This window comes from Pseudomonas sp. TUM22785 (genome assembly GCF_028198105.1).
GTDB lineage: Bacteria > Pseudomonadota > Gammaproteobacteria > Pseudomonadales > Pseudomonadaceae > Metapseudomonas > Metapseudomonas solani.
In genome coordinates, this window is sequence record NZ_CP116239.1 from 6,775,857 (window position 1) to 7,006,542 (window position 230,686).

The 230,686-nt window shown below is 65.9% G+C and carries 150 protein-coding genes, 3 tRNA genes, 3 rRNA genes and 4 pseudogenes (2 of these 160 only partly in view); 64 read left to right on the plus strand and 96 right to left on the minus strand.

Annotation, left to right across the window (positions count from 1 at the left end; translation table 11 throughout):
- On the minus strand, window positions 1-123 hold the 5' portion of the coding sequence (locus tag PI990_RS30575) for an Mpo1 family 2-hydroxy fatty acid dioxygenase (RefSeq protein ID WP_271659407.1). Its footprint begins 402 nt before the window's first position; only the first 123 of its 525 coding nucleotides appear in the window; its start codon is at window positions 121-123; the stop codon falls past the left edge of the window.
- Window positions 124-214: 91 nt separating this feature from the next.
- On the opposite strand from PI990_RS30575, the gene PI990_RS30580 reads away from it, so the two are divergent.
- Window positions 215-904 (plus strand): Crp/Fnr family transcriptional regulator, encoded by a 690-nt coding sequence (locus PI990_RS30580; protein ID WP_271659408.1) that lies wholly within the window; start codon window positions 215-217, stop codon window positions 902-904.
- 4 nt (window positions 905-908) lie between these two features.
- Here the strand turns inward: PI990_RS30580 and PI990_RS31700 are convergent.
- Together PI990_RS31700 and PI990_RS30590 are read right to left on the minus strand one after the other, a co-directional pair.
- Window positions 909-1,361: pseudogene (locus PI990_RS31700) on the minus strand (methyl-accepting chemotaxis protein); the annotation flags it as partial.
- A gap of 598 nt (window positions 1,362-1,959) precedes the next feature.
- Window positions 1,960-2,970, minus strand: coding sequence for an AraC family transcriptional regulator (locus PI990_RS30590; RefSeq protein WP_184491855.1), 1,011 nt, complete (start codon window positions 2,968-2,970; stop codon window positions 1,960-1,962).
- A gap of 99 nt (window positions 2,971-3,069) precedes the next feature.
- On the opposite strand from PI990_RS30590, the gene PI990_RS30595 reads away from it, so the two are divergent.
- Both PI990_RS30595 and PI990_RS30600 read left to right on the plus strand, forming a co-directional pair.
- Window positions 3,070-4,137: a fatty acid desaturase gene (locus PI990_RS30595; protein WP_271659410.1), complete on the plus strand. Its 1,068-nt coding sequence runs from the start codon at window positions 3,070-3,072 to the stop codon at window positions 4,135-4,137.
- A gap of 176 nt (window positions 4,138-4,313) precedes the next feature.
- A complete protein-coding gene (locus tag PI990_RS30600) occupies window positions 4,314-4,478 on the plus strand; it encodes a rubredoxin (RefSeq protein ID WP_021220460.1) in 165 nt (54 codons plus the stop codon).
- A 9-nt stretch (window positions 4,479-4,487) separates the two neighbouring features.
- Here PI990_RS30600 and PI990_RS30605 read toward each other — a convergent pair whose 3' ends face one another.
- Window positions 4,488-5,396: an autotransporter outer membrane beta-barrel domain-containing protein gene (locus PI990_RS30605; RefSeq protein ID WP_271659411.1), complete on the minus strand. Its 909-nt coding sequence runs from the start codon at window positions 5,394-5,396 to the stop codon at window positions 4,488-4,490.
- Between the two features lie 33 nt (window positions 5,397-5,429).
- Entirely contained in the window at window positions 5,430-5,996 is a 567-nt protein-coding gene (locus tag PI990_RS30610) for a TetR/AcrR family transcriptional regulator (RefSeq protein ID WP_271659412.1), read from the minus strand.
- A gap of 91 nt (window positions 5,997-6,087) precedes the next feature.
- On the opposite strand from PI990_RS30610, the gene PI990_RS30615 reads away from it, so the two are divergent.
- Both PI990_RS30615 and PI990_RS30620 read left to right on the plus strand, forming a co-directional pair.
- Window positions 6,088-6,828, plus strand: coding sequence for an SDR family oxidoreductase (locus PI990_RS30615; RefSeq protein WP_021220457.1), 741 nt, complete (start codon window positions 6,088-6,090; stop codon window positions 6,826-6,828).
- A gap of 159 nt (window positions 6,829-6,987) precedes the next feature.
- The gene (locus PI990_RS30620; protein WP_271659413.1) at window positions 6,988-7,578 is read left to right on the plus strand and encodes a 2-hydroxychromene-2-carboxylate isomerase; all 591 of its coding nucleotides are present in this window, start codon (window positions 6,988-6,990) and stop codon (window positions 7,576-7,578) included.
- Between the two features lie 3 nt (window positions 7,579-7,581).
- On the opposite strand, the gene PI990_RS30625 is transcribed toward PI990_RS30620, so the two are convergent.
- From PI990_RS30625 to gabD, 3 genes are all read right to left on the minus strand, one after another.
- Window positions 7,582-8,793, minus strand: a complete 1,212-nt coding sequence (locus PI990_RS30625) for an HDOD domain-containing protein (RefSeq protein WP_021220455.1) — start codon at window positions 8,791-8,793, stop codon at window positions 7,582-7,584.
- Between the two features lie 211 nt (window positions 8,794-9,004).
- The gene (gene gabT / locus PI990_RS30630; protein ID WP_271659414.1) at window positions 9,005-10,285 is read right to left on the minus strand and encodes a 4-aminobutyrate--2-oxoglutarate transaminase; all 1,281 of its coding nucleotides are present in this window, start codon (window positions 10,283-10,285) and stop codon (window positions 9,005-9,007) included.
- 177 nt (window positions 10,286-10,462) lie between these two features.
- Entirely contained in the window at window positions 10,463-11,914 is a 1,452-nt protein-coding gene (gene gabD / locus PI990_RS30635; protein WP_021220453.1) for an NADP-dependent succinate-semialdehyde dehydrogenase, read from the minus strand.
- Window positions 11,915-12,234: 320 nt separating this feature from the next.
- Here gabD and PI990_RS30640 point away from each other — a divergent pair.
- Window positions 12,235-12,311, plus strand: a tRNA-Arg gene (locus tag PI990_RS30640).
- Window positions 12,312-12,411: 100 nt separating this feature from the next.
- On the opposite strand, the gene PI990_RS30645 is transcribed toward PI990_RS30640, so the two are convergent.
- A complete protein-coding gene (locus PI990_RS30645) occupies window positions 12,412-13,302 on the minus strand; it encodes a LysR family transcriptional regulator (protein ID WP_271659415.1) in 891 nt (296 codons plus the stop codon).
- A gap of 91 nt (window positions 13,303-13,393) precedes the next feature.
- Here PI990_RS30645 and PI990_RS30650 point away from each other — a divergent pair, with 91 nt between their 5' ends.
- Window positions 13,394-14,170 (plus strand): SDR family NAD(P)-dependent oxidoreductase, encoded by a 777-nt coding sequence (locus PI990_RS30650; protein ID WP_271659416.1) that lies wholly within the window; start codon window positions 13,394-13,396, stop codon window positions 14,168-14,170.
- Between the two features lie 32 nt (window positions 14,171-14,202).
- Window positions 14,203-14,958: an SDR family NAD(P)-dependent oxidoreductase gene (locus PI990_RS30655; RefSeq protein WP_271659417.1), complete on the plus strand. Its 756-nt coding sequence runs from the start codon at window positions 14,203-14,205 to the stop codon at window positions 14,956-14,958.
- A gap of 308 nt (window positions 14,959-15,266) precedes the next feature.
- Here the strand turns inward: PI990_RS30655 and PI990_RS30660 are convergent, their stop codons facing one another.
- From PI990_RS30660 to PI990_RS30750, 19 genes are all read right to left on the minus strand, one after another.
- The gene (locus tag PI990_RS30660) at window positions 15,267-15,800 is read right to left on the minus strand and encodes a type II secretion system protein M (protein WP_271659418.1); all 534 of its coding nucleotides are present in this window, start codon (window positions 15,798-15,800) and stop codon (window positions 15,267-15,269) included.
- Entirely contained in the window at window positions 15,797-16,903 is a 1,107-nt protein-coding gene (gene gspL / locus PI990_RS30665; protein ID WP_263402495.1) for a type II secretion system protein GspL, read from the minus strand. The genes PI990_RS30660 and gspL overlap by 4 nt, the downstream gene beginning before the upstream one ends.
- Before the next feature lie 2 nt (window positions 16,904-16,905).
- A complete protein-coding gene (gene gspK, locus PI990_RS30670) occupies window positions 16,906-17,883 on the minus strand; it encodes a type II secretion system minor pseudopilin GspK (RefSeq protein ID WP_043245456.1) in 978 nt (325 codons plus the stop codon).
- Window positions 17,880-18,608 carry a type II secretion system minor pseudopilin GspJ gene (gspJ, locus tag PI990_RS30675; protein WP_265170097.1) on the minus strand — a complete coding sequence of 243 codons (729 nt, stop codon included), beginning with the start codon at window positions 18,606-18,608 and terminating at the stop codon, window positions 17,880-17,882. Before gspJ ends, gspK begins: the two co-directional genes overlap by 4 nt.
- On the minus strand, window positions 18,605-18,994 hold the full coding sequence (gene gspI, locus PI990_RS30680; protein ID WP_148304336.1) for a type II secretion system minor pseudopilin GspI: 390 nt from the start codon (window positions 18,992-18,994) through the stop codon (window positions 18,605-18,607). Before gspI ends, gspJ begins: the two co-directional genes overlap by 4 nt.
- Before the next feature lie 2 nt (window positions 18,995-18,996).
- Window positions 18,997-19,563: a type II secretion system minor pseudopilin GspH gene (gspH, locus tag PI990_RS30685; protein ID WP_271661382.1), complete on the minus strand. Its 567-nt coding sequence runs from the start codon at window positions 19,561-19,563 to the stop codon at window positions 18,997-18,999.
- Window positions 19,560-19,946 carry a type II secretion system major pseudopilin GspG gene (gspG, locus tag PI990_RS30690; protein ID WP_021220442.1) on the minus strand — a complete coding sequence of 129 codons (387 nt, stop codon included), beginning with the start codon at window positions 19,944-19,946 and terminating at the stop codon, window positions 19,560-19,562. Before gspG ends, gspH begins: the two co-directional genes overlap by 4 nt.
- Before the next feature lie 49 nt (window positions 19,947-19,995).
- Complete coding sequence (gene xcpS, locus PI990_RS30695; protein WP_265170099.1) at window positions 19,996-21,210, minus strand: GspF family T2SS innner membrane protein variant XcpS; 1,215 nt, start codon at window positions 21,208-21,210, stop codon at window positions 19,996-19,998.
- A complete protein-coding gene (gene gspE / locus PI990_RS30700) occupies window positions 21,211-22,728 on the minus strand; it encodes a type II secretion system ATPase GspE (RefSeq protein ID WP_271659419.1) in 1,518 nt (505 codons plus the stop codon).
- 327 nt (window positions 22,729-23,055) lie between these two features.
- Window positions 23,056-23,493: a hypothetical protein gene (locus tag PI990_RS30705; protein ID WP_271659420.1), complete on the minus strand. Its 438-nt coding sequence runs from the start codon at window positions 23,491-23,493 to the stop codon at window positions 23,056-23,058.
- Window positions 23,494-23,616: 123 nt separating this feature from the next.
- Window positions 23,617-24,387, minus strand: coding sequence for an ankyrin repeat domain-containing protein (locus PI990_RS30710; protein WP_271659421.1), 771 nt, complete (start codon window positions 24,385-24,387; stop codon window positions 23,617-23,619).
- Window positions 24,388-24,543: 156 nt separating this feature from the next.
- On the minus strand, window positions 24,544-25,896 hold the full coding sequence (locus PI990_RS30715; RefSeq protein ID WP_271659422.1) for a hypothetical protein: 1,353 nt from the start codon (window positions 25,894-25,896) through the stop codon (window positions 24,544-24,546).
- 245 nt (window positions 25,897-26,141) lie between these two features.
- Window positions 26,142-27,188: a hypothetical protein gene (locus tag PI990_RS30720; RefSeq protein WP_271659423.1), complete on the minus strand. Its 1,047-nt coding sequence runs from the start codon at window positions 27,186-27,188 to the stop codon at window positions 26,142-26,144.
- 297 nt (window positions 27,189-27,485) lie between these two features.
- The gene (locus PI990_RS30725) at window positions 27,486-28,709 is read right to left on the minus strand and encodes a hypothetical protein (protein ID WP_271659424.1); all 1,224 of its coding nucleotides are present in this window, start codon (window positions 28,707-28,709) and stop codon (window positions 27,486-27,488) included.
- A gap of 118 nt (window positions 28,710-28,827) precedes the next feature.
- Window positions 28,828-35,031 carry a hypothetical protein gene (locus PI990_RS30730; protein WP_271659425.1) on the minus strand — a complete coding sequence of 2,068 codons (6,204 nt, stop codon included), beginning with the start codon at window positions 35,029-35,031 and terminating at the stop codon, window positions 28,828-28,830.
- Between the two features lie 24 nt (window positions 35,032-35,055).
- A complete protein-coding gene (locus tag PI990_RS30735) occupies window positions 35,056-42,438 on the minus strand; it encodes a hypothetical protein (RefSeq protein WP_271659426.1) in 7,383 nt (2,460 codons plus the stop codon).
- A gap of 147 nt (window positions 42,439-42,585) precedes the next feature.
- Window positions 42,586-43,455 carry a peptidyl-prolyl cis-trans isomerase gene (locus PI990_RS30740; protein WP_184491886.1) on the minus strand — a complete coding sequence of 290 codons (870 nt, stop codon included), beginning with the start codon at window positions 43,453-43,455 and terminating at the stop codon, window positions 42,586-42,588.
- On the minus strand, window positions 43,442-44,320 hold the full coding sequence (locus PI990_RS30745; RefSeq protein ID WP_081711565.1) for a peptidylprolyl isomerase: 879 nt from the start codon (window positions 44,318-44,320) through the stop codon (window positions 43,442-43,444). Before PI990_RS30745 ends, PI990_RS30740 begins: the two co-directional genes overlap by 14 nt.
- Before the next feature lie 89 nt (window positions 44,321-44,409).
- Window positions 44,410-87,309 carry an Ig-like domain-containing protein gene (locus tag PI990_RS30750; protein ID WP_271659427.1) on the minus strand — a complete coding sequence of 14,300 codons (42,900 nt, stop codon included), beginning with the start codon at window positions 87,307-87,309 and terminating at the stop codon, window positions 44,410-44,412.
- Between the two features lie 285 nt (window positions 87,310-87,594).
- Between PI990_RS30750 and PI990_RS30755 the strand changes: the two genes are divergently transcribed.
- The 3 genes and pseudogenes from PI990_RS30755 to PI990_RS30765 all read left to right on the plus strand — a co-directional run.
- Window positions 87,595-88,266 carry a type II secretion system protein N gene (locus PI990_RS30755; protein ID WP_271659428.1) on the plus strand — a complete coding sequence of 224 codons (672 nt, stop codon included), beginning with the start codon at window positions 87,595-87,597 and terminating at the stop codon, window positions 88,264-88,266.
- A gap of 13 nt (window positions 88,267-88,279) precedes the next feature.
- On the plus strand, window positions 88,280-90,217 hold the full coding sequence (gene gspD, locus PI990_RS30760; RefSeq protein ID WP_158480972.1) for a type II secretion system secretin GspD: 1,938 nt from the start codon (window positions 88,280-88,282) through the stop codon (window positions 90,215-90,217).
- Between the two features lie 153 nt (window positions 90,218-90,370).
- Window positions 90,371-90,514 (plus strand): annotated as a pseudogene (locus tag PI990_RS30765) (6-pyruvoyl trahydropterin synthase family protein); the annotation flags it as partial.
- Window positions 90,515-90,889: 375 nt separating this feature from the next.
- Here PI990_RS30765 and rrf read toward each other — a convergent pair.
- The 7 genes from rrf to PI990_RS30800 all read right to left on the minus strand — a co-directional run bounded on the left by rrf (window position 90,890) and on the right by PI990_RS30800 (window position 99,065).
- Window positions 90,890-91,005: ribosomal RNA gene (gene rrf / locus PI990_RS30770) — 5S ribosomal RNA — on the minus strand.
- Between the two features lie 131 nt (window positions 91,006-91,136).
- Window positions 91,137-94,028, minus strand: a 23S ribosomal RNA gene (locus tag PI990_RS30775).
- Window positions 94,029-94,264: 236 nt separating this feature from the next.
- Window positions 94,265-94,340: transfer RNA gene (locus PI990_RS30780), tRNA-Ala, on the minus strand.
- Window positions 94,341-94,367: 27 nt separating this feature from the next.
- Window positions 94,368-94,444 (minus strand) — tRNA-Ile (locus PI990_RS30785).
- Window positions 94,445-94,539: 95 nt separating this feature from the next.
- Window positions 94,540-96,076: ribosomal RNA gene (locus PI990_RS30790) — 16S ribosomal RNA — on the minus strand.
- Together the 16S, 23S and 5S rRNA genes with 2 tRNA genes alongside form the textbook arrangement of a ribosomal RNA operon.
- Window positions 96,077-96,587: 511 nt before the next feature.
- The gene (locus PI990_RS30795) at window positions 96,588-97,811 is read right to left on the minus strand and encodes a CaiB/BaiF CoA transferase family protein (protein WP_043243039.1); all 1,224 of its coding nucleotides are present in this window, start codon (window positions 97,809-97,811) and stop codon (window positions 96,588-96,590) included.
- A gap of 72 nt (window positions 97,812-97,883) precedes the next feature.
- Window positions 97,884-99,065, minus strand: a complete 1,182-nt coding sequence (locus PI990_RS30800; protein WP_021217419.1) for an acyl-CoA dehydrogenase — start codon at window positions 99,063-99,065, stop codon at window positions 97,884-97,886.
- 184 nt (window positions 99,066-99,249) lie between these two features.
- Between PI990_RS30800 and PI990_RS30805 the strand changes: the two genes are divergently transcribed.
- From PI990_RS30805 to PI990_RS30865, 13 genes are all read left to right on the plus strand, one after another.
- Window positions 99,250-100,158 carry a LysR family transcriptional regulator gene (locus tag PI990_RS30805; protein WP_021217420.1) on the plus strand — a complete coding sequence of 303 codons (909 nt, stop codon included), beginning with the start codon at window positions 99,250-99,252 and terminating at the stop codon, window positions 100,156-100,158.
- Window positions 100,159-100,372: 214 nt separating this feature from the next.
- A complete protein-coding gene (locus PI990_RS30810; RefSeq protein ID WP_184491977.1) occupies window positions 100,373-102,139 on the plus strand; it encodes a DUF1302 domain-containing protein in 1,767 nt (588 codons plus the stop codon).
- A 25-nt stretch (window positions 102,140-102,164) separates the two neighbouring features.
- Complete coding sequence (locus tag PI990_RS30815) at window positions 102,165-103,535, plus strand: DUF1329 domain-containing protein (RefSeq protein ID WP_031287008.1); 1,371 nt, start codon at window positions 102,165-102,167, stop codon at window positions 103,533-103,535.
- A gap of 177 nt (window positions 103,536-103,712) precedes the next feature.
- Window positions 103,713-106,268 carry a LuxR C-terminal-related transcriptional regulator gene (locus PI990_RS30820; protein WP_271659429.1) on the plus strand — a complete coding sequence of 852 codons (2,556 nt, stop codon included), beginning with the start codon at window positions 103,713-103,715 and terminating at the stop codon, window positions 106,266-106,268.
- Window positions 106,269-106,788: 520 nt separating this feature from the next.
- Complete coding sequence (locus PI990_RS30825) at window positions 106,789-107,910, plus strand: Re/Si-specific NAD(P)(+) transhydrogenase subunit alpha (RefSeq protein ID WP_021217424.1); 1,122 nt, start codon at window positions 106,789-106,791, stop codon at window positions 107,908-107,910.
- 12 nt (window positions 107,911-107,922) lie between these two features.
- Window positions 107,923-108,237 carry an NAD(P) transhydrogenase subunit alpha gene (locus tag PI990_RS30830; protein ID WP_021217425.1) on the plus strand — a complete coding sequence of 105 codons (315 nt, stop codon included), beginning with the start codon at window positions 107,923-107,925 and terminating at the stop codon, window positions 108,235-108,237.
- Window positions 108,238-108,239: 2 nt separating this feature from the next.
- Window positions 108,240-109,676 carry an NAD(P)(+) transhydrogenase (Re/Si-specific) subunit beta gene (locus tag PI990_RS30835; protein ID WP_271659430.1) on the plus strand — a complete coding sequence of 479 codons (1,437 nt, stop codon included), beginning with the start codon at window positions 108,240-108,242 and terminating at the stop codon, window positions 109,674-109,676.
- Between the two features lie 274 nt (window positions 109,677-109,950).
- The gene (locus PI990_RS30840) at window positions 109,951-111,444 is read left to right on the plus strand and encodes an acetyl-CoA hydrolase/transferase family protein (RefSeq protein WP_271659431.1); all 1,494 of its coding nucleotides are present in this window, start codon (window positions 109,951-109,953) and stop codon (window positions 111,442-111,444) included.
- 313 nt (window positions 111,445-111,757) lie between these two features.
- A complete protein-coding gene (locus PI990_RS30845; protein ID WP_271659432.1) occupies window positions 111,758-111,970 on the plus strand; it encodes a DUF1127 domain-containing protein in 213 nt (70 codons plus the stop codon).
- A gap of 252 nt (window positions 111,971-112,222) precedes the next feature.
- The gene (locus PI990_RS30850) at window positions 112,223-112,432 is read left to right on the plus strand and encodes a DUF1127 domain-containing protein (RefSeq protein WP_021222303.1); all 210 of its coding nucleotides are present in this window, start codon (window positions 112,223-112,225) and stop codon (window positions 112,430-112,432) included.
- 125 nt (window positions 112,433-112,557) lie between these two features.
- A complete protein-coding gene (locus tag PI990_RS30855) occupies window positions 112,558-112,875 on the plus strand; it encodes a DUF2388 domain-containing protein (RefSeq protein ID WP_271659433.1) in 318 nt (105 codons plus the stop codon).
- Between the two features lie 183 nt (window positions 112,876-113,058).
- Window positions 113,059-113,379: a DUF2388 domain-containing protein gene (locus PI990_RS30860; RefSeq protein WP_271659434.1), complete on the plus strand. Its 321-nt coding sequence runs from the start codon at window positions 113,059-113,061 to the stop codon at window positions 113,377-113,379.
- Between the two features lie 20 nt (window positions 113,380-113,399).
- Window positions 113,400-115,358 carry a DUF7844 domain-containing protein gene (locus PI990_RS30865; protein WP_271661383.1) on the plus strand — a complete coding sequence of 653 codons (1,959 nt, stop codon included), beginning with the start codon at window positions 113,400-113,402 and terminating at the stop codon, window positions 115,356-115,358.
- 99 nt (window positions 115,359-115,457) lie between these two features.
- Here the strand turns inward: PI990_RS30865 and PI990_RS30870 are convergent, their stop codons facing one another.
- Window positions 115,458-115,859: a GFA family protein gene (locus PI990_RS30870; protein WP_263403891.1), complete on the minus strand. Its 402-nt coding sequence runs from the start codon at window positions 115,857-115,859 to the stop codon at window positions 115,458-115,460.
- 91 nt (window positions 115,860-115,950) lie between these two features.
- On the opposite strand from PI990_RS30870, the gene PI990_RS30875 reads away from it, so the two are divergent.
- The 4 genes from PI990_RS30875 (at window position 115,951) to PI990_RS30890 (ending at window position 119,684) form a co-directional block, all read left to right on the plus strand.
- Window positions 115,951-116,901: an AEC family transporter gene (locus PI990_RS30875; RefSeq protein ID WP_271661384.1), complete on the plus strand. Its 951-nt coding sequence runs from the start codon at window positions 115,951-115,953 to the stop codon at window positions 116,899-116,901.
- Entirely contained in the window at window positions 116,898-117,239 is a 342-nt protein-coding gene (locus PI990_RS30880; RefSeq protein WP_271659435.1) for a DUF2388 domain-containing protein, read from the plus strand. Before PI990_RS30875 ends, PI990_RS30880 begins: the two co-directional genes overlap by 4 nt.
- A gap of 269 nt (window positions 117,240-117,508) precedes the next feature.
- Window positions 117,509-118,816, plus strand: a complete 1,308-nt coding sequence (locus PI990_RS30885; protein WP_021222310.1) for a CitMHS family transporter — start codon at window positions 117,509-117,511, stop codon at window positions 118,814-118,816.
- Window positions 118,817-118,922: 106 nt separating this feature from the next.
- On the plus strand, window positions 118,923-119,684 hold the full coding sequence (locus PI990_RS30890) for a TerC family protein (RefSeq protein WP_021222311.1): 762 nt from the start codon (window positions 118,923-118,925) through the stop codon (window positions 119,682-119,684).
- A 76-nt stretch (window positions 119,685-119,760) separates the two neighbouring features.
- On the opposite strand, the gene prfH is transcribed toward PI990_RS30890, so the two are convergent.
- The 3 genes from prfH to PI990_RS30905 all read right to left on the minus strand — a co-directional run bounded on the left by prfH (window position 119,761) and on the right by PI990_RS30905 (window position 121,993).
- Window positions 119,761-120,375 (minus strand): peptide chain release factor H, encoded by a 615-nt coding sequence (gene prfH, locus PI990_RS30895; RefSeq protein WP_263403888.1) that lies wholly within the window; start codon window positions 120,373-120,375, stop codon window positions 119,761-119,763.
- Window positions 120,375-121,511: an RNA ligase RtcB family protein gene (locus PI990_RS30900; protein WP_271659436.1), complete on the minus strand. Its 1,137-nt coding sequence runs from the start codon at window positions 121,509-121,511 to the stop codon at window positions 120,375-120,377. Before PI990_RS30900 ends, prfH begins: the two co-directional genes overlap by 1 nt.
- Before the next feature lie 230 nt (window positions 121,512-121,741).
- The gene (locus PI990_RS30905; RefSeq protein ID WP_271659437.1) at window positions 121,742-121,993 is read right to left on the minus strand and encodes a hypothetical protein; all 252 of its coding nucleotides are present in this window, start codon (window positions 121,991-121,993) and stop codon (window positions 121,742-121,744) included.
- 92 nt (window positions 121,994-122,085) lie between these two features.
- On the opposite strand from PI990_RS30905, the gene PI990_RS30910 reads away from it, so the two are divergent.
- Window positions 122,086-122,859 carry an AraC family transcriptional regulator gene (locus PI990_RS30910; RefSeq protein WP_184491989.1) on the plus strand — a complete coding sequence of 258 codons (774 nt, stop codon included), beginning with the start codon at window positions 122,086-122,088 and terminating at the stop codon, window positions 122,857-122,859.
- On the opposite strand, the gene PI990_RS30915 is transcribed toward PI990_RS30910, so the two are convergent.
- From PI990_RS30915 to PI990_RS30945, 7 genes are all read right to left on the minus strand, one after another.
- The gene (locus PI990_RS30915) at window positions 122,856-123,755 is read right to left on the minus strand and encodes a peptidoglycan DD-metalloendopeptidase family protein (protein WP_184491990.1); all 900 of its coding nucleotides are present in this window, start codon (window positions 123,753-123,755) and stop codon (window positions 122,856-122,858) included. The genes PI990_RS30910 and PI990_RS30915 overlap by 4 nt on opposite strands.
- Before the next feature lie 103 nt (window positions 123,756-123,858).
- A complete protein-coding gene (locus PI990_RS30920) occupies window positions 123,859-124,761 on the minus strand; it encodes a response regulator (protein ID WP_021222317.1) in 903 nt (300 codons plus the stop codon).
- 495 nt (window positions 124,762-125,256) lie between these two features.
- On the minus strand, window positions 125,257-126,006 hold the full coding sequence (gene phoU, locus PI990_RS30925) for a phosphate signaling complex protein PhoU (RefSeq protein WP_184491991.1): 750 nt from the start codon (window positions 126,004-126,006) through the stop codon (window positions 125,257-125,259).
- 113 nt (window positions 126,007-126,119) lie between these two features.
- Window positions 126,120-126,953, minus strand: a complete 834-nt coding sequence (gene pstB, locus PI990_RS30930; protein ID WP_021222319.1) for a phosphate ABC transporter ATP-binding protein PstB — start codon at window positions 126,951-126,953, stop codon at window positions 126,120-126,122.
- A gap of 81 nt (window positions 126,954-127,034) precedes the next feature.
- Window positions 127,035-128,651, minus strand: a complete 1,617-nt coding sequence (gene pstA, locus PI990_RS30935; RefSeq protein WP_271661385.1) for a phosphate ABC transporter permease PstA — start codon at window positions 128,649-128,651, stop codon at window positions 127,035-127,037.
- Window positions 128,652-128,718: 67 nt separating this feature from the next.
- Window positions 128,719-131,007, minus strand: coding sequence for an ABC transporter permease subunit (locus PI990_RS30940; protein WP_271659438.1), 2,289 nt, complete (start codon window positions 131,005-131,007; stop codon window positions 128,719-128,721).
- A gap of 168 nt (window positions 131,008-131,175) precedes the next feature.
- Complete coding sequence (locus PI990_RS30945) at window positions 131,176-132,147, minus strand: phosphate ABC transporter substrate-binding protein PstS (RefSeq protein ID WP_271659439.1); 972 nt, start codon at window positions 132,145-132,147, stop codon at window positions 131,176-131,178.
- 156 nt (window positions 132,148-132,303) lie between these two features.
- On the opposite strand from PI990_RS30945, the gene PI990_RS30950 reads away from it, so the two are divergent.
- Window positions 132,304-133,611 carry a PQQ-dependent sugar dehydrogenase gene (locus PI990_RS30950; protein ID WP_271659440.1) on the plus strand — a complete coding sequence of 436 codons (1,308 nt, stop codon included), beginning with the start codon at window positions 132,304-132,306 and terminating at the stop codon, window positions 133,609-133,611.
- Window positions 133,612-133,684: 73 nt separating this feature from the next.
- Here the strand turns inward: PI990_RS30950 and PI990_RS30955 are convergent, their stop codons facing one another.
- A complete protein-coding gene (locus tag PI990_RS30955; protein WP_271659441.1) occupies window positions 133,685-134,971 on the minus strand; it encodes an MFS transporter in 1,287 nt (428 codons plus the stop codon).
- Between the two features lie 289 nt (window positions 134,972-135,260).
- On the opposite strand from PI990_RS30955, the gene PI990_RS30960 reads away from it, so the two are divergent.
- Both PI990_RS30960 and PI990_RS30965 read left to right on the plus strand, forming a co-directional pair.
- Window positions 135,261-135,668, plus strand: coding sequence for an acyl-CoA thioesterase (locus PI990_RS30960; RefSeq protein WP_021222325.1), 408 nt, complete (start codon window positions 135,261-135,263; stop codon window positions 135,666-135,668).
- 144 nt (window positions 135,669-135,812) lie between these two features.
- Complete coding sequence (locus PI990_RS30965) at window positions 135,813-136,730, plus strand: D-hexose-6-phosphate mutarotase (protein ID WP_021222326.1); 918 nt, start codon at window positions 135,813-135,815, stop codon at window positions 136,728-136,730.
- A gap of 137 nt (window positions 136,731-136,867) precedes the next feature.
- Here PI990_RS30965 and PI990_RS30970 read toward each other — a convergent pair whose 3' ends face one another.
- From PI990_RS30970 to purE, 4 genes are all read right to left on the minus strand, one after another.
- On the minus strand, window positions 136,868-137,413 hold the full coding sequence (locus PI990_RS30970) for a DUF3299 domain-containing protein (protein ID WP_263403880.1): 546 nt from the start codon (window positions 137,411-137,413) through the stop codon (window positions 136,868-136,870).
- 98 nt (window positions 137,414-137,511) lie between these two features.
- Entirely contained in the window at window positions 137,512-137,760 is a 249-nt protein-coding gene (locus PI990_RS30975; RefSeq protein ID WP_271659442.1) for a GlsB/YeaQ/YmgE family stress response membrane protein, read from the minus strand.
- 78 nt (window positions 137,761-137,838) lie between these two features.
- The gene (locus PI990_RS30980) at window positions 137,839-138,921 is read right to left on the minus strand and encodes a 5-(carboxyamino)imidazole ribonucleotide synthase (RefSeq protein WP_271659443.1); all 1,083 of its coding nucleotides are present in this window, start codon (window positions 138,919-138,921) and stop codon (window positions 137,839-137,841) included.
- Between the two features lie 3 nt (window positions 138,922-138,924).
- Window positions 138,925-139,416 (minus strand): 5-(carboxyamino)imidazole ribonucleotide mutase, encoded by a 492-nt coding sequence (purE, locus tag PI990_RS30985; protein ID WP_021220952.1) that lies wholly within the window; start codon window positions 139,414-139,416, stop codon window positions 138,925-138,927.
- Window positions 139,417-139,649: 233 nt separating this feature from the next.
- On the opposite strand from purE, the gene adhP reads away from it, so the two are divergent.
- On the plus strand, window positions 139,650-140,672 hold the full coding sequence (adhP, locus tag PI990_RS30990; protein ID WP_021220953.1) for an alcohol dehydrogenase AdhP: 1,023 nt from the start codon (window positions 139,650-139,652) through the stop codon (window positions 140,670-140,672).
- A gap of 20 nt (window positions 140,673-140,692) precedes the next feature.
- Here adhP and PI990_RS30995 read toward each other — a convergent pair whose 3' ends face one another.
- The gene (locus PI990_RS30995) at window positions 140,693-141,613 is read right to left on the minus strand and encodes a LysR substrate-binding domain-containing protein (protein ID WP_184491998.1); all 921 of its coding nucleotides are present in this window, start codon (window positions 141,611-141,613) and stop codon (window positions 140,693-140,695) included.
- Window positions 141,614-141,788: 175 nt separating this feature from the next.
- On the opposite strand from PI990_RS30995, the gene PI990_RS31000 reads away from it, so the two are divergent.
- A complete protein-coding gene (locus PI990_RS31000) occupies window positions 141,789-143,213 on the plus strand; it encodes an aspartate ammonia-lyase (protein WP_043243088.1) in 1,425 nt (474 codons plus the stop codon).
- Window positions 143,214-143,519: 306 nt separating this feature from the next.
- Here the strand turns inward: PI990_RS31000 and pdxR are convergent, their stop codons facing one another.
- Window positions 143,520-144,986, minus strand: coding sequence for a MocR-like pyridoxine biosynthesis transcription factor PdxR (gene pdxR / locus PI990_RS31005; RefSeq protein ID WP_271659444.1), 1,467 nt, complete (start codon window positions 144,984-144,986; stop codon window positions 143,520-143,522).
- Window positions 144,987-145,075: 89 nt separating this feature from the next.
- Here pdxR and PI990_RS31010 point away from each other — a divergent pair, with 89 nt between their 5' ends.
- The 4 genes from PI990_RS31010 (at window position 145,076) to PI990_RS31025 (ending at window position 150,045) form a co-directional block, all read left to right on the plus strand.
- A complete protein-coding gene (locus tag PI990_RS31010; protein ID WP_271659445.1) occupies window positions 145,076-145,708 on the plus strand; it encodes an FMN-binding negative transcriptional regulator in 633 nt (210 codons plus the stop codon).
- Window positions 145,709-145,729: 21 nt separating this feature from the next.
- Window positions 145,730-146,173 carry a GNAT family N-acetyltransferase gene (locus PI990_RS31015; protein ID WP_271659446.1) on the plus strand — a complete coding sequence of 148 codons (444 nt, stop codon included), beginning with the start codon at window positions 145,730-145,732 and terminating at the stop codon, window positions 146,171-146,173.
- 13 nt (window positions 146,174-146,186) lie between these two features.
- Window positions 146,187-146,870, plus strand: a complete 684-nt coding sequence (locus PI990_RS31020) for a GNAT family N-acetyltransferase (RefSeq protein ID WP_271659447.1) — start codon at window positions 146,187-146,189, stop codon at window positions 146,868-146,870.
- 271 nt (window positions 146,871-147,141) lie between these two features.
- Window positions 147,142-150,045, plus strand: coding sequence for an autotransporter family protein (locus PI990_RS31025; protein ID WP_271659448.1), 2,904 nt, complete (start codon window positions 147,142-147,144; stop codon window positions 150,043-150,045).
- 388 nt (window positions 150,046-150,433) lie between these two features.
- Here the strand turns inward: PI990_RS31025 and PI990_RS31030 are convergent, their stop codons facing one another.
- Window positions 150,434-151,150, minus strand: coding sequence for a hypothetical protein (locus PI990_RS31030; RefSeq protein ID WP_271659449.1), 717 nt, complete (start codon window positions 151,148-151,150; stop codon window positions 150,434-150,436).
- 58 nt (window positions 151,151-151,208) lie between these two features.
- Window positions 151,209-152,027 carry a helix-turn-helix domain-containing protein gene (locus PI990_RS31035; protein ID WP_111259165.1) on the minus strand — a complete coding sequence of 273 codons (819 nt, stop codon included), beginning with the start codon at window positions 152,025-152,027 and terminating at the stop codon, window positions 151,209-151,211.
- 180 nt (window positions 152,028-152,207) lie between these two features.
- On the opposite strand from PI990_RS31035, the gene PI990_RS31040 reads away from it, so the two are divergent.
- On the plus strand, window positions 152,208-153,653 hold the full coding sequence (locus PI990_RS31040; RefSeq protein WP_184492005.1) for an alanine/glycine:cation symporter family protein: 1,446 nt from the start codon (window positions 152,208-152,210) through the stop codon (window positions 153,651-153,653).
- A 160-nt stretch (window positions 153,654-153,813) separates the two neighbouring features.
- The gene (locus PI990_RS31045) at window positions 153,814-154,803 is read left to right on the plus strand and encodes an asparaginase (RefSeq protein WP_271659450.1); all 990 of its coding nucleotides are present in this window, start codon (window positions 153,814-153,816) and stop codon (window positions 154,801-154,803) included.
- 390 nt (window positions 154,804-155,193) lie between these two features.
- Here the strand turns inward: PI990_RS31045 and PI990_RS31050 are convergent, their stop codons facing one another.
- From PI990_RS31050 to PI990_RS31060, 3 genes are all read right to left on the minus strand, one after another.
- Window positions 155,194-155,634, minus strand: coding sequence for a CBS domain-containing protein (locus PI990_RS31050; RefSeq protein ID WP_021220966.1), 441 nt, complete (start codon window positions 155,632-155,634; stop codon window positions 155,194-155,196).
- 169 nt (window positions 155,635-155,803) lie between these two features.
- The gene (gene oadA, locus PI990_RS31055; RefSeq protein WP_184492008.1) at window positions 155,804-157,624 is read right to left on the minus strand and encodes a sodium-extruding oxaloacetate decarboxylase subunit alpha; all 1,821 of its coding nucleotides are present in this window, start codon (window positions 157,622-157,624) and stop codon (window positions 155,804-155,806) included.
- 16 nt (window positions 157,625-157,640) lie between these two features.
- Window positions 157,641-159,056, minus strand: coding sequence for an acetyl-CoA carboxylase biotin carboxylase subunit (locus PI990_RS31060; protein WP_021220968.1), 1,416 nt, complete (start codon window positions 159,054-159,056; stop codon window positions 157,641-157,643).
- Window positions 159,057-159,257: 201 nt separating this feature from the next.
- Here PI990_RS31060 and PI990_RS31065 point away from each other — a divergent pair, with 201 nt between their 5' ends.
- Window positions 159,258-160,205 (plus strand): LysR family transcriptional regulator, encoded by a 948-nt coding sequence (locus PI990_RS31065; RefSeq protein ID WP_031288296.1) that lies wholly within the window; start codon window positions 159,258-159,260, stop codon window positions 160,203-160,205.
- Here PI990_RS31065 and PI990_RS31070 read toward each other — a convergent pair.
- From PI990_RS31070 to PI990_RS31090, 5 genes are all read right to left on the minus strand, one after another.
- Window positions 160,147-160,371 carry a PA3496 family putative envelope integrity protein gene (locus PI990_RS31070; protein WP_081672315.1) on the minus strand — a complete coding sequence of 75 codons (225 nt, stop codon included), beginning with the start codon at window positions 160,369-160,371 and terminating at the stop codon, window positions 160,147-160,149. The genes PI990_RS31065 and PI990_RS31070 overlap by 59 nt on opposite strands.
- A 111-nt stretch (window positions 160,372-160,482) precedes the next feature.
- Entirely contained in the window at window positions 160,483-161,772 is a 1,290-nt protein-coding gene (locus PI990_RS31075) for an NAD(P)/FAD-dependent oxidoreductase (RefSeq protein ID WP_271659451.1), read from the minus strand.
- On the minus strand, window positions 161,769-162,512 hold the full coding sequence (locus PI990_RS31080) for an amino acid ABC transporter ATP-binding protein (protein ID WP_184492010.1): 744 nt from the start codon (window positions 162,510-162,512) through the stop codon (window positions 161,769-161,771). Before PI990_RS31080 ends, PI990_RS31075 begins: the two co-directional genes overlap by 4 nt.
- Window positions 162,509-163,165, minus strand: coding sequence for an amino acid ABC transporter permease (locus PI990_RS31085; RefSeq protein ID WP_265170124.1), 657 nt, complete (start codon window positions 163,163-163,165; stop codon window positions 162,509-162,511). The genes PI990_RS31080 and PI990_RS31085 overlap by 4 nt, the downstream gene beginning before the upstream one ends.
- A gap of 61 nt (window positions 163,166-163,226) precedes the next feature.
- Window positions 163,227-163,985: an ABC transporter substrate-binding protein gene (locus PI990_RS31090; protein ID WP_271659452.1), complete on the minus strand. Its 759-nt coding sequence runs from the start codon at window positions 163,983-163,985 to the stop codon at window positions 163,227-163,229.
- A 173-nt stretch (window positions 163,986-164,158) separates the two neighbouring features.
- On the opposite strand from PI990_RS31090, the gene PI990_RS31095 reads away from it, so the two are divergent.
- Window positions 164,159-164,935 carry an IclR family transcriptional regulator gene (locus PI990_RS31095; RefSeq protein ID WP_271659453.1) on the plus strand — a complete coding sequence of 259 codons (777 nt, stop codon included), beginning with the start codon at window positions 164,159-164,161 and terminating at the stop codon, window positions 164,933-164,935.
- A 33-nt stretch (window positions 164,936-164,968) separates the two neighbouring features.
- Here PI990_RS31095 and hexR read toward each other — a convergent pair whose 3' ends face one another.
- Window positions 164,969-165,835 carry a transcriptional regulator HexR gene (hexR, locus tag PI990_RS31100; protein WP_021220975.1) on the minus strand — a complete coding sequence of 289 codons (867 nt, stop codon included), beginning with the start codon at window positions 165,833-165,835 and terminating at the stop codon, window positions 164,969-164,971.
- Between the two features lie 173 nt (window positions 165,836-166,008).
- Between hexR and zwf the strand changes: the two genes are divergently transcribed.
- The 3 genes from zwf (at window position 166,009) to trhP (ending at window position 170,449) form a co-directional block, all read left to right on the plus strand.
- Window positions 166,009-167,430 (plus strand): glucose-6-phosphate dehydrogenase, encoded by a 1,422-nt coding sequence (gene zwf / locus PI990_RS31105; protein ID WP_263403901.1) that lies wholly within the window; start codon window positions 166,009-166,011, stop codon window positions 167,428-167,430.
- Window positions 167,431-167,878: 448 nt separating this feature from the next.
- The gene (locus PI990_RS31110; RefSeq protein ID WP_043247430.1) at window positions 167,879-168,850 is read left to right on the plus strand and encodes an IS110 family transposase; all 972 of its coding nucleotides are present in this window, start codon (window positions 167,879-167,881) and stop codon (window positions 168,848-168,850) included.
- A gap of 240 nt (window positions 168,851-169,090) precedes the next feature.
- The gene (trhP, locus tag PI990_RS31115) at window positions 169,091-170,449 is read left to right on the plus strand and encodes a prephenate-dependent tRNA uridine(34) hydroxylase TrhP (protein ID WP_271659454.1); all 1,359 of its coding nucleotides are present in this window, start codon (window positions 169,091-169,093) and stop codon (window positions 170,447-170,449) included.
- Here the strand turns inward: trhP and PI990_RS31120 are convergent.
- A complete protein-coding gene (locus PI990_RS31120; RefSeq protein WP_271659455.1) occupies window positions 170,418-173,303 on the minus strand; it encodes a putative bifunctional diguanylate cyclase/phosphodiesterase in 2,886 nt (961 codons plus the stop codon). The two genes, trhP and PI990_RS31120, sit on opposite strands and share 32 nt — an antisense overlap.
- Window positions 173,304-173,502: 199 nt before the next feature.
- Between PI990_RS31120 and uvrD the strand changes: the two genes are divergently transcribed.
- The 3 genes from uvrD (at window position 173,503) to PI990_RS31135 (ending at window position 178,670) form a co-directional block, all read left to right on the plus strand.
- On the plus strand, window positions 173,503-175,686 hold the full coding sequence (uvrD, locus tag PI990_RS31125) for a DNA helicase II (RefSeq protein WP_271659456.1): 2,184 nt from the start codon (window positions 173,503-173,505) through the stop codon (window positions 175,684-175,686).
- A gap of 109 nt (window positions 175,687-175,795) precedes the next feature.
- Entirely contained in the window at window positions 175,796-177,583 is a 1,788-nt protein-coding gene (locus PI990_RS31130; protein WP_271659457.1) for a hypothetical protein, read from the plus strand.
- A 238-nt stretch (window positions 177,584-177,821) separates the two neighbouring features.
- On the plus strand, window positions 177,822-178,670 hold the full coding sequence (locus tag PI990_RS31135; RefSeq protein ID WP_271659458.1) for a Tim44 domain-containing protein: 849 nt from the start codon (window positions 177,822-177,824) through the stop codon (window positions 178,668-178,670).
- Between the two features lie 684 nt (window positions 178,671-179,354).
- On the opposite strand, the gene PI990_RS31140 is transcribed toward PI990_RS31135, so the two are convergent.
- Window positions 179,355-179,813 carry a GNAT family N-acetyltransferase gene (locus tag PI990_RS31140; RefSeq protein ID WP_271659459.1) on the minus strand — a complete coding sequence of 153 codons (459 nt, stop codon included), beginning with the start codon at window positions 179,811-179,813 and terminating at the stop codon, window positions 179,355-179,357.
- Between the two features lie 138 nt (window positions 179,814-179,951).
- Between PI990_RS31140 and PI990_RS31145 the strand changes: the two genes are divergently transcribed.
- Complete coding sequence (locus PI990_RS31145) at window positions 179,952-180,359, plus strand: SMI1/KNR4 family protein (RefSeq protein WP_021220983.1); 408 nt, start codon at window positions 179,952-179,954, stop codon at window positions 180,357-180,359.
- A 4-nt stretch (window positions 180,360-180,363) separates the two neighbouring features.
- Here the strand turns inward: PI990_RS31145 and PI990_RS31150 are convergent, their stop codons facing one another.
- Together PI990_RS31150 and PI990_RS31155 are read right to left on the minus strand one after the other, a co-directional pair.
- Window positions 180,364-182,124 (minus strand): cation:proton antiporter, encoded by a 1,761-nt coding sequence (locus tag PI990_RS31150; RefSeq protein ID WP_043243077.1) that lies wholly within the window; start codon window positions 182,122-182,124, stop codon window positions 180,364-180,366.
- A gap of 180 nt (window positions 182,125-182,304) precedes the next feature.
- A complete protein-coding gene (locus PI990_RS31155; RefSeq protein WP_271659460.1) occupies window positions 182,305-182,970 on the minus strand; it encodes a GntR family transcriptional regulator in 666 nt (221 codons plus the stop codon).
- Between the two features lie 279 nt (window positions 182,971-183,249).
- Between PI990_RS31155 and PI990_RS31160 the strand changes: the two genes are divergently transcribed.
- The 4 genes from PI990_RS31160 (at window position 183,250) to ybaL (ending at window position 188,683) form a co-directional block, all read left to right on the plus strand.
- Complete coding sequence (locus PI990_RS31160) at window positions 183,250-184,641, plus strand: aspartate aminotransferase family protein (RefSeq protein WP_271659461.1); 1,392 nt, start codon at window positions 183,250-183,252, stop codon at window positions 184,639-184,641.
- A 14-nt stretch (window positions 184,642-184,655) separates the two neighbouring features.
- A complete protein-coding gene (locus tag PI990_RS31165; protein ID WP_271659462.1) occupies window positions 184,656-186,023 on the plus strand; it encodes a glutamine synthetase family protein in 1,368 nt (455 codons plus the stop codon).
- A 288-nt stretch (window positions 186,024-186,311) separates the two neighbouring features.
- Entirely contained in the window at window positions 186,312-186,815 is a 504-nt protein-coding gene (locus PI990_RS31170; RefSeq protein ID WP_271659463.1) for an acyl-CoA thioesterase, read from the plus strand.
- Window positions 186,816-186,991: 176 nt separating this feature from the next.
- The gene (gene ybaL / locus PI990_RS31175) at window positions 186,992-188,683 is read left to right on the plus strand and encodes a YbaL family putative K(+) efflux transporter (RefSeq protein ID WP_271659464.1); all 1,692 of its coding nucleotides are present in this window, start codon (window positions 186,992-186,994) and stop codon (window positions 188,681-188,683) included.
- Window positions 188,684-188,701: 18 nt separating this feature from the next.
- Here ybaL and PI990_RS31180 read toward each other — a convergent pair whose 3' ends face one another.
- The 4 genes from PI990_RS31180 to pdxY form a co-directional block, all read right to left on the minus strand.
- Window positions 188,702-189,214 carry a copper chaperone PCu(A)C gene (locus PI990_RS31180; protein WP_271659465.1) on the minus strand — a complete coding sequence of 171 codons (513 nt, stop codon included), beginning with the start codon at window positions 189,212-189,214 and terminating at the stop codon, window positions 188,702-188,704.
- A gap of 71 nt (window positions 189,215-189,285) precedes the next feature.
- The gene (locus PI990_RS31185; protein ID WP_271659466.1) at window positions 189,286-190,665 is read right to left on the minus strand and encodes a PepSY-associated TM helix domain-containing protein; all 1,380 of its coding nucleotides are present in this window, start codon (window positions 190,663-190,665) and stop codon (window positions 189,286-189,288) included.
- A gap of 120 nt (window positions 190,666-190,785) precedes the next feature.
- Window positions 190,786-191,169, minus strand: coding sequence for a DUF2946 domain-containing protein (locus PI990_RS31190; RefSeq protein WP_271659467.1), 384 nt, complete (start codon window positions 191,167-191,169; stop codon window positions 190,786-190,788).
- Window positions 191,170-191,291: 122 nt separating this feature from the next.
- The gene (pdxY, locus tag PI990_RS31195) at window positions 191,292-192,161 is read right to left on the minus strand and encodes a pyridoxal kinase PdxY (protein ID WP_271659468.1); all 870 of its coding nucleotides are present in this window, start codon (window positions 192,159-192,161) and stop codon (window positions 191,292-191,294) included.
- Between the two features lie 104 nt (window positions 192,162-192,265).
- Between pdxY and PI990_RS31200 the strand changes: the two genes are divergently transcribed.
- Together PI990_RS31200 and PI990_RS31205 are read left to right on the plus strand one after the other, a co-directional pair.
- Window positions 192,266-193,804: a GGDEF domain-containing protein gene (locus tag PI990_RS31200; RefSeq protein ID WP_271659469.1), complete on the plus strand. Its 1,539-nt coding sequence runs from the start codon at window positions 192,266-192,268 to the stop codon at window positions 193,802-193,804.
- A gap of 47 nt (window positions 193,805-193,851) precedes the next feature.
- On the plus strand, window positions 193,852-194,256 hold the full coding sequence (locus tag PI990_RS31205; RefSeq protein ID WP_021220995.1) for a DUF3301 domain-containing protein: 405 nt from the start codon (window positions 193,852-193,854) through the stop codon (window positions 194,254-194,256).
- 45 nt (window positions 194,257-194,301) lie between these two features.
- Here PI990_RS31205 and PI990_RS31210 read toward each other — a convergent pair whose 3' ends face one another.
- From PI990_RS31210 to PI990_RS31220, 3 genes are all read right to left on the minus strand, one after another.
- Window positions 194,302-194,667 carry a DUF7079 family protein gene (locus PI990_RS31210; protein WP_271659470.1) on the minus strand — a complete coding sequence of 122 codons (366 nt, stop codon included), beginning with the start codon at window positions 194,665-194,667 and terminating at the stop codon, window positions 194,302-194,304.
- Window positions 194,664-195,539: an alpha/beta fold hydrolase gene (locus PI990_RS31215; RefSeq protein WP_271659471.1), complete on the minus strand. Its 876-nt coding sequence runs from the start codon at window positions 195,537-195,539 to the stop codon at window positions 194,664-194,666. Before PI990_RS31215 ends, PI990_RS31210 begins: the two co-directional genes overlap by 4 nt.
- A gap of 67 nt (window positions 195,540-195,606) precedes the next feature.
- Window positions 195,607-196,398: an alpha/beta fold hydrolase gene (locus PI990_RS31220; protein ID WP_271659472.1), complete on the minus strand. Its 792-nt coding sequence runs from the start codon at window positions 196,396-196,398 to the stop codon at window positions 195,607-195,609.
- 184 nt (window positions 196,399-196,582) lie between these two features.
- Between PI990_RS31220 and PI990_RS31225 the strand changes: the two genes are divergently transcribed.
- A complete protein-coding gene (locus PI990_RS31225; protein WP_271659473.1) occupies window positions 196,583-197,197 on the plus strand; it encodes a TetR/AcrR family transcriptional regulator in 615 nt (204 codons plus the stop codon).
- Here the strand turns inward: PI990_RS31225 and PI990_RS31230 are convergent.
- Together PI990_RS31230 and PI990_RS31235 are read right to left on the minus strand one after the other, a co-directional pair.
- Complete coding sequence (locus tag PI990_RS31230) at window positions 197,194-198,555, minus strand: DUF1329 domain-containing protein (protein ID WP_043241779.1); 1,362 nt, start codon at window positions 198,553-198,555, stop codon at window positions 197,194-197,196. The two genes, PI990_RS31225 and PI990_RS31230, sit on opposite strands and share 4 nt — an antisense overlap.
- Window positions 198,556-198,571: 16 nt before the next feature.
- Window positions 198,572-200,326 carry a DUF1302 domain-containing protein gene (locus PI990_RS31235; protein WP_184488130.1) on the minus strand — a complete coding sequence of 585 codons (1,755 nt, stop codon included), beginning with the start codon at window positions 200,324-200,326 and terminating at the stop codon, window positions 198,572-198,574.
- Between the two features lie 328 nt (window positions 200,327-200,654).
- Between PI990_RS31235 and PI990_RS31240 the strand changes: the two genes are divergently transcribed.
- From PI990_RS31240 to PI990_RS31255, 4 genes are all read left to right on the plus strand, one after another.
- Window positions 200,655-201,491, plus strand: coding sequence for an extracellular medium-chain-length polyhydroxyalkanoate depolymerase (locus PI990_RS31240; RefSeq protein WP_271659474.1), 837 nt, complete (start codon window positions 200,655-200,657; stop codon window positions 201,489-201,491).
- 71 nt (window positions 201,492-201,562) lie between these two features.
- Window positions 201,563-203,323, plus strand: a complete 1,761-nt coding sequence (locus tag PI990_RS31245; RefSeq protein WP_271659475.1) for a sensor histidine kinase — start codon at window positions 201,563-201,565, stop codon at window positions 203,321-203,323.
- Entirely contained in the window at window positions 203,320-204,660 is a 1,341-nt protein-coding gene (locus tag PI990_RS31250; RefSeq protein ID WP_271659476.1) for a sigma-54-dependent transcriptional regulator, read from the plus strand. The genes PI990_RS31245 and PI990_RS31250 overlap by 4 nt, the downstream gene beginning before the upstream one ends.
- Before the next feature lie 1,623 nt (window positions 204,661-206,283).
- A complete protein-coding gene (locus PI990_RS31255) occupies window positions 206,284-207,591 on the plus strand; it encodes an MFS transporter (RefSeq protein WP_021217435.1) in 1,308 nt (435 codons plus the stop codon).
- Between the two features lie 467 nt (window positions 207,592-208,058).
- On the opposite strand, the gene PI990_RS31260 is transcribed toward PI990_RS31255, so the two are convergent.
- Window positions 208,059-209,024 (minus strand): CobW family GTP-binding protein, encoded by a 966-nt coding sequence (locus PI990_RS31260; RefSeq protein WP_271659477.1) that lies wholly within the window; start codon window positions 209,022-209,024, stop codon window positions 208,059-208,061.
- Window positions 209,025-209,106: 82 nt separating this feature from the next.
- Here PI990_RS31260 and PI990_RS31265 point away from each other — a divergent pair, with 82 nt between their 5' ends.
- Window positions 209,107-209,493 carry an NADH:ubiquinone oxidoreductase gene (locus PI990_RS31265; RefSeq protein ID WP_271659478.1) on the plus strand — a complete coding sequence of 129 codons (387 nt, stop codon included), beginning with the start codon at window positions 209,107-209,109 and terminating at the stop codon, window positions 209,491-209,493.
- Window positions 209,494-209,591: 98 nt separating this feature from the next.
- Here the strand turns inward: PI990_RS31265 and PI990_RS31270 are convergent, their stop codons facing one another.
- From PI990_RS31270 to dksA, 3 genes are read right to left on the minus strand one after another with little or no spacing between them, the layout of a single operon-like run.
- On the minus strand, window positions 209,592-210,236 hold the full coding sequence (locus PI990_RS31270) for a DUF1826 domain-containing protein (RefSeq protein WP_271659479.1): 645 nt from the start codon (window positions 210,234-210,236) through the stop codon (window positions 209,592-209,594).
- Entirely contained in the window at window positions 210,236-211,441 is a 1,206-nt protein-coding gene (gene zigA, locus PI990_RS31275) for a zinc metallochaperone GTPase ZigA (protein ID WP_271659480.1), read from the minus strand. The genes PI990_RS31270 and zigA overlap by 1 nt, the downstream gene beginning before the upstream one ends.
- A gap of 50 nt (window positions 211,442-211,491) precedes the next feature.
- Complete coding sequence (gene dksA, locus PI990_RS31280; RefSeq protein WP_271659481.1) at window positions 211,492-211,911, minus strand: RNA polymerase-binding protein DksA; 420 nt, start codon at window positions 211,909-211,911, stop codon at window positions 211,492-211,494.
- A gap of 69 nt (window positions 211,912-211,980) precedes the next feature.
- Between dksA and folE2 the strand changes: the two genes are divergently transcribed.
- Window positions 211,981-212,883 carry a GTP cyclohydrolase FolE2 gene (gene folE2 / locus PI990_RS31285; RefSeq protein ID WP_271659482.1) on the plus strand — a complete coding sequence of 301 codons (903 nt, stop codon included), beginning with the start codon at window positions 211,981-211,983 and terminating at the stop codon, window positions 212,881-212,883.
- Here folE2 and PI990_RS31290 read toward each other — a convergent pair.
- From PI990_RS31290 to PI990_RS31300, 3 genes and pseudogenes are all read right to left on the minus strand, one after another.
- A pseudogene (locus tag PI990_RS31290) lies at window positions 212,880-213,979 on the minus strand (M14 family metallopeptidase). The gene folE2 and the pseudogene PI990_RS31290 overlap by 4 nt on opposite strands.
- Before the next feature lie 177 nt (window positions 213,980-214,156).
- The gene (locus tag PI990_RS31295) at window positions 214,157-215,626 is read right to left on the minus strand and encodes a CapA family protein (RefSeq protein WP_271659483.1); all 1,470 of its coding nucleotides are present in this window, start codon (window positions 215,624-215,626) and stop codon (window positions 214,157-214,159) included.
- 16 nt (window positions 215,627-215,642) lie between these two features.
- Window positions 215,643-216,932: an MFS transporter gene (locus PI990_RS31300; protein ID WP_271659484.1), complete on the minus strand. Its 1,290-nt coding sequence runs from the start codon at window positions 216,930-216,932 to the stop codon at window positions 215,643-215,645.
- A 131-nt stretch (window positions 216,933-217,063) separates the two neighbouring features.
- On the opposite strand from PI990_RS31300, the gene PI990_RS31305 reads away from it, so the two are divergent.
- Entirely contained in the window at window positions 217,064-217,591 is a 528-nt protein-coding gene (locus PI990_RS31305; RefSeq protein WP_271659485.1) for a hypothetical protein, read from the plus strand.
- 3 nt (window positions 217,592-217,594) lie between these two features.
- Here the strand turns inward: PI990_RS31305 and PI990_RS31310 are convergent.
- Window positions 217,595-218,515, minus strand: a pseudogene (locus tag PI990_RS31310) (LysR family transcriptional regulator).
- A 594-nt stretch (window positions 218,516-219,109) separates the two neighbouring features.
- Here PI990_RS31310 and PI990_RS31315 point away from each other — a divergent pair.
- Window positions 219,110-220,060, plus strand: a complete 951-nt coding sequence (locus PI990_RS31315; RefSeq protein WP_271659486.1) for a WxcM-like domain-containing protein — start codon at window positions 219,110-219,112, stop codon at window positions 220,058-220,060.
- A 215-nt stretch (window positions 220,061-220,275) separates the two neighbouring features.
- Here PI990_RS31315 and glmS read toward each other — a convergent pair whose 3' ends face one another.
- The 11 genes from glmS to atpB form a co-directional block, all read right to left on the minus strand.
- Window positions 220,276-222,108: a glutamine--fructose-6-phosphate transaminase (isomerizing) gene (glmS, locus tag PI990_RS31320; protein ID WP_271659487.1), complete on the minus strand. Its 1,833-nt coding sequence runs from the start codon at window positions 222,106-222,108 to the stop codon at window positions 220,276-220,278.
- 11 nt (window positions 222,109-222,119) lie between these two features.
- Window positions 222,120-222,890 (minus strand): DeoR/GlpR family DNA-binding transcription regulator, encoded by a 771-nt coding sequence (locus PI990_RS31325; protein ID WP_271659488.1) that lies wholly within the window; start codon window positions 222,888-222,890, stop codon window positions 222,120-222,122.
- Between the two features lie 116 nt (window positions 222,891-223,006).
- On the minus strand, window positions 223,007-224,371 hold the full coding sequence (glmU, locus tag PI990_RS31330; RefSeq protein ID WP_271659489.1) for a bifunctional UDP-N-acetylglucosamine diphosphorylase/glucosamine-1-phosphate N-acetyltransferase GlmU: 1,365 nt from the start codon (window positions 224,369-224,371) through the stop codon (window positions 223,007-223,009).
- A gap of 99 nt (window positions 224,372-224,470) precedes the next feature.
- Entirely contained in the window at window positions 224,471-224,896 is a 426-nt protein-coding gene (locus PI990_RS31335) for a F0F1 ATP synthase subunit epsilon (protein ID WP_021217152.1), read from the minus strand.
- Between the two features lie 43 nt (window positions 224,897-224,939).
- On the minus strand, window positions 224,940-226,316 hold the full coding sequence (gene atpD, locus PI990_RS31340; protein ID WP_021217151.1) for a F0F1 ATP synthase subunit beta: 1,377 nt from the start codon (window positions 226,314-226,316) through the stop codon (window positions 224,940-224,942).
- 30 nt (window positions 226,317-226,346) lie between these two features.
- Complete coding sequence (gene atpG / locus PI990_RS31345; protein ID WP_021217150.1) at window positions 226,347-227,207, minus strand: F0F1 ATP synthase subunit gamma; 861 nt, start codon at window positions 227,205-227,207, stop codon at window positions 226,347-226,349.
- A gap of 50 nt (window positions 227,208-227,257) precedes the next feature.
- A complete protein-coding gene (gene atpA, locus PI990_RS31350) occupies window positions 227,258-228,802 on the minus strand; it encodes a F0F1 ATP synthase subunit alpha (protein ID WP_021217149.1) in 1,545 nt (514 codons plus the stop codon).
- A gap of 21 nt (window positions 228,803-228,823) precedes the next feature.
- Window positions 228,824-229,360, minus strand: a complete 537-nt coding sequence (locus tag PI990_RS31355) for a F0F1 ATP synthase subunit delta (protein ID WP_021217148.1) — start codon at window positions 229,358-229,360, stop codon at window positions 228,824-228,826.
- 12 nt (window positions 229,361-229,372) lie between these two features.
- Window positions 229,373-229,843, minus strand: coding sequence for a F0F1 ATP synthase subunit B (locus PI990_RS31360; RefSeq protein ID WP_021217147.1), 471 nt, complete (start codon window positions 229,841-229,843; stop codon window positions 229,373-229,375).
- 48 nt (window positions 229,844-229,891) lie between these two features.
- Window positions 229,892-230,149 carry a F0F1 ATP synthase subunit C gene (gene atpE / locus PI990_RS31365; protein ID WP_003457994.1) on the minus strand — a complete coding sequence of 86 codons (258 nt, stop codon included), beginning with the start codon at window positions 230,147-230,149 and terminating at the stop codon, window positions 229,892-229,894.
- Window positions 230,150-230,339: 190 nt separating this feature from the next.
- Window positions 230,340-230,686: the end of a F0F1 ATP synthase subunit A gene (atpB, locus tag PI990_RS31370; RefSeq protein ID WP_021217146.1), read on the minus strand. It continues 523 nt past the right edge of the window; the window shows 347 of its 870 coding nt (coding positions 524-870); the start codon falls outside the window, past its right edge; it ends in the stop codon at window positions 230,340-230,342.

Below are 230,686 nucleotides of genomic sequence, written 5' to 3' on the forward strand. Positions count from 1 at the left end.
GCGCGACAGCAGCACGGCCACGGCGACCACTATCAGCGGGATGCCGATGAAGTGGCTGAAGATATTGCGCCGGTCACGGTGGTATTCGGCGTACTGGGAAAGATGGTCGACGAGGGTTTTCATTGTTATGTCCTCAGGTTGCAGGCAGTTGCGCCGATAATGGCGCCTGTACTGACCTATCCTCTGTCAGCTAGCCGACAAAGCCCATCGCCCGATGCCCGAACTTTCCGACTGCCGTACCCAATTGCTCACCGGCCACTGGTTCGCCGGCCTGCCCGCGCCCCTGCAGGATGCGCTGGTGGACCAGGCACGCCCGCTGAGCCTGGCCCCCGGCGAGTGCCTGTTCCGCCGGGGCGACCCGCCCTGCGGGCTCTATGCGGTGCTCGAAGGCGCGGTGCGCATCGGCGTGAGCGCGGAGAACGGCAAGGAGGCGTTGCTGATCCTGGAGGAGCCGCCCCACTGGTTCGGCGAGATCTGCCTGTTCGATGGCCAGCCACGCACCCATGACGCCTTCGCCGAAGGCCCGACGCAGCTGCTCAACGTGCCCCAGGCGGCCTTGCAGAAGATGCTGGAGGCGGAGCCGGCCTGGTGGCGCGAGCTCGCCCTGCTGATGAGCCAGAAACTGCGCCTGGCCTTTATCGCGCTGGAGGAGATGAGCCTGCTGCCGGCACCGCAACGCCTGGCACGGCGGCTGTTGATGATCGCCGAGGGCTACGGCGAGACCAGCGGCCAGCGCCGGGTCATCCACCTGGCCCAGGAACAGCTGGCACTGATGCTGGCGGTGTCGCGGCAGACCACCAACCAGATTCTCAAGGAGCTGGAAGCCCAGGGCGTGGTGCACCTGAACTATGGCGAGATCGAGATCCTCGACCTCACCGGCCTGCGCAAGGCCGCGCGGCTATAGCGGTTCAGGCCGGCCCGCGCAGGGCCTCGGCGAGCTGACGGCCCACCGTCACCGCCTCTTCCAGCTGCGCTTCCAGGCGCACCATCTCTTGCCGCCAGGCCTGCTGGCTTTCGTGCTGCAGCGCCCAGTGATCCGGCAAGGGCGCCAGCGCGTCGTGCAGCTGCACGCCCTGCTCGTCCAGCCCGTCCATCAGCCCGCCGAGGGGCTCCAGCGCGGCTACGCCTGCGGCCAGCCCGGCGTCCTGCCCGGCCAGGTGGGCCACGGCAGCGGCGGTCTGTTGCTGGATATCTTCGGCCATGCGCCCCACTTCCTCGGTGGCGCCGGCGGTGCGCGCGGCGAGGTTGCGCACCTCGTCGGCGACCACGGCGAAACCACGCCCGGCATCACCGGCGCGGGCGGCTTCGATGGCAGCGTTTAGCGCCAGTAGGTTGGTCTGGCTGGCGATGGACTGGATGCTCTGGGCGACCTTCTGGATCTCGCCGCTGCGCTCGGCCAGGGCCTGCACGCGCTCGCGGCCGGTGCCGCTCTCGGCGAGCAGCGCGGCGAAGGCCTGGCGGGCCGTGTCCAGATCGGCGCGGCCTTCGGCACCGGCCTGCTGCAACTGTGCGGCGAGCTGTTCGAGGCGATCGAGATCGGGCGGTACGACGCCCGCGTCATGGCGCTGCAGCCAGATGGCGCCCTCGTCCAGGCGCTGGCGCAGCAGGGTATCGAGTTGGGCGGCAATGCCTTGCAGACGCAACCGCTCGGCAGCATTGCGATCAGCCTGCACCGCCAGCTCCGCCAGGCGCGGGGCCTGGTCATCCAGGGGTTCGTCGCGGGGTTCTTCCGGCACCTTCCACGGGCCCAGCCAGGGCCACAGCGCCAGCACCAGGTAGGCGGGGATGCTCCAGGCGAGCGGCACCTGCCAGCGCGTATAGACCAGCATCAGCAGGGCCAGGCCCAGGGTGTGGAGCGCGACGGCATAGGGATGGCGGGCGTAGGCAGGACGCATGGGCTTCTCGGGGTGGTTCTTGTAATGGGGCAATTCTGGCGGCTCGGCTGGCGACTGGCCAGTTCTAGCGCACCAGGCTTTCTCGGTACTGACTCGGTGCCTGGCCGGTCCAGCGCTTGAAGGCACGGCTGAAGCTGCTGGTGTCGGCGAAACCGAGCAGGTAGGCGATTTCGCTGATGGAGCAGCGTGGGTCGCGCATGTGCACCAGCGCCAGGGCCTGGCGGGTGTCGCTGAGCAGTTGCTCGTAGCTGCTGCCCTCCTCCGCCAGGTGCCGTTGCAGGCTGCGCAGGCTCAGGTGCAGGGACTGGGCAATGCGCTCGGCCGACGGCTCGCCATTGGGCAGCTGGGCCTCCAGGCAGGCGCGCACCTTGCGCGCCCAGGTGGGCACCTGCAGCTGCTCCAGGGTGCGCTTGAGCACCGTTTCGTTGTGCTCGGCCAGCTCGGGGTTGGCGTCTTCCAGGCGGCGTTCGAAATCCGCGCGGGCGAATTCGATCAGGTCTTCCGGGGCGCCGAAGTGCAGCGGGCAGCGGAACACCTGGTGCCAGGGCGCGGGGTCGGCCGGCTGCGGGCGGCGCAGGTGCACGGCCAGGGGCGCATAGTCGCGGCCCAGGCGGTTGCGGCAGGTGCGCACGTAGATGGCGGCGAAGGCGTCTACGGCCTCGGGTGCCGGTGCGGGGCCCTCCTCGGGCACACGCAGGCGGAATTCGTAGCGCTCGCCGTGCAGGGTCAGCTGCAGGGCCAGGGCATCGCTGACCACCTGGTGGTAGCGCTCGATGCGCTCGAAGATCTCCCGCAGGCTGGCGCTGGCCACCAGCGCGTAGCCCAGGGCGTGGAAGGTGGTGGGGCTGAGGTAGCCGGAAATCTTCAGGCCCAGCGCCGGGTCACCGCTGGCCGTGACCGCCAGCTGCCACAGGCGCGTGGTGGCGGAGAGCGGGTAGCGCGCGTTGGGGTCGTCCATCAGCGCCGGGTCGAGGCCGGCCTGGCGGCAGAGGCCGTCGCTGTCGAGGCCGAGCGCATCCAGCTGCTTGCGCAGGGCTCGGGTCCAGCTGGCGAGGGTGGAGGGCTCGTCGCTCATGCAGGTTGGCGTATCCGGTCAACAGGTTGGCGTTCAAGGTCAGGCGTGGCGCGCACCGCCTCGGCAGAGTGGGCACACGACGAACAAGAGGATGTAAGCATGTCCCCGACGACCGCAAGCCCCGCAAAGCTGAATGATCAACAGCGATCAGCCCATATTCGTGAAGTGGTGATGGCCCATGGCGTGGAGCTGCGCCAGCGCTACCCGATCCTCAACCGCCAGGACCTGCTCGGCGCCAGCATCCTCGCCTTCGCCCTCGCCGGCATGGTCGGCTCGGCAGCGCTCTACCTGAACGGCACGATCGCCTGGTGGGCGTGCCTGCTGGTCAACGCTTTCCTCGCGTCGCTGACCCACGAGCTGGAGCACGACCTTATCCACAGCATGTACTTCCGCAAGCAGAAGGTGGCGCACAACCTGATGATGGCGCTGGTGTGGCTGGCGCGGCCGAGCACCATCAACCCCTGGGTGCGCCGCCACCTGCACCTGAACCACCACAAGGTTTCCGGCACCGAGACCGACCTGGAGGAGCGCGCCATCACCAACGGCGAGCCCTGGGGCCTGGCGCGGCTGCTGATGGTGGGCGACAACGTGATGTCCTCGCTGATCCGCATGCTTCGGGCCAAGAGCTGGGCGCACAAGAAGTTCATCCTGGTGCGCACACTGAAGGTCTATGCGCCGCTGGCGCTGATGAACTGGAGCGCCTGGTACGTCTTCCTCGGCTTCCACGCCATCAATGGCGTGAGCGCGCTGCTGGGTGCGCCGGTGGCCTGGTCGGAGACCACCCTGGCGGTGATGCAGGGCGTGGACATCGCGGTGGTGGTGCTGGTGGGCCCCAACGTGCTGCGCACCTTCTGCCTGCACTTCGTCAGCTCCAACATGCACTACTACGGCGACGTCGAGCTGGGCAACGTGATCCAGCAGACCCAGGTGCTCAACCCCTGGTGGCTGTGGCCGCTGCAGGCGTTCTGCTTCAACTTCGGCAGCACCCATGCGATCCACCACTTCGTGGTCAAGGAGCCCTTCTACATCCGCCAGATGACCGCCCCGGTGGCGCACAAGGTGATGCGTGAGATGGGCGTGCGCTTCAACGACATCGGCACCTTCGCCCGCGCCAACCGCTGGCAGGCGCAGCCGCAACCGGTGGCCGAGCGCGCACAGACCGCCTGACGCCTGCCGCGCGTCCCCGAACCCCACGCCCCAAACCTAAGATGGGCCGCCTCGCGGCCCTTCTGCGCCTACTATCGCCGCCATTCCGCCCACGACAGCGCCCCGAGGCCCCCACGGCCCGGCGGGCGTTGCGCCGCGGAAAATCCGCTCAATCGTGAAGAACAAGAGGTACCGGCATGAAAACCTGGATCTGTGTGGTCTGTGGCCTGATCTACGACGAAGCCAAGGGCTGGCCCGACGAGGGCATCGCCGCCGGCACCCCCTGGGCCGATGTGCCCGAGGACTGGATCTGCCCCGACTGTGGCGTGGGCAAGATGGATTTCGAGATGCAGGAAATCTGAGGCACGGCCTCAGTACTTCAGGCTCATGCGCAGGGCCAGGCCGTTGTCCCGCGACTCGGTGGCCCAGTCGCCCTCGTAGGCCATGCCCAGGCTCAGGGCCTGGTCCAGCTGCCAATCGAGCATCAGGCCGAGGTGGATGACGTCGCGGGCGAGCTGCGCCTCGCCGGCGCCGTCTTCATCCCCGAGCCGGCGATCGCCGCTGTTGCGCCGCCAGGCCGGGATCACCCGCGCCACCAGGCGCTGGTCGGGGCCGAGGGTCCAAGCGGTGGTGCCGCGCAGGCCGAAGGTGGCCTGCAGCAGCTCGTCCCGTTGTGACCCCACATCAGCCTGGTGCTCGCTGTCCTGGCGCAGCCAGGCGAGTTCGCTGAAGCCTTCGAGGCTGAAATCGCGGTAATCCAGTGAATAGCTCAGTTCGCCGAACAGCTGCCCGCCCCGGGCATCGGCGGCGGGCGCGTGGCCGTCCACCCGGTGGCTGTCCAGCAGCAGGCCGGTCTTGAAGCCGATCTGGTTGTAGAACTTGGTGCCGAGGTAGGCGCCGAGCTGGTAGCCGTCGAGGCGCGCATCGTCGCTGCCGGCCTCCAGTTCCGTGCGGGACAGCCCGGCCGTGGCGCCCAGCACCCAGTCGCCCACCCAGCGTTCACTGCCCAGGGCGATGCCGGCGACAGTCCGCTCGCGGCTCGGCGCCGCCCCCGGCCCGTCTGCGGAGCCGTGGCTGGCGTAGGTCCGCGCCCAGTAAGGCTGCTGCCCGTCTTCGGGTTCGCCCTCACGGAAGGAGAAACGCAGCTGCTGGATGCGGTCGAGCACCGCCTCACGGGTAAAGCCCGCGTCCTCCAGCAGCGTGGCACGGGTGGCCTGGTGCAGGTCGCCGGCGAATACCGAAGGGGCCAACAGCAGGCAGGTGAACAGGGACGCGCGCATGGGTTCTCCGAGGACGGGCGGCTGTGGATAACTCTAGCCGCGCCGCTCCAGCGCTTGCATCAACAAGGTGCGGCCGGCACTGAGCACCTCTTCCTGGCGCGATTCGCTGGCGAGCATGCGCGCGATCACCAGGGCGCCGACGCACTGGGAGATCACCGCCCAGGCCAGCTCGCCGTCTTCGAGTATCTCGGCCCAGGCCTGCTGCAGTTGCAGCATCCAGTGCTCGGCGGTCTCGCGCACCGGCAGGTCGGCGCGGGCGATCTCCGCGCCCAGGGCGGGAATCGCGCAGCCGCCTTCGGCGTTGTGAACATGGGCCATGCTCAGGTAGTGCTCGAGGCAACGCTGCAGGCGTGCCTGGTCGAAGCCTTCGCCCTGGGCGACCTGGCCGATCAGGCTGCGCGACAGCTCGCGCTCGACGATGGCGGTGAACAGGTCGTCCTTCGACGGGAAGTGGCTGTAGAAGGCGCCGCCGGTGAGGCCGATGGCCTTCATCAGGGCGTCCACGCCGGTGCTGGAGAAGCCGCCGGCCTTGGCGATGGCGCCGCTGCTTTCCAGCAGTTTCTGCCGGGTTTCTTCCTTGTGAGTGGGGGAATAGCGCATGTCGACCTCCATAAAACGCACTGCTTGACGCGGGTTGGACTGTAGCATAACGTCCGTTCAGCTAACGACCGTTTAGTTAAAGGTGACTGCCATGAATACCGAATCGAACAACAACAAGGTGGTGCTCGTGATCGGCGCCGGTGATGCCACCGGCGGCGCCATTGCCCGGCGTTTCGCCCGCGAGGGTTATATCGCCTGCGTGACTCGGCGCAGCGCAGACAAACTGCAACCGCTGGTGGACAGCATCCGCGCCGAAGGCGGCCAGGCCCACGGCTTTGCCTCCGATGCGCGCAAGGAAGAGGACGTGACCGCGCTGGTGGAGCAGATCGAGCGCGAGATCGGCCCCATCGAAGCCTTCGTCTTCAACATCGGCGCCAACGTGCCCTGCAGCATCCTCGACGAGACCGCGCGCAAGTATTTCAAGATCTGGGAGATGGCCTGCTTCTCCGGCTTCCTCACCGGCCAGGCGGTGGCGCGGCGCATGGTCACCCGTGGGCGCGGCACCCTCCTCTTCACCGGCGCCACGGCGGGCCTGCGCGGCGCGGCCAACTTCGCCGCCTTCGCCGGTGCCAAGCACGGCATCCGCGCGCTGGCGCAGAGCATGGCGCGCGAACTGGGGCCACGGAACATCCACGTCGCCCACGTGGTAGTGGACGGCGCCATCGACACCGACTTCATCCGCGACACCTTCCCCGACATCTACGCCCGCAAGGAGCAGGACGGCATCCTCGACCCGGAGCACATCGCCGAGAACTACTGGTTCCTGCATAGCCAGCCGCGAGATGCCTGGACATTTGAACTCGACCTCCGCCCCTGGATGGAACGCTGGTAGGTGTGCAGCCGACCGGCTGCGCGACGCTCAGGCGTTGTTGGCGATCTCGTGCGAAATGCTCATTGGCAGAAGCCAACTCCGCTTTCACCCGGGCTCGCCGCCTAGCCTGAACGTCGCTCGCGCGGTCTCACGAATTCGCTGACAAGAACGAGAAAAACCATGAGCAAGAACGTCGAATTCTTCTTCGATCTGGGCAGCCCGGCCAGTTACCTGGCCTGGACCCAGCTACCTGCCCTCTGTGCCCGCAAGGGCGCGACCCTGGTGTACCGGCCGATGCTGCTGGGCGGGGTGTTCCAGGCCACGGGCAATGCCTCGCCCAATGCGGTGCCGGTGAAGGGCCGCTACTCGATGATCGACCTGGACCGCCACGCGAAGCGCTATGGCGTGCCGCTGGTGTTCAACCCGCACTTTCCCATCAACACCCTGACGCTGATGCGCGGTGCCATCGGTGTACAGCTGCACCAGCCGGAGCGCTTCGAGGCCTACCTGGAGGCGATGTTCAAGGCGATGTGGCAGGAGCGGCGCAACCTGGGCGACCCGGCGATCCTCGGGGCGACCCTGGTGGAAGCCGGTTTCGATCCCCAGGCGCTGCTGGCGCTGGTGGGCGACCCGGCGGTGAAGGACGCACTGAAGGCGACCACCGAAGAGGCGGTCAAACGTGGCGTGTTCGGGGCACCGACCTGCTTCGTCGGCAGCGATATGTTCTTCGGCCAGGACCGCCTGGACTTCATCGAGGAAGCCCTGGGCTGAGCCTCAGGCCTGCAGCAGTCGCGCCGGCAGGCGCCGCAGCAGGTCGGGGTCGAGACGCAGCAGGCGTGCGGCGCGCTCTTCCAGCAGTTCGCCCACGTCCTGCCCCACGGGCAGGCGCAGCAGGCTGGCGCAAAGGTTCATCGCCAGCGCTTCACGGGAGAAGACCCCGGTACCCAGGCCGTAGAAGGCCGCCACCAGCTCGCGCAGGCCGAAGGGCAGGCGCCAGCGAATGCGCAGCGCGGAGCCGAAGCTGGCGGCGCGCTTGCGCAGGGTTTCCAGCAATTCCTCGTCGCTCAGCCCGCCACCGGCGTCCTGCCAATCCTGCAGGCTGCGCAGCAGGGCCAGTTCACCCATGTTGTGCAGCAGGCCGGCGGTGTAGCAGAGCTCGGCATCGAGATCGAGTTCGCTGGCCATCCAGTAGCCCAGCTCGGCGCTGCGCTGGGACGATTTCCAGGCGATCTCGGCCAATTCGGCCAGGCGCGGGTCATGCAGGTGGGCGTTGCGCTCCAGGGCCATGCCCAGCACCAGGTTGAGCACCCGGGTGACGCCCAGGCGGTGCAGGGCCTGGCCGAGGGTCTGGCAGGGCACGCCGAGGTGATGGGCCGCGCTGTTGGCGGCGGCGATCAGCTTGGCGGTGATCTGCGGGTCACGGGAGAAGACGTCGTCGAGGTCGCGCAGGTCGACATCGCTGGCCTGCAGGCACTGGCTGACGGCGTCGCGCACATCGCTGAGCAAGGGCGCGCCCTGCCCTTCCTCGCGCACGCTGTCGAGGTATTCCTTGAGGGTGCTGACCAGCAGCGAAGCGACCGCGCTGTGCGCCTTGTTCGCCCCCGGCAGCAGGCTGCCCAGGCGCTGGCGCAGGCCCTCGGCATTGAAGGGCTTGCCCAGGTAGGCGGCGGGCGCCAGGGGCAGTGCCGCGCGCACGCTGCTGGCATCGACCTTCTCGCTGATGAGGATGAAGGGCAGCACCGGCGTACGCGGATGGCGCCTGAGCTGGCGCAGCAGTTCCAGGCCGCCGCCGCCCTGCAACTCGCCGTCGGCGATCACCAGGTCGGGCAGGCGCCGCTTGCAGCGGGCCAGGGCGGCCTGGGTATCGGGCACGCGCACCACGCTGGCATCGCCACGTACATCCAGCACCAGTTGCGCGAGCAGGTCCGCCGTCCAGGGGTCGGCCTCGGCAATCAGGATTTCCGGGACCTTGGCGTGGGCGGGCATGTGAACCTCGAAGGGCAGCGCGATCCAGGGGCGTGGCCTGGAAGCCGGGAATGCGATGGAGTTGGCAAAAAGTGAGCGCGCAGTCTAAACCGCACCCCACGGACTGGATAGTGGCCTTTTGGGGGTATTGACCACTTGGATAGGAACGGCTTGACGCAAGGCAAAAAAAGGCCCGCCGAAGCGGGCCTCAAATACGCCTGGCTGGTGAGCCTCAGGCGAGTTCGTCGAAGCACTCGGCGACAATGGCCAAGCCTTTGTCGAGCTGTGCATCGGGAATGGTGACCGGCATCAGGAAGCGGATGACGTTGTAGTAGGTGCCGCAGGACAGCAGGATCAGGCCCTTGTCGCGCGCCTTGGCAACGATCTTGCCGACCAGCTCGGCGGCCGGTTTGCTCTCGTCGCCGCCTTCGAACAGTTCGATGGCAACCATGGAGCCGAGGCCACGGACGTCGCCGATGACCTTGTGCTTGGCAGCGATGTCACGCAGGCCGGCCTTCAGGCGTTCGCCCACGGCCTGGCTGCGCTCCAGCAGTTTCTCTTCGTCGAAGACCTTGAGCACGGCCAGGGCCGCGGCGCAGGCGATCGGGCTGCCGGCGTAGGTGCCGCCCAGGCCGCCGGGGGCGATGGCGTCCATGATCTCGGCCTTGCCGCACACGCCGGAGATGGGGAAGCCGCCGCCAACGGACTTGGCGAAGGTGGTCAGGTCCGGGATCACGCCCAGTTGCTCGGTGGCGAAGAAGGTGCCGGTACGGCCAGCGCCGGTCTGCACTTCGTCAGCGATCAGCAGGATGCCGTGCTGGTCGCACAGGGCGCGCAGGCGCTGCATGAAGGGCTTGGAGTTGACGTAGAAGCCGCCTTCACCCTGCACCGGCTCGATGATGATCGCGGCGATGTCCTGGGGCTGGGCGTCGTTCTTGAAGATGCGCTCGATGCTGGCGATGGAGTCGTCTTCGCTCACTCCGTGCAGCTCGCACGGGGCCAGGGCGCGGAACACGCCACCGGGCATCAGGCCCATGCCGGCGGAGTACGGAACCACCTTGCCAGTCAGCGACAGGGTCATCATGGTGCGGCCGTGGTAGGCGCCGGTGAAGGCGATCACGCCGGCGCGGCCGGTGGCGGCACGGGCGATCTTCACGGCGTTCTCGACGGCTTCGGAGCCGGAGGTGACCAGCAGGGTCTTCTTGGCGAAGTCACCCGGTACGCGCTTGGCGATCTCTTCGCAGAGCTCGATGTAGGGCTCGTAGGCCAGCACCTGGAAGCAGGTGTGGGACAGCTTGGTCAGCTGCTCCTGAACGGCGGCGACCACTTTCGGGTGCAGGTGGCCGGTGTTCAGCACGGCGATACCGCCGGCGAAGTCGATGTACTCGCGGCCTTCCACGTCCCAGACGGTGGCATTCTCGGCGCGCTCGGCGACGACCGGGTGGATCTGGCCCACGCCACGGGGAACAGCGGCGGCACGGCGTTGCAGGATGGATTCGTTGGTCTTGCTCATGGTTTCCTCACGGCCGCTCATCGGGCGGCGCAGCTTCAAGGATGAATGCCCCCGGCAGGTTGCAGCGCAGCATTCGATGATCGACTGCGCAGGCCTGTCGGAGGCTCGACGTGGTTCATGTGGTACCGCTGGGGCGCCGCGCGCTCTTTCGCGCCTTGCCCCGTCTTTACATCAAATTCAGATACCGCCGAGGCAGAGATACTTGATCTCCAGGTAGTCCTCGATGCCGTATTTGGAGCCTTCGCGACCCAGGCCCGAGGCCTTGATGCCGCCGAAGGGCGCCACTTCGTTGGAGATCAGGCCGGTGTTGATACCCACCATGCCGTACTCCAGGGCCTCGGCCACGCGGAACACGCGGCCCAGGTCACGGGCGTAGAAGTAGGACGCCAGGCCGAACTCGGTGTCGTTGGACATGGCGATGACTTCGGCCTCGTCCTTGAAACGGAACAGCGGGGCCAGCGGGCCGAAGGTTTCTTCCTTGGCCACGGCGGCGGTCTTCGGTACGTCGACCAGGATGGTCGGCTCGAAGAAGGTGCCGCCCAGGGCGTGGGGCTTGCCGCCGGACACGACCTTGGCGCCTTTGCTCACCGCGTCCTGGATGTGCTCCTGGACCTTGGCCACGGCCTTCTCGTCGATCAGCGGGCCGGTGGTGATGCCGTCTTCCAGGCCGTTGCCGATTTTCAGCTTGGCCACGGCCACTTTCAGCTTCTCGACGAAGGCGTCGTACACGCCGTCCTGCACGTACAGGCGGTTGGCGCAGACGCAGGTCTGGCCGTTGTTGCGGTACTTGGAGATCAGCGCGCCGTCGACGGCGGCGTCGAGGTCGGCGTCATCGAAGACGATGAAGGGCGCGTTGCCACCCAGCTCCAGGGACACCTTCTTGATGTCCTGGGCGCATTCGGCCATCAGCTGGCGGCCGATCTCGGTGGAGCCGGTGAAGGACAGCTTGCGCACGATGGGGTTGCTGGTCAGCTCGCTGCCCACTTCGCCGGCGCTGCCGGTCACCACGCTGAACACGCCTTTGGGGATGCCGGCGCGCTCGGCCAGCTCGGCCAGGGCCAGGGCGGAATACGGGGTCTGCGAGGCAGGCTTGAGCACCATGGTGCAACCGGCGGCCAGGGCCGGGCCGGCCTTGCGGGTGATCATCGCAGCGGGGAAGTTCCACGGGGTGATGGCCGCGGTCACGCCGATGGGCTGCTTGATGACGATCAGGCGCTTGTCCGGCTGGTGGCCGGGAATGACGTCGCCATAGATGCGCTTGGCTTCTTCGGCGAACCATTCGATGAAGGAGGCGGCGTAGGCGATCTCGCCCTTGGCTTCGGCCAGCGGCTTGCCTTGTTCGAGGGTCATCAGGCGACCGAGGTCGTCCTGGTTCTCGATCATCAGTTCGTACCAGCGGCGCAGCTTGTTGGCGCGTTCCTTGGCGGTCAGCGCACGCCAGGCCGGCAGGGCCTTGTCGGCCGCCTCGATGGCACGGCGGGTCTCGGCGGCGCCCATCTTCGGCACGGTACCGAGAATCTCCCCAGTGGCCGGGTTGTTGACCTTGATGGTCTGGCCGCTGTCAGCGTCCAGCCAGGCGCCGTCGATGTAGGCTTTCTGGCGGAACAGGGTGGCATCTTTCAATTGCATCGCTGTCTCCTTCACACCGGTTACAAGGAGCCGGGGGCACGTTGTTTTTGTTCGGCCAACACGGGATTGGCCAGGAGGGGGATTCGATTGGAACGGCCTGACTTGGCGTTTGCAAGGGGCGTTTGAAATCTCAAACGAATCCTAGGGCCAGAGGGGGTAAAGGGCAATAGCCTGTTCGATAAAACAGACGAAAACTGGAAATATTTGCGGGTTTTGCTGTGCAGAATCGAGCACGAGCGTCATTTTCGTTCGAAATCACGAACATTCGTGCCAGCGTGGACGCTGGCAGCCCTTGCAGGTATCATTGCGCGCCTCTTCAAGCATCCGTAGCTCAGCTGGATAGAGTACTGCCCTCCGAAGGCAGGGGTCGTGGGTTCGAATCCCGCCGGATGCGCCAGATCGATGTCCCGACCGTCCCATGACGGTCGCGGCACCCCGGAAAGCCCGCCTCGCGCGGGCTTTTTCGTTTCCGCCGTTCGGCGCGCGCATCGCGGCGCTCACGCGCGGCCCGGTTCGGTGCGGGTCTGCTCGCGCAGCAGTTCGAGGTAGCGCCTGGCCGCCAGCCCGAGCGGGCGGTTCTTCAGCCAGACGACATCAACCCACAACCGCATCTGGTTGGCCATGTCGGCAAAGGCGACGTGCTCCAGCGCACCGGATGCGATCAGCGGCTGCACCAGCGGCTGGGGCAGGTAGGCCCAGCCGATGCCCGCCTGCACCAGGCCCAGCGTGGCCAGGTAGCTGTCGGTCAGCCAGACCCTGTGGGACAGCACGATCTGCGGATCCGACGCCTTGGGGTCGCCAAGCGCGACGACGATCTGCCGGAGCTCGGCCAGGCGGGATTCGCTCAGCGGCGCCTGGCTGTAGCCGGGCGCCGCGACGGCCGCCAGCAACTGGCTTCCCGCCTCGACGAAGGCCTCGCGCTCATCGATCCCCGGGCGTTCGAACACCAGCGCCAGCTGCACGCTGCCTTCATGCAGCATGCGCGTGGCATCGGCCTGGGCAGCGGAGCGGACTTCGATCTCCAGCGTCGGGAACTCACGCGCCAGCGTCGACAGCGGCTGGCTCCAGGCGCCGCTCTGCAGCTCCGGCGCCATGGCCAGCACCAGCCGCGGCTCGAGCCCGGCATGCAGTTGCAGGGCATGCGCGTCCAGCAGGTTGAGCTGGCCCGCCGCCTGCCGCGCCTGGGGCTCCAGGGCCCGGGCCGCAGCCGTCGGCAGCGCGCGGCGGGAGGAGCGGTCGAACAGTTCCAGGTCCAGCTCGGCCTCCAGTTGGGAAATCGCCATGTTCACCGCCGACGGCACGCGCCCAAGGGCCCTGGCGGCCGCCGAGAACGAGCCGGCATCCAGCACGGCGAGGAAGACTTTCAGGGATTCGCTGGTAAAGGCCATGGTGTTGTCAGTTCTGCTGATAACGGTTGTCTTTTTCTATCAGCAAAACACTTCTAGCCTCCAGCGCAATACAGCCCCGGAGGAAAGAATCATGGAACCAGCAATGATGGGCCAGGTGGCCCTGGTCAGTGGAGCCGGCAGCGAATCAGGGATCGGCATGGCCATCGCACGCCGCCTGGGGCGTGCCGGCGCGAAGCTGATCGTCACCGCGAGCAGCGCGCGAATCGCCGACCGGGTGGCCGAGCTGCGAGCGGAAGGGTTCGACGCGCAGGGACAGGCAGCGGACCTCACCGACGAAGCCGCCGTGCACGCGCTGCTCACCTGGGCGCAGGCGCAGTGGGGGCGCATCGACATCCTGGTGAACAACGCCGGCATGGCGATGCAGGGCAGCCCGGAACCCTTCGCCGAGGTGGCGGGCATGAGCCTGGAGATGTGGAACCTGTCGCTTGCGCGAAACCTCACCACCGCCTTCCTGCTGACCCGGGGCGTGCTGCCGGGCATGCGCGCCCGTCGCTACGGCCGCATCGTCAACATCAGCTCCACCACCGGAACCCGCGGCAGCAACCCGGGCGAGGCCGCCTACAGCGCGGCCAAGGCCGGGATGCTGGGGATGAACATGGGGCTGGCGCTGGAAGTGGCGCAGGAGGGCATCACCGTCAACTCGGTGGCCCCGGGGTGGATCGCCACCGGTTCGAGCACGCCCGAAGAACAGCACGCGGCGCAGTTCGTCCCCATCGGCCGGGCCGGCCGCCCCGAGGAGATCGCCGCGGCCGTGGCCTTCCTCGCCTCACCCGAGGCCAGCTACATCACCGGCGAAGTGCTGGTGGTCGACGGCGGCAACTGCCTCGTGGAAAACAAGGCGCCCTGAGCGCAGCCCTTAGCCATGCGAGAGAACAGCCCATGAATCCTGTAGTCCTGATCACCGGTGCCGCCGGCGGCGTCGGCCGCGCGTTGGTGGAACGCTTCATCCAGGGCGGCTGGCGCGTGTTCGCCACCGACCAGAACGTCCCCTCGCTCCAGGCCCTGGCCAGCGAACAGCCCCTGGCCGGCCACCTGGCCGTGGACATCCGCCAGCCCGGCGCCTGCCGCGAGGTGGTCGAGGCCGCCACCTCGGCGACGGGACGGCTGGATGCACTGGTGAACGCGGCGGGCGTGTGGCGTGAGGGGCCGGTCGAAGCCTGCTCGGAAGAGGATTTCGACCTGGTCCTGGACGTCAACCTGAAGGGCACCTTCTTCATGTGCGCGGCGGCCATTCCGGCGTTGCGCCAGAGCCGGGGAAGCATCGTCAACATCTCCAGCGACGCCGGCCGCCAGGGCAACCGCAACGCGGCCGCCTACTGCGCGAGCAAGGGCGGCGTCACGCTGCTGACCAAGACCCTGGCGCTGGACCTCGCGCCCGATGGCGTGCGCTGCAATGCGGTCTCCCCGGGCGACATCGAGACGCCGATGCTGAAGTTCCAGGCGGAGCGCTACGGCAACGGCGACCCACAGGGCTACTACCGCGAACTGCTGGCCAAGTACCCGCAAGGCGCCGACGCGCGCTTCATACAACCGGCCGAAGTGGCCGAGCTGGCCTACTTCCTCTGTCAGCCGGCAGCCGCCTCGATAACGGGCGCCGACATGGCCATCGACCGTGGGGTGTCGGCAGGGAACTGACCAGCCGACGCCACGAGCGTGCCCCGGTCACGCAGCGCCCGGAGCACCCCGTAACCGCGTCACAGCCGTTGTGTGCGCAACATCGAGTGGGGTGGCAGGAAGATCGTCAGCGGCTATGAATGCTCAGCTACGCGGCAATGGCAGTACGACGGCCCGACAGCCCACCGCGCCCTCTCGAAGGTAGAGAGTGGAACATGGCAAGCATGCCCAAACCATCATTGCTGATGGAGAGCAGGCTGAAGAGGCAGTTGTAAACCAGACGCTTACAAGTGCCTTCGATGGCAAGAGCTACCCGACGGGAGCCACCATCAGCCCCCCTGCCCCGCCACCATCAGCGTCAGCCGCGCATCCACCTTGCCGGTGGCCACCTTATCGAGGCTGGCTTCGGTGAGGGTCACGCCGCGTTTATCCAGTTCGGCCAGCCATTTCAGCATCGATTCGAACGAGGCCTGGGTCAGGGTGACCAGCAGGCCGCCGTTGCCTTCGTTGTCGAAGCGCTCCAGGGTCAGCCCCTGCTTCTGCGCGGTGCTGGTGACCAGGCCCTGGAGCTGCTCGGGGGCCAGCTCCACCTGGGCGCTGGCAGCCTGGCGGCGGGCCTGGCCGGCGTTGGCCTGAATGTAGCTGAACAGCGCCTGCTGCTGTTGCTGGTAGGCGCGGGCACGCTCGACCCGGGCGGCCACCGGCGACCAGACCGCCAGGTAGAACAGCGCCAGGGCGAGGAAACCGCCCAGCAGCTGCAGGGCCAGGCGATCACGCGGCGGCAGGTGCTGCCAGCGCTGCCACAGGGGGGATTGCTCCAGCCCTTCGCGCAGGCGCGTGCGGATGTCCGTCAGGGCGTTCATGCGCCACCTCCCAGTACCACGCGGGCAGTCACGCCCCCTTCTTCACGGCTGGCCGAACCCAGCTGCACGCTGAGGCCGGCCTTGACCAGGCGCTTGCGCAGCTTCTCCAGGTCGGCGAAATCCTTGGCACGGACCTGCAACGCCAGGTCGCCACGGGTCTGGCTGTAGTCGACGTTGGTCACCGTCAGCGCCGCCTGGGCTTCGGCTATGGCGCTGGAGGCCTGGTCCAGCAGGCTGATGAAGCCCCCCTGCGCGCGGGTGCCCTGGCTGAGGTGCTCGGCGAACTGGGCCTTGAGGTTGACGATGCGTTTGTCCTCGGGGAACAGCTGGCGATAGAGGGCGTGGCTGGATTCGACATAGGCATCGCCACTGCGCTCCAGCAGCCAGGCCTGCACCAGGTTGAAGGCCAGAAACAGCACCACGCTGACGCCTGCGAGAGCAGCGAGGGGGCGCCAGGCCGCCCAGGCGCGGCTTTCGGTACGCGGGGCGAACTCGCCCTGGGCCAGGTCGATGGCGCCTGCACGGCCGGCAGCCAGCAAGCGGTAGGGCTCGGCCTCTTCCCGTGGCTGGGTCTCGGGGGCGCACAGGGCACCGAGGGATGGCCAGTGGGCCAGGGGAAAGGCCAGGCGGGTGTCGCAGGCCCCACCCAGCAGCGCCCGCTCGCCGATCACCAGCAGCTGCTCGCCATCACGGGGCAGCAGGTCGGCGTCCACATGGATGGCGGCAACCTTGATGCCGAAGTCTTCCAGCTCTTCCAGCCACCCGGTCAATTGAGCGCGGCGCAGCACCAGCACCGGGTAGCGGCCATCGGCCAACTGGGCGCCCAGGGCCAGGTGGAACAGCTCGACATCCTCGGCGAGCATTTCCTCCACCGCATAGGGCAGCGCCTGGTGCATCAGCCGCGCCTTCTGCGTCGGCAGGCCCACCACGAAGGCACTGGCCATTTCCATGGGCAGCACCAGCGCCACCGGCCGCCCCTGGAGCAGCGCGGCGCATTCGGCCAGCGGCAGGCTGCGGCCCTCACCGGTCGCTTCCTGCCAGTGCACCTGGCAGGCGGGGCCGAGGACCGCCCCGCCGACGGGCGGGATGAATAGGCAATCCATGGTCATTCTTCCTGTGGTTCGAGGGGCGCCTGGGCCAGGTAGCCCGGCTGCCCGAGATCACGCTTGAGCACGCGGACCACGCCTTTCGGGTCGCGCTGCAGGGTGCTGAGCAATACCACCTTGCGCTCACCCAGGCGCACTTCGCTGCGCACCTGGAAATAGGCGCTGCCCACCCCCAGCCCCGCCGCGCGCACGCCGGTGCCGGCCATGGCCGGTTGGTCGAGGAAGGCGCGGATGTCCGGGTAGCCTTCACGCCCGCGCCCGCTGACCAGCGATTGGGCGGCGCCCGGGTCGAGGTTGTCGGCGAGGCAGGAGAGCACCAGTGGGCTGGCGGTGTTGACGTTGAGCGGCACCTTGGCCGGCAGCGTGGAGACCCAGGGCGCGAGCAGGCGGTAATCCTCCTCGCTCATGTCCAGCAGCAGGCGCAGTTCGGAGACGTCCTGCAGCTCGCGGCCGGCGGTGCGGTAAGGGGGTTGGGCCAGCAGGTACTGGTTGTCTTCGGCGCCGTATTCGCCGCTGGGCTCCTGGTCCTTGTCCAGCCAGTCCACCAGGCGGTCGGCATAGGGCTTCTCGATCTTCAGGCGCAGCAGCAGGCGGTTGAAGCGCTCGACGGAGAGCTTGTCCACCTTGTCGCCCTGCACCAGGCTGTTGAGGTTGAAGCGCCCGGCCAGGTCTTCGATGTGCACGCCGATCTCGCCCTGGTCGATGGGGAATACCGGCAGCGGGCGGGCCCAGTCCTCCAGGGGGTGGTCGATGGGTGCGCGCGGGTCGCTGCCCGGTTTCTTCAGGTCGCGCAGCAGCACCGACTGGCCCAGGGCCTCGCCGCCCAGGGCGTAGTGCCAGGCCTGCTGGATGGCGATGCGGTTGGCGGCGCCACGGATCGACAGCTGCTGGCGGAGGATGAGCCCCGCGCAGATGACGGTGACGATGGAGACCACCAGCAGCACGGTGACCAGGGCGACGCCCCGCTGGCGGGTCATGCGCCCTTCTCCTTGCCAGCGTCGGGCTTGGGTTCGGGCTCGGGGGTTGGCTTCTTGTCGTCGTCGGGCGTGGTGCCGCCTTCGCTGGGCTGTTCTTCCACGCCCATCTCCGGCAGCCGGTAGAGCCGGGTCAGCCCGCCGTAGTGGCGGTGCTCCAGCTTGAGTTCGACCGCCACCGGCAGGCGCCCACGGGCCTTGGCCGGGTCGGAGTCGCCCAGGCTCGGCGGCCACTGTTCCTGCCACTGGCCCTTGTCGTCGAGGTAGCGCAACTCCACCGAGCTGACGCCTTCGAGCACCTTCTGCACCCGGGGCGGGCTGTCCACCGCCTGGTCGAGCACGGACCAGTACACGCGCTCCAGGGTCGAGCCGGCCAGGCGCCAGCGCACCCGCTGCAACTGGGAGCGGGTGCTGCCCAGGGGGTTGCGCCAGCCGGCGCGGCTGAATTCGAGGGCGGCGGTGCCGTCGGTGGCACCCAGCTCGCCGACCAGGGCACCGCGTTCGTCGCCGTAGGCGTCGCGCACCACACGGGGCAGCGCCTGGCCCAGGTCACGGTCGATGGAGGCGAAGGCACGGCCCAGTTCGCGCAGGGATTTCTCATGCTCGCGGGTCACCTCGTCGGCCTTCATCACCGTTTCCAGCATGCGGTAGGTGCCGAGGCCGAGCAGGGCGAAGATGCCGATGGCGATCATCACTTCCAGCAGGGTGAAGCCGCGTTGCCGGCTCATCCACGCACCGCCAGGAAGCCGGTGAGGCTGAACACCGAGCGCTCCTTGATCGGCGCACTGGCGCCACGCTCGGGCTTGGGCGCCACCCAGACGGTGACGCGGCGCAGGCCCTTGTCGCTGGTGGCTTCGATCTCGCTGTGGGTTTCCCACTGGCGGCCGCCGTATTCCAGCACCTTGTCCTCGCGGCCTTCACCCGGGGTGGGCTGCTTGATCTGCAGTTCGGTGACGCGGTTGTCGGCGATCCAGCCGGCCAGGGTCTTGTCTTCCAGTTGCCCGGCGACGATCAGGCTGCGGCTGGCGGCAGTCAGCACCGAGGCGGCGACCGTGGCGAAGATGGCCAGGGCCACCAGCACCTCCAGCAAGGTGAAGCCACGGGCACGGCGCATGCTCATCGCTCCTTGGCCTGCTCGGCGCTGGGCAACTGGTAGCCATCGCTGGCCAGGGCGTAGGCGTTGCCATCGGCGCGGCGTTCTTCCAGGCGCAGGCTGAAGGGCGTGAGCTCGCCGCTGGAGAGGATCAGCACCTGGGGCACGGGCTTTTCCTTGCGCTTGTCCTTCTCCGGCTCGTCCTTGGCCAGGCCGGGGCGGCTTTCTTCCTTCACCTTGGGCTCGGGCAGCTTGAGGGCCTCCCCTTCCAGCTCCAGGCTCAGGCGCATCCAGGCGGCCGGGCGGCGTTCCGGGCGGGTGGCGTCATCGGCCCAGGTGCCGGAGGCGTTGTCGTAGGCCAGCACCCGATAGCTTTCGGCCGTCACCAGCAGTCCGTACTCGCGGCCGTCCAGCACCGCTTCGTCGGCCAGAATGGCGATGGTCGCGGCCAGGCGCTCGGCCTCGTCGCGCAGCTCGCGGCCGCTGCTGGCATTGCCGTTGGCGAGCACGGCCACGCTGACCAGGCAGCCGATGATCACCAGGACCACCAGCAGCTCGATCAGGGTGAAGCCGCGCTCGCGCTCCATCAGTTTTCCCAGTTACCGATGTCGGCATCGGCGTCGGTGCCGCCTTCCTTGCCGTCGGCGCCGAAGGAATACAGGTCGTAGGCGCCCTTGGTGCCGGGGGCCAGGTACTGGTAGGGGTTGCCCCAGGCATCCACCGGCAGGCGCTTGAGGTAGCCGTCCTTGTTCCAGTTCTTCGGCTGCGGGTTGCCGCTGGGCTTCTTCACCAGTGCTTCCAGGCCCTGCTGGGTGCTGGGGTAGGCGAAGTTGTCGAGCTTGTACATGTCCAGCGCGGCGCCGATGGCCTTGATGTCGCCCTTGGCGACCGTGACCTTGGCCTGGTCCGGGCGGTTCATCACCTGGGGCACCACCAGCGCGGCGAGGATGCCGAGGATGACGACCACCACCATGATTTCGATCAGGGTGAAGCCTGCTTGCGTACGGCCTGATTTCACGCGGTTACCCCACGAGCTGGTTGAGGGAAAGGATGGGCAGGAGGATAGCGAGGACGATGACCAGCACCACCGCGCCCATGAACACCAGCATGAAGGGCTCGAACAGCCCCACCAGCATGGCGATGCGGGCGGCCAGGTCGTTCTCCTGGTTACGCGCGGTGCGGGCCATCATCTGGTCCAGTTCCCCGGATTTTTCGCCGCTGGCGATCATGTGCAGCATCATCGCGGGGAACTCACCGCTCTGCTCCAGGGCGCGGGTCAGGCTGCTGCCTTCGCGCACCTTCTGCGCCGCCACTTCCACCTTGGCGCGGATGGCTCGGTTGGCCACCACCTGGGCGGCGATGCCCAGCGCCTCCACCAGGGGTACGCCGCTGCGGGCGAGAATCGCCAGGGTGGAAGCGAAACGCGCGGTGTCGGTAGCCCGCACCAGACGCCCCACCAGCGGGATGCGCAGCAGGATGATGTGGAAGCGCAGGCGCGCAGCGTCCCTGCGCAGCGACGCCTTGAGCGCGCTGATGCCGGCCACCGCCAGCAGCAGGATCAGCCAGCCCCAATGCTTGACCACCTCGCTGGTGGCGATCAGGCCACGGGTCAGAGCCGGTAGCTCCTGCCCGGTGTTGACGAAGACCTTGACCACGTCGGGCACCACGTAGCCCAGCAGGAAGCCGACGATGCCGAGGGAGGCGCACATCAGGATCACCGGGTAGAGCAGCGCGAGCTGGACCTTCTGCCGCGATTGCTGGCGTTGCTCGGTGTAGTCGGCCAACTGCTCCAGCACCGGGCCGAGGTGGCCGGCGTGCTCACCGGCGGCGACGGTGGCGCGGTACAGGTCGGGGAAGGCACTGGGGAATTCCTTGAGGGCACCGGCCAGGCTGTGGCCTTCCAGCACCTTGGAGCGCACCGCCAGCATCATGGCCTTGACCCGGCCACTCTCGCTTTGCGCGGCGACGGCGCCGAGCGCCTCCTCGATGGGCATGGCGGCCTGCACCAGGGTGGCCATCTGCCGGGTGAGCAGGGCCAGTTCCATGGCCGAGAGCCCGCGCTGGAAACTCCAACGGCTGCCCACCGATTCCTGGCGGGTGCGGGTGGGCTTCACGTCCAGCGGGGCGAGCTGGCGGTCGCGCAGCAGCTGGCGCACCTGGCGGGCGCTGTCGCCTTCCATCACGCCCTTCTTCTGCTGGCCCCGGCTGTCCAGGGCGATGTATTCGAAGGCGGCCATTTATTCTTCCCGGGTCACGCGCAGCACTTCTTCCACCGTGGTCACGCCTTCGAGGATCTTGCGCCGGCCGTCATCGCGGATGCTGGGGCCGCTGGTGCGGGCGTGACGGGTCATCTCCTGTTCGGAGGCGCCGTTGTGCACTAGGGTGCGCATGTGGTCGTCGAAGACCACCAGTTCGTAGATGCCGGTGCGGCTGCGGTAGCCAGACTGGTTGCATTCGGCGCAGCCCCGCGCGCGGTGGAGCGTCGGCGGCTGCGCCGAGTCGAGCCCCAGCACGTCGCACTCGGCGGCGTCCGCCTGGTAGGGCTCCTTGCAGTGGGAACAGAGCACGCGCACCAGGCGCTGGGCGAGCACGCCGAGCAGGGAGGACGACAGCAGGAAGGGCTCGACGCCCATGTCCACCAGGCGGGTGATGGCGCCGATGGCACTGTTGGTGTGCAGGGTGGACAGCACCAGGTGACCGGTGAGGGACGCCTGCACGGCGATCTCGGCGGTCTCGCGGTCGCGGATCTCGCCCACCATCACCACGTCCGGGTCCTGGCGGAGGATGGCGCGCAGGCCGCGGGCGAAGGTCATGTCGACCTTGGCGTTGACCTGGGTCTGGCCGATGCCTTCGAGGTTGTACTCGATGGGGTCTTCCACCGTGAGGATGTTGCGGGTGCCGTTGTTCAGCGTCACCAGGCTGGCGTAGAGGGTGGTGGTCTTGCCCGAGCCGGTGGGGCCGGTGACCAGCAGGATGCCGTGGGGCTTGCGCACGGTCTCCTCCATCTGCGAGCGGTCGCGGGCACTCATGCCCAGGTGCTGCAGGGTCAGGCGGCCGGCCTGTTTGTCCAGCAGGCGCAGCACCACGCGCTCGCCGTTGGCGGACGGCAGCGTGGAGACGCGGATGTCCACTTCACGCCCGGCCACACGCAGGGAAATACGGCCGTCCTGGGGCACGCGTTTTTCAGCGATATCCAGCTTGGCCATGACCTTGATCCGCGACACCAGCAGCGCCGCCAGCTCACGCCGGGGCTGCACCATCTCGCGGAGGATGCCGTCGATGCGGAAGCGCACCACGAGGCGCTTCTCGAAGGTCTCGACATGGATGTCGGAAGCGTTCTCCTTGATGGCCTCGCCGAGGATGGCGTTGATCAGGCGGATGATCGGCGCATCGTCCTCCTGTTCCATCAGGTCCTCGGTTTCCGGCACCCGTTCGGCCAGGCTGGCGAGGTCGAGCTCATCGCCCAGGCCCTCCACCATCTGCATGGCGGCCGAGGAGTCGTGTTGATAGGCGAGGCTCAGCGCGGCATCGAATGTCGCCGCGTCCAGCTCCTGGAACGCCAGGGGCCGCCCGACGAAACGCAACGCCTCCCCCACCGCCGCCAGGGCCGTGCCCGGCCGATACACCAGCCGCGCCCCATCCACCCCGAACTGGACCAGCACGCCGTGGCGCTTGGCATAGGCGAACGGCAACCGACGCAGGCTGACGGCCTCGGCTGGGGAGTCGACGGGATCAAGAGGGCTGGCGCTGGGCATCGCAGAATCCATTGCGTTGGAGGCCGACGGACAGCAGGCGGGGTCCCGGCCTGCTAAAGCCTTGAGCGCCACCGCAACCCGGACGGGGAGCGATGGCACGGTGCAATTAAATCACAGATGAAGTGCCCAGGAATGGGCGGCACAGCGAGGAATGTGGGGTGGTTCCTATGCAGGGAGGTGGCGCGACGAATGGCGCGCCTGCACAGGCTACAGGCCAACTGCACAACTGAATGTGCAGAGCCTAAAAGAATTCATGATGAATCCAGAAAAGTGCATTAGACGCGGGATAACACCAAGGAGAAGTGACGAGCAACACTCCATCAAAAATTAAAAATATTGATTCACGACCTCAGGGTAGTCCTGACACTTGAGAACACCCTTATCAAAAAAATAATGAAGACCACATCTATGCTCAATGCCGTCTTCAGTCACAACAACCTCACATTCATCCGCGTACAGAAACGCCGACAAATTTCTACAACCCTGACTGTAAAGTCGCCTCATGACTCGCTCTATAAGCTCAGGCCCTTCTGAACCTACCAAAATCAGCAACTCTAGGCTGCCGTCATCGAAAAGCCTTAAGCTTTCCAAAAAACCTATAAATCCAGATCTCCCTGCATCTAAGAACGTCGTCCAATTGCAGTTCGATACTCTGCATATCAGATCATCAGGAAAGTGGCAAAGCACCCTGCCGTCCGGCTCTAAAAAAGCTTCCAACCAAGGAGAGTCATCAGCCTTGAAAGACAGCTCAATATCGAACTGCATTAGCGCAGCCTCCTTTACGCGACGCTGAATACCGAGCATTCCATGAGACAGCGGATTGTGAGAACGCGAAGCAAGCCATTATCAATCACATGTCTGGCATGAATGAGAAACGTCAAGAGACAATCAGCAGGAGCTTTCAAGAAGAGAAATTATTCTATCCACCTGACCTCCAAGATTAAGGTGCCTTTTGTATTCCTTAACATGTTCCGCGAGTTGCAACAAACTCGTTCCTTTACTTGCATAAGCATCTGCACTCGCCCCTTTCTCTAAAAGAGCCCTAACAGCCTGCTCACTGCCTGCTGTGATGGCGCACCTCAGTGGAGTGTCAAACTCATTGGCCCCCATCACGTTGATATCCTGAGAAAGAGCAATGAGCTTAGGCACATACCTATTGCGCCCTTGCGAAATCAGGTGCAAAAGCCGGTGGTGCTCTCCCCAAGGCGCATCAACATCAATACCGTTAGCTACGAGCCGCTCAAAGAATTCGTCCGACTCTGAACCAGCCTCTCTATCATGAAGTTTCGTCAACGCAAATACGGGGGCATTATCTTCCGAGTCAGTCTGTACTGCAGCACCTTGATCCAGCAAATACATGATGGACTGATGGCAAGATGGAGTCCAAAGAGAGGCGAGCGTCTGATTCTCCACAGTTCCGTAGCGCTTGATTGCCAGTGTCGTATTGAGATAAGTCGGCATTCCAGCCTCAATGAGAGCACGGAGAATTTCAAGATTATTCGTCTCTATGGCTATCGCTATCGGATACCCATCGACGGTCCAAGGCTCCTTCAGGTCTTCCCCTGCAGCTATTAAATTCTGAACTCGTTCAGTATCTTGGCACCCACAGGCATCGGAAAGCTCCATATGAAAGCGCTTTATCTTTTTTACTATCTTCATAATCAGAACTCTCCAATAATCATAAAAATTTCATCTGGCACGGACGAAATGCGTTCACATCCGTGGAACTACAAAGCGAAAATGAACAGTTAGAGTTTATTGCATCATTAGACTGTTCGCCCATGCGGAGAAGCAACATTGTGATTGTGCGCAGCGTTACGGAGTGCGAGTGCTCCAAGTGATGATCGGATCAGTGAGTGATGCCTTGCTTCCCTCTGGGGATAACATACCGGATGTGCGGAAGTATCGGAGGTAACTCGGCAAGAAAGCCTGCTCGAATTCATTCGGAGCAATCGACGTGGTTACTTCGATATGGAATTGGCCATCAAACTCGCAGTCCAGAATTTCTTCCGACTCGTTGTAAGCCCCACTGCAGGACTCGCTGAGGAGCCTACCCAGCTCATAGGCAGCTGAACGTATGGCGCGGTTGGGGGACGTATCCTCGATGCGCAGCCTATAACCGTGCTTGCCCTTGACACTTGAGGCCGCCTGGCTCACTTCGACGACTGGACTCAGATCGAACTCAAGCAGTTCAGAAGTGAGCGGCTGGCCGGTTTTCCAAAGCAGAACCGCATTGTCCGAGAGCAGGACATCGCGCCTGAGGGTGACATAGTTGTAACCGCCAACGAAGCCGCCTTGGAAATTGATGACCCAAGGAGCCGACCAATTCAGCACCTGGACTTCGGATGCATCTTTCAGCGCCACTGATATCAGCACCTGACTCTCGCCATCGCGGTTGACGGCCACATACAGGTGCTGCTCGTCACACCAGAGGCGGACCTTGGCCTGGTCAATATCCAGAGGGGTGTCGAAAACATGCCGGGGCTCAAGCGTTGCCGATTCGCCGTCATAGTTCAGTTGCTTGATTCCCTGTGCATCTACCAAGTAGGTAAGGCCGGAAGCGGACTGCACGACACCGCACACAGCTTCACTGACACTGATGGTGGAGGTCAGTTGCTGCTTGCTGACATCGTAGATCTGGTAGTCAGACCCTAGGGCATGCTTGAACAGGGCAAAGAGCTCGGTAAAGAAAACCGGCTGCTGTCGACCAACCGATACGGTGATGGCCTGCAAATGGCTGAGCTTTTCACCCTGCAGCGAAAAGAGCTGCGAGGTTTTTTCTTTCGATAGAGCCACCCAAGTACTGGCGAAATATTCGTCTCCTATAATGAGTGGCAAGCGCCCCAACTCATTACCGCTCCAGTCATGAACTCCGTAAAATTCATTACCTTCAGCGTCTACGGACATCAGCATGCAATACGTTTCATTACCACCAACGAAGAGGTCACGGGTGTACCACTCTTTGCCACTGGTGATGACGGTGCTGCCAGTTTTCCTGTACACGTTGAACACCTCAGCTTTCGAGGTGGCAAAGCGCAAGTAGGTTGCGTCAGGCGGAATAAGCTTGACCCCCGCGGAGGAAACGAGTGCACCGGACTCTTCGGTGTTTATGGAAAGCCCTTGCGGAACGAACCGGAAAGAGGCGTTTCCAACGATATTGACTAGCAAAACTCGCTCCCACTTTCTCGATAGTTGTACTAAAGGATTGAGAGAACCGGTGTTGGCATCGTAAAGATCATTGCGCTGATCTTGCTTGGCGGAAATAATTCAGTGCAGCTAAACCATAGGTAACGAAACATTCGATGCAGGCGCCCGAATCTGGCATTGAAGCACAAGCCAATCTCAACCTTTTGTTTTTTTGAAAAACCAAGAGACTCCGCCCCCCCACATCCTCACACCCAATCAGTTCTCGATCAGTCAGAATATTTAAAGAACTGAATTGCGCCAGCATTACCCATCGGCTCCACGTAAACTCCTGAGCTTCCTATAAAAATGCCATTCCCAGGAAGCGCCAACTCTCTCTCCCACAATAACTCAAGTGTATCCGGATCTCGGATACACACATAATAATTCTCCTTAATCTGGCCCCTCTCCTCCACGGTATACATCCTCCCATCATCGAAAGCCAGATACCACTCAACGGTCTCAGGTAGGAAAGGCCCAGAGGTTGAGCCGTCGTTAATATTCAGCTTCCACAAGCCATTGCGAACGATAAAAAGGGTACCACTATACGCCGTGACTGCCCCTCCTTCCGTAGGATAGGGCACTCGTTTGCAAGACGAGCTAGTTAGGTCAATACAAGAAAAAAAAGTACTGTCCCGATTTTCATAGACTGCAAAATTCCCGGTAAATTTGGGAACTAGATAATCAATTGACTCTTGGATAGAGCATATGAGCTCAGGAAGCCCACCCGCATCGCTTAAGCGATAAAACTTGGAAATATCATCCGCAATTTTCCAGCCATATATTTTCCCGTCATGATGACGTGCGAACTGTATACCTAAATCTAGGATTTCATAGGTAAAATCCACCAGACTCAGTGAAATATACAAGCCCGGCGAACCTGATTCCGAGAGCTCGATTAGAACTCTATTGCCCTCAACTTCAATAGCATAGGGCCAGCTTGGTTCATCGAACGCTGGAATAGTTCGAAGATCAAAGCAGACAATACCGCTGCTTTTAGCGATAAGAAGCGGCCCAGCCAATATGTGTCTAGCCAGATAGACCCAGCGACTGCCATCACTTTGGTCCTCAACCACCCACTTCATAGCACCAGTTGAGGCATCCAGAGCACTGACGAATGAATGGGTCCTCTCATAGAGAATCGCAGCATAAACACTATCTTCATCTGCAGAAAATGTCTGGGCGATAACGTAGTAGCCCGGTGTAACTACCTTTTCACTTAAGTTTTTCTTACCACCAAAAATCAGTAAATCTCTACTCAAAGCTTTGAAATCCATCTGTTATACCCGCCGAAGTCAGTTAACAATTCTTTAAAACACAGCATTTCAACGAGAGAACTTCATCAAGTTCGCCGAGGTGGTTCCCGTCAACTTAAAGCCTTGACCAACACCACCACCCATACGGGAGCAATGGCACGGTGCAGATAAGTCATGGGCCGTAGGCGCATTGGTGGAACAGTGCACAGGAAATACGGCCGCTTGTTAGGAATTACAAAGCGGATACACATTGGTAATTTTCCGCGCAACGAGGTTGCTCAGCCACACGGCGAAGCAACCTCGCGATTGTGCGCAGCGTTACGAAGTGCGTGGGTTCCAAGTAATGATCGGATCAGCGAGCGACGCTTTGCTTCCTGCTGGGGATAGCCCACCGAATTTTCGGAAGTACTGGATATAAGCCGGCAGGAAAGCCTGCTCGAACTCACTCGGAGCAACAGGCGTCGCTATTTCGATATGAAATTGACCATCGAACTTGCGATCCAGAATTGTTTCAGACTCGTTATACGCCCCACTGCAGGACTCACCGATGACTCTTCCAAGCTCATAGGCAGCCGAACGTATGGCGCGGTTGCAGGACGAATCTTCGATCCGCAGCCTGTAACCGTGCTTACCCTTGGTACTCGAGGTTGCCTGGCTCACCTCGACGACTGGACTTAGATCGAAGTCAAGCAGTTCAGGGGAGAGTGGCTGACCGGTCTTCCAAAGCAGAACTGCGTTGTCCGAGAGCAGGACATCGCGCCTGAGGGTGACGTAGTTGTAACCGCCAACGAAGCCGCCATGGAAATTGATGACCCAAGGAGCGGACCAACTCAGCACTTGGACTTCGGCTATATCTTTCAGCTCCACTGAAATCAGCACCTGACTCTCGCCATCGCGGTTGACGGCCACATACAGGTGCTGCTCATCACACCAAAGGCGGACCTTGGCCTGGTCAATATCCAGAGGGGTGTCGAAAACATACCGGAGCTCAAGCGTTGCCGATTCGCCGTCATAGTTCAGTTGCTTGATTCCCTGCGCATCGACCAAGTAGGTAAGGCCGGAAGCGGACTGCACTACGCCGCACACAGCTTCACTGACACTGATGGTGGAGGTCAGTTGCCGCTTGCTGACATCGTAGATCTGGTAGTCAGATCCTGGGGCATGCTTGAACAGGGCAAAGCACTCGGTAAAGAAAATCGGCTGCTGTCGACCAACCGATACGGTGATGGCCTGCAAATGGCCGAGCTTCTCACCCTGTAGCGTAAAGAGCTGCGAGGTTTTTTCTTGCGACAGAGCCACCCAGGTGCTGGCGAAGTACCTGTCGCCCACAATGAACGGCAGACGACCTAACTCACTGCCGTCCCAGTCATAGACGCCATAAAATTTATTGCCTTCAGCGTCTACGGACCTGAGTACACAATACGCCTCATAGCCGCCGATGAAGAGGTCGCGGGTATGCCACTGTCTGCCATGAGCGATGACTGTGCAGCCATCCTCTTTGTACGAGTTGAACACCTCGACTCCCGAGGTGGCGAAGCGCAAATAGGTCGCCTTAGGTGGAACAAGCCTGACCTCCGTAGCGGAGACAATCGCACCAGACTCTTTAGTGTTTATAGAGAGCCCCTCGGTAGCGAGCCGGAATGAGGCGTTCCCAACGATATTAACTACCAACCTTTACTCCTCCCAAAATGATCCGCAAAGCTGCCTCCACCTCATCCTTCACTTCAGAATAATCATCCTTGCCAGCCTTCTTCGCTATGTACTCCTGAATATTGCCACCCTCTTTATTTATAGCTTTTATAGCTGCTTTTATGAGTTCATCTCGATTAATTCCCGTCGACGAGCCCTCTACAAATTCCCAGCGCACCTTCTTGCCAGCACCTTCGCCTGTCATATACCCCAATACATCTTTGAGCAGCTGACCCGGCGGCCCATCTTCGCCATTTTCCTTCTTGAAGACGTTCATGGCATTTGCGATATGAGTTTCACCTTTATTTTGAGTCCAGTATTTCGACTCGATAAAATATTCGTCTCCATTAATCTTTACATGCGCATCGTAATGGCGAGTACCACCTACTGTCTTCGTAGCCTTTTCAAAGGCCAGAACTTCCATATCCTTGCTTTTATCGATAAGACGCTTGATGACCTGCAAAGTACCTGCGCCACCCCGGGCAACGAATACCCTGTCGACCTCGACGCCATCTTTACGCGTTGCGGTAGTGCCCAGTTGCTCAAAAACCTTATTCATATCCGTGGCTGGACTCTTGGTGGCGAAGAGATGTTTCTCTATCTCACCAATGTCCTTCACGAACTCTCCCATGGTCCGGCCGTTAAAGCACAGCGGAGGGCTGCAAGGTGTCTGGCGGAAGGCCGCCAAGGCACTCTCTGAGCCTCGCGAATAGATGGCCATCAATGCGACCAATTCATCCGATTTGCCTGCCAGTTCAGCCAAAGGCGTCCCTTTCGCTGCTTCCAGCTCCTTGATTACCTTGGTAAACACTGCGCCCGCGTTTTTATCCGTACCGACTTTCTTTGCGCTCTCTTGCACTCTTGTCAACACGGCGAGAAGGTCGCTGGCCTTCCCCGCCACCGCTGCATGGGCCGGTCCAACGACAAAGCCAACCAGTGATTCAACGCCCGTTTCGAGAGCGCCTCGCTGTACAAATAGCCCTCCCTCTTCCGTCATCCAATAGGCGTAGACCGTCCATATTTCAAAATCTTCGGCCGTCTTGATCGCGCTAAAGATGAACTCTTTCAGGGCCGGTCCTTCGAAGGCCACCAGCGCCACTATCTGCAGCATCGGAATGACCTTCTTCAGCGCCTCGACTTTCTGGCCCGAGACACCGTTCAACACCTTCTTGTCCAGGTAGGTGACCAAGGTGCTGATCACGGTACTGCCCTTGAGGACCTTGGAAGCCGTCTTGCCACCGGCCAGGGCCGCGTCAACAGCAATGCCTGCACCGGTAAACTCGGCCAGGGTGCCGATGATCCCCAGCCCAGCGAACACATAGGTCGGGTAGTCGAATTTCTCCGTGTTATCGGTGTAGTAGTAATAGCTGTGGATAACGAAGTCGCGGATATCGCCCACCAGCAACATGCTGGCAACGAAGTCGCAGATGGTGGAGACCGCGTTGTCGGTAGAGCCGGTCACTACCCCATCCAGGCACTTGGCCAGGTAGATGGCAGTATTGCCCAGGGCGTTGATCTGGTTTTGCAAGCCGGTGATCAGCCCCAACTCGGCATAGGCAACAGTGGTCTGCCACACCCCCTTCGCAGTCTTGACTTTGATCTCGGCCTGACGAACCTTCTTCTGCAGTTCGCACTTGACTATGAAGTTCAGCAACGCTTCGGCGGCGTTGATGGTCGGGGTAACCGGTACCACCGCACAGGCATCCTCGCCATCGGCCACCGCCTGGGCGACCAGGATGCGGCTGATGGTGACGAGCAAGCCTTGGTTGGGGTTCTCTCGCAGTGCCAGCAGGTTGCTCAGGTTGGAACTGATGCGGAATCTCGCCTTGCCATCGCTACCGACCCGGGCGGAACCTTGTTCGCCACCGCCGCCGGCAATGGTCACAACAGGCGCCTGGGTCCAGTCGAACAAGCCAAAGCGGTTGATCGCACCCTTGAAGCCCTTGCCCACGACGGCGGCGTACTGGCCGGACGCTTTCTTCAGAGGGCCGCTCAGTGAGGCGGTGAATGTTTGGTCATCCACCTGCAGAATCAATTTCTGCGCCACCACATGGACCCCCATGCGGTGCCACTGCTCCTTGCTGACCGGCTGGCTGAGCAGCTCGACATCGGCATCCTGGGTCTGCGCGGTCACCTTTACCCGGCCGTCGCCCGTCAGTACCGCCTTCAGGCCACTGGCCGCGTAATCGAGCAGGTTCTTGCCGAAGGCCCCTTCATCGGGACGGAACGACAGGGTCGCCCCCACATCATCGGTACGCGCCAGCGCCTGGTCGTAGGGCACGCCGGCATAGCCGTCATCCGTGGTTATCTGGATGAAGCGGTCCTCGCGTCGCACCCCCTGGCCCTGGGGTGTGGCGTTGTGCAGCTTGATCTCTCGCTGGAACTCATCGTCCAGGAAGCGGCCATCGGCCGAAGGCCCATACAGCCCCCAGAACGCAGCAGGTAGCAAGTTCGGTGACAGGTAATCGCGCAGGTCGATCTCGACCTCTTCGCCCACTTCACCCTTGAGCACAATGTCGGTTTCAGCGTGCTGGCCGTCAGGCGATGAGCCGAAGCGGGAGGAAATCAGCAGCGGATTGGAAACCTCCAGATCATTGCTCAGCGCATCGACCTTGAGCGACATGGGGAACAGCTTGTCGTTGATGCGGGCAATCAGCTTGCCCTCGCCGACAAAGTTGCCGGCATCCAGGCTGGTGCGCACGCTGTTGTCACTGCCCAGGGTCAGCGTGCCGTTGGTGACAGCACCCCGCAGGGCGGTGACCTGAATCTGCACACCGGAAAGATCCGGTGTGTCGGACTCGGCATGAATGGTGACCGGAACATTGCCACCACGGGGAATTTCATCCGGGGCATCGACCACCAGCTTGATGTCATCCACGGTCAGCGTGCGTTCCTCCACCACATCGCCAACCTTGATGGAGTAGTTTTTCTCGCCCGCTTCCTTGTCACCCTTGAGGACCAACTGGACCTTGCCATTGACCGTCGCGGTATCGCCGCTGACCGCGATGTCCTCGCCCAGGATTTCCACCAACGTACCGTCGGCGACGGTATTGCCGAACTTGTCCTTGGCGAGAATATCGAGGGTGATCTTTCCCGCCCCCGAAATGGCCGTGCGACCCTGGGCGTTCGCCGTCACGGTATGGGGCTTGCCGGGTACGATCTCGAAAGTGGCGGTTTTCGGGTCGATGACATAGGGCTCGCTGAACTTCGCCGTCACCGTGGCGCGATTGCCAGCCTTTGTGGTCAGTTTCAGGGCATTGGCGAAGGTGCCCGTCATGTTGGTGTCCGAGGCCTTTTCCAACTGCCCGTTGCCGCTGACCGACCAGCTCAATGAATAGCGATGGGTGTTCTTGTCCTCGTTGGGGCGTAACACCACGGCACTCAAGCCCTGGGAAACCAACGCCGCATCGTCGGCGGAGACCTTGATCGTTTCTCCACCAGCCATGGGCACCGGCAACAGCACGATGTTATCGAACGCCCACTCCCACAAGATGTTGCTCACATCATTGTTGGCATACAGGCGGATGCTCATGAAGTCTTCCGGCTGCAGCGCCGACAGGTGATTGAGGTCGGTGAACTGAATGGTCTTGCTCGGCCCGTACTTGACCTTCACTTCCGACCCGCCCATCGCCAGTACCATCTCCCGCTCCCCCTTCATGTCGAAGGGGTCGAGCTGGGCGAACTGGCTTTGCAGCAGCGAGTAGAGGAAGTCGATGACCCTGTCGGAAGCGGTGATGGCGGCCTGGTTCAGATCGATCTTGGTACCGGCATCGCTGGCCAGTTCCTTGCGCTTGATCTGATCGACCGTCAGGTCATACAGGCTGAACTGCATCTCGGGCCGGTACTTCCATTCGTACCTGGGCTCCGGCTTCTTGAAAGTCTGCTGGGGAAACGACTTGACCGCCTTGCGATAGGCCTGGCGTGACAGCTCGCTGGCCTCTTCATCGTTGAGCGGCACCCTGACCGGCACATAGTGGGTCGGGCGGTACTTCAATACACCGCTGCCCGAGCCGTTGGAGGAGAAGTCCGGGTTGCGGTTTTCCGGCTGGCCGGTCACCTGCAGATACAGGTGCTGCTTGGCCAATATTTTCTCCGGCAGCTGGATCACCTGCACTTGCTGGCCCGGCTTGATCTTGAACTGCGAGAGGCTGTTGGCGCCTTCCGGTGCCAATTGATTGGCCGCGACGATTTTCGCCAGCCGACCGGTGAAGCCATAGTCCGCCAGTTCCTCCGGCAGGGCTCCCCCATCGGCATCCTGCCAATCGGTATAGATCGCGATGCTGATATCGGTGCCGAGCCCGGCACCTTCATTACCAATGAGCTGCTTCTTCAGCTCGCCCTTGGTCATGCCCTTTTCGATCTTGTTCTTGCGCTCGGCCCAGACCTTGAGGTTCGGCGGCGCCAGCTCGATGCGCTGATCGGCGAAGTTCAGCAGGTTGCCGCTGGCCACGGCGGACTCGAGCTTGACCTTGACGCTACCGATATAGCCGGTAGGGCGGTTGATGGCGATGATGCGCACCGTCTCGCCGGCCTTGAGGTGATTGGCCGCGCGCTTCTGGAACTCTTCCTTGAAACCGCCGGCGCTCTGCCACTTGCTGAAGGCCGCCTCGCCGGTGCGGCCAGCGATGGCGTAGTAGTTTTCCTTCGAGCCGCGCAGCTGGATGGTGTAGCGGAAGCTGCCGGTCTTCTCGTCGACACCTGAGTAGTTCTTGTACAGCTCGTCCTCGTGCAGCCCGCGCCGCTCGGCCACGAGCTGGCCGTTGGACTCGCGGAACACGTAGATGTCCGTGTCCTTCAGGTCGTCCTTGCTGATGCTCTCCAGAAGCCCGCGATCCTCGAAATCGGGGGCTATATCGATCAGCCTTGTGAAGTCGGGCTGCGCGGCCTCACCACCAGACGACTCCGCACTCGCACTGCTGGATAGATAAATCCCCTGCAGTTCGGCTTCTTCGAGCGTCGTCTTTTCGAAGACCTCTTTCGGCTTGCCATCTACCTGCTTGACGACCTTCTTGCCCGGTACGACCTGATCCGGCTTTTCATCACCGTCGAAGTCGTAACTCTGCTGGAGATAGTTGTCGCGCTTGCCGGTCTTGTCACTGTGGGCGGTCTTGTCGCCGAGCTTCACGCCGCCACCGAACTGCGCCGAGCCATCCAGCACCATCAGGTCGATGGGGAAATCCGCAGCCTGCTTCATCGGCGTTGCGATAGTAGCGACGATCGCTGCCGCCTCCAGGCTCCACAAGCCCAAGCCGTTGCAGGAGTCATAGTCCGGCCGGGTCAGGTAGTAGGGCATGTTGGAGCTGCCCCGGGGGTTGAAGCGCTTGTAGTAGAGCTCCAGGTAGGCCGGGGTGGTGTACTCGAAGAAGAACCCGGGGCAAGGCGGCAGGAAGTAGTTCATCTTGTACTTGCCGTCGTCGTCCGTCAGGGCATAGCCGCCGGTGACGTGGCTGCCCAGGGTGACGCCCACGCCCGGTAGCGGGCCGTAGATCTTGGCGTCGCGGTCGCGGGTGTTCTTGTCGTCGACCTTGCCGTCCTTGCCGAAGAAGCCGGCGCGAAAGCCGATGCTGTTGGTGCCCTGGTGGAGGATCTGCCCTTCCTTGGACAGCAGCAGCGCCTTGCTGCTGGAGGACGGGGTGACGTTGCTGTCGATGGGCATCTGCAACAGCAGCAGTTCATCGCCCTTGGTGCTGAAGCGTTCCTTCTCGCCGCGCACCAGCACGGTGAGGCTGCTGGGGCTCAGGCTGGGCTTGTCGATGGCCTTGCCATCCACCGTCTTGAAGGACTTGCCCCGGTAGGTGGCGGCGGTCATCACCTCGCCGTTCGGATAGCGCTCGCGGGCATCCTTGAGCCGTTGCAGGTAAGCGCGGTAGACGTCGCCGGACATCACCTGGGCCTGCTCCAGCGAGCCGGTGGCTTCGCCGATCTCGCGGGCTTCCTTGCCGTCGCTGCCGTATTCCACCCAGATGGGTTTGCCGTTGGGGCTGAGCACGATGGCGCGGGTGTAGACGGCCCCGAACTTGTAGTAGGTCTGCGGGACATAGATCCCGGGGATCAACCCGAAGCCGAAGAACGCCTGGGCCGTGGCGGTCCAGCCGGCCAGCAGTGCACCCAGGGCCAGGCCCAGCCATGCGCGACTGCGGCGTTTCGATTCGGAAGGCATGACCAACATATCCATCTGTCAGAGATTCCCTTGGCCGCCTCAGCGGCCCTTGTTCAAGCGATAGAGTTCGGCCTGCAGCTGGCGCAGGTTGAGCTCGCCGTCGGCATAGGCCTTGAGCGCAGGCTGCGCTTCGAGGCCCGCCAGGGCGAAGCCGAAGAGATCGAGGTTGTCCTGGGCCAGCCCCCCCTGGCTGCGGATGCGGCCGTTGCCGATCACGCCCACGCCCACGGGGACGATGCGCGCGGCCTGGCGATCCAGCCCCACCATCACCACGTAGGAGCCGTCCGGCGGCAGGTAGTCGAGGGTGTTGCCCAGGCGTAGGGCGGCGAGGTCGACGCCGATGGAGCCCTGGACGCTGACCCCGGCGGGTTGCAGCGCATACATCCAGTAGGGCATCGCCAGCGGTTCGACCGGGTACGGCAGCTCGCTGAACTGCAACATCTGCACATGCAGGTCACCCTCCTGGCGGCCATCGGGGAACTGCAGGCGCGCGCCACTGAGGTCGAGCTTGAGCTCGCCTTCCAGCAGGCTCAGCTGGCTGCCGCCCTTCACCGGCACGTAGGGCAGCGTGGTGTTGAGCTGCGCCAACTGCATCTGGCCGAAGTCGTTGCGCTGGCCGCCCTGGACGGTGACAGCGCGGCTGTCGGCGCCGTACCCGCGGTTGCCCGAACCCGGGTTGAGCAGCAGCCGGTACTGGCCACCGGGGATGGTCTGCTCGGCAGTGTCGCCGAAGCCGAAGTTGAAGGCGCCGTCACGGTTGGTGCGCACGCTGCGGTTCAGCTCTTCCAGGCGCACTTCGATGTTCGCCACCGGCTCCTGCAGCTGATCCAGCACCACGCCGGAGATGAAGGTCGGCAGTGCGCGGGTGCGATAGCGCAGGCGTTCCAGCTCCAGGCCGTCGTAGCGCACCTCCACCGACACCTCGGCGTCATAGGCCAGGTCCTTCTCCGGGTAGAAGGCGATCACCTGGCTGCCCGGCAGCTCGGAGAGGGCGCCGACCACGTTCTGATGGTCGAAGTCCACCCGCACCAGTTGGTAGCCCTGGGCCTTGAGCGCACTGGTGCCCAGGCCGTCGAGGTCGACGTAGGACATGCCGTGGGCAGTCTGGTGGACATCGAGTTCCAGCTTGGCGAGGTCGATGGCCTGGTTGAAGTAGAGGCTGATGAAGCCGTTGGGCTCGACGAAACGGGCATTGTTCGCCGGCTCGACGCGCTCCAGGGCCACCGGCACCTGTTGCGGGGTGACCAGGGTGATGCTCCGCGCGCTCTGCGCCACCACCTGGCCATTCGCGCCCTGGAGAACCGCCAGCAACTGGTACTGGCCGCTCTGCGGCGGGATCTGCAGCGTGGCGCTCTTCAGCGTGGTGTCGCCGGTCAGCGGGGCATCGGCGATCAGGTCGCCATTGGCCGCCAGCAGCATGGCCCGAGGCGCCAGCAGGCCACTGAGGTCCTCGATGCGCGCCGCCACCTGCAAGGAGACCGGTTCGCCCAGGTTGAGCAGTTCGGTGCCCTCGGTGGGGATGACCCAGCTGATGGCCGCCTGGGCCGAGAGCTCCAGGCTGTACTCGTGGCGCAGCTGGTTGCCGGCCTGGTCGCGGGCGTCCAGGGTCACGCTCACCGGCTGGCCGATGGGCAACGCGATGCGGCTGGCGAAGCGGAACTCGCCGGCCTGGGCGCCGGGCTCCAGGGTCACGTCGGTGCCGTTGATCTGGAAGCTCGACAGGTTGGTTTCGCGCAGGGTGCCCTTGAGGGGATAGGGCTGCTCGCTGACGCGGTTCTTCGCCGGCAGCTCCACCAGGGGCTGGTCGAGGGTGATCTGTGGCGGCACCTGGTCCAGCTTCCAGCTGAGGGTCTGGCGGGTCTCCTGGCCGCTGCGGTCGCGGGCCAGCAGTTCGACGGAGTAGCTGCTCTGCCCCACCGGTACGTTCAGTGCCTCTTTCAGGTCATGCAGCTGGGCGCCCGGCTCGCGCAGGGCCAGGTTGCGGCCACCGACGCTGATGCGCTCCAGGCCGGCCTCGGCGAATACCTGGCCACCGAGCATGAAGCCGTTGCCCGGCAGCAGGCTGCCATTGGCGGGCGAGAGGTTGTCGAAGCGCGGCGGCTTGAAGCTGGCCTGGGGCGGCTGGTAGGTCACCACCAGGCTGCGCTGGATGCTGCGTTGGTCCACCCAGGCCTGGATGGTCAGGGTGTTGGAGCCCGACTGCAGGGTGATGGGCGTGGATTGGAAGCCGAACAGCGTGACCTGGCCAGTGGCCGACAGGCTGGCCGGCACGCCGTTGACCAATACCTCCATGCGCTGGGCGGCCTTGTCGCTGCGCAGTTGGCCGCGCACCACCAGGTTGGCGTCCTTCACCGTGGCGCCCGGCAGCGGGTAGTCCACCGTCAGGGCGATGTCGCTGGCCAGCGGCTGGCGCTCCACCGTGCGCGCCAGGCTCGCCTGGTTACCGGCCTTGTCGAAGGCGGTCAGGGTCAGCCGGTTGGTGCCTTCCAGCACCGGTACGCTGGCGGTCCACTGGCTGCCTTGCAGGGTCACGGCGAAGCGGGTGCCGGGGAAGCGGTCGGAGGTGAACTCCAGGCGCGCCATGCCGGAAGCGCTGTCATTGGCGCTGCCGCGCAGGGTGACGCTGTCTTCGTTGACGCTGATGACCTCAGGGCCCTCGATGGCCACGACCGGCGGCTGGCGATCCGGGAAGCTGGTGGGGTCGTTCGGGTTGGTGCCGGCAGCCACTTCGTCGTCGTTGCTGACGCCATCGCCGTCGCGGTCCGGGTCCGAGTTGTCGCCGATCTTGTCGCCGTCGAGGTCGCTGCTCTCGGTGGGGTCATCCGGGAAGGCGTCCTGGGCATTGGGCACGCCGTCGCCGTCGCGGTCATCGTCCAGCGCATCCGGAATGCCGTCCTTGTCCAGGTCCGGCGGCGTGCTGTTCTTGTCGTTCGGGTCGAAGCCCAGCTGGGTTTCGTAGTCGTTGGAGATGCCGTCGCCATCGCGGTCGGTGTCGGCGTTGTCGCCGATCTTGTCACCGTCGAGGTCGCTGCTTTCCGTGGGGTCGTCCGGGAACGCGTCCTGGGCGTTGGGCACGCCGTCGCCATCACGATCGTCGTCCAGCGCATCCGGGATGCCGTCCTTGTCCAGGTCCGGCGGGGTGCTGGTCTTGTCATTCGGGTCGAAGCCCAGCTGGGTTTCGTAGTCGTTGGAGATGCCGTCGCCATCGCGATCCAGGTCGGCGTTGTCGCCGATCTTGTCGCCGTCGAGGTCGCTGCTCTCGGTGGGGTCGTCCGGGAAGACATCCTGGGCGTTGGGCACGCCGTCGCCGTCGCGGTCGTCGTCCAGCGCATCCGGGATGCCGTCCTTGTCCAGGTCCGGCGGCGTGCTGGTCTTGTCGTTGGGGTCGAAGCCCAACTGCGTTTCGTAGTCGTTGGAGATGCCGTCGCCATCGCGATCCAGGTCGGCGTTGTCGCCGATCTTGTCGCCGTCGAGGTCACTGCTCTCGGTGGGATCGTCCGGGAACGCGTCCTGGGCGTTGGGTACGCCGTCGCCATCGCGGTCGTCGTCCAGCGCATCCGGGATGCCGTCCTTATCGAGGTCCGGCGGCGTGCTGGTCTTGTCGTTCGGGTCGAAGCCCAGCTGGATCTCGATGTCGTTGGCAATACCGTCGCCGTCGCGATCCGGGTCGGTGTTGTCGCCGATCTTGTCGCCGTCGAGGTCGCTGCTCTCGGTGGGGTCATCCGGGAAAGCGTCCTGGGCGTTGGGCACACCGTCGCCGTCGCGGTCATCGTCCAGCGCATCCGGGATGCCGTCCTTGTCCAGGTCCGGCGGGGTGCTGTTCTTGTCGTTCGGGTCGAAGCCGAGCTGGATCTCGATGTCGTTGGCAATGCCGTCGCCATCGCGGTCGGTGTCGGCGTTATCGCCGATCTTGTCGCCGTCGAGGTCACTGCTCTCGGTGGGATCGTCCGGGAAGGCGTCGTCAGGGTTCAAAACACCATCGCCATCACGGTCGTTGTCCAGGGCGTCGGGGATGCCGTCCTTGTCCATATCCGGCGGCGTGCTGGTCTTGTCATTGGGGTCGAAGCCCAATTGGGTTTCGTAGTCGTTGGAGATGCCATCACCGTCGCGGTCGGTGTCGGCGTTGTCACCGATCTTGTCGCCGTCGAGATCGCTGCTCTCGGTGGGGTCGTCCGGGAACACGTCCTGGGCGTTGGGCACACCATCGCCGTCGCGGTCGTCGTCCAGCGCATCCGGGATGCCGTCCTTGTCCAGGTCCGGCGGGGTGCTGGTCTTGTCGTTGGGGTCGAAGCCCAACTGGGTTTCGTAGTCGTTGGAAATGCCGTCGCCATCGCGGTCGGTGTCGGCGTTGTCACCGATCTTGTCGCCGTCGAGGTCGCTGCTTTCAGCCGGGTCATCCGGGAAGGCGTCCTGGGCATTGGGTACGCCGTCGCCGTCGCGGTCATCGTCCAGAGCATCCGGGATGCCGTCCTTGTCCAGGTCCGGCGGCGTGCTGGTCTTGTCATTGGGATCGAAGCCCAGCTGGGTTTCGTAGTCGTTGGAGATGCCGTCGCCATCGCGGTCGGTGTCGGCGTTGTCGCCGATCTTGTCGCCGTCGAGGTCGCTGTTCTCGGTGGGATCGTCCGGGAACACGTCCTGGGCGTTGGGCACACCGTCGCCGTCACGGTCATCGTCCAGGGCATCCGGAATACCGTCCTTGTCCAGGTCCGGCGGCGTGCTGGTCTTGTCGTTCGGGTCGAAGCCCAACTGGGTTTCATAGTCGTTGGAGATGCCGTCGCCGTCGCGGTCGGTGTCGGCGTTGTCACCGATCTTGTCGCCGTCGAGGTCACTGCTCTCGGTGGGATCGTCCGGGAACGCGTCCTGGGCGTTGGGCACACCGTCACCGTCACGGTCGTCGTCCAGCGCATCCGGGATGCCGTCCTTGTCCAGGTCCGGCGGGGTGCTGGTCTTGTCGTTGGGGTCGAAGCCGAGTTGGATTTCGATGTCGTTGGCAACACCGTCACCGTCGCGGTCGGTGTCGGCGTTGTCACCGATCTTGTCGCCATCGAGGTCGCTGCTTTCCGTGGGGTCGTCCGGGAAGGCGTCCTTGTCGTTCTCTACACCGTCGCCATCGCGGTCGTAATCCAGCGCGTCGGGGATGCCGTCGCGGTCCATATCCGGCGGGGTGCTGTTCTTGTCGTTGGGGTCGAAGCCCAGTTGGGTTTCGTAGTCGTTGGAGATGCCGTCGCCATCGCGATCCAGGTCAGCGTTATCGCCGATCTTGTCGCCGTCGAGGTCGCTGCTTTCCTTGGGATCGTCCGGGAAGGCGTCCTGGGCGTTGGGCACGCCGTCACCATCGCGGTCATCGTCCAGGGCATCCGGAATGCCGTCCTTGTCCAGGTCCGGCGGTGTGCTGTTCTTGTCGTTGGGGTCGAAGCCCAGCTGGATTTCGATGTCGTTGGACACACCATCGCCATCGCGGTCGGTGTCGGCATTGTCGCCGATCTGATCGCCGTCGAGGTCGCTGCTTTCCTTGGGATCGTCCGGGAAGGCGTCCTGGGCGTTGGGTACGCCGTCACCATCGCGATCGTCGTCCAGGGCGTCCGGGATGCCGTCCTTGTCCATGTCCGGCGGGGTGCTGTTCTTGTCGTCCGGGTTGTAGCCGAGCTGGATCTCGTAATCGTTGGAGATGCCGTCGCCGTCGCGGTCCGGGTCGAGGTTGTCACCAATGCCGTCGCCATCCAGGTCGCAGAGCAGGCCGAAGTCGACCTTGCCCAGCGCGGCCAGGTCCTGGCGCGCCTGGGCCTGGGTTTCCAGGCTCAGGTTCGCCGCCACGGCGCCACCGGTGAGCTGGGAGGCGTACTGCTGGGTCAGGTTGCCACGGGCGTAGACGAAGCCGGCCACCGTGGTGTTGGAGCCCAGCACGACGTTGCCTTCGGCCAGCACCACCAGCTGCGAGGGGTCACGGGCCTGGCCGGAGGCCTCGGCATTGAGACGGGCCTGCCAGGGCAGTTCGAGATTCTGTGCCACGTGCAGCCGCACCGTGCCGGCACCGCGCGGGACGATGCGCGCCTCGCTGGCCAGGGTGAGTTTCTCGATCCAGTAGTCACCGGCGGACAGTTCCAGGGTGCCGCGGTAGCCCACTTCCAGCTCCCGCAGGCGATACGCGCCCGGCTTGGTGAAGCGTGCCGTGGCCATGCCGGCGACATTCAGCCGGCGCCACTCGGTGCGGCTGCCGTCCATCACCTGCGTGGCGCCGTAGCCCAGGTCCTGGTTGAAGCTGGAGCCGGTCTTGAGGAAGGCCGGCAGTTGCGGCACGGGGGCAGGCGTGTAGCTGGGCTGGCAATCCTGGGTGCCGCAGCTGCGGGCCAGGGAGGCGAAGCTGCTGTCGACCCGGCTCGCCGGCAGGTAGGCGGAAACGCCATCACGCAGCTGGGCGTTGAGCCCGAAGCTGATGCGGCCGCCAGCGGTATGGCTTTGCAGGCCCTTGGCGAAGGCCGCGGTGCACTGGCTCGGCTGGGTGGTGGGCGGCGTCACCTGGGGCACGCTCTGGCCATTGCGCGGGTCGCTGCCCGCCAGGCGCTCGGCTTCGTCGTCGTAGCCGTCGCCGTCGGTATCCTCATCGAACAGGTCGAGCACACCGTCGCCATCCAGGTCGCGGCGCTCGCTGCATTGGGTGTTCCAGCCCAGGGTGGCGATGGCGTCCATGCGCGTTTCGATGCGCGCGGCGGTGTCCACCACGGCGTTGCGGGCGTTGAGTCCGCCGCGCAGGCGCGAGGCGAAGGCCCCGCGGTAATCCCCTTCCACATAGGCCAGGGCGCCGACGGTGGCGGACGACTCCAGGCTCAGGTTGCCGCGAACGAAGAGCTGCAACGCTTCGGCGCTGCCCTCGCCGTTGACGCTGGCCTGGTAGGGCAGGTTCAGCGATGAGCCGAGCAGGACCCGGGCGTTGCCGCCGGTGACCAGCAGCTGGCTGTTGGAGGCCATGTCCAGCTGGCCGATCCAGTAGCGCCCGGGGGCCAGGGTGACCTTGGCGCCATAGCCGATGCTCAGGCGCTGGATGTAGTAGGCCTGGTGGCGGGCGTTGAAGGTCAGGGTGCCGCCGGCGTCGACGTTGACGGTGCGGTAGCGGTTGAGTTCGCCGCCGCCCGCTTCGCCCACGCCGAGATAGCCCAGGTTGAGGTCATGCTCGCCCTTGATGGCGGGCAGGGTCAGGCCGGCGAAGCCGGCGGCCTCCAGGCCGCTGGCCTGGCAGTCGCGGCTGCCGCAGCTGGGGGCGCCCCAGGGGTTCTGTACGCGGGGGGTGTCGATCAGTTGGCTAGGGTTGCCTTGCAGCGTGCCGCCCCACTGGAAGACGACGCCGCCGGCGCCATGGGTCTGCAGGCCACCGGTGAACAGGGCGCGACAGGACTCGGCCGCCTGCGCCAGGCCGCCACTGGTCAAAAGGAGCCATGCCAGCCCCGCCAGCAGCTGGCACCGCTTGCCCTGCCCCCCCAGCATCCCCATAGTTCGTCCGTCCACTGTTGTACAGGCTGCCCTGCCGTTTCCCTATGCCGGCACCTATCGGCCGGCTCTTCGCAATCGGCTCATCTAGCGCGAGCTGTATTGCACCTTCACCTGGCGCGTCGCCTCTTCACTCAGGCTTTTCACCGCCTGTTTGAGGGCCTGCGGCGCCAGTTTCTCGCGTATCTCGCCACTCACTTCCGACAGCGGCCTGGCCGGCAGGCGCTCCTCGGCGGTCACCCGCACCAGCAGCATCTGGCCGTCCACGTAGAGCGGCGCGATGCTGCCCGCCTGGGTGGGTTCCACCAGGCTGCGCAGGGGCTGCTCCAGCAGTTCGGGCTTGATGCGGTTGCTGCGGTATTCCAGCGGCTTGCCGGCGGCGCGCCAGGCGGCCACCCGCTTCTGCCAGTCGTTGCCCTGCACCTCGGCACCGCTGAGCAGTGCGATGAGTTCGGCGCGCTGGGTTTCATCCAGCTCCTGGTCGCTGGTGATGATTTCGAAGCTCTTTTCCACGCCGCCGCCGAATTCCTCGGGGTGGCGCTGGTAGTAGTCGGCCACCTGCTCGCTGGTCACCGGCTCCGGCGTGGCGTGCTGCTCCAGGTAGTGGCGCACCAGCAGTTCTTCGCGGTAGGCCTGGGCCTTGAGGTCCAGCTGGGCGCGCTCGCCGGCATCCAGTTCGCGCTCGGCGAGCAGGGCCATGGCGCGGCTGGCCACCAGGCTGTCGAGGATCTTGCGTTCCACTTCGTCGTTGGCGAACAGCGGTGCCGACTCGCCCAGGGTGCGCTCGACGGTCAGCTCCAGCTGGGCCCGGGTGATAGGGCTTTCGTCCACCGTGACCAGGGTCGCCGACGGCTCGACCGGTACCTGCGCCAGGGCCTCGGCACCGTCGTCGTCACGGCAGCCGGCCAGCAGCAGCGCCGCCAGCAGGCAACCCAGCGTCCACTCAACCCGCGGCACGGTCTTCGCCTTCCTTGGCGGCAGTGCCCTCGGCAGGGGCCGGGGGCGTCTTGCGATCGATCTTCGCCGCCTTGGCCAGGCGCTCCAGTTCGGCCTGCTTGGCCTCCTGGCGCAGGCGATAGCGGATGTCGCCACTGACCGCTTCGAACGGCTGCTTCACCACCTGCGGCCCTTCGATCACCTTGATCACGTGGAAGCCGAAGGGAGTGACCACGGGCTCGGACAGCTCGCCCGGCTTCATGGCGAATACCTTGCCGCTGAACGCCGGGTCGATGGCGCCTTCCTGCAGCCAGCCAAGGTCACCGCCCTGCTTGGCGGACAGCTGGTCCTCGGAGAAGGTGGCGGCCAGCGCGGTGAAGTCCTCGCCGGCGTTGATCCGCGACTGCACTTCCTGGGCCTTGCTCAGCAGGGCCTGGCGCTCGTTCTCGCTCATGCCGGGGTTGGTGCGCAGGAGGATATGGGCGACGTGCACCTTGCGCGCCTGGAACTGGTCGGGGTTGGTGGCGTAGAAGTTGCGCACCGCTTCGTCGGTCACCCGCTCGCGGAGGAACTCCTCGAAGTAGCGGCTGATCAGCATCTGCTTGCGGAACTCGGCCACCTCGGTCTCCACCTGCTCGGCGGGGAGCAGGCCCTGGGCTTCGATCTGGCCGGCCAGGCCTTCGCGCTCCAGGTACTCGTCCAGCTCGCGGCTGACCCATTCGGCGTTCTGCGCCGGAACCCGCTTGAACTTGAGGAAGGCGTCGAACTGCGCCTGGGTGACCGGCTTGCCGTTCACCTCGGCGATGGAATCGCTGGAGGAATCACAGCCCGCCAGGAGCAGGGCCAGGATCGAGGACGCCAAGGCGAGGCGTGGGAACTGCTTCATGGATCACCACCTTAATAAGGTCAAATTCCTTTTATCGCGGGTGCGATATACAGGTCGGCCACAAACAGGGGTGTGACTCGACTCACAAATCAGCTAGGAACGATATCAATTGGCCATTTCGGCTGGTTCTGGAAGCCTCGGAACTTCACCGAGATCGCCTTCACGCCGATCGGTACCTCGCCCAGGCGTTTCACCTGCCCGGTCTTCAGGTCGACGAAGCCGAGGCTGCGACGCACATTACCGTCCACTTCATCCTCCACCAGCAGCATGGCGCCGCCGGCCTGGGGCATGTCGTCCATGGAGAGGACCACGGGCTCGCTGCCGAAGCCATCGCCAAAGTTGAGCTCGGCCAGGGTGACCCAATCGCTCTTCGCATCCAGGCGGCTCAACTTGCAGCCGTTCAGCAGCAAAGGCTCGCCCTGCCAATGAGCCAGGCCGGCGCCACAGCGGAGATCTGTCGGGACCTGGGAGATTTCCTGCTCTTCGCTATCACCCCACTGGTTACGGCTCAACTGCCGCAGCACGAGCACATCCTGCGCAGCGCCATCGTCAGCCTCAATGGTTTCTGGCATGAGGTAATAGGTGCTGTTGCCCTGAGTATCGTCGAGGAGCTCCCCACGACGATTGCTCCAGATCTGTTCCTCCCAACGCTCCAAAGCCGGAAGCCCGTAGAGGTCGTATTGGAAGCCATCCGAGGTATCGAGTGAAGCCGTCCACAGTTGGCCGGTGTTCATCACGTCCAGGCTGCGATACCAGCCCCCGATCGCCTTAACCAACGTCATGTCCCCATCGAAACCACGTTGACTCAACACGCGGCTGGTCTCGACGCCATCCACGTCCTCCAACGCGAGGACATCAAATTCGGGAATAGATGTTGGGTCTGTGGGGTCGCTACCCAGCTGCACTTCGAGCGCGTCACTGAAGCGATCGTCATCGGTATCGGCTTTATCACTACGAGTACCGTGTTGAGACTCAGCGCTGTTGCACAACAGATCCAAATCATCGTCCTGGCAGGGAGTGAAGTTGACGATGCGCTCGCGATCACCTGCAGGAATACCCTGCAATGTGGTTTCGCCCAGCCCCTGCAACAGCGCTGCCATGCTCTGGGCTCCAGCCTCAAGGTTCTCCAACGCAAGGAAGGACATCACCAATCGATGGTCGTTGGCAGGGATCTCAAACCTGTAACCAATGCGCCAGCTGTAGTAGGCATCACTGAACAGTTCTTCGCTGTTAAGCGAACTGCGCCCCGCCTGATCGGCAAAGACATGCACCGTCGCTACCGGCCCCGGTACCAGACTTTCCCCCTGGTAGGTGCTCTTGCGCAGGCTGAGCCAACCATCCTCAGCCGACAGCGCATCATCCCCACTCGATGTCTGCTGCTGGTAACCCTGCCCCCAATAGTTCGGCTGTGAACGCAGCACGGGCGCAACCGTACGTGCCTGACTACTGATGTTGTAGAACCTGTCCAGCACCCGCACGTAGGAATGCCCGGATGCTGGCGCGTAGTACTCGCGGCTGACCAGCAAGCCACTGTCGATCGCTTTCAAAGGGCTACGCCAGATTGGCTCATCGCCAACACGGGTATAAACGCGACGCGGCGCCTCGAACTGACGAGAGATGGCAAGTGAACGGGCTGCTTCAACGCCATCGGTGCCATCAAAGCTCTCCAGTCTCAATGCGCTTTGCACACCAATAGTGTCCTGATTTCTACCCAGACGGAATGTCAGGCTGCCTTCGGATACCACGCTGACGCCAAGGCCGGACTCGGTCTCCATATAAAGGTCAGAGGCTTTTTCGGCTGCGGCGCGATCATCCGACGGATTCTCAGGGTCAGTTCCATCAACGAAGAGCTCGTCGCCATCACCACGGCCTGCACCATCACTGTCATATTTGCTGGGCGACAGCCCCATCTCCACTTCAAACCTGTCAGGCAGTCCATCACCGTCGCTGTCCAGCTCGCGTGGGTGAGTACCCTGACGGAACTCCTCGACGTTGCTCAGGCCATCCCCATCCTCATCACCATCGGGGCTCGTGCCCTCCATGTCATAGTCGATCTCGAACTTGTCCTCCATACCATCGCCATCGCTGTCGCGCTTATCTGGCAGGGTGTTATAGAGCTCGATCTCCTGATAGTCAGTAAGCCCATCACCATCGGTATCCACCTTCAGCGGGCTGGAATTGTTATCCAGCTCGACGCGATCGCCGACCCAATCGCCATCGGTGTCGTAGCGCGTCGGGTCCGTATGGTGGATACGGACTTCATCCGCATCCGGGACGTTGTCTCCATCCGTATCAGAGTTGAAAGGATCGGTGCCGAATTCCTGCTCTTCCAGATTGGTCAGGGTGTCGTCATCCCAATCCTCATCAGCAGCCAATGGGTTTGGCTCCAATGGGCTCGGGCCGTATACAAGCTCGAACCAGTCATTCAGGCGATCACCATCGGTATCCTTGTCATCCAGGCGGGTACCAAGCAGCGTCTCACGGATATCCGAGAGGCCATCACCATCGCTGTCCAGGTGGCCAGGCAGGCGGCCGACTTCCATCCGGTAGTTACCTTCGGCCGTGGGCACGTATGTGATGGTGTAACCGTTCAGGCCGAAGGTGCAGTAGCCGCCCTGTTCAATGGCGATATCCCGATAGACCTGCCGGCCGTTGACGTTGAGCAGCTGGACCTGGTCCTTGCCGTCATACCAGTTGCCATGGGCGAAGCGGGTAAGAGTACGCTGCCCGCAGTGCCAGCCGCTGTAGGGAAGCTTGTAGTAGCGATTCTCTATACGACCATCACGGTGGATTACGACCTGCACATCCACCAAGTTATCGTCTTCTACCCCTTTCCTGCGCCAGTCAGTCCACGTCAGGGTCACACGATCCTCAAGCATGGCCACATGGAAGGCCTGGCTGCCCGCGAAGTTCTCAACCAGATATTGAACCGGGATGTCCTGGATTTCCTCGCCGATCTCCACCTGTTGGTCACGGACACGGACCGTGAGCGCCTTGTCAGCGAAAGCAAAGCTCTCCGGCAGCTGCAGATAGAGCTCGGTGTCGTCATAACGCTGCCCCAAGTCACCGGTCATAGGCTCGACATAGGTGTCTTCACCGCCCAACGTGAGGTCATTGGACTCAAAAAGCCCATCTTGATACAGCTGCACGACCTGCTCTGCCCGTACTGGATAACCCAGAACCTCCTTCTCGGCCTTGATCACCCAACGGTCACTTTCGCGGCGATCAAGCCCTTCAAACAGGAATCGCCCGTCTTCACCGGTAGTGACGGTCAAGTCATCGCCCAAGAGACGTGCCAGGACGTTGGGCTCTTCACCGCCATTGCCCTGCTCCAGGTTTACCTGAACCCCAACCAGCGGAACACCCAGTTCGTTGACCACACGGCCGGCGATGCTGCTCGGCGGCACTGCCACCACGTCAAGCTCCAGGGTCTGGCGACCAACGTTGTGGTTGCTGTCGGTGGCGCGGACCTCGAAGCGCACGGTGCCCTCGCCCGGCAGGGTCAGCTGCTGCTGGTGCTGGCCGACGCCGTTGAACACGGCCTGCTGCTCGCCGTCCATGAGCAGTTCGACCTCGCCGACGATGCCGGCGTCCTGCACGTCGAAGGTCAGGGTGATCGGGTCGCCCGGGTAGAACGGGCCTTCGCTGTGGGCGATGCTCACGCTGGGCGCCTGGGTGTCCGGCACGCTCGGCTCGGGGTCGCGGCCATCGGGAATGCCGTCGCCATCGACGTCCGGGTTTTCCGGGTCGAGGCCCAGCGGAATCTCGTCGGCGTCCGGCAGGCCGTCGTTGTCGGAGTCCACCAGGTCGCTGAGGTTGACCAGGTCCTGGACCTCTTCCTGGGTCACGCCGACGTCTTCGAAGGTGGCCGACGCCAGTTCACGCAGCACACGCTCGGCTTCGGCACGGCTGTAGTTCTGCACGGCGTAGTGCATCAGCACCTGGCGGCTATGGGGCTTGAGCGTCAGGTTGTACGTCACCGCGTAATCGTCGCCACTGCGCATCACGAAGGTCGGGCGCACCTTGGCACTGGCGCTGCTGAACAGCAGGCCCACGGCCGGGTCGCCACCGCCATTGCTGCCGTCGTCGGTCAGCAGCCAGTTGTCGGCCGTGGTGAAGGCCTGGTCGCCGCTGGACGTAGCGATGGTGTAGGTGGAGCCATCGGAGCCGAGGTTGCCGTTGATCCGCACCGGGATGGTCAGTTCCTGGTCGCCGGTGTTCTCGATGCGCTCGATGAAGCGCGCGTAGCTGCCGCTCTCCGGTACGTAGATGCTGCGGCTGACCTTGAGTACGCCGTTGCCCATGGCCTGCGCAGGCAGCGTCACTTCGCGGCCGGCCAGGCGCAGCAGGCCCGTGCTGATGGAGGGGAAGCCCTGCTCGTTCACCGTCAGGTACTGGCCGCCGTCATAGGCGTCGCTGGTGCCGTCGTTGATCGTCCCGTTGCCCTGGATATCCCAGCGGTAGCCGTTGTTGAGGTTGTAGGCGAACCCGACGTTGCCCTCGTAGCTCAGCTCCGCGTCGGTGATGGGGTCACGGACCTGGCGAGGCAGGGCCTTGAGCACCAGCGGTTCGACGCGAACGTCTTCCGAGTCCACCGGCACCTGCGCCAGCACCTGGGCGAACATGGGTTGCTTGCCGAACAGCGCGGTGGCCTGGACCTTCAGCGCCGTGTCGGTGGTCAGCACCTGGAGCTGGTAGTGGCCCTGGGCGTCGGTGGTGGTCTCGATGCCTTTCACCCGTACCAGGGCGCCGGCGATGCCTTTGCCCAGCACGTCCTGCACGCGGCCGGAAACCTGCAGCTCGGGCACGGTGGCGACGGCCACGGTCAGGTCCGCGGTGCGTACGTTGCCGTTGCTGTCGGTGGCACGGACCTGCAGCAGGGTGCTGTCCTGGTTCGGCAGGATCACGGTGAAGGTCTGGGTGCCGCCGCTGGTGCGGGTCTCACGCAGCAGGCCGTCCTGCAGCAGCTCGACCTTGGCCACCAGGCCGTTGTCGCTGATCAGCGCGGTCACGTCCAGCGGCTGGCCGCCGTAGCGACGGGCCGGTTCCAGGGGCTGGAAGGTGACGTTGGGCGCGGTGGCGTCAGGCACCAGCGGCTCGCTGTCCTTGCCGTCCGGGATGCCGTCGTGGTCGCTGTCCGGGTTGGCCGGGTCGGTGCCCAGGCGCGCTTCGTCGGCGTCGCTCAGGCCGTCTTCGTCCTGGTCGTAGAAGGCGAAGAAGTTCACCACCTTGCCGGCCAGGGTCGGGTCGAGGTTGTCCAGGCCCAGGCCCTTGAGGCTGCGCAGGCGGGCGCCGGTCTGCATGGCGGCGTCGGCCGAGCCTTCCAGGGTGGAGAAGTGCATGACCACGCGGCGTTCGCCCGCCGGGATGCGCACCTGGTACTCCGCCAGCCATTGACGGCCGTTGCGGCTGACCAGGCTGGTGCCCTGGCGACGGTTGGCGTTGCCGCCCAGCACCTGCAGCAGCACCGGACGGGTCGGCGTGGCGGTGTCGCGCAGCGCCAGGTAGTCGTCGGCGGTGGTCAGCTGGTCGTCGCCACTGCTGGTGACGATGGCGGTCTGGGCGTCGTTGGCACCGTAGTAGGACTGCAGGCGCAGGGTGACCACCTGCTCGGTACCGCTCGGGTTGTCGAGGATCTCCAGGTAGCGGGCATAGGCACCACCCACGCTGGGCACCAGCACGCGGCGGCTGACCACCAGGTTGTCCATGCGGCGCCCTTCGTAGTGGTACTCACGGCCGTTGGCGCTGCTGGTGGCATGGTTGTAGGAGTAGCCATAGCGGTTGCCGTTGATGAACAGCAGGTTGGCCCAGTAGCTCGAGTCCACCGCAGCGCCCGTGGTGGAGCGCAGCTCGCCACCGTAATAGAAGTTCCAGTCGCGGTTGTTCTCGTCCTTGGCGGTGCGATAGCCATTGATGTTCGGACGATCGTCGCCGGCCACCTTGGGATCGGTGCCATCGACGAAGCGTTCGTTGATGTCGCGGCGGCCGCCGTTGTCGCCGTCGGCCTTGAGCGGGTCGCTCGGCGGCGTGCCCAGCACTTCCCAGCCGTCCAGCAGCTCGTCGCCGTCGGTGTCGACGTTGCGCGGCGAGGTGCCGGCCTGGAACTCGACCAGGTTGCTCAGGCCGTCGCCGTCGGTGTCGTCCTGAGCGCCGACGTTGAGCAGGTTGTTGTCCACCTCGTACTTGTCGGGCAGGCCGTCGTCGTCGCTGTCCGCCTTGAGCGGATCGGTACCGTGGTTGAAGAGCTCGGCGTAGTCGCTGAGGCCATCGCCATCGGTGTCAGCCAGGTCCGGACGGGTGCCACGCGCGACTTCATCGGCATCGAGGACGCGATCCAGGTCGGTGTCGCGGGTCAGCGGGCTGGAATGATGCACCAGCACCTCGGCACCGTCGGTGAGCCCGTCGCCGTCGGTATCGGCCACGCGCGGGTGGCTGCCGGCATCCTGCTCCTGCAGGTTGTTCAGGCCGTCGCCGTCGGTGTCTTCGACCGCTTCGCCGTTGGCGAGCTTGGCCGCGAAACCATAGCGCTGCTCGAAGCCGTCACGCAGGCCGTCACCGTCGCTGTCGGCCTTGAGCGGATCGAGGCCCAGCAGGTATTCGAGGGCATCGGCCAGGCCGTCGCCATCGCTGTCCGCCTGGGTGGTCCAGTTGACGATGCCGCGCTGCTCTTCGAGGGTCAGGTTCGGTTCCTGGACATCGCTATTGGCCAGTTGCTCCAGGGTGCTGCGCGCACGTTCGCGGCTGGCATCCTGCACCAGGTACTGCACCAGCACCTGACGGCTGCGCGGCGCCAGGGTGACCTGATAGTTGGCACGGTACTGGTTGCCGCTGAGCCAGGTGGAAACCGGGCGCAGGGGCGCATCCGTGCCTCCGATGACCACGCCGGCAGCGTACAGGCCACTGTCCGGGGCCACGTCGTCGGTCAGCAGGTAGCTGTCTTCCGGGTCGAAGCCGGCGTCACCGGACGAGGTCTGTACCACGGGGCGGGTCGCGTAGAAGTTGCCGTACACATAGAAGGGCACGGTCACCGGCTGGTCGCTGGGGTTCTCCAGCACGTTGATGAAGCGGGCGTAGTTCTGGTTCGCCGGCACATAAACCTTGCGGCTGACCATGACATTGCCGAGCTGCTTGGCCGGATAGATCAGCTCGCGGCCATCCAGACGGGTGCGATAGGTGTTGCTGTTGTAGTTGGTGCCATTGACGACGAGGTACTGGGCGCCGCTGAAGGTCCAGTTGGAGGCGTAGGTGCCGTTGTTGATACCGCCATAGGTGTTGAAGTCCCAACGGACGCTGTTGTTCACCTCGCGGTTATACGAGGTGCTCTCCTCGGCAGCAGCCACATGGCGCTCTTCGATCGGCTCGAACGCGGTACGGCCGTGAGCGGCCAGCACCAGGTCACCGATATCGGAACTGCTGCCACGGGCCAGCTCGAACACCTCGCTGGTGGCGGAGACCAGCTGGTTGCCGAAGCGTGCCTCGGCCTTGACCCGCGGCTCCAGCGCCAGGGTGGAGGCAGACAGGGTGAAGCGGCCCTGGCTATCGCTGGTGACGGTGGCCGAGGACGGCATCGGGCCGGTGCCATTGCTGAAGGCCACTTCGTCCACCAGGGTCCAGGGACCGTTGGCGCGGAAGCTGACACGGACGTAGCGGCTGTTGATGTTCAGCCCGGACAGAGTCAGTTGGGCATGGGCGTCGAGGGACATCCGATCGCGGTTGTTGGCATTGCTCGGGACGGTGTTCAGCGTGCCGACCGGCACCCAGTCGTTGCCCACTTTCTGCAGCACGTCGAAGGACGGCAGCACGTAGTCCGACAGGGTGTTCTGGGTCGCGCCGACCTTGAGGCTGGTCAGGCTGACCACACGGCCGAAGTCGAAGTCGACGTTCATGGTGCGGTCGCTCCAGCCCAGCCACTCGTAGGCACCGCCTGCGCCCAGGTCAGCGGCGTAGCCGGCCACACCCTGCTGGCCGTCGATCAGTTGACGGCCGTAGTCGTCGCCGTAGCAGTAGTGCCAGCAGCCCGTACCCTGGTCCAGGGTGTAGGAGACCGGCTTGATGCGAGCGGCTTCGTAACCGTCGATCAGGGTCACCTGGGCGCCTTCCACGGTTTGGCCGTTGGCGTCGAGCACGCGGCCGGTGACCTGGGTGCCGGCGTCGTCCACCAGGCTCAGGCGGCGCACGCCGCTGCGGCTTTCGTTGCCGTTGGTGTCGCGGGCGCTGGCTTCGATATCCAGTTGCGCGCCTACGGCCGGCACGCGGATCACATGCTGGTAGGGCGCGCGGTCGTAGGTGGCCACGGCCACGCCGTTGACATAGAAGGTCACGCTGGCCACGCGGCCATCGTCGCTGGCATCGGCACGCAGGCGCAGTTGCTGGCCGTGGGCCAGGCTGGCGCCGGCCGCCGGGGAGACCAGGCTCACGGTCGGTGCCTGGGTGTCCTTCTCGGTGGGCGCGCTGTCTTCGCCGTCGAGCAGGCCGTCCTTGTCCATGTCCGCGTCCAGCGGGTTCAGGCCACGGGCCACTTCCACGCCATCGGACAGGCCATCGCCGTCGGTGTCCGCCACCTTCGGATTGGTGAGGGTCTCCAGCAGCTCCTGCTTGTTGCTCAGGCCGTCATTGTCATAGTCCTGGCCGGCGTCCTGGGCGTTGCGCGGGTTGAGGATGTCGGCGTAGGGGCCCTTCAGCTCGATGAAGTCGGAGAGGCCATCGCCATCGGTGTCCGCCAGGTCCGGGCGGGTGCCGTAATTGTTGATCTCTTCGTAGTCCGGGATGCCGTCGTCGTCGCTGTCGGCCTTGCGCGGGTTGGCCTTGTACTGGACTTCCTGGGCGTCGAGCACGCGGTCGTAGTCGCCGTCCTCGCTCAGCGGGTCGCTGTTGTGCTGGTTGACCTCGGCGCCATCGGTCAGCCCGTCCTCGTCGCTGTCGACCTGACGCGGGTGAGTGCCCAGCTCCTGCTCGCGCAGGTTGCTCAGGCCGTCGCCGTCGCTGTCCAGGTTCTGCTCGCCCGCCACCAGCGGGTTGAAGCCGTACTTGACCTCGAAGCCGTCCAGCAGGCCGTCGCCATCGCGGTCGGCGATGAAGGCGCTGGTGCCGTTGGCGTATTCGTAGACGTCCTTGAGGCCGTCGTTGTCGCTGTCCTTGAGGGTCAGCTCGTGCATCATCACCAGGATGCCCGGGTGGTAGATGGTGAACAGCGGGTCGTTGTCGCCCGGGCGGCCCGACTCGGTCGGGGTGAAGCCGAAATAGACCTGGCCGGCGCCATAGGCATAGCGGATGGCGACCACGCGTTTTTCCGCACGGGTGCCGGTGAACATCAGCGGTGCGGTACCGGGCGCCAGCTTGTCCATCGGCATGTAGGCGTGGCCGGAATAGTTGGTGTTGCGATAGGGCCACCAGGAACCGACGCGGCTTTCACTGGCATCGGACCAGCGCAGCACCGGCGTCAGGCGGATCGAGCTGCCCGTCCACACCGACTCCGCAGGCTGGCCGGGCACATCCGCCAGCACGGCATTGGAGCTGGTGTTGTAGTTCTCGCTGAACAGCAGCGTGCCGCCGTTCTGGACGAAGGCGAAGACCTTGGCGCGGTTGCTGGAGTAGTTGCCGTTGCCGTAGTAGTCCCGCGAGCTGTCCACCATCAGCATGTCGACTTGCGACAGGTCGAAGCTGGCCAGGTTGCTCACCTGCACCGGCTCGTAGCCGGCACGCTCGATGATGAGCCGCTGCGAGGGCTGGCCGGCGTTGAAGCGGGCGTTGAAGTAGCCCACCCGCACCTTCGGCTGCTGCAAGGTGATGGTGCCGACGTCCGTGGTGCCGCCCCAGACCGGGTCGGTGGGTGCGGAGACGGCGGTCACCGCCTGGTTGCCCAGCAGGCCGCTGGCGATGACCGAGACCACGCCCGGTGCCACCGGCACGCGGGTGATGACGAAGCTGCCGTCGCCGCCGCTGACCGCGGTCTGGCCGCCGACATCGAGCTGGGCGCCCACCACCGGCTGGCCGTTGCTGTCGAGCACGCGGCCGATCACGGTGGTCAGCGGGTCCTGCACCAGGGCGAAGCTGTGTTCGCCACTGCTGCCGACGTTGTTGTTGGTGTCGGTGGCGATGATTTCCAGGCGCAGGCTGTCGGCGTCGCTCGGCAGGTTCAGGCTGTAGGTGAAGGGCGCGGCGTTGACCAGCGCGATCTGGGCACCGTTGAGGCGGAACGCCACCTTGGTGACCCGGCCGTTGTCCTGCAGGGTCGGCACCAGGGTCATGCGCAGGCCCTTGATCAGGGTCTGGCCGACCTTCGGATTGTCCAGGCCCACGCGGGGCGCCTGGGTGTCCTTGACCAGCGGCTCGGCGTCCTCGTCGTCGCGCAGGCCGTCACCGTCGGTGTCGGCCTTCAGCGGGTCGGTGCCCTTCTGGTCCACTTCGACGCCGTCCAGCAGGGTGTCGCCGTCGCTGTCCGGGTTGTTGATCAGGGTGCCCAGCTGCGCCTCACGGGCGTTGCTCAGGCCGTCGTTGTCCTTGTCGGCCTGGCCGTCGGCCGGGTCGCTGGGGTTCAGGCCCATCTGCAGTTCGAGCGGGTCGGGGATGCCGTCGCCGTCGGTGTCTTTCTTCAGCGGCGAGGACGCCGGGATGTTGCTGACCTCGGCACCGTCGGACAGGCCGTCTTCGTCGGTGTCGACCTTCAGCGGGTTGGTGTGGTGGGTGCGCACTTCCGCGCCGTCGGAGAGGCCGTCGCCGTCGGTATCGGCCACCCGCAGCTTGGTGCCCAGGGCGGCTTCTTCCAGGTTGCTCAGGCCGTCGCCGTCGAGGTCCTCGGCGCCGTCGTCGATGCCGTTGCCGTCGGAGTCGCGCAGCGCCGGGTCGAGGCCCTGGGTTTCCATTTCCAGCTTGTTGCTCAGGCCGTCACCGTCGAAGTCGCCGACCGGGTCGAAGACCTGCAGTTTCAGGGCGTTGCCCAGCACCACCGGCTTGACCGGCGTGCCCGGCAGGGTGCCGCTCAGGGTCAGGGGCAGCAAGGCGCCGTCGGCGATCGGATCATTGGCCGCACTGAAGAGGGCCGGAACGGTGAGGGTGCGGGTCGGACTGTAGTACCAATTGAAGCCCTGGCTGGTGCCAGCCAGCTCGGCGCGGCCGTTGGCGACGTTGTACCAGCTGATGTTGTCGGCCAGGGTCAGCGGGATCTGGATGCTCTGGCCGGCCAGGACCTTGAGTGGCCCGGCGACGCTGAACAGCGCATGGGGCGCGCACAGCTCGGCGCCCTGCTCGCGGACCTGGTCGTCGCGGGCGACGCCACGCAGGCCGGAGCCGGTGGTGTCGTAGCGGTAGCAGCGGCCCAGCGCCAGGGCGGGCTGCGCGTCGAAGGTCAGGGTGCGGCCGTCGCTGCTGAGGGTGGCGCTGCCGCCACGGGCCGCGTTGCCTTCGAAGAACTTCAGGGCATCGCCGCTGGCCAGGCGCACCGGCTCGTCGAAGTCGAAGTAGGCGCGCAGCGCAGTGCCCTGGCGGGCCTCGATCAGGCCACGGATGACCTCCGGCGGCTGCACGGTGAAGCTGATGCGGAAGCGGCTGGTCAGGTCCAGGTTCGGCAGGGCCTGCACCGGGCCGGCCAGGCTGACGGTGACTTCTTCGAAGGTCTCGTCGCTGATGGCCATCCAGCCCTGGCCTGCGCTCAGTTGCACGGTGGTGCCACCGGCCTTGCCGTCCACCAGGGCGGAGCCGCTGGCCTGGACGTTGACCGCCAGGTTGGCGGGCTTGCCGTCGACCTGGGTGATGGGGTTGCCGAAGCGGTCCTGCAGCATCAGTTGCAGGCGCACGTCCTGCTTGATGCCACGGGTGAGCACCGCGCCGTCGTCCTGCACCCGGCCCTGGTCGTTGAGCAGGCGCAGGTGGCTGGCCACGGCCGGCAGCACGGTGAGGTCGAGGTTGCTGTAGCAGCAGTTGATGTTGCCGCGAGCGTCGTAGGTGTAGCGGATGCTGTTGCCATTGCTCGACAGCGGCAGGCTGAACTGGCCGGCCTTCTGGCCGACCTGCAGGTTCAGCCGCGCACGGCCGTCCTTCACGGTCACCTGCACCCGCTCCACGGTCTGGCCGTTGAGGGTGGTGCTGCCGATCTGGATGCCGGCGCCGGGCTGGGCGTGGTAGTCGGCGGCCGGCAGGGTCACCACCAGCAGGCTGCTCTGGTCGTCGGTGACCGGGTTGAGCACCAGGTCCTGGGACTGGATGTCCAGGGTCAGGGTCTCGCCCGCCGCCACCGGCGGCAGGTAGCTGAGCAGCAGGTTGCGGGTCGGGCCGGCGAGCAGGCCGAGGGCCTTCTCGGCGCGGGCCACCTGGGTGAATTGCGGCAGGTCCGCCCACAGCAGGTAGTCGCCCAGGCTGCGGTCGGCGTTGAAGGTCAGGCTGGCGTAGCCGCCGCTGTCGCTGGTGCTGGTGCCGAGGTTTTCCACATAGCCGTCGGCCAGGCGACGCAGGCGCCATTGCACCGGCTGCTCCGGCACCGGGCGCGCAGCGGCGTCGAGCACCTGCACGCGGTAGATCGGACGTTCCTGCACCCGCGCCTGGTCGGGGTTGTCGCTGCCCTGCACGGCCTTGAAGCGCAGCTGGTTCGGCGACTGGGTCAGGGCCACGGCGTATTCGCGGCTGAAGGTCTGCTGGCCGATGCGGTCGGTGAGTTCCACCTGCACGCGGAAGGCGTCGCCCGGCAGCGCAGCTTCGGGCATGCGCAGGTCACGGCTGTGGCCGTTCCAGTAGGCGCCATTGCCGCAACGGAAGTTGCCGCTGTCCTCGCGCAGGCAACTGAACAGCTCCTTGCGCTCGCTGCCCACCAGCTGCAGCACGCGCAGGCCCAGGCCGCCGGTGTCGTCCAGGGCGTTGAGGTTGTTCAGTTGCAGGGTGACCAGGCCACCGTAGACGCCACGGGCCGGCAGGCTTACCTGCAGGGCGGTGGCATCCGGCGCGCGGTCGCGGACCACGCGCAGGTTCTGCGCCGGGGACTCGCTGACCTGGCCGCGGCTGTCGGTCAGGCGCACCTTGAACGGCTGGTTGACGCTGCTGGCGACGCGCTCGGTGCGGCGGTCCTGGACGCTGAAGCTGCGGTTCAGGGTGATGCCGGTGACATCGTAGTGGTCGGTGAAGCCGTTCCACAGCAGGTCGACGCCCTTCAGGCCGACGTCGTCGCGAGCGGCCAGCTGGACGTCGAAGCGACCGCGTTCGATCACCTCGGCCGGCAGGTTCAGGGTGGTGACCTCGGGGAAGGCGTCGTCGATGACGGTGACGCGCAGATCGGCGCTGCTGACGTTGCCGGCGCGGTCACGCACCTCGACGTTGTAGACCTGCTCGCCAAGGCTGGTGGCGGCGTCCTGGTAGCTCAGCTGGTTCTGGCCGAAGGCCACCGCCACCACCTGGCCGTTGCGCATCAGCGTGGCCTTGTCGAGGGCGCCCTCCTCGTCCGCCATCTGTGCGGTGACGGTGAAGGGATAGCCGCGCACGGCACGGTTGTTGTCCTTGAACACCGCGCTGCCCTGGTAACCGAGGCTCACGGTGGGCGCCTTGGTGTCCTGGTGACGGTAGAAGCGCTTGGCCGCTGATTCGGCGCTGTTGCCGAACACGTCCACCGCGCGGGCCTTGAGGTACTGGCCGCTGAAGCTGGCGTCCAGGGCCAGGCTGGCCTGGTACGGCTGGGCGCTGCGCAGGGCGACGCGCTGCCAGGGTCCGTTGCTGCCGGCAGCGACCAGGAATTCCACCTGGGCCAGGGGCTGCTGGCTACCACTGACCTGGGCGCTGACGGTCAGCGGCAGGGGCAGCCAGGAATGTTCGTCGGCCACCAGGGCGATGCTGAAGGGGTTGGCCACGCCGTCGCCCGGCTCCAGGAACAGGTCGCGGGCAGTGCCCTGGCGGATCACGCCATAGGCGTCTTCCAGGCGCAGGCCCAGTTCCATGGACTGGCCACCCGGCAGGCTGGCGGGCAGGCGCAGCTGGGTCGCGCCAAGGCCCTGGCCGAGGGTGCCGGCCGGTTGGCCGTTGATGCTGAATTCGACGCCGCGCAGGCCGTCCTCGGCCAGGCCGAGGGTCAATGCCTGGGCCGCCTGCAGGTGGCTGCCGGCCAGGGGCTCGAGCAGCGAGGTGGTGCTGGCGCCGAGGCCATAGGGCAGCTCGTAGACCAGCACGCCCTGGCTGCCGAGGCCCACGGCCAGGCGGTTGTTTTCCACGGCCAGGGCACTGATGCGCTGGGCGAGCAGCAACTCGCCGTTGGCCATGGCCTGGCCGCTGGCCGGGTCCAGGGCCAGCAGGCGCACGCCCTGGGCCTGGGGTTGTTCGATCCACAGCAGGTTGCCACCCAGGTACAGCTGGCTGGCGCTGGCGCCGGCCAGCAGTTCGCTGCGCTGGCCGCTGCGCAGGTCGTAGCGCCAGGCACGCTCGGCGGAGATGTAGAACAGCGCGTCGCCGGTGAAGGCCAGTTGACGGACTTCGCCACCCAGCTGGGCGCTCAGTTCGCTGACCGGCTGGCGGGCATCGCTGCGCAGGTCCACCAGGAATACGCGGCCGCTCTCGCTGAGGGCGACGACACGGCTGCCGTGGGCCGACAGCTGGCGCAGGCTTTCCTGGGCGTTGACCAGCAGGCTGCGGCGGCTGGCCGGGTTGGTCAGGTTGTCCAGGGGGGCGATCTGCAGGCTGCCGCCGCTGGCCACCAGCAGTTGGCCACGGGCGATGGCCAGGTCGTTCACCGGGGTCTGGGCGAAGACGGTCTGGGCGGCCAGGCTGGAACGCGACAGCGCCACCACTTGCTGTTGCTGATCCTGGGCGAGGAACCACAGGTCACCGGCGCTGGCCACCTGGCTGGCGGCCTGGGTGAAGGCCTGGCTCGGGTAGAGGGTGGACTGCCAGCTGCCGGCGTCGTCCTGACGCAGCAGCTGGGCACCGAAGTTGTCGGCAGCGACCAGCACCTGGCCGTCACGCAGGCCCAGGTCCTCCACGCTGCCACGGGTCGGGGTGGCCAGGCTGCGGCTGTCGTGCAGCAGGTGGAAGCCGGCGCTACCGGCCTGCGGACGCAGCACCAGGCCTTCGCTGCCGCCCAGCCAGAGGCGGCCGCCGGTCCATTGGGCCGCGGCCACGGGCGCATTGCCCAGGCTCCAGTCGGCGATGCGCTGGCGGGTGGCCAGGTCGATCAGTTGCAGGCGGCCGTCGGCCAGTGCGAGCAATTGGCCCGGCAGGGCGAACAGGCGCTTGGCGGCAGCCCCCAGCTGCACGGAGGTGCCTTTCAGGGCGGCATCCAGGCGCCACAGGCGGCCGGCGGCGTCCGACACCTGCAGCTGGTCGCCGCTGCGAGCCATGGCCAGCAGGTTCTCGCCGCTGAAGCTGGCGATGACCTGGCCGCTGCTGGACAGGCGCAGGACCTGGCCGGCGGTGAGCACCAGGAAGCCGTCGTTGCGGGCCAGCAGTTGGCGGACCTCGGCGCCCAGGGTCTGGGTGCCGCTGGCCTTGAGCTGGCTGCCCAGGGCGTCGAACCAATAGAGGTCGCGACCGCTGGCGCCGAGGACGCGCTCGCCCTGCACCGCCAGGTGGTTGAGGGGCGCGGCCACGGCCAGGCTGCCGGCGCTGCGCAGGCCGTCCTGCGGGTCCAGCAGGGTCAGGCCGAAGCCCTTGATGCTCAGCAGCAGGTAGCGCTGCAGGTTGTCCATGGCGGCGATGGGGCCGTCGAGGCGCTGGCGCAGGCCCTGGGCGTCATGCAGTTCGGCGCCACGTGCCAGCCAGTAGCCGCCCACCTGGGGCAACATCAGGTCGAAGGGCAGGCGCGCGCTTTCGCTTTGCAGGTTCCAGGCGTCCACCACCGGCGCGCTCCAGCGCTGCTCCTGGCGGTTGCCCAGTTCGTCGTCGATCAGGGCGCGCACCCGCAGTTCGCGGATGCCCGCCGGCAGGCGCAGGCCGAGGCTGCCGGCGCCGCTGGCCAGCAGGCGGTCGTTCTGGTCCAGGGCTTCCAGGCTCATGCGGAAGCGCGTGGCGTCCACGCCGTTGAGGCTCAGGTCCACGCGGCTGCCGGCATACAGCAGGCTTGGCAGGCCGGCGAGTTGCGGCTGGGGCAGTTGCTGGGCCGGCGCGACGCGCAGGTTCAGTTGCTGTTCGCTGTAGTGGAAGTCACCGGCGAAATAGGCGCGAGCGCGCAGTACATAGCTTTCCTGCACGGCCACCTGGGGCAGGCGCAGGCTGAAGCGGCCCTGCTGGCCGGCGTCGAGGATGCGCTGCACGGACTGGCCGTTGAAGCTCAGCAGTTCGAGTTCCACCCAGGCGGGGACGTCGCCCACCTGGTAGGCCAGGGACAGGCTGGAGCCTTCGGCGAACACCTGGTTGTTGCCGGCGCCGCTCAGGGTGATGGCGCTGGTGGATTGGTTGGCCTTGGTGAACAGGCCGATCTCGCGGGTACCGGCGGCGTCCTGCCAGCCGTAGCGGGCTTCGCCGCTGGCCGGCAGGCCGATCCAGCTGAAGCGCTGGCGCAGGCCGTTGACGGCGGGTTGCGCCTGGCCTTCACGGGTCAGGCTGGCGCCCGCGCCTTCGCTGCCGGCGTTGAAGGCGGCGGCCAGGGGCAGGCGGGCACCGGCGACGAGCACCGCACCCTGGTCGGGCACGAGGTCGGCGGCGGCCACGGTGGCGGCGGGTACGGCCAGGTCCAGGCTCTGCTCACCGGCGTGGTCCTGCAGCACCAGGCGCAGGGTGGCCGGCGGGTTGGCCAGCAGCCAGGCACGGCCTTGGGGGAAGGCCTCGCCGAGGTAGGTGTCCAGTTCGCCCTGGTACCAGAAGGCCTGGGCGGCTAGGGGCTTGTCGGCGCCATCACGCAGGCTCAGGTCGGCCTGGCCGAGGGCGGTTTCGGCCGCGGCAGGCAGGCCGCCCACCAGCACGCCGAAGGGCAGGCGCACGGCCTTGGCGCCCAGGGTGACGGCCGGTGCGGCGGCTACCTTCAGCGGTTCGACCACCAGTTGCTGCACGCCGTCGCGCAGTTGCAGGGACACCAGGCGGCCAGCGGTGAAGGCCAGGTCCTGGCGTTCGCCCGCCAGGGCGCCCAGGCGCTCGCCGTCACGCCAGGCCTGCCAGCTGTCGCCGTGCAGGTCGTTGCTCACACGCAGCCAGGCCAGCTCGCCGTCGAAGCGGGCGCGTTGCACCTGGCCGTCCACGGCCAGCACGGTGGCATCGCCCAGGCGCCAGCCATCGGCATCCAGCAGCGGTTTGAAGCGGGTGGCTTCAGTGGCGGTCCAGGTCACCAGGCGCTCGCCGTCGAGGGCGAAGCCCAGGCGGCCCGGCAGGGCCAGGCTGGCACGGCGCACCAGTTGCGGCAGGCGGCTGTCATCCAGCTGCAGCCATTCCAGGCCCTTGTCGGTCAGCACCAGCAGGCGCTGGCCATCCAGCTGCACCTGGCGGATTTCGTCGGCGAGGCTCAGGCCCACCAGCTCGGCCATGGCGCCGCCGTCGACGGCGTAGCCGCCCAGTTGCTGGCCATGACGGACGAACAGCAGGTCGCCACTGCCACCCAGCAGGGTGCCGGCGATGGGTTGTTCCACGGCCGCCAGCCAGGCGTCGCCCTGCCAGCGCCAGAAGCGCAGGTAGTCCTGGCCATCGCGGCGGACCTGGGCCACCAGGCCGGTGCCGGTGAAGGCCAGCTGGCGGATGCGGCCGCTGTCACGGCTTTCCACCTGGCCACCGAGGGTGCGGATGCGGTAGCCGTCGCGCTGGGCGTTTTCGGCCCAGGCAGCGCCGTCCGCCAGGCCCGGCAGGCGGGTCAGGTGGCTGGCCTGGTAGCCGGTCTCGATGGCTTCGCGACGGCTTTCGGCTTGCAGGTAGCCCAGCTTGGTCAGGCTGCGTTCCAGTGCCTTCTCGTGGCCGGAGCGGTCACGCAGGGTGGCGGCCAGGCGCAGGCCGGTACCCTGAGTGAGGCTGTTCCAGACCTGGCGCTGGTCGCTGAAGGCCAGGCGCGCAGCAGCGCTGCCGGCATCGGCCGGGTCGAACAGGTCGAGGGTCGAATCGCGGCTGAAGTCGTTCATGCCCGCCGGCGGCGGCGCGTCGATCCACAGCTGGGTGCCTGCCAGCAGGGTGCTGGCCGGTTGCAGCAGCAGGCCCACGTCCTGGTCGATGCCGTTGTCGGCATGCAGGTTGAGGATGCGCTGGCTGCGCAGGGTCTGGCCCTGCCAGGTGGCTTCGAGGCGCAGCACCAGCACGCCATCGGCGGCGACCTGGGGCATGGGCACGGCCAGTTCCACCACCTCGTCGCCGTCGGCGGCGCGGGTCAGGGTACGGGCTGCCGGGTTGCCGGCATGTTGCGGGTTGCCGGCGATATCCAGGTTCAGGGTGGCCTGTTCCAGTTTGCGCATGCGCACCCGCACCGGGATGGTTTCGCCGGCCTGGACGTCGAGACCGTCGGCCGGAACCAGGAAGCTCAGCTCCGGCGCACCGGCACGGCTGTCGTAGGGCTGCAGGGTGACGCTGGCCGGCGCACTGGCCAGGCCGTTGAGGTCGATGGCGCGGGCCACCACGTGGATCGGTTGGGTGGCGTCGGCAGCGATCGGCAGGCGCAGGCGGCTCGGGTCGGCCAGGCGCTGGCAGGCCTGGGCGTCGGCGAAGGGATCGGCGCTGTGGCTGTCGACGCAGGCTTCGACACGGTCGATGCCGTAGCGGTCGTAGCTGCGCAGGATGATCTCGGTGATCTCGCCACGGGGCACGAACTCGCCGTCCAGCGGGGCGATGATGGACAGCTGCGGCGGGGTGCGATCCGGCTGCAGGTCGTAGCCCACCGGGAAGTAGCGGTAGCTTTCCTGGCCGGCCAGGCCGAAGCCCACGCGCAGTTCGGCAGTGATCGGGGTGGCCGTGGTCGGCGCGCCCGGCAGGTCACGCAGACGCGGGTGCGGCAGGCTCAGGCTGGCCAGGCCGCTGGCGCGGTCGAAGCTGGCGGCCTGGTAGCGGCCATCCAGCAGGCGTACTTCGGTGCTGCGTACCAGGTCCAGGTCGCCGCTGATGGCGAAGCGCAGCTCGGCCGGGGTGCTCTCTTCCACCGGCGTGGGCGCGGTGCTGAAGGAAGCCAGGGTCAGGTCCGGGGCGCTGATCTCGGCGTCGAAGCGGCGGTCGATGCTGTTGCGGCCGTCACTGGCGCGCAGCAGCAGGCTGAAGCCCTGGTACTCGCCGTTGAGGTCGAGGCTGAACTCGCCCTTCTGCACCGGTACCCAGTCGGTCTTCCAGGTCTGGCCGCCATCGGCGGACAGGCGATAGGCGAAGGCGATCTTGTCGGCGGCCAGCAGGTTGTCCTGGGCGCTGACCAGGAAGCCGTAGCGGCTGCCGGTTTTCAGGCGTACCGCCGGGCTCAGCGCGCGGCCGTCCTGCAGCTTGATCTGCAGCGAGTCGTAGCGCGGGGCCAGGCGGTCTTCGGCCTGGAACACGCCGTTGTAAGCGCCGGCCTTGATCAGCGCGTTGTCACGGGCGGGGTTGCCGGCGGCGTCGCGAATACCGGTGAGGGCGATCTGGTAGAGGGCGTTGGCCTCCAGCTGGGCGTCGGCGCGCAGGCGCAGCTCCAGGCGGTTGCCCTGGGTGATGAGCGGCTGGAAGCGGGCGCTGACGTCTTCGCTCGGCTGGGCGTGGGTCTCGTAGTCCTTGAACACCTTGGTGACGCTGACGCCCTGCACCTGCAGCGGTTCGTCGGCTTCCAGCACCAGCGGCTGGGACGCACCCAGGGCACTGATCAGGCGCACCAGCGGCGCGGTGTCGTCCACGGCGGTGAGCCACTGGGCCGGGGCGCTGTCGACGCGCTCGCCACTGGATTCGCGGAGGACGGAAACCTGGTACTGCCAGCCCGGCTGGCTGGCTGGGGTGACGAAGTTCAGACCGTCGTCGGCCAGGGTGAAGGCCACGCGGTTGCTGGCCGTGGGCTGGATGCCCTGGCCGGCCGGGTACCAATGCAGGCTGAGGCCTTCGGACAGGCCCTGGGCGGCGATGTGCACCTGGGTGCCACCGGCGTCGCTGACCACCTGGCCGGCGGCATGGGCGGACTGCACCGCGTCGATGGCCAGCGGGGTGACCACGGCCAGGGCGGTGGGCAGGGTGGCGCGTTCGTCGCCGTAGCGGGCCTGCAGGCTGTAGAGGCCGGCCTGTTCCATCTGCAGGCGGAAGCTCAGCTGGTCGCCGGCGGCGTTGGCGCGCAGCTGGCTGCGGCCGAGTACGCGGTCACCGACCTGGAGTTCGTCGATCAGTTGCAGCTGGCGACCCTGCAGCACGTAGTCGCGCGGCACGCCGCTGATGCTGCGGTTGGGTTGCAGGCTGTCCAGGCGGACCTGGGCGGCGCCGAAGAAGTCCACGGCATCCACCAGCCACGGCAGGTCGATGTGCACCTCGGCGCCTTGCAGCCAGTCCAGCGGCGCCTGGCTCAGTTGCAGGCGGTAGAGGCCGGCCGGCTGGAAACTCGGCTGCTGCACCAGGGCACGCAGTTCGCGGCCCAGCAGCTGGGATTCGCTGGCGATGCTGTCGCCGCTGGCCGAGGACAGCGCCAGGCGCGCCTCGCGCCAGGCGTATTCGGCACCGGCCACGCGCAGGCCCAGCGGCTCGTCGGCGGCGGCCAGGCTTTCCGGGGCCAGGCCCCAGGCGTTGTTCATCGGCACGCTGGCGTTGAAGTAGTTGCCGCCGTTGCTCCATTCCAGCAGGTCGCCGTGCAGCTCCAGCTGCCCCAGGGAGCCCACGGTGTCGCTGGCGACGGTGATCGCGGCCACTTCACGGGCCACCAGGCGGCGCTGGTCGTCCAGGTCGAGGTCGAGGACCTGCAGGCGGCCGTTGTCCAGCCAGGCCAGCAGTTCGCCCTGGCTGGCGAGCTTGGTGATGCGTGCGGGGATTTCCAGCTCGCCCAGCACCGGCTCGCCACGGCCGCGCAGCAGGGCGGCGCGTTGCAACACCTGCAGCCCGGAAGTGCCTTGCAGGTAGAGACGCGAGCCGTCGAGCCACAGGGACTTGGCGCCGGCCAGGCCGTGCACCTGGGTGGCCAGCAACTGGGCCGGGTCACGGACGTTGCGCACTTCCAGGCGGTCGCCGTAGAGCAGGTAGAGGGCGCGGCCATCCAGCGCCAGGTCCACCAGCGTGCCGTTGCCGAGGGTCAGCTCCTTGAGCTCCGGACCCTGGACCTGGCCATGGAATACCCGGTTGCCGGCCTTGACCAGCAGCAGGTCACCGGCGATGCGCACCTTGTCGTACTGGACCTGGCGGCTGTTGGCCAGGGCCGGCAGCGCCTGGGGCGAATAGAGGTTGGCCAGGTCGTAGACCTGCAGGCGGGTCTTGTCGCCCAGCACGGCGGCGTAGCGGTCGCCCAGGGCCAGGTCCACCACGTTGGCGGCGGCCTGCCACTTGGCCAGCAGTTGCGGGGTGCTGCCATCGCGCAGGCTGTAGAGCTGCACGTCGCGGCTGCTGCCGGTGAGCAGCAGGTCGCCCTGGCGGCGGAACTGCTGGACGCTTTGCAGCTGGCGGCGGGCCGGCAGTTCGATGCGCAGGCTGGCGTCGCTGGAAAGGTCGCCGGCGAAGCCCTGGTTGCTCACTTCCACCAGCAGTTGGCCGAGGCTGTTCTCCGGCACGGCGAAGCTGATGAGGTCGGCGCGCTCGAGGCGGGTGCTGGCGATCTGGCGACCGTTGACCCGGACCACGGTGGACTCGCCGAAACCACGGCCTTGCAGGCCGACGATCTCGCCGGCGTTGTAGATGAAGCGCTTGGCCTGGACGTTGAGGGTGCCGGTCAGGCGGTCGTAGAGGCCGGTCTGGTCGATACGCGGGTCGGCGACATAGGTCAGCGCGGCGCCCAGGAAGACTTCCTGGCCGCCCTGCTTCAGGCGCAGGCCCACCGGCAGGTTGCGGTCCGGCGAGGCCACCAGGCCCGGTACGCGGAAGCGCAGCTGATTGTCGTCGCGGTAGAGCACGTCCGCCGCCGGCACGCGCTGGCCACCCACTTCGATGTCCAGGGCTTCGGCGAAGTTGCGACCGCGCAGGGTGACTTCGGCACCGCCACGCCAGCTGGCCTGGCGCGGCGAGACGCTGTCGAGCGCCGGCTGTTGCTGGTCGTCGGCGATGAAGCCGAAGCGGTAGTCGTGGCCCAGGGTGCGGCCTTGCTGGTCACGCAGGGCGGCGCCCAGCTGGACCTGGTATTGCTTGCCGGCCTGCAGCGCCGCCGGGCGGATCACCAGGCGGCCGACGCCGACCTGGGCCACCTGGGCCGGGACCGGGGTGCCGCTGAGCAGCAGTTGCACCAGCTGGGTGCCCTGGTCGCGGAGCTGGGCGTTGTCCAGCAGGCGGTTGAATTGCACTTCGATGGCGCCGTCGCGTGGCAGGCGGCCGGAGGGCAGCGGCTGCTGGGACAGAATCGCGAGGTTCTGGTAGGCCAGGGTGTTGAGGCTGCCGCCCAGGTAGTTGGCGGAATCCAGGCTGGGCAGCGGGTTCTCGGCGGGCACGCCGTCCAGGTAGACGAAGGCGCTGCCGGCATACAGGGCCTGGCTGCCCAGGGACAGGCTGTTGACGTTGCCGAGCACGCTGAAGTAGTCGCGCAGGCCGATGCTGGCGCGGGCGTCGCCGTTGAGCCACGGCGAGATGTCGAACAGCTGCACGTCGCCCTGGCCGCCGGCCACGTATAGGGTCTGCCCGGCCAGTTGCAGTTGGCCGGCGAACAGATCGCCACGGCTGACCAGGTAGGTAAGTTTGAGGTCGGCCACCGGGGTGGCGTCGTCGCTGCGGTCCAGGTTGAACAGCTGCACGGTGGCGTTCTTGCCACTGGAGACCAGCAGGCGCTCAGGCGCCACCAGCAGGTCTTCGGGGACGAAGGGGTTGCCGGCCTGGTCGCGGGTGGCGACGCGGCGCACCACGCGGAATTCGCCGCTGGCCAGTTCCACTTCCACCAGCTGGCGCTGCTGCGGCAGGGTGGCCCAGAGGCTGGAGCCGGCCAGGCGCAGGCGACCGGGCACGCCGCCCAGCTGCTGCACGCTGATCAGGCCGAGGTCGGTGAGCTTGAGGTCCTGGCCGATGCGGTACTGGCGCACGCCGTCCTTGTAGCCGACGTAGAGCAGGTCGTCGCGGCTGGCCAGGGCGTTGATCTCGCCGGCCATGTCCAGTTCGGCGAGCTTCTCCGGCGCGGCCGGTAGGGTCAGGTCGAATTGCAGCAGCTTGCGGCCACCGGCGGCGAACAGCTGGCGATCGTTGATGGTCAGGTCGACGAAGCCACGGGGCGACAGGCCGTTGGCGGCTTCGTAGTGGTAGGACTTGGTCTGGCCGGCGAATTCACGGGTGACGATCACCGGGTGCACCGGGTCGCTGATGTCGGCCACCAGCAGGCGCGCGGCGTTGCTGGTCAGGGTGGCGACGCGGCCCTGGCTGTCGAGCTTGTCGAAGCTGCCGCCGGTGACGGCGTAGAGCAGCTGGCTCTCGGCGCCGTCGAGGCGGGCGATGGCGGAAACCGGGCTGGCCATTTCGGCCGGCAGGTTGACCGAGCCGGTGGGGATGCCGGTGTAGAAGTAGTCCACCGGCGAGTCACTCTGCTCACCCGGGAACAGCTGGCTGATGGCGCTGACCTTGGCCTTGCCGAAGCTGCCGGCGGGGGCGCGGACTTCGGCGCGGTTGCTGCTGAGGATCTTCAGGTCGCCGGCCAGGGCGCCGGCGAAGCGCACCTGCATGTAGTGGTTGAAGCCACGGCCGTGCAGGGTCACCAGGTTGCCGCCCTGGGGCGGGCCGGTCTGCGGTTGCAGGTCGTCGATCTCGATCTGCGGCAGCACGGTCATGGCGCCCTGGCGCAGGTAGGACAGGCGCTGGTCGATGCGCTCGACCTTGACCGCCAGGCTGGCGCTGATGCCGGCCAGTTGCAGGTCCGGTACGTCGACGCGCAGCTGGGTGTCGGTGACTTCCAGCACCTGCTGGGGCTGCAGGCGGGTTTCGCCCAGCCACACGGCGAGCTGGTCGGCGGCGATGCCGAAACCGCTGCCCTTGATCACGGCGACTTCGCCACCGGCGGCGTGGAAGTAATGCAGGCCGGCGACACCGGCGACTTCACGCTGGACCTGGGTGATCTGCGGACGGATGCCGGTGAGGCGCTCCAGTTGCAGCACGAAGGCCTGGCGCAGGGCGTGGCCGGCCAGGTCGGTGAGCGCGGTGCTCACTTCGATGCGCAGCGCGCCCTGGTAGTCGCCCTTGAAGGCGATCTGCACCTGGCCGCCGCGCAGGGTGTTGGTGCCGATCAGTTCGAAGGCGCCGGCCGGCAGTGGCTGGCCGCCCTCGCCCAGCACGCGGATGACCTGGCCCAGGTGCGCCGGGTCGGTGTTGATCAGGTTGTTGAAGGCGATCAGTACCGATTCGCCGCTGCCCAGCACGGCGCCGTTGCCCGGGGTGGCGGAGGCGACGGCGAGGTAGGGCGAGGTGTTGATCTGCACGCCCTTGCCGTTGCCCTGCATGACCTGCCCACCGACGCCGAGCAGTTCGCCGCCGGTCTTCTGGTTCTGCCAGTAGATGGTTTCGTACTGGCCCTGGGCGTTGGCTTCCAGCAGCAGGTAGGTGTCGCCGGTGCCGACGCTGATCAGGCCCTGCTGGACCTGCAGGGTCGGACGGCTGAGGGTGGCGTTGATGGAGTCGCCGGTGACGGTGCCGCGCTCGATGGCCTGGACGCGGTAGTCGAGCTTGTCGCCGAAGTCCTTGAAGGTGGCGAGGTGCAGCTGCTTGTCGCGCAGGAACAGCACGTACAGCTGGCCGTTGAGCCATTGCAGGTCCACCGGCGCACCCAGCAGGTCGGCGCGCAGGCTGCCGTCGAAGGGAATGCTCGGCAGCGGCGCCTGGGCGCCCAGTTCGTTGCGGCCCAGGGGCAGGAAGCGCACATAGCCGGTGCCCAGATCGTTGGCAGCGGCCACGGCCAAGGCGCCGCGCTCGCTTTCCACGGCCAGGTCGAGGGCGCGGTGGTTGGGCAGGGTCAGGCTGGAGACCAGCAGCGGGCGGCCGAGGTCGTTGATGTCCACCACGCGCACGCCGTCGCGGTCGTTGGCCAGGTACACCAGGCTGCCCAGGGTCTCCAGGCCCAGCACCGGCTGGTCGAGGCGCAGCTGGGACAGGCGGATCGGCCGTTCCCACAGCCCGATGTCGTAGATCTCCAGGCCGGCCGGCATCAGGAAGCGGTTGGAGCTGGTGGGCGCGGAGCCCGCCTTGACGCCGACGAACAGGGTGTCGCCCACCACCTGGGCAGCACCGATCTGCATCGGCGGGTAGTTCGGCAGCACGATGCCCAGGCCCTGCGGCAGGGTGTAGGACAGCGAGCCCACCTTGATTTCGCGGGTGCTGGCGCCGCTGGGGATGCGCAGGAAGACGTCGTATATATCCGGGTCGATGACGCCTGGGAGGATGAATGTGAACGCGCGCTGGGTCTCGACGTTGTCCTGCAGGTCGATGGCGGCGCGGCCGGGCTCTTCGACGATGGGGCTGCGGCCGGTGTAGATCTCGGTGGCGCCGTGGCGGGCACGCAGGACCACGCGGGTGCCCGGCAGCAGCACGTCGGCGGAGGCGTCGATGCTGACCAGGGTGCCGCCGGTCTTGCTCGCGGAATCCGGGCTGACGCGGTATTTGACCTGGTTCAGCGCCTGCTCGGCACCGATCACCAGGGCACCCAGGTAGTCCTCGCGCAGGCCGCCGTCGTCCAGGCGCAGGTGCCACTGGCCCGGGCCGAGGGGCAGCATGTCGAGGGCGTTCGGGGCGATTTCCAGGCGCTCGGCGCTGACCCATTGCAGGGCCACCGGGTATTGGTTGACGTAGCCTTTGACGGTGCTGGAGAAGCCGCTGCCGTTGATCACCACGCGGTCCTGGGCGCCACGGTGGAAGCGGGCGTTCTCCAGGTTGCGGATGCGCGGCTGGGTGGCACCGGCGGCGGCGACCTTGAAGTCCACCTGGTAGGGCGCCCACAGGCCGCTGCCACGCAGGTTGCGGGCGTCGCTCAGTTGCAGGCGCAGGGTGGCGCCGGCAGTGGGGGTGAAGCGCAGGGTGACGCGGGTCGCGGAGCGGCCATCGCCGCCCACGGCCTCGATGCTCGGGGCTGCCAGCACCTGCTCGCCGTTGCTGATGTCCAGCAGGCGCAGGGCGCCCGGGGCACGCAGGGATTCCAGGGTCACCGGCTCGTTGAAGCTGAGGCTCAGGGCCTGTTCGCTGGCCGGGATCACGCCACCCTGGGCGACGCTGGCATCGAGCACCAGGGCGCCGGGCAGTTCCAGCACGGTCAGGCCCTGCTTGCCGGAGCCGGCCACCAGGCGGTTGTTGAAGAGGTCCAGGGCTTCGATGCGCTCCTGGTTACCGGCGGAGACCACACGGGGTTGCAGGGGCTGGGCCAGGTCCAGCACCACCACGCCGCTTTCCGCCGAGACGAACAGCAGGTTGCCGGCCATGCGCAGTGAGACGCCACGACCGGCGACGGCTTGCAGTTGCTTGTCGAGGCTGAACAGGACGCGCTCTTCCGGCTCGTCGCGGTTGATGATTTCGATGCCGCGGCCGCCGACGGCGACCACCAGGTAGCGCCCGTAGACCAGCACGTCCTGCGGGTTGGCGGTGAAGCTGTAGGTGCGGGTCTGGCTCGGGTCGAACAGGTTGAGGCTGCGGATCTCGCCCTTGTCCATGTCGACGGCCTTGGCCAGGGATTCGTCCCAGCCCGGGCAGTTGACCCATTTGGCGCCCTGCACCAGACCGCCGCTGAGCAGCCAGCCGTTGTCGAGCTTGAGCAGGCCGGCGCCTTTCAGGCCGTCCGGCGCGGCGACCCGTACCGGGTCTTCGCCATCCTGATAGTTCAGTGCCGCCAGGCCGAGGCCGCTGGAGCCGCCGATCTTGAAGGCGCAGGTGTCGCTGTTCGGCGGGTCGACATCCACCGAGGCGGTGGCGGCGAACAGGCCGTCACCCTGCTTGACCAGGCGGCTGACGAGGCCGTCGAGTTTCTCTTCCTGGATCACCTGCAGGCCGTTCTGCTCGTCCAGGTTGAGGCGTGCCACGCCGCCATTGCCGCTGGCCACGTAGAGGCGTTTGCGCCAGGTGTTTTCTTCCCATTCACGGGTCGGGGCGATCTGCAGGGAATCGAGGCCGATGGTGAAGTCCTGGGCGGCCTGGCGATTGAGGACCTGCTGCTCTTCCTCGGTGGGCTCCATTTCGCCACTGGCGCCGAAGTCGTCCGACAGGCGCTCGTTGATGGCCATCGCCTGGAGCTTCAGGGACAGGCGCTGGGTGTCGCTGGGCAGGGCCGGCGAGCCGCCCACGAGCAGGGGCTTGGAGGCGTCCTGCACGGAGAAGGTGGCGGCGCGGTAGTTCTCCGGCAGCCAGCCGCCGGAAACGAGTTTCTGCGCGCCGTAGCCCTCGACCATGAGGCCGCCGTTGCTGATGGCGACGCCGGTGTCGCGGTCGATCCACAGGTCGCTGGGGAAGATCAGCGAGGGGTGCAGTTCCGCCAGCTTGCGCAGGCCGTAGCCGAAGCTGCGTTCGCCGTTGAGGCGCGCCTGGTTGCCGTAGCGGTCTTCGCCCAGCACTTCCACCTTGCCCGGGGCGCCACGGGGCGTGGTGACGCGCATGCGGCTGGTGGACAGCACCTGGACGCGGCCCACCGGCAGGCCGCCGAAGCGCACCTTGAGGCCGTCCATGACGCTGTTGCCCGGCTCGAAGCCATCACCGCTGATGGTGACGGTGGTGTCGCCGGTGATCGGGCCCCAGAGTGGCGCCAGGGCGTCGAAGCGGATCGGTGCATCCACCAGCAGCGCGCCTTCCAGCACCGCTTGCTGCCAGACGCCGTCGCGCAGCACGGTCAGGGTCAGGTTGTACTGGCCGGGACGCGGCATGGCCGGGACGCTGACCTTGAGCACCGCCGGGGCGGTGTCGCTGTCACGGGTGACGCCTTCGATCTGCAGGGCACGGTCGCCGAGGAACAGGCGCACCTGGGCCAGGTTGGCCGGGATGCCGCGGGCGCTGACGGTGATCAGGCTGGTGGCGTTCTGGGCGATGCGACGCGGCACCACGGCCTCGAGGCTGAGGGTGTCGTCGCGGGCGCCACGGTAGGTGAGGCCGACGCGCTGGTCCTGGGCCAGGCGCTGGAGCACCACGGTGTCGGTGGCGGACAGCGGCTTGACCGAGGCGATGCCGGCCTTGGCCAGCAGGGTGAGGCGGTCGCCGGCCTTGAGGCTGTCGGCGACGCTGGCGGCCAGGGTCAGGCGGGCGTCGTTGTTGAGGATCTGCACGATGGCCGGCAGGGTTTCGCCCTGGGGCCCGAGCACGCTGAACAGCGCGGCGTTGGCCGGGTACAGGTCGATGGCCTTGTTGAAGCGGGCGATGACCTGCAGGCTGCCGTCGACCTGGCGGTCGAGGATGCCGTTGCGCGGGTCGACGGTGTGCAGCTTGAGTACCACGTCCGGCACCACTTGCAGCACGCTGCCCTTGGCGTCGACACCACCGGCGTGGGCGGCGTATTCGCTGGCCACCACGCTTTCCACGGTGCCGCCCTCGGGGGCCTGCATGCTGCGGCTGGGTTGCGGACGCAGCGGGTCGGTGACGTCGATGCTGAGCACGCCCTTGTCGCCACGGGCGACGTAGAGGGTGTTGCCGTTGTAGTCGAGGTCGTAGACGTAGCCGATGTCGTTGACGCGGGCGACCACCTGCGGACGGTTGGGGTCCTGCAGGTCGACCACGGCGACGCCGCTGGCGCCGGCGGCCACGTAGGCATAGCGACCCTGCAGCACCACGCGGGTGCCCGGCAGGTCGAGGTGGCCGAGGCGCTGCAGGCCCTGGCCGCTGCTCTGGCCGTAGACCTGGAAGCCGCCACTGCCGTTTTCTTCCTTGGTCAGCAGGCGGTTGTTGGGGAAGTCGAAGGCGCCGCCGACGGTGACCAGCAGGCCGCTTTCGCCGGCCGCGGCGTCACGGGTGGCGACGTCGAGCATCGGCACGCGCGGGTCGGTGGGCAGGCTTTCCACCAGGTAGGTCTTGTTCGGCAGGAAGGCATCGACCACGCCCAGGCCTTCTTCGCCCATGGCCAGCAGCACCCGCGCATTGCGTACCCGCAGGCCGCGCACGGCGCTGGACGGCAGCTCCAGGGAGCCGATCAGGGTGGTGCGCGACGGATCGAGGCTGTCGAAGGCCACGGTGAACAGTTGCGCGGCGTCGGGCTTGCCGCCATTGAGGTGCACGGCGGTGACGTAGACGCGGTCGGAACCGCGCTCGAAGTAGGGTTCGACGCCCACGGCGATGTAGCCGGACGGCAGGCTGATGGAGGAGATGACGCGGTCGTCGCGGCCATCGCGGTTGCGGTCGATCAGGCGCAGCAGGTCGTCCGGGTTCAGCGGTTTCTGCGGGTCGGCGGTGTAGTTGCCGGCGTTGAGGTCGTAGACCAGCACGCCATTGCTGCCCTGGGCGGAGAACAGGTAGCTGCCGCTGGGGTCCAGCGCCAGGTCGTAGACCCGGCCCTTGTCGCGGATCTGCGACTGCGGCGGCTGCTGGAAGGTGAAGGACTGCGCCAGGGTGCCCTGTTGGCCGTTGGCCAGGCGGATGCGCACATCCACCGTGCCGATGGGGCCGGGCGGGGTGATGACTTCGAGGGTTTCGCCGTCGAGCACCTTGAACTGCTCGGCGAGGATGTCGCCGAAGCTGACGGTCATGGCGCCCAGTTCGCTGCGGAAGCCCTGACCCTTGATCAGCACGCGGGTGCCGCCGTTGAGGGAGCCCTGGGCCGGGGACAGCGAGCGCAGCAGCAGCGGTTCGACGAATTGCACGGCGCCGACGCGGGTGGCCTTGCTGCCGTTGCCGGCGACCACTTGCAGGCTGGCCGGGCCGGGCAGGCTGGAGGGCGCCTGGACGCGGTAACGGGCGCTGCCGTCGGGCAGGGATTCGGCAAGGGTGCCGGTGGCGGTCTGGCCGGAGACGGTGAACTGCGGCTGGCCGGTGACGCCGGACAGGTGCACGGTGATCTCGCCACCGCCGACGTCGAGCATGGCGGGACGGCTGTCGAGGATGGCCACCTGGGCACCGCCGGCCAGGCCGCTGCGGAAGTGGATGGCGTGTTCCATCAGGCCACGACTGCGGCGGCTGGCCAGGCCACCCTTGAGGATCAACTGGTGGCTGGCATTGGCCAGCAGCGCCTGTTCGGGCACCAGGGTGAGGGTACGCTGGTCGGTGCTGCGTTGCAGGGCGAAGGGCAGGCTGGTGGCCGGCTGGTCACCCTGGGCGTCACGCTGCAGCACCAGGAACTGGCGCAGCTGCTCGTCGCTCATGGCGGCGAGGGAGCGGGTGAAGCGCAGCTCCAGGGGGCTGTCCAGGGGCACGCCGTCGGCCTGGTCGCGGGGCGTGGAGCCCACCAGTTCCAGGGTTAGCAGGTCCACCAGGCCGAGGTGGGAGACTCTGCCAGCCGTGGCGTCGGCGCGCAGGGCGAAGCCGGCGATGCCCTGGTCGGTGATGACCAGCGGCTGGGTGCGCCAGGGCTTCTTGAGCAGGCCGTCGTATTCGTACTGATAATCGGCGGGGCGTACGCAATAAGGCAGGCTGAGGGCGTCCAGCAGGCCGATTTCCGCGGTGCGGCTGAAGTCGTAGAAGCCCAGGTAGGCCTGCAGGCCCTTCTCGCAGGAGGCGAGGTCGTCGCTGCCGGTGTAGGTCAGGTTGAGGCCGGCGGTGGCCTGGGCGGCGATGCCACGGCTTTCGCCCGGCACGCTGAAGCCGCTGGAGAGGTAGCGACCCTGCTCGCGGATGAAGGCCGGGCGGCTGGCGTCGTAGAGGTTGAGGCCGTTGCCGGTGACGAAGCGGCTGCCGTCGGCGGTGAGGCCGATGTAGCCACCCACGCGGGATTCGCCCAGCTGCGGCAGGGACGGACGCGACAGGTCGAAGACCACGCGGCTGGTGCCGTTGACCACGTGCAGGCTGTCGCCGATGACGGCGATGTCCTGGACGTTGCCCAGGGTCTGGGCGCGACCGTCGATGCTGGCCTGGGTGATGCGGCGGACCACGGTGGGGCGCAGCGGGTCGGCGACGCTGACCACGGCGATGCCTTCGCCGGTGGTGGCGATCAGCAGCAGCCCCTGGTGGGCGACGACCTTCTCCGGCACGGCCTGGGTGAAGGGCAGCGGCAGGCTGTAGCGGATGCCACGGTCCTTGCCCGGGGGCTGTTCGGTGAGGTCGTCGGGGTCACGGATTTCGCGGTCGTAGACCAACAGCAAGCTGCGGCTTTCGTATTCGGTGTCGATGTAGGGGAAGTCGTAGCCGCGACCCACCACATACAGCTGCTTGTCAGCCAGGGCCATGGCGCTGGGCTTCATGTCCTGGGGCAGGTTGTAGTAGCCCAGGCCATGGCGCGGCGCGGCTTCGCCGACCTTGGCCGGGTCGTATTTCACCAGGCTGATCCAGCCCGGGGCGTAGTAGTGCTCGAGCTGCTCGCGGCTGAACACCTGGTTGGGTCGGGGCGAGCCCTCGCCCAGTTCGCCACGGCCGAGCACATAGAACAGGTGCAGCTGGCTGTCGACGGCGAGGTCGACGATCTGGCCCGGCGGCAGCTTGAGCGGGTCCGGCACGTAGTCGGTGATGCCGCCCTTCTCCAGGGTTTCCAGGCGCTTGTCGATGTCCTTGGCGGTCATCGGCTTCTCGCTCTCGAGGCTGCGGTTCAACTCCAGGCGACCGTAGAACAGGGCATTGCGCTGGACGTAGTGGCGGCCCAGGTCGTCGTCCAGTTCGAGGTCGACGAAGCCGCGGTAGCCGTTGCCGTTTTCGTCGCGGAAGTCCGGCACCAGCAGGCTCATGCGTTCCGCGCTGTAGAGGCGCAGGTCGTCGGAGCCGACCTTGATGACCTTCTTCTCGGGGTTCGGCTCGCCGCTCTTGTAGGCGGTGAGCCGGAGGCCGGCGTGGAAGCCCTTGCCGACCAGGTCGACGCGGTCGTTCTTGCCGCTCTGGGCCACGCGCACCACGGCCGGGGCCAGGTGCGAGATGGACAGTTCGTCGACGAACACGAAGCCGCCGAGCACGGTGTCGGAGAGGCCGGCTTCGGTGTACAGGCTGACCGCTGCCGGGCCCGGGTAGTTGGGCACGGTGCGGGCGTAGAGGCTGATCACGCCGCTGGCGGCATCCACCACACGACGCTCGATCACCAGCGGTTCGCCACCCACCAGCAGGCGCGGCTGGTCGCCGAAGTTGAGGCCACGGACGATGAGTTCGGTACCGCCGCGCACGTCGCCGACATTGACGCAGGCACTGCGCTCGGCGCTTTCGCGGGTGCAGATGCTCTGGATATCCGGGTAGGCGGCATCGGCCGGCGCGGTGCTGAAGCTGAAGACGTAGTCGGACGCCAGCGGCTGGCCGGTGATGGGCGCCAGGCCCTGCTTGATGCGCACGTAGTAGCGCTGGCGCGGCTGCAGGCTCTGGCCGTCCTTGCGGGTGAGCTGGATGCGGCGCTTGGTGGTGTCGGTGCCACGGGCGGCGAAGGACAGGTCGAACAGGCCGGTGACGTCGCGGCCGATCTGGGCATCGCCTTCGAGCACCTGGACGAAGTCGGCCAGGCGGGTCTGCTCCGGCAGCACCGCCGACAGCTCGATGAGCATGGCCGGCAGCTGGGTGCTGACGTCGCTCTCGCCCACCTGCGGGTTGTGTTGCAGCACGGTGAGGGCCGGCAGGTCGATGCGGCCGATGCCGCCCTTGCCGGCGGCGACCTGGATGGCGCCACGGGCGAGGGTCACGCCACGGATGGCGAAGTTGTCGGTGGTGGCGTTGCGCTGGACCATGACCGGGACGCTGGCGTCCAGGCCGCTTTCACCGATGCGGGCCAGGTCGAGGATCTGCACCAGGCTCTGGGTGGGCTTGTCTTCCTGGTCGGAGAGCAGCTCGGTGACGTAGGCCAGGTTGCCGGAGACGTGCACGTCGTAGAGGCCGTCGGCGGCCTGGTCGGGACGGTGCGGCTTGATCTCCACCACCTGGACCAGGCGCGGCTGGTCGGGCTCGCTGATGTCGATGCGGGTCAGGCGGGCGCTGTCGCCGCTGCCGGCCATGTCGGTGACATAGAGCTGGTTGCCCACCAGGTGCAGGCGGTTGGCGACGCCGAGGGTGTCGATGCGCGCCACCTGGGGCATGGCCGGGGTGCTCAGGTCGGCCACCACCACGCCCTCTTCGGAGGCGGCGATGTAGGCGTAGTGGCCACGCACCTTGACGTCACGGGCGAAGCCGTTGGGCTTGATGTAGCCGACGTGGTAGGGCGCGGTCATGTTGGTGATGTCGATGACCTGCACGCCGCCGGCGCCGTTGGCCACCAGGGCCAGGTTGCCGCTGCGGGTGAGGCCGTAGACATCCGGGTAGGGCATGTCGACACGGCCCATCTTCAGGTAGGGCAGGCCGAACTGGCCGTCACCGTTGCGCTGGCCGAACAGCAGCAGCTCGCCGGCCTTGTTGTCCAGGTAGAGGGCGCCGGTGCCTTCGCTCGGGGTGTCGCCGCCGTGCCAGTCCTTGCGGATCTCTTCGCTGAATTGGCTGACGAACTGGCAGCCCGGGTCGTTCGACTGGCAGCTACCCGGGGCGGTGACGCCGGACTTGCCGGCGAGGACGATGTTCTCGTCGGTGACCAGCTCACCGATGGTGCCGGTGAAGATTTCGGCGGCGCCGTTGAGCAGCGGCGAGTAGGCGAAGTAGTCGCCCTTCTGGTTGCCCTGGGTTTCGTCCACGGCGTCCATGATGAAGATGCCGGTGCGGGGCTCGGAGAGGCCGCGCAGGGCGTCCTCCTTGCTCAGCAGGCCGAGGCCCTGTTCGACGCGCAGCGGGTCGACGCTGGCCCAGGCGGCGATCATTGCGCCGGTGCGGTCGAGGGCACGGTACTGGTCGATGGCGGTGTAGTGCACACCCTTGGCGGACGCCTGGGCACCGGCCTGGGGCGCGATGAAGCGGCGCTCGCTCAGCGGCCAGCCCACTTCGTGGTAGGTGTCGCGGGTGACGGTGTGGTTCGGCGTGACCACCTTGGTGAGCACGTGCAGGCGCTCGTTGCGCAGGCCGGTACGGCGCAGCACGTTGCCCTGGCTGATGTCGGCCCAGTAGATGAAGTAGTGCTTGTCGGGGTCGCTGACCGGCGTGGTGTCGCCCGGCTGGCGCTGGTCATCGCGGAACAGCGACAGCGGGTATTCGTCCGCCACCTTCCATTCGCCGGCGTCGTTCTGGTATTCGCGGCGCCAGAGCATGCTGACGCTCTGGATGGCGCCACCCATGTCTTCGATGGACACCACCGCCCGCAGGCTTTCGCCCATGGTCAGTACGTCCTTGTCGATCGGGTAGAGCACGCCCAGGCGCGGCACCACGGTGTCTTCCAGCTTGCCGACGCGGACCACCTGAGTTTCACCCGCCTGGCCCAGCGTGTCGTAGGCGATGGCCTGGACGGTGAAGCCCTGGACGCCCGCCGGTGCGGCGAGGCGCGCGCGGTAGACGTGGTCCTGGGCGTGGCTGCCGACCTGCTGGCCGTAGCTCTGCTCGGTGGTGGTGACCGGTACGCCGTTGACATAGAAGGTGACGTGGTCGATGCCTTCGGGGCCGAGGTCGTCGAAGGCTTCGACGAAGACTTCCAGGTCCTGGCCGTCGATCACCACCGAGTTGTCGTTGTCGGGCTTGACGATGCGCGCCTGCGGCGGCTTGTCGGCCTTGATCAGGATGCTGCCGGGCAGGTCGACCATGGCGGATTCGTAGCCATCGAGGTCACGGGCCTTGGCGCGGAAGCGCAGCACCTGGTCGACGCGGCCGGTGGGCACCTTGAACTGGAATTGGTAGGGCGCGGCGGAGTCTTCGCCCAGGGCCTGGTACTTGGGCGCCGAGCCGGCCGGGCCGATGGCGTAGTAGAGCGCGGCGCTGTCGACGCCGACTTCGGGGTCGCTGGCCTGGACCTGGACCACCACGCCGCGGCCTTCGGTGAGCTCGGTGACCTCGCCCATGGCGAAGCCGCGGGCATCCAGCAGCTTGATGGCGTTGATCTCCGGCGGCTGGTTGCGCAGCAGGTTGACCGGGATGATTTCCTTGGCTTCGTTGCCGGCAGGGTCACGGGCGGTGACCTGCAGCTGCATGGCGAGGGACTCGGGCAGCGTTTCGGTGCGCCCGAGGTAGTCGGCGATGCTGGCCACCGGCAGGCTGCCGATGAAGGGGCCGGTGAGCAGCAGGCGGTCGGAGACGCGCTCTTCGGGGGCGAAGGTGCCGTCGCCGTTGCGGTCGACATAGAGGCCCAGGCTCACGGAGCCGACCCTGACGTTGTCGCTGACTTCGAGCTGGTACGGCAGGTTGCGTTTCTCGGCGATGCTGGCGCCGGTGGCCAGCGGCAGCTTGACCAGCAGCTGCGGTGCCTTGTCGTCCTTCAGTACGCGCACCCGCACGGCTTGCGGCGTGGTGACGTTGCGGCCCTTGCCGTCGGCGCGGCGCTCCAGGGCGCTGGCGGTGAGGCTGAGGTCGGTACCGGCCTGGCCATAGGGCACTTCGATGAGGAATTCGTAGGGGAAGACCATGTCGGTGAGGCTGCGGTCGCCGCCCTTGAGGCCACCGATGTTGAGCACCACGCGGTCGATGCCGACGTCGTCCACGGCGTTGATTTCCACCAGCAGCAGCTGGCCTTCGGTGGTCTCGCTGTTGTTCAGCGGCGCGCCGACTACCACGCTGGGCAGCTGGTCACGGGTGACTTCCACGGTCAGGTGTTCTTCGGCGCGGTGGGCGTCCAGGTCGCCGTGGGCGACGCCGTAGGTGTCCACCGCTTCCAGGCTGAGCTGCACCTGGTTGGCCTGGGGGTTGTCCGGGTCGAAGGCCGGCATCGGCACGGAGAAGTTGTAGGGCGACTGGCGCAGGCGCATCTCGTAGGGCGCCTGGCCGTTGCCGTAGGTGGCGCGCAGGTGCACGTACTCGACGCCGACGTCGTCGAAGGCCTTGGCGTTGACGTACAGCGGGTTGCCTTCCACCACCTTTGCGCCGGGCACCGGCTCGACGACGTCGATCACCGGGCGGGCGTCGATGTTGATTGGGTAGCTGTTGGTGAGCACCGCGTTGTTGGCGGCGTCGAAGCCTTCCAGACGCACACGCACGCTGACCCGCTCGATCTGGTCGCTGCTCAGGCCGAAGGCGCGGACGATCTCGGCCAGGCGGTCGACGTGGATCAGCTGGCTGTATTCGGGGGTGTCGATGTCGACCGTGGTGACCGGCTCGTAGTCCTCGGAAGGAATGCCGTCGATGGTGCGCACCACGGTGAAGGGCTGCTCGCGGTCCTGGGCTTCGCCACGGACGCGCACCGAGTAGCCGCGCGAGAGCACCAGGCGGTTGACCTTGACGTTGTCGAAGGCCTGGTAGACCAGGGTGAAGTCGCTGTCTTCGATGGCGCCGAAGCCGAGGGTGGGACGCTTGAACAGCAGTTTCGGGCTGATGGTATCGGCCATCACCTTGATCGTGCGTTCGTAGAGCCCGACCGCACCGTCGGAGTCTTCGATCTGGGCGGTGAGCTTGAGGTCTTCGTTGTAGCGGACCAGGCCCTGGGGCACTTCCAGCACGAAGGTGCGCTGCATCGCATAGGGGCTGGTCTGGCGCCCGAAGTCGTCGGCCATGGAGGCGCTGTAACGGGCGTGGATGCTGTCGTGGATGCTGGCGAAGGCGGCGGTCACCACCTTGTCACCACCGGCTGCGCCGTCGGCGGCGGCGATCACCGGCAGCGGTACGCCGTTGGCGAAGACCTTGAGGCGGTCGGCGGTGATCTTGCGGTCGTCGGCGGCCACCAGGCCCACGCGGATGCGGAAGGTGCCGGCGGCGATTTCCTGGGTGTCACCCGGGGCGGTGATGCGCACCTCGGGGACCATGTTGGTCAGCGGGTGGACCAGGATGGTGCGGTCACTGACATGACCGTAGGTGTCGGTCAGTTCGATGCGGTATTCGGTGGGTTCGGTCTGGTCGAAGAGGATCTCGGCCTGGTCGAGCGCCTGCAGCGGCGGCGCGGTGGGGCAGTTGACCTGGAAGCCGCGTTCGTAGACCACGGCGGCGATGCTGCCGTCGCGCTTCAGACGCAGCACGCGGTAGGCGGCGAGGCCGGCGTCGTCGCGCAGGTCGGTGTCGAGGCGGAAGCGTTCCTGGGTGCGCACCCAGAACTCGCCGTAGTTGATGCGCGCCGGGTCGGTGAGGGCTTTTTCGTACTTGCCGTCGACCCAGTAGGAGTTGAAGCCGGTGAGGCTGAGCTGGGGCTTTTCGTTGGCCGCCAGGGGGTAGCGCAGGCTGTGCTCGGTGGTGCGGCCGCTCCAGTCCTCGGCCACCAGGGTGAGCTCGAGCTCGCCGCTGGAGAATTCGCGGGGCACCTGGTAGGGCAGTTGCAGGCCGGTCTGGCCGAGGATGACGCCGAGGTCGTGGACGGTACGGCCACGGTTTTCCAGCAGGCGCAGGCTCTTCAGGCCCAGGCTGTCGTCACCGAAGGTGGTCTTCAGGTCCAGCTGCTGCATGGGCACCACGACGCTGCCGGCCACCGGGCTGACGATGCGCGACTGGGGCGCCTGTTCGTCGACCCGCAGGGGCTGTTGCAGCAGGGTGCCGAGCACCAGGTCGCCACGTTCGTGGGAGAGACGGTCGGTGGCGTGGCCGATCAGGCTGAGGCTGTTGCTTTGCACCTCGGCGGGCACCGGCAGGAGCAGGTTGTAGCGGTCTTCCGCACGGTTCTGGGAGGCACTGCCACCCAGTTGCAGGAAGGCGGTCTGGGCGTTGCCGTCGAGGCCGTCCTGGAGCAGCAGGTTGAGGGCGTAGCGACCCGGTACACGGGTGCCGCCGTCGGTGCTGACATCCGCCAGGGCGGTTTCCAGTTGGGTGAACTGCAGCTCGCGGATGAAGGCCGGCGCGCCGCTACGGGGGCGCAGCACCAGGCGGGTGGCGTCGGGGCCGCCCAGGGCGGTGAGGTCGAGCAGGCCGTTGGCGGCCTGTACGTCACGCAGGGCCGGGCGTACCTGGCAGAGGCTGCGGGAGTATGTTTCCAGCTGCCAGGTGCTGGTCTGGTCGCCCACCTTGAGCAGGCGCGGCTGATAGAACTGGTCGCTGCCGGCGACGATCAGGCGACCGTCCTTGACCTGCAGGAAGGGTTTTTCGTTGAGCAGCAGGTTGCCCTGCCAGCCCTGGGCTTCGGGGTAGGCGATGCTGATCAGCGGGCTGTTCTGCTTGTTGATGGGCTCGACCTGGGTCAGGCCGCGCACATCACGGGCGCCGCCGAGGTCACGCAGGGAGCTGGCCAGCAGCAGGTAGCGGGCGGTGCTTTCCGGCACGCCATCATTGAAGTCGTCCTGCACCAGCAGGCTGCCGCGCAGGGGCATGCCGCGCTGCTGCTGGGCGGAGGGGGTGCTGTCCTTCCAGCTGAGCAGCGGCGCCATGTCGCGCTGGACCAGCAGGCGGCGGGTGACCTGGCTTTCGTTGCCGAGCAGGTCCTTGGCCTTGACCGCCAGGGTGAGGCCGATGGGCTCGGCCTGGGGACGGTAGCGTTCGATGTCGAGCTCGACGGTGGCGCCGTTCGCGGGCACCTCGACCTGCGGCAGGCTGAGGCCTTCGGCCTTGGTCAGCAGATCGTCGCGGCCCTGGTCGTCCAGCAGGCGCACTTCGTAGGAGGCGACGGCGGTGTCGTCCTGCAGGCTGATCTTCAGCTTGGTCTTCTGCCGCTCGAAGAGGCGCTCGATGGGCGACTGGATGTTGATCTGCGGGCCGGTCTCGTCGCCGAGGACCTTGATGTTGATGGCCGGGGAACGGGTTTCGTTGATGCCGCGGTCACGGGCACGCAGCACCAGCTGCAGCACCTTGCCGGCGTAACGGCGGGCGAGCTCGGGGGTGAGGCGCAGGCGGCCGTCGAAATCGGCGTAGAAGCGCTGGCCCACGAGGATGGCGCCGAGGGTGCCGGGGTTGGGCACCTTGACGGTTTCGACGCGGTCCTTGCGGCTGAACAGTTCCCAGGCGATGGCGTGTTCTTCGCGGGTGTCCGGGTCGATCAGCACCGGGTCGAGGCTGTCGACGTACTGGTTGTCGCCGGCACTGCCCTGGATCTGGAAGCTGGTGCCCGGGGGCAGGCTGAAGTCGCCTTCCGGCTTGCTCAGCTGCAGGGTCGGGGGCTCGGTGTCGTCGATGATTTCCAGTTCCAGCGAGGCTTCGCTGACCTGGTTGGCGCTGTCGTAGGCGCGCACCGCGATATCGGTATCGGCACCGGCCTTGTTGGGCACGCGCAGGGCAGCACCGACGTAGCCTTCCTTGGATTTGGCTATGTCAGCGCCGCTGACGGTCTTGAGCACCTGCACCTGGCCGCCCTGGCGCAGGATGAATTCGACGCGGTTCACTTCGCGGTCGTCGGTGACCAGGGCCTGGGCGGTGAAGGCTTCACCTTCGTAGAGGCGCGAACCGGGAGCCGGGGCGCGGACGCTGATCGTCGGCGGCAGGTCCTTGCTGATGGGGAAGCGCCAGAGGGTGGGCTGGGCGGCGTTGTCGTACTGGTCGGTACCACGCAGCTCGATCACCAGCTCTTGCTGGTCCGAGGGCACCTCCATCTGGAAGCTGTCTTCGAAGCTGGCGACCTGTTGTTTCTCGCCGAAGGTCTTGGCGTACAGCTCCTTGGTGCCGCTGTGGGCGCTGAAGGTGACCAGGCGGGTGTCGTCGACGCCACGCAGGCGGACCTGGATGCGGTTGCCGGCATAGAGCGGCGCGCCCTGGATCGGGGAGACCACGGCCAGGCGCGGGCCGAGGGTGTCGGCCATGACCTGCACGGGCAGTTCGCGGTCGTCGCCCTGCTGGCCGCCGTCGTCGATGGCGGCGACCTTCAGGCGCAGGGCGCGGTCCTGGTTGCCCAGGTTGAGGGGTTTGAGGTCCACCACCAGGCGATTGACGGTGTCCGGGCCGATGTTGAGGCCGGCCTGCTGGTCGAGGCGCTTGTGCCAGAGCGGGGCGCTGCCGCCTTCGGCCCAGAGGCTGGCTTCGAGGGCGTGCACGGCGCGGTCGTCGTGGGCGACCACGTCCACCTGCAGGCTGTCCTTGCTGTAGACCCGGCTCTGCACCGGGTTGAGGGCGCGGACTTCGGGCTTGGTGTCGTCGGCGATACCGATCAGCACCTTCACTTCGCTGTCGTTGCCGGCACCGTCGGTGGCCACGGCGCGAATCGGGTAGCGGTCGTAGCGCACGCCGTCGAGGTGCTTGAACTTGGGTGCGGCCACCACCTTGAGGGTGGAGAAGGCCTTGAGGGCACCGGGAATGGCTTGCACCGAGAGGCTGCCGTCGGCGCTGCTCAGGTGGTCGCTGGGGTTGCCGGTGAGGTAGAAGCCGACGCCTTCCTTCTTGGCGACGCCGTAGAGGTCCAGGCGCTCGACACCAACGTTGTCGTAGCCGGTGACCTTGAGCACGAAGGTGCTGTCTTCCACCACCGGGGCGAGGTCGTCGCCGGCATCGCTGACGGTGATGGAGGGGGACGCCAGGTTGATGACCGGGTCTTCCTCGTCCTTGCCCAGGGTAACGTTGACCGGGGCGCTGCGGGCCAGTTGGCCGGCGCTGTCGGTGACCTCCGCATGAATGGTCAGCGGGGTTTCCTTGTCGACGCCGGCCGGTGCCGGGTAGATCACCGCGAAGGGCGCCTTGAGGTCGGTGCCCACCAGCTTGCCGTTGACGTAGAAGTCGACCTGGCGCAGGCCGAGGTCGTCGGTGGCGTTGGCCCGCAGCTCGACCGGCTGGCCGGAGACCAGGTGTGCGCCTTCCACCGGGTGGCTGAGGGCGACGGTGGGGGCCTGGTCGCCCTTGACCGGGAGGGTCAGGGGCTCGGACAGGTTGGATTGCTGGTGCAGGTCGACCACGCGGGCGCGCAGTTCGAGGGTGCGGCCGAGCCAGTCCTGCTTGATCGGCAACTGGAAGCTGTGGCTGGTGCTGCGCAGGCCGAGCTTGGAGCCGTCGTAGTCGCGGTCCTGGTGGCGGTAGGACTGTACTTCTTCGCCGTTCACCAGCAGGAAGATGTCGGTGCCGCCTTCGAGGGTGTCGTCGGTGGCTTCGACCGTGACGCTGATGGTCTGGCCCACGGTGGCGATGCTGCCGGCCGCAGGCTGGGTGATGCGGGAGGTGGGCCGCTGGTTTTCCAGCACCCGCAGCAGGCGGGCCGGGGCGTCGACCACGGCGCCGTTCTGGGCGTGCACGCGGGCGGAGAGCGCCATGCTGGTTTCCCGCAGGGCGATCTCGGGAACCTGTAGCGTGACCTGCCAGACCTCGAACAGCTGCTTCTGCTTCGGGTCACTCTCCAGCGGGCGCTGCTCGAAGATGGGGAAGCGGGTTTCGCCGACCTTGCGGCCGTCGAGGAAGTATTCGACCTGGCTGATGCCGCTCTGGTATTCCACGTCCGGGAGCACGCCCAGGTTGACGCTGATGGCGGCGCGCAGCGGGCTGTTCTCCACCACGCGCTGGGCATCCACCGGGGATTCGAAGATGAAGTCGGGGGCCTTGGGATTGCTCTTGGCCACGACCTGCACCGCTCGCTCGGGGCTGCTCTGGCTTTTGCCGGTTTCATCGAAGGCGACGGCGCGTACGCGCAGGGTGCGGCCTTCCAGTTCCTGCTCGATGGGCAGGCTGAGGGCGTAGGGCGGGGACAGGCGACGGCCGACCATGCTGCCGTCGAGCCAGAATTCCACGCTCTTCACCCCGACGTCGTCGCTGGCGCTGGCCTGGAGCTCCAGTACCGAGCCGACGGCGATGCTGGCTTCGGGTTGCAGATCGACCGTGGGCGCGGCGTCCTGGGCGGCGACCGGCAGGTCGACACCGATATCCGGGTAACGCTGCAGGCGGGCATGCAGCTGCATGGGGCTCTGCTCGGGCACCTGGGCCCGGGCGCGCAGTTGCAGCTGGTCGTTGCTGTCGAGGATGCCTTCGCTGCCGTTGGGCAGTTGCAGCTCGACGGCGAGGCTGTCGGCCAGGGGCGATTCACTGCCATCGTCGAAGACCGCCAGCAGCGCCGGCAGCGATTGGTAGTCGTTGAGGCGCGGCAGGATCAGCGGCTGGCCGGCGGCCTGGCCTTCGAAGCGCAGGGCGGTGAGGCGGCGGCTGTAATCGACCTTCACCGGCAGGCTGACTTCCGGCAGGCCGGGGTAGCTCACATAAACAAAGACCGCCTCGGCGGCGGTCTCTTGCAATGGATAGACAACGCCTTCGGCGCTGACCCAGACCGCGTCCGGATTGGAAGAGCGGTAGCTGATGCCGTTGCCCAGGCCAGCCAGGGGGGTCGGCCCGCGGAATTCGAAATCGACCTCGGGAATCAGGCGGGCCGACTGCAGGGCATCGCTGAACACCAGGCGGTCGGGGTGCACGGCGATGGAGCGGGCGGCTTCTTCGACGCTGTCGCCGATGAAGCGGATGTCGGAGAAACTGCTCTGGTTGCCGGAGGCATCGACGGCGACGGCCTGGACCATGACCAGGGCGTTACGCGCCACTTCCTCGGCGCTGAGGGGAGCATCCAGGCGCTGGCGCAGGGTGTAGCGCTGCTGGCCATCCACCTTGGGGAAGACGCGGAGCGCTTCGGGCATGCGCAGGAAGGCCCGGCGCTCGGCCTGGCTGACCACGCCGCCGGCGGCGCGCAGATCGGACGCTCGCAGGCCGGTGAGGGAGAGGCTGAGGTAGCTGAGGTCGATGTCGTCCTGGGCGTCGAAGCTGGCGACCAGGTATTGGTTGCCGTCCTGGTTTTCGATGGCCAGCTGGGCGAGTTCCAGCTGCGGGGCGACGCTTTCCTGCTGGAAGGTTTCGCTGTAGTCCTGGATGCGGCCATCGGCGAAAACCACCTTGACGGCGGGCTGCAGGACGTCGGTGCCTTCGAGGCGGAAGCTGAAGGAGCAGGCGACGCTGGAATCGATGTCGCGGGCGGCGTCGGTAGGCAGGAAGCGCTTGCCGGTGGCGGGCACGCTGACTTCAGCGAGGTCGCGACAGTCGTCGATGGAGAGAACGTAGTCGGCGGCGTTGCCGGAAGAACCGAGGGCGGAGGCGGTGCGGATGTCTATTTCGGATGCAAAGGCTTCAGGGGCTGCCAGCGCGATAAGCGCAGCGAGCACCCGGCGAAACCCTGTATGGCGGCATCCTTGCAGCATCTTGGGGAAAGTTCCATTTACTTTGCTTATAAAGGCGTAGGACGTCGATAGCCTTAGCCTTTCCAATGGCAGAATGCTATACACGGAAAAATCTTATTTCAAGACAGATACAAATGCCGAACGGGCATAAACGGTGGGGAACGTGATCGACATCAAAGAACGCCATCATGTGCCACCACCCGTCCTGACCCGGCTTTGCACCCGTTAGGGCAACCGATAGTATTGCCGCGCCATTACAGGGAAGAGTCCATGGCCACCATCCTTCACACGCTGACCCGGCTCGCGGGCACTCGCTCAGTCAAGCTGTCGGCGCTCTCCCTGTGCTTCCTCCTCGTGCTCGCCGCCCTCGTGTGGCAAGGCCTGCAGCTTCGAGCTGCCCTGCAACCGCCAGTACTCGCGCCCACCGAGGCGAGCGAGCCCGGCCCGCAGGATGGCCCGACGCAACTCGGCAAAGGCCTGCTCGGTTTGTTCGGTTCCAGCGCCGATGCCGAATCCGTGGCCGCCGAGGCGCTGGAGAAGCTGCCTGAAAGCAACCTGGACCTGCAGGTTTCGGCGATTTTCTTCGTGGTCCCGGCCGAACAGAGCACGGCGATCCTGGAAGACGGTGATCGCACCCTCATTCTCAAGCCCGGGGAGGAAGTCCGCCCCGGCATTGCCGTGCAACGCATTGAGAGCCACCGGATCACGCTGAAGCGCAACGGCAAGCTGGAACAGATCACCTTCCGCGGCTATGGCGATATACCAGGGGCCAGTCCCGCGCCGGAAAGCCCGACGCCCATGCCCGTTGCCCAGAACATCGAACCGGTGACCGACACCCTGGCCAGCTCGCTGCCCGCCGTGGCGGAGCCGGTACCTGCGAGCCAGGGTGTGCCCACCGCTTATCAGCAATACATTCAGCGCAAACTCGCGCAGAACAAGTAGTCGAGTAATGGAAGTGTCCACCAGAGCCCCGTCGTGCCTATTGCTCAGCCTGTGCCTGCTCTTCCCCTTCACCCTTGCCCACGCCGATGAAAAACCGGTAGCGGCCGAGGCGCCTGCGGCGTCCAGCGATGTGAAGATCAACATGCAGGACACCAACATCCGCTCCTTCATCGAGTGGATCGCCAAGACGACCGGCAAGAACTTCATCATCGACCCACGGGTGACCGGCAAGGTGACGGTCATTTCCAACGAGTCGATGAAGCCGGAAGAGGCCTACCGGGTGTTTCTCTCGGTGCTGCAGGTACACGGCTTCTCCGCCATCGAGTCGGACAGCGCGGTGAAGGTGATTCCCGACGCGAACGCCAAGCAGAGCGGCGTGCCGCTGGTGGACGACGACAAGCTGAACGATGACCAGCAGGTGGTGCGGGTGATCCGCACGCAGCACGTGCCGGCGACGCAGTTGGTGAACATCCTGCGGCCTATGGTGCCGCAGGTGGGGCACCTGGCGGCGTACCCCGATAGCAATGCGCTGATCATTTCCGACCGGGCGTCGAACATCAGCCAGCTGCTGAAGCTGATCTCGGAGATCGACCGCGCCGGCCAGTTCGAGATCGATGTGATCCCGCTGAAGTTCGCCAATGCCAAGGAGCTGTCCAGCATGCTCGGTACCTTGGTGCCCCAGGGTGGCGGCGCCGAGGGTTCGAGCAAGATGAGCGTCTCGGTGGACGAGCGCACCAACAGCATCCTGATCTCAGGTGACCCGAGCAAACGCCAGCAGTTGCGCGATGTACTCGCCAACCTGGATCGCCCAGGGAACATCATCCGCGACACCCAGGTGATCTACCTGCATTACCTGAAGGCTTCGGAAGTCGCGCAGATCCTGCAGAACGTAGCCACCAGCCTGCAGAAGCAGGACAAGGATGTGGGCATCAGCGGGGCGGAGATTTCCATCCAGGCCAACGACACCACCAATGCCCTGGTGATCAGTGCGCCGCCGGCGATCATGAAGACCGTGGAAGGCGTGGTGCAGCGGCTGGACATCCGCCGCGCGCAGGTGCTGGTGGAGGCGGTGATCGTCGAGGTCTCGGACAGCAAGGTCAACGAACTGGGCGTGCAGTGGAAGACCTCGGATGGCGCCATCGGCGGTGACGGTTTCTACGGCGGCTTCAAGTCTTCGCTCAAGGGCAATACGGTCGATACCTTCCCCGGTGGCACGCCTCCCAAGCTGGATGCCGGGCTGAGCCTGGGCTTCTACAGCAACGGTTCGCTGAGGGCGCTGATTCGCACGCTGTCCACCGATGACTCGATGAACATCCTGTCGACGCCCAACCTGGTCACCCTCGACAACGAGGAAGGCAAGATCGTGGTCGGCCAGAACGTGCCCTTCGTTACCGGGAGCTCGACCAGCGCTTCGAACCCGTCCACCAACCCGTTCCAGACCATCGAGCGCCAGGACGTGGGTATCACCCTGAAGATCAAGCCGCAGATCAACGAGGGAGACTCGGTGACCCTGAACGTCTACCAGGAGATCTCCAGCGTCACCAACGACACCAGCGCGGCCGACATCGTGACCAACAAGCGCTCGGTGGAAACGCGGGTACTGATCAAGGACAACATGACCCTGGTGTTGGGCGGGCTCATCTCGGATGAGGTACGGGACTCGGGCGACAAGGTGCCCTTCCTCGGCAAGATCCCCATCATTGGCCAGCTGTTCCGCAGTGACCGCAAGGAAGTGAGCAAGAAGAACCTGATGGTGTTCATCAAGCCCACCATCATCAACGACTTCGAACACGCTGACCAACTGACTGAAGGCAAGTACAACTTCATCCGGGAACGCCAACTGCGCTACGCCGACCAGGACATCGCCAAGGGTGTGCCCACGCTGCCGGAACGCGTCAACAGCGCGGAGAAGGAGCTGAAGATCAAATCCGTACCACTACCGCCGCAGTAGCAGGGATTGACGGTTCATAAAGCCACCTGCGGGTGGCTTTTTGTTGGGCAGCCGTTGAGGCTCTTCGGCATGCCGAAGTGCCGGCGGGGGTATAAGGGCTTCGCGCAAGCGCATGGGAACCGAGCCTGGACCTGGGCGCGCCGGCAGCCAAGGCATGACATCCCCGGCCTGGAGAACCCCACCAGCGAAGTGCTCGCCAAGTGGATCTGGCAACAGCTCAAGCCGCTGCTTCCCGAGCTCAGCCGCGTGCGCATCCACGAGACCTGCACCAGTGGTTGCGAGTATCGGGGCGACTGACTCTTCTCCTGCGCAAATACAAAAGGCCACCCTCGGGTGGCCTTTTTGTTGTGTGCAGATCCTGTCGATTGCATCGCCTGTGAGCCGGGGCGTGGACCGGATGTAGCCCGGACTTCGGTCCGGGGGCTCTTCGGCTCAGCGGAAATAGCGGGATCGGCTGCAGCAAGGCTTATAGGCGTGGCAGTCCTTCGGGCTGCTTTGCGACTGAAGTCGCCCCTGCAAGTCGCCGTGGCAAGCCGTGCCATTGCACCTTGGCCGGAGCATAGTGCTGCCCCAAGCGGGTCTCGCGGACACTGCTACGTCGCTTGCCAACTTTTCTGCCGCGCAAAGTCAAACCCCCGACCTTCTTGCGAAGATCGGGGGTTTGGTATAGGTGCTTGACGATGACCTACTCTCACATGGAGAAACTCCACACTACCATCGGCGATGCATCGTTTCACTACTGAGTTCGGGATGGGATCAGGTGGTTCCAACGCTCTATGGTCGTCAAGCAATTCGGTTGGGGTATCGTCTAGGACGCGACCCCGAATGGGTATGTGATAAGGCTTTGCAAGTTCTGGCCAATTTTCGGCTAAGTCGACTTCACCTTATAACAACAATCGTCAGATTGTTTGGGTGTTATATGGTCAAGCCTCACGGGCAATTAGTATTGGTTAGCTCAACGCCTCACAGCGCTTACACACCCAACCTATCAACGTCGTAGTCTTCGACGGCCCTTCAGGGAGCTCAAGGCTCCAGTGAGATCTCATCTTGAGGCGAGTTTCCCGCTTAGATGCTTTCAGCGGTTATCTCTTCCGAACGTAGCTACCCGGCAATGCCACTGGCGTGACAACCGGAACACCAGAGGTTCGTCCACTCCGGTCCTCTCGTACTAGGAGCAGCCCCTCTCAAATCTCAAACGTCCACGGCAGATAGGGACCGAACTGTCTCACGACGTTCTAAACCCAGCTCGCGTACCACTTTAAATGGCGAACAGCCATACCCTTGGGACCGGCTTCAGCCCCAGGATGTGATGAGCCGACATCGAGGTGCCAAACACCGCCGTCGATATGAACTCTTGGGCGGTATCAGCCTGTTATCCCCGGAGTACCTTTTATCCGTTGAGCGATGGCCCTTCCATACAGAACCACCGGATCACTAAGACCTACTTTCGTACCTGCTCGACGTGTCTGTCTCGCAGTCAAGCGCGCTTTTGCCTTTATACTCTACGACCGATTTCCGACCGGTCTGAGCGCACCTTCGTACTCCTCCGTTACTCTTTAGGAGGAGACCGCCCCAGTCAAACTGCCCACCATACACTGTCCTCGATCCGGATAACGGACCAGAGTTAGAACCTCAAGCATGCCAGGGTGGTATTTCAAGGATGGCTCCACGCAGACTGGCGTCCACGCTTCAAAGCCTCCCACCTATCCTACACAAGCAGGCTCAAAGTCCAGTGCAAAGCTACAGTAAAGGTTCACGGGGTCTTTCCGTCTAGCCGCGGATACACTGCATCTTCACAGCGATTTCAATTTCACTGAGTCTCGGGTGGAGACAGCGCCGCCATCGTTACGCCATTCGTGCAGGTCGGAACTTACCCGACAAGGAATTTCGCTACCTTAGGACCGTTATAGTTACGGCCGCCGTTTACCGGGGCTTCGATCAAGAGCTTCGCTTGCGCTAACCCCATCAATTAACCTTCCGGCACCGGGCAGGCGTCACACCCTATACGTCCACTTTCGTGTTTGCAGAGTGCTGTGTTTTTAATAAACAGTCGCAGCGGCCTGGTATCTTCGACCGGCATGGGCTTACGGAGCAAGTCCTTCACCCTCACCGGCGCACCTTCTCCCGAAGTTACGGTGCCATTTTGCCTAGTTCCTTCACCCGAGTTCTCTCAAGCGCCTTGGTATTCTCTACCCAACCACCTGTGTCGGTTTGGGGTACGGTTCCTAGTTACCTGAAGCTTAGAAGCTTTTCCTGGAAGCATGGCATCAACCACTTCATCGTCTAAAAGACGACTCGTCATCAGTTCTCGGCATTAAGCGCCCGGATTTACCTAAGCACTCTGCCTACCACCTTAAACTTGGACAACCAACGCCAAGCTGGCCTAGCCTTCTCCGTCCCTCCATCGCAGTAACTAGAAGTACAGGAATATTAACCTGTTTCCCATCGACTACGCTCTTCAGCCTCGCCTTAGGGACCGACTAACCCTGCGTCGATTAACGTTGCGCAGGAACCCTTGGTCTTTCGGCGTGCGAGTTTTTCACTCGCATTGTCGTTACTCATGTCAGCATTCGCACTTCTGATACCTCCAGCAAGCTTCTCAACTCACCTTCACAGGCTTACAGAACGCTCCTCTACCGCATCACTTACGTGATACCCGTAGCTTCGGTGTATGGTTTGAGCCCCGTTACATCTTCCGCGCAGGCCGACTCGACTAGTGAGCTATTACGCTTTCTTTAAAGGGTGGCTGCTTCTAAGCCAACCTCCTAGCTGTCTAAGCCTTCCCACATCGTTTCCCACTTAACCATAACTTTGGGACCTTAGCTGACGGTCTGGGTTGTTTCCCTTTTCACGACGGACGTTAGCACCCGCCGTGTGTCTCCCATGCTCGGCACTTGTAGGTATTCGGAGTTTGCATCGGTTTGGTAAGTCGGGATGACCCCCTAGCCGAAACAGTGCTCTACCCCCTACAGTGATACATGAGGCGCTACCTAAATAGCTTTCGAGGAGAACCAGCTATCTCCGAGCTTGATTAGCCTTTCACTCCGATCCACAGGTCATCCGCTAACTTTTCAACGGTAGTCGGTTCGGTCCTCCAGTCAGTGTTACCTAACCTTCAACCTGCCCATGGATAGATCGCCCGGTTTCGGGTCTATTCCCAGCGACTAGACGCCCTATTAAGACTCGCTTTCGCTACGCCTCCCCTATTCGGTTAAGCTCGCCACTGAAAATAAGTCGCTGACCCATTATACAAAAGGTACGCAGTCACCCAACAAAGTGGGCTCCCACTGCTTGTACGCATACGGTTTCAGGTTCTATTTCACTCCCCTCTCCGGGGTTCTTTTCGCCTTTCCCTCACGGTACTGGTTCACTATCGGTCAGTCAGTAGTATTTAGCCTTGGAGGATGGTCCCCCCATATTCAGACAAGGTTTCTCGTGCCCCGTCCTACTCGATTTCATGACTAAGAGATTTTCGCGTACAGGGCTATCACCCACTATGGCCGCACTTTCCAGAGCGTTCCGCTAATCTCAAAGCCACTTAAGGGCTAGTCCCCGTTCGCTCGCCACTACTAAGGGAATCTCGGTTGATTTCTTTTCCTCAGGGTACTTAGATGTTTCAGTTCCCCTGGTTCGCCTCTTGCACCTATGTATTCAGTACAAGATAACCATCTTATGATGGCTGGGTTCCCCCATTCAGAGATCTCCGGATCAAAGTCTGTTTGCCGACTCCCCGAAGCTTATCGCAGGCTACCACGTCTTTCATCGCCTCTGACTGCCAAGGCATCCACCGTATGCGCTTCTTCACTTGACCATATAACCCCAAGCAATCTGGTTATTGTCTCTAACGTGAAGACGACATTCGCCGAAAATTCGCGCTTGAACTCGCAAATTTTACCTTGACTTGAATAATCACCAGTGAAAGAGATTATTCAGTCTACTTCTATCACATACCCAAATTTTTAAAGAACAGTTCTGGCGCAAAGACCAGAAATCAATGCCATTCTCAAGGCACTCATTTCTGAGCTTTCAGCGATTATTTAGAGTGGATGGTGGAGCCAAGGAGGATCGAACTCCTGACCTCCTGCGTGCAAAGCAGGCGCTCTCCCAGCTGAGCTATGGCCCCTCGAAGACCTGCCACGCCCATGACAATTGGTGGGTCTGGGCAGATTCGAACTGCCGACCTCACCCTTATCAGGGGTGCGCTCTAACCAACTGAGCTACAGACCCAATCGTCTTACTCTCGGGTCTAACAACCCAATCGCTTTTCGCAAGTGAATCAAGCAATTCGTGTGGGAGCTTATGAAGAAGCTGATGTCTTCGATTAAGGAGGTGATCCAGCCGCAGGTTCCCCTACGGCTACCTTGTTACGACTTCACCCCAGTCATGAATCACTCCGTGGTAACCGTCCCCCTTGCGGTTAGACTAGCTACTTCTGGAGCAACCCACTCCCATGGTGTGACGGGCGGTGTGTACAAGGCCCGGGAACGTATTCACCGTGACATTCTGATTCACGATTACTAGCGATTCCGACTTCACGCAGTCGAGTTGCAGACTGCGATCCGGACTACGATCGGTTTTATGGGATTAGCTCCACCTCGCGGTTTGGCAACCCTTTGTACCGACCATTGTAGCACGTGTGTAGCCCTGGCCGTAAGGGCCATGATGACTTGACGTCATCCCCACCTTCCTCCGGTTTGTCACCGGCAGTCTCCTTAGAGTGCCCACCATAACGTGCTGGTAACTAAGGACAAGGGTTGCGCTCGTTACGGGACTTAACCCAACATCTCACGACACGAGCTGACGACAGCCATGCAGCACCTGTGTCTGAGTTCCCGAAGGCACCAATCCATCTCTGGAAAGTTCTCAGCATGTCAAGGCCAGGTAAGGTTCTTCGCGTTGCTTCGAATTAAACCACATGCTCCACCGCTTGTGCGGGCCCCCGTCAATTCATTTGAGTTTTAACCTTGCGGCCGTACTCCCCAGGCGGTCGACTTATCGCGTTAGCTTCGCCACTAAGATCTCAAGGATCCCAACGGCTAGTCGACATCGTTTACGGCGTGGACTACCAGGGTATCTAATCCTGTTTGCTCCCCACGCTTTCGCACCTCAGTGTCAGTATCAGTCCAGGTGGTCGCCTTCGCCACTGGTGTTCCTTCCTATATCTACGCATTTCACCGCTACACAGGAAATTCCACCACCCTCTACCGTACTCTAGCTCAGTAGTTTTGGATGCAGTTCCCAGGTTGAGCCCGGGGCTTTCACATCCAACTTGCTGAACCACCTACGCGCGCTTTACGCCCAGTAATTCCGATTAACGCTTGCACCCTTCGTATTACCGCGGCTGCTGGCACGAAGTTAGCCGGTGCTTATTCTGTCGGTAACGTCAAAACAGCAAGGTATTAACTTACTGCCCTTCCTCCCAACTTAAAGTGCTTTACAATCCGAAGACCTTCTTCACACACGCGGCATGGCTGGATCAGGCTTTCGCCCATTGTCCAATATTCCCCACTGCTGCCTCCCGTAGGAGTCTGGACCGTGTCTCAGTTCCAGTGTGACTGATCATCCTCTCAGACCAGTTACGGATCGTCGCCTTGGTGAGCCTTTACCTCACCAACTAGCTAATCCGACCTAGGCTCATCTGATAGCGCAAGGCCCGAAGGTCCCCTGCTTTCTCCCGTAGGACGTATGCGGTATTAGCGTTCCTTTCGAAACGTTGTCCCCCACTACCAGGCAGATTCCTAGGCATTACTCACCCGTCCGCCGCTGAATCATGGAGCAAGCTCCACTCATCCGCTCGACTTGCATGTGTTAGGCCTGCCGCCAGCGTTCAATCTGAGCCATGATCAAACTCTTCAGTTCAATACTGCTTGGGTTTTGAGAAAACCCTAAACTTGGCTCAGCAATCGCAAATAAACTCTCGAATTCACGAGTGTTACTTGTGTTGCTGATAATCAGTCGACTACCAGTCTTACATCACAAGCACCCACACGAATTGCTTGATTCAAATTGTTAAAGAGCAATTTCGATTAAGTCTTTCGTCTCAACCGAGGCCGCGCATTCTACAGCAGCCTTTCTATCTGTCAAGCTGTTTTTCGAAGAATTTTTTCTTTCTACTCAACAACTTAGCGCTTCAGTTGACTTCGTCTTCTTCAGCGAGGGGCGCATTCTACATCACCCCGACACCGCGTCAAGTTGTTTTTTGAAAATTTCTTTTCGTTTCAACAACTTACTTGCTTCAGCGGAGCGTTCCGCTTCAGCGAGGCGCGCATTCTACATGAGCGAGGATGGGTGTAAACCCCCATTTTGAAAAAAGCTGAATCTTTTGTTCAAACGGTCAGGAATCACCCTTTCCCTCTCTATATAGGAAGGGTCAGATAACCTGCTTGTCGCGCAGCGTGGCGATAGCGCCGCCGTCCAGCCCCAGTACCCGCGCGAGCACTTCATCGGTGTGTTCGCCCAAGCGCGGCGGCGCGAGGCGGTATTCCACAGGGGTGTCGGACAACCGCAGCGGGCTCGCCACCTGGGCAACCAGCCCCGACAGCGCGTGCGGCAGCTCCACCTTCAAGCCACGGGCCAGCACCTGCGGATCCTCGAACACTGCCGCCAGGTCGTTGATCGGCCCACAGGGCACGCCAACCTCCTCCAGCGCCGCTACCCATTCGGCCGTGGTCTTGAACACAGTGGCCTGGCGGATCAGCGGGATCAGCTCGGCCCGGTTCGCCACCCGCGCCTTGTTGGAAGAAAAACGCGAGTCGTCAGCCCACTCCCGGTGGCCGGCTACCTCGCAGAACTTGCGGAACTGCCCATCGTTGCCGACGGTGAGGATGAAATCCCCGTCTGCGGTGGGGAAGTCCTGATACGGGACGATATTGGGGTGCGCATTCCCCAACCGGCGCGGTGCGTTGCCCGTGGTGAGGAAGTTCATCGCCTGGTTGGCCAGGCAGGCTACCTGCACGTCCAGCAGCGCCATGTCGATGTGCTGGCCACGCCCGGTCGTCTCCCGTGCTGTCAATGCAGCGAGGATGGCGACAGAGGAATACAGCCCGGTGAGGATATCGGTCAGCGCCACCCCCACTTTCACCGGCCCGGCGCCCTCCTCCACGTCCGAGCGCCCGGTCAGGCTCATCAGCCCGCCCAGCCCCTGGATCATGAAGTCGTAGCCCGCACGCTTGGCGTAAGGCCCGAACTGGCCGAAGCCGGTGATGGAGCAATAGATGAGACGCGGGTTGATCGCCTTCAGGGATTCATAGTCCAGCCCATAAGCAGCCAGTCCACCCACCTTGAAGTTCTCGATGAGGATGTCCGACTCCGCCGCCAGCTTGCGCACCAGCGCCTGCCCTTCGGCCTGGGTGAAGTCGATAGTCACCGATTGCTTGTTGCGGTTGGCAGAGAGGAAGTACGCAGCCTCGCTGGTGTCTCGGCCATCGGCGTCCTTCAGGTAGGGCGGCCCCCAGGAACGGGTGTCATCCCCCGCGCCCGGCCGTTCCACCTTGATCACCTCGGCGCCCAGGTCGGCGAGTATCTGCCCGGCCCAGGGGCCAGCCAGTACGCGGGAGAGATCGAGCACGCGGATATGCGAAAGGGCACCGGCCATGGAATCACCTGAAGAAGGAAGTAAAGGCAGGCACCACTCCCTCTATATATAGAAGGAGTGGCAGGCCATGGATCAGAAGAACGCCTGGATGCCGGTCTGCGCGCGGCCGAGGATCAGCGCGTGCACGTCATGGGTGCCCTCGTAGGTGTTCACCACTTCCAGGTTCACCAGGTGACGGGCAATGCCGAACTCGTCGGAGATGCCGTTGCCACCCAGCATGTCGCGGGCCAGGCGGGCGATGTCCAGCGCCTTGCCGCAGCTGTTGCGCTTCATGATGGAGGTGATCTCCACGGCGGCGGTGCCCTCGTCCTTCATGCGACCCAGGCGCAGGCAACCCTGCAGGGCCAGGGTGATCTCGGTCTGCATATCGGCCAGCTTCTTCTGGATCAGCTGGTTGGCGGCCAGCGGGCGACCGAACTGGTGGCGGTCCAGCACATATTGGCGCGCGGTGTGCCAGCAGAACTCGGCAGCGCCCAGGGCACCCCAGGAGATGCCATAGCGAGCGGAGTTCAGGCAGGTGAACGGCCCCTTCAGGCCACGCACCTCGGGGAAGATGTTCTCTTCCGGTACGAACACGTTATCCATCACGATCTCACCGGTGATGGACGCGCGCAGGCCCACCTTGCCGTGGATGGCCGGAGCGCTCAGGCCTTCCCAGCCCTTCTCCAGCACGAAGCCACGGATATCGCCGGCATCGTCCTTGCCCCACACCACGAAGACATCGGCGATCGGGCTGTTGGTGATCCACATCTTGCTGCCGCTGAGGCGATAGCCGCCATCCACCTTGCGCGCACGGGTGATCATCGAGCCCGGGTCGGAACCGTGATTCGGCTCGGTCAGGCCGAAGCAGCCGATCCACTCACCGCTGGCCAGCTTGGGCAGGTACTTCTGCTTCTGTGCTTCGCTGCCGAACTCGTTGATCGGCACCATCACCAGGGACGACTGCACGCTCATCATCGAGCGGTAGCCGGAATCGACACGCTCCACCTCGCGAGCGATCAGGCCGTAGCACACGTAGTTCAGGCCGCTGCCACCGTACGCCTCCGGGATGGTCGCGCCCAGCAGGCCGACATCACCCATCTCACGGAAGATCGCCGCGTCGGTCTTCTCATGGCGGAAGGCTTCCAGCACGCGAGGGGCCAGCTTGTCCTGGGCGAACTGCTCGGCGCTGTCGCGCACCATGCGCTCTTCTTCCGTCAGTTGCTGGTCCAGCATCAGCGGGTCGATCCAGTTGAAAGCAGCTTTGGCAGCCATGGAGGAATCCTCGGTAAGCGGTGGATGCGGAACGGGTCGCGCCCGTCTTGTCGTATGCATTCATCCTAGACAGTGCTGGGCGAGAGGGGCAAACGAGGATTTCGCACCCTCTTGTGCTAATTTCTCACTCCGAAACCGCCATGACCGCCATTTAAGCCGCTCAATTGTGAGGCAGAGGTACAGCATGCGTCGCAAGATCCCCAGCACCAGCGCCCTGATCGCCTTCGAGTCCGCCGCGCGGCACCAAAGCTTCACCAAGGCCGCCGAAGAACTGGCCCTCACCCAGAGCGCGGTCTGCCGGCAGATCGGCGGGCTGGAAGAATTCCTCGGCCTGGAGCTGTTCCGCCGCTCGCGCCGTGGCGTGAAGCTCACCGAAGCCGGCCTCGCCTACTCCCGGCGCATCGCCACCCAGCTGGATGCCGTGGAACGCGACACCCTCGCCGTGATGGGCCAGCAGGGCGCCATGGCCATCGAGCTGGCCGTGGTGCCCACCTTCGGCACCCAGTGGCTGGTCCCCCGGCTGGCCGATTTCCAGCGCCTGCACCCGGAAGTGACGGTCAACCTCACCAACCGTACCCGCCCCTTCCTCTTCGCCGACACCGCCTTCGACGCCGCGCTCTACTTCGGCGACGCCGACTGGTCCGGCACCGAATCCCACTTCCTCATGCACGAACTCTCGGTGCCGGTGTGCAGCCCGCGCCTGCTGGAAGGCCGCGAGCGGCTCAGCGCCAGCGAGATCGCCCGGCTGCCGCTGCTGCAGCAAACCACCCGCCCCTATGCGTGGCGCCAATGGTTCGGCTCCCTCGGCCTCAACGTCGCCCGCGACATGAGCGGCCCGCGCTACGAACTGTTCTCCATGCTCGCCCAGGCGGCCACCCACGAGATGGGCATCGCCCTCATCCCGCCCTTCCTGATCCAGCGCGAGCTGGCCGACGGCAGCCTGGTCACCGCCCTGGACCACAGCTTCCGCAGCGACAAGGCCTATTACCTGATCATCCCCGAGCGCAAGGTCGAGTCCGCCGCCCTCGGCGCCTTCCGCGACTGGCTGGTGGAAGCCGCGCGCCTCTATCGCCAGCAGGCCGGGCAGGACTGAGACGCCAGCCCCCGGCACTGTCACGCAAAGTAGCAGCGCACCCCGCCAGGTCATCCCACGCCGGCGCCCGCACCCTGAAAAGCCCCCGCAAAGCCCCGCCCGGGCGATGGCATCACCCACCCGGGTGATAGGCGAAATCGCCCGTTCAGGCAGTTATGGGCAGACTTTCGGCTGATTAGCATGAGGCCTCCTTCATCCTTCACTGGAGAGCCGCATGACAACAAGAACAATGCGCGGAATCTTCCGGCCGCACGCGCTGGCCGCCGCCGTGGCACTGGGGTGCACCGCCCCCGCCTTCGCCATCACCTTCAACATCGGGGAAATAGAAGCGCAGTTCGACTCGTCGCTGTCCGTCGGCGCGAGCTGGGGCACCCGCGCGCCGGACCCGGAATTCATCTCCGTCGCCAGCGGGGGCGAAGCGCTGTCGCGCACCTCCGATGACGGCCGCCTGAACTTCAAGAAGGGCGAAACCTTCTCGAAGATCTTCAAGGGCATCCACGACCTCGAGCTGAAGTACGGCGACACCGGCGTCTTCATCCGCGGCAAGTACTGGTACGACTTCGAGCTGAAGGACGAGCACCGCGAGTTCTACGACATCGACGACCACAACCGCAAAGAGGGCGCCAAATCCTCCGGCGCGCAGATCCTCGACGCCTTCATCTACCACAACTACAACCTGGGCGACCTGCCCGGCAGCGTGCGCGTGGGCAAGCAGGTGGTCAGCTGGGGCGAGAGCACCTTCATCGGCAACTCGATCAACAGCATCAACCCCATCGACGCCGCCGCCTTCCGCCGTCCCGGCGCCGAGATCAAGGAAGGCCTCATCCCGGTCAACATGATCTACCTGTCCCAGAGCCTGACCGACAGCCTCTCGCTGGAAGCCTTCTACCAGCTGGAATGGGACCAGACGGTGGCCGACAACTGCGGCACCTTCTTCTCCACCGCCGACGTGGTCGCCGATGGCTGCACCGACCGCCTGATCGTCAACGGCCCGGACCTGCCGCCCGGCGTCTCGCCCAACACCGGCGCCACCCTCTACATCCCCCGCGCCGGCGACAATGACGCCCGCGACAGCGGCCAGTTCGGCGTCGCCATGCGCTGGTTCGTCCCGGAGTTCAACGACACCGAGTTCGGCGCCTATGCGATGAACTACCACAGCCGTGGTCCGATCTTCAGCACCATCCGCACCACCACCCCGAGCCTGGCAGTGATCCCCGGCGCCCCGGGCGCCCGCTACTTCATCGAATACCCCGAGGACATCCGCCTCTACGGCGTCAGCTTCCAGACCAACATCGAAGGCACCTCGGTCGCCGGTGAGCTGAGCTTCCGCCCCAACATGCCGCTGCAGCTCAACAGCACCGACCTGTCCTTCGCCGCCCTGGCCGTGCCCTCCTCGCCGATCTTCGAAAGCGGCCACGGCAGCAACACCGCCGGCGCCATCCTCCACGGCTACGAGCGCAAGCCCGTCACCCAGGCCCAGGTCACCGCCACCCAGTTCGTCGACCAGGTCATGGGCGCCAGCCGCCTCACCCTGGTGGCCGAGGTCGGCTACAACCACATCGGCGGCCTCGACGACGACATGGGCGAACTGCGCTACGGCCGCGACCCCATCTACGGCCCCGGCCAGCTCTCCTCGGCAGCCACCTGCCTGGCGCTCACCGCCACCAGCCCGGCGCAACGCGAGTGCAACGACAAGGGCTTCTACACCAGCAGCTCCTGGGGCTACCGCGCCCGCGCCGCCCTGGACTACAGCAACGTCTTCGCCGGCATCAACCTCACCCCCAGCGTCGCCTGGTCCCATGACGTCGACGGCTACGGCCCCAACTTCAACGAAGGCAGCAAGGCCATCAGCCTCGGCCTCAACGCCGAATACCAGAACACCTACACCGCCAGCCTCAGCTACACCGACTTCTTCGGCGGCCACTACAACACCACCACTGACCGCGACTTCATCGCCCTCAGTTTCGGCCTGAACTTCTGATCAACGACCGCATAGGACTCGCACAATGAGAACCACAAGAATCCTGCAAGGCGGTGTGCTGGCCCTCAGCCTGCTGGCCGCCACCGTGATGGCCGCGGTATCGCCCGACGAAGCGGCCAAGCTCGGCACCAGCCTCACCCCGCTGGGCGCCGAGAAGGCCGGCAACGCTGACGGCAGCATCCCCGAGTGGACCGGTGGCCTGCCCAGGAACGCCGCGCCGATCGACGCCAATGGCTTCCTCGCCGACCCCTTCGCCAGCGAGAAGCCGCTGTTCACCATCACCGCCGCCAACGCCGCGCAGTACAAGGACAAGCTCTCCGAAGGCCAACTGGCGATGTTCAAGCGCTACCCCGAGACCTACAAGATCCCGGTCTACACCACCCACCGCACCGCCGCCGCGCCGGAGGCCATCTACGCCGCCGCCAAGCAGAGCGCGGTCAACACCCAGCCGGTGGATGGCGGCAACGGCCTCTCCAACTTCGCCGCCAGCCACTACTACGCCTTCCCCATTCCCAAGGACGGCGTCCAGGTGCTGTGGAACCACATCACCCGCTACCGCGGCGGCAACGCCCGGCGCCTCGTGGTGCAGGTCACCCCGCAAACCAACGGCTCCTTCTCCCCGGTGCAGTTCCAGGACGAAGTCGCCTTCCCCGGCGACATGACCGACCTCGACCAGGACAAGGCCGCCAACATCCTCCTCTACTTCAAGCAACGGGTACTCGCGCCCTCGCGCCTGGCGGGCAACGTACTGCTGGTCCACGAGACCATCGACCAGGTCAAGGAGCCGCGCCTGGCGTGGATCTACAACGCCGGCCAGCGCCGCGTGCGCCGCGCGCCCCAGGTCGCCTATGACGGCCCCGGCACCGCCGCCGACGGCATGCGCACCGCCGACAACTTCGACATGTTCTCCGGCGCGCCCGACCGCTACGACTGGAAGCTCATCGGCAAGAAGGAGATGTACATCCCCTACAACAGCTACAAGCTCGACTCCACCTCGCTCAAGTACAAGGACATCGTCCAGGCCGGCCACATCAACCAGGACCTGACCCGCTACGAGCTGCACCGCGTCTGGGAAGTCGAAGCCACCCTCAAGTCCGGCGAGCGGCACATCTACGCCAAGCGCCACATGTACATCGACGAAGACAGCTGGCAGGTGGCCCTGGTGGACCACTACGACGGTCGCGGCCAGCTCTGGCGCGTCGGCGAAGGCCATGCCGAGTACCACTATGGCCAGCAGGTTTCCGGCTACACCCTGGAAGCCCTGTACGACATCATCGCCGGCCGCTACATCGCCCTGGGCCTGAAGAACGAGGAGAAGCACGGCACCGAGTTCGGCTTCAAGGCCAGCGGCGCCGACTACACCCCGGCCGCCCTGCGCAACGCCGGCATCCGCTGATCCAACCAACGCTCCAACCGCTGCAAACGCGCCCCGGCCTGTCCGGGGCGCGTGCGTTCCGGGGTTGCGTTATGGCGCACAATCATTCCCGGCCATAGCGCTTCAACTGTGGCCGCCTTGGGTCTAGTCTCAATGACCACGGTTCATCCCATAACAACAACATCCGCGAGAACCGCCATGCCCCGCAGCAGCTCCGGCGTTCCGTCCGTTCGCGCCCCCCACCCCAGCATCCCGCGCCTGCCGCCGGCCCACGTGCCGCGCCCCCGGCTCACCGAACGCCTGCTCGCCGAACAGAGCCGCCTGCGCCTGCTCTGCGCCCCCGCCGGCTTCGGCAAGAGCGTGCTGTTCAGCGAGCTGCTGCTGGGCCTGCGTGACCCGGGCCAGGTGCTCTGGCTCAACCTCGCCGGCCAGGCGCTGCAACCCCAGCAACTGGTCGCGCAGATCGCCACCGCCCTGCAGCGCCCGGTGCCCGACCTGCCTGCGCCACTGGCCCTGCTGCAACTGCTGGACGGCGGCAACCAGCCCCTCTGGCTGGTGCTCGACGACTACCCCAGCCAGCCGCCCGCCGAACTCGACGCCTGCATCGACCAGCTCCTCGCCCGTGCCCTGCCCAACCTGCAGCTGCTGGTCAGCGCCCGCCAGCGGCCGGACTGGAACCTGCCGCGCCTGTTGCTGGCCGGCGAGCTGCAGGAGCTCGACGCCACCCAGCTCGCCCTCACACGTGACGAACTGGAGCGCCTGGTCGACCAGCTCGCCCCCCAGGCCAGCGAAGCCCAGCGCCAGGAGCTCTGGGAAGAAAGCGAAGGCTGGTGCGCCGGCACCCGCCTGCAACTGTCCAGCCGCAACCACCCCCACGCCGGCAACGCGGCAGCCACCACCCACTGCTGGCTCAAGGAATACCTCGACCACGAACTCCTCGCCCGCCTGGGTGAGGAAGAAGCCCGCTGCCTGTTCGCCCTGGTCCACCTGCCCAAGGTTTCCGCCGACCTGTGCCGCCAGCTGTGGGAAGAAAGCGACGGCGCCGACCTGTTCTCGCGCCTGCTCGCCCGCCAGGCCTTCTTCATGCCGCTGGACAACGACGGCCACTGGTACCGGGTACTCCCGGCCGTGGCCAAGGTCCTGCGCAACCGCATCTCCGCCACCGCCGCCGCGCACCTGCACCTGGCCGCCTGCCGGGTATTCATCGCCGCCGGCCAGGTGGAAGACGCCATCGAGCAAGCGCTCTGCGCCGGGCAACCGGAAGTCGCCGCCAACTACCTGGAGCACCTGGGCCAGGAATGGCTCACCGGCGAACAGCACCTCGCCCACCTGCTGGCCTGGCGCGGCCGCCTCCCCGCCCTGCTGCTGGAAAGCACGCCGCGCCTGCTCACCCTCAACGCCTGGGCCCTGCTGCTGGCCTGGCGCCTGGACGAAGCCGAGGACTGCATCCACAAGCTCGGCCGCTTCCTGCCCCAGGCCGACGCCCGCCGCAATCGCAAGCTGCTGGCCAACTGGCAGGCCCTGCACGGCGTGCTCGGCGCCCTGCGCGGCCGCCCCGGGCAGGACGCCACCCTGCACTGCCAGCAAGCCCTGGAGCACCTGCCCGAACGGGACTGGATGCCCATCCTGCTGTGCCACTCCGCCCTGGCCCGCATCGCCATGGCCAGCGGCCAACCCGACCTCGCCCCGGTGTGCCTGCACGACGCCCTGGAAATCGCCCGCCGCCAGGGCAGCCTGCTGTTCGAAACCCTGATCAACCTCGATCGCACCCGCCTGTTGCTGCTGCGCGGCGAATTCGCCCGCGCCCAGGGGCTGGTGACCCAGAGCTTCGCCCTGATCGGCCAGCGCAAGGCGGTGGACGGGCTGCTGCTCGGCCGCCTGCACCTGATCCAGGGCGAGCTGCACCTCATCCACGGCCGCCTCGACGAAGGCGAAGCCGAGCTGCGCATCGGCCTGGCACAAGCCCTGGAATGCGCCGATCCCTTCGCCCTGCACGGCTACCTCGGGCTGGCCGAGCTCTGCTCGCGGCGCGGCGAGTTCGACCAGGCCTTCGTCCACCTGCGCGATGCCGAGCGGGAGATGCATTGCCGCCAGGTCTGGCGGCTGTCCTTCAACGGCGTGCTCAGCCTGCAGAGCATGCGCGTGCTCGGCCGCCAGCAACGCTGGGATCGCGTCGAACCCGTGGGCCTGCGCGTCCAGCGCTACTTCGAAGGCGAAAGCCCCTGGATGCCACCCCTGGACTACCCCACCCTGCCGCTGCGCAACCTGCTCCTGCTGGCCCGTGTACACCTCGCGGAAGGTCGCGCCGAACAGGCCGAGGCCATGCTGCGCCCGCTGCTGCAGCGCTGCGAATTCCTCCAGTTCCGGCCGCTGGCCTGTGAAGTGGGCCTGGCCCTGGCCGAAGCGGCGCGCTGGCTCGGTCTCGAAGATGCCGCCAACCTGGAGCGCGATTCCCGGCAACAGGCCGCGAGCCTCGGCATGCAGGGCCTGCTGCAGGAATGGCCGGCCGCCGGCAGCGCTACCGGGCGCCCCGGCGTGGCGGGCGAGACCGACAACAGCAACCTGCTCAGCCAGCGCGAACGCTCGGTGCTGCAACTGCTCGCCGAAGGCTTCTCCAACCAGGAGATCGGCAGCTACCTGTTCATCTCGGTGAACACGGTGAAAACCCACACCAAGAAGATCAACAGCAAGCTCGGCGTGAAGCGCCGCACTCAAGCGGTGATGCGCGCCAAGAGCCTCGGCCTGCTGGTTTGAGGCCCACCCGCGACAATCCACCACAGGGCGCACCCGCCCTGCCTGTACATACCCCTCTGGAATGGGCCTTTCGAGAATATTTGACCCTGTAGTCAATTATTCATCAAAGCTACAGAAGCCCCGTTTTCCAGACACTTATGGCAACTATAAAAAACGCTGACTAACAGTCGCGCCGCCAATAACGGCAGGATGTCGCGGCCTCCCCAGTGGGTCCGGCATGGCCTGATGGACAGCCATTCATGTCAGGGATGTCATTTCCCGCCCACAGGGCCTCCGGATAGGCTTCGCAGCCAGTCCGGGCGGTGCTTTGAATCAAATGGCCGTTTCACCGGTCAATTGGTGACTTGTAGTTACTGCCGCGTTTAGCTTCAGAACTCCTTGAAGCACTCGCGGTTCGCCTGCAAAATGCCGCGCCCGCCGGTTCGCACCCTGTGCACCAGCGGTTTTGTGCTGATCCGCCCCCGCCAGAGCGCCAACGTAGTGCGCTGGTCAATCACAACGATCACGCAGGAGAATTTACGTGCACATCGGTGTTCCTCTCGAAACCCTGGCCGGTGAAACGCGGGTAGCCGCGACTCCCGAGACCATCAAGAAACTGATCGGCCAAGGCCATCAGGTCACCGTCCAGAGCGGTGCCGGCGTCAGCGCCAGCATCACCGACGCGGCCTATGAAGCCGTCGGCGCCACCATTGGCAGCGACGCCGCCGCCTTCGGAGCCGACCTGGTGCTGAAGGTCGTGGCCCCGTCCGACGCCGAACTGGCCCTCATGAAGGCCGGCACCGTGCTGGTCGGCATGCTCAACCCGTTCAGCAACGAGACCATCGCGCGCATGAATGCCCGCGGCATCACCGCCTTCGCCCTCGAAGCGGCGCCGCGCACCTCCCGCGCCCAGAGCCTCGATGTGCTGTCGTCCCAGGCCAACATCGCCGGCTACAAGTCCGTGCTGCTGGCCGCGCACCACTACCCGCGCTTCATGCCGATGCTGATGACCGCCGCCGGTACCGTTAAGGCCGCGCGCATCCTCATCCTCGGTGCCGGCGTCGCCGGTCTGCAGGCCATCGCCACGGCCAAGCGCCTGGGTGCGGTGATCGAGGCGTCCGACGTACGCCCCGCAGTGAAAGAGCAGATCGAATCCCTCGGCGCCAAGTTCGTCGACGTTCCCTTCGAGACCGACGAAGAGCGCGAATGCGCCCAGGGTGTTGGCGGTTACGCCCGCCCGATGCCGGCTTCGTGGATGGAGCGCCAGGCCAAGGCGGTGCACGAGCGCGCCAAGCAGGCCGACATCGTCATCACCACCGCACTGATCCCGGGCCGCAAGGCACCGACCCTGCTGCACGAAGCGACCGTCGCCGAAATGAAGCCGGGCTCCGTGGTCATCGACCTGGCAGCGGCCCAAGGCGGCAACTGCCCGCTGACCGAGGCCGAGCAGGTCGTGGTCAAGCACGGCGTCACCATCGTCGGCTACAGCAACCTCGCGGCCCTGGTGCCGGCGGACGCTTCGGCCCTCTATGCGCGCAACCTGCTGGACTTCCTCAAGCTGGTCCTCGACAAGGACGGCCAGTTCCACGTCAACCTCGAAGACGACATCGTCGCCGCGTGCCTGATGTGCCGCGACGGGCAAGTCGTCCGCACCAACGGCTAAGGGGCAGCGGACATGGATATGATTTCTGACGGCATCTACAACCTGATCATCTTCGTGCTGGCGATCTACGTCGGCTACCACGTGGTCTGGAACGTCACCCCCGCCCTGCACACCCCGCTGATGGCCGTGACCAACGCCATCTCGGCGATCGTGATCGTCGGCGCCATGCTGGCCGCCGCCCTCACCGTCACCCCGCTGGGCAAGGCGATGGGCACCCTGGCCGTGGCCCTGGCCGCAGTCAACGTCTTCGGTGGCTTCCTGGTCACCCGACGCATGCTGGAAATGTTCAAGAAGAAAGCGCCCAAGGCGTCGGCGGAGAAGCACTGACCATGAGCATGAACCTGATCACTGTTCTCTACCTCGTCGCCTCGGTGTGCTTCATCCAGGCACTCAAAGGCCTGTCGCACCCGACCACGTCCCGTCGCGGCAACCTGTTCGGCATGATCGGCATGGCCATCGCCGTGCTCACCACCATCGGCCTGATCTGGAAGCTGGGCGCCGAGCTGGCCACCCAGGGCATCGGCTACGTCATCGTCGGCCTGCTGGTCGGCGGCACCGCCGGCTCGATCATGGCCAAGCGCGTTGAAATGACCAAGATGCCGGAGCTGGTCGCCTTCATGCACAGCATGATCGGCCTGGCCGCCGTGTTCATCGCCATCGCCGCCGTCATCGAGCCGCAATCCCTGGGCATCGTTGCCGCCCTGGGTGATGCGATCCCGGCCGGTAACCGCCTGGAGCTGTTCCTCGGTGCAGCCATCGGCGCCATCACCTTCTCCGGCTCGGTGATCGCCTTCGGCAAGCTCTCGGGCAAGTACAAGTTCCGTCTGTTCCAAGGCGCACCGGTCCAGTTCAAGGGCCAGCACCTGGTCAACCTGGTGGTCGGCCTGGCCATCATCGGCCTGGGCCTGTACTTCACCCTCACCGGTGACATCCGTGCCTTCGCCCTGCTGGTGGCCCTGTCCTTCGTCATCGGCGTGCTGATCATCATCCCGATCGGCGGTGCCGACATGCCGGTCGTGGTGTCGATGCTCAACAGCTACTCGGGCTGGGCGGCGGCCGGTATCGGCTTCTCGCTGAACAACTCGATGCTGATCATCGCCGGCTCGCTGGTGGGTTCGTCCGGTGCAATCCTCTCGTACATCATGTGCAAGGCGATGAACCGCTCGTTCTTCAACGTCATCCTCGGTGGTTTCGGCGGTGCGGCAGAAGCGGTCGGCCCGGCTGGCGCCCAGGAAGCCCGCCCGGTGAAATCGGGTTCGAGCGACGACGCCGCCTTCCTGCTGACCAACGCCGACACCGTCATCATCGTCCCCGGCTACGGCCTGGCGGTGGCCCGTGCCCAGCACGCGCTGATGGAACTGGCTGAGAAGCTGACCCACCGCGGCGTGACCGTGAAGTACGCGATCCACCCGGTTGCCGGCCGTATGCCGGGCCACATGAACGTCCTGCTGGCCGAGGCCGAAGTGCCTTACGAGCAGGTGTTCGAGATGGAAGACATCAACTCCGAGTTCGGCCAGGCCGACGTGGTCCTGGTGCTCGGCGCCAACGACGTGGTCAACCCGGCTGCGAAGAACGATCCGAAGTCGCCGATCGCCGGCATGCCGATCCTCGAGGCCTACAAAGCCAAGACCGTGATCGTCAACAAGCGCTCGATGGCCAGCGGCTACGCCGGCCTGGACAACGAACTGTTCTACCTCGACAAGACCATGATGGTCTTCGGCGACGCCAAGAAAGTCATCGAAGACATGGTCAAGGCGGTCGACTGACCCCTGCCTCGCTCCACCGAAAACCCCGGCCTCGTGCCGGGGTTTTTCTTTTATGGGGGCTAGGGAACACAGGGCCACACCGTAGGATGGGTAGAGCGAAGCGAAACCCATCACCGAGCCACGCCGGATCGCGAATGAATTCGCTCCCACCCATGGCCGCACCCCGCTCGCGTCCTCTTATCCACCCCCGCTCTTCGACCTTGGTATAGAAGGCGTCGGCCTTCGGAGCCCCTAGACTGCGCGGCTCGTCTCCCCCGTTGTCCGAGGTTCCACCATGCACCCTGATCGCGTACGCCTGCCCTCGCTGCTGGGCAAGGTAATGAGTGCGGCCGATGCCGCGTCCCTCATCGAAGACGGCATGACCATCGGCATGAGCGGCTTCACCCGCGCCGGCGAAGCCAAGGCCGTGCCACGGGCACTGGCCGAGCGCGCCAAGCAGCAGCCTCTGCAGATCACCCTGATGACCGGGGCGAGCCTGGGCAACGACCTCGACAAGCAGCTCACCGAAGCCGGGGTGCTGGCCCGGCGCATGCCCTTCCAGGTGGACAGCACCCTGCGCAAGGCGATCAACGACGGCAGCGTCATGTTCATCGACCAGCACCTGTCGGAAACCGTCGAGCAGCTGCGCAACCACCAGCTCAAGCTGCCCGACATCGCCGTGATCGAAGCCGTGGCCATCACCGAGGAAGGCCACATCGTGCCCACCACCTCGGTGGGCAACTCGGCCAGCTTCGCCATCTTCGCCAAGCGGGTGATCGTCGAAATCAACCTGGCCCACGACACCAACCTCGAAGGCCTACACGACATCTATATCCCCACCTACCGGCCGACCCGCACGCCGATCCCGCTGACCCGCGTGGACGACCGCATCGGCGCCACGGCCATCCCCATCCCGCCGGAGAAGATCGCCGCCATCGTCTTCACCGAGCAGCCCGACTCGCTCTCCACCGTGCTGCCGCCGGATGCCGAAACCCAGGCCATCGCCGACCACCTGATCGCCTTCTTCGGCCGCGAGGTCGAGGCCGGGCGCCTGTCCAACAGCCTGGCGCCCCTGCAGGCCGGCATCGGCAGCATCGCCAACGCCGTGATGTGCGGGCTGATCGACTCACCCTTCCAGGACCTCAGCATGTACTCCGAGGTGCTGCAGGACTCCACCTTCGACCTGATCGACGCCGGCAAGCTCAGCTTCGCCTCCGGCAGCTCCATCACCCTCTCCGCGCGCCGCAACGCCGACGTCTTCGGCAACCTCGAGCGCTACAAGGACAAGCTCGTGCTGCGCCCGCAGGAGATCTCCAACCACCCCGAAGTGGTGCGCCGCCTGGGCATCATCGGCATCAACACCGCCCTGGAGTTCGACCTCTACGGCAACGTCAACTCCACCCACGTCGGCGGCACGAAGATGATGAACGGGATCGGCGGCTCGGGGGACTTCGCCCGCAACGCCCACCTGGCGATCTTCGTCACCAAGTCCATCGCCAAGGGCGGCGCCATCTCCAGCGTGGTGCCCATGGTCAGCCACGTGGACCACACCGAGCACGACGTCGACATCCTCGTCACCGAACAGGGCCTGGCCGACCTGCGCGGCCTGGCGCCCCGCGAGCGCGCCCGGGTGATCATCGACAACTGTGTGCACCCCGATTTCCGCGCCGCGCTGGGGGACTACTTCGAGCGCGCCTGCGCCAAGGGCGGCCACACACCCCACCTGCTGCGCGAAGCCATGGACTGGCACATCAACCTGGAAGAAACCGGGCGCATGCTCGCCAGCTGAGCACCGGTACAGCAGGCTTTTTACTGACATACAGGTCAAAAAACAGCTTGCGGTGAAAAGCCAACTGTACTGCTGACAAACCCTGCCGAAGTTCACTTCGGCAGTTAAAACTGCTGTTTCCAGTCATTTGCCGAGGGTTTCAACGGGACACCATTACAGCTGACCGAAATATTGCCAGCACAGTTAGTTAGCTTGCTCAGTACTACCCGTACAATTTCAATCAGCTGTGACTACATGGTCGTTTGTTCTGGACAGAAAATAGGCACCAGACAAACCCCTCTAGCCCCGCCACAAGCGGGAAGGAAGCGCCACCATGGAACGTACCCTCAGTTCCGACCTGATCTTCAACACCGAATCGACCGTCAAAGCCTCCTGGCCGCTGCGCGTCATCTCCACCCTGCTGATGTGGCAACGTCGTATCTCCAGCCGCCATCAGCTCGCGATGCTCGACTCCCGCCTGCTGGCCGACGCCGGCATCAGCGAGGCGCAGCGCGAACTGGAGCTGAACAAGCCCTTCTGGCGCTAAGCCCGAAGCGGCGCCAGCCGCACTGCAACACCTGACAGAACCCGCCGCAGAGGTATTGCCGGCGGGTTTCGTTTTTTCAGGGCCGCGAAAAGCGAACGGAACAGCCCGACGCAATAAGGCCGATACAGTTGCCGCCCCGCAACCACTGACCCAATACAATTGCGCCTTGCTGTCTCTGCCGCGCGGCGCACCCGCACGCCAATATGGTCTCCCATAACCCGAACCCGCCCTGGAGCGGGAAGGAAGACCGCCATGGAACGCAGCTTCGTTTCCCCTGCCCCCGCCGACTCCCCCCGGCAGCGCACCCCGCTGGCCATCCGCCTGTTCGCCCGCATCGCCGAGTGGCAGCGCAACCTGCGCACCCGCCATCAACTGGCACAGTTGAACGCACAACAGTTGGCGGATATCGGGCTCAGCGAGTGCGACCGCAGCCAGGAACTGGACAAGCCCTTCTGGCGCTAGGCAAGCAAGCCGTCGGGCACGGGGGCTTTTCGCCAGTACTGGAAGGGCCCCTGCCGCTTCGCTAGGCTTCACGCCATGGGGCGCCGCGCGTGCGGTGCCCTTCGTCCCGTACAGGAGTTATCCCCATGTCCCTTTCCCGCCTGCTTGGCGCGGCCACCCTGCTGGCCCTGGCCACCAGCGCCTCGGCCACCAGCTTCGTGGTCACCACTGATGCCGTCGTCGGTGCCGTCGGCGCCACCATGGATGCCACCTCGGATGTCACGTCCTCCCTGCGTGACGACAAGCTCGTGCTGGCCGCCCGCGACGACGCCGCCAGCTTCGTCGCCAGCTCCGGCGACATCCGTGGCGCACGCCTCGAAGCCGCCCTCGTGCACATCCGCAGCGCCCAGCCGCAGCTGCTGGCCAACGACCTGCAACTGGCCGAAGCCATCCTCGCCCTGTGACGCCCCTCCCGGCAGGCGCGCCCTGCGCCTGCCGGCCCCTGGCCCTGAACCCCGCATTCCGCTAGCCTTGGCGCCCGCCGTGCCCCGGGCCCGGCAGCCCCCTGCGCCGCTTCGCTCGGTTGGAACTGCGCCCGGGGTTTTTCGTCCAATGACCCGTACAGTTTTCACCTTCGGAGAGACCCCATGCGTCGCACGCTGATTGCCGCCGCCACCTCCCTCACCCTCGTTGCCGGCGCCGTCCAGGCACAGACCCTGGTTGCCACCAGCAATATCATCGTCCGCGCCTTCGGCCGCAGCATCGACTTCACCTCCGACACCACCACCTCGGTCCGCGACATGAAGGTGGTCCGCGAGGCCCGTGACGACGCCGCCAGTTTCGTCGCCAGCTCCGGCAACATCCGTGGCGTGCAGCTGGAAGCCGCCTTCAGCACCCTGCGCGAGCGCCTGCCGGAGGCCCGCGACGCCAGCGACGAAGCCCTGGCCCAAGCCATCCTCGCCCTCTGATCGCCAACTTGAGCGCACGCCTGCCCACTGTCCTGCGCTGGCTTTGCCTCGCGGGGATAGTGGCGAGCGCAACAGTTCGGGCCGACCTGCAACTGGACCTGAACAGTGACGGCCTGAGCGCGCCCCAGCGCCAGGCCAGCCAACAGTTGCTGGATGAAGCCCTCGCCGCCCTGCCGCCGAGCTTCATCCAGCGCCTCGACCGCCGCGTCGAGGTCACCTGGGCCGATGACCTGCCCGACAACGCCTACGGCCGCGCCACCCGTATCGACGCCCTCGGCCTCAACCGCGCCCTGCTGCCGGCCCTGGCCGATGGCAGCGCCGCCACCGAGAAAACCAACCGCCCCCACGGCACCGTGCGCCGCGAACTGCTGGCCACCGTGCTCCACGAACTCACCCACCTCTATGACCGCGCCCGCTGGCGCACCGCGGCCGAGCGCAGCCAGCAGTTCCGCTGCGGCCTGGCGGCCAGCAGCACCGGCCTGGTGGGCCAGCGTGGCGAATGCCGGGGACAGGTGGCGCGCCGCTTCAGCCTCAGCGACGACCCGCGCCTGCTCGACCTCGCCGGCTGGCCGCAACAGGTCGGTCGCCGGGGCGCACGCGAAGCGGAGAACCACCAGGCCGCGCGCAGCCCGGATCTCTACGAACTGAGCAACCCGCGCGAATTCGTCGCGGTGAACATGGAGTACTTCCTCCTCGACCCCGCCTTCGCCTGCCGCCGCCCGGCGCTGTACCGCTACCTGCGCCAGCACTTCGGCTGGGCCCCGGCGCAGCAGGCCGAGTGCGGCAAGGACCTGGCCTACCTCAACGCCGGGCGCGACTTCGGCCGCCAGCCCCTGGGCCGCCTCGACCCCGAGCGGGTCTATGAGGTGGATTACCTGTTCGCCGAGGCCAACGACAACTGGGTCAGCCGCTGGGGCCACAGCATGCTGCGCCTGGTCATCTGCGCCCCCGGCCGGCCCCGTGGACCCGACTGCCGCCTCGACCTCGACCAGCACCTGGTGCTGTCCTACCGCGCCTTCGTCGGCGACGTGCAGCTTTCCAGCTGGGACGGCCTCACCGGCGCCTACCCCTCGCGCCTGTTCGTGCTGCCGCTGTCCCAGGTGATCGACGAATACACCAAGGTGGAAATGCGCAGCCTCGCCTCGGTGCCGCTCAAGCTCGACCGCGAGCAGGTGGAGCAACTGGTGGAGCGCGCCGCCGAGATGCACTGGAGCTACGACGGCGACTACTGGTTCCTCTCCAACAATTGCGCGGTGGAAACCCTCAAGCTGCTACGCAGCGGCACCGACGACCCGCGCCTGAGCGACCTCGACAGCATCATGCCCAACGGCCTGCTGGCCCTGCTGGAAGGGCGCGGCGTAGCCGACCCGGAGCCGCTGCGCGACCCCAGGGAAGCCCTGCGTCTGGGCTACCGATTCGACTCCTTCCGCGACCGCTACCAGGCCATGTTCAGCATCGCCCGTGAACGCCTGAAGCTGCCGCAAGCCGACGTGGAAACCTGGCTCGACCTGCCCGGCGACCAGCGCCGCCCCTGGATCGCCAACGCCGACCTGCGCGCCAGCGCCGCCCTGCTGCTGCTGGAGCAGGCCGCCATGCGCAAGCAGATGCTGCTGGCCCAGGACGAGCTCAAGCGGCGCTACCTCGACAGCCGCGAGACGCTCGGCAACGCCGAGTTCTCCAAGGCCGGCGGCACCCTGGAGCAGATCCTCGCCAACAGCGGCTTCCTCAGCCGCCCGGCGGACATGCTCGAAGGTGGCTACGGCCTGCCCCAGACCAGCGAATGGCAGCGCCTGGAAGCCGAGAGCAGCAGCCGCCAGCTGAAGCTGCGTGGCCTCACCGATGATCTCGACCGAGAGCTGCACCAGCTCATCGACCCGCGCATCCTCGCCGAGCTGGACGCCGTGCAACTCAACCTCGACCAGCTCAGTGCCCACCTGCGCCAGCTGCACAAGGACGCCGGCGGCATCGAATTGCCCTGACGGCCTCGCCCTACAGATAGGCCGTAGGTCGGGTGCAACCCGACAACCCCGTGCATATTCGCGGGTTTCACCCGCCCTACTAGATGGCTGATGGCTCGGTCAGAGCGCCTCTTCCTGCTCTTCCGGCAGGCTCGGGTCCAGGTGCAGCCAGGGCAGGCGGCTGCGCACCCAGATGTGCCGGTCCGGCAGGGCCTGGGCCACGTCGTCCATCGTCGCGGTGGTCACATCCATGGTGTCCGGGGCCTGCTGGGTGAAGAGGCCGAGCAGGCAACCGCAGCCACCGCAGAAGTACCGCGAACAGCCGGGGGAGGAGTGGTATTCCGCCGGCTCGCCACGGGTCCAGGTGAAGGACGCCAGGGGCACGGTGATCCAGGTGGTGACGATGCCGCCGCTGGTGCGCCGGCAGTCCGAGCAGTGGCAGTGGGCGATATCGGTGAGCGGGGCGTCGAAGCGGTAGCGCAGCCGCCCACAATGGCAGCCGCCCATATGGACCTGGGTCATGGGTACATCCTCCTGTGCAGTGAGAAAACCTAGACGCTGAAATCCACCTCGGCCAATGGTCGGCTTGCGCGCGAGCGCAGCCTTGCACAAGATGGCCGCCTCTCCAACCGGACCACCGGACGTCGCTGTGATCCCATTGCTAGAGGCCCTCTGGCCCCTGTTCGCCCTGATAGTCGGCGGCTACGTGCTGCGCCTGGAGGGCTTCCCCGGCGATGCCTTCTGGCCTGCCGCCGAACGCCTCAACTACTTCATCCTCTTCCCCGCCCTGCTGTTCAGCAGCCTGGCCACGGCGCCGCTGGACAACCCCGCACTGCCGCGCCTGGCCCTGGCGGTACTGCTGGGCCTGGGCATTGCCTGGGCGGCCTTGCTAGTGACCAAGCGGGTGCTGGGCTGGCCGGCGGCGCGCTTCGGCGCCATCACCCAGGGCGTGCTGCGCTTCAACACCTACCTGGGGCTGGCGGCCATCGGCAGCCTGTTCGGCAAGGAGGGCCTGGCCATCGCCGCGCTGATGCTGGCGCTGATGGTGCCGACGGTGAACCTGCTGTCGGTGTGGTCGCTCACCGCCGAGCGCGGCGTCAGCTTCAAGGGCCTGCTGCTGCCGATCGCCAGGAACCCGCTGATCCTCGCCTGCCTCGCCGGCGCCGCTTACAACCTCGCCGGCTTCGGCCTGGGTGGCGGCATCGACCGCCTGCTCAACCTGTTCGCCGTGGCCAGCCTGCCCCTGGGCCTGCTCTGCGTCGGCGCGGCCCTGCAACCCCGCGAGCTGAGCGGCGAGCTGCCGGCCCTGGGCTGGAACTGCGCAGTGCGCCTGCTGGCCATGCCCGCCCTGGCCTTCTCCGTGGCGCGCCTGCTGGGCCTGCCGGCCATGGAGAGCAGCATCCTGGTGCTGTTCTTCGCCCTGCCCACCGCCCCCACCGCCTACGTGCTGACCCGCCAGCTGGGCGGCGACGGCCACCTGATGGCGGGGATCATCACGCTGCAGACGCTGCTGTCCGGAGCGACTCTGGTACTCGTACTGGCCCTGCTGCAGAGGGCAGCATGAACACCCGTTGGCGTTACGGGCTGCTGCCCTGCCTGGCGCTTCAGCCGGCCCTGGCTGCGCCAATTGAGGAACAGAACCCGTTCGTCCAGGGCGCCGTGTACGCCGGGGTCATCACCCTGTCGCCGTTTTTCACCCTCACCTTCAGCCTGCGCTCCATGGGCGGCGGCGAGCCCCGGTTGGTGCTGGTGCGCGACGATGCGGCGAGCTTTCTCGCCAGTGACGGGGCCATCCGTGGCGCCCAGCTGGAAAGCGCGCTGCAGGTGCTGCGCCAGCGCGAGGAGCTGGCACGGTACAGCGACCAGGAATTGGCCGAGGCGATACTCGCCCAACCGCTCTGAGCGCCGCCCGTCCGGAATTCGCCGCACGTTCACCGCCCGTTCGCTGCGAAAGCTGGCTGAAAGCTTCGCCCCTTAGCATCGCCCCACTGCCGGCAAAGACCGGCCGCCGGGCGCTGCATCCGCTCCGCCCGGCAACCCCGACAACAACAAGATGGGTGATTGCCATGCTCCGCTCCTGCCGCCTTCACGGCCTCGTTCCGCCTCCTCTCCGTACCCGACCCGCGCGCTGAACCCGCCCCGCCCTCGTCGCCCCTCGTCCGGAGATTCCCATGCTGACCTTCCTTGGCTTCGCCATGGTCATGACCTTCATGTACCTGATCATGACCAAGCGCCTGTCCGCGCTGATCGCGCTGATCATCGTCCCCATCGTCTTCGCCCTGCTCGGCGGCTTCGCGGCCGGCATCGGCCCGATGATGCTGGAGGGCATCGGCAAGCTCGCCCCCACCGGCGTGATGCTGATGTTCGCCATCCTCTACTTCGCCCTGATGATCGACTCCGGGCTGTTCGACCCCGCCGTGCGCGCCATCCTGCGGGTGGTCAAGGGCGACCCGCTGAAGGTCTCGGTGGGCACCGCCGCCCTGGCGCTGATCGTCTCTCTCGACGGTGACGGCGCCACCACCTACATGATCTGCGTGGCCGCCCTGCTGCCGCTCTACAGCCGCCTGGGCATGAGCCCGCTGATCATGGCGGGGCTGATCATCCTCGCCGGCGGCATCATGAACATGACCCCCTGGGGCGGCCCCACCGCCCGTGCCGCCAGCGCCCTGCACGTGGACCCGTCGGACATCTTCGTGCCGATGATCCCGGCCATGGTCGCCGGCGCCGTAGCGCTGTTCGCCCTGGCCTGGGTCTATGGCAAGCGTGAGCGGGCCCGCCTCGGCGTGCTGCAACTGCCGGACGAACAGATCAGCCACGACGAGATCAGCGTTTCCCAGTACCCGGAAGCGCGCCGGCCGAAACTGCTGTGGGTGAATGCGGCGCTGACGGCCACGCTGATGGTGACGCTGATCGCCGGCCTGCTGCCGCTGCCGGTGCTGTTCATGATCGCCTTCAGCATCGCCATGATCATCAACTACCCCTGTCTGCAGCAGCAGAAGGAGCGCGTCGCGGCCCATGCCGGCAACGTGCTGGCGGTGGTGGGGCTGATCTTCGCCGCGGGCATCTTCACCGGCATCCTCTCCGGCACCGGCATGGTGGAGGCGATGTCCAAGAGCCTGCTGGCGGTGATCCCGCCGTCCCTCGGGCCGTACATGGCGGTGATCACCGCGCTGGTGAGCATGCCCTTCACCTTCTTCATGTCCAACGACGCTTTTTATTACGGCGTGTTGCCGGTTCTCACCGAAGCGGCGGGCCATTACGGCATCAGCCCGGTGGAGATGGCGCGGGCCTCCATCGTAGGCCAGCCGGTGCACCTGCTCAGTCCGCTGGTGCCCTCCACCTACCTGCTGGTGGGTCTGGCGAAGATCGAATTCGGCGACCACCAGCGCTTCACATTGAAGTGGGCGGTGATGATCTGTCTGTGTATCCTGCTCGCCGCACTATTACTCGGCGTGTTCCCGCTGTTCGGTACACACTGAACCGCAGGCGACGCGCCCTCGCCGAAGCCGGAAATGCCCTCGCGCAGATTCCGGCTTCGTCGTGCTCCAACCCCCTGAACGCAGCAACGCACGAGGAAACCGCATCATGGAATGGCTGACCAGCCCGGAAATCTGGGTCGCCTTCTTCACCCTGACTGCCCTGGAGATCGTCCTGGGCATCGACAACATCATCATGATCGCCATCCTCGTGGGCCGCATGCCGCCGCACATGCAGGCACGCACCCGCTTCTTCGGCCTGGCGCTGGCGATGGTCACCCGCATCCTGCTGCTGCTGTCGATCACCTGGATCATGCGGCTCACCGCCGACCTGTTCCACGTCTTCGACCAGGGCATCTCGGGGCGCGACCTGATCCTGTTCTTCGGTGGCCTGTTCCTGTTGTGGAAGAGCAGCACCGAGATGTACCACAGCCTCGAAGGCGAGGATGAAACCGAGCAGCCGCAGGCCGGTGGCGCCGCGCGCAACTTCATCGGCACCATCATCCAGATCGCCATCATCGACATCGTGTTCTCCCTGGACTCGGTGATCACCGCCGTGGGCATGGTTTCCCACGTGCCGGTGATGGTCGCCGCCATCGTCGTCGCCGTGCTGGTGATGATGGCCGCCGCCGGCACCATCAGCGACTTCATCGACAAGCACCCGAGCCTGAAGATGCTGGCCCTGTCGTTCCTCGTGGTGGTCGGTACCGTGCTCATCGCCGAGTCGTTCGAAGTCCACGTGCCGAAGGGCTACGTCTACTTCGCCATGGCCTTCTCCCTGGCCGTGGAAGCCCTGAACATCCGCATGCGCACCGCGCGCAAGCGCAAGGAAGACCCGGTCAAGCTGCGCAAGGACATCCCCGGGGAATAAGCCCGGGCGTCATCGCCAGCTGAAATGAAGAACGGGGCCGAATGGCCCCGTTTTTCGTGGGTGGGTGGAAGACGGCTCACACCGGCTCGAAGCGCTCGCCTCGGAAGCAGCGCACCGGGTTGCCCCGTTCCACCCGGTGGTGGAACAGGCGCCGCTCGGCGCGCAGGGCGTCGTCGGCCTGTTCGGCGCGTTGTGCCAGGCGCTGGCCGATGAGGAGGATGGCCAGACGCTTGTTGGCGTGCTGGCTGCGCTCGCTCTGCACCTTGACGCTGATGCCGCTGGCCAGGTGGGTGGCGCGCACCGCCGAGTCGGTGGTGTTGACGTGCTGGCCGCCCGGGCCCGAGGAGCGCAGGGCTTCGAAGCGGATCTCGCCTTCCAGGCTGGCCGGTGGCGCGGCGAACCGCGCACCGCCGAAGAACCAGTTCTTGCGCCCGTGGTTGGGCCGGTAGGGACTGGGGCAGGTCCATTGCAGGGAGCCTTCCCAGTGCCCGGCCAGCTCGTCCGCACGCGCGCCGTCCAGGGCCAGGAGCACGGAGGCGAGCGTGCCGCGACGGGCGCCCTCCTCCCGCTCCAGCACCTGGGCCTGCACATCCAGCGTGGCGGCTTCGTCCAGCAGCCGGTGCAGCGCCTTGGCCACCGCCAGGGCGCATTCGTCCGGCCCCTGGGCCGCCGAGAGTTGCAGGAGGATCATCAGCAGCAGCCTCCCTTGGTCTTGTAGGTCAGCACCGGCTTGAGCCGCGCCAGCACCCGCACCAGACCGGCCTCGCGCAGGGCGCCGACTACCGAATCGATGGCCTTGTAGGCTTCCGGCGCTTCCTCGTAGATCAGCGCACGGTCGGCGCAGATCACCCGGCTGCCCAGGGCGGTGCGTTCCAGTTGCTCGACGCTGTAGCGCTTGGCGAGGCGGTCCTTGCACTCGCTGCGCATCCACTTGCGCCCAGCGCCGTGGGCCAGCGAGAGCAGGCTGCGCTCGTCGGCCACCGGTGCCACCAGGTAGCTGTAGTCGCCCCGGGAGCCGGGGATGACCATCACGCCCTGGTCCGCCGGCGTGGCGCCCTTGCGGTGCAGCCAGCCGTCGACGCCGCCGATGGCCGCGGCGGAGACGAGGTTGTGGTTCACGTCCAGCAGTTGCTCGCCGTCGGCACGCAGGCGTTCCAGCATGCGTCGGGCGATCAGTTGCCGGTTGGCCTCGGCGAAGCGCAGGGCGCCGTCGTGGCGGGCCAGGTAGTGCTCGGCATCGGCGCTGCCGGCTTCCAGGCCGGCGTGGCTGAAGCGGTCCACCTGCTCGCGCAGGATGGCTTCGCCCAGGCCACGGGAGCCGCTGTGCACCAGCAGGAGCAGGTGCTTGCGGTCGACGCCCAGGGCCGCCAGGGCCGCGTCGTCATAGGCTTCGTCGAGCTGCTGCAGCTCGGCGAAGTGGTTGCCGCCGCCGATGGTGCCCAGGGAACGCTCGTGCCCGCAGGACGGCAGGCCGAAGGCGGCGATCGCCTCCTGCCAGCTGTCGTCCAGCGGTGCGTCGAGGGAGCCCAGGCGCTTCTCCAGCTTGTCCAGGTGCAGCTTGGCGACCGGGATATCGGTGCGCCAGAAGGCCATGCCGCAGCCGATGTCGTTGCCCACCAGCGCCGGGTAGAAGCGGCCGCTGGAGAAGAACGCGGCGCCCACCGGGTAGCCGCGCCCCGGGTGCAGGTCCGGCATGCCGGCCACCCGTTGCATGCCCGGCAGGCGGGCGGTGGTTTCAAGTTGCTGGATCGCTTTTCCTTCGATCCAGGTGTCGTCCGCGGCGATCAGGGTGATGCCGTCGGACAAATTGCGAATGCAAGTGCCCATAGTCCAATCCAAATGGGTTGAAACGAAAAATGCTTGGATTTGGCAGGTCTGGGTCGGGCAGTGCGGAACCGTCGCGAAGAAGGACGGAAGAAGCGATTTAAGCCAGGCGCGACCTGCAAAGGGTGATCAGTGTTTGCATGATGGACCTCCTTTTGCTGTCGGTTGAGGGGAGAAGAAGGCGCGAATCCTAGGCCGATCCGCGCCGCTGCGCAATCCCCGTCATGCACGACTCATGATTGCCCGCACAAAGCCCGCAGGGCCGGGTCGCGCACCTGCAGCAGCTCGAACAGCCCCAGCGCCTGCAGCGCCGGCAGGGCGGCCAGCACCTCCAGTTCGGCGGCGGCGCGCTGCTGCGCCGGGGTGGCCGGGTCGCACCAGCACCGGGCGTTGATCAGGAAGGCGCCCACCGTGCCCTTGCGCACGCGGGTGCCGTTGAAGTCACGGTGGTCGAGATGGTCGGGGAGCAGGTCTTCGGCACGCATGGCGGTGTCCTCCTGTGGATGAGGGCCCATTCTGCGGCCGGGGACTTGGCTAAACTGCCTTATCCATGTCGATTGATAACGTGAAATTGCCAATGTCGCAGCCCCTGGTTTCACCCACTCTCGCCCAGGCAGACGGCGGCCCGCTGCTGGTCGCGGTGTGGCAGCACAGCCCCCTCGAACGCCAGACCGCCCTCCACTCCCACGCCCGTGGCCAGCTGCTCGGCGCTGGGCAGGGCCTGCTGTCGGTGACGGCGGCCGACAGCCATTGGGTGGTGCCGGCCACCCATGCGGTGTGGGTGCCGCCGGGTTGCGAGCATGCCCTGCGTTCCCACGGGCCCTTCGATGGCTGGAGCGTCTATGTGGCGCCGCAGGCGTGCCGGGAATTGCCGCAGACGCCCCGGATCATCGCCACCTCGGGCCTGCTGCGGGAGGCGGTGCGGCGTGCGACGGACTGGGGCGAGGGGCCGCTGGATGAGCGGCAGCTGCGCATCGCCGGGGTGATCCTCGACGAGCTGCAGGGCCTGCCGGAAGAACCCTTCGGCCTGCCGCTGCCGACGGACCCGCGCCTGCGGCGCATCTGCCAGGCACTGGCCGATGAGCTGGCGGACAACCGCAGCCTGGAGGCCTGGGCACAGTGGGCGGGGATGTCGTCCCGGACCCTGGCCCGGCGCTTCGTCGAGGAGACGGGCTTCGCCTTCGGCCAGTGGCGCCAGCGCGCACGCCTGCTGCGGGCCCTGGAGCGCCTGGCGGCGGGCGATGCGGTGACACGGGTGGCGCTGGAGCTGGGCTATGACAACGTCAGTGCGTTCATCGCCATGTTCCGGCGCCACTTCGGGGTGACGCCGGGTCGCTACTTCGCGCGCTAGTCGTCGCCGCCCACGGCGAAGTTGGGCAGGGAGTCCACCGGCTGGGCGAACTTGAAGGGGATGGATTCCAGCGCCAGGCCGACGTTGCGCTGGATGACGAAATGCAGGTGCGGGCCGGTACTGTTGCCGGTGTTGCCGGAACGGCCGATCTGCTCGCCGATGGCCACGCGCTGGCCTTCCTGGACCTTCACCGAGCCACGCATCAGGTGCAGGTAGACGCCCATGGTGCCGTCGTTGTGGAGGATGCGCACGAAGTTGCCGGAGGGGTTGTTGCCCCGGCCGCTCTGCTGGTTTTCGATCTTCACCACCATCCCTGGGCGGGCGGCGACGATGGGCGTGCCTTCAGGCATGGCCACGTCCTGTGCGTAGCGGCCCTTGGGGGTGAAGTGGCTGTACTGGCCGTTGGCGCCCTGGGTGAGGCGGAACGGGCCACCCAGCCAGGGCAGCGGGTAGTTGTAGAGCGAAGGCTGCTGCCGCGGGTCACCCAGGGCGTAGCGCAGGCGCGGCTTGTAGCGCATGGCCTTGCTGGCGTCGGCCGGGGCCAGGGTGGCGAGGCGGATCTTGCTGCGCGGTGGCAGCACCCAGCGGATGGGCTTGTCCGGCGCGCCCACGGCGTTGCTGACGTTGCTCAGGCTCAGCTCCACTTCCACCGGCGCGTAGAGGTCGTTGCGCACCAGCAGGGTTTCGCCGGCATCGTGCTTCTGGGTTTCCAGCTTCACCGAGAGGTCCAGGCGCTCGACCATGCGATCACGGAAAACGAACACCTGCGCGCCCGCGACGGCCTTGTCGGTGTAGGTGACCACGCCGTTGGCATCGGTGTACTTGTAGATGGTCAGCGCGCACGCCGGCAGGGCTGCCGCCAGCGAACCGCAGAGAAGAAGAATGCGCCCTAGCATGACTGCATGGATCTAGTGGTTATGGGTATCCCGGAGCTGGCAAGCCTAGCAGCGCCGCCGGCACCACGCGAGGCGCCGGCCGTCGGGCTGTGACGGGGTTGGCTCAGGCGCCGGGTACGAAATGTTTCTGCGCCGAGCCACGGGCGATCAGGCGCGAGAGGTAGTCGAGCTTCTGCGGGTCGCGGTCGACGAAGCGGAAAGTCAGCTGCAGCCACTCGCTGTCGGGCTTGGGCTCCAGGGCCGCCACCGAGTGCAGGTAGCCGTTGAGGCGCGCCACCTCGCCGCCTTCGCCCTGCTCCAGGTCGAGCACGGCGCTTTCCAGCACCTGGGGCAGCGGCTCGCCGCGCTTCACCACCAGATGGGCGTCCTTGAGGCTGATGGTTTTGATCACGCAGGAGAGCACGCCGCTGGGCAGGCGCAGCTGGGCCTGGCCACGACCACCCGGCGCCTGGCCGGCGGCCTTGGCCGACGGAGTGGGTGCAGCCGGTTTGGCCGCGGCCTTGGGTGCCGCGGCGGGCTTGACCACCTCGGCCTTGCCGCCGGTGAGGGCGGCCAGGGAATCATTGGCGAAGCCGCCGCTGCTGAGCATCTTCGGCGGCGCGCCGGCGGCCAGGGCTTCGAGCTTGCCGGCGCGGGCCAGCTGCTTCTTCACCTTGGTCACCAGCTGGTCGTTGGAGAAGGGTTTGCCGATGTAGTCGGAGACGCCGGCCTGGATGGCCTGCACCACGTTCTCCTTGTCGCCACGGCTGGTGACCATGACGAAGGGCGTGGTCTTCAGCGTGTCCTGGGAGCGGCACCAGGTGAGCAGCTCGAGGCCGGACATCTCCGGCATCTCCCAATCGCAGAGGATCAGGTCGACGGCCGAACGCGCCAGCATCTGCTGGGCCTTGCGCCCGTTGATCGCTTCTTCGATCTGGATGCCGGGGAAGTGATCGCGCAGCCCCTTCTTCACCAGATCGCGAATGAAGGACGCATCGTCCACTACCAGCACTGTCACCTTGCTCATCGACCACTCCTCAGAGAACGGGCGTAAGCATAGCCTCGGCTGATAGCGCTTTGCCAAACTGAATGCGACATCGCGCACCCTTTCGGGTGAAAGGTGGTTTCAGGGATGGTGCCGGGGCATTGAAAGGCACGGGTTTCGTGAGGCTCGCGGAGCACGAAGACGTCGCGCACTCCACCCTACGCGAGGCCGTGCCAATGAGCTGTGGTTGGGGCCCCGTCGGTGATGCACCCTACGACACGCATTCATCCTGTCGAGTGCTCAGTTCGAATCGCCATAGGCAGAGTCGATGATTCATGACCACCGTCCCAAGGACTTGGCTTCCCACGTTCAAATGAATCCGCGCCCACAAAGGTGAGGCATGGGGCGCCACCGAGCGGGCGACGCTTCGCGAGCAGAGCTCGCTCCTACGGTGGAGATGGAGCAGGCGGGGAAGGTGGTTGGGGCCACCCACGAAAACGCCCGGCATGGCCGGGCGTTTTCCTGAAGCGGGGCGGGTCAGCTGGCAGGGGTGTCGCCGCCCTTGTTGGCGGTGCCCTTCACTTCTTCCTGCATGCGCGCCAGGCCCATGTGGCGGACGTCGGTACCGCGCACCAGGTAGATCACCAGCTCGGCGATGTTGCGTGCGTGGTCGCCGATGCGCTCCAGGGAACGCAGGGCCCAGATGATGTTGAGCACGCGGCTGATGGCGCGCGGGTCTTCCATCATGTAGGTGACCAGCTCGCGCAGGGCGGTCTTGTACTCGCGGTCGATGGTCTTGTCGTACTGGGCCACGGACAGGGCCAGGTCGGCATCGAAGCGGGCGAAGGCGTCCAGCGACTCCTGCACCATGCGACGCACCTGGTCGCCGATGTGGCGGACTTCGACGTAGCCGCGCGGCGACACGCCTTCTTCGCAGAGCTGGATGGCGCGGCGGGCGATCTTCGAGGACTCGTCGCCAATGCGCTCCAGGTCGATCACCGACTTGGAGATGCTGATGATCAGGCGCAGGTCGGAGGCCGCCGGCTGGCGACGGGCGAGGATGCGTACGCACTCCTCGTCGATGTTGCGCTCCATCTGGTTGATCTGGTCGTCGATCTCGCGCACCTGCTGGGCCAGGCCCGAATCGGCGTCGATCAGCGCGGTGACGGCGTCGTTGACCTGTTTCTCCACCAGGCCGCCCATCGCCAGGAGGTGGCTGCGCACGTCCTCCAGTTCGGCGTTGAACTGCTGGGAGATGTGATGGGTGAGGCTGTCTTTGTCGATCATGTTCGCTCCGCGAAAGCTGGAAGCTTGAAGCCAGAAGCTTGAAGCCTGTTTATCGGTGCCCGTCGTCCAACCTCCAGCTTCAAGCTTCCCGCTTCAAGCTGGCGTTCATGCGACTAGCCATAGCGACCGGTGATGTAGTCCTCGGTCTGCTTCTTGGCCGGGTTGGTGAACAGGGTATCGGTATCGCCGAATTCGATCAGCTTGCCCATGTACATGAACGCCGTGTAGTCGGAGACGCGCGCGGCCTGCTGCATGTTGTGGGTGACGATGACGATGGTGTACTTGCTCTTCAGCTCGTAGATCAGCTCTTCCACCTTGAGGGTGGAGATCGGGTCCAGGGCCGAGCAGGGTTCGTCGAGCAGCAGCACTTCGGGTTCGACCGCGATGGTGCGGGCGATGACCAGACGCTGCTGCTGGCCGCCGGAGAGGCCGAGGGCGGATTCGTGCAGGCGGTCCTTGACCTCCTCCCACAGCGCCGCGCCCTTGAGGGCCCATTCAACGGCTTCGTCGAGCACGCGCTTCTTGTTGATGCCCTGGATGCGCAGGCCGTAGACGACGTTCTCGTAGATGCTCTTGGGGAAGGGGTTGGGCTTCTGGAACACCATGCCGACGCGGCGGCGCAGCTCGGCCACTTCCTCGCCCTTGCGGTAGATGTTGTTGCCGTCGAGGCGGATCTCGCCATCGACGCGGCAGCCATCCACCAGGTCGTTCATGCGGTTGAAGCAGCGCAGCAGCGTGGACTTGCCGCAGCCGGACGGACCGATGAAGGCGGTCACGCGCTGTTTCGGGATGTTCATCTGCACGTCGTACAGGGCCTGCTTCTCGCCGTAGTACAGGTTGAGGCCGGGCACTTCGAGGGCAACGGTTTCCTCGGCCAGGCTCAGGCTCTGCTTGCTGCGGCCGAGGGCGGAAATGTTGACGCCGTGGCTATGGCTTTCGTGTTGCATGATTTCACTCCGTTCGTAGCGCCTGGCTACAAGCTTCAAGTTTCAAGCGGAGCGGCGTGTGGCACGCCGCTCGGGGCTAACTCAGTTGTCCAGCGCCTTGTACTTCTCGCGCAGGTGGTTGCGGATGGCGACGGCCGAGAGGTTCAGCAGCGCGATCACCAGCACCAGCAGCAGCGCGGTGGCGTAGACCAGCGGGCGGGCGGCCTCTACGTTGGGGCTCTGGAAGCCGACGTCGTAGATGTGGAAGCCCAGGTGCATGATCTTCTGGTCGAGGTGCAGGTAGGGGTAGTTGCCATCCACCGGCAGGCTCGGGGCCAGCTTGACCACGCCCACCAGCATCAGCGGCGCCACTTCACCGGCGGCGCGGGCCACGGCGAGGATCAGGCCGGTCATCATGGCCGGGCTGGCCATCGGCAGGACGATCTTCCACAGAGTCTCGGCCTTGGTCGCGCCCAGGGCCAGGGAGCCCTCACGCACCGCACGGGGAATCCGCGCCAGGCCTTCCTCGGTGGCCACGATCACCACCGGCACCGCGAGGATGGCCAGGGTCAGCGAGGCCCAGAGCAGGCCCGGGGTGCCGAAGGTCGGCGCCGGGGCGGCTTCGGGGAAGAACAGGCGGTCGATGGAACCACCCAGCACGTAGACGAAGAAGCCCAGGCCGAACACGCCGTAGACGATGGCCGGGACGCCGGCCAGGTTGTTCACGGCGATGCGGATGATGCGGGTGAGCACGCCCTGCTTGGCGTACTCGCGCAGGTAGATGGCCGCCACCACGCCGAAGGGGGTGACGATCACGGCCATGATCAGGGTCATCATCACGGTGCCGAAGATGGCCGGGAAGATACCGCCTTCGGTGTTGGCCTCACGGGGGTCGTCCGCCAGGAACTCCCACAGCTTGGCGAAGTAGAAGCCGATCTTCTGGAACACACCCATGGCGTTGGGCTGGTAGGCATGCACGATCTTGCCCAGGGTGATTTCCTGCTCCTGGCCACCGGCTTCGCGAACCACCACGCTGTCGCGGTTGAAGGCTTCGTGCAAGCCGCCCAGCTGGGCTTCGAGGCCCTTGTAGCGGGCGTCCAGCTCGGCACGCGCGGCAGCCAGGTCGGCCTGGGCGGCGGCGTCCAGCTTGCCGTCCAGCTCCAGCTTGCGGCCATCCAGGCGCAGGCGTTCGAGGCCATGGTTGATGGCGCCGATGTCCTTCTTCTCCAGCTGGTAGAGCTGGGCGTAGAGGTCATCGACACGCTTCAGGCGCTTCTGCAGCTCGGCCATGGCGGCCTCGCCCTCGGCGACGACCTGGCCGTTCTCCTTGACGCTCACCAGGCGGCCGTAGAAGTTGCCCCACTCGCGGCGCTCCATGGCGATCAGCTCGGCGGGCTTCTTCTGGTCTTGCAACCATTCGCCCACCACCCAGGTGAAGTCGCTGCCGTAGACCTCGCGGTTGCCCACCTTGAGCAGCTCGCGGGTCATGAACTCGGGGCCTTCTTCGGGCACCGGCAGGCCGGCACCCTTGAGGCGCGCACGGGACACTTCCTCGATCTGCACCGCTTCGCCGATCAGCGCCTTGGGCGCCTGGCCCGGCACGCTGTACTGGGCTTCGATCAGGTCGGCCGGCCAGAAGTGGCCGAGACCGCGTACGGCGATCACCGACAGCAGGCCGATGGTCATGATGACGGCGATGGACACGGCGCCACCGCTCATCCACACACCTGGCGCGCCGCTCTTGAACCAGTATTTGAGGGAAACCTGTTTCACGGAATTCTCCACCTTAAAGCGAGGCGTATTTCTTGCGCAGGCGCTGACGGATCAGCTCTGCCAGGGTGTTCATCACGAAGGTGAACATCAGCAGCACCAGGGATGCGAGGAACAGCACGCGGTAGTGCGAGCCACCCACTTCGGATTCCGGCATTTCCACCGCGACGTTGGCTGCCAGGGTGCGCATGCCTTCGAAGATGTTCACTTCCATCACCGGGGTGTTGCCGGTGGCCATCAGCACGATCATGGTCTCGCCCACTGCACGGCCGAGGCCGATCATCAGCGCCGAGAAGATGCCCGGGCTGGCGGTGAGGATCACTACGCGGGTCAGGGTCTGCCAGGGCGTGGCGCCCAGGGCCAGGGAACCGTAGGTGAGGCTGCGCGGCACGCTGAAGATGGCGTCTTCGGCGATGGAGAAGATGTTCGGGATCACCGCGAAGCCCATGGCCAGGCCGACGATCAGGGCGTTGCGCTGGTCGTAGGTGATGCCCAGGTCATTGCTGATCCACAGGCGCATGTCGCCACCGAAGAACCAGGCTTCCAGCAGCGGGCTCATGCCCAGGGCGAACCAGCCCACCAGCAGCACCACGGGGATCAGGATCGCCGCTTCGAAACCGTCCGGCACGCGCAGGCGGATCGACTCCGGCAGGCGGCTCCAGAGGAAGCCGGCGAGCAGGATGCCGATGGGCGTCAGCAACAGCAGGCTGAAGATGCCCGGCAGGTGGCCTTCGACATAGGGCGCCAGGAACAGGCCGGCGAAGAAGCCGAGGATCACCGTCGGCAGCGCTTCCATCAGCTCGATCACCGGCTTCACCTTGCGACGCATGGTCGGGGCCATGAAGTACGCGGTGTAGATGGCGGCGGCGATGGCCAGCGGAGCGGCCAGCAGCATGGCGTAGAAGGCGGCCTTGAGGGTGCCGAAGGTCAGCGGTGCCAGGCTCAGCTTGGGTTCGAAATCAGTGTTGGCGGCGGTGGATTGCCAGACGTATTTGGGTGCGTCGTAGCTTTCGTACCAGACCTTGCCCCACAGCGCGCTCCAGGAGACTTCCGGGTGCGGGTTGCGCAGGCTGAAGGGCAGCAGCTGGCCGCCCTCCTCGACTATCACGCGATTGGCGCGGGGCGAGAAGGCCATCAGGCCGGCGCCGTCGGTGACCTGTTCGATCAGCAGGGTGCGCTCGGCGGTGCTGTGGAAGACGCCGAGCTTGCCGCTGGCATCCAGAGCCAGGAAGCCCTTGCGGCGCTCTTCGGGGGCGATCTGCACCACCGGTGCCTTGCCCAGCAGGAAGCTGCGGATGTGGGTCAGCCGGGCTTCGCCGTCGGCGCCACGGACCATGAACCACTGGCTCACGTCGCCCTTGGAGTCACCGATCATCAGCGAGATGCCGCCCAGCAGCAGGCCGCTGGCGGAGACTTCGCGATCGCCTTCCTCGAACAGCTTGTAACGGCCGTTGAGGCTCTTCTCGTGCAGGCTGAAGACGTCTACCTGGGCGCGGCCGTTGACCACGTAAAGCCATTGCAGGCGCGGGTCGACGTAGATCGCCTTGATCGGCTCGGTCATCTGCGGCAGGTCGATGGCGTTCTGCTCGACGGTGGTCTCGCCGGTCATCATGTTCTCTTCGCTGACCAGTTCCTGCACGTGCAGCTGGTTACCGGTGGAACCGGCCAGCAGAAGGGTCTCGTCGTTGTGGCTGACCGCCACATGCTCCAGGGCGCCGCCGGCCTGGTTCAGTACCAGGGGCTTGTCGCCGTAGGGGAAGTCGATCTGCGGGGTGATCACCCGTTTGTTGTCCGGGTAGGTCACCACGTAGCTGTGCTTGAACAGCAGCACCTTGCCGTTGCTCAGGCCCAGGGCCACCAGCGGGCTGCCGGGCTGGTCCTGGCCGATGGAGGCGACGCTGACGCCAGCCGGCAGGGGCAGTTGGCTGCGCTTGAGTTCGGCGCCGTCCTTGGTGGAGAAGAAGACCGCTTCACCCTTGTCGGAAACACGCATGCCGACCTGGTTCTGCTCCTCGATGGTCAGCAGCAGCGGCTTGCCGGCGTCCTGCTGAAGCCAGGCGGGGCTCTGCACCTTCTTCGCGGTCAGCTCGGCACCCTGGAACAGGGGCAGCACCACGTAGGCGAGGTAGAAGAAGATCAGGGTAATGGCCGCAAGAACGGCCAGGCCGCCCACCAGTACGTACCAGCGGGTCAGGTTGTCTTTCAACGCACGGATGCGGCGCTTACGCTGCAGCGCCGGCGTGTTGAAATCGATGCGCGCGGGGGGATTCGTCGAGGTCATGGGGGAACTGGCCAGATCATTCATGGGCACACCCTAAAGCCTTCGTATGACAGAAAGATTACAGCGAGGTGACGCAACGAGGCCCACCCTGGGCATGGTGCCGGGGGCGGGCCTCCATGGCGGGGGTCTCCCGCCATCGTCGCGTCCTTGCGGGGCGGTCTGCTAAGCGACCGCCCCTTCATCTGTCCTGGATTACAGGCCCAGATCCTTCAGTGCTTTTTCAGCGACCTTGGCCGGCAGCGGGATGTAGCCATCCTTCACCACGACCTGCTGGCCTTGTTGCGACAGGACCAGCTTCACGAACTCGGCTTCCAGCGGGGCCAGAGGCTTGTTCGGGGCCTTGTTGACGTAAACGTAGAGGAAGCGGGACAGCGGGTAGCTGCCGTTCAGGGCGTTCTGCTCGTTGTCTTCAACGAACTCGCCGCCTTCTTTCTTGGCCAGGGCCACGGTCTTCACGCTGGAAGTCTTGTAGCCGATGCCCGAGTAGCCGATGCCGTTGAGGGACTGGCTGATGGACTGGACGACGGAAGCCGAACCCGGCTGCTCGTTGACGTTGGCCTTGAAGTCGCCTTTGCACAGGGCTTCTTCCTTGAAGTAGCCGTAGGTGCCGGATACCGAGTTACGGCCGAACAGCTGAACCGGCTTGGCAGCCAGGTCACCGGTCACGCCCAGGTCGCCCCAGGTCTTGACGTCGCTCTTGCCACCGCACAGGCGGTTGGCGGAGAAGATGGCGTCAACCTGCTGCATGGTCAGGCCTTTGATGGGGTTGTCCTTGTGCACGAAGATCGCCAGGGCGTCGACGGCAACCGGAACGGCGGTCGGCTTGTAGCCGTACTTCTGTTCGAAGGCCTGCAGCTCGACGTCCTTCATCTTGCGGCTCATCGGGCCCAGGTTGGCGGTGCCTTCGGTCAGAGCCGGCGGCGCGGTGGAAGAACCGGCGGCCTGGATCTGGATGTTCACGTTCGGGTATTCACGCTTGTAGGCTTCAGCCCACAGAGTCATCAGGTTGGCCAGGGTGTCCGAACCAACGCTGGAGAGGTTGCCGGATACGCCAGTGGTCTTGGTGTAGGACGGGATGGACGGGTCGACAGCGGCAACCGCGCTGGCGGTCGCAACGCCGGCGGCGACGAAAGTCAGGGCCGCCATCAAACGCTTCAGTTTCATGCCTTGCTCCTAGCAAAGGATCGGGTTGGATGAATCGGGGGCCAGTATCTGCAGGCCGTATGAACACTCTATGAACCGAATATGACAATTGGATGAATGGCCATCATGGCTGTCCAACTCTGCATGAATGAGCCCGCACCCCTCAGGAGAACGCCCATGCACCCCCTACGACTGATGCCCCTGGCGGTCCTCGCCGCCGCCTGCTCGGCCTGTGGCGACAAGGCCAGCCTGGAGGTGAGCGACGGCACCGGCGCCAACCCGACGCTGCCGCCGCCGAACAAGACCCTGCTGCCCACGGTGAACGTGGCCCCGGCCAAGGGCTGGGCCGAAGATGGCCAGCCCACCGCCACCGCCGGTACCGAGGTGAAGGCCTTCGCCGCGGGCCTGGACCACCCGCGCTGGCTCTACCTGCTGCCCAATGGCGATGTGCTGGTGGCCGAGAGCAACGCCCCGGCTTCCGGTGATGGCTTCAGCCTCAAGGGCTGGATCGCCGGCAAGGTGATGGAGAAGGCCGGCGCCCGCACCCCCAGCGCCGACCGCATCACCCTGCTGCGCGACACCGACGGCGACGGCATGGCCGACCTCAAGACGCCCTTCCTGGAGAACCTCCACTCGCCCTTCGGCATGGCCCTGGTGGGTGGCGACTTCTATATCGCCAACGCCGACGCCCTGGTGCGCGTGCCCTACGAGGAAGGCCAGACGCGCATCGAGGCCACGCCGCAGAAGGTCACCGACCTGCCGGCGGGCATCAACCACCACTGGACCAAGAACGTCATCGCCAGCCGCGACGGCAGCAAGCTGTACGTCACCGTCGGCTCCAACAGCAACGTCGGCGAGAACGGCCTGGAGATGGAAGAAGGCCGCGCGGCGATCTGGGAAGTGGACCGCGCCAGCGGCACCAAGCGCCTGTTCGCCAGCGGCCTGCGCAACCCCAACGGCCTGGCCTGGGAGCCCGAGACCGGCACGCTGTGGACGGCGGTGAACGAACGCGACGAGATCGGCAGCGACCTGGTGCCCGACTACATCACCTCGGTGAAGGACGGCGGCTTCTACGGCTGGCCCTGGAGCTACTACGGCCAGCACGTCGACGAGCGTGTGCAGCCGGCCAACCCGGACAGGGTCGCCAAGGCCCTGGTGCCCGACTACGCCCTGGGCCCGCACACCGCGTCCCTCGGCATCGCCTTCGGCAAGGGTGGCGCACTGCCGGACTTCCAGAACGGCCTGTTCGTCGGCCAGCACGGCTCGTGGAACCGCAAACCGCACAGCGGCTACAAGGTGATCTTCGTGCCCTTCAAGGGCGGCAAGCCCAATGGCGAACCGGTGGACGTACTCACCGGCTTCCTCGACGAGGACGGCAACGCCCTGGGCCGCCCGGTGGACGTGATGCTCGACGCCCGCGGCGCCCTGCTGGTGACCGACGACGTCGGCAACAAGGTCTGGCGCGTGACCTCGACCGTCAAGTGAGCAAAAGCACCGTAGGATGGGTAGAGCTCCGCGAAACCCATCACTGCGGAGCTCCCCACTGGGATGGAGCCGATCAGCGCTTCTTGCCGATCAGGTACAGACCAATGAACACCGCCAACCCGCACAGGGCCGCCACGTAGTAAGCCGGGCCCAGCGGGTCCCACTTCATCAGCAGCGAGACGATCATCGGCGTCAGGCCGCCGAAGATGGCGTAGGCCAGGTTGTAGGAGAACGACAGGCCGGAGAAACGCACCACCGGCGGGAAGGCCTTGACCATCACATAGGGCACGGCACCGATGGTGCCGACGAACAGACCGGTCAGCGCGTAGAGCGGGAACAGCCAGTCCGGGTGCGCCTTGAGGCTGGTGTAGAAGGTCCAGGAGCTGGCTGCCAGCAGCAGCCCACCGACCAGGAAGGTACGGCCCGCGCCGAAGCGGTCGGCGATGGCGCCCGAAGCGATGCAGCCGACCGTCAGGCAGACGATGGCCAGGCTGTTGGCCTTGAGCGCCGTGGCCGCCGCGAAGCCGTAAACGGTCTGCAGCACGGTGGGGGTCATCAGGATGACGACCACGATGCCGGCCGACAGCACCCAGGTCAGCAGCATGCTGATGGCGATGGCACCCCGGTGCTCGCGCAGCACCGCCTTGAGCGGCACCTCCTCGGCCAGTGCCTTGCGCTGCTGCAGCTCTGCGAACACCGGCGTCTCGTGCAGCCAGCGGCGCAGGTAGACGGAGAACAGGCCGAACACGCCGCCCACCAGGAAGGGGATGCGCCAGGCCCACTCCTGCACCTCGGCCGGGGTATAGATGCTGTTGATCAGGGTCGCCATCAGCGAGCCCAGCAGGATGCCGAAGGTCAGGCCCGAGGTCAGGGTGCCGCAGGCGTAGCCGATGTGCCGTTCCGGCACGTGCTCGGCGACGAACACCCAGGCGCCGGGCACCTCGCCACCGATGGCCGCGCCCTGGATCACCCGCAGCAGCAGCAGGGCCAGGGGCGCCAGGATGCCGATCTGCTCGTAGGTGGGCAGCAGGCCCATGATCAGCGTCGGCACCGCCATCAGGAAGATGCTCAGGGTGAACATGCGCTTGCGCCCCAGCAGGTCGCCGAAGTGCGCCATGACGATGCCGCCCAGGGGCCGCGCCAGGTAACCGGCCGCGAAGATGCCGAAGGTCTGCATCTGGCGCAGCCATTCGGGCATCTCGGCGGGGAAGAACAGCTTGCCCACCACCGCCGCGAAGAACACGAAGATGATGAAGTCGTAGAACTCGAGGGCGCCGCCCAGGGCGGACAGGGACAGGGTCTTGTAGTCGCTGCGGGTCAGTGGCCGCGCGGGAGCCTCGGAGGCGAGAACGGTGGACATGGGTGATCTCTTGTCAGTGCAGGCAGGGCATGCCCCGCCGCTGCGTTGGCGGCGGGTCGGTCCGCAAAATAGCAAAAAGCCGCCGAGCGCACACAATCTCTGACGTATGGGTGGTCAAAAGCGAAACCCGGCGGTCGTCGCCCGTCGCGGCGAGCTATATACTGCGCGCTGTTGCGCGCGGGCGACATGCAGTGGGTCGGCGGGCGCAGGGGGAATTTTGCAGGGCACCTTGCCCTTCCCCGTCCATAGACGCCATCCAAAGCAGCACAGGGGCAGAGGCACCCCAGGCATGATCGAGATCGAAGAAGAAGAAAACCTGACTCCCCAAGGCGACCTGGCCTTGCAGATCACCGCACTTCCCCGCGAAACCAACGGCTTCGGCGACATCTACGGCGGCTGGCTGGTCTCGCAGATGGACCTCGCCGGCACCGCCATGGCCAACAAGGTCGCCGGGGGCCGCGTCGCCACCGTCGCCATCGACCGCATGGCGTTCCTCGTCCCGGTCGCCGTGGGCGCCCAGCTATCCTTCTATACCCAGGCACTGGAAATCGGCCGCAGCTCGATCCAGATGCTGGTCGAGGTATGGAGCGACGACCCGCTCTCCAGCGAATGGCGCAAGGTCACCGAGGCGGTCTTCGTCTTCGTCGCCATCGACGGCAGCGGTCGCACCCGCCCGGTTCCGCCGCGCCGCGGCTGAGCCCCGTCCCGAGGGGCGAGCGCACGCGCGAACGCCCCCTCCCCCGTTGATACCCTTCATGCATTCGCCGGTTTCGGGGGAACCCCGCCGGCCCGCCCCTGCCCAATGCAGACGGCAAGCAGCCAAAGGCCCAGGAGCACCCGGATGAACAGCGAAAGCAAGGTTCCGCAGATCGAGCGGATCGACATGGATCAACTGCCCTGCTGGCGCCTGCGCACCGCCGATGCGGAACTGCTGGTGGCACAGCAGGGCGCCCAGGTGCTCAGCTACCAGCGCAACGGCGAGGAGCCGCTGATCTGGCTCAGCGAGCAGGCGGCCTTCCAACGCGGCCAATCGGTGCGCGGCGGCGTGCCGGTGTGCTGGCCCTGGTTCGGTGACCTGCAGCGCAACCCCGAGGCGATCCAGGCCCACTACCAGGGCGATGGCGCAGCGCCGGCCCATGGCGGCGTACGCAGCCTCGACTGGGAACTGGAAGGGGTGGAAGCCCTGGATGGCATGGCACGCCTGGTGCTGTCCTGGGACAGCCGTCGCACACCACTGCCCGGCTGGAAGGGCGACGCCGAGCTGCGCCTGGAAATCCGCCTGGGCCAGCGCCTGCAACTGACCCTGGAAACCCGCAATCGCGGTGACGCGCCCCTGGCCCTGAGCCAGGCGCTGCACAGCTACTTCGCCGTCAGCGACATCCGCCAGGTGCGGGTGGAAGGCCTGGACGGCTGCGACTACATCGAAACCCTGGAAGGCTGGGAACGCCGCCAGCAGGTGGGCGAGGTGAGCTTCGGCGGCGAGACCGACCGCATCTACCTCGGCACCCCGGCACGCCTGGCCATCCGCGATGACGCCTGGCGCCGCCGGGTGCTGATCGAAGCCAGCGACTCGGCCTCGGCGGTGGTGTGGAACCCCTGGATCGACAAGGCCGCCCGCCTCTCCCAGTTCGCCGACGACGCCTGGCAGCGCATGCTCTGCATCGAAACCGCCCGGGTGCTCGACGACAGCCTGCTGCTGCAACCGGGCGCCCGCCACAGCATGGGCGTCAGCCTGTGGAGCGAAGCGCTTGGCGACTAAAGTCGCCCCTACCCAGGCTCGGACATGACCGCTGTGTAGGGTGGAGGTCGCTTTCTACCTCCACCAGGCGGAGCCAAACGCGGCACATTGCGATGCCGCGACTCGGCATTGGCGGGGCGCGCCGCCCGAACGCCGCCTTACTGGATATCCTCATCCTCCACGACCCGCACCTCGCCCGCATCCAGCGCGTAGGCGGCATCGGCCAGGTCGTTGCTGACCTGCTCCACCTTGAGGGTGCCGGTGACCCAGAGCGGGGTGTAGATATCGTCGAGGGCGATGCCCTTGGGGTAGCGCACCAGCACAATCTGGTTCGGCGGCGGCGGCGGTACGTGGATGCAGGCGCCCGGGTAGGGAACCAGGAAGAACAGCGTGCCGCGCCCCTTGGCGTCGGTCTCCAGCGGTACCGGGTAGCCGCCGATGCGGATCTTCTGGCCATTGAGCTTGGCCACCGTCTTCGCCGAATACATCACCGCCGGCAGGTCCTTGTCCTGCTGCTTGAGGCCGCCCTTGTTGTTGAAGGTGCCGTCCGCTTCCGGGGTGTCGTGGCTGATTTCCGGCATCTCCTCCAATGCCTTGCGGTCCTCGGCGGGCATCAATTCCAGCCAATCGGTTTCCGGCATGTCCAGCCGGGCATGGGCCAGGGTGCTGCACAGCAGCAGGGAGAGAAGCAGGGCACGGCGCATCGAAGAGGACTCACGTAAAGAAACAGGCGCCAAGACTAGCAGGCTGTTGAAAAACTGACTGCGTTGCCGCTGCGGCGCCCGCTTCCGGTTCCCAGCCCTCAGTCGTTCTTCTTGATCAGGCCGTAGATCACCAGCAGCACGATGGCGCCCACCACCGCACCGATGAAGCCCGCGCCTTCGCCAGCCTGGTAGATGCCCAGGGCCTGACCGCCATAGGTCGCGGCGACGGAGCCGCCGATGCCCAGGAGGATGGTCCAGATCCAGCCCATGCTGTCGTCGCCGGGTTTGAGGAAGCGCGCGACCAGACCGACGATCAGGCCGATGAAGATGGTTCCGATGAGCCCCATGGCATTTACTCCTGAATGAAAAAAAAAGGGCGTGTCCGTGGACACGCCCTTTTTCAGACTGAGCGCAGCGGCAGGGGTTCAGCCGGCGATCAGTGCCTCGACCGCGGCGATCTGCCGATCGAGGGTGGCGCGATCAGCGCAGCGCAGGGTGGCATGGCCGACCTTGCGCCCGGCCTTGAACGCCTTGCCGTAATGGTGCAGGTGACAGTCGGCGACGGCGATCACCTGGTCCACGGCCGGCACTTCGCCGATGAAGTTGAGCATGGCGCTCTCCCCCAGCTTGGCGGTGGAGCCCAGGGGCAGGCCGGCGATGGCACGCAGGTGGTTCTCGAACTGGCTGCACTCGGCGCCTTCGATGGTCCAGTGCCCGGAGTTGTGCACGCGCGGGGCGATTTCGTTGGCCTTCAGGCCGCCGTCCACCTCGAAGAACTCGAAGGCCAGCACGCCGACGTAGTCCAGCTTCTGCAGCACGCGGCCGACGTAATCCTCGGCCAGGGCCTGCAGCGGGTGGTCGGTGCTGGCGATGGACAGGCGCAGGATGCCGTTGTCGTGGGTGTTGTGCACCAGCGGGTAGAAGCGCGTCTCGCCGTCACGGGCACGCACCGCCACCAGGGACACTTCGCCGGTGAAGGGCACGAAGCCTTCGAGGATGCAGGGCACGCTGCCCAGCTCGGCGAAGGCGCCGGTCACGTCCTCGGGCTTGCGCAGGACCTTCTGGCCCTTGCCGTCATAGCCCAGGGTGCGGGTCTTCATCACCGCCGGCAGGCCGATGGCGGCCACGGCGGCGTCCAGGTCGGCCTGGGACTGGATGTCGGCGAACTCGGGGGTGGGGACGCCCAGCTCCTTGAACATCGACTTCTCGAACCAGCGGTCACGGGCGATGCGCAGGGCATCGGCCGAGGGATAGACCGGCACGAACTGGGAGAGGAAGGCCACGGTCTCGGCCGGCACGCTCTCGAACTCGAAGGTCACCAGGTCCACTTCATCGGCCAGTTGGCGCAGGTGGTCCTGGTCGCCGTAGTCGGCGCGGATGTGTTCACCAAGGGCCTGGGCGCATGCGTCCGGGGCCGGGTCGAGGAAGGCGAAGTCCATGCCCAGCGGGGTGCCCGCCAGGGCCATCATGCGGCCGAGCTGGCCGCCGCCGATCACGCCGATCTTCATCTGTCAGGCCTCACGCGGGTCCGGGTTGTCGAGCACCGAGCGGGTCTGCTCGTCGCGGAAGGCCTTCAGCGCCGCGTGGTACTGCGGGTGCTGGTGGCCGAGGATGCTAGCGGCCAGCAGGGCGGCATTCACCGCGCCGGCCTTGCCGATGGCCAGGGTGGCGACCGGGATGCCCGCCGGCATCTGCACGATGGAGAGCAGCGAGTCGACGCCCGAGAGCATGGACGACTGCACCGGCACGCCGAGCACCGGCAGGTGGGTCTTGGCCGCGCACATGCCCGGCAGGTGGGCGGCGCCGCCGGCACCGGCGATGATCACCTGGATGCCACGGGCCTCGGCCTCATCGGCGTACTGGAACAGCAGGTCCGGAGTGCGGTGCGCGGAAACCACCTTCACCTCGAAGGGGATGCCCAGCTTTTCCAGCATCTCGGCGGTGTGGCTGAGGGTGCTCCAATCGGATTTGGAGCCCATGATCACGCCTACCAGTGCGCTCATCGTCGTGCCTCATCAAGAGTCGAAAAACCAACAAGCCACGCATATGGCGTGGCTTGTCTGCGATGTGGGCCGGCGTGCGCTGCCGGCCGAAGGCCGCGCAGTATAACGCAAAGCCCGGCCTTGCCTACCGTCCGTCCAGCGGCTTGCCAAGGCGCCCGGAAATTGCCCTGGAGCAAGGGTCGGGCGGGCGTACGGGTGCACACTCCAGGCTCCTTTTTCAGGAGGTGCATGCCATGAACCAGACCATGAAAGCCGCCGTCGTCCATGCCTTCGGCGAACCGCTGCGGATCGAAGAGGTGAAGGTGCCGCTGCCCGGCCCCGGCCAGATCCTGGTGAAGATCGAAGCCTCGGGCGTCTGCCACACCGACCTGCACGCCGCCGAGGGCGACTGGCCGGTGAAGCCCGCCCTGCCCTTCATCCCCGGCCACGAAGGCGTCGGCTACGTGGCGGCGGTGGGCGCCGGGGTCACCCGGGTCAAGGAAGGCGACCGCGTCGGCGTGCCCTGGCTGTACACCGCCTGCGGCTGCTGCGAACACTGCCTGACCGGCTGGGAAACCCTCTGCGAGGGCCAGCAGAACACCGGCTACTCGGTGAACGGCGGCTATGCCGAGTACGTGCTCGCCGACCCCAACTACGTGGGCGTGCTGCCGAAGAACGTCGGCTTCGCCGAGATCGCGCCGATCCTCTGCGCGGGCGTCACCGTCTATAAAGGCCTCAAGGTCACCGGCGCGCGCCCCGGCCAGTGGGTGGCCATCTCCGGTATCGGCGGCCTGGGCCACGTGGCCGTGCAGTACGCCCGCGCCATGGGCCTGCACGTGGCGGCCATCGACGTCGACGACGCCAAGCTGGAACTGGCCCGCAAGCTCGGCGCCAGCCTCACGGTCAACGCCCGCAACGAGAACCCGGCCGAGGTGATCCAGCGCGACATCGGCGGCGCCCACGGCGTGTTGGTCACCGCGGTGTCCAACAGTGCCTTCGGCCAGGCCATCGGCATGGCCCGTCGCGGCGGCACCGTGGCCCTGGTCGGCCTGCCGCCGGGCGACTTCCCCACGCCGATCTTCGACGTGGTGCTCAAGGCCATCAGCATCACCGGCTCCATCGTCGGCACCCGTGCGGACCTGCAGGAAGCCCTGGATTTCGCCGGCGAAGGCCTGGTGCACTCCACCTTCAGCACCGACAGCCTGGACAACATCAACGCCATCCTCGACCGCATGCGCGCCGGGCAGATCGAAGGCCGCGTGGTCCTGCAGATGTAGCCCCGCCAACCGGCCCCGGCTCAGGCCGGGGTCGTCCCCTCGCTGCCCGCCCCGCCTTCCAGCTTGCGCCATAGCAGGCGGATCGCCGCCTTGCGCACCAGCGCGCAGCGGTACAGGCGGATTTCCAGCGGCACATGCCACTGCGACCCGCCACACACCGCCAGCTCACCCCGCGCCAGCTCCGCCTGGGCACTGAAGCGCGGCACCCAGGCCACGCCCATGCCCTGCAACGCCATGCTCTTGAGGCTGTCGGCCATGGCCGTCTCATAGACAGTGGTGGAGCGCAGCGCCCGCTGGCGCAGCAGCAGGTTCACCGAACGCCCGAGGAAGGCCCCGGCGGTGTAGGCCAGCAGCGGCACGCTCTGCCCGTTCTCCAGGCTGTAGAGCGGCTCGCCATTCGCGTCCACCGCGCACACCGGCAGCATCTCGGTGCTGCCCAGGTGCATGGAGGGGAAGATTTCCGGGTCCATTTGCAGGGAGGCGTCCGGATCATAGAACGCCAGGATCAGGTCGCAGCTGCCCTCGCGCAGGGAATGCACGGCATCACCGACGTTGGTGGCGATCAGGCGGCTGGCGATGTTCAAGCCCTCGCCGCGCAGCCGCGCGATCCACTGCGGGAAGAAGCCCAGCGCCAGGGAGTGGGCGGCGGCGAACTGCAGCACCTCGCCCTGCTGCCCTTCCAGGTGATGCAGGTGGCGCACCACCTCGCCCACCTGCTCGACCATGCTGCGCGCGGTGACCAGGAACAGCTGGCCCGACTCGGTGAGTTCTACCGGCGTGCGCGAACGGTTCACCAAGGTCAGCCCCAGGGTGGCCTCCAGGCTGCGGATGCGCCGGCTGAAGGCCGGCTGGGTGACGAAGCGCTTCTCCGCCGCCTGGGAAAAGCTGCGGGTGGCGGCCAGGGCGACGAAGTCCTCCAGCCATTTGGTTTCCAGGTTCATCTCGGCCCCCTTGCCCGATTTTGGTGCACACGCTTGCCGAACGAAGCGGGTCACGGCCACATTATGCCGTTTGTGCATGACCCAGCGGATAACAGCATTGGTCGACGAATGGCTGCAAGCTTAGTCTATTGGGCATCGCGGCACTGGCCGTGTCTTCCCTGAGATGTATTACATCATGTCCTCCGCTGCATCCTTTCGTGTAGAAAAAGACCTGCTCGGCACCCTCGAAGTCCCCGCTGATGCCTACTACGGCATCCAGACCCTGCGCGCCGTGCAGAACTTCCGCCTGTCGGGCGTGCCCCTGTCGCACTACCCGAAGCTGGTAATCGCCCTGGCGATGGTCAAGCAGGCCGCCGCCGATGCCAACAAGCAGCTGGGGCACCTCAACGCGGAAAAGCACGCCGCCATCAGCGAGGCCTGTGCCCGCCTGATCCGCGGTGATTTCCACGACCAGTTCGTGGTCGACATGATCCAGGGCGGCGCCGGCACCTCCACCAACATGAACGCCAACGAGGTGATCGCCAACATCGCCCTCGAGGCCATGGGCCGCAACAAGGGCGAGTATGCCTACCTGCACCCGAACAACGACGTGAACATGGCGCAGTCCACCAACGACGCCTACCCCACCGCCATCCGCCTGGGCCTGCTGCTCGGCCACGACGCGCTGCTGGCCAGCCTCGACAGCCTGATCCAGGCCGTCGCCGCCAAGGGCGAGGAGTTCTCGCACATCCTCAAGATGGGCCGTACCCAGCTGCAGGACGCCGTGCCCATGACCCTGGGCCAGGAATTCCACGCCTTCGCCACCACCCTGGGCGAAGACCTCGGCCGCCTGCGCAGCCTGGCGCCGGAACTGCTCACCGAAGTGAACCTCGGCGGCACCGCCATCGGCACCGGCATCAACGCCGACCCGGGCTACCAGCACCTGGCCGTCGAGCGCCTCGCCACCATCAGCGGCCAGCCGCTCAAGCCCGCCGCCGACCTGATCGAAGCCACCTCGGACATGGGCGCCTTCGTGCTCTTCTCCGGCATGCTCAAGCGCACCGCGGTCAAGCTGTCGAAGATCTGCAACGACCTGCGCCTGCTCTCCAGCGGCCCGCGTACCGGCATCAACGAGATCAACCTGCCGGCTCGCCAGCCGGGCAGCTCGATCATGCCCGGCAAGGTCAACCCGGTGATCCCGGAAGCGGTCAACCAGGTCGCCTTCGAAGTGATCGGCAACGACCTCGCCCTGACCCTGGCGGCCGAGGGCGGCCAGCTGCAGCTGAACGTGATGGAGCCGCTGATCGCCTACAAGATCTTCGACTCGATCCGCCTGCTGCAACGCGCCATGGACATGCTGCGCGAGCACTGCATCGTCGGCATCACCGCCAACGAAGCCCACTGCCGCGCACTGATGGAGAACTCCATCGGTCTGATCACCGCGCTGAACCCCTACATCGGCTACGAGAACTCCACCCGCATCGCCAAGGAAGCGCTGATCAGCGGCCGCGGCGTGCTGGAGCTGGTGCGCGAGGAGAAGCTGCTGGACGAGTCCATGCTCGCCGACATCCTCCGCCCGGAAAACATGATCGCCCCGCGCCTGGTGCCCCTGAAGGCCTGACGCGACACCTGACTCACCAGGAGGGGCCCTGCCCCTTCATCCTTCAAGGATGGCGCCAGCCATCCTTTTTTTTCGCCTGTGGAAAAGGGGTTATCCACAAGCCCTTTACTGGCACGGAGCCTCCCGGGACGTAGGGTGGATAACGCTCTTATTATCCACCGAGCGGAGCCGATCCCAGCACCTCTGCTCACCCCGTGGGAGCGAATTCATTCGCGATGGAGCCGCAGCCACCTGGGGCTATCCAGCGGGCTGCAAGCCTTTTCGCGGCTGAAGCCGCTCCCACAAGTGCCTCCCAACACCTGCCGGTTACAGCCTCCAGGCCTTGCGCAACGCCGCCAGGGCCTTGGCGATCTCCGCCTCTGGCACGGCGGCGAAGCCCAGCACCAGCCCGGCGCGGTTATCCACAGGCGGTTCCTCCCCTGGCAACCAGTAGCTGCTCAGGTTGTTCAACTCCACGCCGGCTCCTTCGGCCGCCGCGATCAGCTCGCGCTCGCGGGCGAGGCTGTCGACCCGCACGCACAGGTGCAGCCCGGCCTCCACCGCCGGCATCGGCGCGCAGCCGGGGATATCCACAGGCCAGCCGGCCAGCAGCGCGTCGCGTCGGCTGCGGGCGGCGGCGCGCATGCGGCGGATGTGCCGCTGGAAGTGCCCGGCGGCGATGAACTCGGCCATCACCGCCTGGGTGCCGATCTCCGAATGGCGCATGTCCAGGGCACGGCGCCGGGCGAAGGGCTCCACCAGGGCCGGCGGCAGCACCAGGTAGCCCAGGCGCAGCGCCGGGAAGGCGATCTTGCAGAAGGTGCCGACGTAGAGCACCCGACCCTGCCGGTCCAGCGCTGCCAGGGGGGCCAGGGGCGTGCCGCTGTAGCGGTACTCGCCGTCGTAGTCGTCCTCGACTATCCAGCCGTCGTGGCGCTCGGCCCAGTCCAGCAGCTCCAGGCGCCGCGCCAGACTCAGGGTCACCCCGGTGGGGTACTGGTGGGACGGCGTGACATAGGTGAGGCGGCAATCCCCGGCTCGCTCCAGGGCGGCGGTATCCAGCCCATCCGCGTCCACCGGGATGCCGGCGAGCTGCGCACCGGCCACGGAGAAGGCATGGCCGGCGGCGCGGTAGCCGGGGTTCTCGATGGCCACCCGGTCCCCCGGCTCCACCAGCAGTTGCGCGCAGAGGCTGATGGCCTGCTGGGCGCCACAGGTGACGATCACCTGCGCCGGGTCGCAGTGCAGCCCCCGGCCGTTGCGCAGATAGGCGGCGATCAGCTCGCGCAGCTGCCAGTCGCCGGCCGGGTCGCCATAGCCCAGGCGCGCGGGCGAAGGCTTGCGCCAGAAGCGCGCCGAGAGCCGCGCCCAGGTCTCGAAGGGGAACAGGTCGAAGGCCGGCACGCCCACGCGGAAGGCACGGGGTGGCCCGATCAGCGGCCGGCTCAGGTGATAGGTTTGCAGGCGCTGCAACGCCTCGCTCGTCGCGGCCTTGGCCTGCACGGCGGGCGCCGGCCTCGAGGCTGTGGATAACTCCGCCACATAGGTGCCATCGCCGATGCGGCCCTCCACGTAACCCTCGGCGTAGAGCTGGTCGAAGGCGCGGGTCACGGTATTGCGCGAGATGCCCAGCAAGGCCGCCAGGTCCCGGCTCGCCGGTAGCCGCGTGCCGCTTTGCAGGCGGCCATCGAGAATGCGTTCGCGCAGCCCCTCGTAGAGCTGGCGGGCCAGACCCTGGCGCGCATCGAGGCGGATGCCGGAAAGATCGACGGGGAGCGGCACGGCAATCGGCATGGATTGGCCCTATGGAAGTCGCAGGAAATGGCTCTTACAACGGACCAATATCCTGCCTAGGATGTTTCCATCACGCCAGGAGATTCGCCATGTACCTGCCCGCCTCCTTCCGCCAGGAAGACCTCGCCGAACTGCACCTGCAGATGCGCCAGAGCCGCCTGGCCACGCTGGTCTGCCAGGGCGCCGACGGCCTGGTGGCCAGCCACCTGCCGCTGCTGCTGGAAACCGGCGAAGGCGAGTACGGCACCCTCTATGGTCACTTCGCCAAGGCCAACCCGCAGTGGCGCGCGTTGGCCGACGGCGCCGAGGCGCTGGTGGTGTTCAACGGCCCGGACGCCTACGTCAGCCCCGCCTGGTACGCCGCCAAGGCCGAGCACGGCAAGGTGGTGCCGACCTGGAACTACATCGCCGTGCACGCCTACGGCCAGGCCGAGGTGTTCGACGACGCCGAGCGCCTGCTGCAGCTAGTCGGCCGCCTCAGCGACCAGCACGAAGCCGGGCGCCCGCAGCCCTGGGCGCTGAGCGATGCGCCGCGCGACTACATCGACGCCATGCTCCGCGCCATCGTCGGCTTCGCCCTGCCCATCCGCCGTATCGAAGGCAAATGGAAGCTCGGCCAGAACCGCAGCCAGGCCGACCAGGCCGGCGTACGCGAAGGCCTGGCCGGCAGCGCCGACGGGCGCGACCGCGAACTGGCCCAGCGCATGGCCCCCACTCTCTGAACCACCCTGAAAGGAAGCAGCATGCCCCTCGAAATCCGCCCGGTCAGCGCCGCCGACCACGCCGTCTGGCTGCCGCTGTGGCAGGGCTACCAGCGTTTCTACAAGACCGAGATCGCCGCCGAGACCACCGAGCAGACCTGGCAGCGCTTCCTCGATGGCGCCGAACCCATGCACGCCGCCCTCGCCTGGCAGGGCGACCGCGCCGTGGGCCTGGTGCACTTCATCAATCACCGCTCCTGCTGGACGGTGGGCGATTACTGCTACCTGCAGGACCTCTATGTGCAGGACGGCCTGCGCGGTGCCGGCGTCGGCCGCGCGCTGATCGAGCACGTCTACGCCCAGGCCCGGGCCGCCGGCGCCTCGCGGGTGCACTGGCTGACCCACGAAACCAACACCGACGCCATGCACCTGTATGACCGCATCGCCGATCGCTCCGGCTTCCTCCAGTACCGCAAGCTGCTCTGACCAGGAATCTTCCATGAACCACGAAGCACAACTCGACTGGCAACCCGTACCCGCCCCGGCCCGTGCGCCCCTCGACGGCCGCTTCGTGCGCCTGGAACCGGTGGACGCCAGCCGCCATGGCGACGACCTCTGGCCTGCGCTGCAAAGCCCGGACGGCGACCCTCGCCTGTGGGACTACCTTGGCTATGGCCCCTTCGCCGAGCGTGCGGCCTTCGATGCCTGGCTGAAGGGCAACCAGGCCAGCATCGACCCGCAGTTCTTCACCGTGATCGACCGCGCCAGCGGCCGCGCCGTGGGCCTGCTCAGCTACCTGCGCATCGCACCCAACGACGGCTGCATCGAGATCGGCCACATCGCCTTCGGCGCCCCCATGCAGCGCTCGCCCGCCTCCACCGAGGCGGTCTACCTGCTGGCGCGCCTGGCCATGAGCGAGCTCGGCTACCGCCGCCTGGAATGGAAGTGCAACGCCCTCAACGCCCGCTCCATGCGCGCCGCCGAGCGCCTGGGCTTCACCTATGAAGGGCTGTTCCGCCAGCACATGGTGGTCAAGGGCCGTAACCGCGACACCGCCTGGTTCTCCATCATCGACAGCGAATGGCCGGCGGTACGCGACGCCTTCGAGGGTTGGCTGGCTGTGGATAACTTCGATGGCCAAGGCCAGCAGAAGCGCCGCCTGGAAGACTTCAGGAAAGCCTGAAGGCGGCCCACGCCTCGTAGGATGGGTAGAGGTACGAAACCCATCATTGCGGAGCGCCCCATGACCGCATGGGTTTCGCTTCGCTCTACCCATCCTACGGACTGATGCATAAGGGTTTCGCTTCGCCCGGGGACACCGCCCCAGCCCCCTGTAAACGGGAGCCCATCAAGAAAAAGCTCCCTTATTCCGGTAACCCTTCTGTTACGAAACCGTAAGACTTCTTCCTTATAAACAGCGGCCAGCCAACAAGATCATTACAAAGGTTGCCGCCATGAACCGCACGCTGTCCCCGCTCGCCCGCTGCGTCGCCCTCGCCCTGACCGGCTTCTCCACCTTCGCCGGTGCCGCCACCGTCACCGTGAACACCGCCACCACCACCGGCCAGGTGCTCACCGGGGAAACCACCCTGCAGGTAGGCAGCTCCGGCAGCATCACCACCAGCGGCAAGAGCGTGGAGCTGAAGAACGCCACCAGCGGCGCCGGGGTGATCGTCGACAACAGCGGCCTGATCAAGTCCACCGGCGATCGCGGCCTCGACAGCTCGGGCAGCAACGCCTCGCGCACCTACCAGATCATCAACCGCGAAGGCGCCACCATCGACGCCTCCAAGCAGGGCATCCGCATCAGCGGCGACCTGGCCGGCACCCACGTGACCATCGACAACGCCGGCACCCTCATTTCCCAGACCGACCGCGCGATCATGCTCAAGGACCTCAAGACCAATGTGCAGATCGACATAACCAACCGCGCCACCGGCCTGATTCGCGGTGTGCGCGAAGACGCCATGCGCGTCGGCAACAACGCCACCATCACCAACTATGGCGAGATCAGCAGCGGCGACATGACCAACGCCGACGCCAAGTTCGACGGCATCGACTTCGACGCCTCCACCGGCGGCAAGGTGGAGAACCACGGCACCCTCTCCGGCGGCCGCCACGGCATCACCACCGATGTCGGCGCCGAGCTGATCAACTACGCGGGCGGCGTGGTCATCGGCCGCAACGGCTCGGGCTTCGGCTCCGACGGCAACGGCCGCGTCACCAACTACGGGCGCATCACCGGCGCCTACAACGGCCTGGTGCCGGACGGTGACGGCGATGGCGTGGACATCGACGGCGAGGGCTGGATCGACAACCACGGCATCATCGAAGGCACCGGTGCCGGCGGTTTCAAGGACGGCTCGGCCAACACCAGCGAAGGCATCGCCATGGGCGGCGGCACCATTTATAACCGCGCCGGCGCCAGCATCAGCGGCGCGGCCAACGCCATCCTCATCGACGACAGCGCCACCGGCGGCGCGCCCTATGCAACCTACCTGGAGAACTTCGGGCAGATCCTCGGCCTGGGCGGCGATGCGGTGCGCATCATCGGCGACAAGAACGACACCGTGATCAACGGTGGCCTGATCAGCAGCACCGGCGGCGTGGCCCTGGACCTGGGCGGCGGCGCCGACAGCCTGACCCTGCGCAGCGGCAGCCAGTTCGTCGGCCTGGTGGACGGCGGCGCCGGCCGCGACGTGCTGACCCTGGACGACGTCGACGGTGGCAGCTTCGGCAACAGCGCCAACGTCGAATGGCTGAAGGTCAGCGCCGGCCGCTGGACCCTGGATACGCAAGACTTCAGCGAAGGCGGCGAAGTGCTGGCCGGCGCCGAATTGATCAACCTTGGCCGCATCGGCGGCACCCTGGGTGTCGCTTCGGGCGCCACCTACGCCGGCGGCGGCCATGTGGATAACCTCAACCTGGCCGCCGGCTCCACCCTGGCCTTCGCCGTAGCCGCCGATGGCAGCCACAGCCCGCTGCTGGCCGACGGGCACGTCGCCCTCGATGGCGCCCGCCTGGACGTGCGCGCCAGCGCCGGCACCTACCCGAACACCAGCCACTACCAGGTGATCCAGGCCGCCGACGGCGTCAGCGGCCGCTTCGCCAGCGTCACCAGCAACTTCGCCTTCCTCACCCCGACCCTGCGCTACGAAGCCGACAGCGTGGAGCTGGACCTGACCCGCAACGACGTTGCCTTCGCCGACGTGGCCACCAACGGCAACGGCGCCAATGTCGCCAACAGCATCAGCGCCCAGGGCAGCCCGCAGCTGTACAACGCCCTGGTCACCCGCAGCACCAGCGAAGCCCGCGACGCGCTCAACCAGCTGGCTGCACCGAACAACGCCAGCCTCGTCGGCAGCACCCTGGGCAGCACCAGCCAGGTCAGCGGCGCCATGCTCGGCGCCCTGCAGTCCTTCAGCGGCGGCCTCGGCGGCAACCTGCGGAGTTCGCTGAACGTCGAAGACGGCCCGCTGCTGGCCGCCACCGGCGTGCCGGCGGATGCCCGCAACCTCAACGACCCGTCCGCCCGCGGCCGCCTCTGGGTCCAGGCCCTGGGCAGCCACGGCAACCTCGACGGCAGCCAGGGCGGCCACGACCTGGACAGCGATACCCGTGGCGCCGTGGTCGGCGCCGACTGGGCCATGGGCAGCGACTGGCGCCTGGGCGTGCTCGGCGGTTATTCGCGCACCGATCTGGAGGCCGGCAGCGGCTTCGAAGGCGATGTCGACAGCCTGCACCTGGGCGTCTACGGCCTGCGCCAGGACGGCCCGGTGGCCCTGCGCCTGGGTGCTGCCTACAGCCGCCACGACGGCGACAGCAAGCGCGATGTGGCCTTCGGCGGCTTCACCGACCACCTGCGCGGCCGCTATGACGCCGAAAGCTTCCAGGCCTTCACCGAGGTGGGTTACGCCATGGGCAGCGGCAACATCCAGGCCGAACCCTTCGCCGGCATCGGCTACCAGTACTACGCCCGCGACAGCTACGACGAGAAAGGCGGCGCCGCCGCCCTGCACGTGGACGACCAGGACCAGGGCAACCTCACCAGCACCTTCGGCGTGCGCATCGCCCGCCTCGACACCCTGGACAACGGCATGGCCTTCACCCCACGCCTCTCGGTGGCCTGGCGCCACGTCTACGGCAACGTCGACAGCAGCACCCGCCAGTCCTTCCTCAGCGGCGGCAGCGCCTTCAGCGTCGAAGGCAGCGCCCTGGACCGCAACAGCATGCTGCTGGATGCCGGCTTCGACATCGGCCTGAGCAGCACCCAGAGCGTCGGCCTCGGCTACAGCGGCGAGCTGGGCGGCAACGCGCAGAACCACGCCATCGTCGCCCAGTGGCAGATGGGGTTCTAAACGCAAAGGGGCCGCTACGCGACCCTTCGCGGCTGAAGCCGCTCCCGCGGGTGGCGCCAAGCGTCGCCCGCACTGTGGAGCATCCCGCTGGGTAGGGTGGATAACGCTCTTTTATCCACCGAGCGGAGCCCATCCCCGCACCACTGCTAACCCCGTGGGAGCGAATTCATTCGCGATGGAGTCAATCGCCACCTGCCACGCTGTTCGGGTGGCAGATTCTTCGCGGCTGAAGCCGCTCCCACAGGGGGGCACTGCGCACTGGCCGAGCAGGGAGGCATCCTGAAGTACCGCGACGGTGGACCGGTGAAGCGGGGTCCACCCTACGGTCGCCGGGTGCGGCGTGCCTAGGAATGCGACTCGAGCCCCTACAACCCGCGAAGCGCTTCCTTCAATAGGCGCGGCAGGCCCCCAGGGCCACGGTTTCCAGCAGGCGTTCCTTGCGCTGGCTTTCGCCGTCGAACTCGGCGATCGGGGGTTGGTGGCTGGCGGGGTTGGTGAAGGCGAGGCTGACCATCAGCTTGTAGGTCTGGTAGCGGTTGCGCACCGGGCGAGTGCCGGGGCAGTCGGGGAAGTTGCCGCTCTCGGTCACCAGCACTTCCTGGCAGTTTTCATCGTCCAGGTGCTTTTCATAGCGGTCGGTGCCGCTGCGGTAGGTCTTGCCGGCGCATTTGAGCCGGCGCACCGACTTGCTGCAGAACCCCGGCGCCGTGCAGCTCTCGCTGCTGTCGCGCTCCGCCCGGTCTTCCTTGGACTCGCGCCAGTAGGCGCGGATGTCGTAGCGCAGCCCGCTCTCCCGGCTGGCGAGGAAGAAGGAGCGGCCGGAATAGGCTTCCGACGGCACGCTGACGCTGAAGTCGCTGCGCTCGTTGTGCAGGCGCATGTCGGCGGACCACATGGGCTTCGGGTTGAACTCCAGCCCCATATGGCCCTGGCGCAGTTGCACCTCGTCGCTCAGTTGCAGGGGCTGGCTGTCGCGGGTGTAGAGGTAGCCCTGGCTGCTGAGGTTGTTGAGGCCGCTGCAGCCGGCCAGGGAAAGGCCCAGCAGGCCCATGAGCAGGGAGGTCGGCAGCGCGCGTCGAGTGCGGGCCGGTGGAACAGGAAGCATGGCGTTCATTCCTTGATCAGAAGATTGCAGTCCGTGGTCGAGATCGCGGCCGGGCCGCTCACTCGATCTCGAACAGCCCGTTCTTCAACGGCGCGACATCCAGGCGCTGGCGGATGTCGGCGTCGATGCGCGGGTCGTCGGGGCGGTAGAGCATCACCTGGCGGTAGGCGCTGACGCGGTTGATCTCCGGGCCCAGGTACTCCCACACCACGCGGGTGCAGGCGGGGTTGCGGCGGTCGCCGCTGGAGACGCCGGTTTTCAAACCGTTGAGGCGAGTGATGCGGCTTTTGAAGCTGGGGATGAGGATGGTCTGGCTCATCTCGTTGACGGTGAGCGACTCGTAGTCCATCAGGAACACCCGGTCCTGCAACTGGAAGGCGGCGCCCAGGTAGCGGCAGCGCACCCAGTCCTCGGCCTGCACGTCGGTGCTGCTGGAGCGCTCCTGGCGTTCCTGGCGCTCGAAGAGGAAGGTGCCGCGCTCCTCCCACAGGTGCACCAGGGACAGCAGGATGGTGCCGGGCACCGACATGCAGTTGGAGTATTCGAAGTAGTAGCCGCAGTAGCGCGACAGGTTGCCGGACTCCTCGCGCAGCGGGCGCAGCAGCTGCAACAACGGGTCGTCGCTGGGCACACTGCTGTCGTGGGGACGGCGAGCGCCGATCAGGCGAGCGAACGGCTCGGGCGGCATACCGAGTTCGTAGTCCTCGACGCCGAAGAAATCGCCTATACGCTTGAGGTTGTAAGCCGTGGGTACGCTCTGGCCGTTGAGGTACTTGTTGAACTGCGCCCGATTGATCGAAAGCTTGCGGCAAACCTCGGAGATAGAGCGGTAGTGGCTGCACAGCAACTTCAGGTTGGCACCTAGATTGTTCGACAAGTCCCGGCCCTCCAGTTGACGCGAGCGGCGCGATTATAGCGTCAACTCGCAACAAGTGGTTACAAGCTGCGAAATTGCCCCGGGCGGGCTGCTTCCTCAAACATGCCCACCCTCCAGGCGCAGTGACGTTCGTATCCACTGCCGCTCCGAACAACAACAAACTGGATCAGGTGAAACGCCATGCTCGATCTGCTCAATGACTTCCTCTGGGGCAAACTGCTGATCGTGGTCCTCGTGGGCCTCGGACTCTTCTTCACCCTTGCCTCCCGCTTCGTCCAGCTGCGCTACTTCGGCGACATGTTCCGCATCTTCGGCCAGGCGCTGCAGCGCAAGGAAGGCCAGCTCAGTTCGTTCCAGGCCCTGATGCTTTCCGTAGCCGGCCGTGTCGGCGCCGGCAACATCGCCGGCGTAGCCGTGGCCATCATGCTCGGCGGCCCCGGCGCGGTGTTCTGGATGTGGGTGGTGGCCCTGCTGGGCATGGCAACCAGCTACTTCGAGTGCTCCCTCGCGCAGCTGTACAAGCGCCGCGAAGCGGACGGCACCTACCGTGGCGGCCCGGCCTTCTACATCCTGCACGGCCTCGGCCAGCGCTGGCTGGCGGTGATCTTCTCGTTCCTGCTGCTGGTGACCTTCGGCTTCGGCTTCAACGCCGTGCAGTCCTTCACCGTGGCCACTTCGCTGCACGACACCTTCGGCCTGCCCACCTGGATCAGCGGCATCGCCCTGGTCGGCGTGATCGGGATGATCGTCTTCGGCGGCATCAAGCGCATCGCCAGCATGGCCGACGTGATGGTTCCGGTGATGGCCGGCGGCTACATCCTCATGGCCCTGGTGATCATCGGCATGAACCTGTCCGAGGTTCCCGCCACCCTGGCCCTGATCGTCAAGAGCGCCTTCGGCCTTGAGCCGGCCTTCGCCGGTGGCGTCGGTGCGGCCATCATCATGGGCGTCAAGCGCGGCCTGTTCTCCAACGAAGCCGGCCTGGGCAGCGCGCCCAACGTGGCTGCCGTCGCCGAGGTCAAGCACCCCGCTGCCCAGGGCATCGTGCAGTCCCTCAGCGTGTTCATCGACACCCTGCTGATCTGCACCAGCACCGCGCTGATCATCCTGCTCTCCGGCGTCTACCAGCCGGGCAGCGAAATGGCCGGCGTGGTCCTCACACAGGCGGCCCTGGCGGCCGAGGTGGGCGAGTGGGGCCGCATCTTCGTGAGCATGGCGCTGCTGCTCTTCGTCTTCACCACCCTGGTCTACAACTACTACCTGGGTGAGAACGCCCTGAGCTTCTTCAGCTCCAAGCGCGCCTTGCTGATCGTCTACCGCGCACTGGTCATGGCGCTGGTGCTGTGGGGCTCCATGCAGGACCTGTCCACCGTGTTCGGTTTCGCCGACGTCACCATGGGCCTGCTGGCCGTGGTCAACCTGGTGGCCATCACCCTGCTGTTCAAGGTCGGCATGCGCCTGATGCGTGACTACGACGCCCAGGTCAAGGCCGGCATCGACACCCCGGTGTTCGACGCCAGCAAGTTCGCCGACCTGGACCTGGACCATGCCGCCTGGCCGGTCGCCAAGGCGTCCGAGAGTGCGCCGCAGCAGGCCCCCGCCGGCCTGGCGGAAAGCCACCGCTAAGCGCTCTTTCGCGCGGCACCGGATGCCGCTTCTCCGCCCTGCGGGGAAGCGGCATCGTCGTATCAGGCAAAGGTTTTTCTGGTGGGATCGGCTCGCGATGGCAGCCTGATTCAGCGTTATGCTGGCCCACCGTTTTATTCCCGAGTGAGCAGGGCAAGGCATGAGCGCAGTCAACAACCTCTTCGTCCTCTATACCGGCGGCACCATCGGCATGCTGCAGACGGCCCAAGGCCTGGCCCCGGCCGGTGGCTTCGAGGCGCGCATGCGCGAGCACCTGGCCAGCAGCGGTGCGCCGGCGCCGCAATTCGCCTTCCACGAAATGCTGCCGCTGCTGGACAGCGCCAACATGACCCAGGCCCAGTGGCTGGCGATGCGCGACCGCATAGTCGACGCAGTGGTCGAAGGCGGCCACGACGCCGTGCTGCTGCTGCACGGCACCGACACCCTGGCCTACAGCGCCGCCGCCCTGAGCTTCCTGCTGCTGGGCCTCGGCGTGCCGGTGGTGCTCACCGGCGCCATGCTCCCGGCGGGCGCCGAAGGCAGCGATGCCTGGCCCAACCTGTGTGGCGCACTCGCGGCCCTGCAAACCGGCGTGGAGCCGGGCGTGCACCTGTATTTCAACGGCGAGCTGATGCATGGCGCGCGGGTGAGCAAGCTGCGCAGCGACGCCTTCGACGCCTTCACCGTGCTGCCACGCCAGCGCAGCGGCGAACGTGCCGACGTGCTGCCCGCCCTGCTCGGCTTCAACACCCGCCGCGCACCGGTGAACCTGGCGGTGCTGCCGCTGTTCCCCGGCCTGCAGGCGAACCATGTGCAGGCGCTGCTGGACTCCGGCGTGCAAGGTCTGTTGCTGGAGTGCTACGGCAGCGGCACCGGCCCGTCCGACAACGCCGAGCTGCTGGCTGTGCTCAAGGCCGCGCACCAGCGCGGCGTGGTGCTGGCCGCCATCAGCCAATGCCCGGCCGGGCATGTGGAATTCGGCGTCTACGCCGCCGGCAGCCAACTGGCGGCCAGCGGCCTGGTTTCGGCCGGCGGCATGACCCGCGAAGCCGCCCTGGCCAAGCTCTTCGCCCTGATCGGCGCCGGTCTCGCCCCCGCCGATGTCGAACGCTGGTTCGCCCTGGACCTGTGCGGCGAACGGGTAGCCTGACGAACCGCCAGGGACGCGCCGCGGCCCCAACCACCCCCCGCACGACCTAACCGGCGTGCGTAGGGTGGACCCCGCTTCACCGGTCCACCATTGCGGAGCTCCAGGCGACACCGCCGATGGATGAAAAAGGCGTCATCCACCCTACACACGGATGGGAGACCGAGACATGCGGATCACCGTCACCCTCGACGACACGCTCTACCAGCAGGCATTGGAAATGGCCGATCCGGATATGGAGAGGCCGATATCTTCCACGAAGTCTTCAGGACCTTCGTACGCGTCCAGGCAGGGAAACACCTCGCCGCCCTGGGGTCCAAGGCACCCGAAATGCAGGACGTGCCACGTCACCGTGAAGACGGAGCGTGACCATTAACGTTCCGGCGACACGACTCAGGTCACCTCACCCCGGATGTACTGTTCCAGGTGCTGGATCAGCGCGTCCTGTTCGGCGATGGCTTCCTTGACCAGGTCGCCGATGGACAGCAAGCCGACCAGTCGGCCGTCTTCCACCACCGGCAGGTGGCGCAGGTGGCGGTCGGTCATCAACGCCATGCACTCGCGGATGCTTTGCCGGCCATTCACCGTCAGCACCGCTTCGGTCATGAATTCGCGCACCGACGTGCCCACCGACGAACGCCCCTGCAGTACACCCCGGCGGGCGTAGTCACGCTCGCTGACGATGCCCACCAGGCGGCCCTCCTCGACCACCGGCAGGGCGCCGATATTGTGTTCGGCCAGCAGGCGCAGGGCATCGAGCATCGGCACTTCGGCGCCGACGGTGTGCACCTGCTGGAGCGGTTTGGCGTGGAGCATCTGGGCAACGGTCTTCATCGGTGAACCCCTTCGGTGATCGTGATTGGCGCCCAGCATGCCGTCGCCGGCCGGTGCCCGGCCAAACGGTGATTTGCATGGCGGCCATTGAAAGTTTTGTGGCCGAGACCTGGAAAAAGCGCAAAAAAAGGGGAGCCCGTGGGCTCCCCAGGGGACTGCTTGCTCGGGATCACTCGATCTCGATCAGGACCTCGCCCGGGTTGACCCGGTCGCCCTTGGCGATGTGGATGGCCTTGACGGTGCCGGCGATGGGCGCCTGCACTTCGGTTTCCATCTTCATGGCTTCGGTGATCAGCACGGCCTGGCCGGCCTTGACGCTGTCGCCTTCCTTGACCAGTACGTCGACGATGTTGCCCGGCATGGTGGTGCTGACGTCGCCCGGTGCGCTGGCGTGCTTGCGCTTGCTGCTGCTGCCGGCGACGAAGTCGTTGAGCGGCTCGAACACCACCTCTTCCGGCATGCCGTCGATGGACAGGTAGAAGTGGCGCTTGCCGTCGGTCTTCACGCCGACGCCGGTGATGTCCACGCGGTAGCTCTCGCCATGCACGTCGACCACGAACTCGGTGGGCACGCCTTCGCCGCCGACCGGGGCCGCACCCTGGCCGTTGGGGATGGGCAGCAGCTCCTCGGGCTTGAGGGTGCCGGCTTCACGCTCCTCGAGGAACTTGCGCCCGATGTCGGGGAACATGGCGAAGGTGAGGACGTCTTCCTCGCTCTTGGCCAGGGCGCCGATTTCCTTGCGCAGCTTGTCCAGTTCGGGCTTGAGCAGGTCGGCCGGGCGCACGTCGATGACGTCTTCGTTGCCGATGGCCTGGCGGCGCAGCTCTTCGTTGATCTGGCCCGGGGCCTTGCCGTAGCGGCCTTGCAGGTAGAGCTTCACCTCGTTGGTGATGGTCTTGTAGCGCTCGCCGGCCAGGACGTTGAAAAACGCCTGGGTGCCGACGATCTGCGAGGTCGGGGTGACCAGGGGCGGGAAGCCGAGGTCGGCGCGCACACGCGGGATCTCTTCCAGCACCTCGCCCATGCGGTTGAGGGCGCCCTGCTCCTTGAGCTGGTTGGCGAGGTTGGAAATCATCCCGCCCGGCACCTGGTTGACCTGCACGCGGGTGTCGACGCCGGTGAACTCGCTTTCGAACTGGTGGTACTTCTTGCGCACGGCGTGGAAGTACATGCCGATCTCCTGGATCAGCTCCAGATCCAGGCCGGTGTCGTAGGGCGTGTTGCGCAGGGCCGCGACCATGGATTCGGTGCCCGGGTGGCTGGTGCCCCAGGCCATGCTGGAGATGGCGGTGTCGATGCGGTCGGCGCCGTTCTCGATGGCCTTGAGCTGGCACATGCTGGCGACGCCGGCGGTGTCGTGGGAGTGGATCACCACGTCCAGCGGCAGGGCATCCTTCAGCGCCTTGACCAGCTCGCCGGTGGCGTAGGGGGTCAGCAGGCCGGCCATGTCCTTGATGGCGATGGAGTCGACGCCCATGGCGGCCATGGCCTTGCCCTGGGCCACGAAGGCATCGATGGTGTGCACCGGGCTGGTGGTGTAGGCGATGGTGCCCTGGGCATGCTTGCCGGCGGCCTTCACCGCCTCGATGGAGACGCGCAGGTTACGCACGTCGTTCATGGCGTCGAAGATGCGGAACACGTCGATGCCGTTGACCGCCGCCTTGGCCACGAAGGCCTTGACCACGTCGTCGCTGTAGTGGCGGTAGCCCAGCAGGTTCTGCCCGCGCAGGAGCATCTGCAGGCGAGTGTTGGGCAGCGCGGCCTTGAGCTTGCGCAGGCGCTCCCACGGGTCTTCCTTGAGGAAGCGCACGCAGGCGTCGAAGGTGGCGCCGCCCCAGACTTCCAGCGACCAATAGCCGACCTTGTCCAGCTTGTCGCAGATGGGAAGCATGTCTTCGGTGCGCATGCGGGTGGCCAACAGGGACTGGTGCGCGTCACGCAGGATGGTGTCGGTGACGCTGATCTTCTTGGTTTCGAGGGTCTTGCTCATGTTCTGCATCCTTCCCTTACAGGCCCGCGTGGGCGGCAATGGCGGTCGCGATGGCGATGGCCAGGTGCGACGGGTTGCGCTTGATCGAATACTGGGTCAGTTCCGGGTGGCTTTCGACGAAACTGGTGTTGAACTGGCCACTGCGGAATTCGGGATCGCGGAGGATCTCCTGGTAGTAGGCCGCGGTGGTCTTGACCCCTTGCACGCGCATGTCGTCCAGCGCGCGCAGGCCGCGGTCCAGCGCCTCTTCCCAGGTCAGCGCCCAGACGATCAGCTTCAGGCACATGGAGTCGTAGAAGGGCGGGATGGTGTAACCGGTGTAGATCGCCGTGTCGGTACGCACGCCGGGGCCGCCGGGGGCGTAGTAGCGGGTGATCTTGCCGAACGAGGGCAGGAAGTTGTTCTTCGGGTCCTCGGCATTGATGCGGAACTGCAGGGCGAAGCCGCGGTGGATGATGTCCTCCTGCTTCACCGAGAGCGGCAGGCCCGAGGCGATGCGGATCTGCTCGCGGACGATGTCGATGCCGGTGATTTCCTCGGTGATGGTGTGCTCCACCTGCACCCGGGTGTTCATCTCCATGAAGTACACCTCGCCCTCGGCGAGCAGGAACTCCACGGTGCCGGCGTTCTCGTAGCCCACCGCCTTGGCGGCGCGCACGGAGAGGTCGCCGATGTAGGCGCGCTGCTCGGGGGTGAGCTGCGGGCTGGGGGCGATCTCGATGAGCTTCTGGTTGCGGCGCTGGATCGAGCAGTCGCGCTCGAACAGGTGCACGGTGTTGCCGAAGCTGTCGGCCAGGACCTGGGCCTCGATGTGCTTCGGGTTGACGATGCATTTCTCCAGGAACACCTCGGCCGAGCCGAAGGCCTTGGTCGCCTCGGAGATGACCCGCGGGTAGGCCTGCTCCAGCTCGGCGCGCGAGTTGCAGCGGCGGATGCCACGGCCGCCACCGCCGGAAGTGGCCTTGAGCATCACCGGGTAGCCGATGCGCTCGCCCTCGCGCAGGGCCTCTTCGAGGTCCGCCACGTTGCCTTCGGTGCCCGGGGTGACCGGTACGCCGGCCTTGATCATGCTGCGGCGGGCTTCGGTCTTGTCGCCCATGCGGCGGATCACTTCCGCCGAGGGGCCGATGAAGCGGATGCCGCGCTCGGCGCAGATATCCGCCAGCTCGGCGTTCTCGGAGAGGAAGCCGTAGCCGGGGTGCAGGGCGTCGCAACCGGTTTCCACGGCCAGGTTCACCAGCTTGCGCGGGTTGAGGTAACCGGCCAGCGGGTCCTCGCCGATGCTGTGGGCCTCGTCGGCACGCTTGACGTGCAGGGCGTGGCGGTCGGCGTCGGAGTAGACGGCCACCGAGCGGATGCCCATCTCGGCGCAGGCACGCACGATTCGGACGGCGATCTCACCCCGGTTGGCGATGAGGATTTTCTTGATCACGAGCGTTCCCTCGACCAAGTGGGCAGGCGAACGGCGAGCCGTTCGGCGAGTGACCGCCGGTGCTGTAGCGGTGCGTGATTAACCTACGCCCAGCCCTGGGATAACCCAAATCAATAATTATTGGGGTATCCATTAGGAAAGCCTTATAGTCGCCGCCGCGACCCCACGTTTTCGAGGCCCTACCCTATGCGCAAGACCCTGCTGCGCATGACGCTGCGCCAGCTCCAGGTGTTCCGTGCCGTGTTCGAGACCCGCTCCTACAGCCGAGCGGCGGAGGAAATGGCATTGACCCAACCGGCCGTCAGTCTGCAGATCCGCCAGCTCGAAGAACTGGTGGGCCAGCCTCTGTTCGAGTACGTGGGCAAGAAGCTCTACCAGACCGACGCCGCCGAGGCGCTGTACGTGGCCAGCAGCGACATCTTCCAGCGCCTGGCCAGCCTCGACATGCAGCTTTCGGATCTGCAGGGCTCGCTGCAGGGCCAACTCAACCTGGCGGTGGAATCCAGCGCCAAGTACTTCGTGCCGCACCTGTTCGCCGCCTTCAAGCAGCAGCATCCGGACGTGAGCCTGCACCTGGCGGTGGTCAACCGCGCCCAGGTGATCAAGCGCCTGGCGGACAACCGCGACGACCTGGTGATCATGTCCCTGGTGCCCCAGGACATGGCCCTGGAATTCCTACCCTTCCTCAACAACCCGATCATCGCCGTGGCGCCACCGGATCACCCGCTGTGCCACGCGCGCAGCCTGACGCTGAAGGACCTGGAGCCCTTCCCGTTGCTGATCCGCGAGGCGGGCTCGGGCACCCGCAAGGCCTGCGAGGAATATTTCCAGCAGAAGCGCGCGCACTTCGCCCAGACCCAGGAAGTCGCCTCCCTGGATGCCCTGCGCGAATGCGTGGTGGCCGGCCTCGGCCTGGGGCTGCTGCCCCGCCATGCGGTCAGCCTGGAGCTGGCCACCGGCGTATTGCGCGAGCTGCCGGTGGAGGAGCTGCCGCTCTACCGCAGCTGGTGCGTGGTCCACGCCAAGGGCAAGCGGCTGTCACCGGTCGCCCAGGCGCTGATGGCCTTTATCCGCGAAGAACGCGCCCAGATCAGCACGCTTTCCCAGCGGTTCGACGGCGCTCTGCCGTTGACGACAACAGGTAGTTGATCGCGATCAGGTCGGGATAGTCGTTCAGCTCCGCCAGCAAGCGGCGCTGTTCGGCGCGGTCCTCGATGGCCCGGCGGAACTGCATCCGGCGCTGGTCTTCGAGTTTGCGCCGGGTCTTGCTGTCGATGGCCGGCTCGTCAAAACGCTGTGCATGGTGTCGAGGCATGTCAGGTCTCCCAGGACGAAGTGCGGGAGCACCAGCATCGGCCAGCGGCGTGACGCTTTGACGGCAGGGTCGTGAAGCTCCGATGACCGTCCTGCGACAGCCACCGGCCGTTCAGAACAGGGCGTCGAGCAGGCGGTACCAGGCGATCCCCGCACCCAGGTAGAGACGTTGCAGGCCGTGCAGCGGGATGCGCCGCAGCGGCGTGATCGGGAAGGGGAAATCCCCGCCCTGCCCCGCCAGGCGCGCGGCCATGTGCCGCCCCAGGCTGGTGGCCAGGGCGATGCCGCGACCGTTGTAGCCCAGCAGCATCGACAGCCCCGGCGCCGGCTCGTGGACGTGGGGCAGGAAGTCCTGGGTCAGCGCCACGCGCCCGCTCCAGCGGTATTCGATGGGCACCCCGGCGAGTTGTGGGAACAGCCCGGTGAGCGAGCGCTCCAGGTGCGCCCAGTCGCTGGCCTGGCGCGGCTCGGGGAAGGGACCGCGCCCACCCAGCAGCAGGCGGCCCTGGGCGTCCTGCTTGAAGTACAGCAACAGGCGCCGCGCATCCGAGCAGACCTCGCCCCCCGGCAGCACGCTATGGCGCAGGTGCGCGGGCAGCGGCTGGGTGGCGACGATGAAGCTGTTGGCGGCGATCAGCGTCTGCCGCAGGCCGGGCCAGAGATCATCGGTGTATCCGTTGCCGGCCAGCAGCACACGCTCGGCCCGCACCTGGGCACCGCCGGCTGTGGATAACACCCAGCCGCCCTCCTCGCGGCGCAGGCCGGTGACCCGGCTGTGACCATGGACCTTCGCACCGCGCTCGACAGCCGCACGCGCGAGCCCACGGGCGTAGCTCAGGGGCTGGACGCTGCCGGCGCGCGGGTCGACCCAGCCGCCGAGGTAATTGACGCTGCCGATGCGCCGGGCCACGGCCGACTTGTCCAGCAGCTCCACCTCGACGCCGCGCGCACGCCATTGCCCGGCGCGCTGCTCCAGGCCACGCATGGCCACAGGAGACGCGGCCGGCTGGATCCAGCCCTTGCGGGTGGCGTCGCAGTCGATGCCGAGCCGTTCGATCAGCGCGAACACCTCGTCGGCGGCGCCACCGGCGGCGGCGATCATCGCCTCGCCACGGGCTGCGCCGAACTTGGCGACCAGTTGCTCGGGGTCGAACTTGAGCCCGGGAATCACCTGCCCGCCGTTGCGCCCGGAGGCGCCCCAGCCCGGCTCGCCGGCATCCAGCACGCAGACGCGCACGCCCGCCTCGGCCAGGTGCAGGGCGGTGACCAGCCCGGTGTAGCCGGCGCCGACGATGGCGACATCGGCCTGGGTGCTCTCGCTCAAGGGCGGGGTGGCGACAGCGGGTTTGGCGGTGGCCGCCCAGAGCGAGGACGGCAGGGTGGGCACCAGGGGCGCATTCATGCCGGCACCTCGCCGCTGTTCAGCAGGCGCTTGAGGAAGTCCTGGGTGCGCGGGTGGCTCGGCGTGCTCAGCACCTCGCGGGCCGGGCCCTGTTCGACGATGCGGCCGCTGTGGAGGAAGCAGACCTTGTCCGCCACATCACGGGCGAAGCCCATCTCGTGGGTGACCACGATCATGGTCATGCCTTCATCGGCCAGGCGGCGCATCACCGCCAGCACCTCGCCCACCAGCTCGGGGTCGAGGGCGGAAGTGGGCTCGTCGAAGAGGATCGCCCGGGGCTTCATCGCCAGGGCGCGGGCGATGGCCACGCGCTGCTGCTGGCCGCCGGAGAGTTCGTCCGGGTAGGCGTTCATGCGGTGGGCGAGGCCGACCTTCTCCAGCAGCGCCTCGGCCTGGCGCCGGGCTTCGCGAGGGTCTTCCTTCTTCACGTAGATCGGCCCCTCCATCACGTTCTCCACAGCGGTGCGATGGGGGAACAGGTTGAAGCGCTGGAACACCATGGCCACCTGGGTGCGGATCTCATGGATGCTGTCGTGGTGCCGGTCCACCGCCTGGCCGCTGACCAGGATCTCGCCCCGATCATGGGTCTCCAGGCCGTTGATGCAGCGCAGCAGGGTGGATTTGCCCGAGCCCGAGGGGCCGATCAGGCAGACCACCTCGCCGCTCTCGATGTTCAGGTCGATGCCTTCGAGCACCGCCAGGCTGCCGAAGCTCTTGTGCAGCTGCTTGATCTCGATCATGGCTTGCTCCTCTTGCCGATTCGCGCTTCCAGCCGACGCAGGCCGTAGGACAGCGGCAGGCTCAGCGCCAGGTAGAGCAGCGCCACCAGGGTGTAGACGGTCATGTTCTCGAAGGTCGAGGAGGCGATCAGCTGGCCGGCGCGGGTCATCTCGGCCACCGTGATGGTGGAGACCAGCGAGGAGTCCTTGAGCATCATCACCAGGGTGTTGCCGTACGGCGGCAAGGCGATGCGGAAGGCCTGGGGCAGCACCACCCGGCGCATCACCATGGCGCCGCGCATGCCGAGGGATTCGGCCGCCTCGATCTGCCCCTGGTGGATGGCCTGGATGCCGGCGCGGAAGTTCTCCGCCTGGTACGCCGAGTAGGCGATGCCGAGGCCGATGACGCCGGCCTGGAAGGCGCTGAGCTGGATGCCGAAGTCCGGCAGCACGAAGTAGATGTAGAAGAGCTGCACGATGATCGGCAGGCCGCGGATGACGTTGACCACGCCGATGGCGAACAGCGAGATGGCGCGGACCTTCGACACCATCATCAGGGCGAAGACCAAGCCGATCACGGAGCTGAGCAGGAAGGACCCGGCCGTGACCTGCACGGTGACCACCGCCCCTTTCAGCAGAATGGGGAGGAAGTCCAGAGCGTTCTGGAGAAACATGGAGGCTACCCGTGGATGGGTTCAGGGAAAGGCCCGCCACGCCGGCGGGCCGCGAGCGCAGTCAGTCGAGCTTCCACTTCGCGATGATGCGGTCCAGCGAGCCATCGGCCTTGATCGCGGCGATGCCGGTGTTGACCCGTTCCAGGGTCGCGGCATCGCCCTTGCGCACGATCAGGCAGACATCGCCCATGATCACCGGCTGGTAGCCCTGCACCAGGCGCACCTTGTCCTGGGTGCCCTGGGCCAGTTGGTAGGCGAGGATCGGGCGGTCGGCGAAGCCAGCCTTGATCCGCCCCAGGGCCAGGTCGCGCATCAGGTCGGCGATGGAGTCGTAACCGCGCACCTCCTTGAAGATACCGCGCTTGTTCAGCTCGTCGATGAACACGGTGCCGACCTGGGCGCCGACCACCTCGCCCTCGAGGTCGTCCATGCGGGTATAGGCGGTGGCGTCGTCGGCGCGGACGATCAGCCCCTCGCCATAGCTGAACACCGGGTCGGAGTACTGCACCACCTTCTCCCGCGCGGGGGTGCGCAGCATGGCGGCGGAGATGACGTCGATCTTGTTCGCCGTCAGCGAAGGGATCAGCGCGGCAAAGGTGGTCTGCTGGATCTCCACCTCGAAGCCGCCGGCCTTGGCCACCGCCTGGGCGGCATCGACCATCATCCCCTGGATGCTCTGGCTCTTGACGTCGAGGAAGGTGAAAGGCACGCCGGTGGCGGTGGCGCCGACCCGGTAGCTCTCGGCGCTAGCGGCGAAGGGAGTGGCGAGGCCGGCGACGAGGGCGCAGGCGCAGGTGAGGGCACGAAGGCGAGGATGCATGGCAAGTCTCCCATTGGACGCTGTTTATTGTCGTTGTGCGCTATGGATAGCCCCTTCTGAATCGGCAGGGGGCGTTTTCCCGAATATAAACAATTTACAAGAATCGTAAAGAGATTTATAAATATCGAATATCGATATTCAAAGCAGCAGAAAACCCGCTGAAAGGACGCGACATGAGCGATAACAACAATTCACTGTTCAACCAGTCGCTGGAGAAAGGCCTGGCCGTGCTGCGTGCCTTCAACGCCCGGCAGCGCACCATGAACCTGGCCGAAGTGGCCGAGGCGGCGGGCATCAACAAGAGCTCGGCGCAGCGCATGATCCACACCCTCGAAGAGCTGGGCTACGTGCGCAAGCACCCGCAGACCAAGCGCTTCCAGCTCACGCCCCGGGTGATGGAGATCGGCTACAACTACCTGGCCGCCGACACCCTGGTGGACGTGGCCAACCCCTTCCTCGCCGAACTGGCGCAGATCACCGGGGAAACCACCAACCTCACCGAGCCCGACGGCCTGGAGATGGTCTACGTGGCGCGCTTCGTGGCGCCCAAGTTCATCCCTATCCACATGCCCATCGGCAGCCGCATCCCCATGTACTGCACCGGCTCCGGCCGCGCCTACCTGAGCGCCCTGGGCGACGACGAAGTGCATGCGGCGCTGGCGGCGAGCGAACTGAAGCGCCACACCCAGCAGACCCTGACCGGCCCGGAGGAAATCTTCGCGCAGATCGAGGCGACCCGGCGCAAGGGCTATGCAATCAACAACGAGGAGCTGTTCCTCGGCGACATGACCATCGCCGCGCCCATCCTCGGCAGCCAGGGCCAGCCGGTGGCCGCCGTGCACGTGGTGGCGCCGACCAGCCGCTGGAGCCTGGAGGAGGCGGAACGCAAGCTGGCGCCTGCGGTGATCGAGTGCGCGCGGGCGATCCGCACCTCGATCAGGACCCTCTGAGCGCCGCCTGGCGCTCGGGGCGGGGGAGGTCGATCAGTCTTCCATCACCTTGATCGACTTGGGCGACAGACGCAGGCTGCGCAAGCTGCGCTTCACGCTCTTGAGGTGGTTGACCAGGGTCGGGCCACGGGCCATGGCCACGCCCATCGCCAACACGTCGATCACCACCAGGTGGGCGATGCGCGAGGTCAGCGGGGTGTAGATCTCGGTGTCTTCCTGCACGTCGATGGCCAGGTTCACCGTGGCCAGGTCCGCCAGCGGCGTCTGGCTCGGGCACAGGGTGATCAGCGTGGCGCCGGCCTCGCGCACCAGGTTGGCGGTGATCAGCAGGTCCTTGGAGCGGCCGGACTGGGAAATGCAGATGGCCACGTCCGACGGCTTCAGCGTGACCGCCGACATCGCCTGCATGTGCGGGTCGGAATAGGCGGCGGCGGTGAGCAGCAGGCGGAAGAACTTGTGCTGTGCATCGGCAGCCACCGCGCCGGAAGCGCCGAAGCCGTAGAACTCCACGCGCTGGGCCTGGGCGCAGGCGGCGATGGCGCGCTGCAGGGCCTGGGGGTCGAGCTTCTCGCGCACGTCCATCAGGGTGTGCAGCGTGGTGTCGAAGATCTTCAGGCTGAAGTCGGCGACCGAGTCATCCTCGTGGATCGCGAACTGGCCGAAGCTGGCACCGGCGGCCAGGCTCTGCGCCAGCTTCAGCTTGAGATCCTGGAAGCCGCCACAACCGATGGCGCGACAGAAGCGCACGATGGTGGGCTCGCTGACCCCGACGCTCTGCGCCAGGTCGGCCATGGAGCTGTGCATGACTGCGGCGGGATCGAGCAGGACGTGGTCGGCGACTTTCAGTTCCGACTTGCGCAGCAGGTGGCGCGACTGGGCGATGTGTTGCAGCAGATTCACTGGGCAGGCTCTTCGAAGTGGGGGATACGCCGCAAGGCTCGATCAACTCGGGGTGGCAACTCGGTTATGATCGACGGCCGTCGGGCTGTAGTGACCTTGTAGTTATACTACATGACCCGCTTTTCCGCTCAGCTAAACCACGCAGGAGTGCACCCTTGACCCAGCCTTGTGACATGTTGGTCTTCGGCGGCACCGGCGACCTCGCCCTGCACAAATTGCTTCCGGCGCTCTACCACCTGCATCGCGACGGGCGCCTGCATCCGCAGCTGCGCATCCTCGCCATCGCCCGCAATCCGCTGGACGCACAGCAGTACCGCGCCCTCGCCGAACGCCATTGCCGCGCCCAGGTGGCCCGCGCCGATTTCACCAACGAGGCCTGGGCGGGGTTCGCCGCGCGCCTCGACTACTTCGTCATGGACGTTTCCCAGAGCGCCGACTTCGGCCGCCTGGCCCGCCACCTGGGCCCGGCCGATGACCGTGGCCGGGTCTACTACCTGGCCATCGCCCCGCGCCTGTTCGAGGACATCGCCCGCCACCTGCAGATCGCCGGCCTCGCCGGGCCCCAGGCGCGCATCGTGCTGGAGAAGCCCATCGGCCATTCGCTGGAATCGGCCCTGGCGATCAACGCCGCCATCGGCGCGGTGTTCGACGAGCGCCAGGTGTTCCGCATCGACCACTACCTGGGCAAGGAGACAGTGCAGAACCTCATGGCCCTGCGCTTCGCCAACGCCCTGTTCGAACCGGTGTGGCGCGCCGGGCACATCGACCACGTGCAGATCAGCGTCTGCGAGACCCTGGGCGTGGAGAACCGCGGCAGCTACTACGACCACGCCGGGGCCATGCGCGACATGGTGCAGAACCACCTGCTGCAGCTGCTCTGCCTGGTGGCCATGGAAGCGCCGGTGCGCTTCGACGCGGACGCGGTGCGTAACGAAAAGGTGAAGATCCTCGAAGCCCTCAAGCCCATCTCCGGGCTCGACGTACAGGACAAGACCGTGCGCGGCCAGTACGGCGCCGGCAAGATCGGCGGCCAGGAAGTGCCCGCCTACTACTTCGAGAAGAACGTCGACAACGACAGCGACACCGAGACCTTCGTCGCCGTGCAGGCCGAGATCGACAACTGGCGCTGGGCCGGCGTGCCCTTCTACCTGCGTACCGGCAAGCGCCTGGCGCGCAAGTACTCGGAGATCGTCATCCAGTTCAAGCCGGTGCCGCACCGCCTGTTCAACGGCGGCGAGGCCAACCGCCTGCTGATCCGCCTGCAGCCGGAAGAGCGCATCAGCCTGCAATTGATGGCCAAGAACCCCGGCAAGGGCATGCGCCTGGAACCGGTGGAGCTGGACCTCAACCTCGCCCAGGCCTTCACCCAGCGCCGCTGGGATGCCTACGAGCGCCTGCTGCTGGACGTGATCGAAGGCGACTCGACCCTGTTCATGCGCCGCGACGAAGTGGAAGCCGCCTGGCGCTGGGTCGACCCCATCCTCGAAGGCTGGCACGAGTACTACCAGAGCCCGCGCAACTACCCCGCCGGCTCCACCGGCCCCGAGCAGGCCCACAGCCTGCTGGAGCTGCAGGGCCGGGAGTGGAATGACTAAAGCGCCCTGCCCCGCCGATTCGTGAATAAATTCGCTCCCACAAAAAGCCAGACCGCTGGGTGGACGTCGCTCTTTACATCCACCGCCACCGATGACCCGTAGGACGGGTAGAGCACAGCGAAACCCATCATTGCGGATATCGGGCATTGCACCCCATCGCCCATGAATTCGCTGCCGGGCGTGACTCCGCCTGGTGGATAAAAGAGCGTTATCCACCCTTGTATCTCGACTAACTACCCCTTCAGGGGTAATAGTTCCCGACTGATCATCGGGGGAGGGGCTGGAAGTCGTGTCCACCCTTAGGCCCTGAGCCTGCGACGTAGATAGTGCTCCGCCCCTCCACACTCACTCGAACAGCCCGAACGGTATCTTGAGCCCAGAGCTCGCATTCACAAGGTTGGGCCGGGTGCAGTGATGATCGCATTTGGAACGATCAGGAGGAGCACACATGCCCAGTGTCATTGGTGTCGACATTGCGAAGCACACGTTCGATATCGCCACCCTGCAGGCGAACGGCAAGTACCGCACCAAGGCCAAGTTGGCCAACAGCGAGGCGGGCTTTCGCACGCTGCAGGAGTGGCTGAACAAGCACAGCGAGGCGGGTGCCTGGGTCGTGATGGAAGCCACCGGCATCCACCATGAAGCCCTGGCCGAATGGCTGCTGGAGCAGAACTATCGGGTCTGCGTCCTCAACCCAGCGCAAATCGCTCACTACGCCCGCAGTCAGCTGCAGCGCGTGAAAACTGACAAGGTCGACGCCAAGCTGATCGCCGAATACGGCGAGCGCCACCAAGACGAGCTACGGCCCTGGCAGCCTGAACCTCGCGCCATACGGCGCCTGAAAGCACTGATGCGGCGCCTGGCGGATCTGCAGGAAATCCAGCAGATGGAGAGCAATCGCCTGGAGGTGGCCGATACCAGCGTGCAGGAGTCGATCCGCTCAGTGTTGCGGCACATCGAGCAACAGATCGAGGAAACCCTCAAGGCGATCAACGACCACATCGACAATGACCCGGATCTGCGTGGCAAACGTGATCTATTGACCAGCATCGATGGCATCGCGGACAAGACAGCCGCCCTGATCCTGGCGGAGCTGGGCGACCCTCATCGCTTCACCAGCAGCCGCGCGATTACCGCCTTTGCCGGGCTCAACCCGCGTTTGCAGGAGTCTGGTAAGTACCGGGGGCAGACCCGCATTTCCAAGATGGGCTCATCGCGGCTGCGTGCTGGGCTGTACATGCCTGCCGTTTGCGCCCTGCAGCACAACGGGGCGATCAAAGCGATGAGAGAACGCCTCAGAGCCAAGGGCAAGACCGGCATGCAGATCATCTGCGCAGCGATGCGTAAGCTGCTGAACATCGCTTATGGCGTCTTGAAATCGGGCCAGCCGTACGACGTAAAACTGGCCCTTGCTCACTAGGGATCAAGACGGTATCTACGCAACGGGATGGTCCGTGCGGGTGGGAGCGGCTTCAGCCGCGAAAGACCCGCCGCCGGCTCGTGGCCCCGAGTGACGGGAAACTCCATCGCGAATGAATTCGCTCCTACGCCTTCACCCCCACCGAGACACCCATGGCCCGCGCCGTCATTGCTCCAGCGCAATACCCGTTCCGCGCGGCTTGCCTAGAATCCGCGGCTTTTCGCGCAACGAGCCCCGCCCATGTCCAGCCGCCAAGCCCCCGAACTGCTCTGCCCCGCCGGCACCCTCAAGGCCATGCGCCATGCCTTCGCCTACGGCGCCGATGCGGTGTACGCCGGGCAGCCGCGCTACAGCCTGCGGGTGCGCAACAACGAGTTCGACCACGCCACCCTGGCCGAAGGCATCGCCGAGGCCCACGCCCAGGGCAAGCGCTTCTACGTGGTGGTCAACATCGCCCCGCACAACGCCAAGCTGAAGACCTTCCTCAAGGACCTGGCGCCGGTGGTGGCGATGGCGCCGGACGCGCTGATCATGTCCGACCCGGGGCTGATCATGCTGGTGCGCGAGCACTTCCCGCAGATGGCGGTGCACCTCTCGGTGCAGGCCAACGCGGTGAACTGGGCCAGCGTGAAGTTCTGGCAGGCCCAGGGGCTGACCCGGGTGATCCTCTCCCGCGAGCTGTCGCTGGAGGAGATCGGCGAGATCCGCCGCGAAGTGCCGGAGATGGAGCTGGAGGTGTTCGTCCACGGCGCCCTGTGCATGGCCTACTCCGGCCGCTGCCTGCTCTCCGGCTACATCAACCACCGCGACCCCAACCAGGGCACCTGCACCAACGCCTGCCGCTGGCAGTACAAGGCCGGGGAAGCCCGCGAGGACGCGCTGGGCGATGTGGTGCACGCCTGCACGCCGCAGCCGACCCTGGGCGAAGGCGCGCCCAGCGAGCGCCTGTTCCTGCTGGAGGACGGCAGCCGCCCGGGCGAGTACATGCCCGCCTTCGAGGACGAGCACGGCACCTACATCATGAATTCCAAGGACCTGCGCGCCGTGCAGCACGTGGGGCGCCTGCTGGAGATGGGCGTGCACTCGATGAAGATCGAAGGCCGCACCAAGTCGCACTTCTACGTCGCACGCACCACCCAGGCCTACCGCCAGGCCATCGACGACGCCCTCGCCGGCCGGCCCTTCGAGCCGCGCCTGCTGGAGCGCCTGGATTCACTGGCCAACCGTGGCTACACCGAAGGCTTCCTGCGCCGCCACACCCACGACCACTATCAGAACTACGCGCACGGCAGCTCGCGGCCCTCGCGCCAGCAGTTCGTCGGCGAGCTGACCGGCGTGCGCCGGGGCGAGATGGCGGAAGTACGGGTGAAGAACCGCTTCGAGGTGGGCGACCGCCTGGAGCTGATGACCCCGACGGGCAACCTGGGCTTCATCCTCCACGGCCTGGAAGGCACCAACGGCGAGAGCCGCCAGGTGGCGCCCGGCGACGGCCACCTGCTCTATATCCCGCTGCCGGCGGACCTCGACCTGGAATACGCCCTGCTGCTGCGCGACCTGCCCGAGGCGGTCAGCGCCACAGCGCCGTCGCCTGCTCCTTGAGCAGCGCGGCGAACACCGGTGCTTCCACCGGCGGGCTGATCAGGTAGCCCTGGATCTCGTCGCAGCCCTGGCTCTTGAGGAAGTCCATCTGCCCCTGGGTTTCCACGCCCTCGGCCACCACCTTGAGCTCCAGGCCGTGGGCCATGGCGATGATCGCGCGGGTGATGGCGGCGTCCTCGCCCCCGGAGGAGAGGTCGCGGATGAAGGTCTGGTCGATCTTCACGTAGTCCACCGGGAAGCGCTTGAGGTAGCTCAGGGACGAGTAGCCGGTGCCGAAATCGTCGATGGCCAGCTTCACCCCCAGGTCGCGCAGCTGGCGGAAGGTGGCGATGACGTGCTCGACGTTCTCCAGCAGGTGGCTCTCGGTCAGCTCCAGCTCCAGCAGGCGCGGTGACAGGCCGGTCTCGTCCAGCACCTGGCGCACCAGGCTGGTGAGGTTGCCCTGGCGCAATTGGTGGCCGGAGAGGTTCACCGAGACGCGGATGTCCGCCAGCCCCTGGCGCTGCCACTCGCGGGCCTGCAGGCAGGCCTGGCGCAGCACGAACTCGCCGAGGGGGGCGATGAGCCCGGTCTCTTCGGCCAGGCCGATGAAGTCACCCGGCGGCACCAGGCCCAGTTGCGGATGGCGCCAGCGGACCAGCGCCTCGGCGGCGTTGAGGCTGTCGTCGGCCAGGCACAGCTTGGGCTGGTAGAAGACCTCCAACTGGCCTTCCTCGATGGCCTTGCGCAGCTGGGTTTCCATCTGCAGGCGCTCGAGGGTGCAGGCCTGGAGGTTGTCAGTGAAGAACTGGAAGGTGTTGCCGCCCAGGTGCTTGGCATGCTGCATGGCCATGTTGGCCTGGCTGATCAGCGTGGAGATCTCGCGGGCGTTGTCCGGCAGCAGGCTGATGCCCAGGGAGGCACTGACCACCAGTTCCTCGCCGCCCACCGTCATCGGCGTGCGCAGCTTGGTCAGCAGGCGACTGGCGGTGCGTGCCAGGCTGGAGAGGCTGCCGTAGGCGTCGAGGATCACCGCGAATTCGTCGCCGGAAAGCCGGGCGATGGTGTCCGCCTCGGGGGCCGCCTGGGCCAGGCGCCGGCTCATCTGCCGCAGCAGCTGGTCGGCCACTTCATGGCCGAGGCTGTCGTTGAGCACCTTGAAGCGGTCCAGGTCGATGTGCAGCAGGGCCAGGCTGCGGCCGCTCTGGCGCGCGCGCTGGCTGGCCTCGTGCAGGCGGTCCTTGAACAGGGTGCGGTTGGCCAGGCCGGTGAGCTCGTCGTAGTGCGAGAGGTAGCGCAGGCGCTCCTCGGCATCGCGGCGTGCGGAGAGGTCGGCGAAAAAGCCGACGATGTGGCTGGCGTTGCCCCGGGCATCACGCACCAGGTTGAGCTGCAGCCACTGCGGGTAGAGCTCGCCGTTCTTGCGGGTGTCCACCAGTTCGCCCTGCCAGCTGCCGCTCTGCTCCAGCTCCTGGCGGATCAGGTGGTACTGGCGGCGGCTCTCGCGGGTGCTGTTGACCTCCACCACCGTGTGGCCAAGCACCTCGTCGCGGCGGTAGCCGGTAACGTCGCTGAAGGCCTGGTTGACCGCCAGCAGGCGGTATTGCGGGTCGAGGATAACGATGCCCTCGCTGGCCGCCTCGAACACCATCGCCGAGAGGCGCTGCTGCTCCTCGGCCTGCTTGCGCTCGGTGACGTCGCGGCGGGTGCCGAGCATGCGCAGCACCTTGCCCTGCTCGTTGCGCTCCACCACCCGGCCACGGTCCTCGACCCAGAGCCAGCGGCCGTCGCTGTGGCGCACCCGGTAGTCGATGGCATAGCCGTCGCTGCGGCCCTTGAGGTGCTCCACCAGGGCACGGCGCAGCAGCGGCAGGTCGTCGGGGTGCAGGCGCGGCTTGAGGTCGCTGAGCACGCGGGTGACGTCGTCCATCTCGATGCCAAAGATTTCCTTCAGGTGCGAGTGATGGACTTCGTCTGTCTCCAGGTTCCAGTCCCACATCCCCAGCTCGCTGGCCTCCAGGGCCATGGCCAGGCGCGCCTCGCTCTTGACCAGGGCGTGGCTGGCGTCGGCCAGCTCCAGGGTGCGCTGGGCGACGCGGATTTCCAGATCGTTATGGGCCGCGCGCAGCTCGCGCTCGGCACGCCGGCGCTGCTCCACTTCCCGCGCCAGCTCGCTGTTGAGCCCTTCGGCGCGGACCTTGGCGTGTTCCAGGTTGTCGATCAGCGCCTGGTTGTGGAAGCGCTGCAGCAGGCTGCGCTGCACCAGGCGGTTGACCTGCCAGGCCACCACCATCAGCGCCGCCAGGAGGATCAGGCTGAGCAGCCCCCAGCCCCGCTGCAGCGGCTCGCCGCTGGCCAGCAGCCAGGACACGGTGGGCACCAGGCACGGCAGGGCGAAGGTGAGGAAGGCCTGCAGGCTGACGGCATAGGCGACGCTGGCGGAAAGGATGGCAGCGGCGATCAGGCCATAGACCAGCGCCTGCTGCAGAAAGGCGTCGCCCGGCACCAGGAAGATCACCGGCAGGGCCAGGGTCAGGCCGGAGGCGGCGGCGCCGAGGAGGAAGGTGCGGCGCCACTGGGGCTGGGCCTGGCGCGAGGGCAGCGCGGCCTTGAAGGCGGCCACCTGGGTCAGGCGCAGCACCGCCAGCAGCACCAGCCAGACCAGCCAGCCACCCAGCAGCAAGCCGTTGGCGGGCTCCCACAGCAGGTAGGCGCAGACCAGGCCGTTGAGCAGCATGAAGAGCGTGGGGGTTTGCGAGCCCTGATAGAGCAGGCGCGTGCGCTCCACGGCCAGATCCGTCGCGAAATGCTGGCTGATGGCGCGGCTGTCGTCGCCGTGCAGGTCGATTGGGGCTTCGTTGGGTGTCGCGGTCATAGGCGATTTTCTTGTAATGGTTGCCTAGGCGTCGGCGGAGCTTACCCGAGCAGAACGAGCTGCCAAAGCTTTATGTGCCCGGTTTTGACAGCGCGCCGCCTAACTTTCGGCGGGCCTTCGGGATGCAGCGCCCGCACCGTCTGGCTGACCATCCGGTCATCGGTTTGCCCTCGCCTGGGTCGGTCAATAGAATGCCGCGATGCATGACGATCTCTCTCTACTCCTGAACTCCCTGAACGACGCTCAACGCCAGGCCGTAGCGGCCTCGCTGGGGCGTCAATTGGTCCTCGCCGGCGCCGGCTCGGGCAAGACCCGCGTGCTCGTGCACCGCATCGCCTGGTTGATCCAGGTGGAGCACGCCTCGCCCCACTCGATCCTCTCGGTGACCTTCACCAACAAGGCCGCCGCCGAGATGCGCCACCGCATCGAGCAGCTGCTGGGCATCAACCCGGCGGGCATGTGGGTCGGCACCTTCCACGGCCTGGCCCATCGCCTGCTGCGTGCCCACTGGCAGGAAGCCGGCCTGGCCGAGAACTTCCAGATCCTCGACAGCGATGACCAGCAGCGCCTGGTCAAGCGGGTGATCCGCGAGCTGGGCCTGGACGAGCAGCGCTGGCCGGCACGCCAGGCGCAATGGTTCATCAACGGGCAGAAGGACGAGGGCCTGCGCCCGCAGCACATCCAGGCCGGCGGCGACCTGTTCCTCGGTACCATGCTGAAGATCTACGAAGCCTACGAGGCTGCCTGCGCCCGCGCCGGGGTCATCGACTTCTCCGAGCTGCTGCTGCGCGCCCTGGACCTGTGGCGCGACAAGCCGGGCCTGCTGGCCCACTACCAGCGCCGCTTCCGCCACATCCTGGTGGACGAGTTCCAGGACACCAACGCCGTGCAATACGCCTGGCTGCGCCTGCTCGCCCAGGGTGGCGACAGCCTCATGGTGGTGGGCGACGACGACCAGTCCATCTACGGCTGGCGCGGCGCCCGCATCGAGAACATCCAGCAGTTCTCCAGCGACTTCGCCGACGCCGAAACCATCCGCCTGGAGCAGAACTACCGCTCCACCGCCGGCATCCTCAAGGCCGCCAACGCCCTGATCGCCAACAACCAGGGGCGCCTGGGCAAGGAGCTGTGGACCGACGGCGAGGACGGCGAGCCCCTGGGCCTGTACGCCGCCTTCAACGAACACGACGAAGCCCGCTACGTGGTGGAAAGCATCGAAAGCGCGCTGAAGGACGGCATGGCGCGCAGCGAGATCGCCATCCTCTACCGCTCCAACGCCCAGTCGCGGGTGCTGGAAGAGGCCCTGCTGCGGGAGAAGATCCCCTACCGCATCTACGGCGGCCAGCGCTTCTTCGAGCGCGCCGAGATCAAGAACGCCATGGCCTACCTGCGCCTGCTCGACGGCCGTGGCAACGACGCCGCCCTGGAGCGGGTGATCAACGTCCCCGCCCGCGGCATCGGCGAGAAGACCGTGGAAAGTATCCGCGAATTCGCCCGCGCCCAGGACGTCTCCATGTGGGAGGCGATCCGCCTGCTGGTGGCCAACAAGGGCCTGCCGGGCCGCGCATCCGGCGCCCTGGCGGTGTTCATCGAGCTGATCGAGAACCTCGCCGCCAAGGTCCTGGAGATGCCCCTGCACCTGATGACTCAGACCGTCATCGAGCAGACCGGGCTGATCACCTACCACAAGGAAGAAAAAGGCGAGAAAGGCCAGGCCCGGGTGGAAAACCTGGAGGAACTGGTCAGCGCCGCCCGCGCCTTCGAGAACAACGAAGACGACGAGGAACTCACCCCGCTGCAGGCCTTCCTCAGCCACGCCTCGCTGGAGGCCGGTGACACCCAGGCCGACGCCTTCGAAGACAGCGTGCAACTGATGACCCTGCACAGCGCCAAGGGCCTGGAATTCCCCCTGGTGTTCCTGGTGGGCATGGAAGAAGGCCTGTTCCCCCACAAGATGAGCCTGGAGGAATCCGGCCGCCTGGAGGAGGAACGCCGCCTGGCCTATGTCGGCGTCACCCGCGCCATGCAGCGCCTGGTGCTGACCTACGCGGAAACCCGCCGCCTGTACGGCAGCGAGACCTACAACAAGGTGTCGCGCTTCGTCCGAGAAATCCCCCCGCAGCTGATCCGCGAAGTGCGCCTGAGCAACAGCGTCAGCCGCCCGGTGGCGGGCAGCAACCGCAGCACCGGTTCGATGTTCGCCGGCGCGGAAGTGCCGCAGACCGGCTTCAACCTCGGCCAGCGCGTGCAGCACTCGCTGTTCGGCGAGGGCACCATCCTCAACTTCGAAGGCTCCGGCGCCCAGGCCCGGGTCCAGGTGGCGTTCGAGAGCGAAGGCAGCAAATGGCTGATGCTCGCCTACGCCAAGCTCGAACCCCTCTGATGCCTTCCCAGGCCCCGTCGTCATGGTGGGGCCCGGCGCAGCGCCCCTTGGCAGTTATCCACAGGCACGGCAGGATGGCCGCTCCCATCCTCCTTGCGGAAACACGGACGTGCGCCTTCCCCTGCTGCTGCTCAGCCTGATCATCGCCACCAGCATCGAGGCCGCCCCCGGCTTCGAGGTGAAGCGCGACACCGACAGCTACCGCGACTGGAACACCGGGCAACGCCGCGAGCGCACCGAAACCTCCCTGCGCCTGGACGGCGGCACCCTGTCGATGAAGGCGCTCGCACAGCTGCTGGCGACCGACGGCAAGCCCATCTACCCGACCCTCTGGGACGCCCGCGTGAGCGGCCCCGACCAGGCGCTGATTCTCTTCAACCGTGGCAGCGGCCAGGACTTCGAGCTGGCCCGCCTGTACCGCAAGAACGGCGGCAAGCCGCAGGCCGAGGTGTTGCTGCGCGACCTGCCCTACAACTGGTTCAACGACGCCCGCCGCAAAGGCTGGGTGAGCGTGGGCGGCGCGGACCGCCTGTACCTGGTGCAACTGCAACCGCTGCGCATCGTCGATGCAGGCCCCGGCGCGCTGCTGGATGTGCGCGGCGACCTGGCCGTGCTCGCCGACCCGGGCTGGAACAAGCGCCCGCCGGCCTTCCGCGCGGTGGACATGCAGCGTGGCCGCGAGGTCGCCCGCCTGGAGCTGGACCCCGCCTGCTTCGTGCTGCCCGACTTCGAGTTCAGCCACCCGCTGATCTATTCCGGGCTGGGCTCCTCCACCCCCGAGCGCCTGCGCTTCCAGGACGGCCCCGCCTGGCTCGAGCACAACCTGGAACTGCTCACCGCCCCCAAGCCGGCCTTGCGTCTGCGCCCGACCCAGCAGCTGCCGCAACCCGACCCGGTGCGCTGGGGCGTGACCCTGCGCGAGGTGGACGCCGGCCCGCAACCGCGTACCCCGGAGTCCATGGGTGACGCCTCCAGCCCGGAAATCGAAGAGTTCGCCGACACCCTCGACCTGATCCCCGAGCAATGCCAGGCCAGCAACCCCAACCCGCCGCTGCGCGCCGGCCAGGAGCCCTACCCCAGCACCAGCGTGGCGACCGATGACCTGTGCCTGGGCGAGCTACTGAAGGGCGTGCCCGCCACCCTGCGCGAGCAACGCTGCGTGCTGCCGGCACGCACCCGCACCCTGGCCGGCAGCACGCAGTGGGCGCTGGAAGAGGTGCGCTACGGCTATCGCCCGGGCGGCAAGGGTACGGCCATCGAGCAGACGGTCTACCAACTGCGCCAGGGCACGACGGTGAACCGCTACATCGCCGGCAGCCGGGGCTTTGACGAGGCCCTCGCGATCCGCGAAGTACTGCCCACTGGCAAGGGCGAGGCCCTGCTGAAGACCCGTGGCGACGGCGCCTATGAATTGCTGCGGGCCTCGACCGACGCCGGCGGCAAGCTGCGCCTGGAGTACCTGGACACCCTGCCCTACCCCGCCAGCCCCTTCGACGCCAGCCGCGCGAGCTGGGTCTACCTGCGCAAGCCAGGGCTGCTGGTGCGCCTCGCTCCCTTCGCCTATGAGCAGGCCGGCGAGAGCCTGCTGGATATCCGCGGCGAAACCCTGCTGTACGCCTATGGCGACAGCGAGACAGACCGCCTCACCCTTGGCCAGCGAACCTTCGGCAGCGACCACGCCGACGACTCGCCCCTGCCGGGCCTGGTACTGAACGCCAAATGCCGCCGGGAGGACGACCCCTACTGGGAGTTCACCCTGCCACCGGTCAACGCGACGCTGGAGCAATCCGCCGCCTGGTTCGCCCGCCACTTCGACTACCAGCCCGGCGCCAAGGGCGCCATCCGTCTGCGCGCCGACCACCAACTGCGCGCCCGTCCGGGCTGTGCTGCACGGTAGGTTGTGGGCCGGGGTTCACCGTGGGAGCGGCTTCAGCCGCGAAGCGCTCGCCGAATAGCCTTCAGGGGGGCCGGTAGCACCATCGCGAATGAATTCGCTCCCACGGGAAGCACGCCGGCCCCGGCGGCATACGCCCGCAGCGCAGCCGTAAAAAATCCCGATACATTCTGCCGCTAGCCATCACGAACGCGACTGTGCAGCATGGCGCGCGTGGACCCTTAACCAAGAGATGCCTGTGATGCGCCGATTTCTCAGTATTGCCCTGGCCCTATGCGTCGGCCTGACGCTCAGCCTGGATGCCAACGCCAAGCGAATGGGCGGCGGCAAGACCTTCGGCTCCGCGCCGACCCACCAGACCCGCCAGCCGCAGCCCAATACCCCTGCCGCCACCCCGACCGCCCCCGGCCGTCAGCCCGCTGCAGCCAGTGGTGCTTCGCGCTGGCTCGGCCCGCTGGCCGGCCTCGCCGCCGGTGGCCTGCTCGCCTCCATGTTCATGGGTGACGGCTTCCAGGGCATGCAGATCTTCGACTTCCTGATCATCGCCCTGATCGCCTTCGTGATCTTCCGCTTCATCGCCGCCCGCAAGCGCCAGCAGCAGGGCCATCAGCCCGCCATGGCCGGCGGCCCGTTCCAGCGCGAAATGCCGCAACAGCAGCCGGCACCGATCTTCGGTGGCAGCGCCGCGCCGGCAGCGGTGGCCCAGCGTGCGTTCAACGCCCCGAGCTGGTTCAACGAAGAGCGCTTCATCGAAGCCGGCCGTGAGCACTTCCTGTCCCTGCAGCAGCATTGGGACGCGGCCGAGATGGACAAGATCGCCGAGTTCGTCACCCCGCAGATGCTCAGCTTCCTCAAGGAAGAGCGCGCCAGCCTGGGTGATGGCTTCCAGTCCACCTACATCGACAACCTGCAGGTGCAGCTGGACGGCATCGACGAACTGGCCGACAAGACCGTCGCCACCCTGACCTTCAACGGCGTGTCGAAGACCTCGCGCTTCGACCAGGGTGAAGTGTTCAGCGAAAGCTGGCGCATGGAGCGTGCCAACGGCGACGACCAGCCCTGGCTGGTGGCGGGCATCCGCCAGAACTGATCAGCGTTCGCGCAATGAAGAAACCCCGGGCATGCCCGGGGTTTTCTTTTGTGTGTTCGACCAGCCGCTGGGCTGATCGACATGTAGGGTGGATGACGATCTTCTCATCCACCAGGCGATGCCACAGGAAACACCCTGCATGGGCCACAGCAGGGACTGCTACGCGGTCCTTGGCGAATGAATTGGCTATGTCTGCGTTGAGTGTTGCTAGAGGATTTGAGTCCAGCTGATTGCTGAGTCCTGGTGATGTTTCTGGTTTCGCCCTCCCGGGCGAGTCCCTTTTCCAATCGTTGAAAAGGAACCAAAAAACTTGCCCCATCATCCGGCCCGACTGCGTCGTGTTCCCTCACTCCATCGCCGCTCTGGGGGCCGGCGCGATGGGCCGTCCATGGCCTGGCGCGCCTCTCGCGGCATCCATGCCGCTCGTCCCCCGGCGCAACGACTGCGTTCGGCCTCCTGGAGGGGCGTTGGCGGCTGCTCCAACTTTCTTAGTCCAGCGCATCACCACAGGTGCGCACAGGCTTTCGTAGGATGGTGTAGAGCGAAGCGAAACCCATGCGGTGGAGGTGGCACAAACCCTCAAGCGCCCGGAAAGTACCGTGCTTGAGCGCCTGCATTAAAACCACAACAGCTAACGCCGACAGAGCCAATGAATTCGCCCCTACAGGGTAATAGCCACCGGCGTCAGACCGTCGCCTTGCGCATGCCGATATGGGGGATGTCGTCCTCCAGGTAGACCTCGGTCACCGGCACGAAGCCGTAGCGCCCGTAGTACTTCTGCAGGTGCGCCTGGGCCGAGAGGTACACAGGCAGCCCCGGCCAGCGCCGCTGGCAGTCTTCCAGGGCGCGCTCCATCAGCTGGTGGCCCAGCCCGGTGCCGCGCGCCGCTTCGGCGATCACCACGCGGCCGATCACCACGTCGCCCTGGTTGCGCTGCGGGTCCAGCAGGCGCAGGTAGGCCACCAGCGCATCGCCGTCGCGGGCCATGAGGTGGCAGCTGTCGCCTACCAGGTCCAGACCGTCCACTTCCAGGTAGGGGCACTTCTGCTCGACGACGAAGACCTGGGTGCGCAGGGCGAGGATGTCGTAGAGCGCCTGCTTGTCGAGTTCGGTGTGATGGCTGCTGCTCCAGACGATCGGCATTGGGGGCTCCGTGGTGGTGAATGCGAAGGCGGCAGTATGCAATGCACCACCACCGGACGAGCGGTCCGCCTGCGGTTTTTTTCTTCCGGGTGCCAGCTACTGTATAAAGCGCATCCCAATGCACGAGGGCCTGTCGCCGTGGAAGAAGTCATCGAACAGCTGCGTGAACTCAACGAACCCGTCCCCGTCCCGCTGGAGCTGCCGGACGACGAGCTGCTGGTGGAGATCGAAGAGCAATTGCTGATCAACCTGCCCTTCGAGCTCCGCGAGTTCCTGCTCAAGGTCAGCGATGTGGTCTACGGCCGCCTGGAGCCGGTGACCGCGACCGACCCGCAATCCCACACCTACCTGCCGGAAGTGGCCTCGGTGGCCTGGGACCTGGGCGTGCCCCGCGACCTGGTGCCGATCTGCCAGGACGGCCGCGACTACTACGTGGTCGACCTGGAGGGCGAGGTGCTGCTCTGGTCCGGCGACGAGGGCGACATGACCGACGAGAGCTGGGACTCCGTCTGGCACTGGGCCCGCGACGTGTGGCTGGCGAGCTGAACCGCTAGCGGTGGTGATCCTGGCTCTGCTCCAGGGTCTCCATCAGCGCGATCTGCATGCGTGAATGCACGCGGATCAGCCAGCGCCACAGCAGCGCGATCACCCCGGCCGCCAGCAGCGCGATCAGCACCAGCAGCTCCAGGGTCGGCAGGATGCTCGCCGACAGCGCCATGAGCAGCAGCATGATCACCCCCAGCGACAGCGCCGGGATCACCTCGGCGATCACCTTGCGCACCCGCGCGGTATGGCGCCCGGCCTTCTCCGGGGTCACGCCCATTTCCGCCAGCAGCATCGACAGCGCCTTGAGCTTGCGGTACGCGGCGATCAGGAAGGGCAGCGACAGCAGCAGCGCGGCGCCCCAGACCAGGCCCTTCTGCAGGTTCGCCTGGCCCACCCAGTCGCTCAGGTAGCCAGCCAGGGTGCCGGCGAAATAGGCGCCGGAAAGGAAGATCGCCACCACCAGCGCGATGTTCACCCCCACCTGCAGGAGGATCTTGCGGATCATCCCCGCCAGCACCGCGCCCTGCCCCTGGGGCTGGATGCTGCGCAGCCAGTCGCCGTAGAGGTTGAACACCCGGGCGATGCGCGAAGGCACGATGCCGGCGAGCTTTTGCGACAGCGGGTCGGCGGAGCGGATCAGGTAGGGCGTGAGCAGCGTGGTGATAGCCGAGACCGCCACCGCCACGGGGTAGAGGAAGTCGCTGGTGACCTGCAGGGTCATGCCCAGCGCGGCGATGATGAAGGAGAACTCGCCGATCTGCGAAAGGCCCATGCCGACCCGCAGCGAGGTGCGCCCGTCATTGCCGGCGATGAAGGCGCCGATGCCGCAGGAGACCATCTTGCCCAGCACCACGGCGACGGTGATCACCGCGATGGGCCAGGCGTATTCCACCAGGATCGCCGGGTCGATCATCAGGCCGATGGCGACGAAGAAGATGGCGCTGAACATGTCGCGCACCGGCTCCACCAGCCGCTCGATCTGCGCCAGCTGGCGCGACTCGGCGATGATCGCGCCGATCAGGAAGGCGCCCAGCACCATGCTGTATTCCAGCTTCACCACCAGCAGGCAGAAGCCGAAGCACAGCCCCAGCACCGTCACCAGCAGCATCTCGTTGCTCTCGAACTTCGCCACGTAGGCCAGCAGGCGCGGCACCAGCAGGATGCCGATGACCAGCGCGACGACCATGAACAGGCTGAGCTTGCCCACCGTGGCGAACACCTGGCCGGTCTCTACCGAGCCGGACAGGGCGATGCCCGACAGCAGCGCGATGATGCCGATGCCGAGGATGTCCTCGACGATGAGCACGCCGAAGATCAGCTGGGCGAAGCGCTCGTTCTTCATCTTCAGGTCGCTGAGCGCCTTGATGATGATGGTGGTGGAGGAAATGGCCAGGATGGCGCCGAGGAACAGCGAATCCATGGTGCTCCAGCCGAAGAAGGCGCCGATCTCGTAGCCGATCCAGATCATCAGCACGATTTCCAGGAAGGCGGCGATGAAGGCCGTGGCGCCCACCTTGAACAGCTTGCGCAGGCTGAACTCCAGACCCAGGCAGAACATCAGGAAGATCACCCCCAGCTCGGCGAGGATCTTGATGGTCTCTTCTTCGTGGATCAGGGCGAAGGGCGGCGTGTGCGGGCCGATGAGGAAGCCGGCGATGATGTAGCCCAGCACCACCGGTTGCTTGAAGCGGTGGCAGAGGATGGTGACCAGGCCGGCCACCAGCATGATCACCGCCATGTCCTGGATGAAACTGATGGCATGCATGGCGCACCGGCTCCTTTTCGCTGGTCAGTGCGCTGGACAATGCCGCGCCCGGGGTTGCTCGCTTGGCTCCTTGGGAGCCCCTGTATGAATTAGGGAAGTTCCTAGTCAGAACTTTCGGCAGAGTAACACCGGGCATTGCAGCGTCTTTTTCGGCGAAACAAACCGAAACAGCTTTGCTCGTCAGCTGCCGTTCTTCGCCTGGGCGGTCTCCAGCTCCAGCAGGTTCATGAGGAAATTGCCGAAGTAGGTCATGTCCTGCTCGATGGCCGCCCGGGCGCCCTTGGCGTCGCCGGCGAGCACCGCCTTGAAGGCGTCCTCGTGGAAATCGTTGAGGCGCAGGGACAGGTCGGCCTCGGTGAACAGCTGGTTGAAGAAGGGGCCGACCTGCAGCCACAGCGACTCGATCATGCGCAGCAGCGTGGGGTTGGCGCAGGCGCGGTAGAGGGTCATGTGGAACAGGCTGTTGTCGTCCAGGTAACCCTGCACGTCACGCTGCTCCAGGGCGCGCTCCATGTTCTCGACGCAGCGTCGCAACTGCTCGATGTCCTCCGCGGTGAGCCGCGGCGTGGCGGTCTCCACGGCCAGCCCCTCGAGGGACAGGCGCACCAGGAAGATATGCTGGAAGCGCTCGCGGGTCATGATCGGCACCCGCAGGGAGCGCTGCGGCTCGCCTTCCAGGGCGCCTTCGGCCACCAGGCGCTGCAGCGCCGCACGCACCGGCATCGGGCTGGTGCCCCATTCGGCGGCGAGGTCGCGGATCTTGAGGCGCTCGCCGGGCTGGAAACGCCCCGCCAGCAAGCCTTCACGTATTCGTAGGTAAAGCTGTTCCTGCAGGTTATCGGCCATGGGTCACTCCTGGATGGCCGGTGGAGCCGGCAGCTGGGCGAGGGTAAGGCTGCAATTGCGCATGGGAATCTCCGGTGTGGGGCGGCTGCCCGCTTGTGGATAACCCGCCGGGCGCGCCGCGAAGGCGTGGCGCGTACCTGGGGACAAGGCCGATCGGCCTCCGCTCTGTGTGATCACAAAAGCAGTTCGATCATAAGCTTTTGCTGGAAACAGTCCAGCTATTGACATATCTGTGATCACAAAACAGGATGTGCGGAAATTCGAACGAGGTGTTCAAGCATGACCGCCAGTGGCATCGCAGAATCCGCCGTTGAAACCTTCGCCGCCGCCGAGCGTGCCCGTTTCATCGCCCACAATCCCAAATCCCTGGCGCTCGCCGAGCGCGCCCGCCAATCGCTGTTCGGCGGCGTGCCGATGCACTGGATGAGCGACTGGTCGACCCCCTGCCCGCTGTTCGTCGAGCGTGCCCAGGGCGCGCGCTTCCACGATGTCGACGGCCACGAGTACGTGGACTTCTGCCTGGGCGACACCGGCAGCATGTTCGGCCACTCCCCCGAACCCATCGCCCGCGCCATCGCCGAACAGGGCGCGCGCGGCCTGACCACCATGCTCCCGGGCGAAGACGCCGTGGTCGCCGGCGAGCTGCTGGCCGAGCGCTTCGGCCTGCCCTACTGGCAGGTGGCGACCACCGCCACCGACGCCAACCGCTTCGTCATCCGCTGGGTGCGCGCCATCACCGGGCGCAAGGTGCTGCTGGTGTTCGACGGCTGCTACCACGGCACCGTCGACGACGTTATGGTGCGCCACCGCGACGGCCGCACCGTGCACCGCAGCGGCCTGATCGGCCAGGCACGCAACCTGGCCAAGACCAGCCGCGCCGTGCCCTTCAACGATCTCGAGGCGCTGGAGCAGGCCCTGGCGCAGAACGACGTCGCCGCCGTGCTCTGCGAACCGGCGATGACCAACATCGGCATGGTCCTGCCCGATGCCGGCTACCTGGAGAAGCTCCGCGAGCTGACCCGCCGCCACGGCACCCTGCTGATCATCGACGAGACCCATACCATCTCCACCGGCCCCGGCGGCTGCACCCGCGCCTGGAACCTGCAGCCGGACTTCATCACCCTCGGCAAGCCCATCGCCGGCGGCGTGCCCTGCTCCGTCTATGGCTGCACCGCCGAAATGGCCCAGGCCATGAAGCTGGCCCGCAAGCACGCCAGCGAGCAATCCGGCGGCCACGGCCACAGCGGCATGGGCACCACCCTTTCGGCCAATGCCCTGGCCATGCACTGCATGCGCGCCAACCTGGAACAGGTGATGACCCCAGCCGCCTACGCCCACATGTTGCCCCTGGCGGCGCGCCTGGCCGAAGGCTTCCGTGGACTTATCCACAAGCACCGCCTGGCCTGGTCGGTGACCGAGCTGGGCGCCCGCTGCGAGTTCCAGTTCTGCGCCACCTCGCCACGCACCGGCGCCGAGGCCGAAGCGGCCTTCCACGACAGCCTGCAGATGGCCCTGCACCTCTACCTGATCAACCGGGGCATCCTCATCACCCCGTTCCACAACATGACCCTGTGCTGCCCGGCCACCACCGAAGCCGATGTCGACCGCCTGATCGCCACCCTCGACCAGGCCCTGGCCGAGCTGCTGGCCATCCCCGGCGCCCGCCTCTGACCGCGAGAACCCCCATGCGATTCGCCGAACCCCAGGAAGCCCGTGACTTCCTCGAACGCCACCCCGAGGTGCGCAGCATCGAGCTGATGCTGATCGACGCCAACGGCATCCCGCGCGGCAAGCTGCTGCACCGCGACGAGCTGCTGGCCATCTACGAGAACGGCCGTCCGCTGCCCAGCTCCATCCTCTCGCTGACCATCCAGGGCGAGGACGTGGAAGCCAGCGGCCTGGTCTGGGAAGTGGCCGACGCCGACTGCTGGACCTACCCGGTGCCCGGCTCCCTGGCCCTGCAGACCTGGCGCGCCACGCCCACCGCCCAGGTGCAGGTCAGCATGCACCCGACCCAGGGCCTGCCGGCCACCCCTGGCGACCCGCGCCATGTGCTGGCCCGCGCCATCGACCGGCTCAAGGCCGACGGCTACCACCCGGTGATGGCGGTGGAGCTGGAGTTCTACCTGCTGGACAAGCAGCGCGACGCCAACGGCCGCCCGCAACCGGCGCTGCAAGCCAATGGCGTGCGCCCGCAGGCGCCGCAGGTCTATGGCGTGTACGAGCTGGAGCAGCTGCAGCCCTTCCTCGACGACCTCTACGCCGCCTGCGAGGCCCAGGGCCTGCCGCTGCGCACCGCCATCTCCGAATACGCGCCGGGCCAGCTGGAACTGACCCTGGAGCACCGCTTCGATGCGTTGCAGGCCATCGACGAAGGCGTGCGCTACAAGCGCCTGGTCAAGGGCGTGGCCAACAAGCACGGGCTGGTGGCCTGCTTCATGGCCAAGCCCTTCGGCGACCTGGCCGGCAGCGGCATGCACCTGCACGTCAGCCTGGCGGATGAGGCGGGCAACAACCTGATGGCCAGCGAGGACCCCCACGGCACCCCGCTGCTGCGCCACGCCATCGGCGGGATGATGGCGACCCTCGACGACGCCCTGGCGATCTTCTGCCCCAACGCCAACTCCTACCGGCGCTTCCAGGCCAACAGCTACGCGCCGCTGGCCAAGAGCTGGGGGGTGAACAACCGCACCGTGTCCTTCCGCGTGCCCGGCGGCCCGGCCCAGAGCCGCCACGTCGAGCACCGCATCTGCGGCGCCGACGCCAACCCCTACCTGGCCGCCGCCGCGCTGCTGGCGGGTATCCATAAAGGCATCCGCGAACAGATCGACCCGGGCGAGGCCATCACCGGCAACGGCTACGAGCAGGCCCGCGAAACCCTGGCCACCGACTGGCTCACCGCCCTGCGCACCCTGGAGCGCTCGGCCTGGGCGAAGGAGGCACTCGGCGAAGACTTCCTCGACATCTTCCTCGCCATCAAATGGGAGGAATTCCGCCAGTTCGTCAGCGAGGTGGGCGAACAGGACTGGCGCTGGTACCTGACCCACGCCTGAGCCGAGGGGCTGTGGATAAGCGACTTGTCCACAGCCCCGCCTCCACCAACCGCAATCCGTAATTCGTCATTCGTCATTCGTAGGATGGGTAGAGCGGAGCGAAACCCATCAATTCCAAGTACCGGCATGGCTTCGGCGTCGGGCGGGCAGCATGGGTTTCGCGGGGCTCTACCCATCCTACGGGGCGGAGTGCGGCCGGGTGTTTATCCACAGGCGCTGTCGCTGTGCTCCGTCCCTGTCTCGCTGCGTCTACAGTTTCACTTCCCAGCCCCGAGACAGAGCCCCTCCATGGAACCCGGCAACGCGCAACTGACGATGACCGTCCTCATGACCCCGGACATGGCCAACTTCTCCGGCAACGTCCACGGCGGCACCCTGCTCAAGTACCTCGACGAAGTGGCCTACGCCTGCGCCAGCCGCTATGCCGGGCGCTACGTGGTGACCCTCTCCGTGGACCAGGTGGTGTTCCGCGAGCCGGTGCACGTGGGCGAGCTGGTGACCTTCCTCGCCTCGGTGAACTACACCGGCACCACCTCCATGGAGATCGGCATCAAGGTGGTCACCGAGAACATCCGCGAGCGCTCGGTGCGCCACACCAACAGCTGCTTCTTCACCATGGTGGCGCTGGACGACGACCGCAAGGTGGCCCCGGTGCCGCCCCGCCAGCCGCAGACCGCCGAGGAGAAGCGCCGTTTCGTCCAGGGCCAGCAACGCCGGCAGATCCGCCAGGAAATGGAGCGCCGCTACCGCGAACTGCGGGAGAACGGCAGCGAGCCCGCCGCTACATCCTGAAAAATAATCTGACGGACTTTTCATACAAACAACGTCAGCCAACGGGTAACCTGGCGCACGCGGCGGCAGCCGCGTTCGCCACGGGCCAGGCCCCGTGAACACCTTCGAACCTCTCCCCGCAGCGACGCGAGTCGCCGTTGCGGTCGGGTCGTTCCCTGCGTGCAAGGAGCCGCCGCATGCCCCACCACACACCGCTGATCGCCACCCTCTCCGCCGGCCTGGTGCTGGCCTTCCTGCTCGGCAGCCTGGCCAACCGCCTGCGCATCTCGCCGCTGGTGGGCTACCTGCTGGCCGGCGTGCTGGCCGGCCCCTTCACCCCGGGCTTCGTCGCCGACCAGGCGCTGTCCCAGGAAATCGCCGAGCTGGGGGTGATCCTGCTGATGTTCGGCGTGGGCCTGCACTTCTCCCTCAAGGACCTGATGTCGGTGAAGAACATCGCCATCCCCGGTGCCGTGGTGCAGATCGCCGTAGCCACCCTGCTGGGCATGGGCCTGGCCTGGGGCCTCGGCTGGCCCCTGGGCGGCGGCTTGGTGTTCGGTCTGGCGCTGTCGGTGGCGAGCACCGTGGTGCTGCTACGGGCCCTGGAGGAGCGCCAGTTGCTGGACACCCAGCGCGGCCGCATCGCCGTGGGCTGGCTGATCGTCGAAGACCTAGTGATGGTGCTGACCCTGGTGCTGCTGCCGGCGCTCTCCGGCATGCTCGGCGGCAAGGCTCACGGCGGCGGCGAGCTCAGCCTCGGCGTCGAGCTGCTGCTGACCCTGGGCAAGGTCACCGCCTTCGTCGTACTGATGCTGGTGGTGGGCCGCCGCCTGATTCCCTGGGTGCTGGCCAAGGTCGCCGGCACCGGCTCGCGGGAGCTGTTCACCCTCGCCGTGCTGGCCATCGCCATGGGCATCGCCTACGGCTCGGCGATCCTCTTCGACGTGTCCTTCGCCCTGGGCGCCTTCTTCGCCGGCATGGTGCTCAACGAATCGGAGCTGAGCCATGACGCCGCCGAGAAGACCCTGCCCCTGCGCGATGCCTTCGCGGTGCTGTTCTTCGTCTCGGTGGGCATGCTCTTCAACCCGCTGATCCTGATCCACGAACCGCTGCCGGTGCTGGCCACCTTCCTGGTGATCGTGCTCGGCAAATCGGTGGCGGCCTATGTGATCGTGCGCGCCTTCGGCCACCCCAAGAGCACCGCCCTGACCATCTCCGCCAGCCTGGCGCAGATCGGCGAATTCAGTTTCATCCTCATCGGCCTGGGGCTGGACCTGGAGCTGATGCCGCAGACCGGCCGCGACCTGTTGCTGGCTGGCGCCATCCTGTCGATCCTGGTCAACCCACTGCTGTTCATCGCCATCGGCCGCTGGCAGGCGCGCCAGGACCGCAAGGCGGCGGAGCTGCCCCCGGAGCAGGCGCCGGCCGAGGACGTGCCGCCCACCATCGAGGAGCACGACCACGCCATCCTCATCGGCTACGGCCGCGTCGGCCGCAAGATCGCCCTGCGTCTGCGCGAGGCCGGCACGCCGCTGGTGGTGATCGAGGACAGCCGTGCGGGGCTGGATGAACTGCGCGAGTCGGGCATCAGCGCGGTGCTGGGCAACGCGGCACGGCCCGAGGTGCTGGAACTGGCGCAGCTGGCGCGGGCGCGCTGGCTGCTGCTGGCGATCCCCAATGGCTTCGAGGCCGGGCAGATCGCCCAGCAGGCCCGCGCGGTGAACCCGCAGCTGACCATCATCGCCCGCGCCCACTTCGACGCCGAGGTGGAGCACCTGGAGCAGAACGGTGCGGATCTGGTGATCATGGGCGAGCGCGAGATCGCCCGCGCCATGATCAATCGCGTCGCCGACGACCAGGCCGCACCGGGCGCACCCGCAGCGGCCTGACGACGGCGGCGCGAGCCGTCACTCGGCGCCCTGGTGCGCGCCGTGGTCCATGTGCTCCATGTGCTGCATCTGCCCGTCGGCCTTGGCGGGCGCTTCCTTCTGTACGGCGATCTCCACCTGCAGGTCGCCGGCCTTCTCGAAGTGCAGGGTGAGCGGGAAGCGCTCGCCATCCTTCAGCGGCTGCTTCAGACCGAACAGCATCAGGTGGTAGCCCCCCTGCTCCAGGCGCACCTCGCCGCCGGCGGGGATGGCCAGGCCGCCCTGCACCTGCTGCATCTTCATCATGCCGTTGACGTGGGCGTGCTCGTGGATCTCGGCCTTGGCCGCGCGCGGGGTGTCGGCGCCCAGCAGGCGGTCCGGCGTGTCGCCGCCGTTGTGCACCACCAGGTAGGCCGCGCCGTTGGGCGAGACCGGCGGTACTTCCAGGGCCCAGGGGTGTTCGATGTGCAGCTTGCCCAGTTCGTACTCGTGGGCCTGGGCGAAGGGAACGAAGCCCACCAGGGCGATCAGGGTCAGCAGTGTCTTGCGCATGTTCAACTCCATCCATCGATAAGCAGATTGGGCGCCCGCCAGGCGAGCGCCGATGAAAACCCGTGGCGGCTTCAGCCCGCCATCACCCGGTCGCCGCCGAAGCGCGACAGCACCAGCCGGTCCAGGACCCAGACCAGCACCAGCGACAGGCCCACCAAGGGAAATGCCACCCCCAGCACCAGCATGATCACCACCGCACCGCGCCACAGGGGCAGGCCATGGGGCAGCGGCGGCACGCCGAGGCGGCCGCTGGGCCGGCGCTTCCACCAGAGCACCAGGCCGCTGACCGCGCTGAGCAGGATCATCAGGCACACGGCGAACATCAGCAGCTGGTTGGCCAGGCCGAAGAAGCGGCCCTCGTGCAGCATCACCCCCATCTCCACGCTCTTGGCCACCAGGCCATAGTCCTTCCAGCGCACATCGGCCAGCACCTTGCCGCTGTAGCGGTCGAGGTGCAAGGTCGCGTCCTGGCGCGGATCGGCGGCGAACACGGCGATGCTGAAGACGCCCGTGGGCGTGGTCGGCAGGGTGATGCCGTAGCCGGGCACCACGCCGCGCTCGCGGGCGGTGTCCACCACCTGCTGCAGCGGGATGCTCGGCACCTCGCTGGCCGGCGCCCTGTCGTGCCCGGCATGGGCGCGGTGGGCGGCGTGGGCGTCGGACTCCGGCAGCGGCGTGGTTTCCGCCGCCCAGGGCACGGTCTGGTCGCTGGCGCTGTTGAGGCTGCGCGCCAGCTCGCCGGACTTCGGCACCTCGTTCCACATGGCAGCGGGGAAGCGGTTCCACACATCGGCGAAGCTCGCGCCCCAGAAGCCGGTCCAGGTCATGCCGGTGAGCAGCATGAACAGCAGCAGCAGGCTGCCCCAGAAGCCGGTGACACCGTGCAGGTCGCGCCAGAACAGGCGCCCACGTGCGGACAGGCGCGGCCACAGCACACCGGCGCCGGAGCGCCCCCTTGGCCACCAGAGATAGAGCCCGGACACCACCAGGACGATGCCCCAGCCGGCAGCCAGTTCGATCAGCCGGTCGCCGACCGTGCCGATCATCAGCTCGCCGTGCAGGGCGCGGGTCGCCGCTTGCAGGTTCCAGAAGGCGTCCTGGGTGCCCAGCACCTTGCCGCTGTAGGGGTCGAGGAACAGGTTGAGGGTGCGGCCGCCGTCAGCGATGACGAACTGGGCGCTGTGCCCAGCATCCATCGGCGGCAGGTACTGGCTGACGCTGGCCTGTGGATAAGCCTCGCGCACCCGCTGCAACTGGGCGTCGGCGTCCAGCGCGTGGTGCCCGGGGGCGACCCGCAGCAGGTCGGCGTACATCAGCTCATCGAGCTGCGGCTTGAACAGGTAGATGCTGCCGGTGATGGATAGCAGGATCATGAAGGGAATGACGAAGAGGCCGGCATAGAAATGCCAGCGCCACGCCAGGTTGTAGAACGAAACAGCCGGTTTGCTCATGGTCGGGCTCGCCTGGAAAGCGCCTCTCTGGGGTCACGGGCAGCACGGTGGCTGGCGCAATGGAGGCTTGTCGTCAGCCGCCTCGCCCATAACGGGCGCAGGGGTGACGCGGTGTGTGGATCAGGCGAGGGAGGCAGGCGGCGCGCGGGAGCGGGAGCCGGGGAAGATGGCCGAGCCGGCGTGGCCCGAGGCGACTGGCACCAGGCGCGGCGCGCGGACGGCATCCAGCAGGGTGTAAGCGATCAGCGGGGCGGAGCTCAGCGCCGGGCAATTGAGCAGCAGGGTGCAGTAGCCGCACTTGGCCCAGGCCGCCTCGTGGCCGGCCTGGCCCGGCGCCTTTTGCGCGGTGCCTTGCTCGGCGGAACAGGCCAGCTCGCCCATCCAGTCCGGCACGCCCTGGCGATCCAGGCTACGCGCCTGGGACAGCAGCGGACCGGCGAACACCAGCAGCATGGCCAGAAGGCCAAGCCAGGCGCCGCTGCGGTTTGTCGTGTGTCGAGCCAAGGTGCCGTCCGGGACAGGGGATTGGAACGGGTGCAATGCTAGCCGCGCACCGCCATGGGTTGAAGCATAGCGGCTGAGTCACAAGGCCGCAGTGCGCGGCGGCAAATTCCCGTGGGGCCCGGTCAGCCCAGGCGCCGCGCCTCGAACTTCACCCGGGGGTGAACGAGGCGGTCCTGGGCGCGCACCAGCTCCAGTTCGTAGCTGCCACAGGCCTGGGTCTCCAGCAGCACTTCATGCACGGCGGCGGCACTGAATTCGAAGGCCTCGATCAGGTCGTTGCCCAGCAGCAGGCGCGCCAGGAACACCCCGGAGGTGAGGTCGCCCACGCCCACCGGTTGGCGCGGGAAGGCCAGCAGCGGGCGGCGCAGGTGCCAGGTGCCCTCGGCGCTGACCAGCAGCATTTCGAAGTCTTCGGCGGCGCGGCCGGGGTAGTCCAGGTGCTTGACCAGGACCGCCTTCGGCCCGCGCTCCAGCAGGGCCCGGGCCATGCCGACGCAATCCTCCAGGGAGGTGGGGCGGCGGCCGGCGAAGCTGTTCAGCTCCAACTGGTTTGGGCACAGCAGGTCGGCCACGGCGGCGGCCTCCTCGAGGAGGAAGGTGCTGACTTCCGGCGCCACGATGCAGCCCTTCTCCGGGTGGCCCATCACCGGGTCGCAGAGGTACAGCGCCCGTGGGTTGGCCTGCTTGATGCGCGCCACCACCTCGAGGATCTCGCGGCCCTGGGCGGCGCTGCCGAGGTAGCCCGAAAGCACGGCGTCGCAATTGCCCAGCTCGCCGATGGCGGCGATGCCCTCCACCAGCACCGGCACCTGGTTCGGCGGCAGCACCTCGCCCGTCCACTGCCCGTACTGGGTGTGGTTGGAGAACTGCACGGTGTTCAGCGGCCAGACATTGACCCCGAGGCGCTCCACGGGAAACACCGCGGCGCGGTTGCCGGCATGGCCGAAGACCACATGGGACTGGATGCTGAGGAGGTGGGGCGTTCGTGGCATTGAATAAACCCTGGTCTCGACGGGAAGAAAGGCGGCCTGACGTGCAACGACAGGTTCACTACCATAATGGCAAGATTCTCCCATCCTCCGCCGTCAGAGCCATCATGGAATCCCTGTATTTTTCGCCGATGCTGCTGGGACTCAACCTGATGCTCGCCAGTGCCGTGGCCTGTACCGGCCTGTGGTATTTCTCCCGCCCCTACCGTGGCCCGGGCTTCTGGATGGCCGGCGCCTGGCTGCTGATTCTCGGCATCTTCTCCTTCTTCGTCTTCGTCGCCACCGGCAACCGCCCGCTCAACGTCTTCGGCAACGCCACCCAGTTGGCAGGCGAGGCGGTGCTGATGCTCGGCGTGTTCCGTTTCCTCGATCGCCCGCTGCCCTGGTGGACGGTGCCGGTGAGCGCCGGCCTGATGGCCGCGGCCAACAGCTGGCACTGGTGGGTGGCGCCGCTGAACAGCGAGTTGCTGATCGCCATCTACGCCGGCATCGGCGGGCTGCTGCCGTTGCAGGCCGCCGGCGCCCTGTTGCGCCACCCGCGCGATGCGGAGCTGCGCGTCGTCTGCCGTTGCGTCGGCATCGTCCTGCTCGGCTATGCCCTGGTCACCCTGCTGCGCGGCGGCATCGCCGTGCACGATTGGCTCAACGCCATCGAGCATCCCGACGTCACCCGCTCCATGGCGTACCTGCTGCCGTACAACTTCGCCATTCCGCTCTGGGTCATCGCCCTGGTCGGCCTGGCGCTGATGACCATGCGCCGCATCCTCCTCGACAGCCAGCGCAACGCCCGCCAGGCGGAGGCCAGTGCCCAGCGCTTCGAACGCCTGATGAACGTCACCCGCTGCGGCATGCTGGTGCTGCAGGACGGGCGCATCCAGGACAGCAACCCGACGCTCGGCGCGCTCTTCGGCCAGTCCCGCGAAGGCCTGCTGCAGCAGACGCCCGAGCAGCTGTTCGTCGATGCCGAGCGCGCGCGCATCGGCCCGTTGCTCACCCAGGCCGACGGCACCCCCGCCGACGTCACCGCCCTGCGCCGCGATGGTTCGACCTTCCCGGCCGAGCTCTCGGTCACCCACCTCGATGGCGCCGGCCAGCAGTTGCTGGAAGTCCGTGATGTCAGCCATCGCAAGGCCCTGGAAGAGCGCCTGCGCCTGCAGGCCACCACCGACCCGCTGACCGGCGCCCTTAACCGCCGGGCCTTCTACGCCCGCGCCGAGCACGAGTTGCAGCGCGCGCGGCGCCAGGGCCAGACCTTGTGCCTGGCGATGCTCGACCTCGACCATTTCAAGCGCATCAACGATGCCCACGGCCACGGCAGCGGCGACCGGGTGCTCTGCGAATTCAGCAGGCTGTGCCAACACGAAGCCCGCAGTACTGACCTGTTCGCCCGCTTCGGTGGTGAGGAGTTCGTCTTCCTGCTGCCCGATACCACCCCCGACGCCGCCCGCAATTTTCTCGAGCGCCTGCGCGAATCGGTGGAGCAATTGCGAGTGGATGCCAATGGCATTTCCCTGCGCGTGAGCGTCAGCATCGGCCTGGCCGCCAGCCCGCCGAACGCGGACCTGCACCTGCTGCAGGAGGCTGCCGATGCGGCGCTTTATCGCGCCAAGCAACATGGCCGCAACCGCGTCGAACTGGCCCTCTGAAATCGCTGCGGATGGGTTAAGCTTCTGGGTATTCCAGGGGAGTGATCATGATCAGTCTGGGCGATGTATTCCTGTTTATGCTCTTCGCCGCCGGTGCCGCCTGGCTCTGGCGTGGCCACGGCATTCGCGAGCGCGCACTGGCGCTGGTCAAGCAGCACTGCTCGCGTTTCGACATCGAACTGCTGGACGGCAACGTCGCCCTGCAGCGCCTCACCGTGGTCCGCGATGCCCGGGGCAACCGCCGCCTGGCACGCATCTACGGCTTCGAGTTCACCGTTACCGGCGAGCAGCGCCTCACCGGCACCATCCAGATGTTCGGCAGCCACGGCGGCCGCATCGAGCTGGATGCCCACCCCTTCGAGCCGCCAGCGGCCTCGGAAGGCAACGTCATCCAGATCAGCGACTGGCGACGCAGCCACCCGCGCCCGGATGAGCAACGCCACGTCGAATGAAGCGACGGTTGTCCACAGCGCAGCTGCTGTGGATAAGCCCCGCGCTCAAGTATCCTCGACCACCCTGTGGATAACCTGCTGCCACTGCTCGCGATTGGCATAGGTCATCGGTCGCCGTAGTAGCCGGCAGCGCCAGCGGAACCAGCGGCTGGCACGCCGCACCTGGTTACGTTGGCAATGCTCGAAAAGCCAATCGGGATCGAAGCCGCTCCACACCCCCGCCACGCTCCAGGCATTGAGCCAGAGCACCGGCGCCACTTCATGCAGGTAGATGGCTTCCAGCTCGGCTGGCGGCAGCGCGCTGGTGCGCAATGCGTCGGCGATGCGGCGCAGGTCGGCATCGTCCAGCTCGGTGTCCAGCCAAAGCTCGGACAGCGCCAGCCAGACCCGCTCCCGCGCCGCGTCGCTCATCGCTGCAGGAGGAAGCCGGCGGCACGCTCGGCGGCGGCTTCGGGGAATTCCTGCATGAAGCAGTGCCCGCCCTCCACCACCTGGGCGCCGACATGGGGGTTCAGCGCGCTGATGCGCGCCACCGAGCGGGCGACGAAGGGGTAGCTGTGCTGGCCGTGGAAGATCTGCGTTGGCGTGACGATGCGCGCCAGCGAGGGCCACAGGCGCTTGGGGCAGGAACTGAAGATCTCCGCCTCGCGGCTGGGCCGGCATTTCAGCTCGACGCCGCCGTCCACCGCCTTCAGCGCGTGCTCCACGTAGGCGCCCAGGGCGTCGTCCGTCCAGCCCTTGAAGATGCCGCGCCCATGCAGGGCGGCGAAGGCGGCGGGGCGATCCACCCAGTGGCTGCGCCGGGCCCGCGCGCGCTTGGCCATGGTGGTGCGGCGGTGCAGGCCGAGCACTTCGGAGAAGGCCATGACGCCGATCATCGCAGGGGTGAAGAGCACCGGGTCGAGCAGCACCGCACGCTGGAACAGCTCGGGGTGGCGCGCCAGCACCAGGCTGGTGAGCACGCCACCAAAGCTGTGGCCGAGGGCGAAACGGGGGACGTCGCCGAAGATGCCGCGCCCGGCCTCGAAGGCTTCCACCGCCAGTTCGGCGTTGCGGTTCCAGCCGAGGAAGCGCCCGCCGTGGTCGCTGTCGCCATGGCCCTGTACGTCGCAGAGCCAGAGGTCGAAGTGCTCGCTGAGGGCTTCCAGCATCGGCGAGTAGGCGCGGCCGCAGAAGCCGTTGCCATGGAGGAAGTGCAGCAGGGGCTTGCCGCTGGGCTGGCTGTGCCAGCCGCGCAAGGTGAAGCCGGCGGAACTCGGGTGGGACCAGGCGGACAACTGCATCGTAACGCACTCGAAATGAACTGCGCGCAGTTTATCCGCCGAGCCGCCTCCGGCGCAGCCGTTGCGTTCAGATGGCGGCGTGTTGGCGGATGAAGGCATCCAGCAAGCGGTTCAGCGCCTCGGGCTGGTCCAGGGGCGTGGCGTGCCCGGAGTCGGCGATCACCTCCAGCCGTGCGTTGCGCAACTGGCTGACGTAGGCCGCCTTGGCCGCCACCGGGGTGTAGTCGCGGTCGCCGCTGATCACCAGCAGCGGAGTGTTGGCCCGGCAGGCGCCCGCCAGCGCCGACCAGCCGGGGATGGCGCCCATGGCGTGCAGATAGGAGCGCCGGTCGTTGCCGGCGATGCGCGCCATCACCCGCTGGCGCAAGCCGGCCTGCTCCGGCTTGGGAAACAGCTTGCCGGCCAGCAGCCGCGCCATGCCGGCGGGGCCGAACAGGCGCACCAGGGTGAAACGCAGCGCCACCTGCCAGCGCACCTGCCAGCTGTCCACGGGGAAGTTCGGCGAGCTGTTGATAACCGCCGCCGCGCGCACCAGGTGCGGGTGCTCGGCGAGCAGCTGGAAGGTGATCATGCCGCCCATGGAGATGCCCACCAGGATGCAGGGCTCCAGGTCCATGGCGACGATGAACTCGGCCACGTCGGCGGCCAGCTCGGCCATGCTCACCGGCGCGCGCAGCGGTTCGCTGGCGCCGTGGCCGCGCAGGTCCAGGGCGTAGACGCGGAAGTGCCGGGACAGCGCCTCGACCTGGGGCTGCCAGTCTTCCAGGGAGGAACCCAGGCCGTGCACCAGCAGCACCGAGGCGCCCTCTCCCTGGCAGATATAGTTGAAACGTCCGCCCGACAAGTTGATCTGTTCCATGGTCGAGTTAATTCCCTTTTGAATAATCGATGGCCAATAAAAAGGCGCCGTTCCTTATTAAAAGGACCGATGAAAAGTTGGTGGATCGGATAACTTCCGAAGCGCCCGTAGAACAAGTTTCCGGTGTTTGCCTTTGCCCGCCCAAACCTCCTAGAATCGCCCAGCGCCGACTCGAGAAACCACCATGTACAGCATCGCCAGTCCGACCCAGGCACGCAGCAAGAAAGCCCTGGAGCGCTACCTCAACGTCGCCGCCGAACTGCTCGCCAACGACAGCTTCGAAGAAACCGGCATTTCCCAGATCGCCCAGCTCGCCGAGTCCTCGGTGGGCACCTTCTATCGCCTGCTCGGCGACAAGGACGTGCTGCTCTATACCGTCCACGAGCGCTTCGTCGAACAGAGCCGCGAGGCGGTGGACGGGGTCATCGCCAGCCTGGAGAACCTGCCGCTGCCCGCGCAGATCGAGGGCTTCATCGAGGGCGTGACACGCCTGTTCGATGGCAGCGAAGGCCTGCTCCGCGCCCTGATCCGGTGCAGCTCGATGGACGTCCAGTTCCGCGAGCGCTTCCACCAGCTCAACGCCTACATCGGCCAATCCTTCTGCCGCATCGTCCTCGCCCATGCGCAGGAACTCGGCCATCCGCAGCCGCAGCAGGCGGCCGACCTGACCGCCCACATGCTGCTCGCCAGCCTGAATTACCTGACCATGGTCGGCACCCTCGGTGTCACCCCCCGGGAAGTTGTGCCGGGGGAACTTTCCCGCCTCGTTTGCAAGTACCTGGAAATTCGCCGGGTTTAACGCCGGCTGTCCCGCCTTAATTGTGCCGGGGTGAAGTCGGACGCCTTCAGCGCTATATCGAATTCATCCGCCGGCTCTTCGTTGGACAATATGCCGATTACATAGCGGCCGCCGATCAGGTCATATACGGCGTCGCCCTTGGTCCATACCAGCGGCTGGTCGTAGAGGTTGATGGTGTAGGACTCGCCCACCCGCCAAAGCTGGTCGCGGTTGTCGTAGTGGTCCACCAGCAGCACCTGGTAGCTGTCCTCGTCGAAATAGAAGTCGCGCTGCTTGTACTGGTGGCGCTGCCCGTCCTTGAGGGTGGCGCGCACGTGCCACACGCGGTGCAGCTCGTAGCGCAACAGGTCGGGGTTCACGTGGCCGGCCTTGACGATGTCGGCGTACTTGCTGGTGCGCGAGGCGAAGCGGTAGCTGTTGTAGGGCACGTAGAGCTCTTCCTTGCCCACCAGCTTCCAGTCGTACTTGTCCGGCGCGCCGGAGAACATGTCGAAGTTGTCGGTGGTGCGCAGCCCCTCGGAGGCGGTGCCGGGGGAGTCGTAGGCGACGTTCGGCGTGCGCCGCACGCGGCGCTGGCCGGCGGCGTAGAGCCAGGCCAGGCGCGGTTCCTTCACCTGGTTGACGGTCTCGTGCACCAGCAGCTCGGTGCCTGCCAGGCGCGCCGGCGCCAGCACCGACTGGCGGAAGTAGAACAGCACGTTGCCGTTGTCCTTGCTGTAGTCGCCAGCGTTCTGGTTGAACAGGAACAGGTCTTCGATGCGGGTCATGAAGTAGTCGCCGCTGGCGTGGGGCACGGCCTGGGCGTAGTAGCGCTTGACGCTGTTGCCTCGGAAGCGCACCAGGTGGTTCCACAGCACCTCCAGCCCCGACTGCGGAATCGGGAACGGCGTGGCGACCTTGAAGTCGGCGATGCCGTTGCCGTTCTCGATCAGCTTCGCGTGGGTGGCGTTGTCCTTGATCGCGGCGTACACCGCCTCGGGATAGGAGGCCGAGCGGCGGGTCGGGTAGACCACCAGCTTCCAGCTGTCCGGGTAGCGCTTGAGCATGGCCAGCTGGCCGGGGCTGAGGTGGGCGCGGTACTGCTCGGCGTTCTTCGCATCGATGCTGAACAGCGGCTGGTCGGCGGCGAAGGGGTCCTTGTAGCCGAGGGTCTTGTCGTAGGCCGCAGCATCGCGGGCCAGGCCGCCGGTCCAGGCGGGGATGGTGCCGGCGGCGTTGCCGGCCTTCTCCGCGCCCAGCGGGGTCAGGTCGGCCCCCAGGCGCGCGGCCTGGTCGGCACCCACCTGGGCCTGGGCGAGCGGCGCGGCCAGCAGCAGGGCGGCGAGCAGGCTGCTGTGGATAAGTCCTGGTCTGTGCATGGCGTCGAATCCCTTCTCAGAAGCTGTACTTGATGTTGAAGCTGACGAAGTCACGGTCGCTGCGCTTGTTGGAGACACCGCCGCCGCTGTAGCCCACGTAGCGGGTGCCGACGGTGAGGGACTCCTTGTAGATGGCGTCGATGCCGGCGGACCAGCTCTGCGCCTCTTCGTCCAGGCCATTGGTGAGCTGGGGCGCGACGCCGTTGATGCTGTACTGGTAGCCGAAGGACGGCACCAGGTTCACCAGGTTGAGCACGTTGGTGTAGGTCAGCTGCAGGCTGGCCTGGGCGCCGGTGGCAGTGCTGGTGGCCTCGTAGTAGTCGACGTCGGATTCCAGGCCCTGCACGCGGCTGGCCACCAGCTCGGTGAACAGGGTCGCCGAGTCGGCGCCGAGCACCCCGGTGAAGTTGTAGATGGCGGCCAGCGACGCCTGGTACATGTCCTTCTCGCGGTAGCCGTCCAGGTGGGTGCCCACGGGCAGCCCATTGGGGTTGAACAGCGCGTCGGGCAGATACTCGTTGAGGCCGAGGGCGATGGGCGTGTCCGGGCGGTAGCTCAGCTCGCCGGCCAGCGACAGGCCGTTGAAGATGCTGTCGCCGCCGATGGAGGTGTTGAAGCTGATGCCGAACAGGTCGCGCTTCTCCAGGTACTCGGCGTAGTAGCGCGAGCTGCTGGCGTCGGGCACGGTGCCGACGACAGGCAGCGTGACCTGGCGGCCGACGGTGAGCCCGAGCATGGGCACCTGCATGTTGTAGCGCAGGTAGTAGAAGCCCAGCTCGGTGTCGTTCAGCTCCGGCACGTACCAGCGCAGCGCGAGGCCGTACTGGGCGGCGCCGTCGGCATCGATGTCCTGGGCGCGGGGGATGAAGGTGGTGGGCAGGTAGGCCTTGAGCAGGTTGTTCAGGCCGCCCGGTGCCAGGGCATCGGCATAGGCCTGGGCCATGGCCGGGTTGTCGAAGGCGCGGCCACCGGCGACGGCTTCCTGCAGCGGCGAGACGGACAGGTAGTTGCAGCCTTCGCCGATCACGTCGAGGGTCGAGTAGTAGGTGCCGCAGGGGTCGATCTTCGAGGCTTCCCAGGCCTTGCCCGGTTGCCAGTAGCCCTCGACGCTGAGGTTGTCGCGCAGCTCGAAGGAGGCGTAGGCCATGAAGGTGGGCATGTACGCCTCCTTCACTTCGGAGCCCGGCGCGCGCAGGGCGTTGATGTCCACCGGGTTCGTGGCGCCGATACCGTTCTGGTAGAACAGCCCCTCGCCCCAGTTGATCACCTGGCGCCCCAGCCGCGCGTTGAGGGCGCGGTCGTTGACCGTCCAGCTGCCGTAGACGAAGGCGTCCAGCAGGTCGGCGCTGGAGCCCGCTTCGTCGAGGCCGGCGTGGCTGATCTGACGGTGGCGGCGCTCGTCGTCCTTCAGCTCGAAGTCATAGAAGGCGCGGCCCCGGACGAACACGCCGAAGCGGTCCTGGTAGCGCAGGTCGAGTTCGGACACCGCCTTGACCACCTCGGAGAAGAGGTCGCCCCGGCGGAAGTTGAGGTCGCCGTCGTCGGAGTTGATCAGCCCGGCGTTGTCGCCGGTACCGCCGTTGGCGCGGGCGATCAGCTTGCTGTCCTGCCCCTCCACGCGGTAGCTGAGCCCGTAGGACAGGGTGGTATCGAGCGAGGTGGTCCAGTCTCCGTCTCCGGAGCGCACCTGAAACGCCTGTGCGCCACCCAGGGGCAACGCGCCGAGCAACGCCAGGCCGGCTGCTGCCAGGCCTCTTCCTTGATTTGCCACGATGGTCTCCAGCTGTTGTTTTTATCGGAATCGGAACATCGGTTCCGAAATAATCTAATCCTGCCCATTGCCGCTGACAAGACGCCGCTCGAATTATTTTTTATCCACAGGTGCGGCACCGGGCTGGCCATCGCCTAGCGGCGGCTCGTGAGCTGTGGGTAGACACTCTTAGGCCCCGCCGTCCGTCGCCTTTGCGCACCTGTCCACAGGCTCTGGAATGCTGCTCTCCCCCACCACACTGAACGAATTTCGATCAACCCTATTGACGGAATCGGAATTTCTGTTTCGATTTAAAAGCGGTCACACAACAACAAATAGGAGACCCGTCATGCCCCTTCGTACCCTGCTCTGCGGCCTGCTGCTGGCCGTCTGCCTGGGCCAGCACGCCCTGGCCGCTTCCCGCTGCAGCGAACGCCCCCGTACCCTGCTGCGCCCTGCCGAAGTCAGTTGTTCCTACCAGAGCACCTGGCTGGATTCGGGCCTGGTGGGCCAGCGCAAGATCATCTACCAGACGCCCCTGGGCACCCCGCCGGCCGGCGGCTGGCCGGTGGTGCTGATCTACCAGGGCTCGTTCTTCCCCCTCAACGACTTCAGCTACCACAGCAACCTGCCCTTCGGCGGCTACTACGAAGGCAAGCTGGTGCAGAACCTGCTGGACCACGGCTACGCGGTGATCGCCCCCAGCGCCCCGGCCGACCTGTTCTGGCAGACCAACATCCCCGGCCTCGCCCAAGCCTATGAGCTGAGCACCGACTACGACTTCCTCGGCAACGTGCTCGCCGCCATCGCCCGCGGCCATTTCGGCCCGCTCAACGCCCAGCGCCAGTACGCCACCGGCATCTCCAGCGGCGGCTACAACACCAGCCGCATGGCCGTGTCCTTCCCCGGCAAGTTCCGCGCCCTGGCGGTGCAATCCGGCTCCTACGCGACCTGCAGCGGGCCGCTCTGCGTGGTGCCCGACCAGCTCCCCGCCGACCACCCGCCGACGCTGTTCCTCCACGGTTTCGTCGACGCCGTGGTGCCCTGGTGGAGCATGGACCTCTACTACGACCGCCTGCTCCACCAGGGCATCGAGACCGCGCGCTACACCGAGCCCCTGGGCGGCCACGAGTGGTTCGCCGCCTCGCCGGCCAAGGTGCTCGCCTGGTTCAACGCCCACCCCTGATCCACCGCGGACGCAGCCCGGGCCGGGTCCATGCTATCGTCGCCGCCTGTCGCGACACCCGGACCCCGCCCGTGCTGCCCCGTTCCCTGCGCATCGCCCTGCTGACCCTGCTGCTGTTCGCCGGCCTGCTGCTGACGATGCACCTGGCCGGCCGCCACGCCGAGCGCCAGGCCCTGCGCGAGGAAGGCCAACAGGCCGGCGCCCAGCTGGGCCTCTACGCCGATGCATTGCGCACCCTGATCGACCGCTACCGGGCCCTGCCCGCCGTGCTAGCCCTCGACCCGGAACTGCGCGAGGCCCTGCAGCAACCGCTGTCACCCGAACTGCAGCAGCGCCTCAACCTCAAGCTGGAACGCATCAACGGCGCCGCCCACTCCTCCACCCTGGAGCTGATGCGCAGCGACGGCCTGGCCATCGCCGCCAGCAACTGGCGCCTGCCCACCAGCTACGTGGGCCACAACTACGGCTTCCGCCCCTACTTCCTGCAGACCCGCACCCACGGCACCGGGCGCTTCTACGCGGTGGGCGTGGTCAGCGGCATCCCCGGCTACTTCCTCTCCCACGCCATCCACGACGACACCGGCAACTTCCTCGGCGCCATCGTGGTGAAGCTGGAGTTCCCCGAGATCGAGCAGCAATGGCGCGAGCGCCCGGACACCATCCTGGTCAGCGACGCCAAGGGCATCGTCTTCATCGCCAACCAGCCGCAGTGGCGCTACCGCGAACTGGCGCCGATCGACGCCGCGCAACGCGCCGAACTGGCCGCCACCCGCCAGTACGACAAGAAGCCGCTGACGCCCCTGTTGCACCGCACCCTCGACGACTTCGGCGACGACAGCCGCCTGGTGCGCGTGCAGGGCCCCGATGGCGAGGCTGACTACCTGTGGGAATCCCTGGCGCTGCCCAGCGAAGGCTGGACCCTGCACCTGCTGCACCGCCCGCAGAACGCCGCCGGCAACGCCCGCGACGCCAGCCTGGCCGCCGGCGGGCTGTGGCTGGCGCTGTTCTTCCTCGCCCTGTTCCTGCACCAGCGCTGGCGCCTGGCGCGGCTGCGCCAGCAGAGCCACAACGAACTGGAGCGCCTGGTGGAACAGCGCACCGCCGCCCTGCGCACCGCCCAGGACGGCCTGGTACAGGCGGCCAAGCTGGCGGCCCTGGGGCAGATGTCCGCCGCCCTCGCCCACGAGATCAACCAGCCGCTCACCGCCCTGCACATGCACCTGGGCAGCCTGCGCCTGATGCTCGACAACGGCCAGCTGGAGCAGGCGCGCAACGCCCTCGGCCGCCACGACGAACTGCTGCAACGCATGGCCGCCCTCACCGGCCACCTGAAGACCTATGCCCGGCAGAGCCCCGGCGGCCTGCGCGAGAAGTTGGAGCTGGGCAGCGTGGTGGACAAGGCCCTGCAACTGCTGGCGCCGCGCCTGCGTGACGGCGCCGTGCACATCGAGCAGCACCCGCGCCCATTGGCCTGGGTGCAGGGCGATGCCATCCGCCTGGAGCAGGTGCTGGTCAACCTGCTGCGCAATGCCCTCGACGCGGTCGCCGGCCAGGCCGAGCCGCGCATCGACATCCGCCTGCAACGGGACGATGGCCACTGGTGCCTGGAGGTCGCCGACAACGGCGGCGGCATCCCCGAGGCCACCCTGGCCCAGGTGTTCGACCCCTTCTTCACCACCAAGCCGGTGGGCGAAGGGCTCGGCCTCGGCTTGGCGGTTTCCTATGCCATCGTCCATGAACTGGGGGGCCGGCTGAGCGCCGGTAACCGTGACGCCGGCGCGGTGTTCCGCCTGTGCCTGCCCATCTTTGATCCTGCCGAGGAGCAGCCATGACCCCGAACCTGATCTTCGTCGACGACGAGGCCGCGATCCGCGAAGCGGTGCGCGAGTGGCTGGAGCTCTCGGGCTTCACCGTGCGCCTCTGCGCCAGCGCCGCCGAATGCCTGGACGGGCTGGACGCCGACTTCGAGGGCGTGGTGATCAGCGACCTGCGCATGCCCGGCATGGACGGCATGGCCCTGCTGGAAGCGGTGCAGGCGCTGGACCGCGAGCTGCCCTTCCTGCTGGTCACCGGCCACGGCGACGTGCCCCAGGCGGTGGAAGCCATGCGCCTGGGCGCCTACGACTTCATCGAAAAACCCTTCACCCCCGAACGCCTGCTGGGCAGCCTGCGCCGGGCCCTGGAAAAGCGCCGCCTGACCCAGGAGAACCGCCGCCTGCGCCGCCAGGTGGACGACCGCACCCGCCTCGATGGGCAGTTGATGGGCTTCTCCCGCCCCATGGAACAGCTGCGCCGCCAGGTGCTGGACCTGGCGCAGACGCCGGTGAACATCCTCCTGCGCGGCGACACCGGCAGCGGCAAGGAACTGGTCGCCCGCTGCCTGCACGAGTTCGGCCCGCGTGCCGGCAAGCCCTTCGTGGCGCTGAACTGCGCGGCCATCCCGGAGAACCTGTTCGAGAGCGAGCTGTTCGGCCATGAGAGCGGCGCCTTCACCGGTGCCCAGGGCAAACGCATCGGCAAGCTGGAACATGCCGACGGCGGCACCCTGTTCCTCGACGAGATCGAGAGCATGCCCCTGGCCCAGCAGGTGAAGCTGCTGCGCGTGTTGCAGGAGCAGCAGCTGGAGCGCCTGGGCTCGAACCAGAGCATCCGCGTCGACCTGCGGGTGATCGCCGCCACCAAGCCGGACCTCAAGGAGGAGGTACGCGCCGGGCGCTTCCGCGAAGACCTGCTCTACCGCCTCAACGTCGCCGAGCTGCAACTGCCCGCCCTGCGCGAGCGCCGCGAAGACGTGCCGCTACTGTTCGAGCACTTCGCCGCCTTGGCCAGCGAACGCCTGGGCCGCCCCGTCCCGACCCTCACCCCCGCCGAGCTGGCCCACCTCCTGGCCCACGACTGGCCGGGCAACGTGCGCGAGCTGGTCAACGCCGCCGAGCGCCATGTGCTGGGGTTATCCACAGGCGGCCATGCAACCGACAACGCCGCGCCCTCCCTCGCCGAGCTGATGGAAACCTACGAGGCCCAATGCCTGCGCCAGGCCCTGGCCCGCAGCAAGGGCGACATCAAGGCGGTGATGGAGCTGCTGCAACTGCCCCGCCGCACCCTCAACGAAAAGATGCAACGCCACGGCCTGGCCCGGGGCGAGTTCCTGCCGGGTGATGAAGACTGAAAGCGGTCAAAAGCTGAGCACAGCCCTGAAAGCACCGTAGCGACTGGCATACAGAAAACTATCCACAGTCCGCTCACAGTTGGCTCCACAGACATTGTGGGCAACTGGGAATGAATGCGTTCGCCTGGGGATTTCTTCGCGAATGAATTCGCTCCTACAGGTGCTCGCCCGCCTGTGGGAGCGGTTTAAACCGCGAATGGGCGATACTGGTCGAAATATGAGCACAACCCTGAAAGCATTGCTGTGACTGGCACCAAGCAATTTATCCACAGCCAACCAACAGCTGGCTCCACAGACATTGTGAGCAACTGGGGATGAATCCATTCGCCTGGGGATTTCTTCACGAATGAATTCGCTCCTACGGGTGCTCGCCTGCCTGTGGGAGCGGTTTCAACTGCGAATAGGCGGCACTGGTCAAAGTCTGAGCACAACCCTGAAAGCACCGCTGTTACTGGCGCCAAGCGTTTTATCCACAGACAACCAACAGTTGGCTCCACAGACATTGTGGGCAACTGGGGATGAATCCGTTCGCCTGGGGATTTCTTCGCGAATAAATTCGCTCCCACGGGGACTCGCCCGCCTGTGGGAGCGGTTTCAACCGCGAATAGGTGGCACTGCTCAATATCTGAGCACAAGCTTTAAAGCAGCGCTGTTGCTGGCATACAGAAATATATCCACAGTCCGCTCACAGTTGGCTCCACAGACATTGTGAGCAACTGGGGATGAACTAGCTCGCCTGGGGATTTCTTCGCGAGTGAATTCACTCCCACGGGGGCTCGTCTGCCTGTGGGAACGGTTTCAACCGTGAACGGGTGGCACTGGTCGAAATCTGAGCACAAGCTTGAAAGCAGCGCTATGACTGGCCCTAAGCAATCTATCCACAGCCAACCAACAGTTGGCTCCACAGACATTGTGGGCAACTGGGGATTAATCCCTTCGCCTGGGGATTTCTTCGCGAATAAATTCACTCCCACGATGCTCGCCTGCCTGTGGGAGCGGTTTCAACCGCGAATAGGCGGCACTGGTCAAAGTCTGAGCACAAGCTTGAAAGCGGCGCTGTGACTGGGCCTAATCGATCTATCCACAGCCCGCCAACAGTTGGCTCCACAGCTATTGTGGGCAACTGAGGATGAATCCGTCTTCCTGGGGATTTCTTCGCGAATGAATTCGCTCCCACGGGTGCTTGTCTCCCTGTGGGAGCGGTTTCAACCGCGAATGGGCGGCACTGCTCAATATCTGAGCACACGCTTGAAAGCAGCGCTGTGACTGGTCCTAAGCGATCTATCCACAGCTCGCCAACAGTTGGTTCCACAGTAATTGTGGGCAATGCAGGGGCGATTTCATTCGCCCAGAAAAGTCATTGTGGATAGCTCGGTTGGGGCGGCGGCGCTGCGCACCGCTTGGCGAATCAATTCGCCCCTACCTGGCCATCAATGGATAGGCGAAATCCCGCTTATGACCCCTTCGCGATAAGCGCCAATCCGCGCATAAATGCCCTGTGCAATCCCTCCGAGCCTTCTATTCCGGCGCTTTGCGGCGCTGGCACAGCTCCTGCTATGTGCCCGCACCCCAAGCGCGGCGAGAGCCGTGCCTACAACAACAACTATGACTCGAGGAAACACGATGGAAAGCACCAGCACCCTGACTGCCTCAGCAGCACCCCGCACCACCTCGCAACGCATCAAATCCATTTTCAGCGGCTCGGTGGGCAACCTGGTCGAGTGGTACGACTGGTACGTCTACGCCGCCTTCTCGCTGTACTTCGCCAAGGCCTTCTTCCCCCAAGGCGACCTAACCGCCCAGCTCCTGAACACCGCCGCGATCTTCGCCGTGGGCTTCCTGATGCGCCCGATCGGCGGCTGGCTGATGGGCATCTACGCCGACCGCAAGGGCCGCAAAGCCGCCCTGCTGGCCTCGGTCCTGCTGATGTGCTTCGGCTCTCTGATCATCGCGCTGACCCCCAGCTATGAAACCATCGGCATCGCCGCGCCCATCCTGCTGGTGGTCGCCCGCCTGCTGCAGGGCCTGTCGGTCGGTGGCGAATACGGCACCTCGGCCACCTACCTGTCGGAGATGGCGACCAAGGAGCGTCGCGGCTTCTTCTCCAGCTTCCAGTACGTGACCCTGATCTCCGGCCAGCTCATCGCCCTGGCGGTGCTGATCATCCTCCAGCAGACCCTCACCACCGAGCAGCTGGAAAGCTGGGGCTGGCGCGTGCCCTTCTTCATCGGCGCCCTGTGCGCGGTCGTGGCGATGTTCCTGCGTCGCGGCATGGAAGAGACCGAGTCCTTCACCAAGAAGAAGGACAAGCCGAAGGAAAGCCTGCTGCGCACCCTGATGCGCCACCCCAAGGAAGTGTTCACCGTGATCGGCCTGACCATGGGCGGCACCCTGGCCTTCTACACCTACACCACCTACATGCAGAAATACCTGGTCAACACGGTCGGCATGAGCAAGAACGACTCGACCATGATCTCGGCCGCCACCCTGTTCCTGTTCATGCTGCTGCAGCCCCTGGTGGGCGCGCTCTCGGACAAGGTCGGCCGCCGTCCGATCCTGATCGCCTTTGGCGTGCTGGGCACCCTGTTCACCTACCCGATCCTCAGCACCCTGCACACCATCGATACCTGGTGGGGCGCGTTCTTCCTGATCATGGCGGCGCTGATCATCGTCAGCGGCTACACCTCGATCAACGCCGTGGTGAAGGCCGAGCTGTTCCCCACCGAGATCCGCGCCCTGGGCGTGGGCCTGCCCTATGCACTCACCGTGTCCATCTTCGGCGGCACCGCCGAGTACGTGGCGCTGTGGTTCAAGAGCATCGGCATGGAGAGCGGCTTCTACTGGTACGTAACCGCCTGCATCGCCTGCTCGCTGCTGGTGTACGTGTTCATGAAGGACACCCGCACCCACTCGCGGATGAACGACGATTGATCCCTTGAGCCCCCGTGGCTCTGGCTGCGCTAATCCGTAGCCGTTTTATTCCCGAAGACGGGCCCGTGAGGGCCCGTTTTTGTTTGTGCGGTCTGGGTTAAGTGTTGCTGGAGAATCTTGAGCCCAGCTGATTACCGAGCTTTGCTGACGCTTTTGGTTTCGCCCACCCGGGCGAGTCTCTTTCTTCAGTCGTCGGGATGCCGAACCACAAGAAAGAAACCAAAGAGGCTTGCCCCATCATCCGGCCCCGGCTTCGCCGGGGTTCCCTCACTCCATCGCCGCTCTGGGGGCCGGCGCGATGGGCCATCCATGGCCTGGCGCGCCTCTCGCGGCATCCATGCCGCTCGTCCCCCGGCGCAACGACTGCGTTCGGCCTCCTGGAGGGGCGTTGGCGGCTGCTCCAACTCCTTCGCCAGGTTTACAGATTGCGGTGCGCTTGAGGGCTTCCGTCGGAGCGACGGTACGGCTCAAGTCAGCCGACAGGCCTCGAATCCAGCCTTGAGCGCGTCCTCGTCCTGGGGCGTGGAGAAGATCAGCTCCAGCCGCGAGTCCTTGCGCCATTCGCTGGCCTGCCAGTGGAGCGGCGCGCCGTCCAGGGCGTTGCCGGAGAGCCAGCCGGCGTTGCTGTGGATAACCAGCTTGGCGCGACGCCAGCCGAGGCTCGCCAGCCACAGCTGCACGCGCATCAGCTCGAAGGTCTGCGAGGGGTGCCAGCGCCAGCCGATGGTCCAGCCATCCGCCGCATCCTGTGCCTGGACAATGGGCTGCCCGGGGTTTATCCACAGCGCGGGCGGAGCCGCCTGGCCAGCGGGCAGGGCCGGGTTATCCACAGCAGCGCCAGCCTTGGCGTCGAGCCCCGGCAGGTCGGCCAGGGGCAGGCGGCCCTGCACCGTCCAGCTCAGGGGCAGCGCCGGCAGTTGCTCGGCCACGCGCTGGCGGGTATCGGCATCAAGGTTCTCGGCCTTGTTCAGCACCAGCAGGCCGGCGCCTTCGAGGGCATCGCGCTGGCTGTCAGGCAGGGCATCGCCACGGGCCAGGGCGGCGGCGTCCAGCACCAGCAGGCTCGGCTGCAGGGCCAGCACGCCTTCCCAGGGCGACTCGCGCAGCTGGCGCATCAGCTCGGCGGGGTGGCCGAGGCCAGACGGTTCGATGAACAGCCGGTCCGGCCGGGCCTTGCGCAGCAGGCGACCGAGCCCGACCTGGAAGGGCGCGCCGTTGACGCAGCACAGGCAGCCACCGGCCACCTCGGCCAGGGCGATGCCGTCGTCGCCGGTTTCCAGCAACGCGGCGTCCAGGCCGACCAGGCCGAATTCATTAATCAGCACCGCCCAGCGCTCGTCGCTCGGGCGCTGCGCCAGGAGGTGGCGGATGAGGCTGGTCTTGCCGGCGCCCAGGGGGCCGGCCACCAGGTGAGTGGGGATATGGGCAAGCATCGCGCTATGGTGCTGCGTCACGGGCTCGGAATAAAGCCTCGTGCTAGAGTCGCGCCCATTAATTTCCCGAGGTCCTGCGTTCATGCGTCTCTGCCTACTGCCCCTGCTGCTGGTCCTGTCTGCCGATGCGCTGGCCGAGGCCTGCATCGTCCACAGCCAGAGCGACCAGCTCGATGTGAAGGTCTGCCAGCAGAACCGCAGCATCCCGCCGCAGCTGTTCCGCGACGGCTTCTGCAAGCCGCAGATGCCCGGGCAGAAGGTGGAGGTGAGCTACGCCGACCAGTGCCCGAGCGGCGCCTTCGGCGTGTGCAGCAACGCCCAGGTGAGCAACATCGCCTACCGCCAGGACATCCACTACTACGGCGTGGCCACCGACGCGCGCTACCTCAAGCCCTTCTGCGAGGGGCAGAGCAAGGGCACCTGGGAAAGCCCGTCGTCATCAGCCGGTAACAGCCCTGGTGTGCAATAGCCTTGGGTACCTCGCCCGTACCGGCCCAGCCGGTAGGGCCTCGGTGATACAGGGCCGCCTTCGGGTGGCCCTTTTTTTTCGCGCTGCAGAGCGCCTCGTCAGGCCAGCCAGTCCAGGGTCAGCAGCAGGCGCGCATCACCCGGCATGACGTCGGGTGACCTGTGGATAACCCCTCGCCCCTCGTTGCCCAGCCACTTTTCGCCCTTGAACAACGCCACATGACCCGGCGCCAGGGTCTGCCCGGCCGGCACGGCCTTCGGCTCGGCGGCGGGGTCGCCCAGGCGGCTGCGTTGCATCTGCCCTTCCTGCAGCCAGTGGCTGCCCACACCGGCATAGGTGGTGATCAGCCGCAGCGGTACATGGTCGACGTGGTAGCGCGGGCACATGGCGCGGTCCAGGCGGCGCAGGCGCAGGCCGATGCGCCGCGCATCCAGCAGGCAGGCGAAGGCGCGCACCAGCCAGGCGACGTCGGCGAGGAAGGCGGCATGTCCGTCGATGTCGGCGAAGCGCCGGGCCAGGCTGTCCAGGTCGAGGGTGGCTTCAGGGTCTGGCAGCTCCAGGGTCAGGGACTCGCTCAGCGGCTCCCCGAGCCCCAGCAGGCACTGGGCGTAGTCGCTGATGTGCAGGGGCAGGCGGCGCTCCCACACGGCGAGGTTGACCTCGTCGCGCAGCGCTTCGCTCAACACTGCCAGGTTGTCGCTGGTCGCCACCCGAGGTTGGGGGCGCAAGGCCAGGGCTTGCATCAGGCGGCCTCCCCGACCAGGCCGCCGAAGGGGTCGGGCAGGCGCGCCCAGCCCTCCACGCCCTGGGCCATCTCGGTGGCATCCAGCAGGCAGGCGTCCAGCTCGGCGTGCAGCCGCTCGAAGTCGATGCCCTGGCCGATGAACACCAGCTCCTGGCGGCAATCGCCCACCTCCGCATCCCAGTGCTTCATCACCGCGCCCAAGCCGTCTTCGTCCGTCGGCCACTGCTCGCGCGGCACGAAGCGCCACCAGCGCCCGGCATGCCCGTAGCGCATCAGGCCGCCGGCCTGGGACCAGCTGCCCGCCTCGCGCCACGCGCTGGCCAGCCAGAAGAAGCCCTTGGAGCGCAGCAGCCGGCCGTTGCTCCATTCACGATTGAGGAATGCGTGGAAGCGCTCGGGGTGGAAGGGCCGACGCGCCCGGTAGGCGGTGGAGGCGATGCCATAGGCCTCGGTTTCCGGCACGTGCTCGCCGCGCATCTCCTTGAGCCAGCCGGGGGCTTCGGCGGCACGATCGAAGTCGAAGCGGCCGGTGTCGAGAATCTTCTCCAGGGGCACCTGGCCCATGCTCATGGGCAGGATCTCGGCGTGGGTGTTGAGGCGCGCGAGGATGGCGGTCAGCTCCTCGCGCTCGGCCTGGCTGATGAGGTCGATCTTGCTGATGAGGATGACGTCGGCGAACTCCACCTGCTCGATCAGCAGGTCGGTGATGGAGCGCTCGTCTTGCTCACCCAGGGTTTCGCCACGGCTGGCGAGGCTTTGCGCTTCGTGGAAGTCACGCAGAAAGTTCACGCCGTCGACTACGGTGACCAGGGTGTCCAGCCGCGCCAGGTCGGACAGGCTCTGGCCCTGCTCGTCGCGGAAGGTGAAGGTCTCCGCCACCGGCAACGGTTCGGAGATGCCGGTGGATTCGATCAGCAGGTAGTCGAAGCGCCCTTCGCCGGCGAGGCGGCTGACCTCTTCCAGCAGGTCTTCGCGCAGGGTGCAGCAGATGCAGCCGTTGCTCATCTCCACCAGGCGCTCCTCGGCGCGGTTGAGGCTGACGTCGCGCTGCACCTCGCTGCCGTCGATGTTGATTTCGCTCATGTCGTTGACGATCACGGCGACGCGCAGGTTTTCGCGGTTCTTCAGCACGTGGTTGAGCAGGGTGCTCTTGCCGGCGCCGAGGAAGCCGGAAAGCAGGGTGACGGGGAGTCGGGCGGTCATGGGGTTCTCCGGTTCAGGCTGGGCGGCTCGGGTGGCCGCTCTGTGGGTTCTCAGGCTTCGCGCCGGTGGCGCTCGCGTTGTTCCTGGCGTTCCTTGGCTTCGATGCACAGTTCGGCGGTCGGGCGCAGCAGCAGGCGGCGCAGGCCGATGGGCTCGCCGGTCTCCAGGCACCAGCCGTATTCGCCACGGGCCAGGCGATCGAGGGCGCCGTCGATCTTGTCGAGCAGCTTCTTTTCCCGCTCCAGGCGGCGCAGCTGCCATTGGCGCTGCTCCTCGCGGCTGGCGATGTCGACGTCGTCGCTGGCCGGTTGCGCTTCGCGCAGCTCGTCGATTTCTTCGTCGATGCGGGCACGCAGGCCATCGCGTTCCGTCAGCAGTAGCAGGCGGAAGTAGGTCTGCTGGGCGTCGTCCATGTAGCGGTCGGCGGGCTGGTCGAGCAGTTCCTGCTCGCTGAAGGGAAGATCGGGCATGATGGTGTTCGCTTGATTTTCAAGTGTTATAACATAACATATTCAGTCGAATTCAAGCCCGGATCAACGATGAACATCCAGACCCTGCCCGACATGGCCATCCAGAACGCCCCCTGCCACGGCGCCCTCGACTGGGTGGGCATGGGGGATATCGCCCTGCCCCTTATCCTCTGCGGCCAACCGGTACAGGCGCGGGTGGATATAGGCGTCAGCCTCGACGATGCCAATGCGCGGGGCATCCATATGTCACGGCTGTACTTGGCGCTGGGTGAGGAGCTGGGCAACAGGCCGGCGACCCTGCCCGCGCTGCGCCAGCTGCTACAGCGCTGCCTGGACAGCCACGAAGGCCTTTCCCGCAGCGCCTCCCTGGAGCTGCGGGGCGAGCTGTTGCTGGAGCGCCCGGCGCTGGTAAGCGCGCTGTCCGGCCACAAGGCTTATCCTTTCGAGATCGCTGTACGCTTGGATCCATGGGGGTTTCACGTGGAACTGCAGGCAGAGGTGGGCTATTCATCCACCTGCCCCTGCTCCGCGGCACTGTCACGCCAGGCGACGCAGAATGCCTTCGCCCAGCACTTCGCCAAGCGCCTGGCGTCCTTCGAGGAGGTGCATGAGTGGCTGGGCAGCCAGGCGGGCATGCCGGCGACGCCCCACAGCCAGCGCAGCCAGGCGCACCTGCGTGTCCGTCTTACTGGCGATGAGCTGCCCCTGGTGGAGCTGCTGGACAGCGCCGAAGCAGCCCTGGGTACCGCCCTGCAGACGGCGGTCAAACGTGCCGACGAGCAGGCCTTCGCAATAGCCAATGGCCACAATCTGCTGTTCTGCGAGGATGCCGCCCGGCGCCTGGACCGGGCCCTGAAGGCCATGCCCTGGGTGGAGGCGCACTGGCTGCGCGTGGTCCATGGGGAAAGCCTGCACGCCCACGATGCGGTGGCCTGTGCCAGCTGGCGCTGGGCGCCCCAGCCGTGGCGCTAGCGGCTCAGACGGCGAAACGCGGCGCGCAAGCCGTCGAGGGTCTGCAGGGCCACTTCCCTGCCCTGCTCCAGCACCTGGCGCTTCCAGTCATCGGCATCCACATAGAAGGCATCGCGCATCTGCCGCTTGATGCGCGCGACCGTGGCGCCGTCCGCTTCGGGGTGGTTCTGCAGCCACTGTTCGGCGCGCAGGGCGCTGAGCACCCTCCAGCCCGGCAGGGTGCCGTATTCCAGGGTCAGCCCGGTCTATTCGGCCTGGGCACACTCTGCCATCACCGACATGTCGAGGGTGCCGTTGAGGTGCGCCGAGGTGGAGCTGCCGTCGAAGCTGTTGGTCAGCTCCGGTCCCCACCACTCGCGGGAACGCTGCATGTCCTGCTCGCGCTGCAGGCCCTTGTAGATGCGCTCACCGACGCCACGGGGGCCGAGCCCGGTGTGCAGGTCGATCCAGCCCAGGCGGCGGCACTGGCGACCGTGGTGCTGCAGGATCGCGCGCAGCGTGCGGTTGCTCCAGGTCGGCGCGTCACCGGCGAAGAACAGCCCACGCGGGTCGCCGTGCTGACCACGGGAGATGGCCGCCTGCAAGGCGGCGCGGCCGTGGCGCAGGGCGTAACCCATCAGGCCCAGGCTGCTGAGCAACGTCGGCGGGCAGCGCTCGGGTAGCAACAGCGGCACCACGGCGCGGTAGTCGGGGTTGTCCGGCAGTGGCTGCTCGAAGTCGACGAAGTTGCGGTTGAGATCGACGTTCTCCTTGGTCACCCGGCGCAGCCAGGAGAAGCCATAGGGGTTCATCGCGTGGATGTAGAGCACCGCCATGTCGGCGCCGCCGCTGCGCGCCATCCAGTCGTCGTCGCCCAGCAGGTCGAGCTGCACGCCCGAACCGCAGAAGCCCTCGACGCCGTGGCAGCCACTGCTGATCACCAGCAGGTTGGCGGCATCGGCGGGGCATGCCGGGCAACGTCGACGGCCAGTTGCTCGCCGTCGCGCCCGGGCAGCGGGTGGACATGGGACTCCAGCGCCAGGCCGCGTGCGGCGCACAGGGAGAGGAATTTCTCGCGAGCTTCGGCGTAGCTCTGGGAAAAGCAGGTCAGCGTCATGGGTTCAACTGTGGATATCGGCGCGTCGTGCAGGACACGCGCGGACGCCACCCGGCGCAGGCGGATAGCCCGCACGGGACGACGGCACGCGCCGCTGGAAATGGGAAGTAAGCCGGGGCGAATGGCCCCTGCACCCCGGCTGCCGATCAGGCGCACCGGGGTGCCGGTCGCGACCGGTCAGGCCGTGACGGTGATGCGGCCCAGGCTGCTGCCGCGTTCGCCGAAACGGACGTCCTCGATCTCGATGCGGGTGCCGAACTCGGCCGACAGGTCCCGCAAGCGCTCGAGGATGCGCCTGGCCTTGCCGCCGTTTTCCTCGGTGTCGAAGGCCAGGCGCGGGATACCACGCTCGGCGTCACGCCCGTCGTGACCTAATTCGATGGGGTGCAGCAGCATTTCCTTGAGGCAGCCCTTGGCGTCGAAGCGGCATTCGGCGACCAAGCTTTCGAACCAGATCGGCTCGGCGAAGATGCCCACCACGCGGCGCCATTCGAGGAACTCGGCAGGCGTCGACAGGCGCGGGTTGGTGATGCCCTTGGGCCCGACTATGGCTTCGGCGGCCATCCACTCCAGCTCTTCCCACTCGTCACGGGCGACCACCTGCTGGCTGTTGTCCATGAAGCAGAAGTTGCCCAGGGAGTAGAGCAGCGGCTTGCCCTTGTACAGTTCGATGCCGCGCAGCTGGTGCGGGCCATGGCCGCAGAGCATGTCGGCGCCGTTGTCCACCAGGGCGCGGACCAGGCCCGGCAGGTAGCTGGGCACTTCGGTGGTGAAGTTGTCCGGCTCGTGGGTGTGCTGGGCGACGAAGGTGAAGTCCGAGCTCTGCTTGGCCTGGCGCAGGTTGCGCAGGATTTCAGCCTGGTCGCGCTTGTCGCACTCGTGGTGGATGCGCAGCGAGCCCGGCGCGGCGTTGGGGTCGACGCGGTAGTGCAGCGCCATGCCCAGGTGCACGCTGTGCTCGCCGTGCATGGCCTTGAGCAGGTAGTGGTCCTGGAAGGCTTCCTGGTCATTGAGACGCTTGAGCACGGCGAAGTCCTCCGCCGAGACCAGACGATGGGGCGTGGTGCGCAGCGGGTTGAGCCCTGGTCGCGGCGGCACCACGCCGAGGCCGTCGCCCGCCGGCGAGTTGGCTTCGAAGGTGGTGGCGTAGGAAATCAGCGAGGCGCGCGCCTTGCCGGTGTTGACGAAGGCCGGGGCGCGGGCGGCGGCGAGGCTGGAACCGGTGCCGGCGTGGGCGATGCCGGCGTCGTCCAGCAGCTGGTCGGTCATGCGCATGCCGGCCACGCCCCAGTCCAGCGCGTGGTTGTTGGCCCGTGCCATGAGGTTGAAGCCCAGGCTGGCGAGGTCGGCCGGCGCGTCGGGGTCGCTGATCAGCCAGGCGAAGCCGGATTCAGCCTCGGGGTGGCCGTCGTAGCGCTCCAGGTCGATGGCCGAGCCTTCGTAGTTGCCCACCACCACGTCACCACGGCCGAGGATTTCCAGCAGCTCCGGCGACTTGCGCGCCAGCTTCTCGCGGATGACGTGGGTGATGATGATGTCGCCCACGGCGACCACACAGAAGCCGTCCTCGACGTCCGCCGCACGCCAGGTGGGGTGCAGTTCGAGGGTTTCGGGGCGCTGCTGGGGGGCTTTCACACGTTGATGCATGACGCGTATTCCTGACTTAGGCCTGGCACGGGGCCAGGGCGTTGACGGGGTCCTGGAACTGGGTGGCGATGGCGCGACGGCTGCGCTCGGGGTCGATCAGCGCCAGGCCGACCAGGGCGCTGGCGATGAGGGCCAGGCCGAACAGGCCGACGGTGAGTTCGAAACCCTGGAGGATGTCGCCGCCGCGCCAGGCAACGGCCTGGCCCACCAGGTGCGGGGCGAGCATGCCGGCGCTGGTCATCAGGCCGATATGGATGGCCAGCATGCTGCCGCGCTGCCGGGCCGGGGCGATGAAGGCGACGATGCTGTTGGCGAAGGCCGGCAGCAGGTTCACCAGGATGCCGCCCACCAAGCAGAGGCCGAGGGTGCCCACCAGGCCCTGCTCGCAGAAGCCCATGATTGCCATCGCCACGCCTGCCACCAGGCAGGCCAGGGTCGGTGGCGCGACCATCGCCAGGCGTACGCTGGCGCCGCGCTTGAGGGCGCGTTGCGACAGCCCGGAAACCAGCAAGTTGAGGAGGATCACGCCGAGGGTGGCGACCATCACCACGTAGCCCGATTGCATGGGGGCGAGGCCCAGGCCCTTCTGCAGGTAGACCGGCACCCAGCTGTAGATCAGCGCGGTGGGCAGGTAGCTGCAGAAGCCGGCCAGGGTGATGAAGACGAAAGTGCGGTTGAGCAGCAGGCGACGGTAGGGCGCGACGGCGCCGGAGCTGATCTCCCCTGCCTCGTCATGGCTGCCCTCGCGACCATAGGCGAGCCACAGCACCAGCCACACCAGGCCGGCACCGGCGAGGATCAGATAGCCCACGCGCCAGCCCAGGTGCTGGATCAGCAGCGGCAGCGACAGGGCGCCGGCGATGGCACCGAGCATGATCGCCACCTGGATCAACGCCGAGGGCAGCACCCGTTCGCGGGGCGCATACAACTTGAAGTAGGCGTGCTGGGTCACCGCGGTGCCCGGGCCGCAGCCGGCGCCGAGCAGCATGCGGCTGGCCACCAGGGCGAAGAAGCTGCTGCTGAGCGCGGTGAGCCGCTGGGCGAGCATCCACACCAGCGACATGCCGCCGAGTATCCAGCGGCTGGGCAGGCGGTTGGCGAGGAAGCCCACCAGCACGCCCGATACCGAGTAGAGGAAGAAGAAGGCGCTGCCGATGAAGCCGAACTGCTCCGGCGTCAGCTTCAGCTCGTCGATGATCTGCGGCCCGGCGAAGGCGAAGATGCTCTTGTCCAGCACGCTGATGACCATCACCGCCATCAGCAGCGCCACCATCAGGGGACGACGCGCGCTTTCGGATGCTTGCATGGAGCTGCCCTTGCTCGAACTGCGGAATGGCACGCAGGATGCCCCAGGCCGTCGCAGGCGGATAATCACCTCTGCGCATGCGTATCGGCTTTGGTTATGCTCCCGAAAACTCCCCTCATGAGGTGCCCAGCATGCGCACTCCATCTCGCCGGATGCCTGACTCGGAACCTGAGCGCCCCCCTGTCCTCCTCCGGTATCGGCTGTTCGCCAATACCGCCTCGGGCGGCATGTTGCTGGCCATCTGGCTAAAACCCATCCTGCTGATGGGCCTGGTGACATTGGCTTTCCTGGGTGTGGCCGAGCACTTCACCAGATCGCGCCATATCAAACGTCTGGCTGAGAAGCGGCGCGGGGAGTCCATCTGCCAGTTCGCCCGCACCTTCCCTCGGCGAGAAGTCAACACCTGGGTCATCCGCGCCGTGTACGAGGCACTGCACGACTATCTGGGGCGGCGCATTGCCCATACGAGCAGGCGATCATCTGCGAAAGGACCTGCGTGTGGATGGAGAGGACCTTTACCTCGACCTGCTCCGCCCCATCGCAGCGCGATGCGGCCGCTCCCTGAAGGCACCGGACTCAACCCCTGGTTCGGCAAGGTTCACCGCGTGCAGGATCTGGTGCGCTTCCTCGATCATCAGCCGCGGCTGGCCTCGGCCTGAGGATCACTTTCCCGGGCTATTCACTTCGTTCGACCGCGACGCATGGGGGCTCCTGTAGGCGTACACCAGCTCGTCGATCAGCGCCTTTGCCTCGCGGGTGACCAGTTCCTGGTCGCGGCCGACCAGGGAGATGTTCATCGGCGGCACCTGCTCCGCCAGGTCGAGCTCCTGGCCCAGCTTGATGACGTGGCCGAGGATGCGCCGCGACCAGTAGCTGACGGCATCGGTATTGAGCGCCAGCTCGGAGAAGAGCACCACCGAGGCGCATTCGATGATCCGCTGCGGCGGTGCCAGGCCGTAGGTTTCGAACATCCAGCCCACTCGCGACTGCTCCAGGGAATCCTGCAGCTGCCACTCCTCGTCCAGCAGTTCGGCGAGGGAGCGGGCGTTGCGTAGCGCATGGCCCTTGCGCACCGCCAGGACCGTGGGCTAGGCGTACAGCTCGGTCCAGTGGAAACCATCGGTGCTGCGGCTGGCCGGCAGCGAGGTGAGCACCACGTCCAGCAGCCCTTCACGCAGGCCCTCCATCAGCTTGGAGGGGCGCAGCTCGTGGATCTGCACCTGCACCTTGGGGTAGCGCTTGCGGTAGCGGTTGAGGCTGTTGATGAACTGCGCGCCGGGGGTGACCGGCGACACGCCGATGGAGATCTTGCCGTCCATCACGCCCTTGAGGGTGTCGATCTCCTCCCGCGCGCGGCGCACCTCTTCGAGGATCAACCGGGCGCGACGCACCAGGCGCTCACCGAAATCCGTGGCGGTAATGCCGCGGTTGGAGCGCACCAGCAACTGCACCCCGAGGTCGGCCTCAAGCTCCTTGATGCTCTTGGACAAGGCGGGTTGCGAGATGTGCAGCAGGCGCGAGGCCTCCTGGATGCTGCCGCTCTCGTAGATGGAAAGCAGCGCGCGGAGCTGGTGCAACTTCATGGGATACCGCTGTTCGGGTTCATCGGGCCGGACTGCGACGCAAGACTCATGCCTTGCGCACGAGCCCGAACTCTACTGCAAGCGCCCGGGGGAGACAGCGCTCTTCGGGATGAACGACGCTCCCGCGTGCCTAGAGTCAACGGAAATGCCATCTTTAAGCGAACGCTTAGTCCAACGACGATTTTTAGCGGGGCGGCAAAAGCGGCAAGCGACTTGTGCATGGGCTCAGCCACAATAACCCTGGATAATGCCGAGGCCATGGTTAAATACGCGAATAAAAATATCAATTCGACTGACGTAAAAATCCAAAACACACGAATTAATCTATTCAGAAAACCGACCCAAACTCGCTTAAAAGCACCATAAGAATATCGGAAATTACCTACCTTCATAGTTCTTATGTGGGAGTTAATTTTATGAGTCTTGAAAATCTTAAACTCATGCAATGACAAATAGAATCAAAAACCCAAGTTGTATCATAGAAATTTTCTTATCAAGCATTCACAACTTTACAACTCAATAGAAATAACGGAAAATATATTTTTATAAAACCATCACTTGCCACATAACAGCCATAAGTATGGAGCAATTAGCATGCAAGAAGGAAATTTAAATTTTTTTGTACACCCTAATGGGATTTGTGAAACTGAAAAAGTAGGAGCGAATACTAAAATCTGGGCTTTCGCCCACATATTACCTGGTGCACATATTGGTTCCAACTGCAATATATGCGATAACGTTTTTATCGAAAATGACGTAGTAGTTGGAGAACGAGTCACCATCAAGTGCGGCGTGCAATTATGGGACGGCATAGATATTAGCAATGATGTTTTTATCGGCCCAAACGCCACATTTACAAATGATCGATTCCCGAGAAGCAAAGAGTACCCAGAAAGCTTTCTTCGCACCACCGTTAAAGCCGGTGCCTCTATCGGCGCAAATGCCACTATCCTTCCCGGCCTAACAATAGGAGAGGGCTCAATGGTTGGGGCAGGTGCGGTAGTTACGAGATCCGTTCCGCCATTTGCAATAGTGGTTGGAAACCCAGCAAAAATTATTGGTTATACAAACTCTATTCAGACCACAGAAAATCACTCAAGCAATGCCTCAAACTCATGCCCAAACGTAGTAGAAACAAATGTAAAAGGAGTAACACTACACACATTCAAGGCCATTCCTGATCTTCGAGGAAGCCTCTCAGTTGGCGAGTTTGAGCGCGAAATACCATTTATTCCAAAGCGCTACTTTCTTGTCTATGACGTTCCCACTGCAGATACCAGAGGTGAACATGCGCACTATGAATGCCATCAATTTTTAATTGCGGTTAGAGGCAGCATTCGAGCAGTCGTTGACGATGGAACACATCGAGAAGAGATAACTCTAGACAAGCCTAACTTGGGGTTGTATTTACCGCCCAAAACTTGGGGCATCCAATATAAATATTCACCAGAAGCTATGCTACTTGTTTTTGCGTCAGATTATTATGATGCCAACGACTATATTAGAGATTACAGTGATTTTATAAAAATCACAAACCCCAAGTAACTCAATAAAAGCCATATAAGTAGAAGTCAAGCTGGATAGCAACTCCGATTTGACTTCTGTGTAGGTGGGGGCTAGTAATTTTAGCAGACCATATTTTAAAATTGCCCCCAAGCATTCCATTGCGTTGAGCCAATCATCCTCATTCCCATACTTATAAAATATAATATAAACGTTAGAATTTTGGCCCATATAAAGAACAAACGAATTTTAAATTTTCATTCCACAGTGACGGACTTGGCCAGGTTGCGCGGCTGGTCGACGTCGGTGCCCTTGAGCACGGCGACGTAGTAGGACAGCAGCTGCAACGGCAGGGTGTAGAGGATCGGTGCCAGGGCGTCGAGGATGTGCGGCATGGCCACCACGTGGGTGCCCTCGCCGTTGTCGATGCCGGCTTCGCGGTCGGCGAAGACCACCAGTTGGCCGCCACGGGCGCGCACTTCCTGCAGGTTGGATTTGAGCTTTTCCACCAGCTCGTTGTTGGGCGCGACGGTGACCACCGGCATGTCCGCATCCACCAGGGCCAGGGGGCCGTGCTTGAGCTCGCCGGCCGGGTAGGCCTCGGCGTGGATGTAAGAGATCTCCTTGAGCTTGAGCGCCCCTTCCATGGCCACCGGGTACTGGGCGCCACGGCCGAGGAACAGGGTGTGGTGCTTCTCGGCGAAGAGCTCGGCGACCTTCTCCACGGTCTTGTCCATGGCCAGGGCTTCGCCCAGGTGGGTCGGCAGGCGGCGCAGGGCTTCGACCAGGCGCGCTTCCTCGGCCTTGGCCAGGGTGCCGCGCACCTGGCCGAGGCTGAGGGTGAGCAGCAGCAGGGCTACCAGTTGGGTGGTGAAGGCCTTGGTGGAGGCGACGCCGATCTCGGGGCCGGCGAGGGTCAGCAAGGTGAGGTCGGACTCACGCACAAGGGAGCTGGTACCGACGTTGCAGATGGCCAGGCTAGCCAGGTAGCCACCGGCGCGGGCGTTGCGCAGGGCGGCCAGGGTGTCGGCGGTCTCACCGGACTGGGAGATGGTGACGAACAGGGTGTCGGGCTGCACCACGACCTTGCGGTAGCGGAACTCGCTGGCCACTTCCACCTGGCAGGGGATGCCGGCCAGCTCTTCGAGCCAGTAACGGGCGACCATGCCGGCGTGGTAGCTGGTGCCACAGGCGACGATCTGCACGTTGCGCACCTTGGCGAACAGCTCGGCGGCTTGCGGGCCGAAGGCCTGGACCAGCACGTGGTCGGAGCCCAGGCGGCCTTCCAGGGTGCGCTGCACGACCTTGGGCTGCTCGTGGATTTCCTTGAGCATGAAGTGGCGGTACTCGCCCTTGTCGGCAGCTTCGGCGCCTTCGTGGTACTGCACGGCCTCGCGTTGCACCGCGTTGCCCTGCTGGTCCCAGACCTGCACGCTGTCGCGGCGGATTTCGGCGATGTCGCCCTCCTCCAGGTACATGAAGCGGTCGGTGACCTGGCGCAGGGCCAGTTGGTCGGAGGCGAGGAAGTTCTCGCCCAGGCCGAGGCCGATCACCAGGGGGCTGCCGCTGCGGGCGGCCAGCAGGCGGTCGGGCTGGGCGCGGTTGATCACCGCCAGGCCGTAGGCGCCGTGCAGTTGCGGGACCACGGCCTTGAGGGCGGCGGCAAGGTCGCCGGCCTCGCCCAGGGTGTGGTGCAGCAGGTGGACGATGACTTCGGTGTCGGTGTCGGAGGTGAACACGTAGCCCTGGCCCTTGAGCTGGGCGCGCAGCGCTTCGTGGTTCTCGATGATGCCGTTGTGCACCAGGGCCAGGTCGCCGGAGAAGTGCGGGTGGGCGTTGTGCTCGGTGGGCGCGCCATGGGTGGCCCAGCGGGTGTGGGCGATGCCGAGGCGGCCGACCAGGGGCTGCTCGGCCAGGGCCTGTTCCAGCTCGCTGACCTTGCCGACGCGGCGGCGGCGCTGGAGCACGCCTTCGTTGTCCAGCACGGCGACGCCGGCGCTGTCGTAACCGCGGTATTCGAGACGCTTGAGGCCTTCCACGAGGATGGCGGTGATATTCCGTTCAGCCACTGCGCCGACGATGCCACACATAAGTTTTCTCCTCAGTTATCCACAGGCGCGCAGACCAGGGTGATGCCCCGCGCCTCTATCTGTTGGCGAGCGTCCTGGGGCAGGCGCTCGTCGGTGATCAGGGTATGGACGCTGCTCCAGGGCAGCTCCAGGTTGGGGATGCGCCGCCCGACCTTGTCGGCCTCGACCATGACGATCACCTCGCGGGCGACCTCGGCCATGACCCGCGACAGGCCCAGCAGTTCGTTGAAGGTGGTGGTGCCACGGGCCAGGTCGATGCCGTCGGCACCGATGAACAGCTGGTCGAAGTCGTAGGAGCGCAGGACCTGCTCGGCCACCTGGCCCTGGAAAGACTCGGAGTGCGGGTCCCAGGTGCCGCCGGTCATCAGCAGCACGGGTTCCTGTTCCAGGTCGCACAGGGCGGTGGCGACGTTCAGCGAGTTGGTCATCACCACCAGGCCGGGGCGGTGGCCCAGCTCGGGGATCAGCGCGGCGGTGGTGCTGCCGCTGTCGACGATGATCCGCGCATGTTCGCGGATACGATCAGCGGCGGCCCGGGCGATGGCCTGCTTGTAGCGGGAGACCGGCTGGCTGGCCTCGACCATGAACTCCTGGGGCACCGGCACGGCGCCGCCGTAGCGGCGCAGCAGCAGGCCGTTGGCCTCGAGGGCGGCGAGGTCCTTGCGGATGGTGACTTCCGAAGTGGCGAAACCCTTGGCGAGCGCGTCGACACTGACTTCGCCCTGCTCGGCCAGCAGGGCGAGGATGGCGTGGCGACGTTGCGGCGTATTGCGCTTCGACATGCTTAAGTTTCGATTCGAAAGAAAAAGTGTGCGAATCAAAACTCAACGAAGCTTTTGCGTCAAGACCGAAAACGACAAAAGGCGGCATAGGCCGCCTTTTGCAGTTATCCACAGGCTTATTGCTTCAGCTTCACCGGGCGTTTCCAGCCTTCGATGTTGCGCTGCTTGGCACGGCCGACCGCCAGGGCGTGGGCCGGTACGTCCTGGGTGATGGTGGAGCCGGCACCGGTGGTGGCGCCGTCGCCCAGGGTCACCGGGGCGACCAGGGCGCTGTTGGAGCCGATGAAGACGTCTTCGCCCATGACGGTGCGGAATTTGTTGGCGCCGTCGTAGTTGCAGGTGATGGTGCCGGCACCGATGTTGGTGCGCGCACCGATCTCGGCATCCCCCAGGTAGCTGAGGTGGCCGGCCTTGGCGCCCTCGCCGAGGACGGCGTTCTTGATCTCGACGAAGTTACCCACATGGGCCTTGGCGCCCAGTACAGCGCCCGGACGCAAGCGGGCGAACGGGCCGCAATCGGCGCCCTCACCCACTTCGGCGCCATCCAGGTGGCTGTTGGCCTTGACGATGGCGCCACGGCGCAGGGTGCTGTCCTTGATCACGCAGTTGGGGCCGATCTGGACGTTGTCTTCGATGACCACACGACCTTCGAGGATCACGTTGACGTCGATGAGCACGTCGCGGCCGACGGAGGCCTCGCCGCGCAGGTCGAAGCGCGCCGGGTCCAGCAGGGTGACGCCCTGGGCCATGAGACGGCGGGCGGCGCGCTTCTGGTAGTGGCGCTCGAGCTCGGAAAGCTGGATGCGGTCGTTGGCGCCCTGCACTTCCATGGCGTCCTGGGGCTGCTCGGTGGCGACCACCAGGCCATCGGCCACGGCCATGGCGATGACGTCGGTGAGGTAGTACTCGCCCTGGGCGTTGTTGTTGGAGAGGCGGCCCAGCCAGTCGGCCAGGCGCTTGCCCGGCACGGCGAGGATGCCGGTGTTGCCTTCACGGATGAGACGCTGCTCGGGGCTGGCGTCCTTGTGCTCGACGATGGCCTTCACCACGCCTTGCTGGTCACGCACGATGCGGCCGTAGCCGGTGGGGTCGTCCAGCTCGACGGTGAGCAGCGCGAGTTGCTCGGGGCCGACCTTCTGCAGCAGGCGCTCCAGGGTCTCCACTTCGATCAGCGGCACGTCGCCGTAGAGGATCAGCACGCGCTCGGCGCTGAGCAGCGGCAGGGCCTGGGCGACGGCGTGGCCGGTCCCCAGCTGCTCGGCCTGGATCACGAAACCGAGGTCATCCGCTGCCAGTCGTTCCTTCACCGTGTCGGCGCCATGGCCGATCACCACGTGGATGCCCTGGGGCTGCAGCTTGCGCGCACTGTCGATGACGTGGCCGAGCATGGCCTTGCCAGCGATGGGGTGGAGGACCTTGGGCAGGGCCGAACGCATGCGGGTGCCCTGGCCAGCGGCGAGGATGACGATATCGAGTGACATGGAGGGGAGCTTCCGAGCCTGTGGATAACCGGCACTGCCGGAAAAGAAAAAGGGTAGCCAAGGCTACCCTTTTACTCGCTTGCGATGAAGAGCGCGGGGTTAGCCGCCGAACTTCTTGCGGATCTGCTGGACGGTGCGCAGCTGGGCAGCAGCCTCGGCCAGGCGAGCAGCGGCGGAGGAGTAATCGAACTCCGCGCCCTTCTCGTTCAGAGCCTTTTCAGCAGCCCGCAGGGACTCCTGAGCAGCAGCTTCGTCCAGGTCGCCGGCACGCAGAACGGTGTCGGCCAGGACCTTCACCATGTTCGGCTGCACCTCGAGGAAACCACCGGAGATGTAGTACACCTCCTCCTCGCCACCCTGCTTCACCAAGCGGATCGGGCCCGGCTTGAGGTCGGTGATCAGCGGGGCGTGACCCGGCGCGATACCCAGATCGCCGAGGTTGCCGTGCGCAATCACCATCTCCACCAGACCGGAGAAGATCTCCGCTTCGGCGCTGACGATATCGCAATGGACAGTAATAGCCATACGCTTGCCTCACGTAAGCGCCCGTCGCCGGGCGCCCAGGGGGTTACAGTTTCTTCGCTTTCTCGATGGCTTCTTCGATGCCGCCGACCATGTAGAACGCCTGCTCGGGCAGGTGATCGTAGTCGCCGTTGAGGATGCCTTTGAAGCCAGCGATGGTGTCCTTCAGGGAGACGTACTTGCCGGGCGAACCGGTGAATACTTCAGCCACGAAGAACGGCTGGGACAGGAAGCGCTGGATCTTACGAGCGCGGGATACGAGCTGCTTGTCCGCTTCGGACAGTTCGTCCATACCCAGGATCGCGATGATGTCCTTCAGTTCCTTGTAACGCTGCAGAACGTACTGGACGCCGCGAGCGGTGTCGTAGTGGTCCTGACCGATCACCAGCGGGTCGAGCTGGCGAGAGGTGGAGTCCAGCGGGTCCACGGCCGGGTAGATACCCAGGGACGCGATGTCACGGGACAGAACGACGGTGGCGTCCAGGTGGGCGAAGGTGGTCGCCGGGGACGGGTCGGTCAGGTCGTCCGCAGGAACGTATACGGCCTGGATCGAGGTGATCGAACCGGTCTTGGTAGAGGTGATGCGCTCTTGCAGAACGCCCATTTCCTCAGCCAGGGTCGGCTGGTAACCCACCGCGGACGGCATACGACCCAGCAGCGCGGACACTTCGGTACCGGCCAGGGTGTAGCGGTAGATGTTGTCCACGAACAGCAGAACGTCACGGCCTTCGTCACGGAACTTCTCGGCCATGGTCAGGCCGGTCAGTGCAACGCGCAGACGGTTGCCCGGCGGCTCGTTCATCTGGCCGTATACCAGGGCCACTTTGTCCAGAACGTTGGAGTCCTTCATCTCGTGGTAGAAGTCGTTGCCCTCACGGGTACGCTCACCCACACCGGCGAACACGGAATAACCGCTGTGCTCGATGGCGATGTTACGGATCAGTTCCATCATGTTTACGGTCTTGCCGACACCGGCGCCACCGAACAGGCCGACCTTGCCGCCCTTGGCGAACGGGCAAACCAGGTCGATGACCTTGATACCGGTTTCCAGCAGCTCGTTGGAGCCAGCCTGCTCGGCATAGGACGGAGCAGCGCGGTGGATTTCCCACTGCTCTTCTTCGCCAATGGGGCCGGCTTCGTCGATCGGGTTGCCCAGCACGTCCATGATCCGGCCGAGGGTCGCTTTGCCCACCGGTACGGAGATGGCCTTGCCAGTGCTGGCGACGTCCAGGCCACGTTTCAGGCCTTCGGTCGAACCCATCGCAATGGTACGTACCACGCCGTCGCCCAGCTGCTGCTGAACTTCGAGGGTGGTTTCAGCGCCTTGAACTTTCAGCGCCTCGTAGACGTTCGGCACCTGGTCACGCGGGAATTCCACGTCGATGACGGCGCCGATGATTTGAACGATACGTCCGCTACTCATCATTTGGTCCTCTGAATATTTGAACCGTTCTTAAACCGCGGCAGCGCCGCCGACGATTTCCGAGATCTCTTGGGTGATCGCAGCCTGACGGGCCTTGTTGTAGACCAGCTGAAGTTCGCTGATCAGGTCACCGGCGTTGTCAGTGGCGTTCTTCATCGCGATCATCCGCGCCGCTTGTTCGGCTGCGTTGTTCTCGACGACCGCCTGGTACACCTGCGACTCCACGTAGCGCACCATCAGGCCGTCCAGCAGCTCTTTGGCGTCGGGTTCGTAGAGATAGTCCCAGTGGTGCTTGAGATCCTGGTCGGCATCTGCCACCAGCGGAACCAACTGCTCCACGGTGGGCTTCTGGGTCATGGTGTTGATGAACTTGTTGGAGACTACCGAGAGACGGTCGATACGACCTTCCAGGTAGGCATCCAGCATCACCTTGACGCTGCCGATCAGGTCGTTGATCGAAGGCTCTTCGCCGAGTTGGCTGATGGCTGCGACGACGTTGCCGCCGAAGTTGCGGAAGAATGCCGCACCCTTGCTGCCGATCACGCAGAGATCGATCTCCACGCCCTTCTCGCGGTTCGCCGACATGTCCTTGACCAGGGCCTTGAACAGGTTGGTGTTCAAGCCACCGCACAGACCACGGTCACTGCTCACCACGACATAACCGACGCGCTTGATTTCGCGCTCGATCATGAACGGGTGGCGGTATTCCGGGTTGGCGTTGGCCAGATGACCAATCACCTGACGGATACGCTCCGCATAGGGACGGCTGGCAGCCATGCGCATTTGAGCCCTGCGCATCTTGCTGACGGCCACCTTTTCCATGGCGCTGGTGATCTTTTGCGTGCTTTTGATGCTCGCAATCTTGCTGCGAATCTCTTTTGCGCCTGCCATTTGACACCTATCGGGTTAGCAAGCGGGCGTCTTGCGACGCCCGCTGCGGCTTACCAGGTTTGGGTGGCTTTGAACTTCTCGATACCGGCTTTGAGGCCAGCGTCGATTTCGTCGTTGAAGTCACCCTTCTCGTTGATCTTCGCCAGCAGAGCGGCGTGATCCCGGTTGAAGTAGGCAATCAGGGCCTGCTCGAAGGCGCCGACTTTGGCGACTTCGACGTCCTGCAGGAAGCCACGTTCGGCCGCGTACAGGCTCAGCGACATGTCAGCGATCGACATGGGCGCGTACTGCTTCTGCTTCATCAGCTCGGTAACGCGTTGACCGTGTTCCAGCTGCTTGCGGGTCGCTTCGTCCAGGTCAGAGGCGAACTGGGCGAAAGCCGCCAGTTCACGGTACTGGGCCAGGGCGGTACGGATGCCACCGGACAGCTTCTTGACGATCTTGGTCTGGGCTGCACCACCTACGCGGGATACCGAGATACCGGCGTTGACGGCCGGACGGATACCCGAGTTGAACATGGCGGATTCCAGGAAGATCTGACCGTCGGTGATGGAGATCACGTTGGTCGGAACGAACGCGGAAACGTCACCGGCCTGGGTTTCGATGATCGGCAGAGCGGTCAGGGAACCGGTCTTGCCAGTCACGGCGCCATTGGTGAACTTCTCGACGTACTCTTCGGAAACGCGGGAAGCGCGCTCCAGCAGACGGCTGTGGAGATAGAACACGTCGCCCGGGTAGGCTTCGCGGCCCGGCGGGCGGCGCAGCAGCAGGGAGATCTGGCGGTAGGCAACGGCTTGCTTGGACAGATCGTCATAAACGATCAGCGCGTCTTCGCCGCGGTCGCGGAAGTACTCGCCCATGGTGCAGCCGGCGTACGGTGCGATGAACTGCAGCGCAGCAGATTCGGAAGCCGAGGCAGCCACCACGATGGTGTTGGCCAGGGCGCCGTTCTCTTCCAGCTTGCGCACGACGTTGGCGATGGTCGATTGCTTCTGACCGATGGCAACGTAGACGCAGCGGATGCCGCTGTTCTTCTGGTTGATGATGGCGTCGACCGCGAGGGCGGTCTTGCCGATCTGACGGTCACCGATGATCAGCTCGCGCTGGCCACGGCCTACCGGGATCATGGCGTCGACGGACTTGTAGCCGGTCTGTACCGGCTGGTCGACCGACTTACGCCAGATCACGCCCGGCGCAACCTTCTCGACAGCGTCGGTAGCGACGTTGTTCAGAGGGCCTTTGCCGTCGATCGGGTTGCCCAGGGCATCGACCACGCGACCCAGAAGTTCCGGACCAACCGGTACTTCCAGGATGCGGCCGGTGCACTTGGCGCTCATGCCTTCGGCGAGGGTCAGGTAGCTACCCAGTACCACGGCACCCACGGAGTCTTGTTCCAGGTTCAGCGCCATACCATAGACGCCACCGGGGAACTCGATCATCTCGCCGTACATCGCGTCGGCCAGACCGTGAATACGCACGATACCGTCGGATACGCTGACGATGGTGCCTTCGTTACGGGCTTGGGAGGACACGTCGAGTTTCTCGATGCGCCCCTTGATGATTTCACTAATTTCGGACGGATTGAGTTGCTGCATTGCTCTGCTGCCCCTTCAAACTCAGGATTTCAACGCTTCGGCCAGTTTCGCGAGCTTGCCGCGAACCGAGCCATCGATAACCAGGTCGCCGGCACGGATGACGACGCCGCCTATCAGGCTGGCATCCTCCGCGGCGTGCAGGCGCACTTCCCGGCTGAGCCGTGCGCTGAGAACCTTGGCGAGTTTGTCTTGCTGTTCTGTGTTCAATGCAAAGGCACTGGTGACTTCCACGTCGATCGACTTCTCCTGCTCGGCCTTGTACAGCTCGAACAGTTCGGCGATTTCCGGCAGCAGCACGAGGCGGCTGTTCTCGGAGAGCACGTGGATGAAATTGCTTACCGATGCATCGAACTTCTCACCAACCACCTCGACAAAGGTGTTGGCTTTTTCTTCGCTCGTCAGACGCGGGGCTTTGAGCACCTGCTGCATGGTGGTGTCCTGGGACACCGCAGCGGCCAGGCCTAGCATGGCCGACCAGGCGGCCAGCTGCTGATGGGCCTGGGCGTACTCGAAAGCAGCCTTGGCGTAAGGTCGGGCCAGCGTGGTCAGTTCTGCCATGATCGCCCTCGCTTAGATTTCGGCGGCCAGTTTGTTAACCAGCTCCGCGTGCGCGTTTTGATCGATAGTGGCACCCAGGATCTTCTCGGCACCGCCGACGGCCAGGCTACCCAGTTGGGCGCGCAGCGCGTCTTTGACGCTGTTCAGTTCCTGTTCGATCTCGGCCTGAGCCTGCGCCTTGAGGCGCTCGCCTTCGACACGGGCCTGATCGCGAGCTTCGTCGACGATCTGGGTACCGCGTTTCTTGGCTTGCTCGATGATTTCAGCTGCCTGAGTCTTGGCTTCGCGCAGTTGCTGGGCCACTTTTTCGTGGGCCAGCTCCAGGTCACGAGCCGCGCGGTTGGCAGCGTCCAGGCCGTCGGCGATCTTCTTCTGACGGTCGCGCAGTGCCGTGATGACCGGAGGCCACACGAACTTCATGCAGAACAGTACAAAAATGAAGAACGCGACGGACTGGCCGATCAGGGTTGCATTAATGTTCACGCCAACACCTCGCTCGTTCGTTGTCAGTCCAATCCTCTAGAAAGAGGATTATTGGGCTACCTGAGCAATGAACGGGTTAGCGAAGGTGAAGAACAGAGCGATACCAACGCCGATCATGGTCACGGCGTCCAGCAGGCCGGCGACGATGAACATTTTGACCTGCAGCATCGGGACCATTTCCGGCTGGCGAGCGGCGCCTTCCAGGAACTTGCCACCCAGCAGACCGAAGCCGATAGCGGTACCCAGGGCACCCAGGCCAATCAGCAGAGCTACGGCGATCGCAGTGAGACCTACTACAGTTTCCATTTTTCCTCCCGACTTTATGTCGTGTTGGTTAAGGTTTAAGTGAAGCGGTAAAACGAAATCGTCTTCTTTCCAGCTGCCCTTTCGGGCGTTCCCGCGCGGGTTGGCGCGGGACCATCTCGAACCTCATCCCTCATCCGCCCTTCGGGCGCCTTCTCCCGAGGGAGAAGGACATCAGGGACGAGCTGCGTTCTTAATGGTTGTCTTCGTGCGCCATCGACAGGTAGACGATGGTCAGCATCATGAAGATGAAGGCCTGCAGGGTGATGATCAGGATGTGGAACACAGCCCACGCCCACTGCAGTGCGATACCCAGGCCGCTGAGCAGGATCATGCCGGCGCCGAACATCACGGCGATCAGGATGAACACCAGCTCGCCGGCGTACATGTTGCCGAACAGACGCAGGGCCAGGGAGATCGGCTTGGCCACCAGGGTCACGAACTCGAGCAGGAAGTTCACCGGGATCAGCAGGATCTGAACGAAGATGTTCTTGCTGCCGAAGGGGTGCAGGGTCAGCTCGCCGACGAAGCCGCCGATGC

Bases quoted from the DNA above. Each gene is read 5' to 3' on its own strand.
- PI990_RS31000 (WP_043243088.1), top strand. From the start codon at position 141,789: ATGTCCTCCGCTGCATCCTTTCGTGTAGAAAAAGACCTGCTCGGCACC.
- PI990_RS30610 (WP_271659412.1), bottom strand. From the start codon at position 5,996: ATGCGCTATTCCCCCACTCACAAGGAAGAAACCCGGCAGAAACTGCTG.
- PI990_RS31015 (WP_271659446.1), top strand. From the start codon at position 145,730: ATGCCCCTCGAAATCCGCCCGGTCAGCGCCGCCGACCACGCCGTCTGG.
- atpA (WP_021217149.1), bottom strand. From the start codon at position 228,802: ATGCAGCAACTCAATCCGTCCGAAATTAGTGAAATCATCAAGGGGCGC.
- PI990_RS31240 (WP_271659474.1), top strand. From the start codon at position 200,655: ATGCCCCTTCGTACCCTGCTCTGCGGCCTGCTGCTGGCCGTCTGCCTG.
- pdxY (WP_271659468.1), bottom strand. From the start codon at position 192,161: ATGCCACGAACGCCCCACCTCCTCAGCATCCAGTCCCATGTGGTCTTC.
- pstB (WP_021222319.1), bottom strand. From the start codon at position 126,953: ATGCAACACGAAAGCCATAGCCACGGCGTCAACATTTCCGCCCTCGGC.
- PI990_RS31265 (WP_271659478.1), top strand. From the start codon at position 209,107: ATGCGTCTCTGCCTACTGCCCCTGCTGCTGGTCCTGTCTGCCGATGCG.
- PI990_RS31135 (WP_271659458.1), top strand. From the start codon at position 177,822: ATGCGCCGATTTCTCAGTATTGCCCTGGCCCTATGCGTCGGCCTGACG.
- gspE (WP_271659419.1), bottom strand. From the start codon at position 22,728: ATGCCCAGCGCCAGCCCTCTTGATCCCGTCGACTCCCCAGCCGAGGCC.
- PI990_RS30885 (WP_021222310.1), top strand. From the start codon at position 117,509: ATGCTGACCTTCCTTGGCTTCGCCATGGTCATGACCTTCATGTACCTG.
- PI990_RS31010 (WP_271659445.1), top strand. From the start codon at position 145,076: ATGTACCTGCCCGCCTCCTTCCGCCAGGAAGACCTCGCCGAACTGCAC.
- PI990_RS31355 (WP_021217148.1), bottom strand. From the start codon at position 229,360: ATGGCAGAACTGACCACGCTGGCCCGACCTTACGCCAAGGCTGCTTTC.
- PI990_RS31090 (WP_271659452.1), bottom strand. From the start codon at position 163,985: ATGCATCCTCGCCTTCGTGCCCTCACCTGCGCCTGCGCCCTCGTCGCC.
- PI990_RS31185 (WP_271659466.1), bottom strand. From the start codon at position 190,665: ATGAGCAAACCGGCTGTTTCGTTCTACAACCTGGCGTGGCGCTGGCAT.
- PI990_RS31140 (WP_271659459.1), bottom strand. From the start codon at position 179,813: ATGCCGATCGTCTGGAGCAGCAGCCATCACACCGAACTCGACAAGCAG.
- PI990_RS31080 (WP_184492010.1), bottom strand. From the start codon at position 162,512: ATGATCGAGATCAAGCAGCTGCACAAGAGCTTCGGCAGCCTGGCGGTG.
- ybaL (WP_271659464.1), top strand. From the start codon at position 186,992: ATGCCCCACCACACACCGCTGATCGCCACCCTCTCCGCCGGCCTGGTG.
- uvrD (WP_271659456.1), top strand. From the start codon at position 173,503: ATGCATGACGATCTCTCTCTACTCCTGAACTCCCTGAACGACGCTCAA.
- PI990_RS31260 (WP_271659477.1), bottom strand. From the start codon at position 209,024: ATGCTTGCCCATATCCCCACTCACCTGGTGGCCGGCCCCCTGGGCGCC.
- PI990_RS30950 (WP_271659440.1), top strand. From the start codon at position 132,304: ATGCACCCCCTACGACTGATGCCCCTGGCGGTCCTCGCCGCCGCCTGC.
- PI990_RS31205 (WP_021220995.1), top strand. From the start codon at position 193,852: ATGATCAGTCTGGGCGATGTATTCCTGTTTATGCTCTTCGCCGCCGGT.
- PI990_RS31085 (WP_265170124.1), bottom strand. From the start codon at position 163,165: ATGTTTCTCCAGAACGCTCTGGACTTCCTCCCCATTCTGCTGAAAGGG.
- pstA (WP_271661385.1), bottom strand. From the start codon at position 128,651: ATGAGCGGTGGCGCCGTGTCCATCGCCGTCATCATGACCATCGGCCTG.
- PI990_RS31095 (WP_271659453.1), top strand. From the start codon at position 164,159: ATGAGCGATAACAACAATTCACTGTTCAACCAGTCGCTGGAGAAAGGC.
- PI990_RS30960 (WP_021222325.1), top strand. From the start codon at position 135,261: ATGATCGAGATCGAAGAAGAAGAAAACCTGACTCCCCAAGGCGACCTG.
- PI990_RS30905 (WP_271659437.1), bottom strand. From the start codon at position 121,993: ATGCGTGCCGAAGACCTGCTCCCCGACCATCTCGACCACCGTGACTTC.
- PI990_RS30835 (WP_271659430.1), top strand. From the start codon at position 108,240: ATGAGCATGAACCTGATCACTGTTCTCTACCTCGTCGCCTCGGTGTGC.
- PI990_RS31170 (WP_271659463.1), top strand. From the start codon at position 186,312: ATGGAACCCGGCAACGCGCAACTGACGATGACCGTCCTCATGACCCCG.
- PI990_RS31165 (WP_271659462.1), top strand. From the start codon at position 184,656: ATGCGATTCGCCGAACCCCAGGAAGCCCGTGACTTCCTCGAACGCCAC.
- pdxR (WP_271659444.1), bottom strand. From the start codon at position 144,986: ATGCCGATTGCCGTGCCGCTCCCCGTCGATCTTTCCGGCATCCGCCTC.
- PI990_RS31315 (WP_271659486.1), top strand. From the start codon at position 219,110: ATGCAAGAAGGAAATTTAAATTTTTTTGTACACCCTAATGGGATTTGT.
- PI990_RS30870 (WP_263403891.1), bottom strand. From the start codon at position 115,859: ATGACCCAGGTCCATATGGGCGGCTGCCATTGTGGGCGGCTGCGCTAC.
- PI990_RS31110 (WP_043247430.1), top strand. From the start codon at position 167,879: ATGCCCAGTGTCATTGGTGTCGACATTGCGAAGCACACGTTCGATATC.
- PI990_RS30995 (WP_184491998.1), bottom strand. From the start codon at position 141,613: ATGAACCTGGAAACCAAATGGCTGGAGGACTTCGTCGCCCTGGCCGCC.
- PI990_RS30840 (WP_271659431.1), top strand. From the start codon at position 109,951: ATGCACCCTGATCGCGTACGCCTGCCCTCGCTGCTGGGCAAGGTAATG.
- zwf (WP_263403901.1), top strand. From the start codon at position 166,009: ATGTTGGTCTTCGGCGGCACCGGCGACCTCGCCCTGCACAAATTGCTT.
- PI990_RS31030 (WP_271659449.1), bottom strand. From the start codon at position 151,150: ATGCTTCCTGTTCCACCGGCCCGCACTCGACGCGCGCTGCCGACCTCC.
- glmU (WP_271659489.1), bottom strand. From the start codon at position 224,371: ATGTCACTCGATATCGTCATCCTCGCCGCTGGCCAGGGCACCCGCATG.
- oadA (WP_184492008.1), bottom strand. From the start codon at position 157,624: ATGAGCAAGACCCTCGAAACCAAGAAGATCAGCGTCACCGACACCATC.
- PI990_RS30915 (WP_184491990.1), bottom strand. From the start codon at position 123,755: ATGCTAGGGCGCATTCTTCTTCTCTGCGGTTCGCTGGCGGCAGCCCTG.
- PI990_RS30875 (WP_271661384.1), top strand. From the start codon at position 115,951: ATGGCCGCCTCTCCAACCGGACCACCGGACGTCGCTGTGATCCCATTG.
- PI990_RS30730 (WP_271659425.1), bottom strand. From the start codon at position 35,031: ATGGATATGTTGGTCATGCCTTCCGAATCGAAACGCCGCAGTCGCGCA.
- PI990_RS31210 (WP_271659470.1), bottom strand. From the start codon at position 194,667: ATGAGCGACGCGGCGCGGGAGCGGGTCTGGCTGGCGCTGTCCGAGCTT.
- PI990_RS31200 (WP_271659469.1), top strand. From the start codon at position 192,266: ATGGAATCCCTGTATTTTTCGCCGATGCTGCTGGGACTCAACCTGATG.
- gspL (WP_263402495.1), bottom strand. From the start codon at position 16,903: ATGGATTGCCTATTCATCCCGCCCGTCGGCGGGGCGGTCCTCGGCCCC.
- PI990_RS31120 (WP_271659455.1), bottom strand. From the start codon at position 173,303: ATGACCGCGACACCCAACGAAGCCCCAATCGACCTGCACGGCGACGAC.
- PI990_RS31150 (WP_043243077.1), bottom strand. From the start codon at position 182,124: ATGCATGCCATCAGTTTCATCCAGGACATGGCGGTGATCATGCTGGTG.
- PI990_RS30965 (WP_021222326.1), top strand. From the start codon at position 135,813: ATGAACAGCGAAAGCAAGGTTCCGCAGATCGAGCGGATCGACATGGAT.
- PI990_RS30605 (WP_271659411.1), bottom strand. From the start codon at position 5,396: ATGCGCGCGTCCCTGTTCACCTGCCTGCTGTTGGCCCCTTCGGTATTC.
- PI990_RS30620 (WP_271659413.1), top strand. From the start codon at position 6,988: ATGAGCAAGAACGTCGAATTCTTCTTCGATCTGGGCAGCCCGGCCAGT.
- PI990_RS30755 (WP_271659428.1), top strand. From the start codon at position 87,595: ATGGCCACCATCCTTCACACGCTGACCCGGCTCGCGGGCACTCGCTCA.
- PI990_RS30920 (WP_021222317.1), bottom strand. From the start codon at position 124,761: ATGAGCAAGGTGACAGTGCTGGTAGTGGACGATGCGTCCTTCATTCGC.
- prfH (WP_263403888.1), bottom strand. From the start codon at position 120,375: ATGATCCTCCTGCAACTCTCGGCGGCCCAGGGGCCGGACGAATGCGCC.
- PI990_RS30800 (WP_021217419.1), bottom strand. From the start codon at position 99,065: ATGGCTGCCAAAGCTGCTTTCAACTGGATCGACCCGCTGATGCTGGAC.
- gabD (WP_021220453.1), bottom strand. From the start codon at position 11,914: ATGCAATTGAAAGATGCCACCCTGTTCCGCCAGAAAGCCTACATCGAC.
- gspK (WP_043245456.1), bottom strand. From the start codon at position 17,883: ATGACCCGCCAGCGGGGCGTCGCCCTGGTCACCGTGCTGCTGGTGGTC.
- PI990_RS30595 (WP_271659410.1), top strand. From the start codon at position 3,070: ATGTCCCCGACGACCGCAAGCCCCGCAAAGCTGAATGATCAACAGCGA.
- PI990_RS31270 (WP_271659479.1), bottom strand. From the start codon at position 210,236: ATGCAAGCCCTGGCCTTGCGCCCCCAACCTCGGGTGGCGACCAGCGAC.
- PI990_RS31325 (WP_271659488.1), bottom strand. From the start codon at position 222,890: ATGTCGAAGCGCAATACGCCGCAACGTCGCCACGCCATCCTCGCCCTG.
- PI990_RS30955 (WP_271659441.1), bottom strand. From the start codon at position 134,971: ATGTCCACCGTTCTCGCCTCCGAGGCTCCCGCGCGGCCACTGACCCGC.
- PI990_RS30625 (WP_021220455.1), bottom strand. From the start codon at position 8,793: ATGCCCGCCCACGCCAAGGTCCCGGAAATCCTGATTGCCGAGGCCGAC.
- PI990_RS30590 (WP_184491855.1), bottom strand. From the start codon at position 2,970: ATGAGCGACGAGCCCTCCACCCTCGCCAGCTGGACCCGAGCCCTGCGC.
- PI990_RS30745 (WP_081711565.1), bottom strand. From the start codon at position 44,320: ATGAAGCAGTTCCCACGCCTCGCCTTGGCGTCCTCGATCCTGGCCCTG.
- PI990_RS31300 (WP_271659484.1), bottom strand. From the start codon at position 216,932: ATGCAAGCATCCGAAAGCGCGCGTCGTCCCCTGATGGTGGCGCTGCTG.
- atpG (WP_021217150.1), bottom strand. From the start codon at position 227,207: ATGGCAGGCGCAAAAGAGATTCGCAGCAAGATTGCGAGCATCAAAAGC.
- folE2 (WP_271659482.1), top strand. From the start codon at position 211,981: ATGAACATCCAGACCCTGCCCGACATGGCCATCCAGAACGCCCCCTGC.
- PI990_RS30850 (WP_021222303.1), top strand. From the start codon at position 112,223: ATGGAACGCAGCTTCGTTTCCCCTGCCCCCGCCGACTCCCCCCGGCAG.
- glmS (WP_271659487.1), bottom strand. From the start codon at position 222,108: ATGTGTGGCATCGTCGGCGCAGTGGCTGAACGGAATATCACCGCCATC.
- PI990_RS30860 (WP_271659434.1), top strand. From the start codon at position 113,059: ATGCGTCGCACGCTGATTGCCGCCGCCACCTCCCTCACCCTCGTTGCC.
- PI990_RS31160 (WP_271659461.1), top strand. From the start codon at position 183,250: ATGACCGCCAGTGGCATCGCAGAATCCGCCGTTGAAACCTTCGCCGCC.
- PI990_RS30650 (WP_271659416.1), top strand. From the start codon at position 13,394: ATGGAACCAGCAATGATGGGCCAGGTGGCCCTGGTCAGTGGAGCCGGC.
- gabT (WP_271659414.1), bottom strand. From the start codon at position 10,285: ATGAGCAAGACCAACGAATCCATCCTGCAACGCCGTGCCGCCGCTGTT.
- PI990_RS30890 (WP_021222311.1), top strand. From the start codon at position 118,923: ATGGAATGGCTGACCAGCCCGGAAATCTGGGTCGCCTTCTTCACCCTG.
- PI990_RS31045 (WP_271659450.1), top strand. From the start codon at position 153,814: ATGAGCGCAGTCAACAACCTCTTCGTCCTCTATACCGGCGGCACCATC.
- PI990_RS30820 (WP_271659429.1), top strand. From the start codon at position 103,713: ATGCCCCGCAGCAGCTCCGGCGTTCCGTCCGTTCGCGCCCCCCACCCC.
- PI990_RS31295 (WP_271659483.1), bottom strand. From the start codon at position 215,626: ATGCATCAACGTGTGAAAGCCCCCCAGCAGCGCCCCGAAACCCTCGAA.
- PI990_RS31220 (WP_271659472.1), bottom strand. From the start codon at position 196,398: ATGGAACAGATCAACTTGTCGGGCGGACGTTTCAACTATATCTGCCAG.
- PI990_RS31215 (WP_271659471.1), bottom strand. From the start codon at position 195,539: ATGCAGTTGTCCGCCTGGTCCCACCCGAGTTCCGCCGGCTTCACCTTG.
- PI990_RS30980 (WP_271659443.1), bottom strand. From the start codon at position 138,921: ATGAAGATCGGCGTGATCGGCGGCGGCCAGCTCGGCCGCATGATGGCC.
- PI990_RS31040 (WP_184492005.1), top strand. From the start codon at position 152,208: ATGCTCGATCTGCTCAATGACTTCCTCTGGGGCAAACTGCTGATCGTG.
- PI990_RS30710 (WP_271659421.1), bottom strand. From the start codon at position 24,387: ATGAAGATAGTAAAAAAGATAAAGCGCTTTCATATGGAGCTTTCCGAT.
- atpE (WP_003457994.1), bottom strand. From the start codon at position 230,149: ATGGAAACTGTAGTAGGTCTCACTGCGATCGCCGTAGCTCTGCTGATT.
- PI990_RS30845 (WP_271659432.1), top strand. From the start codon at position 111,758: ATGGAACGTACCCTCAGTTCCGACCTGATCTTCAACACCGAATCGACC.
- purE (WP_021220952.1), bottom strand. From the start codon at position 139,416: ATGAGCGCACTGGTAGGCGTGATCATGGGCTCCAAATCCGATTGGAGC.
- PI990_RS31230 (WP_043241779.1), bottom strand. From the start codon at position 198,555: ATGCACAGACCAGGACTTATCCACAGCAGCCTGCTCGCCGCCCTGCTG.
- PI990_RS30655 (WP_271659417.1), top strand. From the start codon at position 14,203: ATGAATCCTGTAGTCCTGATCACCGGTGCCGCCGGCGGCGTCGGCCGC.
- trhP (WP_271659454.1), top strand. From the start codon at position 169,091: ATGTCCAGCCGCCAAGCCCCCGAACTGCTCTGCCCCGCCGGCACCCTC.
- PI990_RS31020 (WP_271659447.1), top strand. From the start codon at position 146,187: ATGAACCACGAAGCACAACTCGACTGGCAACCCGTACCCGCCCCGGCC.
- PI990_RS30580 (WP_271659408.1), top strand. From the start codon at position 215: ATGCCCGAACTTTCCGACTGCCGTACCCAATTGCTCACCGGCCACTGG.
- gspJ (WP_265170097.1), bottom strand. From the start codon at position 18,608: ATGAGCCGGCAACGCGGCTTCACCCTGCTGGAAGTGATGATCGCCATC.
- PI990_RS30975 (WP_271659442.1), bottom strand. From the start codon at position 137,760: ATGGGGCTCATCGGAACCATCTTCATCGGCCTGATCGTCGGTCTGGTC.
- PI990_RS31225 (WP_271659473.1), top strand. From the start codon at position 196,583: ATGTACAGCATCGCCAGTCCGACCCAGGCACGCAGCAAGAAAGCCCTG.
- PI990_RS30880 (WP_271659435.1), top strand. From the start codon at position 116,898: ATGAACACCCGTTGGCGTTACGGGCTGCTGCCCTGCCTGGCGCTTCAG.
- PI990_RS30945 (WP_271659439.1), bottom strand. From the start codon at position 132,147: ATGAAACTGAAGCGTTTGATGGCGGCCCTGACTTTCGTCGCCGCCGGC.
- zigA (WP_271659480.1), bottom strand. From the start codon at position 211,441: ATGACCGCCCGACTCCCCGTCACCCTGCTTTCCGGCTTCCTCGGCGCC.
- PI990_RS30970 (WP_263403880.1), bottom strand. From the start codon at position 137,413: ATGCGCCGTGCCCTGCTTCTCTCCCTGCTGCTGTGCAGCACCCTGGCC.
- PI990_RS30600 (WP_021220460.1), top strand. From the start codon at position 4,314: ATGAAAACCTGGATCTGTGTGGTCTGTGGCCTGATCTACGACGAAGCC.
- PI990_RS30830 (WP_021217425.1), top strand. From the start codon at position 107,923: ATGGATATGATTTCTGACGGCATCTACAACCTGATCATCTTCGTGCTG.
- PI990_RS31255 (WP_021217435.1), top strand. From the start codon at position 206,284: ATGGAAAGCACCAGCACCCTGACTGCCTCAGCAGCACCCCGCACCACC.
- PI990_RS31050 (WP_021220966.1), bottom strand. From the start codon at position 155,634: ATGAAGACCGTTGCCCAGATGCTCCACGCCAAACCGCTCCAGCAGGTG.
- PI990_RS30795 (WP_043243039.1), bottom strand. From the start codon at position 97,811: ATGGCCGGTGCCCTTTCGCATATCCGCGTGCTCGATCTCTCCCGCGTA.
- PI990_RS30815 (WP_031287008.1), top strand. From the start codon at position 102,165: ATGAGAACCACAAGAATCCTGCAAGGCGGTGTGCTGGCCCTCAGCCTG.
- PI990_RS30805 (WP_021217420.1), top strand. From the start codon at position 99,250: ATGCGTCGCAAGATCCCCAGCACCAGCGCCCTGATCGCCTTCGAGTCC.
- xcpS (WP_265170099.1), bottom strand. From the start codon at position 21,210: ATGGCCGCCTTCGAATACATCGCCCTGGACAGCCGGGGCCAGCAGAAG.
- PI990_RS31250 (WP_271659476.1), top strand. From the start codon at position 203,320: ATGACCCCGAACCTGATCTTCGTCGACGACGAGGCCGCGATCCGCGAA.
- PI990_RS30720 (WP_271659423.1), bottom strand. From the start codon at position 27,188: ATGGATTTCAAAGCTTTGAGTAGAGATTTACTGATTTTTGGTGGTAAG.
- phoU (WP_184491991.1), bottom strand. From the start codon at position 126,006: ATGATCGACAAAGACAGCCTCACCCATCACATCTCCCAGCAGTTCAAC.
- PI990_RS30810 (WP_184491977.1), top strand. From the start codon at position 100,373: ATGACAACAAGAACAATGCGCGGAATCTTCCGGCCGCACGCGCTGGCC.
- PI990_RS31075 (WP_271659451.1), bottom strand. From the start codon at position 161,772: ATGAATGCGCCCCTGGTGCCCACCCTGCCGTCCTCGCTCTGGGCGGCC.
- PI990_RS30940 (WP_271659438.1), bottom strand. From the start codon at position 131,007: ATGAATGATCTGGCCAGTTCCCCCATGACCTCGACGAATCCCCCCGCG.
- PI990_RS30910 (WP_184491989.1), top strand. From the start codon at position 122,086: ATGTCGCAGCCCCTGGTTTCACCCACTCTCGCCCAGGCAGACGGCGGC.
- PI990_RS31305 (WP_271659485.1), top strand. From the start codon at position 217,064: ATGCGCACTCCATCTCGCCGGATGCCTGACTCGGAACCTGAGCGCCCC.
- PI990_RS31070 (WP_081672315.1), bottom strand. From the start codon at position 160,371: ATGCCTCGACACCATGCACAGCGTTTTGACGAGCCGGCCATCGACAGC.
- PI990_RS30705 (WP_271659420.1), bottom strand. From the start codon at position 23,493: ATGCAGTTCGATATTGAGCTGTCTTTCAAGGCTGATGACTCTCCTTGG.
- PI990_RS30660 (WP_271659418.1), bottom strand. From the start codon at position 15,800: ATGAACGCCCTGACGGACATCCGCACGCGCCTGCGCGAAGGGCTGGAG.
- PI990_RS31180 (WP_271659465.1), bottom strand. From the start codon at position 189,214: ATGCGCAAGACACTGCTGACCCTGATCGCCCTGGTGGGCTTCGTTCCC.
- adhP (WP_021220953.1), top strand. From the start codon at position 139,650: ATGAACCAGACCATGAAAGCCGCCGTCGTCCATGCCTTCGGCGAACCG.
- gspI (WP_148304336.1), bottom strand. From the start codon at position 18,994: ATGCGCCGTGCCCGTGGCTTCACCTTGCTGGAGGTGCTGGTGGCCCTG.
- PI990_RS30855 (WP_271659433.1), top strand. From the start codon at position 112,558: ATGTCCCTTTCCCGCCTGCTTGGCGCGGCCACCCTGCTGGCCCTGGCC.
- PI990_RS31025 (WP_271659448.1), top strand. From the start codon at position 147,142: ATGAACCGCACGCTGTCCCCGCTCGCCCGCTGCGTCGCCCTCGCCCTG.
- gspG (WP_021220442.1), bottom strand. From the start codon at position 19,946: ATGGTGGTGGTCGTCATCCTCGGCATCCTCGCCGCGCTGGTGGTGCCC.
- PI990_RS30900 (WP_271659436.1), bottom strand. From the start codon at position 121,511: ATGGGCACTTGCATTCGCAATTTGTCCGACGGCATCACCCTGATCGCC.
- dksA (WP_271659481.1), bottom strand. From the start codon at position 211,911: ATGCCCGATCTTCCCTTCAGCGAGCAGGAACTGCTCGACCAGCCCGCC.
- PI990_RS30645 (WP_271659415.1), bottom strand. From the start codon at position 13,302: ATGGCCTTTACCAGCGAATCCCTGAAAGTCTTCCTCGCCGTGCTGGAT.
- PI990_RS30615 (WP_021220457.1), top strand. From the start codon at position 6,088: ATGAATACCGAATCGAACAACAACAAGGTGGTGCTCGTGATCGGCGCC.
- atpD (WP_021217151.1), bottom strand. From the start codon at position 226,316: ATGAGTAGCGGACGTATCGTTCAAATCATCGGCGCCGTCATCGACGTG.
- PI990_RS31155 (WP_271659460.1), bottom strand. From the start codon at position 182,970: ATGGCCGATAACCTGCAGGAACAGCTTTACCTACGAATACGTGAAGGC.
- PI990_RS31335 (WP_021217152.1), bottom strand. From the start codon at position 224,896: ATGGCTATTACTGTCCATTGCGATATCGTCAGCGCCGAAGCGGAGATC.